This window comes from Alcanivorax sp. (genome assembly GCF_040118815.1).
Taxonomy (GTDB): Bacteria; Pseudomonadota; Gammaproteobacteria; order Pseudomonadales; family Alcanivoracaceae; genus Alcanivorax.
Map to the genome: position 1 here is coordinate 288,358 of NZ_JBEDTC010000015.1, position 220,152 is coordinate 508,509.

Here is a 220,152-nt window from a genome sequence, read left to right on the forward strand (position 1 = left end):
GTGGTGTCGCCGGCTTGGGGGGGCTGCTGTCTCTTTTGGCTGACATAAATGTTGATTTGAGCATAACCCCATCGCCTGGTTTCTTTATTGCTGCCGCCAGAACTGATGCTCAAGGGAATTGGCCTGGGGCAACCAGTTCAGCCATTACTGCTGATGTTTCTCTGAAGACCTTGGGCCTAATAGATGTCGCGCTGAGTTTAAAAACCGCTAAAGCAACTGTCGAACTTAGGGCGGCGGATTGCGTTTCCGGCAACAATAATATGATCTCGAATATTAATATTTATGGGCGTGCTGATTTGATTGAGCTTTCCGCTAACATTGAGGTTGTTGGCGGTCTATTGACTGTTGATTTGGATACGCAGCAAAGGTCGGCAGGTGGTATTGACGCCAATTTTAGCAATATTGATATGGGGAATTATAATGATGTGGACCCTAGACTGTTCCGACAATTCGATGGATCAGATAATACATTGAGTACAGTGCTCGGTGGCTTGTTAGAGAGTGTGGATGTGTGTGCTCTTAATCTTAATATCTGTGTCCTTGGTCTGTTAGAGCTGCTTTTGGGGGATATTGTTCGCGACCTTCTGATTGAAGTGACGAGTATTCTGAGTGAATTGGTGGACTCCCTGCTTGCTCCCTTGCTACAGGCCCTTGGCATTTCCCTGGCCCCTTCTGAGCTAACGCTTGAGTCAGTCGGACAAAGTTATACTCTGATTGAAAGTGGGATTTAGGTTCGTTTATTGAGTGCCCGCAGGTTATGTTTTTATGATGGGTATGAATGTAAAGTGCAATACCTTGGCGTCATTCCAGAGCTCATAACAAGCTAGCATGACAGATAAAAAAACGGCCGCGTTAGCGGCCGTTTTTGTTTCAGGCAGTAGCGTGCCGGTAATGAGGCAGCCGATCGGCGAATTCCTGTAGCGCATGGATGCCGGATTCGCGTGCGTCGTGGCACCACTTCTCCAGGGCTTCCACCATTTCCGTTGAGCTGCGGCTGGTCTGTGTCCAGATGTCCTGCAGGCGCAAGCGGAACTGGTAAATGGCTTCCAGGGTTTCGTTGTTCTCGGTCAGGCTTTTCAGGCGCAGTTCCTGATTGGGTTTGATCAGGGTGAGATCGCGGTGCAGCAACGCCTTGGCGCGGCCGTACAGGTCGCGGGTGGCGTCACAGGCGCGGGCCTGTTCCTGTTTGAATACCGGTGTAATCACGGTTTTGCGGTAATGGCGCATTACCTGGAAACGGTGTTGCATGACACCGCGCAGCGCGTCCAGATCGATCCCGCGGGCGCTTTTTTCCAGTGCCGGTTTCGGTGCCACTTTCTTCACTTTTGCCAGCCCGAGCACCTCAAACAAACGAATCCAGGCCCAGCCGGCATCGAATTCGAAACGGCGCACGGACAGCTTGGCGGAGTTCGGGTAGGTGTGGTGATTGTTGTGCAGCTCTTCGCCGCCGATCAGGATGCCCCAGGGGGAAATATTGCGCGACGCATCGGCGCACTCGAAGTTCCGGTAGCCCCAGTGATGGCCCAGGCCGTTAATGATGCCGGCGGCGAACAGCGGAATCCAGATCATCTGCACGGCCCACACAGTAATACCAGCGGCGCCGAATAGTAGCAGGTCGATGGCGCCCATCAGGGCAACGCCGCCCATGGGGAAGCGGCTGTACACGTTGCGTTCTACCCAGTCATCCGGGCAGCCGCCACCGTACTTCTTCAGGGTTTCTGCGTTTTCCGCTTCTTCGCGGTACAGCTCCGCCCCTTCGCGCAGTACTTTGCCGATGCCTTTGACGACCGGGCTGTGCGGGTCCTCTTCGGTCTCGCACTTGGCGTGGTGTTTGCGGTGGATGGCGGTCCACTCCTTGGTGTTCTGGCCGGAGGTGAGCCATAGCCAGAAACGGAAGAAATGCTTGAGCACCGGGTGCATGTCCAGCGCCCGGTGCGCGGAATAGCGATGCAGGTAGACGGTGACGCTGACGATGGTCACGTGGGTCATGGCCAGGGTGATCAGCACCAGGGCACCGAGACTTGGAGCCAGTAGGCCCTCACTCAGATAATTCAGCATAGATGTCGCACAGTAAAAAGACGGAGCCGCTATTGTGCACTACCCGGGATGACGGAGATAAGGCACTAGACGGGTCAAATTCGGACTTTACGGCCAATCAGGGTCCCAAAGGTGCCTGTTGGCTGACGGATGGAGGGTGCGCTATGGGGTCCGCTGCAACAAAAGGTGCCCTTGGGGATCTATGGCGGCATGCCAGTTTGGAGCCAGCCAGGTGGTGCCCACGGCTTCGTAAACCAGTGCCGGGCCGGTGATCCGCTGGCCAGCCCCCAGTGACTCACGGTGATACACGGCTACCGGGGTGTCGATGCCAGGCAGGGTGATGTGGCGTTCTGCTGGCGCTGCCTGGGTATGGCGGTCCGGTTGGCGAGGTGGGCTGCTGTGGGTCTGGCTCTGCACGCGCAGGTTGACCTGTTCGGCGGCCAGCCCCAGCTGGTGGCCAAAGCGTTGCTGGTGGGCTGTGTGAAAGCGGTTTTCCCGGTCGGCCAGCGTGGGGGCCCAGTCAATTTGCAGGACGGACGATTGTCCCCGGTAGCACATGTCCACAAACACCCGGTGGCGAATCCGCTCTGCGCTGACGCCTTCCGCAATGAGTTCCGCCTGGCCTTGTTGTTGCAGTTGCGCAATGCGCTCGTGCAGCTGGGCTTCGTCCGTCTGCGCCGGTAGAGCTTGCAGCATTTCCCGTTTGCGGGGTGCGTAGACCAGCCCTTCAGCAGACAGGACGCCCGCCCGCTGCGGGACAATGGCCCGTGTCATGCCCAAGTTGTCGGCCAGTGCGCAGACGTGCAGACCACCGGCGCCGCCGAAGCTCATGAGTGCGAAGTCCGCGGGGTCTAACCCTTTCTGGATGGAGATCACCCGCAGGGCCTGGGTCATGTGTGCGTTGGCCAGCGCCAGCACGCCTTCGGCGGCTTGCTGGCGCGTCAGGCCCAGCGCCTGGGCGAGCTGGTCCATGGCCTGCTCGGCGGCAAGCACATCCAGTGCCAGTGAGCCGCCAAGGGCAAAGTCTGGCTGCAAGCGGCCCAGCACCACGTTGGCATCGGTCACCGTGACCTGCTGCCCGCCTTTGCCGTAGCAGGCGGGGCCCGGGTCGGCGCCAGCAGATTGCGGCCCTACGTGCAGCAGTCCTGCGTCATCCACATAGGCCAGCGATCCGCCGCCGGCGCCGATGGTGTGCATGTCCACCATCGGCACGGCCACCGGGTAGGGGCCAATGTGGCCCTGCTGGGTAAGGCGGATATCACCGTCGAGCAGGGCTACATCAGTGGAGGTGCCGCCCATGTCGAAGGTCATCAGGTGCGGCTGTTGCAGTTGCTCGCCGAGCCGCTGAGCGGCCGCCAGGCCGCCGGCAGGGCCAGACAACAGTAAATTCACCGCCAGGTCAGCCGCCTGCTGTGAGGCGATGGTGCCCCCGTGGGATTGCATGATGGCCAGTGGCGCAGGTGCTGTGGCCTGTTGCAGGCGCTGCAGGTAATCGGCCACGCGGGGCGCCAGCCAGGCGTTCAGCCAGGTGGCCATGCCGCGTTCGTATTCGCCTCGTGTGGGCAGTATTTGGTGCGAGGGGCTGACCGTAAAGCCGGCCTTGCGCAAGGCGTCGCTGAGCCGTTGCTCGTGTTCCGGGTTCAGGTAGCTGAACAACAGGCACAGGGCGATAGACTCCGGGGCCAGCTTGCGGGCAGCGTCGAGTAGGGTAGCAATGTGGTCGTCGGTGAGCGGTGTTACGGGGTGGCCGGTGGCATCCAGCCGTGCCGGGCAGCCCAGGGCGGGTAGCTGGCTGACTGCAGAGGCGTTGCTGGCCGGGGTCAGGTTGTAGAGCTCCGGACGATTCTGGCGGCCAATGCGGAGGATATCCTCCAGCCCTTCATTGGTAATCAGCAAGGTACGAGCACCCTTGCCTTCCAGGGCGGCGTTGGTGGCCACGGTGGTGCCGTGTACGATGGCCAGTTCCCCGTTGCTCATGGCATCACGCAGGCCCAGTTCTTTGATGCCTTGCATGATCGCACGCTCAGGGGCGGCGGGAGTGGACAGGACTTTATGGATGCGAGGTTCGCCGTCGCCGAGCAGAACAAAGTCCGTAAAGGTGCCGCCGGTGTCGACGCCGAGCCAGTATTTCATCGCCTGTGTCTTCTCTTTCACGATTCCCGGATGCCTTTCCCGGTTACAATGGGGGCAACCCTATCACATCCTGTTGTTGCACTATGATTGAGTTGTTGCATGCCTGAATTGCCTGAAGTGGAAACCACCTTGCGCGGCATTCGTCCGCATGTGCAGGGGCGTATTTTGACGTCGGCCACGGTACGTGAGCCGCGCCTGCGCTGGCCGGTGAGTGAGGCCATTTATGCGTTGCGTGATTGCCCGGTTGTGGCCCTGCGCCGGCGCGCTAAATATCTGTTAATCGAGCTGGAGCACGGCCAGGTGCTGATTCACCTGGGCATGTCGGGCACTTTGCGGGTGGTGGATGCCAGCTTGCCGTTGCGAAAGCACGATCATGTGGATTTGCTGCTCGATAGCGGTAAGGCTCTGCGTTTCAACGACCCACGTCGCTTCGGCACGGTGCTGTTTCAGGGCGGTGAAGAACCGCACAGCCTGCTGCAGTCGCTGGGGCCGGAACCGCTCAGTGATGATTTTCATGGCGAGGGGCTGTTTGCTCGTTCCCGGGGACGCAAGGTTGCGGTAAAGAGTTTCATTATGGATAACGCCACGGTGGTGGGAGTGGGCAATATTTACGCTCAGGAAAGCCTGTTTATGGCGGGCATCCATCCCTCCCGAGCCGCCGGGCGCATTTCTCTGGCGCGTTATCAGGCGTTGGCGGAGGCGATCAAGGTGGTGCTGGCCCGGGCGATTGAAGCGGGTGGGACCACCCTGAAGGATTTCACTCGTGCGGATGGTCAGCCCGGATATTTTGCCCAGTCGCTGAATGTGTATGGGCGTGCGGGTCAGCCTTGTCTGCAATGCGCGGCCATATTGAAGGCGGATCGCCATGGCCAGCGCAGTACGGCCTATTGCCCGCAATGTCAGCGGTAACGGGGCGAGATCAGGAGTGGTGGCCTGGCGTCGCCGCTGATCAATCGTTGATCGTCTGGACTATTGCTGGCCTAAGAACAAAGGTGTAGATTGTGATGCAATTGTCGGAATATTAACGACTTAGCTGAAACAATGTCAGCGATACTTTAACTATAAAAATACAAGAGGGACTCACCATGAAGCGAGCAAAGCGCCCGGTAGTGGCATCCGTACTCGCCTCCACCATGCTGTTTGCTGCCATGGCGCCCGTCACGGCACAGGCGGCTGAATCGAAGCTGGATCGACCGGGGGAAATGGCGATGATCGGCGACGCGGTTTTTGCGCGCCCATTGCTGCTGGTTTCCACAGTGGTGGGGGCTGGCCTATATGTGGTTACGCTGCCGTTTAGCCTGCTGGGGGGGAATCCGGGAGAAGCCGGTGAAGTGTTGGTCATGAACCCGGGCAAAAGTACTTTCGTTCGTTGCCTGGGTTGTACGCCGGCTCAGCACGAGAGCCTGAAGGCGGAAAAAGAGCTGCGTAACAACGAAAAGCGTGAACAGGAAGCGGTGGCCAGCGCGGAATAAATTGCGACCTGCCGTCACCCACAAAAAAGCCCCGCCATGGCGGGGCTTTTTTGTGGGTGATCAGCAGATGAACTGAGGAGGGGGTTCAGGCGCCACCCAGTGTCAGGGTGCTGCCTTTTTCCTTACACAGATCGGCGAATAAATAGTCGCAGAGGCGGGTCACTTTGTTGCTAAGTGCGGCGTCATCAAAGGGGCTGTCGTGAACGGGGTGCCACTGCATGGCGTTAAGCTGTAACTGTACGTTGCGCAACAGCAGCCGGTGAGGGTCTTTTAGGTCATACATGTCCAGGATGCCGTCGGCATGGATCAATGTATGCATTCCCATGCACATGGACCATTGGGCGATGCTGAAGGTTAGCGGGTCCTGACCATGGTCTTCCAGTTCGTTGCTGGCAATGGCATCGCGAACCACCTGCTCCACCATTCTGCCTATGGGTTGGGTGGCGGCCAGAAACTGTTCCCGGCGGCTGGGGGATGATGCCAGCCAGACCACTTCAGTCATGATGTACTGTTCGAGCCGAAAATGTTCAGGGTAGTGCTGGGCAAACAGTGAGTAGGCCAGGGCAAATCCGAGCATCTTGTCGCGGTTGGGGAGGTCGGAATGGGCGACTTTCTCGAAGTATTCCCGCCGTGTGGCGGTCAGCTCGGTACAGACCGCGATGAGCAGGTCTTCCTTGGAGGCGAAGTGGTGATAGAGCGTGCCGGTGGCAAAATTGCAGCTGCGGGCAATGGCCGCCATCTGTACCCCCAGCAAGCCTTCATTGCACAGTTGCTGCCGGGTTGCCTCAATAAAGAGTAGTTCTCTTTCTGCCAGCGCCTGTTCGCGCCCGCTACGTGTTTTTGTCATAGTCATAATCTTTTGTGATCCCGCCATTCAGTGTGAATAGCCTTGCTATAGGGTTCAAGCGCTTTTCTCTGCGTGTAGACAGACGTGCTGTTTACAAAAGCGCGGTCGCCAGCTTTTCCAGCAATCCGTTCAGGTGGCGCAAACCATTATCGGTACAGGCCAGTCGTTGGTCTGTGAGGGAGAGCAACCTCTGCTGTTCGAACGGAGTCAATGCGTTTCGCCACTGTGCAGTCGGTTCGCCGGTGGCCTCCTCCAGCGTCTGCCAGCGGACACCATCGACTAAGCGTAAACCATTGAGCAGAGCCTCGAACAGGCGATCTTCGCGGGCAATGGGCTGGTGCTGGCGACGAGCGTGGGCGGCGTCGGCCAGGTAGTCTTCCGGCTTTCGGGTTTTCTGGTAACGATGAACGTTACCTTGCGCGGCGGTAGTGATCTTGCCGTGGGCGCCGGCGCCGATACCGAGATAGTCGCCGAACTGCCAGTAATTGAGATTATGTCGGCAGCCACGCCCAGATTGCGCGAAAGCGGAAATTTCGTAGCGCTGATAACCGTGCTGCGCGAGCAAGGCGAAGCCGGCCTGCTCGGTGTCGGCCATGGCATCACTGTCGGGCTGGACGGGAGGGGAGCGGTAGAAGACGGTATTGGGTTCGATGGTCAGTTCGTACCAGCTCAGGTGCGTGGGCTGCAGGGCGATGGCCTGTTGCAGGTCGTCCAGGGCCTGGGCGTGGGTCTGCCCGGGCAGGGCATGCATGATATCCAGATTGAAATTGTCGAAGCCAGCGGCTCGGGCCTGGTGGGCGGCGTCGATGGCCGCGCTGGCATCGTGGATGCGTCCCAGTGCTTGCAGATGGTGATTGTTGAAGCTCTGTGCACCAATGGACAGGCGGTTGATGCCCGCCGCGCGAAAGCCCTCGAACCGCCCGTTTTCCAGGGTGCCTGGATTCGCCTCCAGGGTAATTTCGGCGTCTGCTTGCAAGGTCAGCCGTTGGCGAATGCCCTGAAAAAGCTGCTGGTAAAAGTTGGCGGACATCAGGCTGGGCGTGCCGCCGCCAATGAAGACGGTTTCCACCGGGCGGTCGCCGATCAGTGGCAGGTCCTGTTCCAGGTCGGTGAGCAGGGCCTGCAAATAAGCCGCCTCCGGAATTTCGCTTCGCTCGTGGGAATTGAAGTCGCAATAGGGGCATTTGCGTACACACCAGGGGGTGTGGATGTAGAGCGAGAGTGGCGGGTTGGCCAGTGGGGTGTGGTTCAGTGACATGACGCCTCCAGTGGCCGCGAAGTATGGCGCTTTGCGGCGGTCAGGTCTAACCTTGCCGGCTGACAGAAGGAGCGAAGCCATGGCGCAGATATGGGTGGATGCGGATGCCTGTCCGCGTCCGGTAAAAGAGGTGTTGTTTCGGGCTGCCCAGCGGATGCAGGTTGCCTGCACGCTGGTGGCCAATCAGCATATTGCGGTGCCCCGTAGCCCGTTGATCCGTTCCATTCAGGTGGGGCAAGGGTTCGATGTGGCGGATAACGAAATCGTGCAGCGTTGTGAAGCCGGGGACCTGGTGGTAACTCAGGATATTCCGCTGGCGGCGGAGGTGGTCGAAAAGGGCGCCGAAGCGGTGACGCCCCGTGGCCACTGGCTGGACAAGGATACCGTGCGAGAGCGTCTGAACATGCGTGATTTCATGGAAGAAATGCGCTCGGCGGGGATGCAGACCGGTGGGCCGGCCAGTTTTTCCAGCCAGGACAAGGGGCGGTTTGCCAATGCCCTGGATCGCTGGTTGGCCCGGACTCAGAAGTAACCCATTACGCCTACCTGGCCCCAACTAAGATCGCCGCCGCCATCACGGCGCACATCTTCCCCGGCCCAGCTGTGCTGCCAGCCCGCCCACAGGTTGACCGCCCGGTGGCAGTGCCAGGTCAGCATCACACCCACTTCGCGGTAATTGGGGCCATCGTACTGCTCGCTGGCGTAGCCCTGATCATAGGCTTGTGTCAGCCGCAGCTGTGCGATGACGGACTCGTGAAGGAGGTGCTCTACCACCAGAGACAAGGCGTAGAAGGCGCCACTGGCCTGTTTGCTCCAGGTGCCATCCGCGCGCAGCGCCAGCCAGGGTTGTAGATGCGTGGCAATGCCGAACCCGGTTTCCACGTCGTCAGGGGCGTCCAGTGCCGGGTCGTCCGCGTGGAACTGCAGGTAGGTCACGTTCAGGTACGGTTCCCAGCGGCCGATGCCCGGCGCGTACTCTGCAAACAGGTTGTTTTCCCGGTAGTTGCTGCTGCCTGCGCCCCACGCTTGCCAGACACCCAGGGCTGCGTGGTCTTTTGCCAGATCGCCACCCAGGCTGTACAGGCTGTGGCCGTCGAGGTTGTCGCGGCCTTCGCTTACATAGCGGCTGTGCCATTGCGTCTGCAGGCTGCCTTGCAGTGGCGCGGCTTCGCTCAAGGTGGCGGGCAGCAGCAGGGCAAGGCTGAGCCAATGTTGCGGGCGGGAATGGTCTGAGATTGGCACCTAGCCTGCTCCTTGCTGGCGGGGAAACCTTGAGGTTATCAGAATGGGGCGAAGGCGCAGTGAAGGCGCTCTGGCAGCAAGTTAGCCTTGCAGCGCCCCGATCAATGCGGCCATGGCCTTGCCTCGGTGGCTGATGGCATTTTTCTCTGTGGCGGGGAGTTGTGCCGCGGTGCAGCCCTTTTCTTCCACGAAGAAGTGCGGATCGTAGCCAAAGCCTTGTCCGCCTTGCGGCTCAAGCACAATACGGCCGTCCCAGCTCCCCTGGCAGATTAACGGGGTGGCGTCGTCTTCGTGGGTCATTAATACAATGAGTGCGACGTAACGAGCCTGGCGAGCGTCTTCGGCAATCTCGGAGAGCATTTCCACCAGTAGCGCATTGTTTTTGGCATCGGTGGCGCCGACGCCGGAAAAGCGGGCAGAGAAAATGCCGGGGCTGCCGTTCAGCGCGGCGACCTCGAGACCGGAATCGTCGGCGATGGCGGGCAGGCCGGTGTGCTTGCAGGCATTGCGGGCCTTGATGATGGCGTTTTCCACAAAGGTGCTGCCGGTTTCTTCGGCTTCCGGCACATCGAATTCACTCTGGGCGACCACTTCAATGTTGAGCGGCGCCAGCAGGTGCTGCATTTCAGCCAGTTTTTTTGCGTTGCCGGAGGCGAGAACGATTTTTTCCATGGGGAACTCCTGACGTTGTTAGCTGCTAGCGTCTAGTGGCGAGCCACGAGGCAAAATAAAAAATCGGGAACTCGCATTGCGAATTTTTTCACTACCCAACCTCGTAGCTCGTAGCTGCTTAGCCTTTTATCCGATAAATCGCGATTTCGCCGAACAGGTTCGGCCACCATTTGCTCAGCACGCTGGTGCGGTGATTGCGGTTGATCACCTGGCGCTCGAGGATACGAATGCCGTGCTTTCGGCAGTGGGTTTCAAAGTCCTGCACGGTGCACAGGTGGATGTTTGGGGTGTTGTACCACTCGTAGGGCAGTGCGGACGAGACCGGCATACGCCCCTTTAGGCCCAGGTAGGCACGGACTTTCCAGTGGCCGAAATTGGGAAAGGTAATAATCGCTTCGCGGCCCACGCGGACCATTTCGTTGAGGATCTGGTCCGGGCGTAGCACGGCTTGCAGGGCCTGGGTCATCACCACGTAATCGAAGCGGTGGTCCTGAAAATTGCCCAGGCCGCCATCCAGATCCTGCTCCAGTACGTTAACGCCCTTTTCAAAGCAGGCTGCCAGATTGTCCTGACTGATCTCCAGACCATAGCCGGCGGTTTGTTTATGGGTTTTCAGGTGGGCGAGCAGGGTGCCGTCGCCGCAACCCAGATCAAGCAGGGTGGCATTGTGGGGAATCCAGTCGCTGATTAACTGCAGGTCATCACGCATGGTTACCGGCCTCCCCGTTTTCCGTTTCGTTGGCGCTGTTTTCCACCTCGTTGGCGACCCTGTGCATGTAGGCACCGAACAGCTTGGTGTACTCGGGAATATCCAGCAGGAAGGCGTCGTGGCCCTTGGGTGTATCGATTTCCGCGTAACTCACGTTGCGGCCGGCGTGCACCAGGCCGTTGACGATTTCCCGGCTGCGTTCCGGGGCGAAGCGCCAATCGGAGGTGAACGACATGACCAGGAAGTTGCAGCTGGGTTTGGCTAATGCTTGTTCCAGGGAGTGATCGAATTCCCGGGCCGGGTCGAAGTAGTCCAGTGCCTTGGTCATCAGCAGATAGGTGTTGGCGTCGAAGTTGCGCGAGAACACCTCGCCCTGATGGCGCAGGTAGGATTCCACCTGAAACTCCACATCGAAACCGAAATGGAAACGTCCGGCACGCAGGTCGCGGCCGAACTTCATGCGCATGGCATCGTCGCTCAGGTAGGTGATATGGCCGACCATGCGCGCCAGAATCAACCCTTGGCGTGGGTAGGTGTCGTGGAGGTAATAACGCCCGCCGTGAAAATTCGGGTCAGTGAGGATGGACTGGCGCGCCACTTCATTGAAGGCGATGTTCTGTGCCGACAGCTTCGGTGCGGCGGCGATGACCACTGCATGGCTGAGGCGTTCCGGATAATCGATGGACCACTGCAGGGCCTGCATGCCGCCCATGCTGCCGCCGATGACTGCCGCCCAGCGTGGAATGCCGAGCACATCGGCCAACCGTGCCTGGCTGTTCACCCAGTCCTTCACTGTCATCATGGGGAAGTCCGGCCCCCAGGGCTGGCCGGTCTCCGGGTTGATGGACGCCGGGCCGGTGGAGCCGTGGCAGCCGCCCAGGTTGTTCAGACTCACTACGAAGAAACGGTTGGTGTCGATAACCTTGCCAGGGCCAATGCAGGTGTCCCACCAGCCCGGACGCTTGTCATCGGCACGGTGGTAGCCCGCCGCATGGTGGTGGCCGGACAGGGCATGGCAAATCAGCACCGCGTTGGATGCGTCGCGGTTCAGGGTGCCGTAGGTTTCATAAACCAGATCATAGGTCGGCAGGGTGCGGCCACATTCCAGCTCCAATGGGGCGTCGAAGTGGTGAACCTGTGGCTCGATCAGCCCTACGGAGCCGGCGGCGGCATGGGGCAAGGCGTCTGAATTCTGTGGCGACATGATGACTCGCTAGCAAGAGATGTCGCAAAGTCTAAAGCCCGCCCGGTGGGGGCGCAATCAAAGCCCGGTGGTTGGCATGGTATCCTGCTGAACCGGCACGGTATTTTGACGGTTCGGCGCATCCAGCATGCCGGACGCCTGATGCTTTCCCACAAACCCTACGCGCAGCAAAGCGGGGAAAGCGTGACGCAATAGCGGCAGCCTTTCAGGCCGCGTTTTTTTGTCAGGCATCCGGCATTCAGCGTCTAGCGATTATCAGGGAGCGTATGAAGAAAGAGTCAGTAGTGGATGCGTTGTATGAAAAAGTGGCCAACGATGAAGACGCGCGCACCTGTACGGAGATCAGTGAGGACGCCTGCCGCGAGGTCCCGGGTAATTTCTTTCGTATTATCGCCGCCAATACCCTGACCAAGGTCGGCGACTTGCTGATCAACCCGAAAACCGTATTGGCCTGGTTGATCAGTGCGGTGGGTGCGCCGGGCTCTCTGGCTGCCCTGCTGGTGCCGATTCGCGAGTCCGGCTCGCTGATTCCCCAATTGATGATCGGCGCACTGGTGCGCCGCTACCCGGTGCGTAAGGGCTTCTGGGTGCTGGGTGCGGCGCTGCAGGGGCTGTCCGTGCTGGGTATGGCGCTGGTGGTCTGGTTGCTGGACGGCCTGGCTGCGGGGCTGGGTATTGTTGGCTTACTGATGCTCTTTAGCGTCAGTCGGGGATTTTGCTCTGTCTCCATGAAGGATGTGCAGGGCAAGTGCATTCCCAAATCTCGCCGTGGGCGGCTCACCGGGTTGTCGGCAACCCTGTCCGGGGCGTTGACCTTCGGGCTGACGCTGCTGATTTTTCGTGGTGATAGCGACCCGTCCGTGCTGTTCTACAGCGCGCTGCTGGCAGGCGCCGGCACAGCCTGGTTGGTGGCCGCGCTGGTGTTCCTGTCCGTGGATGAATATCCCGGCGCCAATGAAGGCGGAAACAATGCCCTGCGTGAGGCCTGGAACAGTTTGTCCTTGTTGACACACGATGCGCCCTTTCGGCGTTTCGTTATCACCCGCGCCTTGCTGATGGCATCGTCATTGGCGTCGCCTTTTCTGGTCTTGCTGGCGAAAGAGCAGTCCAGTCTGGCGCTCTTGCTGGGGAGTTTCGTGCTGGCGTCGAGCCTGGCCAGTGCGGTGAGTGCCACGGTATGGGGCTATATGGCAGACAGCTCCAGCCGCACGGTCATGGTTCGCGGTGGCGCTCTGGCGGCGCTGGTGTGTGTGATGGCGGGGGGCGTGTCAGTGTCCGGCGTGCAGGCTGAGGGCATGCATTGGTTGTACCCCGTGGCCTTTTTCATCCTGGCCATTGGCCACGCAGGCGTACGTATTGGCCGCAAGACCTACATGGTGGACATGGCGGGTGGCACCAAACGCACCGACTACACGGCAGTGAGCAATACGGTAATTGGGGTTTTGCTGCTGGCGGTTGGCGGTATCAGTGCGGCGGTGGCCATGCTGGGCAATGACTGGGCGTTGCTGGTGCTGGGCACCATGGGCGCCATGGGGGTTGTGAGTGCCAGGTTGCTCAGCGAGGTGTGAGCGGGAATCTCAAGTGCCGCTTTTCGGTAACGCGTGTAAGCCTTTTCTTAAAGTTACGGTGGCGCCTTTACATTTCTGTATTCAACTTTATGCTCTTCCTTTTTTACATGTTGGGGGAAGAAAACGATGAAAAAAATACTAACGGCAATGGCGCTTCTGGCCGCTGCGACCGGCGTTCACGCGGAAAAAACGTCAGGTTTTACGGTGGGCGGTGCCCTTTCACTGGATGCCAGTGACTATATCGAAAAGCTTGATGATGATTTTGGTGGTCTGGATCAGGATGCCCCTTTCGGGGTGGGCGCTGATGTCTATGCGGGCTTTATGTTCGCCCGCGCCTCCACGGTGCGGGTGGGTTATCGCGCCTTCGGTCAGCAGGAAGCCCAATTTGATTATTATTCCGGTGATTTAGAGGTTGATGCCGATGGCATGTACGCGGCACTGGATCTGATGATGCCCCTGGGTGACGTGTTCGCACTGGGTGGCACCTTGGGTATTCAAGAGTGGGATGCCGAAGTGGATTTCGATGGATTCAAGGTTGACGATGATGGCCGCGATTTCTTCTATGGGCTGCGAGCCAAGTGGAAGGTGGCTGAAGCCGGAGCAGTGACAGCGTCGATTAACCGCTACAAGTTTGATAGTGGGGATGAACTACTTCGCGATATTGAGTACACCGCATTTGCGGGTGGTTTCGAGTTCTTTTTCTAACGGTTGATCCTGGTCTTGGAAACAAAAAGCCCCGGTGTTTTGCGTCGGGGCTTTTTTGTGGGTGGCGATTTCAGACGCAGTTAGGTTTTCTCGAATAACAGGTCCCAGACCCCGTGACCCAGCCGCTCACCCCGACGTTCGAATTTGGTTTCCGGGCGCCAGCTCGGGCGCGGTGAGAATTCTCCAGGCCCCGCCACATTGTTGAAGCCCTCAGCCACGTTCATCACTTCCATCATGTGTTCGGAATAATTTTCCCAGTCCGTGGCCATATGCAGGATGCCGCCGGGCTGCAGCTTGCGTTGCACCAGCGCCACCCAGGCGGGCTGGACGATGCGGCGCTTGTGATGCTTCTTCTTGTGCCAGGGGTCGGGGAAATACAGCTGTACCCGGGCCAGGCTGTTGTCGGGAATGCACAGCTCCAGAATCTCTACCGCATCGTCGCAGTAACTGCGCAAGTTGTTCAGGCCTTGCTGCTCGATTTCCATGAGCAAGGCGCCCACGCCGGGGCGGTGCACTTCGATACCAATAAAGTCCTTGTCCGGGTCGGCGGCGGCCATTTGTGCCAGCGACTGACCCATGCCGTAACCAATTTCCAGCACGCGCGGGGCGTCGCGGCCGAAAACGGCTTCGGGCTTGAGCTGGCCCTGATCCCGTTCCAGGCCAAAGCGGGGCCACAGGGTATCCAGGGCGTTGCGTTGCCCGGCGGTCAGGCGGCCCTCGCGCAGGACAAAGCTGCGCACCTTGCGCATGACTTTGCCGGTTTCCGGGTCTTTATCGTGGTTGATGAAATCGAGCATGGGGCCGGACTACCGTAGTAAAAGAGGACGGATGAAAGGGAGACGCTGCAATGATGGATTATAGCAAAAAGCACCGGGTGACGGTGAATGCACCCTCTTCACGCCGCGTTGATCCGTGATGCGTAAAGTGGACGCAGACATTCAATACAACTCTGCCCTGAAGTGCACGAGCATCAACAGTTCAACACTTCCCCTTGGCGCCAACTCCCCCCAGAGTGGCGCCGTTTTTTTGCCTGTTGAGCCGCCTCGCTGTTTGCTAGCGGCTCAGGCCATCCAGCGGTGACGATGCGGAAGCGTAGGCCTTGCGCGGCATGCGCCCGGCGAGAAAGGCTTCGCGGCCGGCTTCGATGGCTTTCTTCATGGCGGAGGCCATCAATATAGGCTTTTGGGCATGGGCCACCGCCGAGTTCAGCAGGACACCCTCGCAGCCCATTTCCATAGCCAGTGCCGCATCGGAAGCGGTGCCTACGCCCGCATCGACAATGATTGGCACCTTGGCGTCTTCCATGATCAGCTTGATGTTGTGCGGGTTGAGAATGCCCAGCCCGGAGCCGATCAGCGAGCCCAGTGGCATCACCGCTACACAGCCCATATCTTCCAGTTCTTTCGCCACGATGGGGTCGTCGTTGGTGTAGACCATTACCTTGAAGCCGTCGTCGATCAGTTCGCGGGCGGCGTGCAGGGTGTGGGTAATGTTCGGGTACAGGGTTTTCTGGTCGCCGAGCACTTCCAGTTTCACCAGGTCGTGGCCATCTAGCAGTTCCCGCGCCAGCTTGCAGCAGCGCACCGCATCTTCGGCGGTAAAGCAGCCGGCGGTGTTGGGCAGGATGGTGTACTTATCCGGGCTGACGAAGTCCAGCAGATTGGGCTCGTCGGCGTTCTGGCCAATGTTGGTCCGGCGAATGGCCACGGTGACGATTTCCGCGCCACTGGTTTCGATGGCGTCGCGGGTTTCGTCAAAATCCTTGTACTTGCCGGTGCCGATCAGCAGGCGGGAGGAGTAGGTTTTTCCGGCAATGGTAAGCAGATCGGACATGGGGGCCTCAAAGAGTCGGTCAGCAAAAGGGTTCGGTATGACGGTTCGCGATACGTGCCTGGCGAATTAGCCGCCACCGATGGCATGGACGATTTCCAGCACGTCACCGTCGTTTAGGGTGAAGTCGGGATGCTGGCTTTTCGGGACAATTTCCCGGTTCACTTCCACGGCCAGCCGGCGGCCAGTCAGTTCCAGCTGGGTCACCAGATCGGCAATGGTGTTGCCATCCAGAGAGAGGGTATCGCCGTTAACAATAAGCTTCATGATCTTTATCAAGCGTGTTTGAAAAGGGACCAGGCCAGCATCAGCCAGCCGATGATCAGAGCAGTGCCGCCTAGCGGGGTGATGGCGCCAAGCCATTTTTGCCCGCTCAACACCAGCACGTACAGGCTACCACTGAATACCAGCATACCGGCAAATAGCACCCAGCCGGCGGTCACCATGCTGGAAGCGCCGAAGGTTTTCGCCAGCACGCCCACCAGTAGCAGCGCCAGGGCATGCAAGAAGTGGTATTCACTGGCGGTGGCCCAGGTGGCGAGCAGGGATTCGTCCACGCGGGCTTTCAGACCATGGGCGCCAAAGGCGCCGAGAGTGACGGCCAGCGCGGCATTGATGGCGCCAAGAACAAGCAGGACTTTCATTCGGAACTCCGCAGTGGCGGTCAAAACGGGTGCCGCCTCGGGCTGCACAGTGTACCGGAAATCGTTGTGCGGTGGGGCAGATTCAGTGCAGCTGGATGGGGACGCAGTTGCAAGTTCAAAGTTTAAAGTTAAAACGTGGTGCCAGGGGCTGGGCGCCACTTTGGGTGTTGGGCTCCGCACTGTGATGCCGAGGTATCGCTCGGGCAGGAGCCTCTCAGTTAAAGGCTGCTGTGGGAGCTTGCCTGCAAGCGATCTGCCCTCGATAGATGACTTATCGCTTGCAGGCAAGCTCCCACAGCGGTTCCATCATTGGCTTCAGGCTTCAGGCTTCAGGCTTCAGGCTTCAGGCTTCAGGCTTCAGGCTTCAGGCTTCAGGCTTCAGGCGTTAGCAGGGCGGCTAACAAAAAGCCCCTCGAAAGGGGCTTTTAGCGTGTTGCTTGTTGCGTGAAGCCTGCAGCGTCTCGGTTACGCTGCGATGGCGTTGCGGAGCTTCTTGATGGCGTTGTTTTCCAGTTGGCGAATCCGCTCGGCGGAGACGCCGTACTCGTCGGCCAGCTCTTGCAGGGTGGATTTCTGGTCGGCCAGCCAGCGGCGTTCCAGAATGTCGCGGCTGCGCTCGTCCAGTGCCATTAGTGCAGAACTCAATTGGCGGCTCTCGCGCTGCTGTTTGTCCTGTTCGGCGAGCAGGTCGGCCGGGTCGCTGTTGTCGCTGTGTAGATAGGCGGCCGGCGATACCACGGTGCTGTCGTCGTCATCGTTGGTGGGGCCGTCGAAGCTGGCGTCGTAGGCGCCCAAGCGGCCTTCCATTTCCTTGACCTGTGCAGCGGTAACGCCCAGATCGTCGGCGACCCGCTGGGCTTCTTCCATGGTCAGGCGTCCCAGACGCTTCTTCTGGCCACGCAGGTTAAAGAACAGTTTGCGCTGGGCCTTGGTGGTGGCCACTTTCACGATGCGCCAGTTCTTGATCACGTATTCGTGGATTTCCGCTTTGATCCAGTGCACCGCAAAGCTCACCAGGCGGACACCCTTGGTGGGGTCAAAACGTTTTACGGCCTTCATCAGGCCCACGTTGCCTTCCTGTACCAGATCGCCCAGCGGCAGGCCGTAGCCGGTGTAGCTGCGGGCGATGTGGGCGACAAAGCGTAAGTGAGACAGCACCAAGCCGCGGGCGGCGTCCAGGTCCTGATCGTAATACAGGCGTTCGCCCAGGCGTTGTTCTTCGTCTGCGCTGAGAATCGGCACGGCGTTAACGGCTCGCATGTAGGCGTCCAGGTCATTACCTGGTACGGCCAATGTGAGCGCCTGTGCGCGATCTAAAGAATGTGTCATGCGCGTGTTCTCCTCGTTGGCGTCGCTCGTGAACGAGCATCCCAATCCGTTTGAGTCCTGATATTAGCACTCGCTTTAATAGAGTGCTAATAGCGGGAATGGTTCCCTTTGATCGACTCAGTTGATCGGTGCTTAATAGCCTGACGGGCCAGTGTTAAGCACGGATGAACACAGGGTTAGAGGGCGTTGGAGGGGGAGGGTTCCCGGAGTGGGGGGAAGTTTAACGTTCAACGTTGAAAAGCGCGGGATGGGCTGTGTCGTTGGATTAGTGGCTGTGACGAGAAGAAAGGCTTTGAAAACAAAGGGCTAGGCGCCATCGTTGCTGTTGTTCTGTGGTGTTAAGGGTGCTTGTCGGATTACGCCCTTCGGGCTCTCTGTGCCCTTGGGTAAATTCGACCTACGCGGCTGCCAGAGTGGTGGGTGCGCGGGCGCGGCCTTATGCCCGCATCAACCTCGCCCGCGCCTAGAGGCTCGTAGCTTGCAGCTTAGAAGTTGGGCTCGATGTCGCCCAGGTGGCGGCCGACGGCGAGCCAGGCGCCGAGCAAGCCCAGTGCGCCGCTGAACAGGGGTAGAATGATTAGGCTGGATGCGGCCATGGAGGTTAGTGATTGCTCGCTGCTATACAGGTTGAGCAGTTCATTAATGGGGCCGCCCAGCCACCACAGGGCAATTTGCACCAGAATCACGGCCGTGAGACCGCCGGCGAAACCGAAGCAAAAGCCGGTATAGAGGAAGGGGCGGCGGACGAAGCCGTCGGTGCCGCCGACGATCTTCACCACCACGATTTCTTCCCGCCGGCTTTCGATGGCCAGACGGATGGTATTCACCATGACCAGCACCACCGCCGCTGCTAGCGCCAGGGTGAGGGCGGAAATCAGGCGTTCGCCCAGCTCGATCAGTGCGTGCAGGCGGCGTACCCATTCCACATCCAGCTGTACCAAGTCCACGTCGTCAGCGTCGCCCAAGCGGTTCTCCAGGGCGCGCAGGGTCACCGGATCCGTGCTGTCCGGAAAAACCACAATCAGTGGGGGTAGCGGGTTGTCCGGCAGGGCTTCGAGAACATCGCCGAAGCCGGATAAGGCCTTGAATTCCGCCAGCGCCTGGGTGCGGGTGATCACCTCAGTGCGGGTAATGTGCCCGGTGCCTTGCCATTCGTTGGCGAGCTCTCGCTGGCGGGCTTCGCTGGTTTCCATGTCCAAAAACACGGATAAATGGGCGTTGCCGTCCCAGCCGCGGGTAATGGCGCGGGCATTGTCCAGTAGTACCGCTAGCCCGGCGGGTAGGGCCAGGGCGATGGCGATCACCAGGATGGTCATGGCGCTGCTGGCGCGGGTGGCATTGATCCGTTGCAGGGAGTCGCGCAGGGAATCGCCGTGGTGCTGGCGCCAGCTGATGAAACGGTCTCTCAGGGAGGTCTGGGCACTGTGGGCGCCGGCGACACGGCGCGGGCGTTCTGCCTTGCTGCGGCGAGGCTTGATCGGGGTGGCGTTGCGTGCCCCCTTGTTTCCTCTGCCTTTGTTCGTGTTGTTAGGCGCCATGGGCATCTCCCGATTCATCGCCGTCGTGGATCAGGCGGCCTTCGCGCAGGGTCAGCAGGCGGTGGTTGTAGCGGGCGATCAGGCTCAGGTCGTGGGTGGCGATCAAAACGGCCACGCCGACCCGGGCAAAATCCTTGAACAGGTCCATGATTTCTTCAGACAGGGCCGGATCCAGGTTGCCGGTAGGCTCATCCGCCAGCAGCAGCGGCGGCTTGTTGACCACCGCCCGGGCGATGCCCACACGTTGCTGTTCGCCGCCGGAGAGCATGATCGGGTTGAGTTTTTCCTTGTCCAGCAGGCCGACTTTATCGAGGGCTGCGCGCACCCGTTTGCCGATGTCGGCGCGGGCATAGCCGGCGATGATCAGCGGCAGGGCCACGTTATCGAAGACACTGCGATCGAACAGCAGTTGATGGTTCTGGTGCACCATGCCGATCTTGCGGCGTAGCAGGGGAATATGGCGATTGCCGAAGCCGTTCAGATTTTGGTTATCAATCAGCACCTGCCCTTGGGTAGGGCGCTCGATCATCATGATCAGTTTCAACAGGGTGGATTTGCCCGCCCCGGAGTGGCCGGTGAGAAACGTCAATTGCCCAGCGGGGAGCGTAAAATCCACCTTGCTGAGCGCGTCTTTCCCGTTCGGGTAGCGTTTGCTGACCCGGTCAAACTGAATCATTGTGTCTCGCCTAGGCCCGACCGCTTACACGCTTCACACAACAGGCTTGCACGCGGCGTGGTGCGTGAAGCGTGCGGCGTTAACCGGTCACATCTTCAAATAGCGCCTGCACGAACTCTTCCGCGTGGAAAGGGCGCAGGTCTTCCAGTCGTTCCCCGACGCCGATAAAACGAATCGGCAGGCCAGTGCGTTTGGCCAAGGCAAACAGGATACCGCCTTTGGCGGTGCCGTCGAGCTTGGTGAGTGCCAACCCGGTCACGCCGGCGGCATCGCGAAATTGTTCTGCCTGGTTGATGGCATTCTGGCCGGTGCCCGCATCCAGTACCAGCAATACCTCGTGGGGCGCATCGGGGATCAGTTTCTTCATGACCCGGGTGACCTTGGTGAGCTCGTCCATCAGGTTGCCACGGGTATGCAGGCGCCCGGCGGTGTCAGCTATCAGGATGTCGGCACCGCGAGACTGGGCCGCCTGCACGGCGTCATACACCACGGAGGCGGAATCGGCGCCGGTATGTTGGGCTACCACGGGAATCTCGTTACGCTCGCCCCATACCTGCAGCTGCTCCACGGCGGCGGCACGGAAGGTGTCACCGGCGGCTAGCATCACGCTCTTGCCTTCGGCCTTGAAGCGGCAGGCGAGCTTGCCGATGGTGGTGGTTTTGCCGACCCCGTTCACTCCCACCATCAGGATCACGTAGGGCTTTTTGCTGCCATCGATCTGCATGGGCTGGTCCACAGGCACCAGCAATTTGCGCAGTTCGTTCTGCAGGGATTCGTACAGGGCGTCGGCGTCCACCAGCTCTTCGCGGGTTACTTGATCGGTGAGAGCCTGAACGATCACATCGGTAGCTTCCACGCCCACATCGGCGACCAGCAGTTGGGTTTCGATTTCCTCGAAGATCTCGTCGTCGATCTCCTTGGCGCCCACCAGCAGGTCGGCCAGGCCTTTGCCCAGACCCTTGCGGGTCTTGCTCATGCCCTGTTTCATGCGGGTCCAGAAGCCGCCGTCCTCGTCGCCTTGAGGGGCGGTGGCGTCAGGTTCTGTCTGAGCAGAGGGCGCCGCCGGAGTGGGCTCCGGCGCGGCAGCAGGTGGCTGCATGGCAGTTTCAGCCGGTTCCGGGGCTCTCTCGGCGCTGGGCTCGGGCGGGGTGCTGCTAGCCTCGTCGGCTTCTACGCCGGTAAACATGCGCTTCCAGAAACCGGTTTTCTTCTCTTCCGGTTTTCCGTCCGACTTGGGGCGGTTGTTGTCGTCGTGGGAAACTTCGTCGCTCATGATCAGTCGTATCCAATCAAGAAGGGTGACCCTTCTTTTGCAATGAGGCTGCAAGAGCAGGGCGATAACCCGGTATGCTATGCCGGAGAAAAAAAGGACCTGCTTGCAGAGTTGCCGTTCGCGGGGGCGAACGCGCCGCTATCCTACCATTATGGGGAGAGGGGAGCAGCTTCGGGTTTGTGGTTCTCAAAACATGCGTGTCCCCCAATAGAGGTATTCCATGAAAAGACTGATAACGGCGCTGGCGTTGGGCCTGTGGTCATTGACCACCCATGCGGCGCTGCCGACCCATGCCTTTACGCTGGATAACGGCCTGAAAGTACTGGTCCGTGAAGATCACCGAGCGCCGGTGGTTACGGTGATGACGTGGTTCAAGGCGGGCAGCATTGATGAAGCCCCTTTTGAGACCGGGCTGGCCCACGTGCTTGAGCACATGATGTTCAAGGGTACCGAGAGATTGGGTCCCGGCGATTTTTCCAAACTGGTCTCCCGTTATGGGGGCAGCGATAACGCCTTTACCAGTTACGATTACACCGCCTATTTTCAGCAGTACGAAGTGTCGCGCCTGCCGTTGGCGTTGGAGCTGGAAGCGGAGCGTCTGGGTCATCTGAAAATCGATGACGAGGAATTTGCCCGCGAGCTGAAGGTGGTGATGGAAGAGCGCCGCATGCGCACCGACGATAACCCCAATGCGCTGGCCTGGGAAAAATTCCAGGCCGTGGCCCGTCCGGGTACCGGTTACGCCCATCCGATTATTGGCTGGCGCTCCCTGCTGTCCCAGTTGCAGCCGGAACAGGCGCGCAGTTGGTACCAGCGGTTCTATGTGCCGGGCAACGCCACCCTGGTGATCGCCGGGGATGTGACCCGCGAGCAGGTGCAGCCGCTAGTGGAAAAATTCTTTGCGGACCTGCCGTCCGGGCAGACGCCCCCGCGCCCTAAACAAACTGTGAATCCGCCGGCCGGTGAGCGCCGCCTGGCGCTGAATTTGCCGGTAAAAGTGCCTTCCCTGTACATGATGTACAACGTGCCTTCGCTGGTAACCCTGGAAGACAAAACCGATTTCTACGCCCTGACCATGCTGGCGGGGGTGTTAGATGGCGGAATGAGTGCTCGAATCGAAACGGATCTGGTGCGCGGTGAACGGCTGGTGGCCGGTGCCGGTGCCAGTTACAGCGGCATCCAGCGGGGCGATGGCACCTTTACGCTGACCGCCGCCCCCAGCCCGGATGTGACCCTGGAGCAGGTGGAGGATGCACTACTGGTGCAGATCGAGCGATTGCAGACCACTCTGCCCACCGACGCGGAAATGGCGCGGGTGCGGGCCGGGGTGCTGGCGGGCCAGGTGTACGAGAAAGATTCGGTGATGGGGCAAGCGATGGAGCTGGGTATGTTGAGTACGCTTGGGCTGGATATTGATTTGTCTGCTCGTTTCGCTGAAAACCTGGAAGCGGTCACCGCCGAGGATGTGCAGCGGGTGGCCAAGCAATGGCTGGTGCCGGAGCGATTGGCGGTAGCCCATGTGGCGCCTGAGCAGGAGGAAGAAGAATGAAGGATCAGCGACAAGCGATAAGCCACAAGCTGCAAGGCGCGGGGAAAGGGTGTTCCGGGCGTCGTGGTGCAGTGTTTCGCGCTGCAAGTGTTGCGGCTGCGGCATTGCTGTTGAGTGCTTGTGCCGGCTTTCCCACCACGGAAAAGCAGGTTGCGGCCACTGATCCGCAGGCGCCGGCACTGGATATTCAGTCCTGGCAAACCGAACAAGGCGCGAAGGTGCTGTTCGTGGCCAGCGACGCTCTGCCTATGCTGGATATTCGGTTGGTCAGTGATGCCGGCTCCGCCCGTGATGGTGGGCATCCCGGCTTGGCGTCGCTGACCAGCGCCTTGCTGGGCGAAGGCGCTGATGACATGAGTGTGGATGACATTGCTCGCGGCTTTGAAGATCAGGGCGCCAGCTTTTCCGCGTCCAGCTACCGGGACATGGGCGTGATCAGCCTGCGCACCCTGTCCGATGCGCAATATCGCGAACCGGTGCTGACGTTATTTAAGCAGGTGATCGCCAGCCCGACGTTTGAGCAGGACACCCTGGTGCGCATTCGTACCCAGATGATGCAGGGGCTGCGCATGGAAACCCAGGTGCCCGGCCCGCAGGTGAGCAAGGCGTTTCAGTCCACCGTGTTTGCCGGTCACCCCTATGGTCAGCCCAGTGATGGCACGCTGGACAGCTTGCCTGCCATCGCCCGCGATCAGCTGCAGGATTTCTACCGCACCTATTACGCGGCGGGTAACACCGTGATCGCCATGGTGGGGGATCTGGATCGCGCAGAGGCGGAGCAGATTGCTGAGGGCATCAGTGCCGCATTGCCGCAAGGCTCGGCAGCACCGCAACTGGAGCGAGCCACGCCATTGGCAGAGCGGCAACGCCAGCATATTAATTTCCCGTCCGCCCAGACCCATATCCTGCTGGGTAATCAGGCCACCTGGCGGGGTAACCCGGATCATGTGGCTTTGTATGTGGGTAACCAGGTGCTCGGCGGTGGCGGCTTTGCCTCCATTCTTACCGACGAGGTGCGGCAAAAACGCGGTTACGTTTATGGTATCAGCAGCCACTTCGGCCCCATGGCTGCCGGTGGCCCGTTTCAGGTGAGTTTGCAGACGGGCAATGACAATGTCGATGACGCGTTGACCCTGACCCTGGATCTGATCGATCAGTTTGTGCAGGACGGCCCCACGGCGGCGCAGCTGGAAGAAGCCCGCACCAGTATTCTGGGCAGCTTTGCCCTGGGCACGGCGGATAATAGCGACATCATCGGCCAGCTTGGCGCGATGGGCTTCTACGATCTGCCGCTGGATTACCTGCAGTGGTTCAATCAGCAGGTGCGCACGGTAACGGCGGAGGATATCCAGACCGCATTTCAGCGCAATCTGAACCCGGACAATTTGGCCATCGTCAGCATTGGCCCCCGTGAGCCGCAGATTCGCCCGGAGGGCGCAAATACGAAGCAGGCAGATAGCGATGCCGGTGAGCAGCCCGCGTCTTCTTCACCTTCTACGCCATCGACACTAGCCGAGCCCACCGATGCCCCGTAAGCGTTCCGGCAAACGCCCCGGCGCCAGCGCTGGGGCGGCGCAGAAAGGCCAGGTGCGGATTATCGGGGGTGAACGGCGTGGTCACCGGCTGCACTTTGTAGACCATGGGGGTGATCTGCGCCCGTCTTCGGATCGCATGCGAGAGACCCTGTTTAACTGGCTGCAATTCGAGTTGCCGGGTCTGCGTGTGCTGGATTTGTTTGCCGGTTCCGGCGCGCTGGGTGCAGAAGCCCTGAGCCGGGGGGCGCGTGAGGCGGTGCTGGTGGAAAAGCAGCGCGACCGCAGTGCCGATCTGAGTCGCCAGCTAGAGCCATTGTTTGCCGGCCGTATTACGGTGCAGTGTGCCGATGCATTGAATTGGTTGGCTGGCCAGCACGATCCGTTTGATCTGGTTTTTATCGATCCGCCCTATGACTTGGGCCTGGTGACGCCAGCCTGTGAGGCGCTGGAAGCCCACGGACTGCTGGCGGACGGAGCGATTGTTTATGTGGAAAGTCGCCGCCAGGGTGAGGTGCCTGCGGTGCCGGCACACTGGGTGTTGTCGAAGGAAAAAAGCGGCGGCGATATTCATGCGCGGCTGTATCGGCGGGAAACCAACCAGGGCTGACCCGGGCACCGCTGGGATCTGATCGTGCCGATGTGCGCCAAGAAAATGGCACAACCTGCACTAGTGTGCCAGTTGTGACTGACAAATACTGTGTCCAGAAGCTATAGAGCTATGAGGACACCGCCATGAATGCCAATGCAGCCACTGTTGCAGCCACAGAGCGCGACCAGACAGCCACGCGTCAGCCGCAGAAAAAAATCAATAAAAGCGACATTCAACCTCGCAAGATGGATTTTGAATTTGATCCATCCATGCCTCGCTACTGGTTCGACAATGACCAGTTCAAGACGATGTTGTTAACCGCCTTGTCCTGCACCTTTCCGGAGGGTGAGCGCTTCTTCGTTCGTTCCGTGCGCCATTTCCAGAAAAATCTCACCGATCCCTTGCTGCGTGAGCAGGTGAAAGGGTTTATCGGGCAGGAGGCGCACCACGGCAACGAGCACGATGCCTTCAATGCGTTCATGGAATCCAAGGGCGTGCCCACTGGCAAAGTGGATGCCTATGTGAAAGATGGCCTGAAATTCATGGCCAAGTGGTTGTCGCCGGAGCGGCAGCTGGCCAAGACCTGTGCCCTGGAACATTTCACCGCCATGCTGGCGGAAATGATTCTGGAAGATCCGGAATTTATTGAAGGCATGGATGAGCGCATGGTGCCGCTGTGGTTGTGGCATGCGGTGGAAGAAAGCGAGCACAAATCCGTGGCGTTTGATGTGTACCGCGACCGGGTGGACAGCTACTGGGTGCGGACGTCGGAGATGGCTTTCACCACCGTGGAATTTATCGGTTTTACTATCTTGCATTACAACCAGTTGCGCGCCGAGATGGATGATCCCACCGACTGGAAATCCGTGCGTCAGGGGCTTAACTGGCTGGTGGGTAAACCCGGTTGGCTGCGCAAGCTGGGTAAATCTTACCTGGCGTATTACAAGCGCGACTTCCATCCTTCCAAGCGTGATAGCCAGCACCTGCGCCAGCAGGGGCTGGAAAAACTGTCACGGTTGATGAAACGCCCGGAGCTACTTTCCTGATTGCTGCCTGACGGGCCGGGGGGGTACCCCGGTTCGTTGCCGACTCTGTTCTTTCCCTCATTGCGTGTTGCCGGGTTTTCTCTTGCCCCGGACCTTTCCCCTTTACAGACCCATTATTCGATGCTGTTGGTTTGCCTGTTGCGAGAATATTCACAAGACGGGTGTTACGGTGGAGCAGAACCTGTGGAGGTATTTATGCGCTGGTTATCTGCATTGAAAGAAAAACTGTTTCCCGCTCGGCAACCGCAGCATGAGGAGGTCTCCGCCCATGAACCGCGTGAGTATCATCCCGCCCATGAGGGGGAAACCCCGGAGGACTTACATCGCGGCAGACATCGGTTGAAAGAAACCTATACCAGCCACTGGGATCTGGATTATATGCCCCGGGATGAGCTGGAAGAGGTGTTGTCTGATGAGTCCGACAAGCCTGACGGTGACGATAAAAAGAAACCGCCGGAGTAACTGGCGTGATTGTTATGCAGGCCGGGCCACCTGCATTTCCGCAAAGCGTTTTGATACTCGCACGACGATGTCGCTCTGGAACGCTTTCTCATAATGTACATCCAGTACATAGGCCTTGGCGCGCAGGCGAATGGCGAGCCGATAGCCCACCTCGATTTCTTCAATGGCAAAGGTGACGGGTTTTTTCAGGTAGGCGTACCGGCTGGTGACGATGATTTCTTCCACGATGGCCTGGGCCTGTTCGATGTTGGCGTCCAGGGCCACGTGGAAATCGGTGACAACCATCATGTCCAGTTCGCCGGCGTTGCCGGAGGCCACCACGTCGGTAATAAAGCGCGAATTGGGGATGGTGACCAGGTTGTCATCCAGGGTTTGCAGGCGCACGGTGCGCAAGCCGATGGAGACGATTTCCCCGTACACGTTATCAAAGCTGACCCGGTCGCCCACCCGGAACGGGCGGTCGAATAACAGGAGCAGCCCGGCCACCAGCGAGGCGGCAATGTCTTTCAGGGCAAAGCCCAGCGCCACCGCCATGGAGCCACCGGCGGCGAGCATGAATTCCTTGGGCGGCTGCAGCACCCCGATCACCAGTGCAATGGCGCCCACGGTGTAGAGGACAAACCCGATCAGAGTGGTGACCTGGAGGATCAGAAAGCGCCGGGTGGGCATTTTCTCGGTGATTTTCTGGCTTGCCTTGCTGATGCCCCAATTCAACGCCCATAGCACCAGCCCGCCGATAAACAGCAGCATCAATGCGTAGACGTTGAACAGTTCTACGACGACGGTCAGGTCGTTGACGATATTTCCATCATTCATTGAGCAGATTCTTCCGTGTCAGGTAGCTGATCACCTGCTGGTACCACAGGGGCACCAGGCGGTAGCGGCTGTCTTCATCCTTGTGCAGAAAGCCGGCATCAAATCCGCCTTTCAACGCGTAGCGCACGATGTTCTCCGGCAAATGGGTGACCGCAGTGATTTCGTGGCTGGTCAGATTTTCGTGGGTGGCAATGGCTGCGTACACAAACAGAGAGTTGTCGCCCATGCCGTCGAGCAGGCTGGCGGAGGGCGGGTTCGGCAGGCCAACGGTGACTTGCCGGCCCTTCACTTTGACCGAGGTGAGGAACAACCGTAATGCCACCATGGGGTTGCCGCGGCTGGCATCCCACAGCAGGCTGAAATAACGTTGCTCCGCATTACGCAGATTACCGGCTTCCGGCCCGCGCGAGGATAACAGCACTTCGTCGTAGCGTAGTTTAAAGCGACTCAGGTGGTGGCGGCTAAGGATCAGTGAGCGAATATCGGTTTGCCCCCAGCGTTTTACCCGGATCACATTGCGGAACTGGTATTCGCGGCCAAAGACGTTGCACAGGTAGGCCCAGCTCTGGTTGTTAATCAGCAGTACCCAGAACACATTGTCCAGCCGCGCATTGACCAGGTTCAGCACGGTGCGCCAGCCTTCCAGGCCGCCCAGCTGGGCCAGGAAAAAGTTTTGTGCTTCGTCCAATACCACCAGCGTGGGTTTACGGTGTTCATCTTCCTTGACCAGGGCGGCAGGGCCGTCGTTGACCAGGTCCGAGCCAAGCGCTTCGCCAATCAACTGGTGAATGGCTTCCGGTGTGCAGGTTTTCGGAGGTACTTTCAGGCGCAGGGTCTGCAGGGATTCACAGCTTTTTTCCAGCACCGTGTTGAGTTTGCCTAGCGAGACACTCTTGCCGCTGCCTTTTTCACCGGCCACCACCAGCGCGTTTTCATCGGTTTTGTCTTCGTGCCAGCGCTGAATACTTTTTTCCATGGCCGCCACCAGCCCGGTATCGATAAACGGGGTTTTGCTGGCATCGTCCGGGAGGGCCGAGGCAAACCAGCGCTCATAGGACTGTGCCACTGGTTGTTCAGTGTCATCGGTCTCGTCTTCGTCGGTGGCCACCGTGGCGCGGAAGCGGAACCAGCGGGCCTTGAGGCGCATGTACCAGTCGAAATCAGCCAGTACCCGGTCCACAAAGCCCACCAGAAAGCTGATCAGGGCGATGGGCAGCATCATCGGTGCAAACAGCCAGAACAGGCTGGGGTGCAGCAGGCGGGTGATCACCGGGTCCAGCCGTGAGGGCATCAGGGTTTGCAGGCACGCCTGGTAGTCCTGATGGCGCAGTGTCAGTAATCGGCCCAGGCCCCAGTAAATGGCGACCAGCAGTACACCGAAGAACAGGTAGTACATCAGCGATGGCCCCAGGCTTTCCCAGACAACGATGACGGGGACCCAAGGAACGATCATCCAGCGTGCCAAGGCGCGCGCGTGGCGTGTCACCTTCTCGGTCTGTTTGCTGCCCAGGTAAGCATTGGCGCTTTGCGCAACGCGCATCACCAGCCATTCACCGATCAGGCAGAGCAGGCCGTAGATCACATACAGCTGCGCCAGGGGCAGCAACCACAGCAGGATCTTGCTGGATGGAGTGTCCAGTAGCGGGTCCAGGCGCCCCAGTACCAGCCAGATCAAAATCCACGGCAGAATCGGCGCCAGTCCGCTGATCAGGCGGCTGGCATTGAGTAACCAGCGGCGTTCGCCACTGAGTTGTACCACGCGGTCATGCAATGACAGTGCCCAGCGGCGGGTGCGCTGCGCAAGATGAATCAGTAGCCAGAAGCCCACCACCCCGAGAATCAGCGCCAGGATATTTTGCACCACTGGCATGAAGCCGCCGTTGCGGATAGGGCCATTCAGGTCGTAACGCATCAATGAAACGATATCGAGCACGCGCAAGCCGATGCGTTGGCTTTCGTGCTGTAACAGCCGTGGGGCCTGGCCAAGGCCGCCCAGGTTGTTGATCTGGTCTAGCAAGGGGCGGTTTTGCCACAGTTCGGCCCGCAGCGTGCGTACATCGTGCTGAATGTCCAGGCGTGTCTTGAGCAGGCCGCGCCAGGCCGCGGAACTGGCACCATTGGGAGGGCGCAAGGTGGGTAGCTGCAGCCACAGCTGATCCAGTGTTTGCTGCGCGCCTTCAGGGTTGCTCTGTAGTTGCCCCAGCACTGACCACACCTGCTGGATGTGCTGTTGCAGCGTTTGGCTGCCCTGGCGAATTGATGGGTCTGTCTCCGAGCTATCGGAGAGGGCCTGCAGCTGTGCATGGTGCGTTGCCAGGTTCAGAAAAGCCTGGCGCTGGGGGAAATTGAGCCCGAAAAACCCTCGTCGCAAGGTGTCGAGTGATTGTTCCAGAGCGTTGACCTGTTGGGTCAAGGTGTCGATATCGTTCTGCAGGGCGGGACATTTGCTGTCGACGACAGAAAGCGGTTGTGGATCGATCAGGGGCAGGAGCGGCCTCTGGTTTAGCGGGCGCCCCAGCAGCGTGTTGAGCTGGTGCGGGGCGGGGGTGTCGCCATCGAAAATGGATTGCAGGGTGTGGCGGTCCGTACGCAGTTGCTGACGCTGCTGTTTCAGCTGAGCCAGTGTCAGCTCTGCCGCATCGCAGGCTGCATTTTCTGCCGCTTGCAGCGGGGAGATAACCAACAGGGCCAATAGCCCGAAAGCCAGCCAGACGCGGGGCGATACCATTCGCTGTTCCTCTGCTCCATGTAGGCCTGCGGTCAGGCTTTCTGTTGTCTTGTGTTCGAGCCATTCATTTGAGCCATTGTAGGAAGGCGATGCCTGCGTTGTATAGCAATTGGCGGAATTGATCGGTGGCATGGGGAATAACCACGGGTAGCCTGCTAAGGGAGTGCTATAGTCAAAAGCATGAATCTGGACCGTTCCGGCATGGACCGGGCCGGCAGAAGGAGAGCGACATGCAAGAGATGACGGTACGTGCCTTGATGGCAAAGCACCCTATGGCAATCAAGATCGGCACCGAGCTGACCGAGGTGGTGGACGCGCTGTTACAGCACAAATTCAGCGGGTTGCCGGTGGTGGACAGCCAGAACAAGGTGGTGGGGTTTGTGTCCGAGCAGGATTGTCTGCGCAAGTTGCTGATATCCAGTTATCACTGTGAAGGGGCGCTGGTGGTGGAAGACTTCATGCACGATCAGCCGCTGACGGTGAAAGAAGACGATTCGGCGGTGAACGTGGCGGAGCTGATGGTCACGGAAAAACCCAAGATCTACCCGGTGGTGGATGCCCAGGGCATCCTGACCGGGTTGCTGACCCGCGAACAGGTACTGCGAGCCTTGAAAGACAGCCGGCGCGGCTGCGACTGACGGCCTTTCTTGCCCGCCGCACCATGACCCTTACGTACAATTTCCCGGTGTGGGCTGCCGCTAAGCTTGGTGTAGCTCAAAACAACAACTCGGGAGAGCTGTCCATGCGTAATCTCAACACCTTTCTGGCGGACTATGGCGTTAGCCACCGCAATCCGGTCAATCAATGGGTACATATCCTCTGTGTGCCGGCCATTTTTGTGTCCACCCTCGGGCTGTTCTGGCTGATTCCGCTGGGGCACTGGCTGGGGCTGGACGGCAGCCTGGCGTACTGGGTCAACGGTGGCACCTTGCTGGCCGCGATCTGCATGCCGTTCTATCTGCGTATGTCCGTGGGTATGACGGCGTTGATGGGGGTGTGGCTGGCCCTGTCCCTTGCCGCCGTGGTGGCGGTGGATCGCAGCGCCCTGTCGTTGGGCTGGAGTGCGGCGGCCTTGTGGTTGCTGGCCTGGGCCGTACAAGTGTGGGGCCACAAGGTAGAGGGCAAAAAGCCGTCGTTTGTGGATGATCTGGTGTTTCTGCTGGTCGGTCCCATGTTCGTCAGCATCGAGCTGGCCCACAAGCTGGGGCTGCGCCGCTCCGGTGTGGTGAATTGATCAGGCGCTGATGAACGTTGCCTGCCCGGCCCCGGGCGGGCACTATTTCCGGCATGTCCCAATCGTCGCCGGCTTCCGATCCTCGTCTGCTGACCCCGCTGTTTCTCTGGCGGGGCGGTTGGCTGATGGCGCTTTCCTCGCTGCACAACCAGCCCCACCAGCATGTGGCGGCGTCGTTACTGGTCGGGCTGGAAAAGGATATTCGGGTCACCCGTGACGGCCGGGTTCTTTGTGCCCGGGCCGTTCTGGTGCCCCCGGAGTGCCAGCAAAGTCTGCACAGCGATGGCCCGGTGGCTATTCTGCATCTCGACCCGGACGAGCCGGCCTGGCGATCCCTGGCCCTGCAGCAGCCGTTGTCGGCGGCGCACCAGCAGTGGCTCAGCGATACCTTGCGCGATTTATCGCGGGCGGCTCAGCCCGAGACCGGGGTGGTGACGTTTGTGCAGCAACTGCGGCAGCTGGCCTCTCCGCCGTCGCTGGATGCGCGCATTGCCGCCAGCTGTGCCTGGCTGCGTGATGCGCCGGAGCCGGCGCCCACCATGACCCATCTGGCGCAGCAGGCCGGGCTGTCCGAATCCCGCTTTCGCCACCTTTTCCGGGAGCAGATGGGGGTGACGTTGAAGCGTTACCAGCTGCATCTCAAGTGCCAACGTGCCCTGTCGCTCTGGCAGAGCGGGATGAATTTTACCGAGCTGGCGGTGCTCGCCGGCTTTTACGATCAGCCTCATCTCAACCGGACACTTCGGGCCATGTTCGATGCCCTGCCGTCGGGGTATGCTCGGGGTCAAACGGTGCAGGTAGTGTCGCTGTCGATACCTGCGAAAAACCGCACAACCCCTGTGGAGTGACCATGGATTATCAGGACATCAAGACCGATCTGGCCGAGCAGATTCTGACCATTACCCTGAATCGCCCCGATCGCCTCAATGCCTTTACCCTGAAGATGAAAGACGAGCTGGTGCATGCGCTGGCTGAAGCTGACAGCAACGATGACATTCGTGCTGTGATTGTCACCGGTGCGGGCAAGGTGTTTTGTGCCGGTATGGAAATGGAGCCGGAAGGCGGTGGCCACCTGTTCGGTTATGACGATGCGCAGGGGATGGATCCGCCGCTGGAAACCATTCGCGATTCCGGTGGTGAATTGTCGTTGGCAATCTACAATTGCCGCAAGCCGGTGATTGCCGCCATCAATGGCGCGGCGGTGGGCGTGGGGATCACCATGACCCTGCCCATGGATATTCGGTTAGTGGCGGCCAACAGCAAGATTGGTTTTGTCTTTACCCAGCGGGGCATTACCCCGGAAGCCTGTTCTTCCTGGTTTCTGCCCCGGGTGGTTGGCGTCCAGAAGGCCCTGGAGTGGGTGATCAGTGGCGATATTTTCATGGCTGAGGAAGGAGAGAAGGCAGGCCTGTTCCACAGTGTGCATGACAAGGGCGAAGTGCTGGATGTGGCCCGCTGCCTCGCTCGCAAACTGATTGCCAAAAGCTCTCCTGTGGCGGTGGCACTGGCCAAGCAGATGTTGTGGCGCAACCCCAATTTTTCCCACCCGGCCCAAGCCCATGTGGTGGAGTCGAAAATGATTTACTGGTCCAATGAATTCTGGGATGGCAAGGATGGTTTTACCGCTTTCCTGGAAAAACGCGAGCCGCGTTTTGAGACCTCGCTGGCGGATGTGCCCAAACAATTTGATTTCTGGGGTGAGCCGTCGATTAAATAGAGCGAACGATTTTTTCAGGCCGCCGTTTGGCGGCCTTTTTGCGTATGTGTCGCCAGGCGACAATGTGATATGAGGCAGGGAATGATGAAAAGAGAAACCATAGCGATTCATGGTGGTTTTGCTGGTGATCCGCAGACCCATGCGGTGGCTGTGCCGATGTACCAGACCACCAGCTACTATTTTGACGATACCCAGCATGGGGCTGATCTGTTTGATCTGAAAGTGCCGGGGAATATTTACAGTCGCATCATGAACCCGACCAATGGGGTGCTTGAAGAGCGCGTTGCGCAACTGGAGGGTGGCATTGGTGCGCTGGCCATGGCGTCGGGTATGGCGGCGATTACCGCGACAATCCAGACGCTGGCCAAGGCCGGGGATAATATCGTTTCCACCAGCCAGCTTTATGGGGGCACTTACAATCTTTTTGCCCATACGTTGCCGAATCAGGGCATCGAGGTGCGCATGGCTGATGGCCGCAATCCTCAGGCGATTGCGGATGCCATCGATGAAAAAACAAAAATGGTGTTCTGTGAATCCATCGGTAACCCGGCAGGCAACGTGGTGGACATGGCCGCGCTGGCCAAGGTCGCCCATGACGCGGGTGTGCCGCTGGTGGTGGATAACACAGTAGCGACACCGGCATTGTGCCGACCCTTTGAACACGGCGCCGATATTGTGGTGCACTCGCTGACCAAATATATGGGCGGGCATGGCACTACCATCGCCGGTGCGATCGTGGATTCCGGAAAATTCCCCTGGAAAGACAATCCCCGCTTTCCGCAATTCAATGAACCTGACCCCAGCTATCACGGTGTGGTGTATGTGGAAGCCATGGGTGAGGCAGCGTTTATCGGTCGTGCCCGGGTGGTGCCCCTGCGTAACATGGGGGCGGCATTGTCACCCATGAATGCGTTCCTGATTATGCAGGGCATTGAAACCTTGAGCCTGCGCATGGAGCGCCACTGTGAGAATGCCATGAAAGTGGCCGCGTACCTGCGCGATCATGCCAAGGTGAGTTGGGTCAACTTTGCCGGGCTGGAAACCGACAAGGATTATGCGTTGGCGCAGCAATACATGGATGGCGGCGTGCCTTCGTCTATTCTTAGCTTTGGCGTAGAAGGTGGCCGTGACGCGGGTGCACGCTTTATTGATGCGCTGCAGTTGATCAAGCGGTTGGTGAATATCGGGGATGCCAAGTCCCTGGCGTGCCATCCGGCGACCACCACGCACCGGCAGTTGAATGATGAAGAGCTGAAAACAGCGGGTGTCAGCGCAGATCTGGTGCGCCTGTCCATTGGTATCGAACATGTTGACGATATCATGGCGGATATCGAGCAGGCGTTGTTGGCCGTTTAACCCTTAGCCTTGCGTACGAAACTGGGCCGGTGTCATGCCGGTCCAGCGTTTGAAGGCTTTGGCAAACGCGCTTTCATCGGAAAACCCCAGTTTGTCGGCAATTTCGAAGAGTTTTAACCCCTCCTTTAAGGCCTGTTCCGCCATGCCCTGCAACAGTGAATCGCGCAGCAGCTTGAAGCTGGTGCCTTCATCGCTGAGTTTGCGGATCAGGTGGCGGCCGCTCATGGCCAGTTGTTCGGCCACTTTTTCCTTTCCCCAGCGTGGGTGTTGGCGAAGCAGATCACGCACGCTGACGCTTAGCGATTGGCTGCCCAGCTGTTCCAGCAGCTGGTCGGCCAGGGTGCGTAAGTGCTGGCACAGGGCCGGGTTGGCATAAATCAGCGGCAGCGTTAGCGCAGAGGCGGGAATGCGTAAGGCATTATGGGGGGTGGAAAACGCCACGGGGACGCCCAGTAGCGCCTGATAGCGGGCGGGGGCATCCAGTGCAGGGTGAGCAAAGGTAATGCTGTCGGCGTGTACTTGCTCCCCGGTGGACCAGCGAGTGAGTTGAAGCAGGGAGGCCAACGCAGCTTCCACCCGTTCGGGCTGGCGAGTGGTGTATTGCGGTTGGTAACGGATTTCGCACACATCATCAGCCACCGCATACTCGAATACGCCGCCCTCACCCACAATGGGGTAATAATCCATCAGCGAGTCCAGCGCTTCGGCCACGGTGTCGCAGCTCATCAGTACCATGCCGACGGTGTCCAAGTGGCCTACCTGTATGGCTTGCCCGAACTGGATGCCAATCAGCGGATCATCCGCCTGCTGGCAAAAGGTTTCCCAGATCTCTCCCTGTAACTCCAGACTTACCCGCTCCTGCTCGGCAAAGGCGTTTTTCAGGGGCGCAGGCAGGGAGAACCCCAGCTGTTCTGCGGCCTGACTGATTGCCTGGGTAAAACGTACCGTGACGGTAGGGGTATGCGACATGGGTGTGAGTGAGGTCCCGAATTAACCGTGACAAAGTCCTGAAATAGCCGTGTATCTATTGCTGGCCGACTCTAGAGTGACAAGCATACCAAACTCTGTGCTCCGCTTCGCTTGTGGGGCACCGGTGACCGAATAAAAAAGACACCATAAAACGGGACAGCTATGTACGCAGTGATAGGGGCCGGCCCCATGGGGCTGGCAACGGCCAGAAACCTGAAGAAATACGGTATTCCCTTTGTCGGTTTCGACCTGAATACTGATGTGGGTGGCCTGTGGGATATCGATAACCCGCACAGCACCATGTATGAGTCGGCCCACCTGATTTCCTCCAAGGGGATGACCGAATTCAAAGAGTTTCCCATGGCGGATGACGTCGCTACTTACCCCCATCACCGTGAAATGAAGCGTTATTTTCAGCAGTATGCGGCTCATTTCGAACTCTACGAGCATTATGAATTTTCCACCCGGGTGGTACAGGTGGCGCGCGATGGCGATGAGTGGCTGGTGACCACCGAGGCGAACGGGGAAGAGCAATGCCGTCGTTTTGCCGGTGTATTGATTGCCAACGGCACCCTGCATAAGCCCAATCTGCTCGACCTGCCGGGCCGCTTTGATGGCGAATTGATGCATTCCTGTGAATATCGTCATCCGTCCCACTTCGATGGCAAGCGGGTGCTGGTGGTGGGCTGTGGTAATTCTGCCTGCGATATTGCCGTGGATGCGGTGCACCGGGCGGCTAGCGTGGATATGTCTGTGCGACGGGGCTATTACTTTCTGCCCAAGTTTATCGGCGGCAAGGCCATCGACTCCATTGGTGGCAAAATCAAGTTGCCCCGTGCGCTCAAGCAAAAGGTGGATGACCGCCTGATTCGCATGATCATCGGTAAGCCCAGTGACTACGGTCTACCGGACCCGGATTACAAACTGTATGAGTCCCACCCGGTGATCAACTCGCTGGTGTTGCACCATATTGGTCACGGTGACATAGCTCCGCGCGGCGACATTTCTGCCGTTTCAGGTAACACCGTGACCTTTGCCGATGGGCAGTCGCGGGAGTATGACCTGATTCTTATGGGGACCGGCTACAAGCTGGATTACCCCTTCATCGATCCTGCCGATCTCAACTGGGGGAACAGCGATGCGCCGCAACTGTATTTGAATGTGTTCAGCCCGGCACACCAAAACCTGTTCATGATGGGCATGGTGGAAGCCGCTGGCCTGGGCTGGGAAGGGCGTAATGAGCAGGCTGAAATGGTGGCGCTGTATATTCGAGCCAGCCAGCAGGGCGATTCTGCTGCGAAAGAGCTGGAAGAAACAGTGCGCCAGGAGGCGGAAAAAAACCTAGATGGTGGCTATGCCTATCTGAAGTTGGCGCGCATGGCGTATTACGTCAACAAGGACTGCTATCGCAAGGCGGTTAACTCTCACATTGCTGCATTGAAAAAGGGGCTGTGAGATGGAAGTGCATTTCGGAAGTGAAAACCTGTTAATCCTGAATGTCATCCTTGCGTTCATGATGTTCGGTGTTTCCCTGTCGCTCACCGGCGATGATTTTCGGCGCGTGCTCAAACGCCCGGATGCCCCCATTGTCGGGTTGCTCGCCCAGTTCGTATTGTTGCCAGCGGCAACTTGTCTGATCACCTGGTATTTCGATGTGGATCCGGAGCTGGCGTTGGGCATGATCCTGGTGTCGTCATGCCCCGGGGGCTCGTTTTCCAACATCATGACTTGGTTGGGCCGGGCCAATGTGGCGGTGTCAGTCAGCATGACGGCGGTGTCCAGCCTGGCTGCGATGATCATGACGCCGTTCAACTTTTCGCTGTATGGCTGGTTGAACCCGAATACGCGCGCCATTCTCACCGATATTCAGCTCGACAGCATGAACATTCTTATCCTGGTGGCATTGGTGCTGGGGCTGCCACTGGTGGTGGGAATGCTGGTGGGTAAAACATTCCCGGCCTTCGCAGAAAAAGCCCAGAAGCCCATGCGCTATATCACCTTGATGGTGTTGTTGCTGTTCGTGGGGGTGGCGTTCGGCAATAACATGGATGTGTTCCTCGCCACAGCGAATCGCATTGTCGGATTGGTGGTCATGCAAAACCTTCTGGCTTTGGGGCTGGGAGCCATGGCAGCGGGTATTACCGGGCTGCCCCGAGGAGATCGGCGCGCCATCACCATGGAGGTGGGGATTCAAAACTCCGGCCTTGCATTGGCGATCCTGTTTACCTTTTTCCCTGATGCCAGCGAAATGATTTTGATCGCTGCCTTCTGGGGCGTCTGGCACTTGATTAGTGGATTGCTTCTGGCCTGGTGGTGGTCGCGCAGTCCGGCTCAGGAGGACACATGTCGCGACGCATATTGATCACCGGTGCCGCCGGTTATATCGGTAGCCAGCTGGCCCGCCAACTGCAACAGCACCATTACGTTGTTGGTGTGGATATCCGTAAAGATGAAAGTGCGAATTTTCCGTTCTTTCAAATGGACATTCGTGACCCGAAGATTGGTCAGATGATAAAAGAGCACGGTATTGAGCAGGTGGTGCATTTGGCTGCTGTGCTGGAAGATTCCGGCGACCGTGAGCGTGATTTCGATATTGATGTAAACGGCACACGCAACGTGCTGGATGCTTGTGTGGCCAGTGGTGTCGAGCAAGTAGTGGTCACCAGTTCTGGAGCAGCGTATGGCTATTACGCGGATAATCCGGAATGGCTGGATGAGCAGGATCCGTTGCGGGGGAATCCGGAATTTCCCTATTCGGATCACAAGCGTCAAGTGGAAGAGCTGTTGGCAGATTACAGGGAAAAATATCCTGCACTCAAACAGCTGGTGCTGCGTCCCGGGACAGTTTTGGGTGCGGGGACTCGCAACCTGATTACTCGCTTGTTTGAAGGTGATCGCCTGTTGGCGGTGGCCGGTTCGCCATCTCCCTTTGTCTTTATTTGGGACCAGGATGTGGTCGGTATTATTGAACAAGGGGTGAACCAGGATCGTGCCGGCTGTTTCAATTTGGCCGGAGACGGAGCTCTGTCCATTGATGCACTGGGTGACTTGCTGGGCAAGCCGGTTATCCATGTGCCGGCTTGGTTGATCCGTAGTGGGTTATGGGTTGGCAATCGATTGAGGCTGACCCAATACGTACCGGCGCAGGTGAACTTTTTGCGCTACCGCCCGGTACTCAGCAACCGCCGGCTGAAAGACGAGTTTGGTTATATTCCCCGTAAAAGCTCCGAGCAGGTGTTTCGCTTTTTCATGGCCGCCGCCCGGCAGCGGGGGCAGCTATGAAAACCGTATTGATTACCGGTGCAGCTTCAGGGCTGGGATGGGCGTTGTCCCGGCAGGCGTTTGCGTTGGGTCACCGGGTGATTCTGGTAGACATGAATGCTGCGTTGCTGGCATCGCGCGCCGATACGTTAGCCGGCGAAGACCCTGCCCGCGTCACGTTTCGGGATCTGGATGTAACGGACAGCGACGCCGTGCAGGCGTTAGTGAATTGGGTGCAGGACAACGAGCCTTCGCTGGATGTGCTGGTCAATAACGCGGGCATTACTCACCGCTCGCTGGCGGAACAAACGCGCATGGCGGTGTTTCGTAAAGTCATGGCCGTGGATTGGCAGGCGCCGGTGGAGTTGGCGATTGGTTTTTTGCCTCTCCTGAAGAAAAGTCGTGGCGGCATTATCAATATTGGCTCCATGGCGGGCTGGATGCCGGTGCTCGGCCGTGCGGGTTACTGCAGCGCGAAAAGTGCCTTGAGCCAGTTCTTTGAAGTGTTGCGGGGCGAAGTGGCCCGTGATGGCGTCCATATTCTGATGGCGTACCCCAGTTTTTTGGATACCCCGATCGAAACCAACGCACTGGGGCATGATGGCCGCCCGGCACGCCATAAACGTTCCATGGTCGGCGATATGCGCAGCCCGGAGTGGATGGCGGGGTTGGTGTTCGAGGCTTACAGCAAGAAAAAGAAACGTTTGTTCCCGGACCGCTTCACCTGGTTTGCCAGCCTGTTATGGCGGCTGTTGCCGGATCTGTATCAACGCATGATGCAGCGTAAATTTGCCAGTGAACTGAACCAGTAGGAGCGCTCGTGGCTGACCTGATGACCTTGCCCTGGCTACTGCTGGGGTTGTTTATTTTCTTTGCCTTTACCACCGAAGCCATGACCGGTTTCGGCAGTATCGTAATCGCCCTTTCTTTGGGGGCATTGTTGTTGCCGATTCCGGAAATTTTGCCGGTACTGGTGCCCCTGAATATTGTCATGAGTGCCACCTTGAGCTGGCGTCACCGTCAGCATATTCATTGGCCAACGCTATGGCGGTTGATCCTGCCACTGATGGTGTTGGGTACGCTGAGTGGCTATGGATTGCGCCCCTGGATGGGCGATCAATTGTTGAAGAGCGGCTTCGGGCTGTTAGTGCTGTGGTTCAGCAGCCGTGAGTTGTGGCGCATGTGGAAGGGCATCAAGGTGGCGCCCCACAGTACCTGGTGGTCGCGCTGCTGGATGTTTCTGGCAGGGATCACCCATGGCTTGTTTGCCTCTGGCGGGCCGCTGCTGGTGTATGCCCTGAGTGGCCTGTCACTGGAAAAGAAAGCCTTCCGCGCCACATTGATTCTGGTCTGGTTGTCACTGAACAGCTTGCTGACGGTGGTGTTCCTGCTGGACGGCACCTTGCTGCCGGCCGCGCCGCGCATTGGCTTGCTGGTACCCGTCGTCATCGCAGCGATGCTGCTGGGTGAATGGTTGCATCACCGGGTCAATGAAGAGCGCTTCCGCCAGGCAGTGTTTGTGGTGCTCTGGTGTACCGGGCTGATTCTGGCCTGGCCGGGCTGAGATTTAGCTGCGAGCTTGGAAGCTAGAGGCTCGTCGCTGTCTCTTGGACGTGGTATTCATGTGATTCCTTGTTCGCAGGTATTCAGGAGTCGCCATGTCCGCTGTGGAAATTCGCCCGGTTACCGGTATTGCTGTCGAGCCTTGGCTGGATGCACTGGCGCAATTGCGTATTGCGGTGTTTCGAGATTATCCCTACCTCTACGACGGGGATCTGAGCTACGAACGCCGTTATCTGGATCGCTATGCCCAGTCTGATCGTAGCGTGTTTGTGTTGGCGCTGGAGTACAACCGGCTGGTGGGGGCGGCTACGGCTTTGCCATTACGTGAAGCGGACGATGAGTTTCAGGCGCCTTTCCGGCAGCTGGGGGCGGAGCTGGATTCGGTGTTCTATTTCGGTGAGTCGGTGTTGCTCAAACCCTATCGCGGTGAGGGCGTCGGCCACCGCTTCTTTGACCTGCGTGAGCAATACGCGGCGGATTTCGGATTTCGCCATACCGCCTTCTGTGCGGTGGCGCGTCCGGCCGGGCACCCTGCGTGCCCGGCGGATTACCAGCCCCTGGATGCGTTTTGGCGTTCCCGGGATTACTTCCCACAGAACCAGCTAGTGGCCCATTTCGACTGGACTGATGTGGGAGACAGTGCCCCCAGTCGCAAGGCAATGCAGTTCTGGCTGCACTCGTTGTAGGTGGCGTTAGTTTGTTGTTGCATATACCCCATTTGGGCGATTTGATGTTGTTTTGACATCCCTATACTTCCTGTTTATTTGGGGAAACAGGGGAAATCATATGCACCGTTACTATCGTTGGGCACTTTGGCGTGAGCGCGCTATCCGCAATGGCATCATTATCCTTCCACTGGCGCTGTTTGCATTGGCTGTCGCCGTGCTGGTCGCCGGCTGACCGCGGGACTCGCTGAGGCAGTGGCGCAGCAAAAATAAAAACCGACTCACGCTGCTTTTTCAGATCGAGCCTTCAATCAGTGACTTGAGCCGTTGGTTGCGTTGTGGCGGGAATCGATTCGTCCAGCCAGCGCTGTACCCGAGCGTAAGTGCGGCTTTCCTCGATCATGGTCATGTGGCCCATCTGGAAAAACAGTTCTCGGGTCAGATGGTCCGCTTGCGGGTAGAGATGCTCCGCCAGTGCGCTGTCCGTGGTCACCAGCCAGTCGCCCCGGGGTTGGGCATGGTCGGGTTCACTGACGCTGCCGGCGATAAATAACTGCTGTACCTGCGGATCCAGAGGCACCTTGCTGGTGGGGCGCGGGTCGTCCAGCGGGCGGTCCCGCCACTGGTCTTCTAGTACGTAGCCAAAGCGCAGGTCACGGATGCCGTCTGAGCGCAGGTTGGCCAGGCGCATCAAGGGGCGGGAGTAGGGGGTGCGGCCGAGCAAGCGGTTGGCTTCGTTGCCAAACCGTTCCAGCAGGGCGCCTTGATGGGGTGAGCCGAGACAGGCCAGATGGCTAACCCGGTTGACCCAGCTGTCGCCTCGCTGGCGCCCCTGATGCAAGGCGCTGCGTGCGACCAGCCCGCCCATGGAATGGCCGATCAGGATAACGCGCTCGGGCAGGGCGGTATGGGCCAGCAGCCCGGCCAGTTTGCGGCCATTATCGGAAATGTGCAGGCCGGTGTTGTAACGCAGGTAGCGAATATCCGCGTTGTGATTCTGGCGTGCCCATTGGTTGAAGGCGTCAGCAGCGGGGCTATTCCAGCAGGCTTCATTCATGCACAGCCCGTGCAGGTAGATCACTAGCGTGTCGGCATTCGGCGCCGACGGCTCTTTGGGTAGCAGCGTCATGGGCAGGGCATAACGGTTGCTCTGTTCGACCAGCAGCTGCCCGAAAATGCCATTGATGATGCTTTGCAGATCCAGGCTGTCGCGCAACTCCCGCTGTGGGTCGGCGAGCAGGTCGGCCATGCCGGCCAGGTTGCCGGCCTGGCGAAAGCCGTAGCGGACCAGGTTATAGACCATGGGAGCAGGGGTGTAATCGTGTCCGCGCAGGTTGAAGGGATTGGCCACGGCGCCGTGGATGTCCTGCACGACTTGGGTGATTTCATTGCCAAAACGGGTCACCAGCTGTGCCAGGCCGCCCACATTTCTTCCTACGTTTCGCCCTGCATTGCGCCCGGTTTTTTTCATGCTTTCTCCTTGTTATCGGGGCTATCTTACCCGGCTGAGGGCGCTGGGAAAGGGAAAAGGACTATGCCAATTAGCGCGGGCCCGTCTGTAACTCTTCGTAAAATGGCACGAAAATGTGCAAATCCCCTTGGCCAAGCGTCGTGAACATGCTTAGAGTGCTCACTGTCCGAATCAGTTAATTCAAGGAGTGATTCTATGCGTACTTTCGGTAAAGCGGCATTGGCCGCCATTTTCGCCTCTTCTGCCCTGCTGGCAGCCTGTGATGCCAACGACGGTCCGGTTGAGGACGCTGGCGAGAAGGTAGATAAGGCGGTAGAAAACATCACGCCGGATCAAGGGCCGATGGAAGAAATGGGCGAAGATATGGATAACGCCTATGACAGCGCCGAAGAGTCTGCTGAAGACATGAAAGACGCTGCCCAGCAGTAAGCCTGTCATGCAGTGAGCGCACCGTCTTTGGGCGGTAGCGGCGATAATCAGAACCCCGGCCTTTGGTCGGGGTTTTGTCGTTTAAGAGGCACGTGATTTTTTTCGGGAGGCTGAGCGGCGGGCAAATACCTGCTTACAGGGATGGGCGCGCTTGGGAATAGTCGCCATACTTCACGATGACTTAATTCCTCATGAGCCAAGCATGGATACGTCCGCCCGCATTTCGACTGAATCAACGCTGCCCGCGCCGGTGTTGATTGTGGAGGATGATCCTCTGATCCAGAACCGTCTGGAGCGCGTTCTTGTGCAATTGGGCTATCACAGCGAGATGCTGTGTTGTGCCGCTTCGCTGGCCCAGGCCCGGCAATGGCTGGAGGGGCAGCCGGTGGCGTTGGCTCTGGTGGATCTGGGGTTGCCTGACGGGAATGGGACGGCGTTGATTGCTGAGTTACGTGCCGCCGACCCGGCCATGGGTATCCTGGTAATTTCTGCTTGGAGCACCGAGGACGCCATCATGGCGGCCCTGCGCGCCGGCGCTACGGGGTACGTGCTCAAGGAGCGCGATGACTTGGAGGTCTCGCTGTCGATACGCAGTGTGCTACGCGGCGGAGCGCCTATTGATCCGTTCATTGCCCGCCGAGTGATTGGCGAGTTGTACCAGGCGCCTTCGGCGTCGGGTGAGCCGCCATTGAGTGCTCGCGAAAGCGAAGTGCTGACGCTGGTGGCCGAGGGGCTGTCCAATCGGGAAATTGCCGAACGGCTGTTCATTTCCCGGTATACGGTGGAATCCCACGTTAAACATATCTATCGCAAACTGGCGGTGTCGTCGCGTATTCGTGCGATCAGCGAAGCCCGTTCCCGGGGGCTGCTCGACGGATGAAATCTTTCCTGTCGATATGGTTGATGCTCTGGCTGTGTGCGGCTTCGGCGGGAGGTCATGCGCAACTGCCACATGATGTGCCGGATTGTGAGCCTCAAATTGTGTCGGTGATGGCGGCAAAAAGTGAGGGCGCCACACGCCCGGTGGCGGGCTGGCAAGCGGTTATCCTGCCGGATAACTGGAGCCAACGCTGGCCTGATTACGATGGCACTGTCTGGTACCGGATTGATTGGCAGCCTGGCTGTGTTGATACGGACAACGGGGATTCACCGGTGGGGTTGGTGATTGAATCGATCATTATGGCGGGTGCGGTCTATAGCGAAGACACATTGCTCTGGCGTGATCGTCATCTGCAGGAGCCGTTATCACGCTCCTGGAATTCGCCTCGCTATTGGCTGCTGCCGGCATCGCATTTGCGCGAAGGGCGCGTGCTGTGGGTGCGTGTGGCTGGCGTTGCTGCACAAACGCCGGGGTTGGGACGGGTCCGGCTGGGTTCGCCAGAAGCGATGTTGACGGTGATGGAGCAGGGGCACTGGCGCACACGGACTCTGCCTTTCATCAATCTGGTTGTGTCTGCGGTTTTGGGGTTCCTGGCGCTGTTTATCTGGTTGGCGTTTCGCTCACAGCAGGTGTTTGGCTGGTATGCGGTGACGGCGTTTTGCTGGGTGTTGTTCGGTGTGAATACCCTGGCCACACAAGCCTGGCCTTTTTCGGATACCCGGATGGTGGCGCAGGCCAATACTCTGGCGTACATCTTCTTTATTGCCAGTTTCTGTGTGTTCAGTTGGCGGTTGCTTGAGCTTCGTTGCGCAGTATGGCGAGAGTTCCCTTTATTGGCGCTGGTCGCGGGCCTTGCTGGCGTAATCGTGTTGTCGCCGGGTTGGGAGGGGCTGCAATGGGCGGGGCATATCAGTTCACTGGTTTTCTTGCTGAATGGACTTTGCATCACTGGCTGGGCGTTACGCCGGAGGGAAGCTGGGCCGTTAATGGTGGCCGGTTTCTATCTTTTGTTGATTGCTATTGGGGTGCGCGATGTCCTGATATTGATCGGATTGCTCTCAAGCGATTTTTATCTTTCCCAATACAGCTGCCTGTTGTTCATGTTGATGGCCGCCGTGTTTCTGGGGTTGCGCGTTGCGGGAGATGCCCGTCGCATTGAGCGTTTTAATCAGGAACTCAGTGTGGCTATCGAGAAGGCCTGTGACGACCTTAGTGCCACAATGAGTAAAGAGCACCGTTTGGCGTTGGATAACACCCGCCTGCAGGAACGTTTGCAGCTTGCCCATGACTTGCATGATGGCTTGGGCGGGCAGCTGGTGCGCTCTATCATGATGGTTGAGCAGAGTGACGATGGCTTGGACAAGAGTCGTTACCTGTCCATGCTCAAGCTGCTGCGCGATGATCTGCGTCAACTGGTCGACAGTGGCGCCAGTGCCAGTGCGGCGCCCCCGCAGACGCCGGTTGAATGGCTGGCGCCGTTACGGTACCGGTTTGCCAACCTGTTTGATGCGCTGGAGATGTTGCTGGTCTGGAATGTGCCGGATGCCTGGCGCACGCAACCGACAGCGGTTCAGTGCCTGCTGTTGGCCAGGCTGGTTGAAGAGGCGCTCACCAATATCGTCAAGCACAGCCAGGCCCGGTGTGCCCGGGTGACGTTGCAATTGCCGGATGACGCTCTGCTTTTGTTGCGTGTGGAAGATGATGGCGTGGGCTTCGATGTGGCTGCCGTGCAAGGCGGCGGCCTGGGTATCGGGCTGGAAAGTATGCGCGCCCGAACAGAGCGACATGGAGGTGCGCTGACGCTGAGCTCCCAGCCTGGAGCCACTGTCCTCGAGGTGCGGCTTCCGCTGGGCCGGTCATAACAGGTCAATAGCGTGCCATTGAGGGCATAATCAGGAAAAATCCCCAAGTTCAGTGATGTTCATCACAGAACAGACCCCGTTCAATTCAGTCCTTGTGACGTATTTATTCCTTCAGGCTGTAACGGGGTACATCAATGAAAACACAAAATCGAATGGCACGGGGTTGGCGAGTGGCCGGGCTGATGGGGGCAGCGGTGACGTTGTTGCTGACTGGCTGTGGTGGCGGGGGTGGCGGTGAATCGGAGGCTGATGTGGCGGCGCCCCCTTCCAGTTATACCGTGGCCGGTACGCTGACCGGCCTGATGCCGGGTACGGAACTGGTTGCCAGAGATGTCACGCCGGGCAGCAGTTTACCGTCACTCACACTGACCGAAAATGGCAGTTTCCAGTTTGATGGCTTGCTTTACCCCAATGAGTCTTACGACATTGAGTTGCTGGCCAGCAACCCTGCTGTAAGCGATGGCGAAAACCGGGGTCAAAGTCCGGTTATGCAGCGCTGCGTGCTGCAAGGTATGAGTGCGGAAGGTGTTGCCAAGGGAGACGCTGACGCCCTCGGGGATTTGCAGATTCACTGTTCCGCCCTGTTCTTTTTGTTCGATAACCAGGGCCTCCCTGTCGTGAGTGACGGCACCCCGGAGGGAACTCGTTCGCTGAATGTGAAAGAAGAGTTTTTTTCCGGATTTTTTCTGAGTGAGGGCGGCGTATTGTTCGTGACGACGGGGAGTAATGAGAGACATCTCTGGTTCAGTGACGGCACCCCGTTTGGCACTCAGAGAGTAGCAGGCAAGAATGGGGAACTTCTGGATCAGCTGGGCTGGTCCTGGCAGACGGTTGGCAATCGCTTTTACTTTACCAATAACGGCCTGTTGTGGGTGGCGCAAGGTGGGAGCGCAATGAAAGTGGAAGGGCCAGAACCGGGAGGGGTTGTCACCTCGGGGTTTGATGGTATGGCCTCCGCGGGTGATTGGTTGTATGTGACCTCAGAAAACCAGGTGCTGGCTATTGGTGAGGGCGGGCAGCCTCTCGTTTTGATGGGCCCAGATGAGCAGCCGTTCAATGCTTCATCTTGTGGTATGAAGAGTACGGGCGATCAACTTTATTTAACGTGTTCCCAGGGGAGCGCGGCAGGTAGCTGGCGGGTGGATGCGGGGGAATCGACAGCTCGGAAGATCTCCTCGAACTACTCATTTAATAACTTCCGCTCTGTGGGCGCGCTGACGTTTTTTAGTGGTTATTTGCCTGCCTCTGGGAGGAATCTTTGGGTAACTGATGGCACTGAATCCGGGACGCATTTATTTTCTACCCCGAATCCGGACTCTGCGGGCAGTAACCCAACTGATTTCCGGGTAAAGAGCAATGCGCTCTTCTTACTGGCAACGGATGGTGTTGCGAATAAAATCTGGAAATTCTCAGTGGTGGGGAAGACGGTTTTTTTATCCGGTCCCGTTGGCAGTGGGGTGGAATCGCTGGCTCTTCATGGTGACAGCGTGTTTTTTACCGCAGAGGAGAGCCCGGGCAAACCACAGGTGTGGGTCAGTGATGGTACGCCCGGTGGCACCTACGTAGTGAAGACGATTAACCCGAATGGAGCCGCCCGGCCGTATGCGCTGGAGTCTGTGGGGGATTGGCTCTTTTTCTCGGCAGAACAGGATGACAATGGCTATGCAGCCTGGCGTACCGATGGCACCGAGGCGGGCACTGTAATGCTGTCTCCCGAGCAGTGTGAATATGGGGCTGAGGTGTGGGCCAAAGTCGGCGACGCTGTGTATTACGTCATGTTTAATGATGAGGGACACAGCCTCTGGAAAACCGATGGTACTGCGCAGAACACCACCAAGATCGCTGAGTGGTGAGGGGCTGCTCATGAAGGTGCTCAAGGAGAGATACAGTGTTGGCTATATCGACTGGCCGATGGTAGGCCGGCGGATGTTGCTGGTAACGATGTTGAGTGGCATGGCGTGCTTGCTGGCGGTATTGGTTGCCGGCTAGCGCAGCAAGGAACGGCTCTTGGTAAGTGACAATCAAAACCCCGGCCTTGTGGTCGGGGTTTTGTCGTTTTGGGGTCAGGGATGTGCGGCCAGCGGGCAATGGCTTAACAGCTGTTTCAGGGCGTCGGCTTCCTGGAGTGTGACCATCAATTGGTAGCGTTGCTTGATTCGTTCCCAGTGCTGGCCGTATTCGCACCAGTAGCGGCGGTTATCGGGAAGCCACTGGTCCGGGCTGCGGGCGCCTTTGCTGCGGTTGGCGCTGGCGGATACCGGGATCAGGTTGTCCGGGTCGTTGGCAAATTGTCGGCGCAACCGTTGGTCCCACTGGTCCCCGCCGTGGCCGTGTGCATGGCGCAGGGGAACAAAGTGATCCATATCCAGATCGCCGGCCCGGCTGAAGGTCTGGTTGGTGTAGGGGTCGTACCAGCGGCCGCTGGCCACGGTGCAGCGGTCCGGGCCGGTGAAGGTCACCGCAATTTCACTGGTGGCGATCAAGACTTCTGCCCGGGTGTCCTGACAATCCTGGTCCGCATCAACCCAGTGGGGCCAATGGTCCCGGTCATAGAGGGTGCTGAACGAGCGTTGTGCGTCGGCGGCGTCCTGCTCGGCCTGTTGCTGTTGGCGGTGCAGGGTGAAGCAGGGTTCGCGGTGGCAATGGTAGTCGCCGGTGCGTCGGTCGGTGTGCCCGCCTTGTTGATCGAGGCCGCCGGGGTGGGCCTGAAGGGGCGCTGCGGGGGCAAGCAGGGCGAAGCAAATCCAGAGCGTGAAAGGGCGTAGGTGCAAAGGGGGGTATCCTGTCTGTGGTGGCGCAGGAGAATAAGATATTCATGCATTTTGGTGTAGGTGAAATGATGCAAATACTGAAAGTGTGAACTGGTTCCAGAGGCTGTATCAGGAAGATACAAAACGGCTACGTGGCTACACGGAAATCGGACGGTTTTGTTCTGGGGTGGGCAGGGTTGCATCGTTAGAGTTAGCGGTGCCGGGCTGAATCTGTTTCACAGCGGCATCGGCGTTCACTTTTTATGCATTGTCTTTGAGTAGTGGCTATGCAGGAGTTGCAGTTTATGGGGACACAGCAGGGCGCGGAAAAATGGCGTCAGCAGGAGTTGGGGCTGGAGGCTGTGGAGACACGGCTGCAGGCCCTGCAGGAGTACCTGGCCGTTTACCGGGCCAGCTGTGCCTCGTCGGGCAGTGCGGATAGCCACGCCCGGGTGCGGGTGCTGCGCCGGGATGTGTCTCGTCTGCGGGCCTGGGGCTGGTACCTGATGGCGTGCCGCGATGGGGCCCGCTGGTTGCCTGTTGTGCAGTGGTTGGCGCGGGTCTTTTCTGTGCTGGTGGTGCCGCAAAGGCATCGTTCTCGGCGCCAGCAGCGCACGCGCACCATGCGGCATTTGTCCAGTTACAGCCTGGTCGAGCGCGCCTATGCGGCACAGGAAGATGATATTCAGGGGCGTTTGCTGACCTTGCGCCTGGCGCAACGCCAGACCCCCAATGACCTGCGGGCCCGGCAAATCAAGGGGCTTGAGCGTCAGGTCGATGATGTGGTGCTGATGCGCTTGGCCGGCTTGCCAGAAGCCCGGCAGCTCACGGTGATTTGCCATCTGCTGACGTGGACCATGGCCCTGCGTTACTGCCTGGGCCTGCGGTTGCCGTTGGCTGATGTGGCGGACCGTTAATGCAGGCAATGACGATGTTGTCTCCAGCACTGGATAGTTTGCCGCGGGTTTTTACCCTCTCGGATCTGAAACAGCTGCAACCGGAGGAATCTGGCGGCGCGCTGGATACCGTGCTGCGCTGGCTGGAAGCCGGAGTGGTCAAGCAGGTGGCGCCGCCGCGCCCGGTCTTCTACAAGGTGGTACTGGGCGAGCCGCTCACCGATGAAGACCGGTGTCGGGCATTGCTGCGGGCCTTTCCGTCGCTGGTCATGGTGGCCGGGTCGGCACTGTGGCGGCAGGGGTTGAGTCGTCAGCAGGACAGCGTGCTGGAATGCTGTGTGGCGGAAACCGAGCTAAGCTGCCATCTGCCCGATGTGCGCCTGCACTGGCGGCCGCCGGCCTGGTGGTCGGTGATTCGCCGGGCCGGGGGAATGGCCGGCGATTACCACGGTGTGCCCATGCTCAATGCGGAGCTGGTGCTGGCGGATGCGTCCACGTTTTCCGGTGTATGGATGCCGGATCGTGAATCAGTGGATTGGGACCGCCTGTCCACGGCGCGTCTTAGCGAGGCCAGTGATTATTTGCGCGAGCTGCGCCCCCGCTGAGCCGGTGGGCGGGCTGGGAATCTTGACGAAAACGTCCTGCTGCTATTAAATGAGAACCATTATCATAATTAATGGTTCTCTCCCTATGCTGGTTGCCGTTCTGGCCACACTTGCCAGTGTGTTGCTGTTTTATCTCTCGGATCGCCAGCAGCGCTGGTTAGATCAGCCCCTTCCCGCCTTTACCCGTTTTATTGCCTTGGCCCTGCTGGCCGGTGGATTGTGGCTGTTGTCGCTACAGCTGGGCGCCAGTGTGGGTCTGTTTGTGGGGTTGTGGGTGTTCACGTTGCCGGCCCTGCTGGTGCCATTACTGGTTAGCCATTATCGCGATAGCTATCAGCGCCGGAGGGGCAATCGATGAGAGCGTTTCTGGCGTTTCTGCTGAGCCTGCCCTTGGCGGGGATGCTGATGGGGCTGTTGGCGGCGTCGCTCCCGGTGCCCTGGCAGTCCTGGCTGGTGTTGCAGCTGCTGGGGGTGACCCTGTTGTGGATGTTGTTGGTGACCCTGGTGGCGTTGCCTGAGCGCACCTGGCCGCCGCTGGTGGCCTTGCTGGTAATGAATGGGGTGGCCTGGATGGCGCTGCAAACCACGGCTTTGTATGGGAGTGGTGCATGAAGGCGGACCGTTTGCGACGCTTTATTGACCTGCATGCCTGGCTGGGCATGGCCAGTGGTTTGGCTCTGTTTGTGGCGTTTTTTGCCGGTGCCCTCAACGTGTTCCATCACGAAATGCACCACTGGCAGACGCCACAGGCCACAACGCAGGTGTCGCAAGACGCCATCGATGGGCAGGCGCTTCTGAACCGTGTTACCGCCCAATATCCGGATGCGCGTAAACGCCTTTTTTTCCTGCCTGAGGAAGACCCGGCGGTAATGTGGTTTCAGTCTAGTGATTCTGGTGCGGGGGAGTGGCTCACGGCCCATGCCACGGATTTCGACGAGGCGGGAAAGTATGTTGAAAAGCCCCGTTCGGCGCTGGCGGATTTCATCAATCAGCTGCATTACCAGTTAGCGATCCCCAGTGGCGGCCTGCCCATCAACCTCGGCATGACCTTCATGGGGCTGATCTCGATATTGTATGGCGCGGCCCTGTTCACGGGGTTGGTGATTCATTGGCCGAAACTGCGCAAGGAATTTTTTGCCCTCAAGCATGAGGGCAACATGCGCCGTTACTGGAAGAACATGCATAACCTGATCGGTGTGGTCAGCTTGCCGTTCCACCTGATCATGTCGGTCACCGGGGCGGCCATGGGCGCCTTTACGCTGGTGGCCGTGGTGCTGGGCACCCTGGTGTTTGGTCCCCAGTTGCGCGGGGTCATCGAAGAGGAAACGGCGGTCTGGCCGCCAGTGCAAAGCCAGGGCGAAACCGCTGCCATGGTGCCGATGGCGGATTACCTGTCTGCCGCGGGCGATGCGTTGCCTGAGATGAGCGTGGATTGGGTGGAAATCCGCGGTTACGGCGATGCCGCCGGCTGGGTGGATGTGGCGGGGTCCGTGCCCGGTTACGTGGGGCATCACGCGCATGTGGTGCTAGATCCCGCGATGGGCATCTTGAACGTGATCGCACCGGGGCAGCGCAGCCTGAACTTTGATTCCTTCTCGCCGGTGTACTCCCTGCATTTTGGCGATTACGGCGGGATGCTGGTGAAATGGCTGTACTTCGCCATGGGCTTGCTGGGGGCGTTGTTGTTTGTGTCCGGTAATGTGCTGTGGTGCGAGCGTCGCAGTGATCGTCAGGGGCCAAGTCGTGGATCGGCGTTCCTGTTGCGTCTGACCCTTGGGCTTTGTTTCGGCGTTGTGATCGGCGTGGCGTGCAGTTTCCTGGTCAGCAAGGGGCTGCCTTATACGCCCTGGGCGGCCTGGGTCGCCACTGCGGAGCGAGCGGTTTGCGGTGTGGTGGTGTTGCTGTTAGTGCTGTGGAGTTTGCGAGCCTCGCCGCTGCGGTTCAGTGGCTTGATGCTTATGGTGGCGCCGTTGTGTTATTTGGCGGTGCCGCTGTTGCAGGTGACGCTGGAGAGTGCCCACGCTCTTGAGGCAGATAACCTGTTGATCAACAGCCTGTTGCTGCTGGTGGCGTTATCCTTGTGGGTGGTGCGCCGCCAGTTTCGCAAGCGCGTGCGCCTGGCTGAGCCTCATCCGCTCTGGGTAGGCAAGGTGACGGAGGGGCATCCCAAACACCTCACCGAAACGGAACGGGAAACGGTGAGCTGATTCGGTTGGTGTTGCATGGTGCGTGAACCGTGTAGCGGCCGCAGTGCGGCATAAAAAAACGGCGCCTTGGGGCGCCGTTTTTATGTGACATTAGCGCATCTGAAATCAGAAGCGGTACGTCGCCTGCAGGGCCAGGCCGTGAGCGCTGTTTTCGAAATCGGCGCTGTAGGTATCCTGCGACACGCGGCCTTTTTCTTCATTGATGTAGGCGTAGGCGGCATCAAAGGTCAGGTCAGCGGTGGGGCTCCAGCCGGCGCCCAGAGTGTAGATATCACGATCGCTCACCGGGATGCGCACGGTACGATCCGCATCGCTGGTGGGGGACTTGTCGGTGGCATAGCCGGCACGAACCACCCATTTCGGGTTCAGTTGATAGGCGCCACCAACGGCGAAGGACCAAGTGTCTTCCCAGTTCAGCTCTTCGGTGATGGTGCCAAACTGGGCCTGAAGGAGCGGGTTCACGCCGCTGTTTTCCACTTCAATACCTTCCAGTCGGCTCCAGCGGGTCCAGGTGGCCCCCATATACAGATCAAGGTCGTCCGTAGCCTGGAAGCTGATGGAGGTATCAACGGATTCCGGCATGGTGATATCCAGCTCGGCGTCGTATTCACCATCGAGGACGGTGCCCAAGGGAGAGCCGCTCACAGTGGTGTCGCCTTCTAGGGTGAACTCGGTTTTGGAGTGGTAAGTCAGGCCCCAGTCGAGGCGATCGTTAACGGCAATAAGGGTGCCCAAGTTGAAGCCATAAGCAATATCGTCCCCTTCAATTTCTACATCGCTATCCGCGGCGCCAATGAAAGCAGGATCAATGCCAGCGAAGGTTGCGCCAGGAACCTTGCTGGTTAGCTCGCCGGAGATGTGGTTGATGGTAGGGCCGAAACCTACAGAAATGCGATCGTTGAACGCGTAGCTGATGGTGGGCTGGATGGTGACAACCTGCACCATGCTGGTAACGCCTTGGTAGCGGCCCTGGAAGCTATCCTCGTAGTCACTTTCTACGCCGAAGGGGGCGTACACGCCAATGCCGGCATGCAGCTTGTCGCTGATCGGGCTCACGTAGTAACCGAAAGGAATGGTGGAGAAGGGCACCATGTCGCCATCGTTCGTGCCGGACACTGGCAGACCTAATGGTGCGGGCAGTTGCCCCTGAGTATCGCTAATGTCAGTGCTGGCATCGATAAAGGCCAGGCCGCCGCTGACTTCGGCGCGGTCCAGGCGGCTCATGCCGGCGGGGTTGCCATACAGGGTGCTGGCGTTGATAGCGGTAGAGGCGCGGCCTGCGTAGGCAGAACCGGCGCTGCTGGCGCTCTGTTCGTTCAGGGCCAGGCCATTGGCCATGGCTTGGGTCGATGCAGCAGCAATCGCCGCTGCCAGCACGGCTTTGTTCGAATACTTCATGATAACTTTCCCGAGTTATGATTTTGCCGGCGCAAGTTACCATTTGGTCACAAAATATCACAGGTTGTTTATCGTCATAATCGGCCGTAAATCGCACAAAAAACGACTATTTGCGGTAAATAGGTTGTTTATTGCTGTGAAGAAGGTTCAGTGATGAGTGGTATGTTTACCTTGGTGAGGGTGTCTGTTTTTGCGGTTCAGACTGCTGACTGCCTAGCAGGCTATTTGAGGTCATTATGCGATGCCCTTTTCAGGGGGCTTCCTAGGCTTGGCTCAATAGATGGCGGCGATAGGCCCGTGGCGTTGTGCCGAGCCACTGTCGGCAGGCACGGTTGAAGGCGGATTGTTCGGAGTAGCCCAGCAGCCCGGCGACCTGGCTGAGTTTCAGATTGGGTTCCATCAGATAGTCACGCAATAGTTTCAAGCGCACCTCTTCCAGTAATTGTTCATAGCTGACCCCTTCATTGGCCAAGCGGCGCTGCAGGGTGCGTTTGTGCATGGACAGGTGTGAGGCAATGGCGGCGCTGGTGCATTGAGCGGTGGGTAACAGGGTAGTGATCAGGCGGGCGACATCTTCGCTGAGAGTGATGGCGTTGGGGGCTTGCTGGGAAGCCAGATAACGCTCCGCCAGCTCCCAGGTATGGTGGTCGGCGCTGGATAGCGGCATGCCAAAGGCTGCCACAGGCCAATAAAGGCCGCACCAGTCCTGCTCGAAATAGGCGTCGCAGCGAAACACGTCGTGATACGCACCAATCTCAGCCTGGCGTGAGTGCATGAAGTGCACACTGTAGGGACGGAAAGTGTCTCCGCAGAGCAGCTTCATCACCTGCATAGAGTTCGACAGGCTCAGCTCGTAGGCCTGTGGGCGATATCCCCCCGAGCTGTCTTCATCAATGGTGAATTGAAAACGAATGCAGGTTTGACCCTGGTGTTCGCACACGGTGTTGCTGATGCCCAGGGCAGGGCTGTGCAGATGTAGATAGCGGGCAATGCTGCTAATGGCATCGCCCACCGTGGCCGCACTGCGCGCGATCACACTGATCGGGCCAAGGATATCCATACCCTGATACTCCGCCAGCTTCAGGCCTAGCTGCGGATAATGAAGGGCTTGGACGGTGTCTTCGAACAGTGCGGCAAGGTTGCGATACAGCAGGAAAGAGCTGTCATCACGCCGTTCCTCCGGCGGAATATGGTAGCGCTCCAGCAGGGGCAGGGGGTCGCCACCCAGTTGGCGCACCAATTCGTCGAACCCCCACAGGTTGGTGGCGCGGATCAGGTCACTCATGGTGCTTTTGGCGAGGTCGTTCGTTGCATATTGCGGACTCAAGAACGGGCGCTTTTGTCGCGTTATGTCAAAAATATGTCCACATGCGTCAATATTGTCAAGGGTGGCTTCTGAAATAGTGACAGGTAGCAATATCCAATACGCAGAACAAGGAGGTCGCCATGAGCGCCCAGCACTACGACATCGTGATCATTGGTGCCGGACTGTCCGGTATCGGAACCGCCTGCCACATCGCCCGCCAGTTTCCCAATAAGAGCATGGCGATTATCGAGCGCCGGGAAAAAGTGGGCGGCACTTGGGATCTGTTCCGTTATCCCGGTATCCGCTCGGACTCCGACATGGCCAGCTTCGGTTTTGAGTTCAAGCCCTGGTACTCCGAGAAGATATTGGCCAAGGGCGGGGATATCCGTGAGTACGTGGCGGAAACGGCCCGTGAGTTCGGCCTTTACGACAAAGTGCAGTACGGCTTGAAACTGGATAACGCAGACTGGTCCAGCAACGAGCAGCAATGGACGCTCTATACCCAGAATGAAGCCAGTGGCGAAAGCCGTGAATTCACCTGCGGGTTCATGGTGAATTGCGCGGGGTATTACAACTATGATCATGGTTTCCGGCCGCACTTCGACGGAGAAGAGCACTTCAAGGGGCAGATTATTCACCCGCAGCATTGGCCGGAAGAGCTGGATTATAGCGGTAAGAAAGTGGTGGTGATCGGTAGTGGCGCCACGGCAATTACCGTGGTGCCAGCAATGGCAGAAAAAGCGGCGAAGGTGACTATGCTGCAGCGTTCTCCCAGCTACATCATGGCCATGCCGGACACTGACAAAATCACCATGGTGCTTAATAAAGTATTGCCGAAAAAATGGGTTTTCAAGATGACCCGTGGGCGAAATATCCTGATTCAGCGCGGCCTGTATCTGGCCTGCCAGCGCTGGCCGGAACGTGCCCGAAAACTGCTGATATCACACATGCACAAGCGGGCCCCAAACCTCGATGTGCGTCACTTTAGCCCAAGTTATATGCCATGGGATCAGCGCCTTTGTGCCGCGCCGGATGGGGATTTCTTTACCAGCCTGCGTTCAGGCAAGGCGGATATCGCCACCGATCATATCGAGCGTTTTGATGAAACCGGAATCGTACTCAAATCCGGACAGCACCTTGATGCGGACATTGTCGTTGCCGCCACCGGCCTGGATGTGCAGTTAATGGGTGGGCTGGAGTTGAAGCTGGACGGTGAGCCGGTAGCGCTGCCCAGAAAGATGACCTACAAGGGCATCTTGATTCAGGATATTCCCAACTATGGCTGGATCTTTGGTTATACCAATGCGCCATGGACTCTCAAGAGTGATATTGGTGGTCAATATCTGTGTCGCCTGTTTACCCACATGGAAGAACAGGGTTTCAGCACGGCCACGCCTGTAGATCATGGCGACAACGTCACCGATAGCGGCATGTTGGATGGTTTTGCTCCGGGTTATATCGATCGTGCGAAAGATCGTATGCCTCGCCAGGGCAAAGAGGCGCCTTGGGCGGTGACCATGCACTATGGCAAGGACAAGGACACGCTGGTTAACCAGGCTGTGGATGACGGCATTTTGACCTTCTCTTCTCCCGCCGCGGCACACCGTGACAATGTTCAGCCGATCAAGGCAACGGCCTGAGCAAGGTCGGTAAAAGGAGATCATCATGAAGAACAGTGATAATAACAAGGCGCCGGTGCTGCTGGTCCATGGCATGTGGAGTGATGCGAATACCTTGCAGGAAGTTCGTGATGCTTTTGACGATGCAGGCTACAGCGTGGAGTCGCTGACTCTGCCTCATCATCGCAGTAAGCAAGAGCACAGTTCCTCCAGTCTGGCGGCGTTGGCCAGTGCTCGGTTGGAAGACTATGTGGATGCCATTGTTGAAGCGATACAGCGCCAGCCGCGGCCGCCGGTTTTGGTGGGTCATTCCATGGGCGCCTTGCTGGCACAGTTGGCTGCAGCGAAGGTGCCTTGCGAGCGATTGATCCTGTTGTCGTCAGCGGCGCCGGCAGGCATTAATGGTTTGGGGGTGTCGGTGATTCGGACTCTGGGCCGCAATATGCTGCGTTTTCCATTATGGAAGACATTCACCGAGGTGCGGTTGGCCAATGTGCAGTACGGCGTGGCGAATAGTCAGACGTCGGAAGTGCAGCAGGACATTACCGACAGTTGTACCTACGAATCGGGAATGGCGACCTTCCAGATCAGTGTGGCGTCATTGTTGGGTCGCCGTTCCGCTGCCCATGTGGAGGTGAGCCGGATCCATTGTCCAGTGTTGATTATCGGTGGCACGGAAGACCGTATCACCCCGCTGCGGGTGCAACGAAAAATCGCTCGACGGTTTGGTGATCAGGCCAGGCTGGTGGAGATTCAGGGTTGTTGTCATTGGAGCGTCGGTGGCCGCTATTTTCCGCAAATTCGGGCAACGATGCTGGATTGGGTGAAAGCGGGTGAGGAGCTCGCCGGAAGAGGCCGCGCTGCTGCAGCGTAAGTGGAACGCCGCCCCCTTATTGAAAAAATAGAAGGGGCGGCGTTCTTGTCAGTCAGATTTTTCCGTTAGCGGCTTGCGGGAAAATATGCCGACAATCGGTGTGCCTTGAGCCTGCAGGATCGGTTCAATGTCCCGGTGCAGCGCGTGGTACTTATAGAAAGGCACGCGGGGGAATAGGTGGTGAATGGAGTGCAGGTTTTGCCCCAGCCAGAACCATTCCAGTGGTTTCATCCAGCGTGGCATGATCAGGCTGTTGGTGTTTTGATACCGCTTTGTATTGTCATAAGGGTGATGTGGGCGGTAAGCAAACCAGTAGGCCGTGAATAACCCGCCGGTAAAATAGCCTGCGAGAATGACGGGAAGGGTGCCGGGTTGGGCCACTGTTGCCAAAAAGGCTGCCCGCCAGCCAATGGAAACGGTTAACTCCAGGCAAAAAATCAGGCGTTCCTTCAGGGACGCATTGCCCCAGTTATGCTTGATGAAAAACGTGTTTTGAACCCACAAAAATTGAAAGCCAACCTTGAGCACTGCCAGGGGGCTTTTCTGCATTCCGCTGACAATAAAGTCCGGATCTTTGCCGGGTTGGTTGGTATAACGGTGGTGAGTAAAATGCTCAATGCGATGTGAGGCATACGGAATCGCAATGATCGGCGCCACCAGATAGCCGCACAGATCATTGATCCACTTTCGGCGATCATTCTGCCCGTGAATGTTGCCGTGGGCTGCTTCGTGTAGCGGGGTGTATGACATATAAGTCAGTGCCGCTACCAGGAAGTAAGTGAGCCATGGGCCAAGCGTGCCATTGGCAAACAGGGTTAGCGTGGCGATGAAGGCAGCTACTACAGCCACCGTCAGTAAAACTGTCGGCCACGCGGTTTTCCCCATATAGTGCTTGGCAGAGGCAATGGCTTGTTTGTTTAATGCTGCCGCGTCCATAGTATAGTCTCTTGTTGAACTCATCAGAGTAAACACTACGTTGACAGCGTGAAAACCAGAATAGCCACCGTGGCCAATCACCCTGCAGAAGTGGCCAGGGGGTGACAGGGCGGAACCAGCGGAACGGGCAATGCAGCACTCAGATGACAAATTGCACCCGGTGGCCATCAGTCAGGTCATGCTTAACTTTGCCCTGCGCAACGGCATCGACCAGCAGACCTGCCTGCTCGGCACAGGCATCTCGGAAACCGAATTGTCCAGTGGTGAGGGGTTGGTGACGCGGACCCAGGAAATGCGCCTGATCGAAAACCTGATGCTGGCTCTGCCGGAAGAGGGAGTGGGCGGCTTTGAACTGGGCCTGCAATACAACCTGGCCACCTTCGGTGTGTGGGGTTTTGCCCTGCGTACCTGCAAGACCCTGCGCGATGCTGTCGCCCTGGGGCTGCGTTACCTGCCGCTAAGCACCGCCTACTGCCGCATTACTGTTTGCGAGGACGGTGACACGTTCGGTGTGATCTTCGACCCGGACCCGATCCCCCCACACCTGCGCCAGTTTCTACTTGAGCGCGACATGGCGACGGCCGTTAACCTGGTACGGGAAATCACCTTTCAGGGCGTGGAATTCAGGGGCGTCGAATTCACCGGTGAGCCGGATGTTGCCGCCTCGGCCATTGAGACCCTGTGCGGCATGGCTCCCGCCATTCATGCCAACGCCAATCGTATTCTGGTCAATCGGGCGGGTGCCAGTCAGCCATTCCCCGGCTACGACCCGGTGCTCACCCGCATGCTCGAACAGCAATGCCAGCAGCGCATGGACACCGTGGAAAACAGCGGCCTTGCCGGTAAGGTACGCCAGAAACTGCTGGGGGAGCTGGGCCTTGGGGCCAGCCTTAATGACATGGCCAGTGAGTTGGCCCTTTCAACCCGAAGCCTGCGCCGCAAGCTGGAGCAGGAGGGCACTAGCTACCGGGATCTGGTCGAAGAAGAGCGTCGCCAGCTGGCCCTGCAACTCCTTGACAGCACCACCATGAAAATAGAGGAGCTGGCGGCCCATTTGGGGTATACCGATGCGGGCGGTTTCGTGCGTGCCTTTCGACGCTGGGAAGGGTGCTCGCCCAGTGCCTATCGTGAGAAGGAATAAAACGGCGCGGGTTTGTCTCGCCGTCTCGCCGTCTGGCGGCACAAAAAAAGGGCCTCCCAGATGGGAGGCCCTTTTTTAAATGGTACGCCCGAGAGGATTCGAACCTCTGACCTTTGCCTCCGGAGGGCAACGCTCTATCCAGCTGAGCTACGGGCGCAAAATCTGAAGAACTTGGGGTTCAACGGGCGCGAATGATAGCGGGTTGTGGCGTTGTCGTCCATGGATGGGATGCATCCTGTGGCGTAGTGACTATAATCGGCGCGCCGGGAGCTCCCTCTCGGTATCTGAATATGGGCAGGCTGTCTCTTTGCGGGTTTCCGGCAGCACTGTTTTCCTGACGAGCCCGTGCCTGCTTCTGGTGATATGTCCTGGCGGGCCTGTGTGTTGGAGAAAGCAGAGTGAACCTGTATTGGGTAGTGTTGCTGCTGGCCGTGATTGTGGAAATCGCCTGGGCCATGAGCCTCAAGTGGATCCAAATTAACCCCGGGGTGTTGTCTATTGGCAGTTCACTGGTGCTTACCGGTTTGAACATGCTGATGCTGTCTTATGCCATGCGCGGCATCCCTGTGGGGACTGCGTATGCGATCTGGACCGGGCTTGGAGCGGTGGGGATTACGCTGCTCGGCATCGTTTTCTTCAAGGACCCGGCCAATGCCTCGCGGCTGGCGTTCATGGCGCTGATCGTGGTGGGTGTCATCGGCCTGAAGCTGACCAGTGGGCCGGCCTGAAAGGGGCGGACGAGGGGCAGAAAACCGGTAAAGGTTGGACGTGGCCACGGTTTTGGTGTCGAATCGACCGCCTGGGCATTTTACAATCTTTTCCCGCTAACCCGTTGATAGATCGGTACCCTTTGCGGGCAGATGTCGGCCTGCAACAGATGGAGTTTAACCGTGCGCATTGCTTATCTCGAAGATGACATGGCTCAAGCAGAGCTAGTCACTCACTGGCTCAAAGAGGCCGGCCATAACTGTATTCACATGGCCAGCGGCCGTGAATTCATGTCCCTGTTACGTCGCGACACCTTCGACATTCTGGTGCTCGATTGGGAAGTGCCGGACATGAATGGCTACGCCGTGCTGGAAGAAGTACGTGCCAGTGGCAACCGGACCCCGGTGCTGTTTGCGACGCAGCGTGATGATGAATCATCCATTGTCGGCGCACTGTCCCAGGGGGCGGATGACTACATGGTGAAACCGACCAAGCAAGCGGAATTGCTGGCCCGTATTAGCGCTCTCGGGCGCCGGGCAGGGGTATCGGAAATGGATGAAGAAACAGCCCTGAGTGTGGGCCCCTGGACCGTGGATAGGTCCCGACGTCAGATCCTGCTGGATGAAGACGCGATCAAATTGACCGACAAGGATTACGAGCTGGCCTGCTACCTGTTCCAGAATGTGGGCAAGCTGATGAGCCGGGCGCACCTGTTGGAGAAGGTTTGGGGTATCATGACCCCGATCGAATCACGCACTGTAGACGTGCATATCAGCAGAATTCGACGTAGCCTTCATATTCGGCCTGAACGCGGCTACCGAATCAAAACGGTGTACCAGCACGGTTATCGCTTGGAGCCGATTGAAGAATAAAATCATAAACAGGTTCTGAGGACACATCTATGAGGGTCTGGTTGAGCACAGCCATGCTGCTGTGCCTGCTATCAACGGCCTGGGCCGGGGATGACTGGCATTACACCTTGCGCCCTGGCGATTCTCTCTGGAAAGTCTGTCAACAGTTCGCCCAGTCTCCGCAAACCTGCTGGGGCGAACTGGCCCGCTATAACGGGCTCGACAACCCCCACTCCTTGAGCCCCGGCAATACCCTGCGGGTACCAATCAGCTGGTTGAAGGAAAAACCCATTCCCGCCACCGTGGATGCGATTACCGGTGAGGTGATGCTATATCCGGCCAGAGGCGGGGAGCCCCGCCAGCTGAGAAACGGTGATGCGGTAGCATTCGGTGACGCCCTGGAGACAGCCGCGAAAAGTAGCGCCCGGTTGCGCTTTGCTGATCAGTCGGAAGTCTATATCAAGCCTGTCAGCCTGCTGGTGGTGACCCGTTATCGTCGCTTCCTGGATCAGCAGAGTGAACGCACCGAGCTGCGTTTGCAGCGCGGCAATATCCGTAACAGCGTCAGCCCCCGGCAAAGCGACGAGGCGTCCTTCGAGGTTTATACGCCTGGCGCGGTGGCGGCGGTTCGGGGCACGGAGTATTACCTGGGGGTGGATGGCGCCGAGACCACGCGCAACGAAGTGATCGAAGGCCGAGTGGATGTGGGCGCGCGCGGCACCGATCGCCAGATCGAAGGCGGTTACGCTACCCTGGCCCGTTTGGATGAGCCCCCCATCGAACCTGTGGAACTGTTGCCGGCGCCATCCATGGACGTAAGGACTTCGCATACCGGCGTGGTGGCGGTATGGCCGACCCAGGCCAAGGCCCAATCCTACTTGCTGGAACTCTATAACCAGCCAGCTGGCCGGCTGCTGACCCAAACGCCTTTGTCTACCGGCCACTGGCAAAAAGATTTGCCCACCGGGGATTACCGGTTGCTGGTGCGGGCGGTGGACGAGAACGGCCTGCGAGGCCAGGAAAGCTGGCAAGCATTCAGTGTGACCCCCGCACCGCGGCCTGAGCCTGCGCCGCCACCCTCGCCGGAAAAAGAATCGCACTGGGACTTGTGGGCCTTCGTGGGTGCGGCTGCCTTGCTGCTGGCGCTGTAAATCATGCGCAATCGTTTGAGCCCGGATCAGCGTCGTTATCTGGCAGAGCATGTATCGGTGTTGTGCCTGGTGGTGGGGCTGTGTGCGCTGCTGACGATCAGCGGTGCGCTGTCCTTTGTGGATCGTTATATCTACGACAGTCTGCTGCAAACACTGCCGGATGAGCCGTCCCAGGACGTGGTTATCGTTGGGATCGACGAGTACAGCCTGCGCGAAATTGGTCGCTGGCCATGGGACCGCAAAGTCCATGCCCAATTGATTGACCGGCTCACCGACATGGGCGCAAGGGCGGTGCTCATGGACCTGATTCTGTCCGAGCCGGACCGCAACAACCCGGATTCTGACTTGGCCCTGGTGCAGTCCATGGCCGCTAATGGCCATGTGTACCTGCCTGTGCATGTGGAGCAGTTGCGCGCCGGCGGGCAGCTGATTGAAGTGTTGCCCTACTCGCCGTTTGCCCGCGCCGCCGCCGGGCTGGGCCATGTGGACCTGGATCTGGATGCCGACGGTGTGGCTCGCTCGGTGTATATGCGCTCGGGAATCGGTCAGGCCTGGTGGCCTCACATCACCCAGACGCTGCTGGTGCAGGAAGGCATTTTGTCTGAGCAGGTCTTCCCGGCGGACAAGGGCGAAGAGTTTTCCGGGCTGGCCAATGTGCGGCGTTATCATCGCTATATTCCCTTTGTCAGCGGCCCGAACAGTTACCCTCAGGTCTCTGCCGTCGAGCTGCTGGAAAACCTGATTCCCGAACAACTGATTCGCGACAAGATCGTATTGATCGGTGCCACCGCCGCCGGGCTCGGCGATATGTTGCCCACCCCCATGGCCAGCAAGGGCGAGTTAATGGCCGGGGTGGAAATCAATGCCAATCTGCTGGATGCCCTGCGTGCGGACCGGCTGGTGCGTGACCTGTCCATGCCCAGCTCGCTGGTGCTGGGTGTCATGCTGGCGTTGCTGGCGCCCTTGCTGCTGCCCTATGTGCTGCCACGCTGGAGTATGCCGCTGGTGTTTGCCGTGCTGCTGCTGTGCATGCTGGTGAGCATGGCCACGCTGATCTCCCTGCGGCTGTGGTTCCCGCCGTCAGCGGCCATGGCGGCGGCGATTATGGCTTACCCGCTGTGGACATGGCGGCGACTGGAATACTCCCTGTCCTATATGCGGAACGCTATGGAGCGGTTGTCGGAATACAGCGACCTGAACCAGCGTCTGACCCAGCCATCTTCGCTGGCGCAAATGGGGCGCATGCTGGAACAGGTATTGCCGGTACGTTCCTGGCGTCTACTGGGCGGTGAGAAGCCCTTGCGGGGCGGCGACAGCCTGCCGGCGGCCACCTGGAAGGGCGCGCTGGCGCGCCAGTACCGGTTCCGCCACGAAGGCCGTCGCTATGAGCTGGATCTGGTCTGGGATCAAGCACTGCACGCGGATACTTACGATTACTGGGTGCGTGCCATGCTGGTCCGTATTCGTACCCGGGCGCCGAATGTGGGGCCGCGTTACGAGGTGCTGGAAAAACACATCGAACGGCTGCGCCGGGAAGAGGAGCGTCAGGAAGCACTGACCCGTTTTTTCCAGGTGACGCTGGCGCAGATTCGCGAAGGGGTAGTAATTGCAGATGCCTGTGGGGTCATTGTTTATGCGAACCCCCAGGCTGCCTTCCTGTTGGGCCTGGAAATAGGGGCTCTGGACGCCGGGCAGCCGATGGTGACGGAGCTGGATCGGGAGCTGGAGCTGCGCGAGCACAACTGGGATGACTTGCTCTGCCGGACCCTCGGCGAGGGACGCACCCAAGTGGAGTGCCGTAACCGCCAGGGCACCGACCTGTATCTGGACATGCTGCTGGTGCATGCCGGTGATAATCCCGGTCGCATGATGATCATTTCCTTCAAGGACATCAGCGACGTGAAGCAGGCCATGCGGGCCCGTTCCGAAATGCTGGATTTCCTTTCCCATGACCTGCGTTCGCCGATGGTATCGGTGCTGGCGCTCACGGAAAAAATGCGCCAGAGCGGCGACCACGATGGCTTGCCGGCCTTTCTCGATAATGTGCAGCACTATGCCCAGCGCAACTTGAACATCGCCGAGCAATTCCTGCAGCTGGCCCGAGTAGAAGCGGTGGAATCCGTGGAAATGAACGAGCAGGACATGCTCGACGTGGTAGAAAGTGCCATCGATCAGGTGCACATTCAGGCCCAGCAACGGGATATCACCTTGCGGTTTGAGTACGACCCGGAGCAGGAAGTCTGGGTGCTGGGCAATAATGAGCTGCTGGAGCGCCTGGTGGTGAACCTGCTCACCAATGCCGTGAAATACAGCCACGAAGGCAGTTCTGTGGATGTGAAGCTATATGCTCAGGACAACCACGTGGGCTGTGAGGTGCGTGATCGCGGGGTCGGTATCCCGCCGGCATTCCAGGAGCGGTTGTTCGATCGTTTCAGCCGGGCTAACACCAGCGGTGGCGCTCGCACCCGTGGAGCCGGCATGGGCCTGCGTTTCGTCAAGGTCGTTACCGAGCGTCATGGCGGGGAGGTGCGGGTCCACAGTGTGGAGAGAGAAGGCAGCCGATTTACCTTGTTGCTGCCGCGGATTGAGCTCGCCTGACGGGGGCTGCCCAGCGGGCTATCATTCGGTCTGCGGGCCGAATTTTCGATTTGGCATCCGGTGTTAGGTCTCTGGCGTAACATCAAGCGTTTTGTCCCTACGGCTGGAGCGGGTATAATCGCCAGCCGCAGCGCCCACAAGAGGCCGTTAAGGGCTTCCGCGGCGAACCACAGAGAATTAGAGGTGTAATTGTGAAAAAGATGCTGACTGCCAGCCTGGTCCTGGTCGCTACCCTGTTTGCCGCCGGTAGCGTGGCTGCCAAGAGCACCAAGGAAATCTCCCCTTACCCGTTGGGCGAGCGCTCTGTATTCAGTGATCGCGCCATCGAAGAGCGTATCAAGCCGGTGGGATCTGTGTGTGTGGAAGGCGACGAATGTGGCAGCGCTGCCGCCCCGGCCGAAGAAGTGGCCAGCGGCCCCCGTTCCGGTGAGCAAGTGTATAACGCTTCTTGTGCCGCCTGTCATGGCACTGGCGCTGCCGGCGCCCCGAAAGTGGGTGATGCTGCCTCCTGGGCACCGCATGTCGCCAAAGGCGAAGCTACCATGCTGAAGAACGCCATCAATGGCATCAATGCCATGCCCCCGAAAGGCATGTGCATGGATTGCTCTGACGACGAAATCAAAGACGCTATCGAATACATGGTCAGCAAGAGTAAATAACCTTGCTGAGACCTCGTTGGTCCTTACCCGGAATCGTGCTGTCAGCGCTTGTGCTGACAGCCTGCTCCGACGACAGCGCCCCGAACACGAATGCCGCCACTGAAGCGGTTTCTCGTGACGGGGCGCAGTTGTATGAACAGTACTGTGTGACCTGTCACGGCTCCGGTGCGCTGGGCGCTCCCGGTGTCGGCAAGGAGCATCGTCTTTACTGGTCACACGAGGTGGAAGAAGAAGGTTTCGATACCCTGGTCCAGGAAGCGATTAATGGCATCAACTCCATGCCGCCACGCGGTGGTTGCTTCGATTGTAGCGACGAAGAAATCCGCAGCACTGTGATCTACATGCTGCAGAAAAGTGGGGCGAAGTAAGAAGAAGAGAAGCAGCATGCGACACGCTTCACGCAACAACGCGGGAGCGTTTTGTCCGTTCCCAATACAGAGAGGCCGCGCTCAAGGTTTGGGCGCGGCCTCTCTGCGTTCTAAAGCTGAAACTGGATTCGCGTTGCTGCGTGTGGCGTGAAGCATGCTGCGTGACCTAATCCAGTAACGCTCTGAGGTTGGCAATGCTGGCCTCAGCCACTTCCGCTTCTTTTGCTTCATCCTTTTGAATGCCGATACCCAAAAAATCGATGTCGTCCTGGGGCATTTCGTCCACGAAGCGGCTGGCGGTGGTGTCGTTTCTTTCGCCGTACTGTTTGCGCGTTAACGCTTGTGTCATGGCCAGGGTTTCCCGGGCGCGAGTAATGCCCACGTACATGAGGCGGCGTTCTTCGACGATGTTGTCTTCTTCGATGCTGGTGCGGTGGGGCAGGAATTCTTCTTCCACGCCCATCATGTAGACGTGGGGAAATTCCAGGCCTTTGGAGGCGTGCAGCGTCATTAACTGCACCCGGTCGGAATCATCTTCTTCCTGCTGTTGTTCGAGCATGTCCAGCAGCACCAGTTTCTTGATCACCGATTCCAGATCGCTGGCGCCTTCTTCTTCGTCTTCCTGTTTGTCCAGCATGCGCTCAATGCTGCGCACCAATTGCCAAATGTTCTCGATGTTTTTTTCACCGATGCGCGGGCTGGAGGCGTTCTGCATCAGCCAGCCTTCGTAGTCCATGTCGGTGATGAGTTCCTGCACCGCCTGCAAGCTGTTCTGGCCGAAGCAGAACTGCCGTTTGGTATCCAGCCAGGCTTTAAATTTTTGCAGCTTCTCGGCGGCTTTGGGGTTCATCACTTCACTAAGCGCCAAGTCATCACACACGTGATACAGGCCTTGTTCACGCTTGAGCGCCCAGGTGGCCAGTTTTTCCAGGGTGGCGGGGCCGATCTCCCGGCGGGGGGTGTTGATGATGCGCAGGAAAGCGTTGTCGTCGTCCGGGTTCACTAACAAGCGCAGGTAACACATCAGATCCTTGATCTCGCTGCGCGAGAAGAAACTTTTGCCACCGGAGACCTTGTAGGGAATCGACAGGCTTTGCAGTTTCATTTCCAGAATGCGTGACTGGAAATTACCGCGGTACAACACGGCGAAATCTTTCCACTGCAATCCTTTTTGCAGGCGGCGATGGAAGATATCGCTGGCGATCCATTCGGTTTCGGCTTCTTCATCGCGCAGCGCGGAGAAACGAATCGGTTCGCCGTAACCGTAATCGGACCACAGGCTCTTTTCGAACTCGTGGGGGTTGTTGGCGATGACGGTGTTGGCGGCTTTGAGAATGCGGCCGGTGGAGCGATAGTTTTGCTCCAGTTTGACCACCTTGAGAGTGGGCCAATCTTCCTGCAGCTGCGCCAGGTTTTCCGGGCGGGCGCCTCGCCAGGCATAGATGGACTGGTCGTCATCGCCTACCACGGTGAATTTGCCCTCGGGCAGGGTGAGCATTTTCACCATTTCGTACTGGGCGCCGTTGGTATCCTGGTATTCATCCACCAGCAGGTACTGAATGCGGTTGCGCCATTTTTCCAGAATACGCGGCTGTTCGCGGAACATGCGCGCGGGCATCAGGATCAGGTCGTCGAAGTCCACCGCATTACACACTCGCAGCATGCGATCGTAGCCGCCGTAGGCCATGGCCGCGCGCAGGTCGTCGTCGGTTTCGGCGGTGCTTACCGCTTCCTCGGGCAGCACCAGCGCGTTCTTCCAGTCGGAGATCCGTTTGTGGATGACATCCACCGCGTCCAGATCCCGTTCCGATTCACCCTGGCGCAGGATCTCCTTGAGGATTTCCTTGCTGTCGGCGCCATCTAAAATCGAGAAGCCGTTGCGCAGGCCGCACGCTTTTAACTCTGACTTGAGGATGCGCAGGCCCAGGTTGTGGAAGGTGGAGACAATCAGTCCCCGGGTCAGGTCGCGGCTGACCAGCTGCTGCACCCGTTCCTTCATTTCCCGTGAGGCCTTGTTGGTAAAGGTTACCGCCGCGATATGGCGCGCCGGAATCCCCCGCTCCTGGATCAGCCAGGCGATCTTGCGGGTGATCACGCTGGTTTTGCCGGAGCCCGCACCGGCCAGTACCAACAGAGGGCCGTCGGCGTAGTTCACGGCTTCCTGCTGGCGGGGGTTAAGCTTACTCATAGGGCTCCGGCACATCTGGGGAAAATCGGGTCGCCATGATACCAGCGATCCCCCTGCACTCCAGACACCTTATGTCGGTTATCATGGTGGTTTTCCTGGTAACGGTTTTGCCCATGCGTCTGGACTATTTTCTTGCCCACAGTGCCGGCCTCACCCGCAAGGAGGCCAAGCGCCTGATTAGCGGTGGTGCGGTGACGGTGGAGGGAGAGGCAAAGCCCAAAGCCAATTTGCAGTTGCGCCCGGACCAGGCGGTGGCCCTGCATGGGGAGCCGGTGCAGCGTCCGCGACAGCGCTACCTGATGCTGCACAAACCGGCCGGGGTGGTCTGTTCCACGGACGACCCGGAGCATCGCACGGTGCTGGACTTGCTGCCGGCTGAGCTCCGCCCGGATTTGCATCCGGCGGGCCGCCTAGACCGGGATACCACAGGGTTGGTGCTGCTGACCTCTGATGGGCAGTGGTCGCATCGACTTACCTCGCCGAACCATCAGTGCGGCAAACGCTACCGGGTGACCTGCACGGATCCGGTCAGTGACGAGGATTTGCAGGCCTTGGCGGATGGCATCCTGCTGCGCGGCGAGGACAGCCCGACCTTGCCGGCCCAGGTGGAGTGGGTGAATGCACACACCTTGAGGCTGACCATCACCGAGGGGCGCTACCATCAGGTTAAACGCATGCTGGCCGCCTGCGGTAACAAGGTGGTGGGACTGCACCGGGAGCAGATCGGCGACATCGTACTGGATGCCGATCTGGCGCCTGGAGAATATCGGGTACTGACAGAGGACGAAATCGCGGGTATCTGATCGTTTGCCCTGCGACCTTCGGCGGGGGGGGCGAGGACAGCGTAGCTGTCGGATTACGGCCTTCGGCCTAATGCGACCTACAGAACGGTTACGCGGAGAAGAGACTCCCACCTTGCCAGCGCATGCTGGCGGCATGGGGCAACAAGGTCGAGGCCCTGCGGCGGCGGTGCCAAGGCGATAGCATCGCGCCGACAGAGAGGCCTCTACAAAAAATAAAAGGCGGAGATACCTTGCTGGCATCTCCGCCCTTCGGTTTTATCATTGGTGTCATGTGTCATGTGTCATGTGTCATGTGTCATGTGTCATGCGTCATGCGTTCAGTTCAACTGCCCCTGCAGTTCCATTACATCCACGGTTCGCTCCGGGTTCAACGGATCGATCAGCGTCTTCGCGTCCTTGTACACCCGGGGTGTCTGGTAAAGCATCGCCACCGCTTTTACATGGCTGGGCGCCACGTATCGCTCCGGCATCTCCTGTTCCAGCCAGGCGCGCACTTTCGGGGATTGATCCGACCCCATTTTCGGGAACAGGTGATGCTCCACGTGGTGGCTGAAGTGGAAGTGCAGTGGATCGATCCAGCGCCAGGCGCGCACGCTCATGGAGTTGTCCACCGGATGGTTGTTGTCCATCTGCGGGCGCAGCATATGGTTGGTCAGGATGTAGCTCTGGCCGATGAAGTTAATGCTCATCATCGGAATCAGCACGGTGAAGATCGCCAGCGGGCCGGACACGATGGCCAGGGTGATCCAGGCGGCCATGCACAGATAGGACTGGCGGATGGCTTTTTTACGGTCGAAACCGTTGAACTCTTCGCGCTTGCGAGTCTGCAGGCGCAGCACTAGTTGGGCGTGGAACATGAAGGAATACAGCAAAAAGAAGTAGCTGTACCAGGTGCGCCCGCCAGGGGCCAGCTTGGTGAAGTTGGCGGTCTCCGGGTGCTTTTCATAGCGGTGCATGGTGCCAAACGAATCCGGATCTTTGTCGCCCAGGTTGGTATGGGCGTGGTGGGCCACATTGTGCCAACGACGCCAAAATTCCGGTGGCACCAGCGCCGGGCCGAAACCGATCCAGCCCAGCGCATTCTGCATGCGCTTGCTCATGCCCAGCGCGCCGTGGAGTACTTCGTGGGCAAGCAGCGCCTGGCAGGCCAGGGTGTGGCCAGCCAACAGAGATAGCAGCAGGTTGCCCCACCAGGGCAGGTTCAGCACCAGGATGGCGGCGATGCTGCCGATGATGATGATATTTAGGGGGATGAACCACAGGGCGCGCAATGGACGAGCCTTAAAAGCTGTGGGGCCCAGGTCTTTCTTTACGGCATCGCGGATAGCGCGGGCATCATCGGCGCCGAACTGGCGGCTGTAAGTGGGAGAATCCGTCGTCATGGGGCTGTCCTTGGGTTGTGCTGGCTGAGTGCGGCCGGGAAATTCTGAGGCAGGCATTGTCAGAGAGTGGGGGCCATTGGCGAAGTGCAGGGCTGGACACTTTTCGGTCATTTCCGGACAGGGCAAGAAGTAGCGTATGATGGGCTCATGAACCGTGACCGCTTTATCCAGCTTGACCCAGGCACTGGCCGTTCGCCGGTGCCGGTGAACTACGTCCGCAATCTGGTCGAACTGATCAGTGAGGTGGGTGTGGATACCCGGCGCCTGTTGCGCCAGGTGGAACTGACGGAAGACGAAGTCTATAACCCGGAGCCCGCGCTGCGCTTTGAGCAGTTCCGCCGGGTGATGGTGGGTGCCCGGGAAATGACCGGGAACCCCGCGCTGGGCTTGGCGCTGGGTCAACAATTGACACTGACCGCCCACGGCCTGCTGGGCTATGCGGCCATCAGCAGTGCGGATCTGGGCGATGCCCTGCGCCTGCTGGAGCGTTATTTCCGCACCCGTACTCGGCTGTGCGTACCGCGTATTGAGCCGTCTACGGAAGGGGTGCGTTTTTGCCTGCTGGAAAGTGTGCCGCTGGGCGATATTCGCGAAACTTACCTGGAAGTGGTGGTAGCCGCAGTCGTGGGTGGCATTCGTTACCTGCTGGGCGAGCGTTTTCGTGGCGCCGTACTGGAGCTGCCTTATGCGCCGCCAGCACACGCGGAGCGCTACCGCGAGCTGCTGCAAATGCCGGTGGAGTTTGGTGCGCAGGTGGCCGCTTTGCGGTTGCCGCATTCCTTGCTCAACGAACGCTTCACCTTGTCCGACCCGGCATCCCGGCACATGGCCGCGCAGAAATGTGAAGAAGAGCTGCAGCGTCTGGAAGCCGATCAGGACTGGGCTAGCCGGGTGCGTGCGCGCCTGATGCAGGCGGAAGGCATGCTGCCCAGCCTAGAGCAACTGGCGGGCAACTTTCATGTGACCTCGCGGACGCTGCGTCGTTATCTCAATGCACTGGGTGTCAGTTATCGCTCCCTGCTGGAAGAGGTGCGCATGACCAAGGCCATGGCTTATCTGCAGGCCAATATCACCGTGCAACAGGTGGCGATCAAGCTCGGCTACGCGGATCCCAGCAATTTCGCCCGCGCCTTCCGCAAATGGACCGGCCACCCGCCCAGCCATTTCCAGCCTTAATCCCAACCTGTTTTCCTACAGTCGGGGACTGGCTGCGCCCTTCATCCGAAGCTTCAGCCCCTTATTGGCGCGCCTCTCAAAGATTAAAATCTTCCTGCCTGACAGGTTTCCGTTTTTTGTCTTTCTCCACTCGCTCCTCGCCACTCGCTTCATCTGGCAATCCCCTCCCCATAACGCTAGTGTTCCCCGTCTGTTTCAGAAAAAAACACCTCTATGAGTAACCACGAACCGGTTCTGCTGGTCTCCCGGCATAATCACCCTCGCGGCAGTTGTCAGCGTGGGCGTATGCAGCGTCAGCGGTTGATTCACCGTGCTTCCTATGTGGTGGTGCAGGATCTGGCCGGACGCGTCTGTGCGCAAAAACGGGCAGAGGACAAGCATTTCTACCCTGGCGGCTGGGATCTGGCGGCGGGGGGAGTCATGCGCCCGGATGAAACCGTGGCGCAGGGATTGTCGCGGGAGCTGCATGAAGAATTGGGTCTGCAACGGCCGTTCACCCGCTGGCAGTGGTTCTGGTTTGCTAATCCTCACCATCGGGTCTGGGGGGCGCTGTCCTCCACCGTAGCCTGTCCGGATTCCGTTTCCCTTAGTGATGAGGTGGTAGCCGTACAATGGTTATCCGTTCGGCAGGCATTATCTCTGCCCGGCGCCACCCCGGACACGCGTTACGCCCTGTCCTTGCTGTTGTCATCGTCGTTCTGAGCGTTTTCGTCCTTGTGGCCAGCGGGCCGGCTGGGTAGCTTCTCTCTCTCAAGACAGAAAACGTTGAGAGAGTTATGACACAGCGATTCAGTGTGGCCGGAAAACGCATCCTGATTACCGGTGCCTCCAGTGGCTTCGGTGCCCATTTTGCCAAAGCGCTTGCGCAAGAAGGTGCCGATCTGGTGCTGGCGGCCCGGCGTGTAGAAAAGCTGGAAGATGCCGCCAACGCGGTGCGCGCCTTGGGCCGCGATGCCGTTGTTGTGCCCATGGATGTGAGCGATCACACCAGCGTGGAAGCCGCGTTTGCGGACATGCCGCCCCTGGATGTGGTGGTAAACAATGCCGGCGTATCCCATGAGGGGCCTACCGAAAATATTACCGATGAAGAATGGGATCGGGTCGTTGATACCAACCTGAAAGGCGTGTGGGCGGTTTCCAAGTTTGCGATCCAGCAATGGAAGCGCGATGAGCGTCCGGGCAGTCTGGTGAATATCGCTTCTATTCTTGGCCTGCGGGTGGGCGGGCGTGTGGCCGCCTACACCGCTTCCAAGGCGGCTGTGGTTCAGCTCACCAAATCCCTGGCGCTGGATTGTGCCCGTTACAATATTCGCTGTAACGCTATCTGCCCGGGGTATGTGGAAACCGATATTAACCGCGATTTTTTCAACAGCCCGCTGGCCGAAAAAATGCTCAAGCGCATTCCTTATCGCCGGCTGGGTAATATCGATGAGCTGGTTGGCCCGCTGTTGTTGTTGGCCTCGGACGCCTCTTCCTACATGAGCGGTGCCATCATCGCTGTGGACGGCGGTCACCTCTGCAATACCCTCTAACTGAATTCACCGAGGATAGATCATGGATTTTTCCCTGAGCCCGGAAATTGAAAGTTTACGGCAGAAAGTCGCCGCTTTCGTTGAAGCGGAAATCATGCCGCTGGAAAATGACAAAGCCAATTACGATGCCCATGAAAATTTTAAAGAAAGCGTGGTCGATGCGCTGAGAGAAAAAGCCAAAGCCGCAGGGCTTTGGGGGTTTCAGTTACCGAAAGAACGTGGTGGGCTGGACGTAGGCGTAGCTGGCATGGCGGTGTTATATGAAGAGGCCGCTCGTAGCCCGTTCGGGCCGGTGGTATTCAACTGTGCGCCGCCGGATGACGGCACCATGATCTTGCTCAACAAAATCCTCAACGACGATCAAAAAGCACGTTGGCTGCAACCCATGATCGACGGCAAAGTACGGTCCGCTTTTGCCATGACGGAGCCCGATGGCGGTTGCGGGTCCGACCCCTCCCTGACCTACACCTCGGCTACCCGTGAAGGGGACAACTGGATCATCAAGGGACGAAAGTGGTTTATTACCGGTGCCGAAGGGGCGCAGACGTTTATTCTGATTGCCAAGACCAGCGATGATCCGCGCAAAGGGCTTACCGCGTTTTTGTTTGATGCCGACCAGCCCGGCTGGGAAGTGGTGCGCCGCATTCCGATCATGGGGCCGGAAGAGCACGGTGGTCACTGTGAGCTCAAGTTCGATGGTCTGGTGATTCCTGACGAGAATCGCCTGTTGGAAGTGGGTGACGGCCTCAAGGTGACGCAGATCCGTCTCGGCACCGCGCGCCTGACGCACTGCATGCGTTGGCTGGGGCTGGCCAAGCGTTGCATGGAAGAAGCCGCGGGTTATGTGGAAAACCGTATGAGTTTTGGTACCACGCTGGCCGAGCACGAAGGCGTGCAGTGGATGCTGGGCGATGTGGCCAAGGACATCGAAGTGGGCCGGCTGCTGACCATGCAGGCCGCCTGGATGCTGGATCAGGGAGACTTTGCCAAGAAAGAAATTTCCATGGCGAAAATTCATGTGGCAGATACCTTGCACAAGGCGGCCGATACCGCGATTCAGCTGTGCGGCGCCCGCGGTTATTCCAAGGACACTCTGCTGGAATGGATTTACCGTTACGCCCGCCAGGCCCGCCTGGTAGATGGCGCCAGTGAAGTCCACAAGATGGTGCTGTCTCGTTTCTACCTGAAAGAGAAGCGCGGTTTCTTCAAGTGGGGAGTGTAAGCCGCTCCGCGGCCGCAACACGTAGGACGCAACACGCTTCATGCAGCATGCAATAACTCAAAAAGCCCCGCATTTGCGGGGCTTTTTTGTGCCAGAACGGTGGGTGCAGCTCAAACGATTTTTGTAGGAGTTCCGCTTGAGGGAGGAGCCGTGCGAAGCACGGAATCGGCGAAGGGCGATCAGAGGCATCCGGGTTCGTTAGGTATGTACCGAAAACACCCTTCGCTCGTCTCGCTGTACCCGGTTCGCGTCTCAAGCGCCGCTCCTGCAGAGGGGTAGATTTTTTCAGGGTGGGGTTACCCGTTGGTCGCCCGGCGCAATGTCCTCGCCGGGGTTTCGCCGAATCGGGACCGGTAAGCACGAGAAAAATTACTCACGTGAGCATAACCTGTTTTGTCCGCTACGACCTTCACCGGGTGCTCGCCGGTTTCCAGCAGTTGTTGTGCCAGCGTCATACGTTCATTGCGAATGAACTCCGCTAAAGTCTGATCGTTTTTCAGTTTGAAAAGCTGATCCACCCGGCTTTCTGTCAAACCAACATGGTCGGCCAGGGTGGGGATGGACAACGGTGAATCCAGGCTGCGGCTCACTTGATCGAGCAGCTCCTGGTAGGCCTGCTCTTCCCACATGGGCAAGGCATCATCGGTGAATGATGCATCTTCCAGTCCTTCGATTAGTTCAGACAAAAACAAGTTGGCGATAGCTTCTAACTTTAGCTCACGGCAGGCGCCGTTGGCGTGCTGGGAAAACAGGCCGGACGCCAATTGTCGCAAGCGAGCGCTGGGTGTCAGGGTGCGGATGTGGCAGCTGTTACCAAAGGGGGTATCAAATTCCTGTAGCGCGCCAGGCAGGCTGTTGCCAAAGCGTTCTCGCAAAATGCGTAACGTGGATGAGGCGCCAACATGACGAACCAGCTGGCCCTTATATAGCTGGAAGCGTGAGCCCTGTTGGTCAATCCGCATCAGCATGGCGGCGTCAGGATTGAGGGTGTGGTGCTCGCCATTGGGGCAAAGCAACTCGGACTGCCCTTGTATGTGCAGGGCGCTGCCAACCCAGGGCTCGTCAAAGCCCCCTTGCATGTCCAGACAACAGTCTTCCAACGCTTCGTATTCCAGCCGGTAGAGCACGATGCCACTGGGAAATTGTAGCCGCTCCATGCGGCCGCGAACGCCGGGAATATCGAATGTTTGTCCGCCGGACATATCCAGCGTATGTACGCTCGCGGGTGATAGTGTGCCGTCCGTTTTCCCCATTATTGCGAGTCGCTTTAGTCTGTTTTGTGGTTGGGGATGCGTTATCAAAACTGAATCTAATTCAGAAAGAAAAATGATAAAACGCCGGAAAGTGATAAAAGGGAGGCGTGGTTCTCGGCCTGCCCTGCTCCTACCCTACAGGGCTCATAGTGGAAAATCATGCCGGGGGCGTCATGTCACAGTTTGCTCAGCGCCATATTGGGGGGCGTTGTCTTGTCCGTGTTGGATTCTATCCTGTTTCCAGCGCGGTTTTTTCTTTCCTGTTGTTGCTCTCGGTGCCGGCCTGGTCTGCGCCGGATGGCGCAGATGGTACCGGCCATGATGGGACGACCGGCGGGCAGGGTGAGAATGGCAGTAATGGCAGCCTGTTCAGTAATGGCGGGCATGGCGGCGACGGCATGAGTCTGCTGTTTACCGGGGCGGCCCCATCTTTGTCTAGTGAATTCCTTCCCGGCGTAGATTGGACAACGGACCTGACAACGCTGCCCGGCGTCAGTAATGGTGACCAGTTCAGTGTGACTGTCGACGGTGTTACATCGATTATTACCATTAATACCGGTCTCCAACTTGGCGCACTGGGAGCGGCGATTGATGCGGTGCTGCTGCCCTATGGAATGAGAAGTTACGGTTACAATCGCGGATCGGGTCGCTTTACGCTGGATCTGCAGGGCAGCAGGAACTTTCTGTCTATGGAGCTGGCGAATGTAACCGGAACGCCGCTTTCCTCCACAGGGTTCGACTTTGGTGCCGTGCCGGTGGTTGTGGGCAGCAGCCCGCCGCCTTTTGAGCACGGCGGCGATGGCGGTAACGGTGGGGTTGGATTGTTACCAGACCCCGGCGATTATTACTTCACGTTTGCAAGCCTGGGCGGAGATGGCGGGGCCGGCGGGAAGTCTGACTATTATTATGGTGACGGCGGCAACGGTGGCGATGGCGGTGCAGGGCTGCATATTACCTCCCCTGATGACAGATTTACCCTGTTTTCCGGCGCGGAATTTCATGGCGGCAATGGTGGCAACGGCGGTGTAGGTGGCGCAGGGGGCATTGGTGGCGATGGTGGTGACGGCGCTGCGGGAATTCAGGCGGACGCCAGCGCCGACATCCATATTAACGCCGGTGCCTTGGTGCAGGGCGGTGACGCTGGCACGGGGGGCGGCGGCGGCACGGCCGGTGCCGATGGCATCGGTGGTTTTGGCATCACCGGTTCCGACCTGGCAGTGACCCTGGCCGGTACGGTCAATGCGGGTGCCAACCAAGCAACGGCGATTCACTTTGCCGGTGGCAGCAATCGCCTGACCCTGGAAAACGGTTACAGCCTGGGCGGCAATGTGCAGTCCAATGGCAGCACTGATGCGTTGGTGCTGGGAGGCGCCGCCGATGGTACCTTCAATACCAACACCGTTGGCACGGCCAGCACCGATATCTTTCGTGGCTTCGAGTCTTTTGAGAAAACCGGCGCCGGAACCTGGACGTTGGACGGAACAGCGGGCCTGGATTGGTGGGTGCGGGAGGGTACCCTGGTTGGTGCTAACGACAGTCTGTCAGGAAACATTCGCAACGATGCCTCCGTGAAACTGATTGCGGATTCCCTCGATTATTTCGGCGTCATTAGTGGCAGCGGAGATGTGTTGTGGGATGTATCAAGCGAGACTCTGATCGTTCGTAACCAGCAGCACTACACGGGCCTGACGCATATTGTCGGGGGGGTGCTGGACTTGGACTCCATGGATACCTTTGCCGGTGATATCTTGCTCGATAGTGGGGCGCAACTTGTCGGCAGCGGATTAAGCACTTCGACGCCCTATGCCAATACGATTTCCGGGGCCGGGGGGGTTCACCTTTCAGGGTCGGATGTGACCTGGACGGCGGACCATGCGTTCACCGGCGGCATGATCTTTAGTAATGGCACAAGCCTTACGCTGGGTACTGGTGGCAACAGCGGCTCCATTGTCGGGGATCTGCGGTTTCGCATCACACCTGGCACCTTGATTATCAACCGCGGCAACGATTACCGCTACGCAGGCGTTCTCTCCGGGCCGGGCAACCTGATCAAAAATGGCACGGGAAACTATTTCCTGTCGGCAGATCACACCATGACCGGTGCCGCCACGGTTAACGGCGGCGGCCTGTTCGTCAATGGCGCCATGGATGGTGTCACCGCCACGGTGAACAACGGTGGTCTGCTCGGTGGCAGTGGTTCGCTGGGCAATACCACGGTGCAATCCGGCGGCACGCTAGCGCCGGGCGATGGCTTGGGCACGCTCTCCATCAACGGCAACCTGACCCTGGCTCAGGGCAGTCTGCTGGATTTTGATTTCGGCGCCCCGGGGAGCGATTTCTCCACGCTGGGGCAAAGCGATAGCGTCACCGTCAATGGCGACCTGGCGATCAACGGTGCCTCCCTGAACGTGAACGACGCCGGCGGTTTCGGCCCGGGCCTGTACCGTTTGTTTGATTACACCGGCACCCTGACGGAAAGTAACGGCGGCTTGCAGCTGGCCGCGACGGACCCGTCGCTGGGCCTGCAATACCTGGCGGCCAATGGCCAGATCAACCTGATTAATGCCACCGGCACCGCCGTGAATTTCTGGAATGGCAATGGCCTGGCCAGTGGCAGCACCCAGGGCGGTGGCGATGGTACCTGGACCGCTACCAATTCGGTCTGGAGTGATGCGGCTGGCTCAATCACCGCCCCCATGATTCCCAAGCCGGGCTTTGCCGTTTTCGCCGGCGATGCGGGCACTGTCACTGTATCATCGGCGGATGGCGCGGTGGCCGTAGAAGGCATGCAGTTCGCCAGCGATGGCTACCGCGTAGCGGGTGACGGCCTCACCCTCACCGGCGCCGATGGCGAAATACGCGTCGGCGATGGCAGTGCCGCCAGCAGTGGCTATCAGGCCACCATCGACAGTGTGATCAGTGGCAACAACGGGTTGATGAAAACCGGAGAAGGCACACTGGTAATAGAGAGCAGGAACGACTACGTCGGTGACACCGTGATTGCTGCGGGCACGCTGCGTGCCTTGAAGAGTGAATCGCTGGGGGATGCCAGTAACCGCCTTGTTCTGGATGGCGGTACGTTCCATGTAGAAGGGGCGGCAATTCCAGACCTCTTTAATCGTCATCAACTGGCGTTGGGCAGTCATGGCGGCACCCTCTGGATGGCGCAAGACGCGACAGTACGCAGCGACCTGACCGGTAGCGGGGCGCTTACGGTGGCGGGCAGCAGGACTCTGAACCTGGAAGGCAACAATGATTTTTCCGGTGGCCTGATTATCGACGGTAGCGGTGTGCAGGCCGAGGTCGGCGGACTGGGCACCGGCTCCATCGAAAACAACGGTGAGCTTGGTCTGCAAGACGCCGGGCAAGCCGAGCTGGGCAATGACCTGTCCGGCTCCGGTTCGATCAGTATGAGCGGCGGGGGCGAGGTTCGCCTGACCGGCAACAATACCTCGTTTAGCGGCCAATTCCGTTTGTTTAACGGCGCCTTGATCGGTGACGCGGAGGCCTTTGGCAGCGCAGCCATCGAGAACCGAACCCGCCTGGTGCTGGATCAAGCCGCAGATGGGGTATTCGACAACGCGTTAACAGGCAGCGGTGATCTGGAAAAAACAGGCAGTGGTGCGGTTTCTCTGGCCCAGGATGCCACCGCCTTCACTGGTAGCACGGTGATTCAGCAGGGGCGCCTCAATGCCAACAGCAACTGGAGCAACAGTGCCTTCACTGTAGAGAACAGCGGCGTGCTCGGCGGCACCGGCCAGGTGGGGGATACCACCATTGAATCTGGCGGTACGCTGGCCGTGGGCAATTCCATTGGTACCTTGAATATCAATGGCGACCTGACCTTTAACAGCGGCAGCCAGCTGGCACTGGAAGTGGATCCGGCCAGCACCAGCAGCGACCGGATCGAGGTGAGCGGCCAGGCCAATCTGGCAGGGTCTGTGTTGCATGTGGGCAACGATGGCACCTACTTGCCTTTCAGTACCTATACCTTTCTCAACGCGGCCGGTGGCATTAACGGCCAGTTCGATGATGTAAGTTCCAATTATGCCTTCCTAAACCCGGTGTTGAGCTATGGCAGCAATACCGCATCGCTGGAATTGCTGCGCAATGACCTGTCGTTTGCCAGTGCAGCCTTCACAGACAACCAGCGGGCGGTGGCCAACAACGTGGATGGCATGACCATCAATGATTCCCTGTATCGCCAGGTGCTGCAAATGAGCAAGCCCCAGGCCGCACAGGCATTTACTGCGTTTAGCGGTGACAGCCTGTTGGCGAGCCTGAGTGTCGGGCGCCAATTGCAGCAGGCGTTTGCCAACGGCATGCGCCAACGGGGCCGCAATGTGGGCGGACATTCCGATGGCGGTATGGATGCGAGGCTATCCCGCGAATTGCAGGCGCTGGCGGCGCCGTCGGACCCTTATGCGCAAGCGGCTCAGGCTGCCCAGAAGAGCCAGGTGCCACTGGCGGCATCGGCGGCGGACGGTGAGTCGGTGAAGGGTGGCGACACCCGCCGTAATGGCGTCTGGGTGCTGGCCCAGTCCTCCCGTTTTGAGGAGCAAAGCCAGAGTGGTGTGGGTAATGCGGCTTATACCTTCCGGGGGGATCAACTGGCGCTGGGGCTGGACCATCAATGGGATCGCTGGATGCTGGGGGTGGCCGCCGGTAGCGCTGACGGCGCGCTGGACTACGACAACCGCCAGGCGGATGGCGATGTGTCGTCCTGGTTCGCGGGGGTGTATGGCCGCTGGAGCAGCCGGGGCGCCTGGTATATGCGTGGTGACCTGAGCTACGGCAATAGCGATGTGTCCCAACAACGGATTGTTAGTGGCACCCCGGCCGAGTCCGACAGCAGCGTGGATGCGCTGCGACTGGCACTGGAATCCGGTTGGGATCTGGCCTGGGGCGAAACCGGTTTGCATCCCTATGCGATGGTTTCCATGACCCGTATTGAACGAAACGGTTTTAGCGAAACTGGTGGCGGCATCGCCGGGCTGGCCGTGGACGACAGCGAGCTGAACAGTGGCGAAGCCTGGCTGGGCGCAGACCTGTCCCGTGCGTTTGTTCTGGGCGGCGACTGGTTTGTGGCGGAAGGGGGGCTGGCGGTGGTGCAACCGTTCGGCGACACCCAGCCGGAACAGAGTGCCCGGTTTGCCGGAACGCAACAGGGGTTCACCGTGTATGGCGCCGATCAGAATGATGCCCAGTTAGCGGCCAATGCCGGTGCCGAGTGGCTGGTGACGCCCGACTTCTCCTTATGGCTTGGCTATCGTGGGCGCTTTGGTGGGGATACCGAAAGCCATGGTGGGCTGCTCAGCGCCAACCTGACCTGGTAAGGATTCAACGATGAAAAAAATCAACATGCTGATCGTGGTTGCCATGGGGCTTTCTCTGGTTCTGTCAGGTTGTGCTACGCAAAACGACGACAACCCATGGGCGGGTTATCGCACTGACGGTGATGGCAATCTTTTGAAAACATCAGAGGGCCGTTGCTGGCGAACCGCGCAGTGGACTGCGGAGATGGCGGTGCCTGAGTGTGATGTGGCGATCACAGGAGAGCCTGATGTGCCGGTACCTGTAGAGCTGCCCGGGGCTGATATGGAAGAGCCGGTTGCCGTACCGGCACCGATGACTGTGGTCTTTACTTTTGACTCGGCGTCTCTCAGCGACGCCAGCCGGATTGCACTGAAAGCCTGGTATCAGTCTGTTGCGGCGCTCAAATCTCCAAGCGTGGAAATGCATGGTTATAGCGACCCGCTGGGTGGTGATGTTTATAACCGGGACCTGGCAGAGCGCAGGGCGCAGGCTGTTGCCCAATGGTGGCAGCAGCAAGGCGATAGCATTGCCGAAGTCACGGTGATTGGTCATGGGGAGGACCACTCGGTGACAGGAGCGCGTTGTGAGTCTTTGCGCGGTGATGCTCTGAAGCAGTGTCACCAGCAGGATCGCAGGGTGCAGCTTGTGGCCAGATCGGCGGCGGAATAAGCCGTTAAAAACCCGTAAAGAAAGGCAAGGTGTACCTGTGCCAGTTGTGGGGCGCAGGTTGTTAGCACGTTTTGGTTGTGGATGACGCAGGTCAGGATGAATCCTGCAGTTCGGACGGTTGAATCGCCGTCTGCCAGAAAAATCAATAAATAATAAATGCATGGAGAAGAACGAATATGGATTATTCACCAGAGCACTGGATGTCTGATATTTATGAGAGCATCAAGAATAAGCCGATTAATGGAATATGTTGGCCTGCGTCACATGATTCAGGGATGAGTGCAGTTAATAAGAGTTTACATTCTTTGGTAGCTAATGAATGTAATACAAAAACGCAAAGTAAAACGATAGGTGAGCAGCTTGGGTCAGGTGTAAGGGTTTTTGATCTTCGTCCCTTTATGTGGCTAAGCAGGGAAGGGAAGAGTAAGTACCTTGCGCACTTTAACTATGACCCAGCGCTAGGTGCGTGCGGGGAGTCGCTGTCGTCAGCGCTGAGTTCGGTTCTTGAATTTATAAACCGGAAAGGAAATGAAAAAGAAGTGGTTTTTCTTCAATTTTCCCACTGCTATAAATTGGGATATACAGAAATGCCGGTAACTAATATAAAGTTCGACAATACTGTTCTGTCGCCGTTTTCTGTTAATGATATCGAAGATTTGAAAATCGATATCAGCAGCGTTTTGGGTGGGGATGTTTATGTTTCGGATAATTCTGATGTAAATGTAGGGACTTTAAAGTTAGATGATGTTGTAAATTCAGGGCGAAGAGTTTTTGTTACTATTCAGGATGAAAGCTTTAGGCCAGACGTGGCATCAGGTTTTCTCTCCATTCAGACGCCAAAATATCATTATATAAGAAAAATGAATTCATGTGTGTCTTATTCGGATTCGATAAACGTGAAGTCATTTTATCAGTACGCCGATACAAGTAGTCTGGAGGTTATGGAAGAGGCTGAACGTAAGATGTTGGAGAAGTATCCTACCTGTTATGAAGCGGGGGACGGGGTCTTCTCTGGCTTATCTTGGACGCTGACAAGAACTGACTGGGCTTTCGGTGAGTGCATACATGTTTTGGCAGAAAAAGCCAACAATGCTTTTCCGGGAAAGATTAATGATTATTTAAAAGATGGCGTAATAACAAAAAAAACCAAGCCTTCTGTTGTATGGTTTGACTATTACTCCGAGGCTTGTCTCGAGCCACTGATCATGTTGAATAGATTGTAGGCTGATGGTGAAGTCGGTCTATTCGTTCATCGTCTGGCGGTAGCTCAAGGCTTCGCGAAGGTGGTCGCGCTCCACCTCTTCGCTGCCATGCAAATCGGCGATGGTGCGGGCCACCCGGGTGCTGCGGTGCAGGGCCCGGGCAGATAGCCCCAGCCGGTTCATGACGCTGGCGAGCCAGTCCCGGTGGGGGCGCAGCAAGGGCTCTAGTTGATCGGTGCTCAGTTCCCTGTTCAGTTGTTTTTGCCGTAGCCATTGCCGGCGCCAGGCGTCTTTTACCCGTTGGCGTACTGTGTGGCTGGTTTCTCCCTGTTTGTCTCCGAGTAGTTCATTGGCGTCCACCGCCGGTACGTCCATATGCAGATCAATACGATCCAGTAATGGGCCGGAGAGCTTGCTCTGATAGCGTTTGGCTTTTTCGCAGCGATATCCGCAGCTTTTCTCCGGGTCACCTAAATAGCCGCAGGGGCAGGGGTTCATGGCCGCGATTAGTTGAAAGCGTGCCGGAAAGGTCAGCTGCTGCGCAGCGCGGGCGATGCTCACCTCGCCGGTTTCCAGTGGTTCACGCAATACCTCCAGCACGCGCCGGTCGAATTCCGGTAATTCATCCAGAAACAGAATGCCGTGGTGGGCCAGGGAAATTTCCCCAGGCCGGGGGTAGCTGCCGCCACCCACTAGGGCCGTGGCTGAGGCGGTGTGGTGTGGCGCCCGGTAGGGGCGTTGATGAAACAGGGTGTGATCGCGCGCTTGGCGTAGGGAGTAAATCGCCGCGACTTCCAAGGCCTGGGTCGGATGCAGTGGTGGTACTAATCCGGGCAAGCGGGAGGCCAGCATGCTCTTGCCGGCGCCAGGCGGCCCGGAAAGAAGCAGAGAGTGCCCCCCGGCGGCGGCGATTTCCAATACCCGTTTGGCATGGGCCTGACCGCGGATTTCTGACAGGCAACCGCCTTGATACTGACCGGCTTGTGGGGCGTTGCATTCGTGTAGTGGCAGCGGCGTTTGCCCGGCCAAGTGTGCGGCCACTTGAGCCAGTTGGTCGGCGGCAATGGTGCCGGCCCCAGCGAGGGCGGCTTCGTCGGCGTTGTCGCGGGGCACAATCAACGTGCGGCCAGTGGGCTGGCAGGCCAATGCGCAGGGTAGCATGGCGGGGACCGGGCTTAACGTACCGTTTAATGCCAGCTCGCCGATGAATTCGTATTGCTCGGTGTCGATGCGTCCCAACTGGCCGCTAGCCAATAAAATCCCCAGCGCGATGGGTAGATCGAAACGGCCACCGTCCTTGGGCAGGTCTGCAGGTGCCAGGCTCACGGTGATGCGTCGTTGGGGAAAATCGAAGCCACTGTTCACCAGCGCCGAGCGGACCCGGTCGCGGCTCTCGCGCACGGCGGTATCGCCTAATCCGACGATAGTGAATGCAGGTAAGCCTGGTGCCAGGTGGGTTTCCACCCGCACGGTGCGGGCTTCAATCCCTATCGGGGCTCGGCTGTACAGCAGCGCATGCGTCACGATTCCTCACAGATTCAATGGCTTGTGAGGCAGTGTACGAGCTGGGGGTGTGAGTGCCTGTAGGTCGGGGCGGATAGTGGACGTAGGAAAAGGGCGTGGGCGAGCGGTGAGGGGGCTGTGGGAGCTTGCCTGCAAGCGATTCTCCGGGCGTAACCATCGCTTGCAGGCAGGCCCCCACAGTGGCGGTGAGCGGCGTAAAAGGGGTCAAGCGTCCGGCGTCTTCTCCAGCTCGGCCACCTGTTTCTCCAGCGCTTCCAGTTTTTCCCGGGTGCGCATCAGTACTTGTTGCTGGATATCGAATTCTTCCCGGGTAATCAGATCCAGACGGCTGACGGTTTCGGCCAGCACGCTGCGCACGTTGCGTTCCACTTCGCTGCGCAGGCCGCCTAGGTCAGTGGGCAGGCGGCGGCTGATGTCGGCCATGAGGCGGTCGATAAAGGGCTGATCGGGCATGACAACGGCGTCCTTGTAATGATGCGCGGATGGTAGCACGGTGTGCGGGGGCGAGGCACCGGGTGGTGCTGGGCAGCGATCTTGCACCAACTTGGATCCCGCCCCATTGTGGTGCGCTATAATGGCGCGCTCGGTCTGGATGTTGAGTCCAGGCGATGATGTAAGCCCCTGAAAAAGCATGATTTTTTAAAACTGGCATGGGTCGTGCACTATTTGGGTCAGAGCGTTCGCGCAAGCTGTGGATCGGGAACCATAACGGGGCTCGAAGAGAAACGGACGTCACCGGACGCGGTGAAAGCTGAGGAGAAAGAAATGAAATTGGTTACTGCCGTAATTAAGCCGTTCAAACTGGATGACGTGCGTGAAGCACTCTCCGAGATTGGCGTGCAGGGCATCACTGTTACCGAAGTGAAAGGCTTTGGACGTCAGAAAGGTCACACCGAGCTGTACCGGGGTGCCGAGTACGTGGTGGATTTCCTGCCCAAGGTAAAAATCGAAGTGGCCATCGCCGAGTCCACCCTGGACCAAGTGATTGAAGCCATCGCGAAAGCCGCTAATACCGGCAAAATTGGTGACGGCAAAATCTTCGTTACCTCCCTTGAGCAAGCGATTCGTATCCGTACCGGTGAAACCGGCGAAGACGCGATTTAGTTTTACCGTGTTTTGAATTGACCCATGCCAGGGCTTTAAAAGAACACGCTTCCATTTCCGGAGGGTTGCATTGTGGAAAACCAAATTTTTGAATTGAAATACGCGCTTGATACGTTTTATTTCCTGATCTGTGGTGCGTTGGTGATGTGGATGGCAGCAGGTTTTGCCATGCTCGAAGCCGGCTTGGTACGCGCCAAGAACACCACGGAAATTCTCACCAAAAACGTGGCTTTGTTCGCCATCGCCAGCATCATGTACATGGTTTGCGGTTACGCGATCATGTATGACGGCGCCATCTTCCTGTCCGGGATTGTGGGCGACGGGGTTGCCGGTGCAGAAGAAGCGGCCACCTACGCGCCGTCTGCGGACTTCTTCTTCCAGGTTGTGTTTGTTGCAACCGCCATGTCCATCGTATCCGGTGCCGTGGCAGAACGGATGAAGTTGTGGGCATTCCTGGCTTTTGCCGTCGTGATGACAGGCATTATCTATCCGCTTGAAGGGTCCTGGACCTGGGGCGGTGCTGATGTGTTTGGCCTGTATAACCTGGGCGATCTGGGTTTCTCTGACTTCGCGGGTTCCGGCATCGTTCACATGGCGGGTGCAGCTGCTGCCCTGGCCGGTGTACTGCTGCTGGGCGCACGTAAAGGGAAATACGGCCCGAATGGTGAAGTACACGCCATCCCGGGTTCTAACCTGCCGCTGGCGGCACTGGGTACCTTTATCCTGTGGTTGGGCTGGTTCGGCTTTAACGGTGGCTCTGTGCTGGCAACGTCCAGTGTCGGTGACTCCAACGCGGTTGCGGTTGTGTTCATGAACACTAACGCTGCTGCTGCCGGTGGTGCCATTGCTGCCCTGATCGTTGGTCGCATCCTGTTCGGCAAAGCCGACCTGACCATGCTGCTTAACGGCGCGCTGGCTGGCCTGGTGGCGATCACTGCTGAGCCCTCTACCCCGACTGCCCTGCAGGCAAGCCTGTTTGGCGCCCTGGGTGGTGTACTGGTGGTATTCAGCATCCTGACTCTGGACAAGCTGAAGATCGATGATCCGGTGGGTGCGATCTCCGTACACGGTGTTGTTGGTTTCCTTGGCCTGATGCTGGTGCCGATCACCAACCCGCTGACCGATGACGGTGGTGCAAGCTTCTCTGGCCAGCTGATCGGCGCACTGACTATCTTCACTTGGGTGTTCGTCGCAAGCCTGGTGGTGTGGGGTATCCTGAAAGTGGTCATGGGTATCCGCGTCAGCGAAGAAGAAGAGTACGAAGGCATGGATATCGCAGACTGCGGTATGGAAGCCTACCCTGAGTTTGTGAAGGGTTAATAAGAGGCGCAACAAGCAATACGCGTCACGTAACATGAAAAGCCCCGGCCAGTTGGTCGGGGCTTTTTTGTTGTGCGGAAAAACCGGCTTGCCCTGTTCTGTGGGAGAGGTGGTTTGCTATGCCCGATGGGTGCTGCCGCGATGGACTTACCCGTGTTGCGCGCAGCGTCTTGGGCTTGCGTGTTGCGCCCTGTGTTATCATGCGCCCTTTCCCGCCAGCTGATGTATGCACCATGACCGAACCGACCGTTATTCGCCTGCGCAAAAATGAAGAACGCCGCCTCAAGGCGGGCCATCTGTGGGTTTACGCCAACGAAATTGATACCCGCCATACCCCACTCAAGGACTTGTCTGCCGGTACCTGTGTAGTGGAAGACAGCCGCGGCAAACCGCTGGGGCGTGCTCTGCTCAGCCCCCATTCGCTGATTGCCGCCCGCCTGTACAGTCGTGATGTGAAACAAGCGCTGTCACGCAGCTTCTTCAAGAAACGTATCGAGCAGGCGCTGACACTGCGTGAGCAGTTGTTCGATGATGCCTGCTATCGCCTGATCTACGGCGAAGCCGACGGCCTGCCCGGCCTGGTAGTGGATCGCTTCCACGATGTGCTGGTGGTGCAGACCGGGTCCGGTGCCATGGAGGCCCACCTGGATGTGATTGTCAGCGCCCTGGACGCGGTGCTGGAACCCACCCACATTATTGCCAAGAACGAAGCGGCCGCCCGTGAAATTGAAGGCCTGGAGCGTTATACCAAGGCGCTGAAAGGCGAGCTGTTGGGCGAAGTCAGCCTCACCGAAAACGGGGCGAAATTTGTGGCGCCGTTGGCCGAAGGGCAAAAGACCGGGTGGTTCTACGATCACCGTGCCGCCCGCCAGAAAATGCAGGCGTTGGCCAAAGGGGCGCGAGTACTGGATGTGTTCAGTTATTGCGGTGGCTGGGGTGTGCAGGCGGCGCTGGCCGGGGCGGAATCGGTCACTTGCGTGGACGGTTCAGAAATCGCCACGGACTATGTGCATCGCAATGCGGAGCTGAATGGCGTTGCCGACAAGGTAGGCAGCATTCAGGGCGATGCGTTTGCGGCCATGAAGCAATTGATTGCCGACGGTGAAAAGTACGACTTGGTGGTGCTGGATCCGCCTGCATTCATCAAGCGCAAGAAAGATTTCAAGAACGGCCTGGCCGGTTACCACGCCATCAACGAGCTGGCCATGCGGCTGGTAAAGCCTGGGGGCTATCTGGTATCGGCATCCTGCTCCATGCACATGCCCGCAGACCGTTTGCTGGACGTGGTGCATAGCAGCGCCCGGCATATCGATCGCAGCATTCAGGTGGTGGGTTACGAAGGGCAGGGCCCGGACCATCCTGTGCATCCGGCGATTCCTGAAACTGCGTACCTGAAAACCTGGTTCTGCCGGGTGTTGTTTAGCCTGTAGGCATGGTGGCCATGGAGTTTGCCTTCGCATTTCTGGGCCTGTTCATAAAGGCGATGGTACTGGTGGCGCCTTTCTTGGCCGGGTTTCTGCTTGTGATTGTCGGGATGGGGCAGTGGGTGGGGCGCCGTGAAGGCTGGAGCCGGTTTGATGCCTTTTACTGGTCCATGATTACGGCGTTGACGGTGGGCTACGGCGACCTGCGCCCGTCTCGCAAAAGCACCAAGTTTGTGGCAATTCTGGTGGCCATCGTCGGCATCATGTTCAGCGGAGTGTTTGTGGCAGTGACGGTGGCTGCCGCCACCGAAGCTTTCCGGCCCTATATGGTTGGCGCCTGAACGCGGGTGTGCAGCCGTGAGGGTTTTGCAGAGAAAATGTCGCGGCGCCGGCGCCGCGACATGTGTCTTCTTACTTCAGCTTTTCCAGCATGGCCGCCATATTGGTGCGTACCACTTCAATGGCTTTGTAGGGCCGAATCATTACTTTGAAGTCGACGATTTTTCCGTCCGCATCCCATTCGATCATGTCCACGCCATTGACAGCGATGCCGTCCAACTCCAGGGAAAATTCGAGCACTGAATGCGGTCCTTCGTTGATTTCCCGCACGTAACGAAAGCTGTCGTTAGCCAACACCTGCATGGCGGCGGTCAGGTAAGCGGTGGTGATCGGCTTGCCAACCTGTGGTGTGTGCACAAGGGGTGAATGGAATACCGCCTGGTCCGCAATAAGGTCGCTGAGCGCCTGACGGTCCTGACTTTTGACAACAGCATGCCAGCCATCAATATTCGCCATAGTGACTCTCCTTTCTCTGTGATGTTGGTTCAGGCTGCATTCAATGCGCGTCGGGCCTGCTGGTATTCTTCGCTGAGCTTGGCAATGGCATCGCCTGCGCTCTGCACCGCTTCCACCGCGCCGATACCCTGGCCGCAACCCCAGATATCTTTCCAGGCTTTCTTGTCGCTGCCGCCGCCGGAACCGAAGTTCATTTTTGACGGGTCACTTTCCGGCAGGTTAGCCGGATCCATGCCAGCATTAATGATGGATGGCGCCAGGTAGTTGCCGTGCACCCCGGTGAACAGGTTGCTGTAGACGATATCGGAGGCGTTGCTGTCCACGATCATCTGTTTGTAGGCCTCGTCGGCATTGGCTTCCTGGGTGGCAATGAACAGGGAGCCGATGTAGGCCAGATCCGCGCCCATGGCTTCAGCGGCCAATACAGAGGGGCCGCTGGCAATAGAACCGGACAGGGCCAGCGGGCCGTCGAACCAGCTGCGGATTTCCTGCATCAGGGCGAACGGGGAAAGCTGCCCGGCATGCCCGCCGGCCCCGGCGGCTACGGCGATGAGACCATCGGCGCCTTTCTCGATGGCTTTATGGGCAAAGCGGTTATTAATTACGTCATGCATCACCATGCCGCCCCAGCCGTGAACCGCCTGGTTCAAATCTTCGCGGGCGCCCAGGGAGGTAATCACCATGGGGACCTTGTACTTCTCACACAGCTCCAGGTCTTTTTCCAAACGGTCGTTGGAGCGATGCACGATCTGATTGACTGCGAACGGGGCGGCAGGTTGGTCCGGGTGATCCCGGTCCCAGGCGGCCAGCTCTTCGGTAATGCGGTGTAGCCATTCATCCAGCTGGGAGAGCGGGCGGGCATTCAACGACGGGAAAGAGCCGATGGCGCCAGCCTTGCATTGGGCGATTACCAGATCGGGATTGGAAATAATAAACAACGGTGAGCACATCACCGGCAGGCGCAGCCGGGAGCGAATTTCAATGGGCAGAGACATGTCAGCATCCTTATACGGGGCCCCGGGCTATAGAGGGGCGTGGGCCGGGATGTCGGGCGGGGCTCGGCATCCATAAATATACGAAGTAAAATTTACACTGTATATTTATGGAGTCAAGCCTACCGGTGTCGAGAGTGAGCGAAACGGTCAGGAATCCAGTGTGGGGGGGGTTACCTGCATGCCGGCATAGAGGGTGCGCATGATCTTCTCGCGCAGAGTATCGCCGTTCATGCCACGCAGGCCGCTGGCCAATTCCAGCACCACAATGCCGTGCAGGGTGGCCCAGAACATATAGCCGATCAGTTGGGCATCGCCCTTGAGCAGGCCTGCCTCAATCATGTCGCGGACATAGCCCACCATGGTTTCCTGGGCACGGCCGTTGGCAGCCTGCAGCTCCGGATAGCGGTCTTCGTCAGGCTGGGAAAAGGAGAAAATCAGTTGGTAGGCAGCGGGGTGGGTCTTGGCAAACCCCACGTAGGCATCGCCTACGGCGCGGCCTTTACTGCGGGCGTCGGGGGCATTGGTGACGGCGGTTTCCAGCGCGGTGGCAAAGCGGTTGAAGGCGGCGGCGCGCACCGTGGCCAAGATGTCATCCTTGTCGCTGAAATAGCGGTATGGGGTCATGGGGCTGACCCCCACTTCACTGGCGATCTGCCGCATGGTTACGTTCTGGGGCCCGCGTTCAATGAACAAGCGCGTGGCTGCCTCGCACACGGATTCACGAAAAAGCGCGATCTCGGCCTCGGTTTTTGCTTTTTTGGCCAACGCAGGGCTCCACGACAGGGGTAACGCGTACAGTGTAAAGCATGTGCCCAGTGTCTGTCTGAGCGCATTAGGGGGAAACAGGCACGGATATTGAAAGATAGATTGATAGACATTAACGAGCCGGTTTCAAGGTCGGTGAACAGATAGGTAATCGCATGCCCTTACCCCCGGATTTCATGCATGCCCGCGTGGATGCAGTCAGGAACAAGCTTAACGTGCAGGTCTGCAGCCTGTATCAGGCTGATGGGCAGCGGCAGACGCTGGAAATTGTGGCCACTAGTGGCCTGAACCAGCGTGTCCTGGGGGCGACCCTGGCTTACAGCCAAGGGTTAACCGGCAAGGTGGCGCGTACTCGCAGTGCCGTGGCGGCTCGGGATATTCAGGCGCATATGGATTACTTCTATGTGCCCGGCTCCGATGAAGAGCATTTTCGCAGTTATCTGGGGATTCCGCTGGAGTTCGACAGCGTGCTCTATGGCGTGTTGGTCGTGCAGACGCGAGTAAAGAAAACCTTCTTTCTGAAGGACATTAGGGAGCTGCACAGCGGCGGACGGGATCTTCTGGATGCCCTGAAACTGAGCCTCCGGCAGGCCGGGTGAGATCAGATGACAGTGTAAAGTTGAAAGTTAAAACGCGGGCATCGCTGAAGGCATCTGGACAGCCTGTACTGGCGCGCTCATGATCTGAGCGCGAGCTCAGTTTGAAAGCAAGCAGAGCGTTTGTCGCGCTTCACACTTTCAACTTTCCAGCCAGCTTAGCGCATCTTTCTGCTCTGCCCACTCGAAGACCTTTACCTCACCGGGAATCAGCGCACTGGCCTGTTGGATGGTATTGCTGATCCAGTCATGGCTGGTAACGATAGCGATGCGGTGCCAGCTGAGCGGGTGGCGCAGGCCGACCAGTGCATCCTGTAGCATGGCCCCGGCGGAGAAATTCTCAAAAGTGGGGCCGATTTCGTAGAGCACATTGATCTTGTCGTGCTGGCTCAAAGCGCCTTCGATGGCGGGAGCCAGTACCTTGCGGTAGTCCTCGGCGGTCAGCTCACCGTGGGCGCTGACGCCAACGGTATCACCGGGCAGATTGTCGATCAGTTCTAACATAAACGCCTCCTTGGCATGGGAACGCCTTCGTGGTCTGGTTATCATGCCATGGTTACTGGACAGGAATATTTCAAGTGCCCGCTGTACTGATCGTAGAAGATGAACCGCGTATTGCCGAACCACTGATGTTCGCGTTGGAGCGTGAACACTTTGCCGTGACCCACGTGACGTTGGGTCAGCAGGCGCTGGATGCAGTCGCCGGGGGCGCTGTGGATCTGGTGGTGCTGGATGTGGGCCTGCCGGACATGAATGGCTTTGATGTGCTCAAGCAGTTACGCCAGCGCAGTGAGCTGCCGGTGTTATTTCTCACCGCCAGGCAGGATGAAGTGGACCGCATTCTGGGTCTGGAACTGGGTGGCGATGATTACGTCACCAAACCGTTTAGCCCCCGTGAAGTGGTGGCGCGCATTCGTGCCATTCTTAAACGTCTGGCGCCGAAACCTGATGTAGACACCGATAAAGCAACGCCGTGGCAGGTGGATGACAGTGGCTTTCGGCTCTTCTTTCGGCACACCGAATTATCTCTGACGCGCTCGGAATACCGAATTCTGGCCACCATGGTGCAGCGTCCCGGGCAGGTATTCAGCCGCGCCCAACTGCTGGATATCTGCGCCAGTGATGAAGACAGTTTTGAGCGCAGCGTGGATACCCACATCAAGACCTTGCGCGCCAAACTGCGTCCGCTGAACGGCGACCACCTTATCGTTACCCGGCGCGGTATCGGTTACCTGCTGGACACCCCATGAAACTCGGTCAGCGTTTACTGGTCTTTTATTTTTTGATCCTGGGCCTGGTGGGCTGGTTCGTGCTCGACTTGGTGTTTGGCCAGGCTAAACCGTTAGTGCGCCAGTCAGCGGAAGAAACCCTGGTGGATGCGGCCAATCTGTTAGCCGAAATTGTTGCCAGTGATGCGCATAACGGACAGATCGTGATTACTCCGGCCCTGCGCGATGCGCTTAATCGTTACGCAGGGCGCACCCCGGATGCGGATATCTGGGGGTTAAAGAAAACGCGCATCCACACCCATGTGTATATCACCGGCCCCACCGGCACTGTGCTATTCGATTCCCGTGGCCGGGATGAAGGAAAAGATTTTTCTCGCTGGAACGATGTGCACCTGACACTGCAGGGGCGCTATGGCGCACGCACCACCCGCACCGACCCGCAGGACCCGGCCACTTCGGTTATGTACGTGGCCGCGCCGATTCGCGATAACGGCAGCTTGATCGGTGTCATCAGCCTGGGCAAACCCGGCCGCGCCATTGCGCCGTTTGTGGAGCGGGCGGAGCGCTACCTGATGGTCTATGGCGGGTTAGCGTTAATGATTTGCCTGTTGCTGGGCGGGCTGTTGGCCTGGTGGCTCAGCCGGCGGGTCAATCGGCTGCGGCGTTATGCGGAGGCCGTGGCTAATGATGAACGTCCGGCACCCCCGCGTTTTCGTGGCCACGATGAAATTAAAGATCTGGCGGAGGCTGTCACGGCCATGCGTCGGCGGTTGGAATCGCGGGCGCAGCTGGAAGATAACGTAACCCTGCTGACCCACGAAATGAAAAGTCCGTTGGCGGCGATTCGTGGTGCCGGTGAAATTCTGGCGGACGAAGTGCAAGAGCCGGCGCTACACCGGTTTACCGACAATGTGATTCATGAAAGTCAGCGGCTCAGTGACCTGTTAGATCGGCTGCTGGCCATGGCGCGGCTGGAAAAACTGGAAAGCCTGCCGGCTCGCAAGAGTGCCGTGTCGATTGCTGTGCTCGTCCAGGAGTGGCAGCGCAGCCGCTATTCGCTGTTGGCAGAAAAAAACCTTGAGGTCAGCGTCAATGACGGCACGCTGCAGGCGGAAGCGGAAACACTCAAGCTGGCCCTGTTCAATTTGCTGGATAACGCCCTGCGTTTTGCGCAACCGGGTACCGTCATTACCGTTAACGCTGAAGGCGCCACCCTGACCGTGGACAATACCGGCCCGGTAATTCCCGATTACGCCTTGGAGCGGGTTACCGAGCGTTTCTATTCCCTGCCCGCACCGGGCCAGGAAAAAAGCTCCGGCCTGGGCCTGGCAATGGTTAACGAAATCGCCAGCCTGCACGGTGGCACACTGACGCTGGACAACACCGGCAACGGTGTCCGCGCCACCCTAGTTCTCCCCGAGTAACCCCTGTTCCGTAGGCGACGTTGCGGACGGCGCGATAGAGCGAGAAGCGAGAAGCGAGAAGGAAAAACTGGCCTGGGGTTTCGAAACTCGTTTCTCGCCACTCGTCACTGCTTTCCCCCACACAATCCCCACAAAACCCTCAAACCGGTTTCTCACACTGGCCTTTCTATATGAGGGTGTCATTTGTGGGAGAGAAACCATGCGACCCAACTTGCTATTGAAAATGTTCACCATTGCCGGGCTGATGCTGGTGTTGGTGGTGCCGCTGTTAATGATTCAGGGAAAAATTGCCGACCGCAGCAATGAAGCGTTGCGCGTTAAGCACCAGATCACCCGTCAGGTGAGCGGGGAGCAACAGATCAGTGGGCCGTTGATCGTGGTCCCCCGAACCCGTAAACAATTGGTAGAAAAACGCGACTGCCGCAGTGGCGAAACCTGTACCGCCATTGAGCGCCGGCAGGTGCTGGATAGCCAGATCCCGGACATACTGAGCATTGATGGCGAGCTACAAAGCGAAATGCGCTATCGCGGTATTTATGGCGTTCCGGTGTACCGAAGCCTATTGCACATCGAAGCGGTCTTTCCGGCTAACTGGCAGCAAGTGAGTCAGCCAGAGCAGGTGGTGTCGTCACAGGCGCCACTGCTGCTATTGCAGATTCAGGATCTGCGCGGGCTGGTGGAGCGCCCGCAAATTCTGATTAACGATGTGCCGTTGCCGTTGGTGGAAACCGAGCAGCTGCCCGACGGTGTGGGTGGCAATGTGGTGGCTGTCGCATTACCGGCGGATTTGGCGGGGGCCTTTACCGTCAGGGTGCGCCTGAATTTGAACGGCACCGAATCGCTGGGTGCCTTACCGCTGGCCAAGGAAACCCGCATGGCGTTACGGGCGGACTGGCCGCACCCCAGCTTCGAAGGGTTGGTGTTGCCGGTGGAACGGGAGATTACCCAGGAAGGCTTCACCAGCCAGTGGCGCACCAACAGCCTGGCGGCGGCCAGTGTGATTCATTGCGCCCGCGGCGATGCCGCATGCGGTGATAGCGGTCAGGCATTGCGGGTGCGTTTGGTGCAGCCGGTCACGGGGTTGCTCTCCAGTGAGCGGGCGCTGAAATACAGTTACCTGATTGTGGGCCTGGCTTTCGCAGCGTTTTTTCTTTTTGAAGTGCTGCGTCGGTACCCGTTACATGCCATGCAATACCTGTTGGTGGGCTTGGCGCTGGCCGTGTTCTACCTGCTGCTGGTGGCACTCAGTGAGCATGTCGACTTTGTGCTGGCCTATCTGGTGGCCGCGTTATCGTGCTGTGCCTTGATCGGCGTCTACCTGATGGCTGCCATGCGTTCCTTCAAGGCCGGCTGGACTTTTGCCTTGAGTCTGCTGCTGGTGCAAGGGTTGATCTACGGGATTCTCATGGCTGAAGACTATGCCCTGTTGTTGGGCGCTTTGCTGCTGTTCGCTGCCTTGGCTGCGGTGATGGTGGTGACCCGGAAACTGGACTGGTATGACTTTGCTGTGCCTGGCAAGACCACCGCCAAAGTGCAGGCAAATGCGGGGAGTGCTCAGGAAGGTGATTCACCGTGAGTGCCGATGACCTGAGGCATATTGCGACCCTGGTACGAGCTGCCAAGCGGTTCCCGAGTCGTCGTCAGTGCTTGCTTGGGCGAGCTTTACGCATCGCCCAGCAAGCCCTGTCCTGCAATGCGGAGAATCGCCATGCGATTCGGTGGCTTGGGGTGATCTGGTGGCAACTGGGTGAGCGGCGTCGGGGCAGGGCATTGCTTTGTGCGGCAGAGGTGAAACCGTTGCGTGGCGTGTATTGAATTAGCGTTGGAGGGGGAAAGGCCATTGTGCCTATTAGTGCGGTAAATATATTGTATATTGCGGTTTTTTTACAATTGGGCTATCAATGGTTTGGAGGCAGGGATGCCAGTGGTCGGGCTTGAGGCATCGTTGGCTCGTCTTGATATAACAGGTGGAGAAAGTTATGAACAAGAAAATTGCTACGCTTGCGTTTGCCGCCCTCATAGGGGCAACGGGTCAGCATGCCTTTGCGGATGCGCCTTCTTTTAACTATGTGCAGTTTGATTATGTCGTGTCTGGTGATTCGGAAATCAGCGGCACTGGTGCTCCGTCAGAATCTTTTGATCTTCAGCAGGGTTTTGGGCTGCAGGGTGGTTTCGAAATCGGCGATTACGTCATGGTGATGGGACGGCATATATCGCTGAACTATGAAGATGATGTCGGTTTCGGTGTGGCTGAAAATGCGACATTAAATGACCTCACCTTTATCGGTGTGGGCGCTCATTTTCCGGTAGCAGAGATGTTGGATCTATATGGTGCGGTAGGGTTTAGTCGACCGACGTTGCTCAATGCGGCAGGGGAAGGGTATGGGCTGGAAGTTGGTGCTCGAGCGAATTTCGAAATGGTGACTGCATCGCTGTGGTACAACATGGGTGATACGGATGCTAAAGAATCGTTTGGCTCCGAAACCCTGGACATCGACCCGGAATTATTGGGCCTGGATGTGGCGATCTCCTTTGCTCCGGATGCCCCGGAGTTGGTGCTGGGCTATGTGGATGCAACCCATGAAGCCAAGGTCGGAAGTGACAACATTGATGTGGATTACGACCACTTCTCCATCGGCGTCAGAAAATCCTTCTGATCGTTTCAGGGCGGGGCCACAGGCCCCGCTGCCTTCAATGCATTAGCATGCCGCTAAAACCGTTTATTCCCCTTCCTTCCCGTAAGCCCGCAGGAACATATCCACCACTTGTGCGGCATGGGGCTGCGCTTCATCGGCTGTCATCGGCTGGTTACAGCCAATAATCACACGCATATGCTCACAACCTTGCAGCAGGCTGAAGAAATTCTCCGCCGCCTGTTTGGGGTTGTCCGCCTGCAATCGGCCTGTGTTGTTGCCGTTACGCACCAGGTTTTCCATGGCGGTAATGGTGCGTTGTGGGCCGGCTTCGAAAAAAAGCTGTGACATGGCCGGATCCTGTGTCGCCAGGCTGCTCATCAGCCGCTGTAACTCAATCACTTCCGGCGTATGGATCAGTTCCAGAAAGGCCAGACCAATCTTGGTCAGGGTGGTGCGAATCGGCAGATCCGGTTCCAGTTCGAAGATCGGCATGGGGAGCAGGTTGTGACATTTCGCCTCAATGGCTGACGAAAATAACGTTTCCTTGTCACTGAAATGGCTATACACCGTGAGTTTGGAGACGCCAGCCTGTTTCGCCACGGCATCCATGCTGGTGCCGGCAAACCCCTGGCCGAGAAACAGCGTTTTGGCTGCCTCAAGAATGGCACTGCGTTTCGCCGGGTCTTTGGGGCGTCCGCGTGGATTGGGCTGATCTGGGGAAGCAGAGTCGGTCATATTTCAATACTGGACGGTTTAGTTTAATAAAATTACTATACTGGCCAGTATAGCATGCCGGCAAGCCAAGACCGGCACAATCCGCACAGGCGGTGTCCAGGTTAATGAGGTGGGATCAATGAGGGAGCTGGTCATGTTTCGTTCTGTCGTGCTGTCGGGGCTGATTGCCACGGGAATGGCGGTGGCAGTGTTGGCACTGCAGGGGTGCTCTGACGCAACGTCGGAGAACAAGGCGCCGGCGCGCCCAGCGCTGGTGGCCCAGCCTCTCTCGGCGGATGCCAGCCAGGATGTGTTTCCTGGGGAAGTCCGTGCCCGCTATGAGCCTGAGCTGGGATTTCGCATTGGCGGCAAGATTAGCCAGCGGTTGGTCGATGTGGGGGACCGGGTCAGTGAAGGCACGGTACTGGCTAAGTTGGACACCGACGATGTGAGCCTGCAGCTGGATTCGGCCCGAGCCCAGATGGCATCCGCCCAGGCCGACCACAAGCTGGCCAGCAGCGAGCTGGAACGTTACCGCGAGCTGATGGAGCGCAATGTTATCAGCCGTTCCCAGTTCGATTCTTTTGAAAGCCGTTCCGATGCCAGTGTGGCGCAGTTGCGCCAGGCCCGTGCCAACCTGAACGTGGCCCGCAATCAGGCGAATTATGCGTCCTTAAAGGCGCCCCGTGATGGGGTCATTGCCCAGCGCAGGGCGGAGGCCGGGCAGGTAGTGTCCCCCGGTCAGGCCGTATTTGTGCTGGCGGTGGATGGTGATCGTGAAGTGCGCATCGACCTGCCAGAACAGGACGTGAGCAGCTTCAAAATTGGCATGCCCGTGGCGATTGAGCTGTGGTCCCGTCCGGGTCAGGTTTTCGAAGGCAAGATTCGCGAATTGTCCCCTGCTGCTGATCCGCTCTCTCGCACCTTTGAAGCCCGTGTGGCATTTGAGAATTCCAGCGTAGGCGCGGATCTTGGACAGTCAGCCCGGGTCTTTGTCAGCGGCGCTGACAATGACGGGGTGCTTAGCATTCCGTTATCTGCACTCACCGCCGAAGAAGGGGCTACCTATGTGTGGGTGGTCAATCCGGACACGCTGACATTGCAGAAAACTCCGGTGGAAGTAGGGCCGTATCAGGAACAGGTGGTGCCGGTGATGCGCGGTCTCAAACCGCAGGACTGGATTGTCACCGCTGGTACTCAATTGTTGCGAGAAGGCCAGGCGGTGATTCCGCTGGATCGCCAGAACCGTCAGTTGGATCTGAGCGAGGAGTCGCCTACCGCTCAGGCCGCACCGGCCGATGACAACGCGTCAGATGCGCAGCCGGATGGCAGCGCAGAAACGGCGACCACTCCGGATGCGGACGAATAAGGGGAGTATGACCATGTCGTTTAACCTCTCCGAATGGGCTCTGAGGAACCGGACTTTGGTGCTTTATGCCATGATCCTCCTCGGCGCCATGGGGGCGATCTCTTATGCCAACCTGGGACAGAGTGAGGATCCACCGTTTACCTTCAAGCTGATGACCATCAACACCCTGTGGCCCGGTGCCAGTGCCGAAGAAGTGTCCCGGCAAATCACCGACCGGGTGGAAAAGAAATTGATGGAGACCGGCGACTTTGAGCGCATTACCTCCTACTCCCGGCCAGGCCAGTCGCTGGTCATGTTCATGGCTCGCGATGAAATGCGCTCCAAAGAGATCAAGGATCTCTGGTATCAGGTGCGCAAGAAGGTAGGGGATATTCGTCATGCCTTGCCTCAGGACGTACAAGGTCCGTTCTTCAATGACGAATTCGGCACCACTTTCGGCAACATTTATGCGCTGACCGGGGAGGGGTTTGATTACGCCATCATGAAGGACTACGCCGACCGTTTGCAGCTGGCGCTGCAGCGCGTGGACGACGTGGGCAAAGTGGAGCTGGTCGGCCTGCAGGACGAAAAAATCTGGGTGGAAATTGCCAACACCAAGCTGGCGTCTCTAGGCATTCCGCTGGTTTCTGTGCAGCAAGCGTTGCAGTCACAGAACGCGGTGGCCGATGCCGGTTTCTTCGAAACGCCGAGCAGTCGCGTGCGTCTGCGGGTATCGGGTGAATTCACCAGCGTAGAGGATATTCGTAACTTCCCGCTTCAGGTGGAAAATCGCACTTTGCGCCTGGGCGACATCGCCAACGTCTATCGGGGTTTTAGCGATCCACCGCAGCCGCGCATGCGTTTCATGGGCGAAAATGCCATCGGCATTGCAGTTTCCATGAAGGACGGTGGTGACATTCTCAAGTTGGGTGAAAACCTGGACAAAACATTCGCCAGATTGCAGGAAAGCCTGCCCATCGGCATGGAGTTGCGCAAAGTGTCCGATCAGCCGGCCGCAGTAGAAGCCGGTGTGGGTGAATTTGTTCAGGTGTTGATGGAAGCACTGGCCATTGTGTTGTTGGTGAGTTTCTTTTCGCTGGGCTGGCGCACCGGGCTGGTGGTGGCGTTTTCCATTCCGTTGGTGTTGGCGATGACGTTTGCATCGATGAAGTATTTCGACATCGGCCTGCACAAGATTTCTCTGGGGGCACTGGTTCTGGCTCTGGGCTTGATGGTGGACGATGCCATTATCGCTGTGGAAATGATGGCGATTAAAATGGAGCAGGGCTTCAGCCGTATCAAGGCAGCTGGCTTTGCCTGGACCAGTACGGCCTTCCCCATGCTCACCGGCACCTTGATTACCGCTGCAGGTTTTCTTCCCATCGCTACGGCGGAATCGAGCACCGGGGAATATACTCGCTCGATCTTTCAGGTGGTCACTATCGCTCTGCTCGCCTCTTGGGTGACAGCGGTGGTTTTTGTGCCTTACCTGGGGGAGAAACTGCTTCCCAGCCTGGCCCGCCGGGATGCCAGTGGCGAGGTGCATGACCCTTATAAGAAACCGTTCTACCGTCGTTTCCGGCGCTGGGTAGAGTGGTGCGTGCGATATCGGAAAACAGTCATCGGACTGACTGTGGGCATCTTTGTTTTTTCTCTTATTTTGTTCAGTTTCGTGCCCCAGCAATTCTTTCCGGCGTCCGGTCGGCTTGAGTTAATGGTGGACATGAAGCTGGAAGAAGGCGCTTCGCTGAAGGCGACCCAGGAGAAAGCCCTGCGCTTGGAAGCCATGCTGGGCGAAAACGACATGATCGAAAATTACGTGGGGTATATGGGTAGCGGTTCCCCGCGTTTTTACCTGTCACTGGATCAGAAATTGCCGGCGGCCAGTGTGGCTCAGTTTGTGGTACTTACCCGGAACGTGGACGAACGTGAGGAAGTCCGTAGCTGGTTGATGGACACGCTGGAGCGGGAATTCCCCGCGGTGCGAACTCGCGTCTCACGGCTGGAAAATGGCCCGCCTGTGGGTTACCCGATCCAATTGCGCATTTCCGGGGAGCACATTCCCCAGGTGCGTGAGCTGGCCCGTAGGGTAGCGGAAAAAGTGCGCGACAACGGGCACACCGCCAACGTGCACTTGGATTGGGAAGAACCCAGCAAGGTAGTGCGTCTGATTGTGGATCAAGATCGCGCACGGACGCTGGGTATCACCACGTCGGATCTGTCCACTGCGTTGCAGGGGTCGCTGTCCGGTGTGGCGGTGAGCCAGTACCGGGAAGACAACGAACTGATCAACGTGGAAGTGCGCGGCGACAACCATGAGCGTCATGCACTGGGGTTGCTGGGCAACCTTGCGGTGCAGACGGACAATGGCCGCAGCGTGCCATTGAATCAGGTGGCGACACTGGAATCCGGCTTTGAGGAAGGCATCATCTGGCATCGCGATCGGTTGCCCACGGTGACGGTGCTGGCGGATGTGAAAGACGGTGCCTTGCCGGCCACGCTGATGCAGCAAATTATGCCGACACTCTCCCAAGTGCAGGCGGATCTGCCACCGGGATATTTGCTACAAGTGGGTGGCACGGTGGAGGAATCGGCGCGCGGGCAAACATCGGTTAACGCAGGTATGCCGCTGTTTATTTTGGTCGTGATTACCTTGCTGATGTTGCAGCTGCGCAGTTTCCCGTTGTCGGTGATGGTCTTTATCACCGCACCGTTGGGGCTTATCGGGGTGACCTTCTTCCTGCTGTTGTTCCAGAAGCCATTCGGTTTCGTGGCCATGCTGGGCACCATTGCCCTCGCCGGCATGATCATGCGTAACGCGGTGATTCTGGTGGACCAGATTGGTCAGGATATAGAGCAGGGTCTTACCGCCTGGGATGCGATTATTGAATCCACGGTGCGGCGCTTCCGCCCCATCGCTCTGACGGCACTAACGGCTGTGCTGGCCATGATTCCGCTGTCTCGCAGTGTATTCTTCGGTCCCATGGCGGTGGCAATTATGGGTGGGCTGATTGTGGCGACGGCGTTGACGTTGTTGTTCCTGCCAGCGCTCTATGCCGCCTGGTTCAGAGTGAAGGAAGAGCATGCCGAACCGAATTAAAGGACGCTGAGTCTGTACCGGAACCCTTTCCGGTTTTTCCCTTGCCCCGGCTTTGCCGGGGCTTTTTTTTGTTCTTCGCGGCTGCAGCACGCTTCAGGCCTCGCGCGGCACACAGGTGCACGCACTGCCTGTCACGTTTTGCTGGGGAGTAACCAAATATTCAGGGGGCCGCAGTGACGGTGATCGTCAGGGTGGGGTTGTGTTGTAAACGCTATGCTTCGTGTAGGTAGGGTTAGCCGCGTAGCGGCGTAATCCGACATTCCGAGATGTTTATCAACTGTCGCTCCCGGCAAACAGAGCGGTCAGGCTTTCTAGTTCCTCTTCCAGATTCCAGTGCATTTCCCGTGCGGTGACATGCAGCAATACCAGTGCATTCACTGGCGCGTCTGACTCCCCATGCTGACGTAACCGTCCGGTGAAGCAGCGGTTCAATTCATTGAGTGCATCGTAGCGGGCGTTTAACCCTTCCAGTGAGACAGTGGCATCCGGTTGCTTGAGGTTAAGCAGATAACGTTGCAGCAGGTACAGGCTGGCGGTGCGTACCAGGGTTTCTGTGTCGCTGCTTAAGGGCAGGTGAAAGCTGGCCATGGGGCGCAGAAAACGGGTGTGCGGGCAGTCGCTTAATGCGCATATCAGCCCGAACAGGGAGCTGAGTGCCCGCTGTAATGTGGTCTCTTGATGGTAGCCCCGTTGTGGCGTTTTCACGTCCAGCGTTACCGGTTGAAACGAATCCCCTGACGCTGAATCCGGCAACAGGTAGGCCAGGTTGCGGGCGATGGGACAGTAGGCGTGTTCGCTAGGGTCCAGAGGGCAGTGGCTGCATTGATGGTAGCTCAGGGCGGCCCAGTCCGGCGGGGTGAAGCTGTCGGGGATGGCGATGGCGCCGTGTTCCTCAACCAGGGCAATCGGGATGCGTTGCTGCTCCCCGGCTGGCGTGGTGAGGGTGTAGACGAAATCAGGCTGCATCGACCCGGTCGGTCTGCTTCAGTGGCAGCCGGATGGTAAAGGTGGTGCCGGTGCCAAGCTGGCTTTCCACGGTCATGGTGCCACCGTGGTGCTGAATGATGTCGTGAGAAATGGACAGCCCAAGTCCGGTCCCCTGACCGATGGGTTTGGTGGTGTAGAAGGGTTCGAAAATTTGTTGCAGGGATTCATCCGCAATGCCCGGTCCGTCGTCGGCGATGGTCAAGGTGCACCATTGCTCATCGGACTGGGCGGCAATGGTGATGTTGCCTTTCTCTTCGATGGCCTGAGCCGCGTTAACGAATAGATTCATGAACACTTGCGACAGCTGGCTTGCCGATCCGCTAATCGGAGGCAGGGAATCTGGCAGGCTGTGAGTAACCGTAATCCGGTTTTTCAGTTCATGTTTGGCAAGGTTGAGTGAAATGGCCAAGCAGGATGCAATGTCGGTGGGGGAAAACGCTTCGGGTTGGTTATGAGAGAAGTGTTTCAAGTCGCGAATGATTTTCTTTATCCGCTCAATTCCCTCATCGGTTTCATCCAGAAGGGCGGGGTAATCCTCCATCATGAAGGCAAGTTTTCTTGTGTCGACATTTAAATTTTCTTCAGTGTTCAAGAATTTCTGGAACTTATCCTCGCTGATACGTTTTTTAAGCCCCTGAATAATACCCGCCATGGCGTCGAGGTAATCCCGGCTGCGATTCAGGTTGGAAGAAATATAGGCAATCGGGTTGTTGATCTCGTGGGCGATGCCCGCAGAGATGGTGCCCAGGGACGCCATTTTTTCCGAGTGCAGCAGCAGGGATTCCACCTGGTTGAGTTTCTGGTCCTTGTCTTTCACCGCTTGTATCAGCTGATTGTTTTCGGTCTTAATGTTGGTGATGTCGGTGCCGAAATAAATATAGCCGTCGTCTTCATCGGAAATATACGAAAGCGGGAAAAGGAACATGTTCATCCAGTAGCGGCTGTCATCTGCATGGCGGTTGCAGACTTCCCCGTTCCATACTCCGGACAGCGCCTGGTTGCACTGCATGACCGGTAGCCCACCGTCGTCGCCGGGGTGGTTGAAACTCTCGTGTTGGCCGATCAAATGTGAAAAAGAATGACCACTCAGGGCGAGAAATTTGCCGTTCGCAAAGGTGATGGTGCCGTGGCGATCGGTGGTCAGTACGCAGTATTCATCGATGATCCGCGCGAGTGGGCCGAGCAGGGCCTTGTTGAGTTTGTACTCGTCTGCGTTGACCTCGATCAGGTGCATCTTGCGGCCAAAGCGGTTGTCCGTCAGCGACGAAAACTCGGCCAGTTTGGCTTCCACGTTGATGGAGGTGCGGTAGGTTTTGTACAGAAAGAAAATGATGATCAGCAGGATCACCGTGGAAGATACCAGGAACAGCCCCTGGGCTTCCATGCCAAAGCCGATGTCCGTTTTGTCGAGCAAGCTATTCATGCGCCGCGCCGTGAGTTGTTGTTTGTCGGGCTGAAAGGGCTAGCCTTCGTAGCCCATGCTGCGCAGGGTCTCGCGTTGTTCCCGCACGGTTTCCGCCAGAATACGGTTTTCCAGCAAAATATCGCGGAACTTCAGGCCTTCGCGGATATTGTCGAGTAACTGGTCGTCGTCCCAGGGTTTGGGGATAAAGCGGAATGCGCCGGCTTTGTTGATCGCGGACATGACCGTCTCGATGTCGATCACCCCGGTCAGCACAATACGAATGGTGTCGGGTTGTAGGTCGCGCAGTTCCTGTAGCAGTTCCAGGCCATTCATCTCCGGCATCATATAGTCGGTGATCACCGCATCGAATACGGTAGTGCGCGCCCGGCGCAGGGCTTCGTGGGGGTCCTGGTAGGTTTCCACTTCCCAGTCGGTGTAGGTATTGATAGTGCGCTTCAAGGCTTTGAGGATGTATTCCTCATCGTCCACGACCATGACCTGATACATGGTGAGTCCCTCATTCACGGCGTGCTACTACGCTGGCGTCCTGCCGGCGACTGCATGCGTTCAACAACATTGTGCCCACCCTTTTCCGCTAAGGGTTGGCACACGGGTATCAGGTTTTACGATACGCCCCGCTATAGGGGCTGACAATTGGTTCGGGTAACCGCAAGGAGCCGGTCATGCCGTCCGGATAGCCGTTTATCCGGCAGGGACGAAAACCGCACAATGGTGGGGAAAAACGCGCAAAAAAACGGCTACGTGATCTGCACGATGGCTTTGGTCACCGATCCGGTGGCGATCAGGCGTTCCTGCTGCTGCGCGTTTATGGCATAGGCTTCAGCCCGCATGGCAGCAAGGGTTCGGCCCAGGCGATCCACATGGGCGCGGATCACGACCTGCTCACCCCGGCTGGCGGCACGCAGCACGCTGCTATGGGTTTCGATGGTTACCGCGTGCTGCTCGGGGGGCAGTCTGGAGGCCGCCGCAAAAAAGCAGGCCACATCCATCAAGGCATAAACGATGCCGCCATGCAGGGCACCCTGGGGGTTGGTGGTGAAATCATTCACCGGGAAACGCACTTCACTGCGGCCATCCACCGCGCTTACCAGTTCCAGTTCGCAGGCCCGGTGCAGTGGGTGGGCGAGAATGTCGTCTTTGATCTGGTCAATGTGGCTCATGGTTTTCCTTTTTCATTCCGGCGAAACGGAGCCGACACTATACGATGCCGATTCGGAAAACGGGATGACCGGATCGTACCCACAGGTGACGGGGAACCGATTGTCTTGACGGCGGTCTATGGGTATCGCAAGATTGCGACTCTTCCCTCGTTAGCGGGCATCCCATGAAAGCACTGGTCTACACATTGCTGCTTATCATCAGTACTCATGTACTGGTGCTGGATGCCATGCATCACGAGCACGATGGTGGCGCAGCTGCCTCGCTGGAACAGGTCCAGCAGGATCTGGTCAGTGCGGATGTGCTGGACAAAGGCGGCGACCATTGCTGTCAATGCCATGGTTTCATGGCCTCCACCGATTGTGAGCCGCTGCGCCTGGCCCCGCCCTCTGCAGGTCAAATGGCGTTGCGCCCCTTCCTGCCGGATGCCCCGGCCGATAACCCTTTTCGCCCTCCTATAGCCTGATCGTTTCTTCGTTTCCCCCGACTTTGTTGCCTTGTCCATCGGTGAATGTGCGCCGTGGCGAGCGTCGGCATTGTTCTTGACGTAACGCTTTGAGACATCAGGAGTTTCCCCATGGGAATCCAGACCCCAGTGCGCATAGCCGCACTGTTACTGGCCGTGTGCGCGTATGCCAGCGCGTCGGCTGATTCTTCTTCCTCTCCCGCGCAGTGGGCGCAATGGGTGCAGCGCCAGGTCAGCCAGCTACCGGCCAGCCGCGCCATCCAGGCGGAGCAGGAACGCATGCTGGCGCAAAGCCGGGCTTTATCGCAGCCGCTTTATAACCCCTCATTGAATATCGACTACGAAGACAGCTTGGATATCACCCAGACCGTGGGCCTCAGCCAGACACTGGACTGGTCCGGCAAGGCCCGCGCCAGCCGTGATGCCGTGGCGGTACGGGATCAGCTGGCGCAGCTGCGTGGCGACAAGGCCCGCGCCCGCCTGCTGGCGGACAGCCTCAATGCGCTGGTGGCCCATGCCGCCGCCCGCGAGCAATTGGCGGCCGCCCGTGAGCAGGAACAGCAGCTGCGCGATCTCACCGACCTGATTCGCCGCCGCGAACAGGCGGGGGATGTGGGGCAGGTGGATGCGCAATTGGCCTACCTGTCACTGGGGCAGGCCCAGCAGGCCCTGGCGGATGCGGAAAGTGCCGCCACCCGTGCTGCCACCACATTGCGCCAGCAACTGGCCAGCCAACAACCCGCGGTGGCCTTGCCGGCGGCGGACCGTTGGCAGGCCCCGTCACTCACCCATGGTGTCGTGCAACGGCTCCCCACCAGCTTCGATTTGCAGTTGGCCGAGCAGCAACTGGCGCTGGCTGAGCGAGGGGTATCGGTGGCAGACAAACAACGCAACACCGACCCGACCCTGGGCCTGCGCGTGGGCCAGGAAGATGGCGAAAATTTGTGGGGCGTGGATTTCAGCCTGCCATTGAAGTTCTTCAATACCGGCAAGCCAGGCTATGAAGCTGCCCTGGCGGACAGTGAAGAGCGGCGTGCACTGCTGGAGAAAACCCGCAACGACATTCAGGCCCGGCTGGACGGAGCGTTGAGCGATTACCAGCAGCGGCGCGAGCGCTGGGAAACCTGGCAACAACTCACCGGCGATAGCCTGGCGCGCAGCGACACCTTGCTCAAGCGCGTCTGGCAGCAGGGCGAACTCACCACCCAGAACTATCTGCAGGCCTTGAATCAGCGGCTCGATACCCGGCTGGCTGGCATCGCCCTGCGCGATGCCATGCAGCAGGCCTGGGTGCAGTGGCTCTATGAAAGCGCCCAGCTCAACGACTGGCTGAACCAGCTGGCTGACTAATGACGAATCTGTAGGAACCGAGCCTAGCGAGGTAACAGCCGCAGGCTGGCCCGAAGGGTGAGCGAAGCGAATAACACCGCTTGAAACGAGAAATTAAGCGAAAAATTACTGTAGGAGTGCCACTTGAGGCGCGAATGGTTTCTGCGACACGCGGTGCCAACTTCTTCGCGCCCTGAACGGCGCTCCTACAAAAAATGGAAAATTTTTATGAAAACGAAAATGACATTTCAAAAAACGCCGCTAGCCATTGCACTGCTGGCCAGCCTGTCTTTTCCCGTCTGGGCAGAAGGCGAACACGGCCATGATCATGAGGATGTGCCTGCGAAGAGTGAATCCCATGCGGACGAATCCCATGATGATCATGACGACCACGATGCCCATGAAGAGGAAGAAGAAACCGCGCACAATCATGAAACCGAACACGGCGAACACGACGATGAAGAAACCACACTGGAGCTGACGGGTGAGCAGCAAAAGATGCTCGACCTGCAAGTTATTACCCTGCAGCCCGACGCCAACGCCAGCCTGACTCTTACCGTGCCTGCGGAGATCATCAGTAACCAGTACCGCACCTGGGTAGTGCCGGTGCGTATCGATTCCCAGGTGCAATCACGCAGTGCCACGCTGGGTCAGCACATGGAAAAAGGGGATGCCATTGCCACCCTGTTCAGCCCGGCCATGGCGCAACTGCAAAGCGAGCTGCAAGTGGCGGCGGATGGCTGGCGGCGGGTCCGGAATCTGGGCCGCCGGGCGGTGGGCAACCAGCGCTACCTGGACGCACAAAGTCAGTATCAGTCACTGCGTGCCCGCGCCAGGGGCTACGGTCTGAGTGACGACGCCATAACTGACATCGAAGCAGGCAAAAGCGAGAAAGGCATTTACACCCTCACCGCGCCCGACGAAGGCCTGGTGCTGGAAGATGCTTTCCAGCAGGGGCAGTGGTTAACGGCGGGCAGTGCCCTGGTAACGCTGGTGGATGAATCCGAATTGTGGGCCGAAGCAGCGTTGCCGCCGAGCCCCGGTTTGCAAATTGCCACCGGCACCCCGGCGCGGGTGATTGTGGGTGATACCTCAGTGGAGGGTCAGGTAATTCAATCCGGCCATCGCCTCAATCCTGTCACTCGAACATTGTCTGTGCGAGTCGCCGTTCCCAATGCCGGGCATCTGTTGCATCCGGGCATGTTCGCCGATGTGGCGTTGTCGCTGTCCGCCCCGGAAAACGCACTCACTGTGCCGGAAGAGGCGCTCACCCGTAGCGCCGATGGCGATTGGCAACTGTTCGTGGAAGAAGAGCCTGGCCACTACAAACCCGTGGAAATCCAACTCAATGGCCAGCTGGAAAACCGCCGCATCGTTACGGGTCTTGAACCGGGTACGCGCGTGGTCACTCGCGGGGCGTTTTTTCTGGCCAGTGAAATGGCTAAGTCCGGTTTCGATATTCACAATCACTGAGGATCACCGTCATGTTTAATCGACTTGTCGATTGGGCGGTGAACAACCGCCTCATTGTGTTGCTGTTACTGGTCATCACCATTGGCGTGATCGGCTGGCAATTGCCCAACCTGAAACTGGATGCCTTCCCGGACGTGACCAACGTCCAGGTACAGGTGAACACCGAAGCCGAAGGCCTGGCCGCAGAAGAAGTGGAGCAGCTGATCACCTATCCCATCGAGGCAGTGATGTATGCATTGCCGCAGGTGGCCGAGGTGCGTTCCATCTCCAAGACCGGCCTGTCCATCGTCACCGTGGTGTTCGAGGAAGGCACCGATATCTATTTCGCCCGCCAGCTGGTGTTCGAGCGATTGCAGGCCGCACGGGAAGATATTCCCGACGGCGTCGGCACCCCGGAAATGGGCCCCAACACCTCCGGCCTGGGTCAGGTGTATCAATACCTGCTCACCGCCGAGCCGGGCTCCAATGTGGATGCCATGCAACTGCGCAGCCTCAACGACTGGGTGGTGAAACTGCTACTCATGCCCGTGGGCGGCGTCACCGATGTGCTCAGCTATGGCGGTGAAGTGCGCCAGTATCAGGTCAACGTGAACCCTACCCGTTTGCTGGCCTACGACCTGAGCCTGCAACAGGTCATGGATGCCATCGCCGCCAATAACCGCAACGCCGGCGGCTGGTATCTGGATCGCGGTGCCGAGCAATTGGTCATCCGCGGCATGGGCTGGGTCGGCAGCGGCGAGCAAGGGCTCGGTGACATTGCCGCCATTCCCCTCAAGGAAGTGGATGGCACCCAGGTGCGCGTCAGTGATGTGGCGAAGGTGGAGTTCGGCGGCGAAATTCGTCAGGGCGCCCTCACCATGACCCGCCGCGATGCTAACGGCGAACCGGAAGCCTTGGGCGAAGTGGTAGCCGGCATCGTGCTCAAACGCATGGGCGCCAATACAAAGGCCACCATCGATGGCATCAAGGAACGCGAAGCGCGCATCCAGCAGGCCCTGCCGGACGGTGTGCAGTTTGAGGTGTTCTACGACCAGGCAGATCTGGTGGAAAAAGCCGTCAGCACAGTGGTCACCGCCTTGCTGCTGGCCTTCGTCTTTATCGTCATCGTGCTGGCCCTGTTCCTGATGAACCTGCGTGCCACGGCCTTGGTTTTGCTGTCCATTCCGCTTTCCATTGGCCTGGCCTTGTTGGCGATGGCCAGCCTGGGCATGTCCGCCAACCTGATGTCGCTGGGTGGCCTGGCCGTGGCCATCGGCATGCTGGTGGACGGCTCCGTGGTGATGGTAGAAAACATCTTCAAACACCTGAGCCGCCAAGAAGGCAGCCACGATCAACAAGGCGGCATCGCTCTGAGAGTAAAAGACGCCGCCCAGGAAGTGGCGAGGCCGGTGTTCTTTGCCGCCAGTATTATTCTGGTGGTGTTCCTGCCCCTGTTCGCCTTCGAAGGGGTGGAAGCCAAGATGTTCGTGCCCATGGCCATCAGCATCATGCTCGCCATGACCGCCGCCGTACTGGTGGCGCTGATCGTGGTGCCGGCGCTGGCCGGTTTTCTGTTTCGCAATGGCGTGGAAGAAAAGCCCAACAAGCTGATGCAGTGGCTGGAAGCCCGCTATCGCACCCTGCTGGGCAAAGCCATGCAGGCCCGTAAAGTGGTGGTCGGTGGCGCGGTGGGTTTGTTTGCCCTGGCACTGGCCACCACGCCGTTTATTGGCACTGAATTTGTGCCGGTGCTGGAAGAGGGGACGTTGGCGTTACGCGTAACGCTGGCCCCATCCTCCAGCCTCGATACTGCGTTGGACGTGGGGCAAAAACTGGAGAAGGAAATCATGACCTTCCCGGAAGTCACCTACGCGCTTAGCCGGGTAGGGCGTGCCGAAATCGGTGGCGACCCGGAACCGGTGAGCAACGTGGAAATCTATATCGGTCTCAAGCCTGTAGATGAATGGGAGAGCGCCAGCAATCGCCTGGAGCTACAGGAAAAAATTCAGCAGAAACTGGAAAAACATCCCGGCCTGCTACTCAACTTTTCCCAACCCATCGCCATGCGCGTGGACGAACTGCTCTCCGGGGTAAAAGCCCAGCTCGCCATCAAACTGTTCGGCCCGGATCTCAACGTGCTGCAGGAAAAAGGCGAAGCCATCACCCAGGCCGTCAAAGAAGTTGAAGGCGCCACCGATGTGCAACTGGAACAGATCGCCGGTGAAGCCCAACTGGTAGTCACTCCGGACCGCAACGCCCTCAGCCGCTATGGATTGAGCGTGGATCAGGTCATGGGTCTGGTCAGCAATGGCCTGGGCGGCGGCAGCGCCGGGCAGGTGATCAATGGCAACGAGCGCTACGACATCTACGTGCGCCTGGAGCAAAATGCCCGCAAGGACGCAGAAGCCATCCGCAACCTGCGCCTCAAAGCGGCAGACGGTGCCTGGGTGCGGCTTATGGATGTGGCGGACGTGTCTCTGGTCTCCGGCCCGCCCCAGATCAGCCGCGACGACGTGCAACGCCGGGTGGTCATCCAGGCCAACGTGGCCGGCCGCGACATGGGCTCCGTAGTCGCCGACATCCAGCAAGCCATCGATAGCGAAGTCGACCTGCCCGCCGGATACAGCGTGGACATCGGCGGCCAATACGAAAACCAGCAGCGCGCCCAGCAACGCCTGGCCATGGTAGTGCCGGTGGCCGTGGGGCTGATCGCCCTGCTGCTCTACTTCGCCTTCGGTTCCGTCGCCCAGGCCGCCCTGATCCTGGTCAACGTTCCCCTGGCGCTCATCGGCGGCATCCTCGCATTAGCCCTCAGCGGCCAGTACCTGTCCGTGCCCAGCTCCGTGGGCTTTATCACCCTGTTCGGTGTGGCGGTGCTCAATGGGGTGGTGATGGTGGAAGCCATCAATCATCGGCTGCGTGATGGGGAGGCGCTGGAGACGGCGATCTTCGAAGGGGCGGTGTCTCGCCTGCGCCCGGTGCTGATGACTGCGCTCACTTCCATGCTGGGTCTGATTCCCATGTTACTGGCCACGGGGGTGGGCAGTGAGGTGCAAAGGCCGCTGGCAGTGGTAATTGTCGGGGGGCTAGTGTCGGCGACGGGGTTAACGTTGCTGGTACTGCCAAGTCTTTATGCGTTTTTCTCGAGCAAAAAAGCTGTCGAGTTACAACGATAATTTAATCTTCCCCCGGCGGTTATCAGCCGGGGGGTTTAGGAGGAAAAAATGCTTTACTCTACATTGTGCAATCAAGGTGACTGGGCTTTTCGATGGCGTAGTATCGCTCCGGCGGTGCTTATGATTCCCGCGGTAATAGTTGCCTTAATAGATGTGCAATATTTTTTGGATAGTCACACCTATGATCAGTGGTGGGACTTGTTCGCGATATCGTTTGTGGTGGCGGGCCTTGGGATTCGTGTCTGGACTACTGGACATACCCCGCGAAGAACCTCTGGTCGTAATACCAAAAGTCAGGTGGCGGATTCACTAAACACTCGCGGTATTTATTCTATTGTTCGTAATCCTCTCTACCTGGGGAATTTTGTCGGAGGCTTGGGGGTGATTCTATTGCTCCACTCCTTATGGTTAACCCTTTACTATGTGCTGGCGTTCGCGCTTTACTTCGAACGTGTAATTCTTGCTGAGGAGAGATTTCTGTTGAGAAAATTTGGTGATTCATATCGCCAATGAGCAGAAAAAACGCCGGCTTTCTTCCCTTTAATATTACGAAAGTACCAGCCTGATGAATTGCCTTTTTGTTGGAGAACGGTGTTACGTCGTGAATATATAACTGTCGCCATGACAGTGTTGCTGCTGTTTGTTATGGAGGTCGGCGAAGATACAATGATCCAGGGGGAAATTATTCTGGATAGTCGCTGGCTAATAATTGCGGCAATCAATGGAGGGATGTTCTTGTTCTTCCGGGTGGTTAGCAAGCGAACACGTTGGCTTTCCAAGGTTGGCAGGTAATATACCGAAAGGAAAAATCGTTAGGGAAGGAGAAGATAATCGTGGACACCCATAAATTGAAAGATCTCCTACTCTGAAAATGCGCGATGTCTGATACTTGTCTGTCTTTACGGCCAGTACATTGATGTCATGGATAAGCAAGGAGGCGTTCCATGACTCGTGCTCGCTATACCCAGGTTTCTCTTGATTCCACTCCCTACTATCACTGCATCTGTCGCTGTGTGCGGCGAGCCTTTCTGTGTGGCAAGGACCACTATTCCGGCCAGGATTACGAACATCGCCGGCAATGGGTAGTGGATCGCCTTGCGGTGCTGGGTGAGGTGTTTGCCATTGATCTCTGTGCCTATGCGGTAATGTCCAATCACTATCACGTTGTTGTTCGGCTCAATCAGAAAAAGGCGAAGGCCTGGTCAGATACTGAAGTCGCTGATCGGTGGATGCAGTTATTCAGTGGCCCACTGATTGTCAAGCGCTGGCTGAGCGGGCAGTCAGAGGATGGCGAGGCATTGAAGGCACTTGAGATCGTCGGCCAATGGCGGGAGCGGCTTTATGATCTTGGCTGGTTCATGAAATGCCTGAATGAATACCTCGCCCGGCGGGCGAGCAAAAATAAGGGACACGCATGAATTAGAGTATTTCTTACGTGTTCCTCGTGTGATCGCTGATAGTTAGTCCCTACTCTCGTCGCTAGGCTTGGAGTCATGGAAAGCAAGGAGGCGCTCCATGACTCGTGCTCGTTATACCCAGGTTTCTCTGGACTCCACTCCCTACTATCACTGCATCTGCCGCTGTGTGCGGCGAGCCTTTCTGTGTGGTCAGGACCACTATTCCGGTCAGGATTACGAACATCGCCGCCAATGGGTGGTGGATCGCCTTGCTGTGCTGGGTGAGGTGTTTGCCATTGATCTCTGTGCCTATGCGGTAATGTCCAATCACTATCACGTTGTCGTTCGACTCAATCAGAAGCAGGCGGAGGCTTGGTCAGATACTGAAGTTGCTGAGCGATGGATACGGTTATTCAGTGGGCCGTTGATAGTGAAGCGCTGGTTGAGCGGGCAGACAAAGGGTGGTGAGGCATTGAAGGCGCTTGAGATCGTCGGCCAATGGCGGGAGCGGCTTTATGATCTTGGCTGGTTCATGAAATGCCTGAATGAATACCTCGCCCGGCGGGCGAATGAAGAGGATTGCTGTAAGGGGCGCTTCTGGGAAGGCCGTTACAAGTGCCAGGCGCTACTGGATGAAAAGGCCGTATTGCAGTGTATGGCCTATGTGGATCTCAATCCTGTTCGGGCGGATATGGCCGGTACTCCTGAAACTTCGGATTATACCTCGGTGAAACAACGAGCTAGCGAGGTCAAGGATCGCCAGGCAACGAAGAAAATGCCTCGCCTGCTACCGATGGTGGATAGTGAGACAGTAGAATTTGAGCACGATAATACGGTTTGCCGTTTTCGGCTGATGGACTATCTGGAGCTCGTGGACAGTACGGGAAGGGCGATGCGTGCAGACAAGCGTGGCGCAATCTCGGAGCGAGCCGCAGGGATTCTGGATCGCCTTGGTATTGATGAAAGGGCCTGGCTGCGGCATATGCAGCCGCGCAAGCAGAGACTGCCTGTCGCGGTCGGCAGCCTGGAAAGATTGAAAGCCTATGCCGCCTCGACAGGCCGTAAATGGGTGTCGGGACAAAACCTAATCGCATACTGATTGATGAGGATTTCTTTTGATTAAATTTATGTGTGTTCCGGATTAGAATGGGCGAGCCCCCAATCGTGGAGTCCCGCAGCATGTATGTCCCGAGCCACTTCAAGGAAGACGACATCGACAAGCTTCAGCAATATATTCGTGATTACGGATTGGGTTTGCTGATAGTTGCTGATGATGCTGGAATTGAAGCGAACCATGTTCCTTTTTATTTGAGTCCTGAAGAGAGCGGTTCTCTTGGGTTTTTGCAGTGCCATCTGGCTAGAAGCAACCCGGCTTGGCAGCGCCTGCAGGATGGGGCTCGGGTTCTTGTCGTTTTTCAGGGGCCAGATGCTTACATTTCACCCTCGTGGTACGAAACCAAGTCTGAAACAGGCCGGGTCGTTCCAACATGGAACTACCTGGCTGTCCATGCAGAAGGGCACGCTCGGACTATCGAGGATGCAAGCTGGCTGAAGCATCATCTTCATCGGCTCACAGAGCAGAATGAGTCTGGCATGAGTGATCCTTGGTCCGTAGATGATGCGCCAGCTGACTTCACCGAACGTCTGGTGCAGGCTATTGTGGGTGTAGAGATAAAAATAGATTCTCTGACAGGCAAGCTGAAAGCTAGTCAGAATCAGCCGGAGCGTAACAGGGCGGGCGTCAAAGTTGGCCTTGAGGCTGGAGAGAGAACGCATAATCGGGACATGTCCAAATTCATCCGCTAACCGAGAGCTGACTCAATATTCAAATAACGGCCTTTCCTTCCACTATTTCTCAGCGTCCCCACAGCGCTTTCAGGCGTCGCACCCCTGCCCGAAGCCGCTCCTGAGATATTAGGGCCAGGTCTTGCCGCGTGCGTTTGAGCTGGGCTCAACCAGTCCTATTCATTCGCCCAACTTATGGCACCTTTCCGAAATCGCTCTCTAATAAGAGCAATCCCCGCTTGCTACTGTGAATCCCATCGCTATAAATCTATGCGTGTCCCGGACCTCGATCCGGACTTTGCTTCCCAGACTTCTCTCTGCTTGCTGGGAATGAACCATTTGGCTCCATGCGACCTGTTTAGCCATGTTTTTGCGCGACACTATAACTGGGTCAATGAAGCCCGCTTTGCGAGAGAAAATAACCATGAAAGCTGTTGTTTGCCACCACGGTGAATTTGAGGTTCAGGACGTTGCTGAGCCGGAGCCCGGCAAGGGCCAGATCCTGCTGAATGTGTTGCGCTGCGGTATCTGTGGGTCGGACCTGCATGCTCGCCATCACGCGGATGAGCTGGCAGAGGCCACCGAGCGTGTTGGTTATCCGCATATCATGCGCAGCCATGAGCATGTGGTGCTGGGGCATGAGTTTGTGGGGGAGATTGCGGACTACGGGCCCAAGACCCATCGCCGCTGGAAAGGCGGGCGGCGCATTGTGGCCATGCCGATGAGGCGGGGCAATGGCGTTGCTCACCTGACCGGGCTGTCTACGGCGGCGCCGGGCGCATATGCAGAGCAAGTGGTGGTAGAGGAATCGCTGGCGTTCCCGGTCACCAACGGCATTTCTGACGATCATGCGGCGCTGACCGAACCCATGGCGGTGTCCTTGCATGCGGTGAATCGCTCCGGGATCGGTCGCCGGGATACGGCGATAGTGATTGGCTGCGGCCCCATTGGATTGGGGGTGATTGCCATGCTGAAAGCCAAGGGCGTGCGGCATATCGTGGCCAGCGATTATTCCCCCACACGGCGTAAACTGGCCCAGGCCATGGGGGCGCATGTGGTGGTAGATCCGTCCCAGGGTAGTCCCTATGAGGGCCTGGCCAAGCGGGGCTTTGTGGTCAATGCGCCGCAGCTGTTCGACATGGCCCTGGATGGCATGGCCATGCTGCGCATGACGCCGTTGCCCTGGGAGCCCCTGTGGCGAGCGGCGGAAGTGGCCGGGGTGACCGAGCCCAAACGCCCGGTGATTTTTGAATGTGTGGGCGTGCCAGGTGTTATTAACAGCATCATCGCCGAGGCGCCGCTGCGTTCGTGTGTGGTGGTGGTGGGGGTGTGCATGAAGACCGACAACTTTGTGCCGGTGAATGCCATCAACAAGGAAATTGATCTGCGTTTCGTGCTGGGTTACATGCCTATTGAATTCCGTGATGCCCTGCATATGATCGCCGAGGGTAAGGTCAATGTGGACCCGTTGATTACGGGAACTGTCGGCTTGGCCGGTGTGGATGAGGCCTTCACGGCATTAGGTAATCCGGAGCAGCACGCCAAGATATTGATCGACCCTCGAAAGACTTAGCCGGCGTTACTGAATGCTCTCTGCCTACAGAGCGTTATGTGGCAGTGAGCACTGTTTTTGTCAGCCCAGGACAGGTAAGTTGAGCCGCCTGAACGGGGTTTGTTGATGGTGGTGGAGTCATAATGATTAATACCAAGATGCACAAGGCGGTTTACGGTCTGGCTGAGCAGCTGATGGAGGCTGACAGAAAAGGGCGTAAAGACAATTTTGAGTCGTTGTATGCCCAGCTGAAGGCGGTGTGTGTCGACAACGAAAAAACCGATAAAGATCACCCTGAGCAATGGGAAACCCTGGCTGACTTCACTGAAGAGCTGGACGTGGCGTTGAGCCTGTACGAAAAGGCGCTGGGCAAAGCCCGTGATATGAACGCGAAGGACTATCTTTCATCAATCGCGTTTTCCATGGCGACGTTGCAGGTTGAATTGGGGAAAACCGATGCGGCGATTCAGAGCCTGACGGATGCCAAAGTCAGCGCCAACAAGATTGAAGATAAAGAACTCAAAGCCGACATTGATGAATTGCTGGAGCGTTTGCAGGAGGGGTAGCAGCGGAGAATGGCTGTTCGTCCCGGTGAAGTGTCTGCTGGGGGTAGAAAAACGCCGCGCTTATGCGCGGCGTTTTTTTGTGCTGTCGGCGGTGGCGGTATTGGCCACAGTCCCTGCCCGCACTTTGCTGGAAACGTAATTGGCGGGCGGCTCTTCATAGAGGCTCTGGTAGCTGAAATTGACGATGGACTCCGATGTTTTTGGCAGCAGGTAGTACATGGCCAATGCGCCTTTGCCAAACACGCCCAGCTTGCGTTTATCCTGGGTGATGATCATGTCCAGCATCCAGTTTACGGCGGTTTCCGGCGACATGACCGGCATGTATTTGTAGATTTTGGTCGGTGCGATCATAGGGGTGCGCACCAGCGGATAATTCAGTGAGGAAAAGCGTACCTTGGTGTGGGCGTATTCATTGGCAGCTACCCAGGTCCAGCCTTCCAATGCCCACTTGGAGGCCAGATAGGCGGAAAATCGTGCGGGGTTGGCCTGCACGCCCACGGTGGAAACATTGATGATGTGCCCTTCGTTGCGCGCTTCCATGCCGGGTAACAGATTCATGGCCAGCCGGATGGAGGCCAGATAGTTGAGCTGCATGGTACGTTCATAATCGTGGAAGCGGCCCACGGTGAACTTGATGGAACGGCGAATGGAACGCCCGGCATTGTTAATCAAAACGTCTAACCGGCCATAGTCCTGCAACGCTTGCTCACAGATACGGTCGCATTCTTCCAGGTTGGACAGGTCGCCGGGATAAACGCACGCCTTACCGCCGCGCCGATGAATGCTGCCAGCGATGGCTTCCAGTTTCTCTCTGTTGCGGGCCACCAGCAGCACCGTGGCGCCGGCATCGGCCAGCTTGTCTGCCACCAGGGCGCCAATGCCGGAGCTGGCGCCGGTGAGCAGAATGACCTTGCCGTTGACCCGTTGTTGCAACGCCTTGTTGGGCGCCACCACACGCTTTAAATGCCAGGCCCAGTGGTCCCGGAGTCGGTTTACATAAGGCAGGACTTTGGGGGTTCTGAATTTCACGGCATTAGACATGGTGAGCTCTCGGCTTGATTCAATGGGGTGGTTAATGCATCCAGTGTAACCTGAGCATATACTCGGAAATACTCGGGTTTAGCCGTTCGTCACATGGGGCGCTGTATGGGGCAGGTTCGCTGGAAAGTGTCTGATTTTGCAGTCAAAAAAGAGCCGAAGCAGGCCCGCTCAAGGGCTTCTGTCGATGCTATGGTTCAGGCATGTGCTCGGGTTTTGGAGAGCCGGGGTTACGCCGGGTTGAGTACCAATGCCATTGCCGAGGTAGCAGGGGTTAGCATCGGTTCGGTGTATGAGTATTTTCCCGGCAAGGATGCCATTGTGGCGCGCCTGGCGGAGGGAATGCTGCGGGATGTGACCACCCTGTTGCAGGGGCGGTTGGCGCTGACAGACAGCCGTAACGATTTGAACAGTGCCATGCGGTATTTACTGGGCGCGGTTTACGCGTTGATGTGCAAAAACCGGACGTTGCTGCGGGTGCTGGTTTTTCAGGTACCGTACCTGCACCAGTTGCCGGCCACCAAGCAGTTGGAAATCGAGTTGCAGCAAGTGCTGATGACCGGCCTGCAACATACACGGCAGCAGTACTCGCTGAGTGCCCGGCAGCACACCCTGTACCTGATGACCACCTCAGTGGCGGGTACGCTGATGCACCTGGTGTTGGTGGCGCCGCCGGCCATGGACCCCGACGGGATACTGGATGCGCTGGCGGACAAAATGGCCGCCTGGCTGGTTGAGGGCTGATGCATAGCAATGTGGGTAACAGGCTGCAAAGAGGCGTGGATATTAATCGCTGGGAATGGCTGCGTGCCCCGAGTGTTGCGCCTGCTTTTATTTCGTGAAATGGACGTTATTTTTTCTCCCATAGGAGTGGCAATGAGTGAGGAGTGCGAGGATGGGAATCTGGAAATCTGTACCGTTGATGTTGGTGGCCACGCTGATCACTGGCACCGCTTGCGCTGAGATGGACTTCCCGGCCTGGACACAAAGTGATTGGCGCGTGGAGGATGATCGCGCCTCGTTAAACGCGATGACTCCAGCGAGCATGCGGACGCCGGTATTGATTCTCGGGGAGGGCCGCCGCATTGCCTCAGAATCTGTGGTGATTTTGATTGATGCACTCTTTGAGTCGGTGCGTCCGGTGGTGGAACAAACTTGGGCAAAGCGAGGGTATGCGGTAGAAAAGGCACCGCTGCCGTTGGCCAATTTAGGACCGGAATGGCAGCAGATAATGCTGGCGGCTCAGCCCGATTTACGTTCCGCTCTGGTGGATGGAGCGTATGCCCCGGTTTTGGCGCAGGCGGTGAAAGACGGTGCGTTGACTGAAATCGAACGGCGTCATCGTTTGCAGCGCCTCGCTGTCCGTACACAGGCCAGCGAAGACGCGTTGCGCCAGGTGCCGGCTTTTCGCAAGGCAGTGCAGCGTACGCGCTATTATCGCGAACAGCGTGTTGGTAACGATGCCCGCTGGGTCGATGATTACAGCATTCTGGATTTGCGTTTGATCATGGGTTTGCCGGTCACTGCTGTGACGGTCAAGCGTGAACATATACTTCGTCGGCCACAGCGCATCCTCAGTGGGCTGGCGGACACGCCGCAATTTTTAAAGCAAGGTCTGGTGCCCGGTGGTGACTTTCAGGCTACCTTGGCGGCACTCAAACAAGCTCTGCCTGATGCCGCGCTGCGTTTGGTTGAGTCGCCGGCGGCTTGGACGCCAACGGTGCCTCTGCCGCCTAAACTGCCTGCACCGGATTGGCGCCACCCGACGGAAAGCGCAACGATAAAGCCTGCCGTTCGTTCGCTGCGGACTACGGATGTGCTGTCCTTGCGTGCGGTGCACTCGCTGCCTGATGGGGTATTGATTGTGGGTGTGCAACGAGAGGCCCGATTAAATAATGAGGCTGTACTGATTGCCCAGCTTTGGCGGCTGGTGCCCGAGGTGGCGACACCGGAGGTGCTTTGGCAGGGCCTGAGCGGCGCCGAAGACCTGCACGCAAACCCGAAAGGGTCTCGGTTTTGGTTTACTGGCCAACCGTTAAACGGGGCGCCGACAGCGCTGTTTCAGTATCGGCAAGGAGAGGGCGTCAACGCGGTGGACTTGCCGGCGGAGGATCGCCAGCGACTGGCGTTTGCGCAGTGGTGGGTGGATGAGGACGGACCGGTAATCGCTGCGCATTCAGTGGCCAACCTGCGCCGGTTAGAGGGTGCCACGTTATCATCATCACAGCCGGTGCCGCGCAAAAAATGGTTTCCCAATGGCTTGCGGCTGCTCGCCGGTGGTGCAGCACCTTGGGTGGAAGATGGTCAGGGCGTGGCGGAATTGGATCCGGACAATGGGCGGGTCACGCGTTCGTTACAGGTGCCCGCGCGACACAATGGTCTACCGGGTGCGTCACCATGGCCGGGTCTGGATTCCCGTGCGATGAGTGTTGATTTGCCGGGCATCGTGTCCGCCAAGGGTCAATGGCTGGCGACTGCTTTCAATCTTGAAGAGAAAGACGGTGATCCTTTAGTTGGAGTGCATCTGTTCGACACGGATAAGGGCGATATGTTGTATTCAGCGGTTCTGCCTGACGCTGGATCCGTTCGGCTCACTGCTGCCTCAAGTGACGGCCGTTGGCTTGCCCTTTACGGTGGCACTGGCACCGTCTTCCTCTGGGATGTACGGGGCGATTCCCCGCCGCTGCGTCTCGCCTCGCCCGGTGTGACTTTGGCAGACTTAACGTTTTCCGATGACGGGCGTTACCTCTATGGTGTGGGTAACGAACATATCCTCACTTGGCAATGGCGCCATGAATAGGAGAGCTCCTTTTCAGGCTAGTGCTTCTTGGGCCCGATCGTTTAGGTGCTGTGGTGTAGAATTAAGGCATCTTTCTCTGTACCAGCCTCTATGTCTGAAGGTGTATGGGTAGGGGCAGTCCGTCGTTTTCCGTCTGTTATTGCTATAAGTAAAACCGGGAGCCTGATGAAGAACGTTTTGATCCTCGTGGATGTACAGAATGTTTACTACACAACGCGGCAGGCTTTTAGTCGCCGATTCGATTACAACCAATTCTGGTCGGCAGTAACGTCAGAAGGGCAGGTAGTAAAAGCGATCGCGTATGCCATCGATCGGGGCGATAAAAAGCAGCGAGAATTCCAGAACATTCTTCGTGCTATTGGTTTTGAGGTGAAGCTGAAACCGTTTATACAGCGCTCTGATGGCTCCGCCAAAGGCGACTGGGATGTGGGTATCGCGATTGATGCGCTGGAATATGCTGCGGATGTGGATACCGTTGTGCTGGTGTCCGGTGATGGGGATTTTGACCTGCTAGTGGATAAATTGCGTGTGGGTAAAGGCAAGCATGTGGACGTTTATGGCGTTGCGTCCTTGACGGCGGATTCATTGGCCCAGGCAGCGAGCCGGTTTGTTCCCATCGAGGGCGATTTACTACTGTAAGGGTTTCGTTTCGCCGTCTTGGTACAACCAAGAAAAGATTCAGGCACTGTGGTTTTTTGTAGGAAGCAATGCTCGCATTACGAAGGTGCGGCGGCAATTTTTTCACAGACGCCTTGGTTATCTGCGAAAGCAATTTGCTACCCTGTGCCGTCAACATGCCAGGAGCCACCAATGTCAGACGCACCGCTTGAAGCCTTATCCGACATGATCACCGAGGCGCATACGCGCATTCAGCAAACTTACGAGCATATGAATCCGGTGGTGGGTGTGCGCCGTGGCATGCGCGATGTGGGCATCCCCGCTGATGCCATGACCATTGACTGCTTGCAGACACGGAATCGCATTGTGCTGATCTTGCATGATGAGCAGCCCGGTGTATTGCTGTATCAATTCGGCACTATCGATGTGGACGCAGAGGACGACTTTAAGCGCATGGGCCTGGCCGAGTTGAGCGCGGAGACGTTGTTTACCTGGATGAAGGATTACTTTTCTGCCTGAGTCAGCAGCCCAATCCAGGGGGTTACTCCCCCAGCGTTAGAAACGGCGCCAACGTCACCAGTAGCAATACCGTCACCGCGATCAACACACCCAGTGCCCGCCCGGGCTGATCGCGCAGGCGGCTCCCCAGCGTCGGCGCGGTGCCATCGCGTTGGGCTTCCTCAAAGCGCTCCTTTTCCCGCCGGGTGCGCTGCGCTTGATAGTCTTCCATCAACGCTTTGGCGCGCTCCCGATCGTCAGGGTTAGTAAGCCAGATGCCCCCGGACGAAATGCCCCACAGGCTGGGCGTGGTTTCGTAGAACAGTATCTGCTGCTCGTTCAACAGAGTGCGCACTTCCTCGGCTTCGTCGTCCGGTACCTGGCGCAAATTCAGCAGTAGTGTGGTCATGTCGTGTCACCGGTTGGTCGGGCGGGGTGGCCCCCTGTTTGTGTCGGAGGCCATTATCGCACTTTCTGCCCACTTTTTTGTGGGCGCGTTGTGGGCCGGGTGCTAATGGATCAGGAAATGGGTCAGCCAGCCACCGAGATACAGACCGATGCCGAACACACCATGATTCAGCAGGCTTTGTCGTCGGGCCTGGTTCGGCGCCGGGGTGCGTGATGCGGCAATGCCGGCGCCCATGCCTGGCTGCATTAGCAGAAAGGGCGCGGCGACGGTGGCAATGCCGACGAGTAGCGCGGGCCCGAGCGTAGACTCTCTGATCCAGGCGGCGCCCTGCCAGGCCAGCAACAGACCTGCGTACGCGATGCCAGTTAGATAATGCGCCAGCCAGCCGATACTTGCCTCCGCCGGTTTTGCCGGTGCTGCCCCGATGGCGTTGTGACGAAACTGGCCTTGCGGCATATAGGCCAACCAGCGCCCGACCATTGCATAGTTGGGAGGAGCAATGCCGAGCAGCGACTTGCGTATTGCGCTCCAACTATCCATCACGGCAGTGGCGCAGATGCCGGTAATCACTGTGCTGATAAGAACGTACTGAAGGGTTTCCATAATGGTGGCTCTTGCGTGTGCGAGGGTGTAGCGTAAGACTTCAAGTTGACTTGAGGTCAAGGGGTAATGGATATTTCCGAAGTGGTCAGTCGGTCCGGGTTTCCGGCCTCCACCTTGCGCTATTACGAAGAGAAGGGATTAATTGCTTCCACCGGTCGCAGTGGGTTGAAACGGCTATTTGCGCCATCAGTATTGGACCAGCTGGCGTTGATCGCCTTGGGCCGCGCGGCGGGTTTTTCTCTCGACGATATGGGCGCCATGTTTGACGAACGAGGTGAGCCGAATATTGATCGGCAGGACCTGCTTAACCGTGCAGATACGCTGGATGACACCATTCGTAAGCTGTCGGCCATGCGTGACGGTTTGCGTCACGCAGCAAAATGCCAGGCGCCCAGCCATCTGGAATGTCCGCAGTTCCGCCGGCTGATGGCTGTGGCATCGGCGCGGGTGAAAGGCGAAAAATCCCGTGGTGCTGGGCGTCAACGCGTGTCGTCGTCATGAAATGATGGCAAGGGTTGGGCAGTGTTGAGTGCTGATTGTGATGTTATTCCTGTCAGGGGAAAACCGCGGAGAGGGACATGGATAGAGGCAAACACACAGATCGCAGGATGCAGTATTCCAGCAACCGTGGAGGCGCCCGCCATACAGTGCGTTATGTGGAGAGCTCCGCCCCGCCGGATGGGGAGTGCCAGCTTTGTGTCGGTTCATTGGCGGACAAGGTAGCAGTCAAATTCAAGGGGCCGCTGAGCGATAGCCGGCCCCTGCCCATGCAAGTGCCGTGTTCGTCACCGGTGGTGGCAGGGTAGAATGAGAGGCATGCGTTGGCTGGCTGCCCCGATACATTCGTGGCAAGGCTGGCAGTATTTACGATGAGCGAGAATCAGTATGAATGAAATGGAACAGGCTGAAGACGAATTTGCCCAGAAGGCATTGGTAGAAGCCGTTGAAAACCAGATTGCTGATGGGCACCCCCGTGAGGCGGGTATGGTCATGATGGCATTGACAAAGAATGGCCTTGACCACGATGAGGCGCTGGAAAAAATGGCGGATGTATTGGCCAGCCATGTGGCGATGACCATGAAAAACGAGACCCCCTTTGATATCAATACCTATGCTCGGGATCTTCTGCAGTTAGCCAAGGACTGATGCTGGGGCGCTTCGTTTTGCGTTCTGGTTGGTGAAAAGGCGATGCCCTTGTGCTTTAGGGGCGCCGCCTTTTCTGCTTTCTAGCTGTACGCCCCAGCCGAGTACGTCAGCTCATAGCTGTGGCTGTAGATTTCCAGAATGTTGCCGAACGGGTCTTCCATGTAGACCATGCGATAGGGTTTTTCGCCCGGGAAATATTCCCGCACGGGCATGCGCTGTTTACCGCCGGCGGCAACAATTTTTTCTGCCAGGCCTTCCACGTCCGGGTCCTGTACGCAGAAGTGGAACACGCCGGTTTTCCAGTATTCGAAATTATTTTCCGGCTTTTCCGCGTTGTTAAACTGAAAAATTTCTACGCCGATACGGTCGCCGGTGGACAGGTGTGCGATGCGTAAAGATGACCAGCCTGCACCAAATACGTCGGTACACATTACGCCGACGGCGCTGTCGTCTTCACTGATGGTGGTAGGGGGCATGATCAGATACCAACCAAGCACCTCTGTGTAGAATTTTACGGCAGCGTCCAGGTCAGTGACAGACAGGCCGATGTGGGAGAAATTGCGTGGGTAAGTCTGGCTCATGGTGGCTCCTCATGGTTGGCCGGTGGTTGCCGGCAGTGGGCATGGGAGAAAGCGTAAGCGGCCTGTGATATAAGTTAAACAGGTCTTCGCTTATTCGATTGATAAGATATATTTATGATAAATCCGCAATGGTTACGTTCATTCGTGGTGCTGGCAGAGCGGGGCAGCTTCACCCGCACGGCGGACCAACTGGGGCTGACCCAGGCGGCGGTTAGCCAGCATATTTGCCACCTTGAGGCGCAGCTGGGGCCGTTGTTGATTCGCCGTCCCCGTCGGGTCGAGCTGACGCCGGCGGGGCAGGCGCTGCTGGGGTATTGCGATGACATGGAGCAGGCGGAAAAGCGTCTGAATTTGCGGTTGTCCGGGGCGGATGATCGGCAGGGTGAAATCAGCCTGATTACGCCGGGCAGCATTGGGTTGTCGCTGTATCCGTTGCTGCTGGATTTGCAGGCATCGCATCCGGGCTTGTCGGTGCGCCATCGCTTTGCGCCGGATGAGGATGTGCTGGAGGCCGTGCGTAACAACCACTTTGAGTTAGGGCTGGTGACTCTCAAGCCGGATGATCCGAGTCTGGTGGCGTGCCACTTTGCGGATGAGCCCTTGGACCTGGTGGTGCCCGCCACAGCCACAGTTAGCCACTGGGACGACCTTGAAAGCCTGGGCTTCATTGATCACCCGGATGGGCATGCGATGGCATCGCGCCTTTTGAGTCGGGTGTTTCCCGGTAATCGTGGTATTCGCAGCATTCCCTGCAAGGGGTTTGTTAATCAGGTCGGCTTGATTCTGGAACCCGTGGCGCGTGGCTTCGGCTTTACTGTGATTCCCCGTTATGCCCGGGAAGCGTATTTACACCAGGAGGCGGTTCGGGTGGTGGCCCTGGAGCCCCGCGTGGTGGACTCACTGTGGCTGATTTACCGGGCGGAATGGGCGCTGTCTGCCCGTGCCCGATTTGTGGCAACGCAGTTAAAAAATCAGCTGACGGGGGAGGCGCTGGTGCTGGTATAGGGAGGCGGGCAAGGTGGTGCTGCGAATGCATCCACCGTCGCTCTATGTGTCATGCGTCATCCATTGTGCGTCTTGCGTCAACGTCGACTTGTGTCGAGTGCCCCTTGGCAGCTAATTCCACTATAGTCAGTGGCTGTTCTTTATTCGCCAGGAGTCGCGTCATGTCATCCCAGCTATACGCCGATATCGGCCACAACATTACCCGAATCGACACCGCCATGATGCGTGAAGGGCTAGCGGCCTGTTATTTGCTCCAGGCAGGTAATGAGTGCGCGATCATCGAGACCGGCACTCACAATACCGTGCCGATTATTCTTGATTTGCTGGCGCAGCGGGGTGTTGGCCGTGAGCAGGTAAAGTTCGTCATCCCCACCCATGTGCATCTTGACCATGCCGGCGGGGTGGGTGGTTTGATGCAGGCGCTGCCGGCGGCAACATTGCTGGTTCACCCCCGTGGTGCCAGACACATGATTGATCCCTCAAAGCTCAAGGCTGGCGCCACTGCTGTGTATGGAGAAGCAGCATTCGCAAAAGTCTATGGGGATGTGATTCCTGTGAACGCGCAGCGCGTGCGAGAAATGCATGACGCAGACCATGTGATGGTCGGCGATCGGCGTCTGGATTTTTACGATACGCCGGGTCATGCCCGTCACCATTTCTGTGTTTACGACCCGCACTCTGCCGGCATCTTTACCGGGGATACCTTTGGGCTGTCTTACCCGCCCCTGACAACCGAAAACGGCCCCTTCATTTTACCCACCACCACGCCGGTGCAGTTCGATCCCGAGGCGCTGAAAGCGTCGATTCGCAAGTTATTGGCGCTGAATCCCGAGCGTATGTTCCTGACTCACTATGGGGCCATTGACGCGCCCCGGGAGCCTGGCGAGCGCCTGCTGACCATGGTGGATGATTACGTGGCACTGGCAGAAAAAGCCGCTCCCGGCGATGAGGGCACGTTGCTGCAGCGGCTGGAATCTGCCATGCAGACCTACCTGTTTGCCAAGGCTCGCGACCATGGCATTTCGCTATCGGATGACGCTTTGCAGGATGCGCTCGGGTTTGATATCAACTTGAACAGCCAGGGATTGATGGTGTGGCTGCAGCAGCAAAAAGGGTAAGCCCCGGCGAACCAAACCGGGCAAGGTGCGTCCAACGTTTTTTCCAGGGAGAACAACGATGGCAGTCATTCGATGCAGCGTGCTAGGCGTAGTATTGCTGTGCAGCGCGGCCTTGGCCGATCCGCCGACCCCGTTTCCCCAGCAGGAAGCCTATACGGTGCCGCAGGCCTGGCTGCAGCCCATGGCGCCACTGCAGATTGCCGATAATGTGTGGCAGATCGGTACCGATGAACTTACCTCGCTGCTGCTGAAAACCCGCGAGGGCGCCATCCTCATCGATGGGGGAATGCCCCAGAGCGCCGAGCATCTGCTGGCCAACATGAAAGCAGTGGGTGTGGCGCCCCAGACGCTGAAGTGGATTCTCGTCAGCCATGGCCATGGTGACCATGCCGGTTCGCTGGCGGCGATCAAGCAGGCTACCGGCGCCCGGCTGGTGGCCAACGCAGAAACAGCCATGCTGATGGTGGACGGTGGCGCCCACGACATTCATTTTGGTGACGATATTCTTTATCCACCCGTGCGGGTGGATCGGCAGATCCAGGACGGCGAGCAGGTCTCTCTGGGCAATGTCACACTCACCGCCCATTTCATCCCGGGCCATACTCCCGGCAGCATGGCCTGGACCTGGCAAGGCATGCGAGACGCAGAAAAGCTGGATATTGCCTACGTGGACAGCCTGACAGCACCGGGTTATCAGTTGGTGGATAATCCGCGTTATCCCCATATCGTTGCAGACTTTACCGCTACCTTTAAAACGGTGAAGGCCCTGCCTTGCGACCTATTGTTGACGCCGCACCCCGGTGCCAGTGGTTGGGATTATACCGATGCCACCCAGTCGGCCCGGGTCGGTTGTGCGGACTATGCACAAAAAGCGGAGACAACGCTGCGGGCACAACTCAAAGCCCAGCAAGCCGATTGATTCACTCAGCTGAAGGAATTCATCGGTTGATTGCCCTTGTTCACATCGGGGCGGCTGGCCATAGTGTCTGCAATAGTCACGGAACGCATTCTGTTTGGAGCCAACATGTCTGACGATACTTACACGCCACCCCGGGTCTGGAAATGGGACAAGGAAAGCGGTGGCAAGTTTGCCAATATTAATCGCCCCATTGCTGGCCCCACCCATGACAAGGCTTTGTCGGTGGGAGAGCACCCCTTGCAGGTGTATTCCCTGGCCACGCCTAACGGTGTGAAGGTCACGGTGATGTTGGAGGAGCTGCTTGAAAAAGGGCATAAAGGGGCTGAGTACGACGCCTGGTTAATCAATATCCAGAATGGCGACCAGTTTGGCAGCGGTTTTGTGGACGTGAACCCCAACTCCAAGATTCCGGCCTTGATGGACCACAGCGTGACCCCGCCCCAGCGGGTGTTCGAATCCGGCAGCATTTTGCTTTATCTGGCGGAAAAATTTGATGCGTTTTTGCCCAAGGACCCGGCGGCCCGTACTGAAACCCTGAGCTGGCTTTTCTGGCAGATGGGCAGTGCGCCAATGCTGGGCGGTGGTTTCGGCCATTTCTACGCCTATGCGCCGGAGAAGTACCAATACCCCATCGACCGCTACACCATGGAAATCAAGCGCCAGCTGGACGTGCTGGATCGTCATCTGGCAGAGAACACGTACTTGGCGGGTGAGGAATACACCATTGCGGACATGGCGGTGTGGCCTTGGTATGGCGCTCTGGTGACCAACAAGGTGTACGACGCGGCGGAATTTATCGAGGCCCACACCTACACCAATGTGCTGCGCTGGACCCACCAGATTGCCGAGCGCCCGGCAGTGAAACGTGGCCGCATGGTGAACCGAGCCTGGGGTGAGCCGTCCAGCCAGTTGCTGGAGCGCCACGACGCCAGTGACTTTGAGTTGAAGACCATGGATAAGCTGCAGGGCTGAGAGCGTTCATATTCGCTGAATGTCGGATTACGCCGCTACGCGGCTAATCCGACCTACGGAGCCAGTGGTGATTTGTAGGTCGTGTTAGCCGCGTAGCGGCGTAACCCGACATTGCGCTTCCGGTAGGTCGAATTAGGCGCAGCCGTAATCCGACAAAATGCTAAGACACTGTCTCTTTCAGGTCCCGCAAAATGTCTGATAGACCCGTTCGCCAGGTGCCGCGGGCTGACGGTACGGGTCATCAATGTCGCGGTCCGCATACGGGTCAGCGAGCGCCGCTAACAGGGCTCGGGTCGGCGCCAGATCGTTATTGTCACTGGCGGCCTCCAGAGCCTGTTCAACCAGATGATTACGGGGTATCACCGCGGGGTTGTGGTTGCGCATCAGGCACAATGACGAGGCCAGCGGTTTGCGGTTGCGGCCAAGCCGCGCCTGCCACCGCTGGTGCCAGTGTTGGAACGCATCACTCTGATACTGCTCCCTGTCTGGCAGGCTCTCGTTGATCAAATCACGGAAGGTGTTGGTGTAATCCGCGTTTTGCTCATGCATCCAGGTCAGCAAGTCTGCAATCAGTGCGTCGTCCTCTGCTTCGCTGCCGAATAATCCCAGTTTTTTCCCCATCATCGCGTGCCACTTTTCTTCGTAGCGTTGGCTAAACGATTTGAGCGAATGGGTAGCTTTTTCGATGGCAGCGTCCGTGTTTTCGTCCATCAAACCAAGTAGGGTCTCCGCAAAGCGCCCCAGGTTCCACTGGGTAATCGACGGTTGATTACCGTAGGCGTAACGGCCTTGTCGATCGATAGAGCTGAATACGGTGTTTGGATCGAAAGAGTCCATGAACGCACAGGGGCCGAAATCAATACTCTCGCCGGACAGGGTCACGTTATCGGTGTTGAGGACGCCATGAATAAAGCCCACGCGCATCCAGCCAACCACCAGATCAATTTGCTGATCCATAACTGCTTCGAACAGGGCCAGTGCTTTGTTCTCTGCGCCTTTCAATGCCGGGTAGTGGCGCGCAATCGTGTAATCCACCAGTTGTTCCAGCAGCGCCGGGTCCTGTTGCCCGGCGGCATATTGAAAGGTGCCCACACGGATATGCGAGGCGGCGACGCGAGTCAGAATGGCGCCAGGAAGAGGAGACTCCCGGAGTACGGAGTCACCGGTTGCGGTGACGGCCAGGCTGCGGGTGGTGGGAATATTCAGGACGTGGAGCGCTTCACTGATGAGGTATTCACGCAGCATGGGGCCCAGTGCGGCGCGCCCGTCGCCGCCCCGTGAAAAGGGCGTACGGCCGGCGCCTTTGAGCTGGATGTCACGGCGTTGCCCGTCGTCGCCAAGATGTTCACCCAGCAGGATGGCTCGGCCGTCCCCGAGCATGGTCAGGTTGCCGAACTGGTGCCCGGCATAGGCCTGGGCAATGGGCTCGCTACCTTCCAGTGGCGCGTTGCCAGTGAACATCTCGGGGTGTGCCGACAGGGCCTTGCTGTCCAGCCCCATCTCCTGAGCCAGGCGATCGTTGAACAACACGAACTGCGGTGTGCTGACCGATTGAGGTGAGCAATCCGAAAACAGGGGGGCGGGTAATCGACGGTAGGTGTTGTCGAAACGGAATCCAAACGCGCTTGGCATGCAATATCCCGGATGGTTGGCAATGAATGTGACAGCCAACAGGGTATCAGAGTCTGTGGGGAGGGCGACCTTGACGCCAGGATTTTCAGAACTTAGGGGGGCAACGTTAAAAAGAAAACGCCGCCAGCTGGGCTGGCGGCGGTGTTGCGATTTATCGATTTACTGCGACGGCGTTACTCTTGCGGGTTAACGCACTCTGCGCGGGAGGGCTCCTGCTTACAGCGTACCTTGAGCAACAGAGACATCATGTCTTTGCTGTAGACGCCGCTCTTGGTTAGTTCGATGCGTGCATCGCGCATCATCTCGTCGTAGCGCAGCTTGTCTTTTTCAGGAATGCGGATCCACCATTTGTCAGCAATTTCACTGCTGGCGTTATCAATGAGCTTCATGGCGCGGTCAAACTGGCTGTACATAAAGGCGCGGGACTTCTCGCCGAAACCTTCCGGAAATTTGTCCTTCTTGAAAATGACCTGAGCGCTCAGCTGGCCGAGCACGTAATCGAGAATGCCGCCGTCCGGAGCCATGCCCTTGTAGAGCTCCAGTGCGGAATAGCCCATAACCGGTGCGAAGCAGATATCCACGGAGCCGTTGTTGAACCGGGTGGAGAAGTTGGTGATATCGGACATCACTGGAGACATGCCTACCCGCGAAGCCATGGTGGCCTGGGCGCTGTCATATTCCAGTACGGCGATGGACTTGCCGGCCAGCTCTTCGACGGTGTCGATTTCCTTGTTCTTGAGGAACAGGTAGGCGGCACCGAGAGGTGCAACACCGCCAACTTCGTACGGGCCGGAAACCAGGTGCTTGTTCACGCTGGGGCTATTGCTGGCGATGACCGCGATCACCGTTCTCATGGCTTCGTAGCTGGGAATGGCACCGATGGAGTCCATGCTGCCGGTGTAGCTGTTGAACTGGCGACCACGAATACCGGTGAGAACCGCTGCGTCACATTGGCCAGCTTTCAGATCTTCTGAGGCGATTTTTTCGTCGGTGTAGGGCTTCAGTTTGACGTCAACGCCCCACGCCGTGGCGGCCGTTTTGTAATCGCGCATGATGTTATAGGTGTCGCCATTGGCGCCAATGATATCGAAGACGCAAAAGGTGCGTTCGGTCAGCGCCATGGCGTTCCCGCTTAGGGTCAACATGGCTGCGGTTGCCAGGGCTACCAGCCCCATTTTTGTTTTCATGGTGTGCTCTCCACAAAGTGAAATTATTGGCATTGAAGGAAGGGTTGCCGGTTTCGTGAAGTGCATTTTGTTGGTTATTGGAGCCAAGTGCTGTGCGAAACATGTAGTGGGAGCGCGGGGAAATGTTTCTGCCGTATACAAAGTGTTAACGCCTGTGGGTTGTTGTCGTGTTCTTCACGTTTGCTTAGTGCTAGACATGGACCTTTTGTCTCATTTATTCCAAAAGCGCTGAGGGGTATCGTGGAATGGAATAAAGAGCCATGACTGGCGAAAGAAGGAAGGAGGCGCATAGTGGAATTTGATCCGTTCTTGCTGGCCCGGCTGCAGTTCGCCGCCAATATCAGTTTTCATATCCTGTTCCCCACCATCACCATCGGGTTGTGTTGGGTGCTGTTCTACTTTCGCCTGCGCTACACCTTTTCCGGCGACAAGGCCTGGGAATACGCGTACTTCTTCTGGGTGAAAATCTTTGCCCTCAGCTTTGCGCTTGGGGTGGTGTCGGGCATCACCATGAGTTTCCAGTTTGGCACCAACTGGCCGGGGTTCATGGAAAAGGCCGGTAATATCGCCGGCCCTTTGCTGGGCTATGAGGTGCTTACCGCCTTTTTCCTGGAAGCCTCGTTTCTGGGCATCATGCTGTTCGGCAAAGACCGCGTCTCCAACCGCACCCACCTGATAGCCACGGCGCTGGTGGCGGTGGGCACCTCTTTCTCCGCCTTCTGGATCCTGAGTCTCAATTCCTGGATGCAGACGCCCACCGGATTCCGCCTGGAAGACGGGGTCTTTTATGTGGATAGCTGGTGGGAGGTGATTTTCAATCCCTCGTTCCCCTATCGTCTGGCTCATATGTTCAACGCGTCGTTGTTGACGGCGGCGTTCCTGATTATGGGTATTAGTGCCTGGCGGGCCATGCGCGGCGTGGACGGCCCAGCCACCTGGAAAGTGATGCGCACCGGTGCGTTGATGGCCGCAGTGCTGGCGCCCCTGCAAGTCTGGATCGGTGACCTTCATGGTCTGAACACCCTGGAGCACCAGCCCGCCAAAATTGCCGCCATGGAAGGGGTATGGGAGACCGAGCGCAATGCCCCGCTGACCCTGTTTGGTTTTCCCGATGAGGAGCAACGCACTACCCATATGGCCATTAAGGTGCCTGGGCTTGCCAGTCTGATCCTCACCCATGAATGGGATGGTGAGCTGAAAGGGTTGAATGAGTTTGACGGCGATCACCCGCCGGTGGCGCCAGTGTTCTGGGCCTTCCGGGTTATGGTGGGCATCGGTGTGCTGATGGTGCTGGTGGGCTGGTGGTCTGTCTGGCAGCTGTTTCGTGGGCCCCGTGAAAGTCGGGACGGTAACGTGTGGCTATTGCGGGCTCTGTCGGTGATGACCTTCTCTGGCTGGGTCGCCGTTCTGGCCGGGTGGTATGTGACGGAAATTGGCCGTCAGCCTTGGGTGGTCAGCGGCCTACTGCGCACCGCCGACGTGGTAGCCGACCACAGTAGCGCGACCGTGGCAGGCACCTTGTTCGGTTATGTGCTGCTGTACCTGTTTCTCTTGGTGTCCTATATCGCGACGCTGCGTTACATGGCGACCAAGCCGGCTCGCTCCCTGTCACTGAGCCCACAGCAACGGGCCATGAAGGCTGAGCTGCCCGACGATGAGCAAGCAGAAGGAGAGAGATGATGGATCTTGGATACTGGCTTCCGTTGTTTTTTGCCGGCGCCATGGGGCTGGCACTGCTGATTTATGTGGTTCTGGATGGCTATGACCTGGGTATCGGTTTGTTGTTGCCGTTCGCCAACGAGGAAGAAAAGGACGTGATGGTGGCCTCGATCGGGCCGTTCTGGGATGCCAACGAAACCTGGATTGTACTGGGCGTGGGCATTTTGCTGATCGCGTTCCCGCAGGCTCATGGGCTGGTGCTCACCGCATTGTACTTGCCGGTGACGTTGATGCTGATGGGGCTGATTCTTCGTGGCGTGTCGTTCGATTTTCGCGTTAAGGCAGGCGATAAGCACAAGGCAAAATGGAACACGCTATTTGCGTTGGGCTCCTTGGTGGCGTCAGTGTCCCAGGGCTGGATGTTGGGCGCTTTCGTTACCGGCCTTACCGGGGATGCCACCAACACCTTGTTCGCGGCCCTGATTGCGTTGGCCCTGCCTGCGCTTTATATCATGTTGGGGGCCTCCTGGTTGCTGATCAAAACCGAAGGCGCCTTGTTTGATAAGGCGGTGCACTGGGGGCGGATGGCGGTGTTGCCGATGGGCGCATTCCTGTTGCTGATTTCTATTGCTACACCGCTGGTCAGTGCCACCATTGCAGCGAAATGGTTCACCTTGCCCAATGCTATCGGGTTGATGCCTATTCCGATTGCCACCGCGTTGGCCTATGCCGGCCTGATCTGGGTTTTCAACAGCCGGCAGATTCTGGATAACGGCTATGGCTGGCTGGCGTTTATGTCCCTGATCATCATGTGCGTGCTGGCCAGTATCGGGCTGGCGTACAGTTTGTTTCCGGATATCGTGCTGGGACGTTTGTCGATCTGGGAGTCTGCATCGGCAACGGAATCACTGTTGTTCACGTTTTGGGGAACGGTGATTACCCTGCCTATGATTCTTTGCTATACCTTCTTTGTTTATCGGGTATTTCGCGGCAAGGCGACCAGCCTTAGCTACGAGTAATGACGGCCGAAAGAACGTTAACGTTTCAAAAAAAGGGGCGCCGAATGGCGCCCCTTTTTTGGCTGTTGTTACGACAACAGACTCAGGAGTGCTTTGGCTCCGGCTTCCGATGAGGCCGGGTTTTGTCCGGTCACCAGATTGCCGTCGGTCACCACATGACTGGCCCAGTCGTCGCCTTTTTCATAGACACCGCCGTTGGCCTTGAGCATGTCTTCCACCAGGAAGGGAACGATATCGGTGAGCTGCACGCCCTCTTCTTCACCATTGGTGAACCCGGTGACGTTGCGGCCTTTGACCAGCGGTTCGCCGTTGTAGAGGCTGTGACGAAAGATCCCCGGCGCATGGCAAACGGCACCGATCGGTTTGCCGCTATTGTTGAAGGTTTCAATCAGGGCAATAGAGGTGGGATCTTCTGCCAGATCCCAGAGTGGGCCGTGTCCGCCGGGATAAAAAATCGCATCGAAGGGTTGGCCATCCACATCTGCGAGCGGGTGGGTATTGGCCAGAGCGGATTTGGCCTCGTCATCCTGAGCAAAACGATCGGTGGCAGCGGTTTGCGCATCGGGAGCGTCACTTTTGGGATCCAGTGGCGGTTGGCCTCCTTTTGGCGATGCCAGTGTGATGGTGGCGCCGGCATCTTTGAAAACGTAGTAGGGCGCGGCAAACTCTTCCAGCCAGAAGCCGGTTTTCTCGCCAGTGTCGCCGAGTTGGTCGTGTGAGGTGAGAATCATCAGAATGTTCATGGGAGCTCTCCTTCGGTCATTGTTGCGTCACCCTTGAAAGCAGGGTGACGCTGTACGAAAAGGGTTCGTTGGCCATTCGTTACAGGCTGGCCTGTAGCACTTGGCGGCATACGGCAGGGGTCACGTCGTTGTGTTCACCCAGGGCGGTCATGCCATGTTGTTCCAGGCTGCTAATAAGCGGATCGATATGCTCTGCCGCTAATTGGTAATCCCTCAGCCGGGTTTTTACTCCCAGGCTTTCGAAAAAATCACGGGTTTTTTCAATCGCCGCATCCGCCTTCTCGTCATCACTGCCGTGTTGGATCGCCCACACCCGTTGCGCGTACTGCACCAGTTTGCCGCGCTTGGCGTCTTTGCGTTCGGCCAGCATGGACGGCAGGACGATGGCCAAGGTTTGTGCATGGTCCAGGCCGTGTAGGGCGGTGAGTTCATGGCCCAGCATATGGGTGGCCCAGTCCTGGGGTACGCCGGAACCGATCAGGCCATTGAGGGCCAGGGTGGCGACCCACATCAGGTTGGCGCGCACCTCATAATTTTCCGGCTCCGCCAACGCCTGTGGGCCAATTTCAATCAGTGTTTGCAGCAGGCCTTCGGCGAACCGATCCTGCACTGGCGCATTGGCCGGGTAGGTCAGGTATTGCTCAACAATATGAACAAAGGCATCGACCACGCCGTTGGCGACTTGCCGGGGCGGCAGGGTGAAGCTTTTGGTGGGGTCGAGTACCGAGAATTGCGGAAACACATGCTCGCTGTGGAAGGGCAGTTTGGCCTGCAGGGATTTGCGGGTCACCACGGCGCCTTTATTCATTTCTGAGCCGGTGGCCGGCAAGGTCAGCACCGAGCCGAAGGGCAGAGCGCGCCGAATGTTTGTGCCGCCCTTGAGCAGAATGTCCCAGGCATCGCCTTCAAACAGGGAGGCGGCAGCAATGAATTTGGTGCCGTCGATCACGGAGCCACCGCCGACCGCTAGCAGGTAATCAATGTTGTCATTCTGCACCACGGTTACCGCTTTCATTAGCGTTTCAAAGCTGGGGTTAGGTTCAATGCCGCCAAACAGCTGAACGCTGCGGTCGCCCAGCGCGGCTTCCACTTCATCCAGGGTGCCGGTGCGGCGGGCGCTTTCGCCACCAAACAGAATCAGCACCTTGGCGTCGGCGGGGACCAGGCTATCGAGAGCGGCAATTTTCCCTTCGCCGAAGGCGATGCGGGTGGGGTTGTAGAAATCAAAGTTGTTCATGGTGCGCTATCCTTGATTAGTGGCATTTAAATAGACCGGTCGTCTATATTTGATGGGTAAAAAAGCCCGCTCAATAGCGGGCATCGTTGTTTTCAGTGTTGGTGGGTCAGCGTGACAGCATGCTCTGGGTCAGAGTCATTGCCTGATCCATGGGCTGCGCATTGCGGTGCAGCTTGGTTAGCAGGCTGGCGCCCAACCACAGCTGATACAGGTTAGCGGCGGTCTGTTGGGCTGGCTGAGGGGGCAGAGAGCCATCGGCAATGGCGGCGTCGATGCAGTCGGCAATGTGTGCCATCACATGCTCAGTGCCGTCCCTAAGGGTGATGCGCATGGCTTCGGACAGGTCTGCGACTTCGGCGCTTAGCTTTACCACCAGGCAATCGCGCAGGCCGGCGGGGCCACAGTAGTTTTCCTGCCAGCCCTGCCAATAGCCCATCAGCCGGCTAATGGCGGGAGTGCCGTCATCGCTGAAGCGGGCCTCCAGATCTTGCACGTAGGTGGCAAAATAATCTTCCAGTAAGGCTTGGCCGAATTGCTCTTTGGACTGGAAGTAATGATAGAACGAGCCTTTCGGTACGCTGGCGGCTTGCAGGATGGCGCTCAAACCGACGGAGCTGAAGCCGCGTGCAGCCAGAATATCGCGGCCCGTATCCAGCAGGTGCTGGCGGGTGTCGCGGTGTTTGTCGGGCTGACGTGTGGCGGTTTGTGCATTCATGGGCGGCACTCTAACACTTAATTAGACCGGTCGTCTAGTTCTGCGGCAGCACCGCGGGTTTGTCCATAAACAGGGCGGTGCGGATCAGGTCCACATAGATCTGCTCCTTGCCGCCATGGCTGAGCAATGAAAGGACCTCGCCGTTGTTCAGGTTCAACTGAATCTGGCTATTCAGGAAGCTGCGCTCGCCGGTGGTCAGTATCTGGTTGAGCTGAATAGACTCCACCTCCCTGAACGCAATAGTGCGCGGCCCATCGGGCAGTGTGATGCGCTGTTCGCGACGATCGATTCTGGCCTGGCTGGTGCTGGAGGCCAGTAGGTACAGGCCGACCAGAGTGAACGGGATCGACAGCATCAGGCTTTGTGTCATGCCGCCCCATTCCAGTTGCTGAAACGGCGTATGGGCAGCCATCAGTGCGTCGTAGAGGAAATACAGCTCGACGATAAGCCCGCCTTGCGGCGCAATAAGAAAGCTCAGGCCCATGGCGCTGAGTATGCCGCTGCGCTTTACCTGTAGCCGGTCGGTCTTCACGGCCCGGATGCGTCCGGTCACAAAGTTGCTGGCATTACGGGTCGGGGCCGTTGTGTTGCGGTGGGCGCCGGGATCGAGCCTGAGCGAGGGAATGTCCTCGGGGCGGCTGGCGAGCCAGTGTTGCTCTTCCTTGTTCAGCGCATTACCGGAGCGCGTCACTATGCCGAGCCCCAGCCCGGCAAGGGCAATGAGCAGCACCAGGTTGCCCACCCAGGTACGCAGAAAGCTGCGTTGCAGCCGGGAGACGCCGGAATGCTGCGTAGCCAGTATCTTGTCCAGCCCGTCGAGGGTTTTCTCCAGGTGGGCAATCAACCAGCGGTCATGGTCGCTGAGCGTGGGTTTGGCTCGGGTTTGCGCAATGCGATCACTGATTTCTTGCTGCTTTTGTTGTTGCTTGAGCAAATTTTCCTGCATGCGGATTACGGCTTCTTGATGCATGCGCCAGTGGTCCTGGGCGGTGGAGATGGCGCCACCCATAACAAGGGCGATAAAGAGGGCAATCAGTAAACCGTAAATCCATTTCATTATCGGCAGGTCCGTCGGCAACGAAGCATCAAAGAGCAAAGAGTTGCGTATATTACAGGGTTGCCAACGCAAGGGTAGCGCAATGGATGCTTGACCTTGACGCGCCGGGACATGAGGCTTGCCGCCATACGGATTATTTAATTCAGGATGCTTCAATGTCAGAACTGATTCTGCACCACTACACGCTATCACCGTTTTCCGAGAAGGCCCGCGCCATGCTGGGTTATGCCGGATTGCAATGGCAGTCGGTCACTGTGGCAGAAATGCCGCCACGCCCGCAGCTTGCTCCTCTGGCCAGTGGCTACCGGAAAATTCCGGTAGCGCAGATTGGTGCCGATGTCTTTTGTGATACCCGCACCCTCAGCCGCGAAATCGCCCGGCTGGGCAACAAGCCCGAGCTGGTGCTGGAGAACTGCAGCGACGAGGTCCAGGCCTTTGTCAGCGAAGTAGATCTGCAGATTTTTCTCGCCTCCATTGTGACTGCGGGGAATTTCACCTTGCTGCGCCGCGTGCTGAAAGAATCGTCGTTGATGGATCTGGGGCGCCTGCTGCTCGATCGGATCAAGATGGGCAGCAAATCCAAGGTCAAAGCCGATAGTCCCCGTGAAATGCGCCGTAAGGTCGCCGCGCACCTGGACCGCATGGAAGCTATGCTGGAACAGGATTTTCTGTTTGGCAGCACACCTAATGCGGGGGACTTCTCGGCATACCACAGCCTCTGGTTTCGTCGCGATCTGGCCGGGCGCAGCATTGCCGCCAGCCATCCGAAGCTTGAAGCGTGGATGAACCGGATGCAGGCGTTTGGTCAGGGAACACGCAACGATATCAGTGCTGACGATGCGCTGGAGATTGCCCGCCAGGCTGCCCCTCGCGATTTGCCGGAACAGGTGGAAAAGGCGCCCTTGCTTGGCCAAATGGTGCGTGTCGCCCCGTCGGATTATGGCCGTGACCCGGTGCTGGGCGAGCTGTGCTATTGCGATGCCGGTACGCTGGTGGTGCGCAGGGACGACCCGGTGGTGGGCCAGATTCAGGTGCACTTCCCCCGCGACGGCTTTGCCCTGTCGAAAGCGGACTGACGGAGACGCCAATGAGCCAAGTAAATAATCCGTTGCATGGCGTCACCCTGGAAACTGTGGTGACGCGTCTGGCTGACCATTATGGCTGGGAAGCGTTGGGCGATCGCATTCGTATCAATTGCTTCATCAGCGATCCGTCGGTGAAGTCCAGCCTCAAGTTCTTACGCAAAACGCCGTGGGCCAGAGAGAAGGTGGAAGCGTTATTCGTGGACACTTTTTCCCAATAATTCGTCTCAATCTAGCGGATAAGGTAGGTCGAATTAGCCTAATAGCGTAATCCGACATGAGGCGATGCATCGAGTGGCGCGGGAAAATTTCGGGCCACGCCTAACTGGTCCGGTAATGCTTTGCTTGTCCCTGATTAACCAATTCCTGTCGCGTAATGGCCGGGTGCTGTTCCCGCGCCCGCTCTATGGTTGTTAAAGGCTGGCGCCCGTGTGCGCCATTTTCCGTGCCATTCAATAACAACACCGCGGCGGAGCATCATGCAGCAATACGTTTACGACATCGTGATCAATCATGGACAGTTTTTTGATGGCAGCTGCCGTGACGGCAGCATCCGCCACCTGGGTATTCGTGATGGGCGTGTTGTCACCATCAGTGACGTGCCGTTGCCGGACCGTGCCGCGCCCAGGGTGTATGACGCCACTGGGCAATGGGTGACCCCCGGGTTTCTGGAAACGCACAGCCACTATGATGCAGAGGTGATTGCGGCGCCGGCGCTCAAAGAGTCCGTGCGTCATGGGGTGACCTCGGTGCTGATCGGTTCCTGTTCCATCAGCATGATCAATGCCCAGCCGGAAGATTGCTCAGACCTGTTTACCCGGGTGGAAGCCGTGCCCCGTGAAGCGGTGTTGCCGATTCTCGAAGAAAAGAAAACCTGGCGGGATGCTAGCGGCTATCGTGCCTTTTATGACGCCCTGCCACTGGGGCCCAATGTGGGGTCTTTTGTGGGCCATTCCGATATCCGCGTGGCGGTGATGGGCCTGGAGCGGGCTACCTCGCCGGAAAAACCCAGCGAGCAGGAGCTGCAGCAGATGGAGTCCTTGCTGGAAGATGCGCTGGATGCGGGCTGTGTCGGCCTGTCTCTGATGACCACCCGGCTGGACAAGGTGGATGGCGATCGGGCCTGGTCACGTCCCTTGCCGTCTACGTATGCACGGTGGAGTGAATTTAAACGACTATTCAAGATTCTGCGTCGCCGTAATGCGGTCATGCAGGGCGCGCCGGATGCGGTAAAAAAAGTCAACGTGGTGCGTTTTTTGTGGCAGGCCCACGGCCTTTTTCGTCGGCCCATGAAGTGCTCGATGCTGACGGCCCTGGACCTGAAGTCCAACCCGTGGCTTAACGTGGTCACACGTTTGAGTGGCTTTGTGGCTAACCGGTTCTTGCGTGGCGATTTCCGTTGGCAGACCCTGCCCGCGCCGTTCACCCTGCATCTCAGCGGGTTGAATGTGAACGCCTTTGAAGAGTTCTCTTCTGGTGAATTGCTGCGCGACTACAAGGATGAAGATGCCATGTACGCGAAGGTGGATGACCCGGACTTTCGCAAGCTGTTCAAAAAGCACGTCAATGCCCTGTTCACCAAGGGGCTGTGGCATCGTGACTTCAGTGATTGCTGGGTGGTGGATTGCCCGGATGCGTCCCTGATTGGGAAAAACTTTGAAGAAATCGGGGCGGTTGAAGGCAAGGATGCGGTGGATGCCTATTTCGATCTGGCGGTGCAGTACCGTAATGAGCTGCGCTGGAAAACCAATTACGGCAATCACCGACCGGAAATCATGCACAAGTTGCTGGCGAGCCCGTATACCCATGTGGGCTTTGCCGATTCCGGCGCACACCTGGAATCTATTGCTCAGTACAATTTCCCGTTGCGCTTATTGAAGTATGTGCGCGATGCGGAGGAAGCCGGTTTGCCCTTTATGAGTGTGGCAGAAGGGGTGAATGCGGTAACCGCCGACCTCGCGGACTGGTTTGGTTTGCAGGCGGGTAGCTTGCGTCAGGGCAGTCGGGCAGATGTGGTCATCGTGAATCCGGAAGGGCTCACCGACGAATTGGACGAGGTGAGCTGGGCGCCGCTGGAAGGCACTTCGCTGAATCGTTTGGTGAAGCGTAATGATGATGCCGTGACCGCGACGATTATTAATGGTCGGGTGGCCTATGATCGTGTTCAGGGGTTTGACGAGAGCCTGGGGCGAGATCGGGATTTTGGTCAGTTCCTGCCAGGGATGGACGTACAAACCCGGGCGCGCAGCGCCGAGCCCGGCCTGCAAACCGCCTGATCGCCGCCCATTGTGGGAGCCAGCAGGCTGGCTCCCACGCAAAGGGTTTAGTCGATCCCTTTCAGCAAGTCATTCACTGCCTGGGCAAACTGCACTGGGGAGTCTTCCTGCAAGAAATGCCCGCCCACCAATGTCTGGTGCGGCTGCCCCTTGGCGCCGGGAACGCGCTCTTGCATGTATTTGTCACCACCGCGGGTAATCGGGTCGCCGTTGCTAAAGGTGGTCAGGAATGGTTTCTTCCATTGCTCCAGCGCCTTCCAGGCGGCACGGTTGGCTCCCGTGGCCGGGTCGTTCGGCGTTACCGGTACCAGCTTGGGGAAAGCCCGAGCGCCGGCCTTGTATTTGCTGCTGGGGAACGGCGCCTCGTAGGCGCGGATTTCATCCGGGCCGAGCTTACGGAAAGTGGCGGTGTTAACGATTCGGGAGATCGGCAAGACTGGGCTGTGAATGGCGAAGGCTTTCCAAATATGGAAGGCCTTGGGGGCCTGTTGGTCCCCGGTAGGCAACATACCGTTGCCCACCGCAATGGCGCGGAAACGGGATTCATTCTCTGCGGCCATGCGCAACCCAATCAGTGAGCCCCAGTCCTGACACACCAGGGTGATGTCGGTGAGTTCCAGTTGGTCGAGCAGGGACTTCACCCAGTCCATGTGGCTTTGGTAGCTGTAGGCGTTAATGTCCGTGGGTTTGTCGGATTTGCCGAAACCGATCAGGTCCGGGGCAATCACCCGGTGGCCCGCCGCAGCGCAGATCGGAATCATGTGCCGATACAGATACGACCAAGTTGGCTCCCCGTGCAGCATTAGAATGGGCTTGCCATCAGCTGGCCCCTCATCCACGTAATGCATGCGTAATCCGCCCACGTCCAGGTAGTTGGGTTCGAAGGGGTAGTCGAGCAACCGCTCGAAGCGGGAATCCGGGGTGCGCAGGTAATCCATGGCCGATCCTTTTCAGTACTGATAACGGAGTGTCCGTTAGGAATACCAGTAGATGCCGGGTTCGGCCATGTCGTTACAGGACAGTCTGTCTTTTCTTTAGGGTACGCGCTTATTCATCCCATAGATTGGCAATGGTGTAATCACTGCCGGGCTGTGCCCAGAAGCCGCCGTCCACGTAGCGGCGGTGCTTATCCAGGGTGCGGATGGCATCCATGTCCGCGTCACTGAGTGACAGTTCGGCGGCGGCCAGATTCTGCTTCAGGCGCTCCGGATTCACGGACTTGGGGATCACCACGGTGTCGCGGTGCAGTGCCCAGCTGATTAGCACCTGTGCCGGGCTGGCGCCATGGCGGTCAGCGATTTCCTGAATGATGGGGTCTTCCAGCAATACCGGCTCATCCTCGGCTTTCATGCCGGCGGGGCGATCGAATGATCCCAGCGGAGAATAGCCGGTGAGCGCGATCCCTTGCTCCTGGCAGAAGGCCAGCATGTGGTTCTGTTGTAGATAGGGGTGCAGTTCAATCTGGTTCATGGCGGGCTTGTAGCGTGCCTTGCCAATCAAATCCTTCAGCTTTTTTACACTGAAATTCGACACGCCGATCTGCCGCGTCTGGTTGTTGTCCACCAGTGCTTCCATGGCCGCCCAGGTGGTTTCCACCGGCAGGTCGTTCAGTGACACCATATCGTCGGCGGACCGGGGGAACGGCACGCCAGGCTTCAGGGCCACCGGCCAGTGCATCAGGTAAAGGTCCAGATAATCCAGCTGCAAGTTGCGCAGGGTGGTTTCCAGTGCAGGCTGAACATCGTCCGGGGCATGGTCGCTGTTCCACAGCTTCGAGGTGATCCACAACTCTTCGCGCGTTACCGTCCCGGCGGCAAACACGTCACTCAGGGCCTGGCCGATTTCCTCTTCGTTGCCGTAAATATGGGCGCAGTCGATGTGACGGAAGCCCGTTTCAATGGCGCTCTTCACGGCCTTGTACACCTGGCCGGGTTCCGATTTCCAGGTGCCCAGGCCGAGCATGGGCAGGGTGTCGCCATTATCGAAGGTCAGCGTTTTCATGGTTTGCTCCTGTAAAGCGTACGACCCCCGGCTAGCTTGTGGCCGCCGGGACGGGAAACAATCTGCAACCCTACTACAGGGACTTTGCACCCCCCTGTTGGGTTCCCGTTGAATCCTTGCTCGATTCTCCGCAGGGTTCTCTTTCCTGATTCTTGGCCCCAGTGGTTTCCCTGCTTGAGCCGCCCCCGGCATTTCGCTACTGTGGCCGACCGGCGTTGGCCACCCTCATTATCGGCAGTGCCTTTTCTCACTGCCCCTGCTTTTGGAAAACTCTATGTGGATCAAGAACCTGACTGTCTTTGTGGGCGAAGAAGCCTTCCCCTGCTCCGTGGCCGAACTGGATGAGATTCTGGATCAGAACCGCTGCCAGCCGTGCGGTTCACAGACCGAACGCACGGAAGGCTTTGTGCCGCCTCTCAAGGGGCAGGATCCCATGGCCTACGCGGTGGACGGGTTCATTTTCTGCACCTACCAGGAAACGGCCCGTCTGCTGCCTGGGCCGGTGATCAAGGAGCTGCTGGATGAAAAAGTGGAGCACATCCAGCAGGAAGAGGGTCGCAAGGTGGGACGTAAGGAAAAGGCGGACCTGAAAGAGCAGATTACCTTTGAACTGATGCCGCGGGCGTTCACCCGCTCACGGCGCACTTCGCTGCTGATCGATACCGAGCGCAAGCGGGTGATGGTGGATTCTTCCTCCGCCAGTCGCGGCGAAGAAGTGATCGCCTGCCTGCGTAAAGCCATCGGCTCCCTGCCTGTGGCGTACCCGGCGCCGAATTCTGCCCCCTACACCAGTTTCAGTAACTGGCTGCGCGATACCAAGCTGTTGCCGGAAGGTTTCACACTGGGTGATCGCTGTGAACTGAAGGGCGTCAAGGACGAAGGTGCTGCGGTGAAGTTCACCGCCGTGGATCTGGGGCAGGAAGAAATCCTCGCGCACCTGGAAACCGGCATGGTCGCCACCCGTATCAATCTGGCGTGGCAGGATTCGTTGGAATTGGATATCAACGAAAAGCTGGAGATCAAGCGCATCAAGCCGCTGGATCTGCTGCAGGAAAATATCGATGCGCTGGATGCGGAAGACGCGGTAGCAGAACTGCAGGCGCGCATCAGCTTGCAGGGCAAGGTACTGCGCGAAGCGCTGGACAGCCTGTACGGCTATTTTGAGGTTTAAAAGAGACGCTTCACGCTGCATGCATCAGGCAACACTCATTACGCAACAACGCGAAGAGTGTGATCTTGTTCAGCAACGCCGTGCCCGCGCTAAAGGTTTTTGCGCGGGCACGGTCTTGCAAGCCCCAAGAGGGTTAACCCGCGTTGTTGCGTGGTGCGTCAGGCGTGAGGCATCTTGCGTTAGTCATTAATATCCTCATCGTCCTGTTGATCCTTATCCAGCTTCACCGGTGAATTCTCATCACACTGTGGTGATTGCTGAAAGGTCTGTGTCACGTCCAAATAGCCCAGGTGGGAAATGGTGCGACGACCCAGCAATACCGGGTAATTCATGTCGGAGCGGTCGTTCAGGGTGAACTGTTCTTCGTACACGGTATTACCCATGCACACCTTCATCAGCACAACCGCCCGGCGCTCTGTGCCGCCGGCACCACGAATGGTGACCTTGCGGTAGCGAGGCTTCTCGAAGGTTTTTTCCACTTTTTTGCCGGTGTGCTGGTCTTCGACGTTCACGGTAAAGCGTACCCAGTCGTCACCGTCTTTTTCAAAACTTTCTACATCTGTGGCATGCAGGGAAGAGGTGAGCGCGCCACTATCCAACTTGGTTTTTAATTCCACGCCCCAAGGCACCAAGGTGGATTTTTCCACCCAGCCGAATACTTTTGGACTGTCCGGTGATTTGGCCACGGCCAAGCCTGTGCTGCTTAGCAGTGAGGCGGTAATGAAAGCGATGAGTCCTTTTTTCATGGGCGCTCCTTGTGCGTGAAAGCCTTGTGCGGAAAACGGAGGATGCCATTTCGCATCCTGTTGGCAGGGTATGACTGTGTTCGCCGCCGACTGTTCCCCGGCAAATCATTGACTCTCTGGCTGTAGACTGCCGCCAGTCAGCCATCCCCGACCCTTATGGACAGGTTACCATTGTTGCAAATGCGCCGTTGCCGGCAGGGTGTTGATCCTCCTTGCCCAAGGCGCCGGGAAAAGGCCGGAGGGCCAGAAATGACAATAACGATTGCACCACCATCTATCAGGCTGTTGCTCGGCGAAAGCCGCGCCGCGTGGGCCTATGGGCGCTATTTGCTGCGCGGGCTCGGCCATCGTGAGCTGCCACGGGGCAAGGGCCAGCCCGTGTTGATTTTGCCGGGTTTTGGCGCCAGCGATGTCAGTACGCGGCCATTAAGAAAGGCGCTGAGCAGCCTGGGCTATAACGTCTACGGTTGGGCTCAGGGCACCAATCTGGGCATGAACAGCAAACGTAAAAAGCTGTTAGTTACGCAGTTGCAGGCGATCAATACCCGCCATGGGCAGCCGGTGGCGCTGATCGGCTGGAGTCTGGGCGGCGTGTTTGCCCGGGAGCTGGCGCGGGCCTTCCCGGATCAGGTGAGTCAGGTATTTACCCTGGGCAGCCCCATCAATGGCGACCCGGAGGCCAACAACGTCTCCACGCTCTTCAATCTGTTTAACCCGAACCGCCCGCCGGCGGACCGGGATGCGTTCAATCAACGCATAGCGGCGCCGCCGGTGCCGTGCACGGCCATCTTTACCCGTGAAGACGGCATCGTGGCCTGGCAGTGCAGCCAGGAAGAGGAGGGCCCCATGACAGAAAACGTGGAAGTGCAGGGGACCCATGTGGGGCTACCCTGGAACCCGCTGGTGCTGGCGGCCATCGCCGAGCGGCTGCCCCGCACCCCGTTACCCGGAGAATTGCCATGAGTGACCTGAAGCCCGGCCGCTACCGGCATTTCAAAGGTAATGAGTACCAGGTGATCGGTGTGGCGACCCATTCCGAAAGCGGTGAAACCGTGGTGGTCTACCACCCGCTCTACGGCGATCAGGCCCTGTGGGTGCGCCCGTTGGCCATGTTCACCGAAACCGTGGACCGCGACGGCAAGGTGCAGCCCCGTTTTGCCCGGGTGGGAGACTGAGTTGAAAGTGGAAAGTTAAAAGTTGAAAGGTGCGGGCAGGGCACTTGGTGGGCTGGTTGGCGGAGCCCCGGTTCAAGCTATGTGGCCAGCGCGAAGCAATAACCTCTCCGGCTGAGAGGTGCGGATCACCGCGTTTCAACTTTTAACTTTGAACTTTAAACTCCCTCGGATGCTACAATGGCCGCCTTATTCATGGAGTTAGCCTGTTATGTCTTCGTTTGCCGACCTGAACCTGCACGAGCGCCTGGTCAAGGCGCTTGGCGAGCTGGAAATTACCACCCCGACCCCGGTCCAGACGGCAGCGATTCCGGCGGCGCTTGAAGGCCGTGATTTACGCGTAGTGGCCCGCACCGGCAGCGGTAAAACCGCAGCCTTCCTGCTGCCCATGTTGCATCAGCTGCTCCAGTATTCCCGCCCGCGTACCGATACCCGCGCCCTGATCCTGCTGCCGACTCGTGAGTTGGCCCAGCAGACCCTCAAGCAGGTCGAGGCGTTGGGCCGTTACACCTTCATCAAGGCGGAACTGCTGACCGGCGGCGAAGATTTCAAAGTGCAGGCCGCCAAGATGCGCAAGAACCCGGAAATTCTGATTGGCACTCCGGGCCGCCTTATCGAGCATCTGGATGCCGGTAACCTGCTTCTGCAGGACCTGGAAATGCTGGTGCTGGATGAATCCGACCGCATGCTCGACATGGGCTTCAACGACGACGTGCTGCGTCTGGCCGCAGAATGCCGGCCCGAGCGGCAGACCCTGCTGTTCTCCGCCACCAGCGGCGGTAACGCCATGGAGAATATGATCAGCAGCGTACTCCGTGATCCCAAATCGCTGGTGCTCGATTCCGTGCGCGACCTGAATGAATCCGTTAGCCAGCAAGTCATCACCGCCGACGACGTGAAGCACAAGGAACGGCTGGTGCAATGGTTGCTGGCCAACGAAAGCTACGAAAAAGCGGTGGTGTTCACCAACACCCGCGAACAAGCCGACCGGCTTGGCGGGGTGCTGGTGGCCTCCAACCTGAAAGTGTTCGTATTGCACGGTGAGAAAGACCAGAAAGACCGCAAGCTGGCCATGGATCGCCTCAAAGCCGGCGCCGTGAAGGTGCTGGTCGCTACCGACGTGGCCGCCCGGGGGATCCACGTGGATAACCTGGATCTGGTGATCAACTTTGATATGCCCCGCAGTGGTGATGAATACGTACACCGCATTGGCCGTACCGGCCGGGTAGGCGGTGAAGGCACCGCGATTTCCCTGATCGCCGCCCATGAATGGAACCTGATGGCGAGCATTCAGCGTTACCTGCGCCAGAATTTTGAATACCGTTTGGTAGAAGCCCTGCGTGGTAACTTCCTGGGGCCGAAAAACCTGAAGTCCAACGGCAAGGCCGCCGGTAACAAAAAGAAAAAAATGAAGAAGAAAGAAGATGCCAAGAAAGGCATCAAGAAATCCGGCGCCAAGAAAAAAGCGGCTAAGCCCAAACGCAATGCCAAACCGCCCACCCAGGATACCAAAGGCGGTTTCGCCACGGTGAAACGCAAGAAGACCCCGGGGCCACTGGATTGAGACGCTGCACGCGCCACGCTTCACGCAACAGCGCGAAGCGGAGCCGTACAGGTTTCGATAGGTGAGAGGCCGCGCCCTTATTCCGGGCGCGGCCTCTCACGTTTATAAAACGGCAAGCCTTGATCGCGTTGTTGCCTGCAGCGTGTCGCGTGATGCATCTCTTTAAAACTCCGTAAAATTCCAGCGCCCTTCACGTTCTTTCGGCGCTTTTGTCGTCATTCTGGTACGGTTATTCCAAGGAGGTGGCTGTGCCGGAACACAGGGAAGGGAAGTCCATGTCTGCTGACGCACTGCAGTGCCCGGATTGCGGCACTTCGCTTGCTGTGCCTTCCCGCCGTGCCCGTGGTGCCTGGCGCTGTCCCCGTTGTGATTCCCAGCTCAGTGGCGCTTGGGCGTTGCGCCCCGACTCCCTGCTTGCTCTCACCGTCGCCACCGCCGTGTTGTGGTTACCCGCACTCATCCTGCCGCTGATGCGTCTGGAGAATCTCGGCCTGGACCGTCAGGCCAGCCTTCTCGATTGTGTATTGCGGCTCATGGAAGGCGTTTATTTCCCTGTCGGTATCCTGCTGTTGTTTACCTTGGTGGTGATGCCGTTACTGAATTTGTTATCGGCAGGGCGATTGTTGTGGGCGGCCCGTGCGGGCAGTCAGTCGGCGGTGTTGCCGGACCCCTTCTGGATGAAGATTTACCGGCAAAGCCGGGAATGGGCGATGACCGATATTTTTCTGCTCGGCATCCTGATTGCCATGACCAAGCTGGGCGATATGGCCACGGTGACCGCGGGGCCGGGCCTGTTTTGTTTGGTGGTGGCCGTGTTGTTGCGCCTGATCGTTGAAACCCTTGCACAGCCGGATCAATTGCAGCGATTGCTGGAGGCGCGCCATGGACACTAAGGCGCTGCCCGGGCAGCAACAGGCCCTGGCGTGGTCGTTATTGATCGCCGCCATGGTCTGGCTGGTGCCGGCCAATGTGCTGCCGATCATGGCCGTCACTGACGCCGGGAGTGGTAAGGCCAGCACCATTGCCGATGGCATCTGGCAACTGTTCGAAGCCGGCATGCCGGGTATCGCCATTATCGTTTTTGTGGCCAGCCTGCTAGTGCCGTTTTTCAAGGTGTTGGTGCTGGCGGTCATCTACTGGCGTGTTCCCCACGAAACTAATCCGTTGATCAGCACCCGCGCTTATCGGTTGGTGTACTGGATTGGCCGTTGGTCCATGCTGGATGTTTTCGTGGTGGCGTTGCTGGCGGCGGTGGTGGAATTTGGCAACTTGGCAACGGTGAAGCCAGAGCCGGGTATTTTGGCTTTTGCCCTGGCGGTGGTGCTGACTATGTTGTCCGCACACGCTTTTTCTCCCCAACAATTATGGATTAAAAAAACGGACGGAGCGGATCATGGAGACGCCTGAAGTGAAACATTCCCGCTGGCCATCGCCAATTTGGCTGGTGCCACTGATCAGCCTGCTGGTGGCTGGCTGGTTGCTGTACGACCAACTGTTGCAGCGGGATGTGCAGATCGAAATTACCTTTGAAAACGGCTCCGGTATCAAGCCGGGGGTAGACCTGCGTTACCGGGGTGTGCCGGTGGGGAGTGTGGATGAAATAGTGCTTAGCGATGACCTGAAGCACGTTACCGTCCACGCCAGCCTGAATCGAGACGCAGAAAAACTCGCCCAGGAAAAAAGCCGCTTCTGGATTGTGGAGCCGGAACTGGGCATCGCCGGAGCGCGAAATCTGGATACGCTTGTCTCAGGGAAATACATTGCTGTGGAGCCCGGGGAAGGGGAGCCCAAAAAAGAATTCGAAGGGTTGGAAACACCACCGGAACAACAGCCCAATTTGGGCTTGAAGGTGACCTTGGTGGCTAATGAGTTGGGCTCCCTAAAGAAAGGCCGGAAAATTTATTACCGTGATCTTCAGGTCGGAACTATCGGCGAAAGCGAGCTTAGTCAGGATGGCCGTTTCGTTGAAATTCAGGCGATCGTCGAGCCGAAGTACGCAAGGCTCGTACGCAGCAATACCCGCTTCTGGAATAGCTCCGGCCTCACTGTTGATGTTGGGCTATTTAAAGGCGCGGAAGTGCAGGCCAGTTCCCTGGAAAATTTACTGCGCGGCGGTATCAGCTTCGCCACCCCGCCAGAAGCGGGTCCCCTGGCCAAGGCTGGAGAGCGGTTCGATCTTTACCGGCAGGCGGAAGATGATTGGCGCGAATGGGCGCCAATAATGAAGTGGAAATAGCTGCAGCACGTAACACGCTTCACGGGAGAACACGGAACAGAGTTTTAAGCGTTTGAAACGCAAGAGGCCGCGCCCAGAAATGGGGCGCGGCCTCTTGTCTTTATAAAAACATCAAATCATCATCGCGTTGTTGCGTGAAGCGTGTCGCGTGCAGCATCTCTTCTTACATGATTTTTCCGACCATCCCCAGCGGCAGGTTGCGCATAGCGAAACCGATTGGCCCCCAGGGCCAGCCGGGAACGGACGCGTTTTTGCTTTCTTTCTCGATGGCTTTCACCAGTGCCTTGCAGCCGGTTTCGGTGTCCACCAGGAACGGGGTATTTTTCACTTTTTCGTTGATCTCGGAACGAATAAAGCCCGGGAAAATAGTGGAAATCTTGATGGGGGAGTCTTTCAGCTCCATTTGCAGGCCTTCCGCCAGCATGGCTACGCCGGCCTTGGTGGCGGCATAGGTGGTCAGGTTTTTCTTCATGCCGCGCATGGCGCTCATGGAGGAAATCATCACGAGGTGGCCACTGTTCTGGGCGCGGAAGATTTCCATGGCCGCTTCCGTCTGTGCCAGGGCGGCAACGAAGTTGGTTTCAGCGGTTGCCCGGTTGGCATAGAAGTAACCGGTGCCTAGCGGTTGGCCTTTGCCCATGCCGGCATTAATGATCACGCGGTCGATGCCCGCCATTTCCGTGCGGAAGGCATCGAACACCGCAAACACCTGGTCGTAGTCGTTCACGTCCAGCGGCTTGATTAACACCTTGATGCCGGGGTGTTTCTCTTCCAGCTCGGCCTTCAATGTTTCCAGCCGATCCATGCGCCGGGCACACAGCGCCAAGTTGCGGCCCATGGCGGCAAACAAACGGGCCATGCCTTCGCCAAGACCGGAGCTGGCACCGGTGATTAGAATGTTATTGCGTGTCGGCATTATTGTCTCCGCTGAAGGTTGTGTTGTTCGCATGGGGGTGAGTTCAAAGTTGAAACGCGGCTCCCTCGCGTAGCCAGCTATAAGCCCTGTCGCCGCGACTCGAGGATCAGAATCGCGGGTTGGGTCGTTCCGTTTTGCAGGACCCGTCCCGCGCTTTTCAACTTTGAACTTTCAACTTGCAACTCATCGATACGTCACCTGCTCGCTGGGCAAGTGCAGGTGTTCATTTACTGACACTAGCCGCAACTTGCCGGCATTCACAAGCACGCGGGTCACACTGGTGTTGATCAGGTTCCGGTTATAGGTGATCAGCGCTTCCGCATCCAGGGCCATCAATTGCTGGATGATGACACTGATGGCGCCGCCGGAGGTAAACACCAGGGCGCTGTCGCCGCTGCTCAGGCTGTTGCCCAGGCTGTAGGTGCTGGCCAATACCCGCTCACGAAACGCGGGCCAGGTTTCACTGTAGTTCCCTTCGCCGCGCTGCCAGCGACGCAGAGCCTGTTCAAAGCGAGCCTGAAACACCTTGCGAGGTTGTTCCTGCTCCGCCAACCAGGCGGTGAGCGCAGGGCGGTCGGTGGCCAGGGGCCAGTCAACGGCCAGCAGCTCTTCATGGTTGTATTCATTAAAGCCGGTGTCGGTATGCCACTCTTTCGGCAGGCCCAGCTCACCCAGGGTGGCCTCCGCGGTTTCCCGGTGGCGGCGCATGGTGCCGCAGATCGAGCGGGGAAAGCCTAAGGACTGGTTCTGCAGCGCGCGGCCCAGAATACGGCTTTGCTCCCAGCCCGGCTCGGAAAGCTGATCGTAATCATCCTTGCCGAAACTGGCCTGGCCGTGACGAATAAGATAAATCACCGGCATAAATTAGTGCTCTTTTTTCTGTTCGCTTTTTTCCAGTTTGCGCTGCAGGCGTACTGCGCCCTTCAACATGATGCGGTTGAACACGAACGGCATAAACCGTTTCATCCAGTAGGCCCGGCGACCGCTCTTGTGAGGCAACAAAAAGAATTGCTGTTTGGTCACCGCCTGCTTGATCATTTCAGCGATCTGGTCGGCATTGAGCTCGTCACTGGAAAGCAGCTTGTCCACGGTTTCGATCATGCCGGGTTCCGGGGTGCGCATGGACTCGTGCAGGTTGGTACGGAAAAAGCCGGGGCATACCACGGTGGTATGAATGCCGTAGGGGGCTAGCTCGAACCGCAGGGTTTCCGACAGGGAAATCACACCTGCCTTGGTGACGTTATAGCTACCCATCACCGGCGCGTGCAGCAGCCCGGCCAGGGAGGCAATGTTGACGATGTGACCGTTGCCCTGGCGCTTCATCATCGGCACGAACACCTTGCAGCCGCGCACCACGCCTTTCACATTGATATCGAAAATCCAGTCCCAGTCGGCCATGTCGCCACGGTCGATGCGGGCGGCGCCGGCCACCCCGGCATTGTTTACCAGCACATCCAGGCCGCCCCAATTCTGCTCCAGCCACTCGCGAGAGTTATTGAAGCTGGCCGCGTCGCGCACATCCAGATACTGGAATTGCAGCTCGCCGGGCAGGTCTTTCAGCGCGGCCAGGGTCTCTGCGGCGCGTTCCTGGTTCACGTCGCCGATCAGGACGCGTGCGCCATCGCGCAGCCAGGCTTCGGCCATGGCGCGGCCCAGCCCGGAGGCGCCGCCAGTGATGAGGACGCGCAGCGGTGAGGTCGTAGAGGGTGTGCTCATAGTCTGTCTGTATTAAAAAAATGAATGATAGATGCCCATTGACCGATGCTAGAGACCGGGTTTCAATAAATCCAATGAATCATTGAAATAATTCTGGATAAGTTTCATGCATGTTTCGCGGTTTGATCTCAACCTCTTCGTGGTCTTCGATGCCATCTATACCGAAGGCTCGCTGACCCGCGCCGCCAAGGTGCTCAACCTGACCCAGCCGGCGGTGAGTCACGCGCTGGGGCGCCTGCGTGATCGCCTGGGCGACCCATTGTTTGTCCGCCAGGGCAGCCGCATGGTGCCCACCGCCAGGGCCCGCGCCATGGTCAGCCCGGTGCGCCATGCGCTGGGCGGGTTTCAGCGCTGCCTGAGTGAAGAGGGCGGTTTTGATGCCAGCGAGGCCGAACGCACCTTTGTGCTGGGCCTGCGCGATGGGCTGGAAGGGCGACTACTACCGGCGCTGATGAACCAGTTTATGGATGAGGCGCCCGGCGTGAAGTTGCAATCACTCACGGTGAGCCGCCGGCAAATGGCCACCGAGCTGGCCAGCGGCCGGCTGGACTTGGCCTGCGACGTGATGCTGGCGCTGCCGGAAGCCATCGAGCATCAGGCGGTGCTGCAGGGGCCGTTGGTGGTGATGATGCGCGAATCGCATCCATTGGCCCAAGGCATGGACCTGCCGGATTATCTGGCCGCTCAGCATGTGCTGGTGTCGTCCCGCCGCGAAGGGCCGGGGCTGGAAGATTTCGGTCTCGCACGGCAGGGTTACCGCCGGCATATTCGCTTGCGCTGCCAGCACTATCAGGCGGCGCTGAGCACCGTGCAGCAAACCGACCTGCTACTCACCATGCCCGCTAGCCTGGCCGGACAGTTGAGCCGCCAAGGGCTGGTGCTGAAACCCTTCCCTGGTGAGCTGCCCGGTCTGGAAATGCACCTCTACTGGCACCGTGACCAGAGCGCCGATCCGGCGCATAGCTGGCTGCGCCAGCGGGTGCTGGCCCTTCTGCAAACCATGCAAAACGACATCGAATTAAGCTCGCCTTCTGCATAGGCTCCATGTCGGGTTACGGCTACGCCTCTCTGTGCCCTTGGGTAAACTCGACCTACCTGAAGCGTGGTCGAGTAGGTCGAATTAGCCTAAAGGCGTAATCCGACAAACCCTCTTAACCCGCCTTGGTCGGCAACAATGCCCCGGCCCAGTGCGGGTTCTCTTCCAGACGAATGTCTTGGGGCTCCACGCTGTCGCCGCAATGGCTGCATTGCAGTTTGGCCACCAGCGGTTCGCCGCATTGGCGGTGCACGCGCACCAGCGGTGGGCCGGCTTCGTCGGCCAGGTATTTGTCGCCCCATTGGGCGAGGTGAGCAATCACCGGGTACAGGTCGCGGCCCATGGCGGTGAGCCGGTATTCGTGGCGGAGGGGGCGTTCCTGGTAGGCAACTTTCTCCAGCACGCCGCCGTCGGCGAGTTTACGCAGCCGATCGCTGAGTACATGGCGGGTCACGCCTAGCCGTTGCTGGAAATCATCAAAACGGCGCACCCCAAGAAAGCAGTCGCGCAGCACCAGCAGCGTCCAGTTATCGCCAATAATGGCCAGCGAACGGGCCAGTGAGCAGGGCTGTTGGTCGATGTCTTGCCAGCGCATAGTAAACCTCCGGGAACATTTTCTGATCATACCCGCTTGACGAGTTCCTAAAAAGAACCGACTATCAGTTCCTAATTGGAACTTACTTGTTGCCTTGATAAAGAACAGGAGGCCCCATGCCTGAATCCGCCGTAGTCGTGATCGGTGCCGGTGATGCCACCGGCGGCGCCATCGCCAAACGCTTTGCCCGCGAAGGCTACACCGTCTGCGTCACGCGCCGCAGCATCGATGCTTTGGCGCCGTTGGTGCAGGAAATCGAAGCCGCCGGTGGCAAAGCCCGCCCGTTTGGCTGCGATGCCCGTGATGAAGAGCAAATGGTGGCGCTGTTCGACACCATCGAAAAAGAGGTAGGCCCGGTGGAAGTGGTGGTGTTCAACATTGGCGCCAACGTGTTCTTCTCCATTCGCGAGACCACCGCCCGGGTGTATCGCAAGGTTTGGGAAATGGCCGCCTTTGCAGGCTTCCTCGCCGGCCGGGAAGCCGCCCGCGTCATGGCGCCGCGTAACAAGGGCACCATTATCTTCACCGGCGCCACCGCCTCCCTGCGTGGCGGCAAGGGCTTCTCCGCGTTTTCCGGCGCCAAGTTTGCTCTACGTGCTTTGGCGCAAAGTATGGCCCGGGAGCTGGGGCCGGAAGGGATCCACGTGGTGCACCCAATCATCGATGGTGCCATCGACACCGCCTTTATCCGCGATAACTTTCCGGCCAAGTATGCCCAGAAAGAACAGGACGGCATTCTTAACCCGGAACACATCGCCGATGCTTACTGGATGCTCCACCAACAACCCCGCGACGCCTGGACCCACGAAATCGACCTGCGCCCGTGGATGGAGGCCTTCTAAATAACCGACAACGCTTCACCGTAAGAGCGTGGCGCAGCGAATAACGTTGCTCGGGGTGCGTGGGTTGAGTTGAAAGTTCAAAGTTGAAAGTTGAAAAGCGCGGGATGGATCATGATGTTCTTTTATGCCGTGCCCGCGATTCAAACGGTTTGAGCGCGAAACCAAGACCTTTGAGTGATATAGGGCGGATTTCGCGTTTCAACTTTGAACTTTCAACTTGTAACTGCTTTTAATCGCGCCGCCTACCCGCAGGGCACAGAGAGCGACGCCAACAATAATCTTTGAAAGGAAAAACCAATGAGCAAAAAAATTGAATTTCTCTTCGACGTGGGCAGCCCCACTGCCTACCTGGCGTGGAGCCAGCTGCCTGCCCTTTGTGAGCGCACCGGTGCCGAGCTGGTTTATACCCCGGTGTTGTTGGGAGGTATCTTCAAGGCCATTGGCAATAAAGCCCCCGGCACCATTCCCGCCAAAGGCATGTACATGATGCGCGACCTGGCTCGCTACTCCGCGCGCTACCAGGTGCCGCTCACCATGAACCCACACTTCCCGGTGAACACCATCACCCCCATGCGTATCCTCACCGCTGCCACCGGCACCCCGGAGCAGGGCACTATTGTGACGGCCTTCTATAACGCCATGTGGCGCGAGCCGTGCAACCTGTCGGACGTGAACGAAATCACCCGCGTGCTCAACGAGGCGGGCCTGGATGCGCAAGCCTGGCTGGACAAAGCCGCCAGCGACGAAGTGAAAGAACAGCTCAAAACCAACACTGAGGCCGCCATCAAACGCGGCGTGTTCGGCGCGCCGACGATGTTTGTGGGCAATGAAATGTTCTTCGGGCAGGACCGGCTGGATTTTGTCGAGGAAGAGGTGAAAAAATAGCTGCAAGCTGCAAGCTGCAAGCTGCAAGGAAAAGAAAAGCCCGGGGCGCGTGTGACGTGTTCCGGGCTTTTGTCTTTTCGTGATGGGCTGGCGTGTTTGTCATGTGTTTTGCGCTGCGATCTTGTGTAGATTCAGGGTCTTGAAAAGAGACTAACGTGAGGGAGCGCGCTATGGCGGATCTTGTCCTTACCACCTATGACTGGGTGCCCGACATGCCACGGGGTTACGTGCGTGACCTGCGCGTGCGCTGGGCGCTGGAAGAGGCCGGGTTGCCGTATCGGGTGCAGAGTATTCCGTTTCACGAACGGGGAGCCGAGCATTTTGCGCACCAGCCCTTCGGGCAAGTGCCCTGGCTCACCGATGGCGATCTCTCGCTGTTCGAAAGCGGTGCCATCCTTCTGCATTTGGCAGAACGCAGTGAATCGCTGATGCCAACAGAACCGAACGCCCGCAGCGCGGTGATCAGCTGGCTGTTTGCCGCCCTCAACTCCGTGGAAGCCGCCAGCCTGCCCTGGTCCCTCTACCAGTTTGCCGGCGATAACCAGCCAACCCCGGGCCGACAACACCTGGACGCCTTCCTCGCCGCCCGTCTCCAGCAGATGGAAACCACACTCACCGGTCGCGAATGGCTCACCGATACCTTTACCGTCGCCGACATTCTCATGGCCGACGTACTTCGCATGGTAGACCGCTTCGAGGGCCTGGCAGATCACCCGGCCTGCCGGGCCTACATCACCCGCGCCACCGCCCGCCCGGCCTTTATCAAGGCCCACGCCGACCAAATGGCCCACTTCGCCGCCGCTGACAAGGCCGAGGGCCAGCCGTAAACAGACTTTTCCTCATGTGCATTTATTTGTGCGGGTGGATTGTGTAGATTCGGAACTGGATCACAAATAACAATCGGCCAGCCAGGGTGGCATGGCCTGCGAGAGCGAATCGGGGGAAGGGATGCCTGTCTGGTTATCTTTTTGCTGGCCTATGGCTGGTTCCTGCAATTACTTATCTTCTCTGGCTCGGCGCACGGGGCAAGACCTGACTCTAATTCCCGCGGGGCGTTAACGTTTACAAAATAAAAATAGGAGGTGTAATGATAGTAGGAAGTGAAGAGCTATATGGTGAGACTAAGGATTCTCTGAGCAGAATTCAGAAATTTGATGCTGCCCTTTTGCCAAGAGAATTAGAGTTGGGAAGTCGGCTTAACTTCAATGATGCTGTTGAACCAGCTCAACAGTTAATTGATCTATATAACAGATTGTCCGTTACGGCACTTCAAGACTTTCCGGATAATATCCTGACTCCAGTTAGAGATAATGCAAATAACCTTTTTAAGCTGTTTTCTCAGATATTGGATTTTGATCCGGGTCAACAAGATCCAAACGGTATTCGTAACAAGTTTATAAAGCAGGTTGAGGGTGCATATCAGCCGTCATTTCAGGCATTGCACCCATACATTTCCTATTCATTACATAGGTCTGCTGATTTTCAACGGCTTGACTCAGAGGCAAGATCTACTCTGCAGTCAATTGAAGATAAAGCAAATAATATTTCTGAGAATCTTTCTAAGCATGAAGAAAATGCTAAAGCCGCACTTGATGAAATTAGGCGTGTAGCAGCAGAGGAAGGTGTTACGAAGCAAGCGGCGCATTTCAATGCGGAGTACGAGCACCACAAGGCAGAAGCGGACAGATGGCAGGGTTACGCTGTAAAACTTGCAATTGGGCTCGGCGTTTTTGCGGTTGTCAGCCTATTTATACATAAGATCCCGTTTTTCAATCCTGAAAACACGTACGATGCTATTCAGCTTTCAATAAGCAAGGTCCTAATATTCTCAGTAATTGCATATATGCTTTTTTTGTCTTCGAAGAACTTCCTGAATCATAAGCACAATGCCATTGTAAACAAGCATAGGCAGAACGCTTTAATGACCCACACTGCACTGGTAGAAGCATCTGGTGACGAGGGTGTTAGAGATGCTGTCCTTTTGCAGGCTGCAAATTGTATATTCTCACCGCAGGCAACGGGTTATACGCAGGCAGGAGAGAGTGAAGCCTCTAATCAGAAGTCCATGATCGAAATATTATCAAGGCCGATAGCTCAGGGTGTAAGAGACGTCAACAAGTAAATGATAAGGAAATCAGCAGGTGAGTTTGAGGGCCAGGTTTCCTGTTTTTGACAAGTCGATATGGGTTTTAGATGCATTGGTGCGATATATCGGATTCGCCTGAAGTAAAGTAATAAAGCCAAGCTGAATTTTGCTGTCAGCTACTATCTATAAATTCAGAAGGATAAGACAAGCATGAAAAAGGTTCTCTTTTTATCGATAGTTTTGGGGCTGACTGCTTGCGCGGCAAAGCGTCTCAATCCAGGGGCAGAGCGCGTCATGCTCAGCAACTCGCAGCCTTCTGATAATTGTGACTTTTTAGGCGAGGTTATCGGTGGGCAAGGGAATTGGTGGACTGATGACATTACGTCGACGAAGGCTTTAGTGGAAGGCTCTAGAAATGATATGAAAAATCAAGCCCACGCAATGGGCGCGAACTTTGTGCACATTCAACAGGCAGAGCAAGACACCTCCTACTTGGGCGGTGGAAAAATAGGCATGGCGGGTAATGCTTTTGCTTGCTCCAATGGGCGTTAGCTCGCGAGCTTTCAGAGGAGCTCAAAGATAGACTAGGTTGCTGTCATTGATAGGTGGGTGTATGAAAAGCGGGATATTTTTGTTGCCATTAGTGTTGCTTTTTAGCACAAATAGTCATGCTATAAGTCTTGATGGATATGATGGGCTGCCAGAAGAGTATAAGCATGTTTACGTCAGGGCTCTCATCGATTCCCGTTTGGCTATGCCTTTATATGGTAAAGATTTCAGTCGTTGCCTTATGGATATGGCGGTTGAAGGACTCCAGCACGAGTATAAAAAGTTTATGTATCAACAGCGTCCGGGAAAAGATTTTAAGGCGGTTATGGATTTTCCAAGCTTGTTCAATGCACTTTCTCTTGATTACTGCGGTGAATTTGCCGACCAAGAAGAGCGGGGACGGGTTGTTGATATGCTGGATGTGCCGGTGAGCCAATTACCATAAATCACGAAAAATAATTTTTCTTCGTGCACTTCTGGTTTCTAGTGGTGGATGTATCTAAACGAAAATGCCCCTGCTTACAAAGAAGACAAGCGATCGGGATTCGGGGTCAGGTCTCCCATTTTTCATCGCGTGCGATAGAGTTATGAGAATTGGAATACCTGATCTGGCAGGCCTATTTGAAATGAATAAAAGTTCATTCTTTGTTTATAAGGTTTCATTATTGGTATCCGCTTTGTTGTCGGTTATTTGGGTTGAAAAAGATAACCTTATGATTTTCTTTGTTGTTATTTTTGGTTTGTTTGTTGCAGTGAATGAAGTCTTATCTTTTTTAACGGATAGGCCCATGTATTTAATGACATCGCAGATCCCAGGGGAAGATAAGCTCAGTCTAGAGAGGGTTGTTTCTTTTATTCTTCATCTTGCTGTGATTGTTATCGCTATTATTGTTTATTGAAGAAATAGGTTCAGGCGTTGCTTTGTGCGTTTCTATTTCTTGGTGGTCGGTATGTCTAAATAAAAATGCCCTTGCTTCCAACGAAGACAAGGGCATTCTTTTTTCAACTTTCAACTTTCAACTTTCAACTTTCAACTCAGCTCTTAATCGCCGTCGCCATAAACGGCGACATCACCAGCGCCCCTTTATGAATCGCCGCTGAAAAATGCTGCATATCAAACCCTTCCCCTGTGCTATCCGTTTCCTCCGAATTCGCTCACATCTGTGTTCCAGCCTGCCAGGGTGCAGTTCCACCAGCCGCGACGTTGTGGTGCCGACGTCAGAATCAACATTGAACTGTGAGCGGACTACGTAGACTAACCGGGCAAGAAGGCGCGAATACCTGCTACGCAAATACCTGCTAGAGGAAACAGGGGCTGCGCCTGACGCCCGTTCCTGACGGGACCTGCGAATTAATGCAAAAGGCTAAATGACATGGCGAATACACATCAGACCATCAATCCGGCCACCGGCGAAACCATCGCCACCTATGAAACGCTCAGCGACGATCAGGCGCTACAAGTGCTTAAAGAGTCCCATCACGCTTTTCTTGAATGGCGCAAAACCAGCTTAGAAGAGCGCGGCGACATCCTGCGTGAAATTGCCAAGCGCCTGCGGGCCAACAAGGATGAGTACGCCGCGTTGATGACCCGGGAAATGGGCAAGCCGATTTCCCAGGGCGGCGATGAGATTGAGCTGTGCGCCGCCATCTGCGAATACAGCGCTGATACCGCGCCCAAAGAGCTGGCCGACGAGGAACGTGACCTTGAAGGGGGTCGCGCGTTGGTCACCTATCAACCTAACGGTGTGATTCTGGGTATCCAGCCCTGGAACTTCCCGTTCTATCAGGTCATCCGTTACAGCATTGCCAATATCATGGCGGGCAACACCGTGTTGCTCAAGCACGCCAAGAATGTCTGGGGATCCGCGGTGGAGATCGAGAAGGTCTTCCGAGAAGCCGGTCTACCGGAGAATGTGTTTCGTAATCTCCTCATCGAATCAGACCAGGTTGGGCAGCTCATCGAGCACGAATATGTGCGCGGTGTCACCCTCACCGGGAGCCCGGCAGCGGGCGGTGCCGTGGCAGCTAAAGCCGGCGAGTGCCTGAAGAAGACCGTGCTGGAGCTGGGCAGCAACGATGGCTACATGGTGCTGGACGATGCGGACATCGATCTCGCGGTGGAGACTTGCGTCCAAGCCCGTCTCTACAATAACGGCGAAACCTGTGTGGCGGCTAAGCGCTTCATCGTGGTGGATGCGGTCTATCAGGAATTCCGCGACAAGTTCGTCGAGAAGATGAGCCAGATCGAATACGGCGACCCCACCGATGAGAACACCTCTCTCGGCCCGATCGCCCGTGAGGATTTGCGCGAAACCCTGCACGATCTGGTTAAGCGCTCCATCGACGCCGGGGCAACGTGCACCTTTGGCGGTGAAATCCCCGACGGCCCAGGTTACTTCTACCCTTGCACTGTGCTGGAAGACTTGAAACCGGGAATGCCCGCCTATGACGAAGAGCTGTTCGGCCCGGTGGCGTCTTTGATTCGCGTGAAGGACGAGGACGAAGCCATTCGTGTCGCCAACGATTCCCGCTACGGCCTGGGTGGCGGCATCTTCTCCAAGGACGAAAAGCGTGCCATCGAAATCGCCCGCAACCTGTTCGATACAGGCATGGTGAATATTAACGGCTATAACCTCGCCCAACCGCAGCTGCCGTTCGGCGGCGTCAAGGACAGCGGCTATGGCCGTGAGCATGGCGGTTTCGGTATGAAGGAGTTCGTTAACGTAAAATCGGTGATGATTACCGAGTGATGCAGATAACCCTTGTGCCTGAATGGTAGTGCTCTGAGAGTTAGGGTTCACATTTTCCACAAGCGTGCTGCATAAAAAATGCCCTTGCTTCCAACGAAGACAAGGGCATTTTTTTCAACTTTCAACTCAGCTCTTAATCGCTGCTTCCATAAACGGCGGCATCACCAACGCCCCCTTATGAATCGCCGCTGAATAATAGCGGGTATCAAACCCTTTGCCGGTGGCGTCCGTTTCCCGGAATTCGCTCACGTCGGTGTTCTTGCCCGCCAGGGTGCAGCTCCACCAGCCGCTGGGGTACACCGGCTGCGGGAAAGGCAGGGTCTGAGTGCTGGTGAAGCCCGCTTCGCGCATGTTGGCGTGCAGGTCTTTGATGATGGTATCGCTGTGCAGCAGCGGGGATTCGGATTGCTGCACGATGATGCCGCCCTCGGCCAGTACGCGGTGACAATCGCGGAAGAAGTCCGCCTTGAACAGACCTTCTGCCGGGCCCACCGGGTCGGTGGAATCCACGATGATCACGTCCACGCTGCCGTCTTCACAATCGCGCATGTATTGCACGCCGTCTTCGAACAGCAGCTCGGCGCGGCTGTCGCCGTTGGACTCACACAGTTCCGGGAAATATTTTTCGGAATAGCGGGTGACCATTTCATCGATGTCGATCTGGGTGGCTTTTTCCACCTTCGGGTGCCGCAGCACTTCACGCAGGGTGCCGCAGTCGCCGCCACCAATAATGATGACGCGCTTGGGGTTGGCGTGGCTGAACAGCACCGGGTGCGACATCATCTCGTGGTAGAGGAAGTTGTCGCGGGTGGAGAGCATGGTGGCGCCATCGATGGTCATCAGGTAGCCGAAGGTGTCGGTTTCCCACATCTCGATGTGCTGATACTCGGTCTGCACTTCTTCCAGCTTCTGTTTCAGGCGTAGGCCGAAGGCGGTGCCGGCGGTGTCGAAGTGCTCGTAAAACCAGTTGTTTTTGGTGCTGCTCATGGGCGGTTCCGGTGGAGGCAAATGGGGGTGTTCGACGGGTGAACGATAGTCGCGATTGTAAGTCCTATCGTGCGCCTGTCAAAGCAGGAAAAAGGGGGTGCGAGTGCTGCGCCCCGGCAGGCATAATGCCCACAGACACCACCCTTATTCAGGACCCGTAATGACCGACAACTCTCCCGTACCCGCCAGCGACATCTATAACGTGGACCGCTGGGGCGACAGTTACTTCCGTATCGACGACCAGGGCGAGCTGTGTGTGCGGCCCAATGGCGAGCAGGGCGGCCAGGCCACGCTGGAAGCGGTGCTGGAACATTGCCGGGCGGCGGGACTACGGGCGCCGGTGCTGGCGCGCTTTTCCGGGATTCTACGTCAGCGGGTGAAGCTGCTGGCCGGGGCGTTCCGTGAGGCCATCGAGGGCCATCAGTATCAGGGCGACTACACGCCGGTGTACCCGATCAAGGTGAACCAGCAGCGCCGGGTGGTGCATGAGATTCTGCGCGCCCGCGATGAGGGCGAACGGGTGGGCCTGGAAGCGGGCTCCAAGCCAGAGCTGCTGGCCGTGCTGGCGTTGTCCAACCCGGGCGACACCATTGTCTGCAATGGCTACAAGGATGCGGAATACCTGCGCTTGGCGCTGATGGGCGAGAAGCTGGGCTTCCACGTGCAAATTGTGGTGGAGAAGATGTCTGAGTTGCCGGCGTTGCTTGCGCTGGCGGATGAGCTGGGCGTGTCGCCGCGCATTGGTTTGCGGGTGCGCTTGATGAGCATCAGCAAGGGCAACTGGCAGAACACCGGTGGCGAGAAATCCAAGTTCGGCCTGAGCGCACCGCAGCTGATGGCGGCCATCGAGCATTGCCGCGCCGCCGGGCGGCTGGACTGCGTGAAGCTGCTGCATTTTCATCTGGGCTCCCAGGTGGCCAATATTCAGGATATTAAAGCTGGCATGCGCGAAGCGGCCCGTTACTACACCGAAATGCGCGCCTTGGGTGCGGCGGTGGAAACCGTGGATGTGGGCGGCGGCCTGGGGGTGGACTATGAAGGTACCCATTCGCGGTCCTATTGCTCCATGAACTATGGCGTGGCTGATTATGCCCGCCATATCGTGCAGACCCTGCAGCAGCAGTGCGCGGAACACGGCGCGCCAGAGCCCAATATTATTTCCGAATCCGGCCGCGCGCTGACCGCGCACCACGCGGTGTTGCTGGTGAATATTACCGACCAGGAGCAGATGGCGCCGGTGGCAGTGGATGCGCCCACTGCGGATGACGTGGCGGAGCTGCAGCAACTGTGGGAGCTACAGCAGGCGCTGGCCGGTGAGCCGGGCAATCTGCTGGAGCGGTTCTCGGAAGTGACCGGCGCCTGGCAGGACATTCACCAGCGCTATATCGCCGGCGATCTGGGCCTGGCGGCGCGGGCGCGGGGCGAGCAGCTGTATATCAATTGCCTGCTGGCGCTGCGCGGGCGCCTGAACCCGCTGCGTAAACAGCAGCGCGAACTGCTCGACAGCTTGAATGAAACCCTGGCGGACAAGTTGTTCGTGAACTTCTCCGTGTTCCAGTCGGTGCCGGATGTGTGGGGCATTAATCAGGTGTTCCCGGTGTTGCCGCTATCCGGGCTGGACAAGCCCGCCACCCGCCGGGCGGTGATTCAGGACATCACCTGCGATTCCGATGGGCGCATCGACCAGTTTGTGGATGGCGAAGGCGTGGAAGCGACCTTGCCGCTGCCGGAACAGCTCAACGGCCACCTGGGTATTTTCATGGTGGGCGCCTACCAGGAAATCCTCGGGGACATGCACAATCTGTTCGGCGACACGGATTCGGTGGACGTGGACGTGGACGACAACGGCAACATCGTTCTCGATCATGCGATTCACGGCGATACAGTGAGTTCAGTGCTACGCTACGTGAACTACGATACCGACAAGCTGTTGGCGTCCCTGGAGCAGCATTGCCGCCAGGCGCACCTGAGCGTTGCCGAGCAAGATGGCTTCATTGAACTGGTACGCGACGGGTTGGCAGGGTATACGTATTTAGAATGATTGAGTTGAAAGTTCAAAGTTAAAAGTTCAAGCGCGGGCACGGCATGTGAGATTGGAAAAGGCCGCGTCCGCGCTTTTCAACTTTAAACTTTTGACTCGTAACTGATTTTCAGCCAGCCAGGAGAACACTATGCGTCACCAGCTCTGCGCCAGCCAGGATTTACCCGAAGGACAAAGCCTTGCCATGAAGGCAGGGGACACCAAGTTAGTGGTTTACCACCTGAGTGATGGTTTCTATGCCACTCAGGCTCGTTGCTCCCATATGTTTGTGTCGCTGGGCAAGGGCAAGATTCTGAAAGACCAGTGCGTGCAGTGTCCGTTACACCGGGCGAAGTTTGATATCCGTACGGGTGAAGTCACCGAGTGGGCGAATTTCCCGCCCGGTGTGCAGTTGTTGAATGTGGTGCGGGCAGAAAAAGCCCTAGAAACCTGGCCCGTGACGGAAGAAGACGGCCAGCTTTACGTGGAGATCTAATGGCAAAGCCTACCAAGGCGCAGCAGGAAGCGGCGCTGGCTCGACTGGAAAAATTCAGTCACTTTACCGACAGCAGTATTGGTATCCCGTTTACCAAGTTCCAGATTGGCGCCGAAGCCATCATCGGCCTGGTGCCGGTGGTGGGGGATGCGGCCGGGCTGGTGCTGGGCAGCTATGTGCTGGTAGAAGCCCAGCGAGCTGGGGCCAGCAAGGGCGTGAAGTTACGCATGCTGCGAAACATGGGGATCGACTTCCTCGGTGGCTTGCTGCCGGTGGTGGGCGATGCCTTTGATGCCATCTTTAAAGCCAACACCCGCAATACCAAGTTGCTGAAGAACTATCTGGAGAAGCAGCTGGAAGTGGAGCCACCGCCGCCGCCATTCCCCTGGTGGACGCTGATCTGGCTGACGGTGCTGTTTGCCGTTGTCACCGGCGGATTGACGCTGATTCTGTAGTCGGCAACCGGCGCGTCCGCGCCGGGAATCCCGCTTTTTGGGTTGCCTTTAGCGCTGCTGGCGGACAGGCTGTCCGACAATAAATGGCCCGAATAGACCCTGTTTGTTTGCGCTTACTTACTCTGCGTGTCAGCAATTTAAGCCTTTCCCTTTCTACGACCTTCCTATTGCCGATTCCGGCTTGCTGAACCCATCAATCCGAATTGAATCCGAACAAGCATTCGATTTATTGTGCCATTCATTAATGTAACGGTGGTCAGGGTTAGCCAATGTGCGTTTCTTCCTGCCCACTTGTTTCGGCTTTCAGGCCAGCTTGGCTTTAGTGGATAGGTGACCTTCAATGAGTACTGCAACCATTCATCAATACGCGCCGAAAACCGCCGGGGAAAAACCGGAGGTGCCTATTCGGCATATGGATTTCAAATTTGATGCCAAGGATCTCGACACCACCTTCTTTAAAGATGCGGAGTTCGCGACCGCCTACTTCCAGGCGCTGTCTATTTTCCTGACCTTTGGCGAAGAGCTGGTCATCGATACCGCCCGTTACCACCGACAGTTCCTCAAGGATCCGGTACTCAAGCAGCGGGTAACGGCGTTGATTGGCCAGGAAGCCATTCACTCCAAAATGCACGACGAGTTTAACGACACCCTTACCGAGCACCGTTATCCGGTGGCGTTGTTCCGCTTCCTGGCGGACAACGTGTTCGAGTATGGCTTTAAGCGATTGCCCAATCGCATGCAGCTGTCGTTGATGGCGGGTATTGAGCATTTCACCGCCGTGCTGGCGGAATACATGATGAAGAATGAGGGCGTCTTCTACGAAACCGGGGATGAAAAGCAGCGTGCGCTGTGGATGTGGCACATGCTGGAAGAGTCCGAGCACAAGGACATTGCCTATGATGTCTACGAGACCTTGTCCGGCAACTACCCGCTGCGCGTGAGTGGGTTTGCGCTGGCGGCGTTCACCATCATGTTTCTGGTGCCGATTGGCGGCGCAGTTATCCCTGTCTACCGCAAGCCGACCAAGTTGCTGAGCCTGCGCTACTGGAAAGATGTGAAAACCAGCCTGGCGTTTTTGGCTGGCCCGAAAGAGGGTGTTTACGGTAGCACCGTCAAGCACATTCTGGATTACCTGCGTCGGGATTTTCACCCCAACGACCACGACACTTCGGCCTACCTTGAGTACTACAAGGAGAAGCTGCTGAACCCGAAGACGGGTTTGTTGGCGCCGTATTTTGTCAAAGAATTCGTGCCGAAGGTGCGGGCGTAATTGTTGTGACACGCGCGGTTGATCGCGCGGGCCATCGATAACCTGTTGAGACAATTGTGATGATGACTTTCTTGAAGCAGCGTTTTGCCAAACCCAGCAAAAACGCCTACGCAGTAGTGACCGGTGCCGGCAGTGGCATTGGCCGAAGCTTTGCACTGGAATTGGCCAAGCGCGGCGGTGCGGTGGTGTGTGCCGATGTGAACCTGGACGCAGCAAAGGAAACCGTCGCGTTACTGGAAGCCCAGGGCGCCAAAGGCTTTGCCATCCATTGTGATGTGGGTGAGGAAGAGCAGGTCAAGAAGCTGGCAGAAGAATCCGAAGCGCTGCTGGGGCACCCGGTCACCATGGTGATCAATAACGCCGGCGTGGGGCTGGGCGGCAAGTTCGACGAGCTAAGCCTGGACGACTGGAAGTGGTGCATGCACGTGAATCTGTGGGGCGTGATTCATGGCTGCCACTATTTCGTACCCGGTTTTAAGAAGCAGGGTCGCGGCGCGATTATCAACGTGGCATCCGCCGCTTCCTACACAGCGGCACCGGAGATGAGCGCCTATAACGTGAGCAAGGCGGGTGTGCGTGCCCTGTCCGAAACCCTGTTCGCAGAATTGGGCAAGGACAATATCCGGGTGAACGTGCTGTGCCCGACCCTGGTGCCTACCAACATTATCAAGAACGGCCGCATTCCCGGTCGTTACTCCAAGCTGGCGGATCACGCGTTGATGAACTATGCCATGACCACCAGTGACGATGTGGCCAAGCTGACCCTGAACCGGCTGGACAAGGGTGAGCTGTACACCACGCCCCAGGTCGACGCCAAACTGTTTTGGATGATGAAGCGGGCATCGCCCAACCTTTACGCCAAGTTCCTGGGCTTCTCTTACCGCTTTGTCCGTACCAAGGAGGCATAACATGGCCGCTGCAAAAAAGACCAAGGTCTCACCTGCTAAGAAATCGACGGCGAAGAAGCCGGCCACGAAAATTTACGACTCTTTTATCGTCGGTGCCGGTATTTCCGGTATTGCGGCTGCGATCAAGTTAAAGAAAGAAGGCTATAACGATTTCAAAATTATCGAAAAAGCCGATCGAGTGGGCGGCACCTGGCGGGAAAATACTTACCCCGGCTGCGGCTGTGATGTGCCTTCCTCGCTGTACTCCTACTCGTTCGCGCTGAGCAGCAAGTGGAGCCACCTGTTTGCCAAGCAGCCGGAAATTCTCAGTTATCTGGAAGACGTGAGTGCCAAGTTTGGTATCACTCGGCTGATTGATTTTAATACTGTTTTGGAAAGCGCGACCTGGGATGAGAATCGCCACCTATGGGTGATGGAAACGTCCAACGGCCAGTGTCTGGCCCGGACGGTGATTTTTGCCACCGGCCCGATTACGGAATCCAAGATCCCTGCGCTTCCCGGGTTGGAAAGTTTCACCGGCGAGATGTTCCATTCCGCCAAGTGGAACCACGATTACGACCTGACCGGAAAGCGGGTGGCGGTGATTGGCACTGGTGCCTCGGCGATTCAGTTTGTGCCGCAAATTCAGCCCAAGGCAAAGGAGCTGTTTGTGTTTCAGCGCACCGCGCCCTGGGTGTTGCCCAAGCCGGACCTGCCGCTGGGTGACAGAAGCAAACGCACCATCGAGGCGTTGCCGGTGATCCAGCGGGGCTGGCGCAAAGCGGTAGCCACCTCATTGAATGTCATCAACTTTGGCCTGCGCAATCCCAATGTGTTGAAGCCCATCAGTACTGGGATGAAGCAGTTGTTGCGGGTGCAGATTCGCGACAAGGCGCTGCGTAAGGCGGTGACCCCGGACTTCACCCTGGGCTGCAAGCGTATTCTGTTTGCCAATGATTACTACCCGGCCCTGCAGGCAGACAATACCAGCCTGATTCCCCATGGTCTGGTGGAAGTGGATGGCAATACCGTGGTGGCCGCCAATGGTGAACGCCATGAAGTGGACGTGATTATCTGGGGCACCGGTTTTGAAGTGTCGCACCCACCAATTGGCAGCAAGGTGGTGAATGCCAACGGCGATCGACTGTCTGACCTGTGGAAAGATACCTCACCGGAAGCCTATCTGGGCGCCACGCTGGAAAATACCCCCAATGCGTTTCTGGTATTGGGCCCCAACGTGCTGGTGTATGACTCCTTTATCGGCTTGGCAGAAGCGCAGCTGGATTACATTATCGATGGCCTGAAGAAAGTGAAGGACAACGATATCGGCAAGATCACCATTCGCCCGGATGTGCTCAAGGCGCATAACGATAAAGTGCAGAGGCACTTGAAAGGGACGGTGTTTAACAGCGGTGGCTGCAAGAGCTACTACCTGGATCAGAACGGCCGCAACTTCGCCGCCTGGCCCTGGTCGCTGGCGGAGCTGAAGAAAAAGCTTAGTGCCTTCGAGTTGGGTGATTATGAGGTGGTGTACCGTAACGAAGAGGTGCTGCGCAAGGCATCCTGACAGCACGGTACAGATAAAAAGAAAACGCACGGTCTTCGGGCCGTGCGTTTTTTTGTGTCTGGAGAAAATTTCTGGAGCGGTGTCGGATTACGCCTTTCAGGCTAATTCGACCTACAAAATCGCACTGCTAATTCGTAGGTCGAATTAGGCCGAAGGCCGTAATCCGACATCTTGATGTTAATGCATCGCCTGCCCGAGCTTTTCCAGATACTGACGCATGCCGCTGAGCAGCGGTTCATTGAGTTGCTCGGTTTGTTGCTGCATGCGATTGAGCCACTGTCCCTGTTGCTCGTTGTGGTGCCATTGGTGGTAGCAATACACATGCAACAAAAACGCCTGCAGGAAGGCGGGCTTTTCCAGGTCTTCTTCGTTGGCCAGGGGAATGCGCGGGAACAGTTCGTGGAGCTTGCGGGCGAAGGCGCCGGAGGCCATGCCTATTTGTTGCCCTTGGGGGTTATGCACCGGGGTGCTCAGGTAGCCGCAGCTCGGTGAGCGGGCTTTCAGAACAAAGCCACTCAACGGTTGTTGCAGGGTGGCAGCCACGTTTTCCAAGGCCTCAGTCACATCCTGCTGTGGCTGGTCCACGCCCCGTACCCGCAAGCGGTCGTCTATTTGTATTACCTGAATGGGCGGGCGGGGTACCGGCAAGCCGATGGCCACCTCCGGGCAGGTTTCCCGAAAGCGCAGCAGCGGCCCCAGCTGATGAACCAGAATGGCGTTGTGTTTGTGGTCGCCGTCGTAACGTACCTTCTGCCCGGCCAGGCAGGCACTGACGCCAACGATGGGTTTTTCCCAGTCCTGCTGTGGCAGGTCAAAGCCCATTTTTTCCAGTAAATCCGTTAGCATGGCAGGTCTCCCTTCTTCCCCAAAGGTGACAGGTTATGCAAGGCGTTTTTCTGGATACCGATACTCTGGTTCCCGACGAGCTGGATTTCACCGCCTTCGACAATTTGTTGTCGTGGACGCTCTACCCGCAAACCCACCCGGACCAGCGTGCGGCACGGCTGGCGCAGGCGCAGGTGGTGGTGACCAACAAGGTGGTGCTTGATGCCGCCACGTTGCAGGCTTGCCCGTCCCTCAAGCTTATCTGCATTTGTGCCACCGGTACCAATAATGTGGATTTGCAGGCCGCCGCGGCGCAGGGCATCACGGTGTGCAATGTGAGTGGCTATGCCCGTGCGTCTGTGGCACAGCATACGATGGCGCTGCTGTTGTCGCTGGCGGCCCGGCTGATTCCCTACCATGAGGATGTGCGCTCGGGAGGCTGGAGTGAGGCGCCCCAGTTCTGTCTGCTCGGCCATCCAATGATGGAGTTGGCGGGGAAAACGTTTGGGGTGATCGGTTACGGGGATCTGGGGCGCGAAGCCGCCCGCCTGGCTGAGGCCTTCGGCATGAAGGTGCAGATTGCCGAATCGTTTCAGGCTCAGGGCAACCAGTCCGGGCGGGTGCCGATGGTGGAACTTTTGCCAGCAGCGGATGTGATCAGCCTGCATTGCCCGTTAACGCCGCAGACTGACAAGCTGGTGGATGCGGCGTTTCTGTCACAGATGAAACCCGGTGCTCTGCTGTTGAATACTGCCCGCGGTGGTCTGATTGATGAACCGGCGCTGGCGGAAGCGCTACGCAGTGGCCAGCTCGGTGGGGCGGGCCTGGATGTGCTCAGCAGCGAGCCGCCCCCGGCGAACCATCCGCTGTTGGCTGATGGTATCCCCAACCTGCTGATTACCCCGCACAACGCCTGGGGCACCCGCGAATCCCGGCAACGGGTGCTGGATGGTGTGGTAGGAAATATTCGTCAATGGCAGGCGGGCTCGGCGGTCAACGTGGTGAGTTAGAAAGACAGTGACGAGTGACGAGTTTCGAGAAGCGAGAAGCGAGAAGAACCCCAAAGGAAACGCTTGGCGATTTTGACCTTCGAAACTCGTCACTCGCGCCTGTCTTTAACGCTTTTTCTTTAACCGATTGGCGAGCATTTTATCCATGCCGCGGAACAGGGGTTGGGGCAGGCGTGTGACTGGCCCCGGGGCGGCGGCGAGCAGTACGCTGCCGAGCTTGCCCATGGGGCGGGCAGTTCTCGCCGGGCGCTTTTCACAGGCTTCCACAATCCAGCCGGCGGCTTTCTTTACGTCCATCATGGGCATGTATTTATAGATGGCCGTTTGCGATGACATGGGTGTGCGCACCATGGGGAAGTAGACCACGGTGGTGCTGACGCCTTGATAGCCCATTTCCGCTTCCAGTGATCGGGTGAAGGATTCCAGTGCGCTCTTGCTGGCCAGATAGGCGGAGAACAGGGGAATGGGGATCTGTGTGGAGAGGCTGGAAATATTCACCACATGGCCGTGGCCCTGTTCCAGAAAACGCGGCAGCAGTTGCAGTGTCATGGCCACAGCGCCGATGTAGTTCAGCTGCACGGTGCGTTGATAGTCGTGCAGCCGGCCCAATGCCTGCTCAATAGGGCGGCGAATGGAGTGGGCGGCGTTGTTCACCAGTGCATCGATGCGGGTATGTTCCCCCAGAATGCGCGCGGCGCAGGCCTCGATGGCGACGTTGTCGCTGAGGTCGCAGGGATAAATAAAGGCGGTGCCGCCTTGTTCCTGAATCGCCTGCTGGACCTCTTTGAGTTGTTCCTCACGGCGGGCCACCAGGCACAGGGTGGCGCCTTTTTTCGCCATGATCTTGGCCGCTTCAGCGCCGATGCCGCTAGAGGCGCCGGTGAGGATAATGGTCTGATTGTGTAGCTTCATCATTCACCTTTCTTGTGTTTATGCTGATTGAGCCGGTGTTTTTGGCCTGCTTATCCCGTATCCGCTGCGCGAAGGAATGTCTACTCTGGGCAGTTAATGCCAAATGGCGTATCGCTGTATAGAGATTGACAATGAATATCCTGATTGTGGGCGCTGGAGCTGTCGGTCTGGTGTATGGACAGTATTTATCCATGGCCGGACATCGTGTGACTTTTTTCGTTAAGGAGCAACACCGAGATGGCCTGAAGTCCGGCGTATCGATGATAAAAAAACGCCGCTTGCTAAAAGATGAGGTTCGTCACTTTTCAGCATTTTCGCTGTTGTCACAATGGGATCATGCGGCTGAACAGGAGTGGGATTTTGTGTTTTTGGCGATTTCCTCTGATGCGCTGCGGGCGCTGCCGTTTGCAACGGTTCACACCGCAATAGCCGACGCCACCTTGCTGATGCTGCAACCCAGCGAAACGGATTATGAGGTGCTTCGTGAGTATTGGCGCGAAGAGGCCATAGTGAAGGGGATGATCAATATGGTCAGTTATTATCATCCGCTCCCCGGTGAGGCGCCTTTGGAGAACGGGGAGGCGATACGTGTGGCCTATTATCTCCCCCCTACGGCAATGCCCCTGTCTGGCACGCGAGCACAGGTGTTAGAGCTTGAGGCGTTGCTGCGTGACAGTGGTGTCGCATGCAAGAGGGTCGACGATGCGGTATCCGCATCACTGTTACCGAATGCTATTTTGATGACGTTCTTGTGTGCGCTGGAAGACAGTGACTGGGACTTTGCGACCCTGCGACGGGACCGGCAACTGCTGGCCCAATTGGTGGCGGCACAGAAGGCGCTGCTGACGTGTCTGGCTCAACAGGAAGCACCGCCTCAGCAACGGGCCATGCACTGGACGGCGAAGGGCCTGTCGCGTTGGTTGTATCAAACCGGGTTGTGGGTCGCGCCGCTGGCCATGCCGTTTTCCTTGCAGGCCTATCTGCAGGCGCATTTCATGAAGGTTCGCACCCAGACACAGCTGTACATGGACGATTATTGTCGCCAGTGTGACGATGCAGCATTGGCGGGTTTGTATGGCAGAGTCTTTGCTGCGCCATCGTAAGCAACGGGCAGACAGTCTATGTGGTTACAACGGAATCTAACGTTACCGGCGATGCCCCGGGGCTGCCACCTTATGACCAATGAGGTGCTGAGCGGTCTCCCGGAGTTGGCGGATTTGCAGGTCGGTTTGCTGCATCTGTTTATTCAGCATACCTCGGCATCGCTGACGATTAATGAAAATGCGGACCCGGATGTGCGTGGGGATCTGGAGCGACACCTGAATGTAATGGTGCCGGAGAATGCCCCGTACTATGAACATACCCTGGAAGGACCGGACGATATGCCCGCGCATATCAAGAGCGTGTTGATCGGACCGTCGTTGACGATTCCGATCCGGGCCGGGCGGTTGGCGCTGGGGACCTGGCAGGGTATTTATTTGTGCGAGCACCGGGATCACGGTGGTACAAGGCGGGTCGTGGCGACACTGAATTATGACTAATGATTTCTAGGTGGTTTTTTGTCGCTTGCTCTGGGCTTGGTTTGGGAGGCATCGTACCAGGATGCAACTCTTAGTAATGCAAAGGTTGCAGCTAAAGCTGTGAGGAGGGCGTAAATAAAAATAAAATATGCCATGAAATAACCCGCAATAGAAAAGTAGATTATCCAGCTGGATATGTATGGATGCAAAAAGTTGCTTTCAGGAATGCTAAAAAAATAAGCTTTCGCCACAATGGAAGTTATTATTGATAGAATTTGAAGAATAATGAAATGAACGAAGGCGGCATTTATTTCCATGAATGGAGATGGGGTGCCGTCCTCATCCGCGCCACTAATTAATTTCCTGAAGTTGTCGTCGCCAATGGCTATCCACATGGCATAACCGCCGAGAGAAAATCCTAAAAGGTTTGGCATTATTGATAAGCTGTCTTCCCACCAGCCAGGCGATGACCAGTGAGGGTAAAGAAATATTGTTATAATTATTGATGCGATAAAGTAAGGGCTTTTCACTAATGCCCCAATGCCTCCGTAGGCTTCCCAGTACCGAAAAAATATATCTTTCATTTGTTAAACCATTTTGAAATGGAGTTTTTAAGTATTTTAGAAATATTGGAGAAAGTGTTGAATGCAGTTTCTACGTCTGGGTCGTAGTATTCTTTTTCTATCAAAGGGTGTTTGGCTGTCGAATACTCTTCGGGTCTGTCATTTATGCCTTTTCCTTTTATTGAGAAATGTCCATTTTTAGCTGAAATATACGACATGGTCTTTAGGTCATTATCCATGTCAATGGATTGCCCTTTTTCTGCTTTATATGTTTGCTCGTAAGTGCTTACATTTATGGCCTTCATTCTTTCCATGACCCTTTGTTCTGTCTTTGCATGATCATCAGGGTTGGGTCTTTTGATGACCATCTCAATTTTTTCTTTTCTGGGCATGCTGAAAGCTTTGTCAAGTTCGTCAATGGCGGGAATATGGGTTACGTCGACGCGGCCAAACTTCTCTCTCACACTATCTTGGTTGAACAGGTTGCTAAAAAACTTTACTGCATTGTTTGGGCCAAGGCTGTTTCCATCATAGTAGCCTTCGTAAATTAACAAGTGTTTGTCAGGGAAAAAAATATAGGAAAATCTGGCAGAGTTCGGTTTTAAATGATCAGGAACCGCCACTTCTGCAACCTCTTCATCTGTAGCAAAATCGTTGGTTTCGAAGTTAAACCACATTGAGTTTTTGTTTATGTTGGTAAATTTGAATATGTCACCAGTAATTGGGCCGGGTTCCCTTTGATCTCTTTCGAGCCGGCGCTGGGTGGCTAGCAGGCCATGTTGATCACCAAAAATGTGAGCAGAGCTTTTTAGTTTGTAAGCGTGTCTAAATAGATCTAGGTATTTCTGTGGAGTGTGGGGGTGTATGGTTATATTTATCGCCCCTGCAATTACCTTCTTTTCTCGCGCCATTTTCCCTTCCCTGATATTGCTGCAATAAAAAGACCAGCTTTGTCGCTGGCCTGATAAAGGTATTATATTTTTTTCATACTGGCTACTGCGCAATCCACTGCAGAAACTCGCGGCGCTCTTCTGCGGTGGCTTGTTTCCACTGGGCTTTCAGGGTGTCCAGGTAACCGGCTTCCGGGGCGACAGTGGTGCCCTTTTGTGCGTTGGCAGCCTTGGTGCCGGCGGCGGCTCCAGCTGCTGCCTGGGGCGTTACGCTGTTGCTGGGGGCGGTGGCAACTTCTTCGCCGGTGATCGGCGCCAGGAAGCCGCGGTTGAGGATCAGGCCGGATTCCTCGGCGTCTACCCGGTCGCCGGTTTTGATGTTTTCTACCCAGCCGTAAAAACTGTCTTCCAGGGCGCGGGCCTCGTCCACGTCTTGTGGTTTGTTGAAGCCCAGCAGCCATTGGCCGCCGGCCTTGCCATCGATGATGAAGTTGGCCGGATTGGTTTTCACGATTTCATGGTTGTCCGCATCCAGCTGCCACAACTCCTTGTAGTAGGCGAGGATCTCGTAGCGGCCAGGGGCCAGTTTCAGTTCCTTGAAGTCGCTGGCGAAAAAGGTGTTCACCCCTTCCACTTCCTTGCCGTTGATGGTGAACACTTCAATTTCGCTGGGCACCTTCACGGTGAGCACCTGGCTGTCGGCTTTGGCCGGGCCGTCGTATAGCTGCACTACCGGGCTGCGGGCGCAGGCGGTCAGGAACAGAGCGCAAAGGGTGAGGGTAAGCAGACGCAGGGACAACATGGTTTCTCCTTGGAACGCGTGTTGGGGAAGGATGCGGGGCCGGCCAGTCTGGCTGGCCCCTGTGTCAGTTATGTGACAATTCGATCGGGAGAGGATATCAGAACCCCCAGGTATCGACTTTGCTCGGCGGCTGGTTGCGGTTCAGGGCGGTCATGCCCCGAGCGCAGCGCACGACCCACCAGACAAAGATCAGCACCATCAACAGCCAGCCGATTAGCGCCAGGGTGGTGATGCCGGCGATGAACCAGTACAGCAGGCCGATCCAGAAGGTGCGGTACTGAAAACGGAAGTGTTCGCGTAGCGGCGGCGGGGCGTCACTGGCATTGATGTGGGCAATGACGACGCCGACCAGGGCGGTGATTCCGCCGGTGATCAGGCCGACCAGATGCAGGACATAGACCGCCCGGACCAGGCTGGCGGTGCTGGTATTGCTCATTGACGGCTCTCCTTAACGGGGCGGTTCTTGGCTGGCGCGGGGCTGCCGCTGGCGTTACAGGCCAGGGTGCAGGCGTCCAGGGTTTCAAACGGCACGCTGCCCTTGCAGCCGCCCCAGATGAAGGCCTGGCAGCTGCCAGTGTCGGCATCGTAGTAATAGCGCTGGAAGGCGGCCTTGCACATGCCGGACTCTGGTGGCTGCTGGCAGGCATCCGGCAGGCTGCCGGTGGTGCCGGGTTCCTGATTGTTCTGGCAACCCACGAGCAGGGCGGCGGTGACAATGAGGGAAAGAAACAGGGTACGCATAGCAATTCCTTTTTAGTTTCCGGCGCGGTGTGTTGGGCCGGTATATTCCCCATTAGTGCTACTTTACCGGACTCTGAATGCGGCGGTAACCGGTTCATGTTTTTGCCGATAAATCTGCACTATGCTGGCAATCAAGACTTGGCAGAGGGAAGAGGGGAGTGCAGATGAAACAAGGGTTGCAGATCGTTAGCCTGGCGGCAGCGCTGTTGGCAGCACCGGCTTGGGCCCAGAACGGGCAATACATGTTTCTACAGGCAGGCACGTTGCAGCTGGATGATGAAGACACGACCGTGACCGCCAATGGCGCCACGCTTGATGGTGACTACGACGATTTGCCGTTCTTCACCGGTGGAGTGCAGCAAATTCTGGGTGGCGGTGACCGCTTCCGCTACGGTTATGAAGGCGGTGCGGTGGTCAGCTGGCAGAACGATTCGGTGAATTATTCCGGGGTGGTGGACGGTGGCGCCACCGTGAATATTAAGGTGGAGAACGAGATGTTCTTGTTTGGCACCATGCTGGGTGGCTACGGGGATATCAATTTCAGTGACCGTGCCCGGCTGTTTCTGTCCGGTGGTCCCATGCTGTTGATGGGGTCACTTAAACAGGAGCAGGACAGACCCTACCCCCAGCCGTTGAGTTCGACAGTGGTGGTGAACGGGGATGACCGGGATTTCAGTTTTGGCTATGGCGCCTATGCCTCTCTCGGGCTGATTTTTTCGGTGGGTAGCAAATCCGAGTTCGGTGTGGTGGTGCGCGAGCAGGCCGTGGAGATGGATTTCAACGATGCCATCGCGGATTTCCCTTATGACGGCACCCAGTACATGTTGAGTTTCGGCTACACGATGTAGCGACGAACTACGCTCGGTTCGTCCCCTGGAAGGGAACTCCTACAGGGGTGCGAACCCGGACGTAGCGAGAGTGTTTTCTGAGGGTGGACGCTTGCAGCGTTAATCCGCGCGCATGTGTTTTTGATCCCGGGGCAGGGTGTCGCCGCGCAGGCGGATCACGGCTTTTTGCAGCAACAGATTGTTGGGCAAGGTGTAGCGGTGGCCCAGCTCATCCTGAATGGTGATGAAAATCAGCCCCATGTGGCGGATCTGCCCGGTCACGGTGTTGTCGCCATCCAGCAGGCGAATGCGGTCGCCCACTCTATAGGGGGCACTGAAAAAAAGAATGATGGCGGCGGTGGCGTTGCTGAGCATGGACCAGCTGGCAAACAACGCCACGCCGAGTAACGCCATCAGCGAGGTGGCAAACACCATCAGGCCGTCGCCTTTCAATCCCCACAACACGCCAATGGCGATCAGGCTGATGATCAGGCAGGCGCTGTTGATGACCACGGCTGTTTGGAAGATACGGGCGCGGGAGTAATTGCGGCGCCGGCCCAGCCGCTTGGTGATGCCGCGCAGCAGGATGGACAGGGCCCAACCCAGAATAGCGATGACGACGGTGAGTCCCCATTTCATTACTACTGAATCCATGTTCTATCCGTGCTTGCCTGAAACAAAGGGGTTGTGGGTACGCTCGTGGCCGATGGTGGACATGGGGCCGTGGCCTGGAATAAAGGATACGTCGTCATCCAGGGTCAGCAGCTGGTCCTGGATGGCTTGAATCAGGGTGTCGTGATCCCCCTTGGGGAAATCGGTGCGGCCGATGGAGCCGTTGAACAATACATCGCCCACGACCACCAGCTTGGCTTCCGGTTGATAGAACACCACATGGCCGGGGGTGTGTCCCGGGCAGTGGCGTACTTCGAGGCGGGTTTCCCCCACGGTGACGCTGTCACCTTGTTCCAGCCAGCGGTTGGGGGTGAACGGGCGTGATGGCGCAAAGCCCATCATCTGCGCCTGTTGGGGCAACATGTCGATCCAGAACTGGTCGTCTCGGTGCGGCCCTTCGATGGGCAGGGACAGCCGGTCGGCCAGGTCTGCCACGGCGCCAATGTGGTCCAGGTGCGCGTGGGTGACGAGAATCTTTTCCGGGGTGCCGCCCACCTGTTCAAGCGCGGTGAGGATGTTCTCCAGGTCACCACCGGGGTCCACGATGGCAAGCTTGTCCGTGATTTCGCACTTCAGAAAGGAGCAATTCTGCTGAAACGGGGTGACCGGCAGGATGGCGTACTTCATGGCTGTCTGTTCGGTGGAAAATGTGCCACGCAGTATAGCGTTAATCCGGGCGGGTGTTCATTCCCTCAGGGGGCTTCGGGCAGGGGAAAATAGGGTCAGATTCAGACGCAGGAGGGGTCTGAACCTGGCCGATTGGTGGTATTTTAAGGATCTATATCAATGACCAAAGGAAGGGAATCATGGATAGGGAGACAATCCAGCCGTATCTGGATAAGGCGATTGAGCTGAGCATGGCGTATTTGCCCAAGGTGGTGCTGGCGGTGCTGACGCTGATCATCGGGTTCTGGGTTATTAAGCGGGTGATCAAGGGCCTGAACCGGGTGCTGGGGCACAAGGCCGTGGATGACACCCTGCAGAAATTCATGACCAGCTTTGTGGATGTGCTGCTCAAAATTCTGTTGCTGGTGGCCGTGGCGGGCATGGTGGGTGTGGAGACCACCTCGTTCATTGCCATGCTCGGTGCCATTGGTCTGGCGGTGGGGTTGGCCTTGCAGGGCAGCCTGGGCAACTTTGCCGGCGGTGTGCTGATTCTGTTCTTCAAGCCATACCGGGCGAGTCTGGGATATCCAGATCTTCAATACCATCCTGATTACCTACGACAACCAGCGCATCGTGATTCCCAACGGGCTCATGTCCAACGGCTGCATCAAGAACATTTTCGTGGAACCCCAGCGGCGCGTGGATATCGAGTTTGGTATCAGCTATGGCGATAGCATTGAAGCGGCGCGGGCGGCGATACAGACAGTGATCGATAGCGATGATCGCATTCTTGATGGCGGGGAGTTTAATCCGAATATTTTTGTGTCTGCCCATGCCGACAGCAGCATCAATATGCTGACGCGGGTGTGGGTGAATTCGGAGGATTACTGGCCGGTGTACTTTGGTTTGTTCGAGCAGGTGAAATACGCCTTCGACAAGGCCGGCATCACCATTCCTTTCCCGCAGCGGGATGTGCATTTGTTTCAGCAGAGCTAAAAAGCTTCGAGCTACTAGCGGCTAGCTTGGAGAGAAAACCAAAAGCTAGTCGCTAGTAGCTGGAGACGAAGCCGTGCTGATTTATCGTTTCTCCAATACCACCGGCAGCCCATCCTTTGGCATGATCAGCGGTACCTGTTGGGTGGGCAGGTCATAGCCGGGTTGGACGCTGACGCGATAACGCTGCAGGAACTGGAACAGGAAGGTTTTGGTTTGCAGTTCGGCGAAGTTCAGGCCCAGACACTTGTGGTGGCCGCCACCGAAAGGAACCCACTGGTAAAAGTGTTTCTTGTGCTCGGCGCGTTCGTCACTGAAACGTTCCGGGTCGAAGGTGGTCGGGTTGCTCCAGTACTCTTCCATGTAGTGAGTGTAGAGCGTGGACACGTTGACCAAGGTATTCTTGGGCAAGGTGTAACCCTGATACTCCACGTCTTTGACGGTGCGGCGGGGGAAGGTGGTCAGCGCTGGGCGCATGCGCAGGGTTTCGCGAAATACCCATCCGGTTTTTTCCATTTTTCCCAGGTCGTCGTAGTCCAGTGTGTCCTTGCACAGGCTTTTCATTTCTTCTACCAATACATCCTGCCAGTGAGGGTGTTTGGCCAGCATGTAAATGATAGAACACAGGGTGCTGGTGGTGGTGTCGTGGGCCGCGAACAGCAGGAAGATCATGTGGTTCATCACGTCCTGATCCGACAGGCCGCCTTCTTCGTCTGCGGCCTTGCACAGTTCGCTGAAGAAATCTGGGGTACTGCTGGCCCGCTTTTGCGGAATCAAGCCGGTAACGAAGTTTTCCAGGTAGCGGCGACCCTTCATTCCTCGATGCCACAGAAGACCAGGAATTTGAAGGCGAACCACTGCCAGCGAGGCATCGGTAGCGTCGATAAAAGACTGGTTTACCTTGTCGGACTCTGGCCCCATCTCCAGTCCGAAAAAGATTTGCGCGCCCACATCCAGCAGCAGGGATTTAATGTGGTCCAGAAACTTGAGGTTTTCTCCGGTGGGCCAATTTTCCAGTTCACTGCCGATGTGGCTGTTCATGCGATCCAGATAACTGGCCAGAGCGGGTTTCTTGAACGCTTGCTGCATGATGCGGCGGTGGAACTTGTGGTCGGCAAAGTCACGCAGCATCAGGCCGTCGGTGAACAGCTTTTCCAGAATCGGGTTCCAGGCCGCACGGCTGGAGAACGCATGCTCCGGGTCCTTGAGAACAAATTCGTTGGCGTCCGGGCCGAGGAGGGTGACGCCGCGTTGAAATAGCACAGAGCCTTTGAAGGTGAGGCCGTGTTTGGCTGCCTGCTCAGTGACCAGTTTGTGGTAGTCCTTGAGGAACGGCACGGTGTGCCCAAGCAGGGGCCAGCCATAGTCACCGGGAATGTCCTCCAGTTTGCGCTGGGGCATTCGGGGTAATTGCGCGGCCTCTTGTTGTGCAGCTTCCATACGGTTCATGACGGCTCTCCGATAAACATCTTGTATAGGTCGAATCTACCCCCGGTATGCCGGGGAGAACAGGGGCTGTCGGCAACGGTCAATCGGTGCTGTCCTGTCCAGCCCCGGGGCGCGGGGCGTGGTACTATCGGGCCATCTGCAAGGAGAGAGTCTATGTCCAAGCCTGCGGCGCAATTCGAGCCTCTGGCCGTGGCGGTGTTGACCGTCAGCGATACCCGAACCCAGCAAACTGATACCTCTGGCGACCTGCTAGTGCAGCGCCTGGAAGGCGAGGGGCATACGTTGGCCGCCCGCCAGATCGTCAAGGACGATGTGTACCAGCTGCGCAAGGTGGTATCGGACTGGATCGCCGACGAGAGTATCCAGATTATCCTTACCACCGGCGGTACTGGATTCTCCGGGCGAGACTCTACGCCGGAGGCATTGTCGGTCCTGTTCGATAAGACTATCGAAGGGTTTGGTGAGCTGTTTCGTCAGGTGAGTGTGGAGGACATCGGCTCCTCTACTATCCAGTCTCGCTGCCTGGCCGGGCTGGCCAATCGCACGGTGATCTTCTGCCTGCCCGGGTCCAACAATGCCTGTGCCACAGGCTGGGACCGCATTATTCAGGAACAGCTGGATGCCAGGCATCGCCCCTGTAATTTCGTGGCCCAAGTACGCCGATAGCGGTGGACGTTGCCCATCTGGCATGGAGGAATAATGCACGGAGCCAAACAATCATTGATGCCGGTGGCCGAGGCGTTGGAGCACCTGCTGGATTCGGCGCGCCCCTTTCGCGCCGTTCGGGACATCCCGTTGTGCGATTGTCAGGGCCAGTATCTGGCTGAGCCTGTGACCTCCCGGGTGGATGTGCCTGCGTTTGATAACGCTGCGGTGGATGGCGTGGCGCTGCGCTATGCGGATCTGGACGAGCCAGGGCTGACACGGCCCATGCCGCTGCGAGTCGCGGCGGGTGATGCGCCGGCGACCCTGGCACCGGGTCAGGTGGCGCGTATTTTCACCGGTGCCCCGGTGCCAGCGGGTGCCGATACCGTGCTAATGCAGGAAGATTGTGAAATTGGGCAAACCCGAGTGCGGTTGCCGGGTAAGGCCAGCGTTACGGCCGGGCAGAATATTCGCCCGGCGGGCCAGGATGCCCAATGCGATGCAGTAGTGATGCAGCGCGGCGAGCGACTCACGCCCCAGGCGGTGGGTCTGATTGCGTCGGTGGGCATCGCTTCGGTGAAAGTGAATGCGCCACAAGTGCTAATTCTTACCAGTGGTGATGAAATCCAGGCGCCGGAAGAGATACCGTTGCCGGGCAAAATTTTCGACAGTAATGGCCCGCAGCTGACGCAGTTGTTACAGCAAAGTGGGTTCGTGAATATACAGCGCGAACACCTGCCCGATGATCCGGCCATTATTCGCAATACCCTGATACGGGTGCTCACCGATTCCGCGCAGCGACCGGATGTGATTATTTCCACCGGCGGTGTGTCAGTGGGTGAAGAAGATCATTTGCGTGCGGTGCTGGCGGATCATGGCGAACTGGATTTCTGGCGGTTGGCGATCAAGCCGGGCAAACCGTTTACCTACGGTCGTATTGATGACATCCCGTTTTTCGGTTTGCCAGGCAACCCGTCAGCTGTGTTGGTGTGTTACCTGATGCTGGTGCTGCCGGCCCTGCGCCGTTGTTGTGGCGCTGATGTTGTGTTGCCTGAGCCAATGACTCTGCCAGTGGATTTTTCCATCAATAAACCGGCCAAGCGGCAAGAATATTTGCGCGTGCGTTGTGTGACCGAATCCGGCCATCTGACTTTGCAAAAGCATCCCAACCAAAGCTCCGGTATGTTGAGTTCGGCGGTGTGGGCCGACGGACTGGCTGTAGTGCCGGTGGGCAGCACGGTATCTCCGGGCGATACGCTATCATTCTTTTCGTTTTCAGGATTGCTGGCGGGCTAGCGGCAGCAATCCTGAGAAACGCGCAATAATTCTGTTTATGTGGGACGCGATGCAAGCATCGTTCCCCTCCATTGTTCATAGGCCTCTGGCAAGGTAAGTGCGGGTATTGTCGGCGCGAAATAACCGCGCCCCGCTCGGCGGCGATCAAATTCGCTATACTGCGCGCCCAACAAAGGAGCGTTTACATGACCCTGGTATCCACCCTGCTGGCGCGCGCCGATTCGAAATGTGAACTGTGTGGCGCCGATGAGGCTCTGACGGTGTATGCGGTGCCGCCAGCGTCTGATGGCACTGCGGAACAGAGTGTGCTGCTGTGTGAAACCTGCCAGACCCAACTGGACAATCCCGGCAATGAAGATGTTAACCACTGGCGTTGCCTTAACGACAGCATGTGGAGCGAGGAGCCTGCTGTACAGGTGCTGGCGTGGCGCATGCTGACGCGCTTGCAGGCAGAAGGTTGGCCGCAGGACTTGTTGGATATGTTGTATCTGGATGATGAAACCCTGGCCTGGGCCCAGGCCACCGGCGAAGGGCTGGGTGGGGATGACGGTGAAGAAGCCCAAGAGCTGCATCGTGATAGTAATGGTGTGGTGCTGGAAGCTGGTGATTCGGTCACGCTGATTAAGGACCTGAATGTGAAAGGCGCCAACTTCACCGCCAAGCGTGGCACCGCGGTGCGCAATATTTCTTTGGTGCAGGATAATCCTGAGCACATTGAAGGCCGGGTAGAAGGCCAGCGCATTGTCATCCTGACGCAATTTGTGAAGAAAAACTGATGCCGCACAGTCTGATTCTCGGCGGCATTCGTTCCGGTAAAAGTTCACTGGCAGAACAGCAGGTCACTGAGCAAAACGATCCGGTGGTGTATGTGGCCACGGCTACAGCGGGCGATGGTGAAATGAGCGACCGTATTCGCCGCCATCGCATGCGACGCCCGGCGAGTTGGGGGTTAGTGGAAGAGCCGCTACATTTGGGCGCCTTGCTTAACCGCCAGGCTACGTTGTCACCGCCCCCCTGCGTCTTGATCGATTGCATGAGCCTGTGGGTGAGTAACTTGCTGCATGCAGGGGACGCGGCGTTTGTCCGGGAGCGGGATAGTTTTCTTGGGGCGCTGGGGCAATACCCCGGCAATGTGGTTATCGTCAGCAATGAAGTGGGGCTGGGGACAATTGGCATGGACCCGTTAACTCGTCGTTTTGCCGATGAGCTGGGCTGGCTGAATCAGTCACTGGCAAAAAAATGCGATACGGTGTTGCTGTCGGTGGCGGGGCTGACGCAGACGTTGAAAGGCTAGACTTCCTTCCCGCAGGAGCGTCGCTGGGTTGGGTAATCGCGCCGCCAGCGACGTTATTTGCTTCGCTTACCCTTCGGGCCGATCTACGGTCGTTACTCCGCTACGTTCCTGCAGCGGTTTCGGTTCGTTAGCCTCCGTGCCGTACCAGGCAGCTCAATGTTCCGAAGTCAGTGTCATCCAGGCGCACCTGCGAGCGGCAGGCGTAAGGCACTTGAAACCCCGCCATGGCTTTGCTGGGTGCCATGCTTAGCACGTGGGCCAGCACCATGCGAATGACGCCACCGTGGCACACCAGCAGCACGCGCTGGCCTTTCAGTGTTTCTTGCCACAGGGCCCAAGCGTCGCCAATACGGCGGTGAAAATCCTGAATGGTTTCTGCGTTGATGGGGGGGTGGCTCTCTGCGTCACACCAAAAATTGGCCTGGTGATCGCCGTACTCCTGCGCCACTTGTTCGCGGGTTTTCCCTTCCCAGTCGCCGAAGCTGATTTCCTTGAAGTCATGGGCCACGGTGAAAGCCAGGTTTTTTTCGCGGGCCAGTTCGGCGGCAAATTCCCGGCAACGCAATAAGGGCGAGGTGAGGATGTGATCCCATTGATCGTCGGCGCTGATGGCGTCACGCATTTGTTGCCAGCCTTGCTGGCTTAGCGGGTCATCCTTGTGGCCGCGGTACATCTGCCCGCCAGCGGGTTCGCCGTGGCGAATCAGATCAAAGACCGTTGTTCTCATCGGTATCCATTTCCGTTCTGGTAGCTCACGTAGGTCGTATTAGGCGTAGCCGTAATCCGACAATTCATTCGTTTTGATTACTCACATTGGCGTCCGCAAAGGTGGCCATCTGGTTATGCAGCGCGCAGGCGCTACGCAGTAACGGTACTGCTACGGCAGCGCCACTGCCCTCGCCCAATCGTAAGGACAGACCCAGCAAAGGATCGGCGTTCAGGGCTTGCAGAAGACGTTGGTGGCCAGGCTCTTGGGACTGGTGGGCGAACAGTAACCAGTCCCGCAATTCCGGCCGTAACTGGCTGGCGGCAAGCGCAGCGGCGGTGACAATAAAGCCGTCCACCAACACGGGAATGCCGCGTACGGCACAGCCGATAAAGGCGCCGGCCAGAGCAGCGATTTCAAAGCCACCGAGCGAGCCTAAAACGGCCAGCGGCTCGTGACTTTTTTCTGCAAATGCCTGCCTGTGGCGGGTTAGCGCCTGTTCGATGATGCTCACCTTGTGGGCCACGCCGGACGGATCCAACCCGGTGCCTGGGCCGGTGAGTATGGTTGGTGTTTCGTCCAGTAATGCGCAGGCCAGGGCGCTGGCGCTGGTGGTGTTGCCGATACCCATGTCACCGCCGATAAACAGGTCGGCCTGGCGATCTGCGGCCCGTTGAGCGGCACGATCACCCGCGGTCAGAGCAGCGTGCAACTGCACGTCCGTCATAGCCGGTTGGCGTGCCAGGTTGGCGGTGCCCGCCGCAACCTGTTCGTCAATCACGCCGTCTTGAAGTGGCGGGGGGATGGCGGTGCCCAAGTTGATGATTTCAAGGTCGGCATTGAGTTGCCGGGCCATGACACTGATGGCCGCGCCACCGGTGACAAAGTTGGCAATCATTTGTCCGGTAACGGCCTGGGGAAAGGCGGAAATACCTTCTTCGCACACACCATGGTCGGCGGCAAAGACCGCCATGCTGATGCGCTCGGCGCGGGGCTGGTCGGTAGCCTGTAGGCTGGCCAAGGTCACAGCGAGAGCTTCCAGCTGGCCCAGTGAACCGGCGGGTTTAGTGAGTTGCGTCTGGCGTTGCAGGGCGGCTTGCCGGTGGCTATCGCTGGGTGCGGTAATCGGCTGGTGCCAGGGGAGGGGCGTGCTCACGGGCGTCTCCGGTTCGGGGCGGCACAGGGCCGGAAAGCGGCAAATCCTCTGCCCTGCACCCGTGCCTGTCAAGTACACTGCCCGGCACCGAGGCCGGACAATAACGTTGCAATGATGTTCTCTGTTTCCCTGATAAGTGCTGCTGTGGCGGCGATAGTGCTGGATGCACTGCTGGGCGAGCCGCGCCGCTGGCATCCGCTGGTGGGCTTTGGCCGGCTGGCGTCGTGGCTGGAGCAGTGCTGGAACAGTGGCGTGTCGAGCAGCGTGATGAGCGGCGCCTTGGCGCTGCTGTTTCTGGTGCTGCCAGTGGTGATTCTTGTCGCTATGGCGTTGCTGTTATTGCCAAGCTGGGCCAGTTGGCTGTTGAACGTGGTGGGCCTGTGGCTGGTGATCGGTGCGCGCAGTCTGGCGGATCATGGCCGTGCGGTGTCGGCAGCGCTACGGGAGCAGAACTTGCCGGTGGCCAGGGAGCAAGTGGCGCGTATTGTCAGCCGTGACACTGAGTCACTGGACGCTCCCGGTGTCGCCCGGGCCGCGACGGAATCCATGTTGGAAAATGGCGCTGACGCGATATTCGCTAGCGTGTTCTGGTTTGTGCTGGCGGGCCTGCCCGGCGCGGTGCTGCATCGGCTGGTGAATACCCTGGATGCCATGTGGGGCTACCGCACGGAGCGGTTCGAGCGGTTTGGGAAATTCGCGGCGCGGTTGGATGACCTGCTCGCGTGGCTGCCATCACGGCTGACGGCATTCAGCTATGCGTTAGTGGGGGGATTGCATGGCCGCTGCCGGTTGGCGTTGCGTTGCTGGCGAAAGCAAGCGGGTGCCTGCGATAGCCCGAATGCGGGGCCAGTAATGGCCGCCGGTGCCGGCGCTCTGGGTGTGCAATTAGGCGGCGGTGCGCCATACCACGGAGGCTGGAAAGAGAAACCGTTGTTGGGCGAAGGCAGGACAGCGGATGCAGACAGTGTTGATGCGGCCATTGTGCTGGTACGCCGCAGTTTGATTTTGTGGCTGTTGCTGCTAATCGCAGGGGCGTTGCTGTGAGCAGGTTATCGCAAGGGCTGACGCACGGTGGCCGTTTGAATCAGGCGGCTCGGCAATGGGGGATTCCGCGCCGCGATTGGCTGGATCTGTCCACCGGCATTAGTCCGTATGGCTATCCGGTTCCGACCATTCCTGGAGCCGTTTGGCAGCGGCTTCCGGAAGACGATGACGGCTTGGACGCGGTGGCCAGAGAATGGCTCCGTCTGCCCGCCGGTGCCGGTTGTCTGCCAGTGGCGGGCAGCCAGCCGGCGTTGCAAACCTTACCGGCCTTGCGGCCACGCTGTCGGGTGGGTGTGGTGTCGCCGGCCTATGCCGAACACGCCCGTGCCTGGCAGCAGGCGGGGCATGATGTGATGGTGTTGGCGGCGGATGCGGTGGAGGCCGCGTTGCCGCGGCTGGATGTGCTGGTGTGCGTGAATCCCAATAACCCTACCGGCGCGTTGTTACCCGCTGAGACCCTGCGGCGCTGGCACCAGCGGTTAACGAAGCAAGGCGGTTGGCTGGTGGTGGATGAAGCGTTTCTGGATGCCAGTAACGGTGTGTCGCTGGCGGCGGAAGCGCATCAGTCCGGGCTGATTGTGTTGCGTTCACTGGGTAAGTTTTTCGGCTTGGCGGGATTGCGTGCCGGGCTGATGGTGGCCGAGCCGATGTTGTGTTTGGCCATGCAGACTGCGCTGGGCCCCTGGGCCATGAGCCACCCGGCGCGGTATGTGATGACGCAGGCGCTTCAGGATCAGGCCTGGCAGCAGCAACAGCGTGAGCAGCTGCGCCGGGATCGCCAGCGTCTGGATAACTTGCTGGTCGCTGCGTCGCTGACACCGAAGGGGGCGAGCGATCTTTTCGCCTGGTGCCCGGATGGGCAGGCGCCGCAGCGCTTTGAGGCACTGGCGCGACAGGGCATTCTGGTGCGTTATTTCACTGAGCCGGCGGCCTTGCGGTTTGGCTTGCCCGGTTCAGAATCCCAGTGGGATCGTTTGCAAAGTGCCATATCCGCGTTGGTTTGAGGAAACCCTCAAGCCAACGTGAGCGATGCTCATAAAGTGGTTTTGTGTTTGCTTGTTTCCCCCGCCATTGGTATTTTCGCGCCACCTTTCGGTGCCTGCTCGTGCGCTAGCGCGCAGGTTAAACGGGAAGTCGGTGGTTCTCTGCCTGCCATTTTTCAAACGGCGATATTGAGAGACAGTCCGACGCTGCCCCCGCAACGGTGATTGAGTGAACAACGGTTCGTAGTGCCACTGTGCGTGGTGCCTGTGATCAGGCACGCCATGGGAAGGCGATCGTTGAGAAGTGTGTGGATGTTTTCATGCTTTGCTCATCAGCCCGGAGACCGGCCAGAAGGTAAGGAAGTCCTCTGCGACTTCCAACCAGGCGTTGCGGTGGGCGATGGCGGGGTGTGTCGGTGCGTCTGCGCCTGTCTCCCTGTGCTTGTTCCGCTGCGGCTAAATCCAGGCCGTGCGGGTGGGCACGGTAGAGGGGGATCTTCCGATGATGTTTCGTTTCGTTGCGGTAACTGCCGTGATGTCTTCATGTGCGTGGCCGCTATTTGCATACGCAGAGCAGGCACCTGCCAAGGGCGCCCAAAACCAGCAAATTTCCATGCTTGATCCGGTGGTCGTTACGCCGACGCTGACTAGCCGTACCACAGAGGCGTCACTGTCCTCGGTGACGGTGATTGATGAGAAGCAATTGCGTGAGCGCCAGCCGCAGGATATTACCGAGATGCTGCGCGGGCAGCCCGGCGTGGATATCACGGGCAATGGCGCCTTTGGGAAATCCACCAGCGTGTACCTCCGAGGAACCGGTAGCAGCTCCACATTGCTGATGGTCGACGGGGTGCGGTTGCGTTCCGCCACCGCCGGTAGCCCCTCCTGGCAGTTTTTGCCCACCACTCTGATTGACCGTATCGAAATCGTGCGCGGCCCCCGTGGCAGCTTGTATGGCGCTGATGCGGTGGGTGGTGTGGTGCAGGTCTTTACCCCGGGAGCCCGCAATCTGAACAATGAGCAAAGCGGCTGGATGGAATTGGGCGCTGGTTCATTCAACAGCCGCCGGGTCGCCGCCGGCGCTCAGGGCGAGCAGGACGGAACTCGCTATAGCGTGGCAGTGGATCGTTTCGATACTGACGGTACGGAAATCCGTGAAGGCAGCGAAGATCGCGGTTATGACAATACGTCCGCTGTGGCGCGCCTGACCCACCGTTTTGATAACGATGCGGAAATTGGTGTGTTTGGTTTTCGGGCGGCGGGTAGGACTGAATTTGAAGGCAGTGCTCCCGAGCAGGAAAAGATCACCGACTACGCGATGCAGATCGCTGGCGTAAAAGGGCAGTTGTGGCTCACGGAAAACTGGCTGAGTAAGCTTATTCTGAGTGATGCCCGTGACGACAATGAAAACTTCACTGATGGCAATCGTGACAGCATCTTCAATACCCGCAGTCGGGCGGCCAACTGGCAGAACGTTTTTGCCCTGGGGAATCACCAACTCGTGGTGGGTGCCGATTACTTGCAGGACTTGGTAGACAGCACCACGTTGTACTTGGAAGACGAGCGTGAAAATACGGCAGGGTTTGCACAGTTGTTGCTGAATTTTGGTGCCTTCGATGTGCAGGCCAGTGGCCGCTACGATGACAACGAAGCTTACGGAAGTGAAACCACTGGTGGCTTGGCGCTGGGCTACAAGCTGGATGCAAACCATCGGGTACGCGCCAGTTATGGCACTGCTTTCCGTGCTCCCACCTTTAATGATTTGTACTTTCCAGGTTTCGGCAATGATGAATTGGATCCGGAAAGTTCGACCAGTACAGAAGTGGGTGTGCGAGGCCAGTATCAGCATTGGTACTGGGACATCGCGGCTTACCAGACTGATGTGGATGACCTGATCGCCTACGCCTTGCAAGGAGGCCGTTTTGCGCCGTTCAATGTCAACCGGGCGCGGATCCGTGGCGCCGAACTGGCCGTGGGTGTGGATATCAACCAGTGGCGTGCCGGTGCAGCCTTTACCGCCCAGGACCCTGAAGACCGCGATACTGGCCTGGTGTTGCAGCGTCAGTCCCAGCGTAGCTTCCGTTTTGATCTGGACCGGGCGCTGGGTGAGTTTTCACTGGGTGGTAGCGTGGTGTTGCAGGGGCATCGGTATAACGATGCGGATAATGATGTGCGCCTGTCCGGGTTTGGCTTGTTGGACCTGCGTGCGGGCTGGACGTTCGCGCCCAATTGGTCCACTCGCCTGGCGGTGAAAAACGTGCTCGATAAGGAGTACACCACGGCACAGAACTTCGGCGGTTGGAACTATATGAACGCTGGGCGTTCGGTATTGTTGAGCCTGCGCTACGATAGGTAAGACGGAACGCGCGCTGCGCAATGATATGGGAGTGGACGGATGAGAGTTTTACACTGGCTGTTGTTACTGCCTTTTCTGGCCATGTTCCAGGTGGCTGTGGCGAGCGTCTGCGTCACCGATGATGCCCAGCGTGAGCTCTGCCTGGATAAGCCGGCCAGCCGTATTATTGCCCTGTCGCCTGGCGCCACTGAGCTGCTGTTCGCGGCAGGCGCCGGCGAGCAGATGGTTGGCGCGGTCAGTTTTAGTGACCACCCCCCGGCGGCGGAAAAATTGCCGCGGGTGGGCAGTTACAAACGCCTGGATCTGGAAGCTGTGTTGGCGCTGGACCCGGACCTGATTGTGGCTTGGCAGAGTGGTAACCCGCTGCCTCAGGTGGAGCGTCTGAACGCGCTGGGGCTACCGGTGTATTACAGCGAGCCGCGCCGGTTTGAGGATGTGAGTACCACGCTGGAACGGTTTGCCCGGTTGGCGGGGACTGAGCAGGTTGGCAAGGGCGCGGCGGATGCTTTTCGCGCGGGTATTGATGCCCTGCGGGAGCGTTATGCCGATGAGTCTAAGGTCACCGTGTTTTATCAAGTGTGGGAAGAACCCTTGATGACGGTGAATCATGAACATTTAATCAGTGAAGCCATCGATGTCTGTGGTGGGGTCAATGTGTTCGGGGATCTTCCCACACTGACGCCACGGATCAGTCGGGAGTCAGTGTTGGAAAAAAATCCCCAGGCGATTATTGCCGGAGGCATGGGCGAAGACGACCCGGGCTGGCTCGACCCCTGGCGGAAATTTTCCACCATGCAGGCAGTGAAAAATGAAAACCTGTTCTTTGTCGCTCCCTCTACCTTGCAGAGGCCTACCCCGCAAATGCTGACGGGAACCCGTGCTCTGTGTCGTCATCTGGATACCGCCCGTGCCCGCCAGTAAACAGCGTGCGGTTCCGGCCCTGTTGCTGCTGGCGGCCCTTGGGCTGTTGGCGTTGCTGTTGTCGGTGGCGGTGGGCAGTGTGGCGATCTCGCTGCAGGATTTATGGGCGGTGGCGACTGGTGGGGGGAGCGAGCTGTATCGCGAGCTGATTGTGTCGTTGCGAGCGCCCCGTGCCTTGGCGGCGTTTTCCACGGGGGGGCTATTGGCATTGGCGGGGGCGCTCATGCAGGTGTTGCTACGAAACCCGCTGGCTGACCCGTATGTGCTGGGTATTTCTGGTGGTGCCGCTGTAGGGGCGTTGGGCGCAATGCTGATCGGGGGTGGTTTGGCACTGGTGTCGGGGTCGGCCTTTGCCGGAGCATTGTTGTCCACTGTACTGGTGTTTGGGTTGGCCCAGGGCGGCGGCGGGTGGACCCCCACCCGGTTGTTGTTGACCGGTGTGGTGGTGGCTGCTGGTTGGGGCGCGGTAATTACTTTCATGCTGACCATGAGTCCGGCCGACCGGCTGCCCGGCATGCTCTACTGGCTGATGGGGGATCTGAGTTATGCCCGTGCACCCTATGGCGCCTGGCTGGTATTGATTCCGGCGGTTCTTATCACCTTGCCGTTGGGACGCAGTCTTAACGTGTTGGCGCGGGGCCCGTTACAGGCGGCGGCGTTGGGCGTGGCAGTGAAGCCCTTGGAGTGGTTGGTGTATATCCTCGCCAGCCTGTTAACGGCGGTGGCGGTGACCACGGCCGGTAGCGTGGGCTTTGTCGGGTTGATTGTGCCGCACATGCTGCGACTGTTACTGGGCAATGATCAGCGCATCATCCTGCCGGCCAGTGTGCTGGCCGGCGGCACCTTGCTGACCGTGGCCGATACGCTGGCGCGCACGGTAATGGCGCCGGAGCAGTTGCCGGTAGGGGTCATTACTGCCTTGTTGGGCGTGCCCACCTTCCTGTTCCTATTGCACCGCAGTCGCTGATCCGTGATGACGCAATGGCCTGCCAAAAACATGCTTGAATCGAACGGAGAGCCCCATGGCGACGCTGGAAATTGAAGACTTGGTTGTTGATATTCCCGGCCGCTCGGATGGCGGAGCACTCAATCTTCGAGTGCAGTCAGGGCAACGTTGGGGGGTGTTGGGGCCGAATGGCGCAGGTAAAACGTCGTTGCTGCATACCCTGGCTGGCCTGCGCGCTCCCCGGCGTGGTCAGGTGATTCTCAATGGTGAGCCGTTGGTCCGCCTGTCACGACGGGATATCGCCCGTCAGGTAGCGGTGGTGTTCCAGGAACGCCAGGACAGTTTTCCCGCGACGGTGATGGAAACGGTGCTGATTGGCCGTCATCCTTTTTTGTCTCCCTGGCAGCGTGAAAGCGCAGATGATATTCGTCTGGCCAATGACGCGCTGTCGACGGTGTCATTGCATCTGTTCAAAGATCGTCTAATGAATACCTTGTCTGGTGGTGAGCGCCAGCGGGTGTCTATCGCTACGGCACTTACTCAGCAACCCGCGATCTGGTTGGCAGATGAGCCGACCAATCATTTGGATCTGCATCATCAGGTGGCGGTGATGGAATTGTTGAATCAGCAGGCGAAGGATGGCGCCGCCGTTTTTATGTGCCTGCATGACTTGAATCTGGCGGCCCGCTGGTGTGATCACTTGCTGTTGTTATATCCAGATGGAGAGCTATGTTTCGGACCGGCCGAAACCATGTTGGTGCCGGAGGCGCTGGAGCGCCTTTACGACCAAAAACTGGTGGTGGGGCAAGTAAACGGTACGCCGGTTTTTGTGCCGGGATAAGAGCTGGATATAGCAAAAGAGATGAGTCATACGATGCCAAAATCCTTTAATGCAACTGTGCCGGCGGCGTTGATTAGTGCGCCCGGTTCCGGCCAGGGGAAATCCCTGGTTACGGCAGCACTGGCACGGTTACACCGCAATGCCGGACGCCGAGTTCGGGTATTTAAATTTGGCCCGGACTATCTGGATCCGATGATTCTGGAGCGGGCCAGTGGTGCTCCGGTGTATCAGTTGCAGCCATGGATGACAGGCGAGGCAGAGTGCCGTTGGCGCCTGGCTCAGGCCGCTGAAAAAGCGGATCTTATTCTGGTGGAAGGAGCCATGGGGCTATTTGACGGCACGCCATCCAGTGCGGATCTGGCGGTGTTGGCAGGCATCCCCGCCTTGCCGGTGATCGACGCCTGGGGTATGGCGCAAACGTTTGGTGCCGTCGCGTTGGGGCTGGCTAGTTATCGCGATGACCTGATGGTGAATGAAGTAATTGCCAATCGGGTGGCCAGCCAGCGCCATGGTGACCTGGTACGTGAAGGGATGCCGGAGGGGGTGGCCTTGCTGGGCTCGGTGCCACGGCACGCGGCCATGACATTGCCTGAACGGCACCTTGGGCTGGTGCAGGCGAATGAGTTGGCCGACCTGGATGCACTGTTGGATGAGGCGGCGGCAGTGTTGCAAGACGCCGGCCTGGATCGCTTGCCACAGGCGGTAAGTTTTTCTGCGCCCGCTCCTGAGCCGTTGCCGCCCTTGCTGGAAGGTTGCCATATCGGTGTTGCCCGTGATGCCGCGTTTGCGTTTATTTATCCCGCCAATTTGGATGTGCTTCGTCAGATGGGGGCAACCCTGACGTTCTTTTCCCCCTTGCAGGATGCCGCGTTGCCCCAGGTGGATGCGCTATGGCTGCCGGGCGGTTACCCGGAACTGCACGGGGAAACCTTGGCCATGAATACCGCTATGGGGAACGCCATTCGCGACCATCATGCTGCCGGCAAACCGATTCTGGCGGAATGCGGTGGATTGATGAGTTGTATGACTACCCTGGTAGACGGTGAGGAAAGGCGCCATTCCGGTTTCGGGCTATTGCCGGGTGAAGCGTTTCTGACAAAGAAGCTGCACGGGTTGGGAATGCAGGCGCTGGCAACTCCCCGCGGAGAATTGCGCGGGCATACTTTTCACCACGGGAGTTTGTCCTCGTCACTGGCGCCTGTCATTTTCAGCCAAAAACAAACCGGTACGGAAGGCGAGCCGGTCTATCAGGACCAAGGGCTGGTGGCGAGTTTCTTCCACGGCTATTTTCCGTCGGCCCCGCAGGTGGTGGCGGATATCTTCAGTGGCCACTTTCGTGCTGAAGCGATTTTTTCAGATCAGGATTCCCTTTCCCGCACAGGAGACGACCATGCGTGACGATGCGAAAACCCCCGAGCGCCATGCCTGGCGCATGGCAAAAAAACAGGAAGTCATGCGCGACCGTATTGCCAATGCGGACAAGGACCAAGGCATCCTTCTGGTACTTACCGGGCCGGGCAAAGGCAAAAGTAGCTCCGGGTTTGGCATGCTGGCGCGTGCGCTGGGCCATGGCATGAAAGTGGGCGTGGTGCAGTTTATTAAAGGGGCGTTCAGTACCGGCGAAGAAGCTTTTTTCCGTGATCAGCCGAATGTGGATTATCACGTGATGGGCGAAGGCTATACCTGGGATACCCAGGACCGGGATCGCGACGTGGCGGCAGCCAGTGCGGCGTGGGATATCGCCAGTGCCATGCTGCGGGATGATAGCTACCACATGGTGTTGCTGGATGAGCTCAATATCGCACTGCGCTACGAGTACCTCGATCTGGATCAGGTGCTGGACGACCTGCAAAACCGCCCGGCCATGCAGCACGCCGTGGTCACCGGCCGTTATGCGCCAAAGGAACTGATTGAGCTGGCGGATACCGTCACAGAAATGAAAGTGGTGAAGCATGCGTTTAAGGATCTGGGGGTGAAAGCGCAGAAGGGCGTGGAGCTTTGAAAACCCGTTTAAAGTTAAAAGTTAAAAGTTTAAAAGCGCGGGAGCGTTTGCCTGTTTCTCGTGGCTGTGCCCGCGTCGGGACTATTAATGGTATGTCTGGCTCTGGATTGCGTTTCAACTTTGAACTTTTAACTTTCAACTCAGGGTTTTTCTTATGATGACCCTGATGGTGCAAGGCTGCACCTCCGATGCGGGAAAGAGCACGGTTGTTGCGGCGCTGTGTCGATGGTTTGCGCAGCGCGGTTATTCTGTGGCGCCGTTCAAGCCGCAGAATATGGCCTTGAATAGTGCGGTGACCGTGGACAGTGGCGAAATTGGGCGTTCTACCGCATTGCAGGCATTGGCGTGTGGGGTGGAACCACACAGTGATATGAACCCGGTGTTACTCAAGCCGCAGACCGACATGGGCGCCCAAGTGATTATTCGCGGTCAGGTGCTGGGCAATATGCAGGCGCTAGATTATCACGCCTACAAGGAAACCGCCCAGCAGGCGGTGCTGGCGGCCTGGCAGGATTTGTCTTCCCGGTTTGAGGTGATCATCGCCGAAGGCGCGGGCAGCCCGGCGGAAATCAATCTTCGCGATAACGATATTGCCAATATGGGCTTTGCGGAAATGGTGGATTGCCCGGTGATCCTGGTGGCGGACATTGATCGCGGCGGTGTCTTTGCCCACCTCACCGGTACGCTGGATCTTTTGTCGAAAAGCGAACAGCAGCGCACCCTGGGATGTGTGATCAACCGTTTTCGTGGCGACCTTTCCTTGCTGCAGGGTGGCCTGGACTGGCTGGAAGCGCGCACTGGCAAACCGGTGTTCGGGGTGCTGCCCTATCTCCATGGCCTGACCCTGGATGCAGAAGATGCGGTGGATGAGCAGGGCGAACACGAAAATGATGCGCTCAATGTGGTTGTCCCGCTATTGCCGCGCATGAGCAACCACAATGATTTTGATCCCTTGCGTCTCCATCCGCAGGTCAACCTGCGTTTTGTGAAAATGGGCGAGACCTGGCCGGCGGCGGATCTGGTGATCCTTCCTGGCAGCAAGGCCACCCGTGCGGACCTGGCTTTCCTGCGTGAACAGGGGTGGGACAAACAGATCGAAAAGCATCTGCGTTACGGTGGCAAGGTGCTGGGTATTTGCGGTGGCTTTCAGATGCTCGGCGAACGGATTGATGACCCTCAAGGCCTGGAGAGTGATCCCGGTAGCAGCCAGGGGCTGGGCTGGCTGGCCATGAGTACCGAGTTGATAGCGGGCAAGCAGCTTGCCAACACAACGGGAAAGCTACTGGCCTCAGATTCGCCTGTTCAAGGTTACGAGATTCATAACGGCATTACCCGGGGAGAGGCGCTGAGCCGCCCCATGCTGATGCTGGGTGGTCGATACGATGGGGCCATGAGTGAGGATGGCCAGGTGATGGGCTGTTACCTGCACGGTCTGTTTGATGTGGCAGACAGTGGCAATGCCATCCTTGCCTGGGCCGGTCTGCACGATGATCGTAGCGTAGATTATGCCGCTCACCGCGAGCAGCAACTGGACCGGCTTGCCGATATGGTGGAGCGTCATATGGACATGACGGTATTGCAGGAAGCCATTTCAAGGGCTGGCTAAGCGGTCCGTGGCGTAATTTCTACCTGAGCGGCGCTCAGGAACTGCGTAATGGTGTGGCGCAATTGCCGACGCCTAATACTGCCAGCCCGGATACCGTTCGTGCCATGGACCTGGGCCTGTTCTTCGATTTCCTGGCCGTGCGCTTGAATAGCGACAAGGCCGAAGGCAAGCATATCAAACTCAACTTCGACTTTACCGACATCGAGCAACAGTATGCGGTGGAAATGGTGCATGGGGTTTTGAATCACACCGAAGGTCGCCAGTTTGATGAGGCGGATGCCACCGTTTCATTGAGCCGTGAGACGCTGGATGCATTCATGCTTCAGCAGATCACCCTGGAGGAAGCCATGGAGAACGGCGATGTGAAGATCTCCGGGGAGCAGGGTGCTCTGAGTGAGATGATGTCCTGCCTGGATGACTTCGAGTTCTGGTTCAACATCGTAACGCCTTAGCGGTGATTGAGCGTGCAAGGGACATGCGCGTGAAGTAACAGAGACGCCCGATCCGTGTTACCGGAGTCGGGCGTTTTTATTTGTAGCGAAAACTGAAACGCCCTGTTCCGTTGCTACCTTCTGGTATCCGTGGAGGAAATGGTGGAATACCGGAAGCATTTCACTAGCCAGAACAAGGTGCTTGCCGTCGATTCCTGACGTTGCGAGAGCGTTCCTAGCGCATGGGGTGGACGATGAGTCCTTCGCCCCAGAGTTCAGAGAGCTGCCGGTGAGCCAGGGACGGCTCGGCGCTGCTCCAGAATGTGGTGGCGCCTGCTTGCGGACTGTTTGATAGCAGATTGTGTATCTGCAGTCGGCGCAGGGTTTCGCGGGCAACAGCCATATCGGTATTAATCACTTCCACATGAGCGCCGGCGGCCCGACGAATCGCCGGTGCCAGAAACGCATAGTGGGTGCAGCCTAGGACGATATGGTCGGCGCCTTTTTCTATCAGTGGCGCCACGTAGCGGGCCACCAGTGTTTCGGTCTGTGCGCCTTCCAGGTCCAGCGCTTCAATCTGTTCAACCAGCCCCGGACAGGGTTGAATTTCCACGCGCACACTTTCCGAAAACAGCCGGCTCAGATTATTGAAGGATTCGCTTTTCAGGGTCTGGCTGGTGGCGAGCACCCCGATCACTCCACTCTTGCTTTGCCGAGCCGCCGGTTTGATGCCGGGTTCGACGCCGATGATCGGTAGATCATAATCAGCACGCAGGTTTTTGATTGCCGATACGGTGGCGGTATTGCAGGCCACCACGATGGCCTTTGCGTTTTGCTCTATGAGAAAGCGGGTGATGGTGTCCGACCGCTGCTGAATATAACGCTCGGATTTTTCCCCGTAGGGCGCGTGGATCGAGTCCGCCACATACAGCAGGTTTTCGTTGGGCATCAGTTCTCGAATGCGGCGGGCGATGGACAAGCCGCCGATGCCGGAGTCGAAAATGCCAATGGGATTGGGGTTGGTCATACAGTGAATCGGGTCGAAGCGAATGGGTAAGCATATACCATGCTGGATAGGGATAGGAGAGGGCGAGAGTGGGTGAGAAAGAGGGAGAGAGGATTTATGCGGGACAGAAACGACAAAGGCTCCCAATGGGAGCCTTTGTCGGGTCAGGTGCAGCGATCAGTACTTAGTGATCGTGACCTTCCGGACCATGTACATGGCCGTGCTCTTTCTCTTCGTCAGACGCTTCACGAACTTCGGTCACTTCTACCGCGAAGTTCAGCGTCTCACCCGCCAGCGGATGGTTGCCGTCGACGGTCACTTCTTCGCCTTCAACGGCGGTGATGGTGAAGACGCGCTGGCCGGCTTCGGTCTGCGCCTGGAACTGCATGCCTGGCTGCAGGTTGTCTTCGTTGCCTTCAAAGGCGGTCTTCGGCACTTGCTGAATCAGCTGCTCGTGACGCTCGCCGTAGCCTTCTTCCGGGGTAACGGTGACATCCAGCTTTTCGCCAGCGGTTTTGCCTACCAGGGCGTTTTCCAGGCCTGGAATGATGTTGCCGGCGCCGTGCAGGTACGCCAGGGGCTCGCCACGCTCGACGGAAGAATCGATGGTTTCACCGGCGTTGTTGGTCAGGGTGTAGTGGATGGACACTACGGCATTTTCAGAAATTTGCATGGAAACCCTTTAGGGGTAGATGAATTCGGAATAAGAGACGTGGCGGTCATGACGCTTTTCATGGCCTGCCCGCGCCCTGTATTCAGGTCGGCGAACATTCTAACAAGACCGGCAAGGGCCTGACCAACCGGAGCCGGGCTGGGCCGACGGGCGTAAGGGGGCGTGGCTGCCCGGGTTGGCCCCGCATTTGCTACAGTAACGGCATGAAAGCTGATGTTTCGACGCATAATCCGGTACTGCAAGACCGCTTCGGGCGCACCATTGATTACGTGCGTTTGTCGGTGACAGACCGCTGTGATTTCCGCTGTGTGTACTGCATGGCGGAGGATATGACCTTTGTTCCCCGCGCCCAGGTGCTGACCCTGGAAGAGATGGGGCGGCTGGCGCGGGTGCTGGTGCAGCTGGGGGTAAAGCGCATTCGCCTGACCGGTGGCGAACCCCTGGTGCGCCGGGATGTGGCGCGGTTGGTGCACGATATTGGTGCCATTGAGGGCCTGCGTGAACTGAATATGACCACCAATGGCGCTGGCTTACCCCGCCACGCACAGGCTCTGAAGGCGGCGGGGGTGGATCGGCTCAATATCAGCCTGGATTCGCTGGACCCGGCGCGTTTTCGGGCGCTGACCCGAACCGGTGATCTGCAGCAGGTAATTGCTGGCATTGATGCGGCACGGGCCGCCGGCTTTGAGCGGATCAAGCTCAACAGTGTGATCATGCGCGGTCGCAACCACGATGAAGTGCCGGCACTGGTGGATTTCGCCCTGGAGCGGGGGCTGGATATCGCTTTTATTGAGGAAATGCCCCTCGGACAGATCACCGAGCACGACCGGGAATTGGCGTTCGTGTCTTCGGCGGAGCTGCGCGAACAGCTGTCGGCACGGCTGGGGCTGGTGCCGCTGGCAGAAAAAACCGGAGGGCCATCGCGCTATTGGCAGGTGCCGGGCAGTGGCAGCCGCATCGGGTTTATTTCTCCTCACTCACAAAACTTTTGCCATTTGTGTAACCGGGTGAGAATTACCGCCGAAGGCCGTATGCTTCTGTGCCTGGGCCACGAACACAGTGTGGACCTGCGTGCGGTACTGCGGGCGCACCCCACGGAGGATGCCCCCCTGCGTCAGGCAATCATTGATGCCATGGCCATCAAACCGGAGCGGCACGACTTCAATCTGGCACCGGGCGAGCAACTGGTACGGTTCATGAATATGACCGGTGGTTGATACTGCTTTTTGCCCCTCTCCCTCCAGGGAAGAGGGGACGCTCCAGAAAGCCTTTAGTATGTAGCGTGCAAGCATGCTGCGTGTAGCGTGAATGCGTAACCAAGCGAGAGACCATGAAATCCCTACCTGAACTGTTTTCCAACAATGAAAAATGGCGCCACGAAATCGAAGAGCGCCACCCCGGCTTCTTCAAGGCGCTGGGTGAACAGCAGAACCCGGAATATCTGTGGATCGGTTGTGCCGATTCCCGGGTGCCAGCCAACGAAGTGGTAGGCATGATGCCCGGTGAGCTGTTTGTTCATCGCAATGTGGCGAACCTGGTCAACCACACTGACCTGAACCTGCTGTCAGTGCTGCAATTCGCCGTGGATGTCTTGAAGGTGAAACACATCATGGTGGTGGGTCATTACGGTTGTGGTGGTATCAAGGCGGCCATGGAAGATGTGCCCCATGGCCTGATCGACAACTGGCTGCGGCAGGTGCGCGAATTGTACCTGCGTAATCGCAAGAACCTGGCCGAGCTGCCGGATGACCAGGCGCGGGTGGACAAGATGTGTGAGTTGAACGTGGCTCGCCAGGTCATCAATGTGTCCAACACCACCGTGGTTCAGGAAGCCTGGCGTCGCGATCAGCCGTTGACCATTCACGGCTGGATTTACGGTATCGGTGATGGTCACCTGCGGGACCTGGATATCCAGATTCAGAATAATGGCGAGCTGCGCAGCCTGGAAACGGACGAATACGACAACTGCTCCGGTTAGGTGAGTGCCCTTGGTCGCTGTAATGAAATGATCAAGGGCACGGTACCGTTGACGATGGTTTTCAGTGATGATGGCCAGCACCGCCGTGCCCCTGGCCGGCGGATGCTGTGCCTGAGTCGTCCAGTAGTGCCTGCCAATCGTTTTCGCTCAGTGAGGGCAGGGCGCTGAGTAACGCCACCATGTCCCACAGGCTTTGCTCGTCGTGGCTTTTTCCCCAAGCGGGCATGCCGCTCATTTTGATGCCGTGCTTGATGACCCAATAGGCGCCTTTCGGATCATGAATCCCGTGTTCCGCCAATGCTGGCGGTTGCGGATACATGCCTTCACGCAGTTCGCTCTCCTCGATTCCCGGCGCCAGGTGGCAGCCCACGCACATGGCCTGGTAGTGCTCTGCGCCCCGACCAATTCGTTGCGGATCATCCAGGTCGTTGGGCACCGGAATATGTTTTGCACGCAGGTCAATGGAGCGGTGGCGAGCGGTACCGATGATTTTCTCGGTCACGCTCCAGTGCGGTTCGTCGGCCGCAAAATTGTAGCTGCCAGTGGCAATGACGATGCCGATGATGGCGGTGGCAAGCAGCGCGATAACGAGCAGAGTGCTAACGGTTTTCATCGTGTTCTCCCTGACAATGAAAGAATTGGTGGATGCGCCGGCCATGGCGGCCGGGCACATCCGTGGCAAGATCAGAACCAGAAACGGATGCCCGCAACAACGGTGCCTTCTTCCGTTTTTCCGCCGGCTGCCCGTGTCATGTCCGCCGTGTCGCCGTACTGTTTTTCCCAGTTGACCCCGATATAGGGCGCAATTTCCCGGCGAATTTCATAGCGCAGGCGCAGGCCGGCTTCCAGGCTGGCAAGCCCGTCGCCGATACCCAGTTCCGGGTCGTCCTTGCCATAGAGGTTGGCTTCGATCTCCGGAACCAGTATCCACTTTTGCGTCAGGAGCAACTCGTATTCGGCTTCCAGGCGCAGGTTGGTCAGGCCCTCTTCGCCGATAAACAGGTTGGCGTCCACTTCGAAGAGGTAGGGCGCGACGCCCTGAACACCGATGCTGGCCCAGTCCCGGTTGGGATCGTCCGGTTGCCAGTCTCGTCGCACGCCCAGCTGCCAGTCCCAGAAGGGAGCAAAGGCCCGGTTCCAGGCAAGGCGGGTTTCTGCTCCCTCGGTACTGGCGTCCTCACCGTCGTGCTCCGGATCCATTAACCGTTCGCCTTCGGTGCTGAAGTACAGCTTGTTCAGGTCGCCGCCATGCCAGCCGCTGGCTTCCCAGGCCATGACGGTGCCTTCATCGCTGTCACGGGCTTCCAGCTGGTCGACGATGACACGGGTAAAACGCGGTTCGTTTTTATTCATGGCCAGGGCTGGCGAGGTGGCCGCCAGTGTGATGCTGCCTGCCAGAAGCGTCATCAATGTTTTCATGAGCGGTGTCCTCCATGATCTTTGCCATGTGTGTCGTGCATGCCCGGTGTCTGTGTATCTGGCATGGAAGGGGTAGTGCTGCCATCAACGACGCGCACTTCCCGGAACATGCCTGCCTCCATGTGATAGAGCAGGTGGCAGTGATAGGCCCAGCGACCGAGGGCATCGGCGCGCACCAGGTAGCTGAGTTTTTCGCCGGGTTTGACGGTGATGGTGTGCTTGCGCAGCAGTTTCCCGTTACCCAGTTCCAGATCACTCCATAGTCCGTGCAAATGAATGGGGTGGGTCATCATGGTGTCGTTCACCAGGGTGATGCGCACCCGCTCGTGGTGGAACAGTTCCAGCGGTACGGAATCGGCAAACTTGATGCCGTTAAAACTCCACATGTACCGGTCCATGTTGCCGGTCAGATGCAGCACGATTTCCCGGTCCGCTTGAAGGCTGTCGATGGGGTTGTCGGGAGTGCTGCCGAGGGTTTCCATGTCAGCATAGGTGAGCACTTTCCAGGGCCGGTCACGCAGGCCAATGCCGGGGTCGGTCAGCATGTCGCCGGGCGCCATGGCGCGCATGTCGACGCCGGGACCAAATTCACTGGCAGGATGTTCGATGGCGCTGTCGCGTGGCGGCAGGTCCGGGTTGTTGCTGTCCACGGCAAAGGGAACCGGGCGGGCAGGGGATGTGCCGTGGTGTTTCATATCCCCCATTTTCATGCCGTCATGGTCCATGTCGCCATGACTCATGGATTGATGCCCCATGGATTGATGACCCGAAGCTTGATGGTCCATGGCGCCCATGCCCATTTCGGTGTGGCCCAGTGGCGGGGGCGCGTCCATGTCAGGCACCGCAGCGGAGCGGGCGGCATCCGGTGTTAGCGTGCCGCGTACGAAGCCGCTGCGGTCGATGCTCTGGGCGAACAGGGTGTAGGCCTGATCGGCTTTCGGGGCCACGATCACATCCAGGGTTTCTGCCACGCCCAGTCGGCATTCATGGAAATCCACCGGGTTTACCGGTTGGCCGTCCATGGCGACCACGGTCATGTCGAGGCCGGGAATGCGAATGTCGAAGAAGGTCATGGCGCTGGCGTTGATGAAGCGCAGTCGGATGCGTTCGCCGGGTTTGAATCGGCAGGTCCAGTTGTTGGCGGGGCTTTGCCCGTTCATCAGGTAGGTATAGGTGTAGCCGGTCACGTCCGCCAGGTCGCTCTGGCTCATGCGCATGCTGTTCCACATTTGCCGGTCCTTGAGCGTTTCGATCACCCCTTTGTTGCGGAAATCACTCAGCGTGTCGAATACGGTGCGCTCATTGAAATTGTAGTAATGGCTGAGTTTTTTCAGTGTGGCGTAAATATGCTGAGGATCTTCATCGCTCCAGTCAGAGAGCAGAATCACTTCGTCACGATCAACCGTGTGCGGATCCGGTTCGCGTGGATCAATAATGATGGAACCATAGATTCCGGTTTGCTCCTGAAAGCCGGAATGACTGTGATACCAGTAGGTGCCACTTTGTTTCACGGTAAAGCGATAGGTAAAGGTTTCGCCGGGGGCGATGCCATCGAAGGACAACCCCGGCACGCCGTCCATCTGGAAGGGCAGCAGAATGCCGTGCCAGTGTATGGAGCTGGTTTCAGGCAACAGGTTGGTCACCTTGAGGGTGATGGTGTCACCTTCTTTCCAGCGCAGGGTCGGGCCGGGAATACCGCCATTAATGGTGGTGGCCGGGCGGGTCTTACCGGTGATATTGACGTCGGTTCCGCCCAGCGTCAGGTGAAAAGTATCACCGGTGAGGGTCGGGGCGCCGGTATGGCCCTGGCTGGCCAGTAGTTGACGGGCGTTGAGGCCAAGCCCCAGCCCGGCGGCACCCAGTGCCAGGCCCTGCACGAAACGACGTCGTGGCAGGGAAATCTGCGATTGCGTTTTCATTGGAATACTCCTGTTTGTTTGAGAAAAAAATCAGCTCAAACAGACAGGGACGGTGGGCGTAACGGCAGGCGGTGGATACCGGCGTGAACCGTTGTAATGAGGGAGTCTGTGCCGGGGGGCGAGGGGATAAAGGCATTTGCCACGAAGGCCGCGTCACTGGCAGCGGTGATCTGGCACAGGGTGATGCATTGGCAGCTGTCGCTGCCTTCGCAGGCCTGCATCTGCGCCATGTCGTGGCCGGCGGTCATGTCACCGTTGGGCCTGTCGGCAGAGTGGTGACAGTGTGTCATGGAGGAGGGCGTCATGGGGCTGTCGGTAGCCGTGGACATGGCCATGGTGAGTGTATTGGCAGACAGCAAGCTGCTCACCACCATCAGGGTGGTGGCGAGCAAGGTGGCGATCATCGCCCGGCATTGTCTTCTCGATACACGTGACATACTTGCATTATTGACCTTGGGGTAACCCCAAGGTCAAGCGGTTCGGATCAGTGAATTGATGACCACACTGGCGGCGATGATCACCAGTAGCACGGCGGTGGCTCGCTCCACCCAGTGGTGGTGGTCGCGTAACCAGGGCAGAAAGCGGCTGCGTCCCAGCAGGATGGCCACCAGCACATACCAGCCGCCATCGATAAACATGGCGGTGAGTACGATCTGGGCCCGGGCGAGGTGGGTCATGTCCGCTTCAAGAAACTGGCTGAACACGGCGAGGAAAAACAGGGCCACCTTGGGGTTGAGGAAAGCCACCATGAATCCGTCCCAGGCGGCGCCGTGAAGCACGCTGCTGCGCTCGCCTGAATCGGCGGGGGGCAGCGGCGCCCGGCCCGCCTGCCAGCTTTTCCAGGCCATCCACAACAGGAACAGGGCCCCGGCCATGGAAAAAAGCTGCTCCAGTACCGGGTAGCGGTGGAACAGGATGGCCATACCGGTGACGGTGGCCGCCGCCCAGATGCCGATGCCAAGGGCGTGGGTCACGCCTGCGATCGCGCCGGCCCGGTGGCCTCCGTGTAGGGTGTGGCGGGTCACCACCGCCAGGCTAATGCCAGGGGTCATGGCCCCCAGGGCACAGATGCTGGCCAGCAACAGCCAGTCGTGGAAGGGAAGCATTCAGGGTCTCGTTACGCGCAAAGCCGACACTTTAGCGGGTTGCCATGACAGGTTGAAGAGAGGAGCCGCTTCGAGCTGCCAGCGTTGAGCTACGAGTGAAAACAGCAAGATCTTAGAAACTTCTGGGTCGCGGGCAGGGCCCTGGCTTTATATGGAGCCCTTTCCGCGACTCGAAGCTGGTAGCTCGCAGCTAGAAGCTGATTAATTCCCCGGATGGTGGCTGAACACCTCGGTGCCTTCGTCATCGAACAACAGCACATCGTAGGCGTCTTTGCGGTCGCCCATTTCCATGCCGGGGGAGCCTGCGGGCATGCCGGGGACGGTGAGGCCTTTGCCTTCGGGGCGTTCTTCCAGCAGGCGGTCCACGTCGCTGGCGGGGACATGGCCTTCAATGGCGTAGCCGTCGATAAAGGCCGTATGGCAGGACCCGGTGCCGGGCAGGATGCCGGCTTTTTCCTTGATGGATTGCAGGTTCTGCTGCTCGTGGACATTAGCGGTGTAACCGTTAGCTTCCATGTGCTCAACCCAGGCGCCGCAGCAGCCGCAGGTGGGGGATTTATACACTTCCAGTACCTTGTCGGTGGTGGCTGCCACCTTGGCGGGCGGTTGGTTGGCAGAGGGGGTTTCTGCCGGCGTCGTTACTTCTTCGCCACAGGCAGTCATCAATAGGGTAGTTAAAACAACCAGTATTTTTTTCACAGCAAGTCCTCATCATTGTTTGCGTGTTGCGTGTTGCGTGTTGCGTGTTGCGTGTTGCGTGTTGCGGTCAGTCTACAATCAGTGTGCCCTGATACATCTGCATTTGGCAGGTGAAGCGGTGCTTCCCGGCGGGCAGGTTATCCAGTGTCAGGGTGGTGGTTTTTCCGGTTTCCAGAAATGCACTGGTATCCAGTCCCTGAAAGATTACCTGTTCGGCGCAGGGGGATGGATCGCGACGATCGAAATGCAGTGTCAGGGACTGCCCGGTGTTGGCGCGAATGGATGCCGGAGAGTAGACCCCGTCTTCGACAATGATGGTGGCTTCCTGAGTGGCGGCCTGTGCGGTGCTTTTGCGGTGCGATAGCCAGAACCACCAGACCACCAGTGCCATCAAAACAAGACCGACAAGATTGACGAAAAGGCTCATGGTGTCGCCTCCCGGGGTTTACGAACGGTGAGTATCAGCGATTGTTTGTGCATGGTATCGCCGAGCACATTGACGCTGTCTTCGGCGAAGGTGCTCAGCGTGGCATCAGTAAAGCCGGCCTGTTCGAGGGCCTGTTGTAACTCGGGGCCGTGATAGGTGGAAAAACCGTGCTGGAACACTGGCAGGCTGGCCATGCTGTTGTGATCACGCAAACCCAGCACCAGGGTGCCGCCGGGGCGCAGCAATAGAAACAGGGCCTGCAGGGCCGGCGCCAGCGGTTGCCAGAAGTAAACCACGTTTACGGCGACAATGCGGTCCATGCTGGTGGGGGCGAGCGGTGCTTGCGTCAGTTCGCCGTGGATAAAGGCGGCGCGCGTTTCGCCCAGGTAGCGTTCCCGGGCGAGCAGCACCATGTCGCGGGACGCATCCAGTCCGGTGTAGTGCAGGTTGTCTGCCCGGCCCAACAGGTTGGGCAGGTGGCCGGCGGCGCCGGGGCCGATTTCCAGAATGCGATCTCCGTCCCCGGGGGCTAGCGCGTCATAGGCGGCAAGAATCACCGGGCTGTTACGGTCATCCATGTTGCCTGCCACCTTGTTGCCATCCTCGCCCTGGGGGTGGCGCAGTTGTGCGGCCAGTTGTTCTGGGGTCATGCGTTGCTCTCTTTGTCTGGTTTTGCGTTGCGACGTCCGGGTTTGAAAAACCGCAACCGGTTGGCGTTGGTAACTACGGTAACCGAGCTAAGCGACATGGCGGCGCCGGCGATCACCGGGCTGAGCAAGTTGCCGGTGAGCGGATAGAGGATGCCAGCGGCCACCGGCACGCCCAGGCTGTTATAGACAAAGGCGCCAAACAGGTTCTGTTTGATGTTACGCACCGTGGCTGAGGAAATGGCCATGGCATCGGCCACGCCGTGCAATGAGCCCCCCATCAAGGTGATGGCAGCGGATTCGATGGCCACGTCGGTGCCGGTGCCAATGGCAAAGCCCACATCGGCCTGGGCCAGGGCCGGGGCATCGTTGATGCCATCGCCGACCATGGCCACGGTGCGGCCTTCACGCTGCAGGGCCTGCACTTTTTGGGCCTTGTCTTCCGGCAGCACTTCCGCCATCACCTCATCCACGCCGGCCTGCTCGGCAATGGCGTTGGCACTGGCGGCAATGTCGCCGGTGATCATGATCACTTTCAGACCTTGCGCCTTGAGGCGGGCGATGGCCGCTTTGGAATCTTCCTTGATCCGGTCCGCCACGCCAATGATGCCCAGCAGCGCATGGTCGCGGGCGAGAAACAGTGGCGTGGCGCCTTGTGCGGTGAGGCTGTCGCTGTTCAGGTGGATTTCGACCCCTTCGCTTTCCAGCCAGCGGCGGTTACCCAGGCGCAGGGTCTGGCCATGGTGTTGCGCGCGGACCCCCTTGCCGTTATAGGCATTAAAGCCGGTGACGTCGGCAAGGGTGAGCTGGCGTTCCTGCGCGGCCTGCACAATGGCATGGGCAAGGGGGTGTTCGGAGCCTGTCTCCAGGCTGGCGGCCAGTGCCAGTATGGTGTTCTCCTGCTCACCGTCGGCACAGAGCATCGCGGTCACGGCCGGTTTGCCTTCGGTGATGGTGCCGGTCTTGTCGAGAACGATGGTGTCCAGCTGGCTGCTGGTTTGCAGGGCTTCCCCCTGACGAATCAGGATGCCGTATTCTGCCGCCTTGCCCACGCCGACCATCACGGACATGGGCGTGGCCAGGCCCAGCGCACAGGGGCAGGCGATGATCAGCACGGTGGTGGCGCTGATCAGCATGTGTGTCAGGCGCGGTTCCGGGCCCAGATTGAACCACACCAGTGCGGCGGCGATGGCGATGAGCATGATGGTGGGCACAAAAATGGCTGACACCTGATCGGCGAGGCGGCCGATCGGGGGCTTGCTGCCCTGGGCTTTTTTCACCAGTGCGACGATGTGTGAAAGGGCGGTGTCCTTGCCGACGGCGGTGGCGGTGTAAAGCAAGGAGCCACCTTCATTGAGTGTGCCGGCGCTGACTTTGTCGCCAGCGCTTTTGCTGACGGGCATGGGTTCGCCGGTGAGCATGGATTCATCAATGCGGCTTTCGCCTTCTTTTACCGTGCCGTCCACGGCGATTTTTTCGCCGGGCCGAACGCGCAGAATGTCGCCGGTCCGCACTTGCTCTACGGGGATGTCCTGTTCCTGTTTTTCCTGATTCGGGCCATCACGGATCACGCGGGCGGTTTTGGCGCCCAGATCCAGCAGCCGTTTCACTGCGGCGCTGGTTTTGCCGCGGGCGCGCACTTCCAGCGCCTGGCCGAGATTGATCAGGCCGATGATCATGGCGCTGGCTTCGAAATAGACATGCCGGGCGGCTTCCGGCAGTGCGGCGGGCACCAGTACCACAACCATGGAATACAGCCAGGCCGCACCGGTACCCAGCGCGATCAGGGTGTCCATGTTGGCGTTGTGGTTGCGGAATGCTTTCCAGGCGCTGACAAAAAAGTGGCGCCCGGCGGTGGCCAGCACCGCCAGGGTGAGCAGGCCGATACCCAGCCAGATCCACTGACTGGTTTGCCCGGCGCGGACCATCATGTCGCCGCCCAGCAGGCCCCAAGCCATCAACGGGCCACCCAGGCCGAGCCCCAGCGCCATGTGGCGAAGAAGGGTGTGGTAGTGGGCCTGCTCGCGGGCCTCCTGCTGTTCCTGTTGGTCTGCGCTGTTATCTACAAGCTCGGCGCCATAACCGGCATCGCTTACCGCGCTGATCAGCGTCTCGGTGCTGGCGGTGCCGCTGACCTGCACGGTGCGGTCGGCGAAATTCATGTCGGCCTTGTCTACACCGGGCGTGTTGCGCAGGGCATTTTCAATGGTGCGCACACAGGATGCGCAGGTGGCGCCGCTGATGCTGAGTTGCACCGATTGCGCGGGGGTAACAGCGGCAGCTTCCGGTTTATCCGGATGATCATGCTGGTGGTCGTCGGCGCTGTAACCCGCCTGCACCAGCGCGTCCTGAAGGACGTTTCTGGAGGCGCTTCCTGTCACGGTAACCTGCTGGGCATCCAGGTCCACAGTCACGCTTTCTACACCCGTAATCTGCTCCAGTGCCGCGCTGATGGTGCGGCTGCATCCCTTGCAGGTGGCGCCACTGACCGGCAGGGTCTGTGTCCGTGTTGGCATTGGCATGGTGGCTCCTGTGAAGCGATGTGATGCCAGAAGGTGATGTCAGTCTGTATTGTGAAACCTGTGGGTAACCCCAAGGTCAATCACGTGCTATAAATTGCTGGTTACATTGAAAATTTTTATAAAAACGTCATAAAGACGGAACCATAACAACGCAAACCGCTCAATAAGACTACATAGTGTGGCCATCTTGGATGCCGAATTTTTCGATATCAGTGAGGACGATTTATGTTTAAGAAAACATTGCTTGTGTCAGGTATTGCTCTGGCCGTTTCTGCTCCGGCCATGGCAGCACAACAAACCACCGCCGTGCGCGATAACGGTTTTTCTTACAGCTACGGTCAGCTGGCCTATGATCGCTGGGACCTGGATGACGATGTGGATGTCGATTCGCTGAGCGCAGAAGGGTCATTTGCTTTGGATGAGCACCTGTTCTTGCGTGGTAGCCTGGGTTTCTACGATGGCGACTATGGCCGCAATGGTGATCTCGACGGTAGCCAAATTTCTGGTGGTATCGGTTTCCACACCCCGCTGCAGCGCGGTCTGGATTTCGTCACCAGCGCCGACATTATTTACGATGATCGTGATTATGATCCGGGCAATGACGACGATGAGATCGGCTTCGAGGTGCGTGGTGGTGTGCGTCATGCCACGACCGAAAAGCTGGAACTGTCCGGTGGCCTGGCCTACCAGGATCTCTACGATGATGATCTGGGCGTTTACGGCCAGGGCCTGTTCAAGGTGAGCCAGGCCGTTGATCTGGGTGCCCGTGTCATCGTGGGTGGTGACCGTGACACCTACGGCGTCTTCGGTCGCTACAACTTCTAAGGCGTTTGTCTGGAAGTAAAAAGCCCCGCCGGGTGAGAACCCAGCGGGGCTTTTTTGTGTTTGGTGTATGGCCCTGCTTGTTCGCCTTCTTGGGTCGACGTTACCCAAGGGCGCAAGATCTTAAGCCGAATAATGTCGGATTACGCCTTTCAGGCTAATTCGACCTACTCTTGCCGGCGTCGGGCATCTGGCGGGTGATGCTGACGGTGGTGAGCCAGGCTTTGATCGGGGCCCAGCCTTTCTCTTCGCTTTGCTTGATTGAGCCGGCGATGCCCGGGTTGATCTGGTCCCAGCGGGCTATCACAGCGGGGTCCATGGCCTGCACAGCATCGAGCAACGCGGTTTCATTAACGGCGAGGCTGAGGGCGGGGATCAGCAGCCCTTCTTCCTGTTCGCTGGTCAGGTCGTGCAGTTGCTGCCAGTGCGCCAGGGTCTCCATCAGGCCGCATTGCAGTGCCAGCCCGTTCAGGGAGCGATCCAGCAGCAGCTGCTGATGGTCGGCCAGCAGTTGTTCGCCGGCCAGTTTCAGGTACTGGCGCCGCCGGGCGGGAATGCCTTCTTCACCGGTGAACGCTGCCAGCGCTTTGGGGCTTTCGGTGGTGCCGTTGAGTACCACGCTCAGGGCGGCAAAACCGAGGCTGGCTTCCGCCGGGTCGGTGGCGCCGTGTTGGCGGCGCAGGTTCTGGCGGGTCAGCTCCAGATAGGGATCACTGATCAGCCCGGATTCCGGCCACTCGGGCAGGGCATCCAGATAGCCGGGGTATAGCGGCCAGCTGTCCAGCCGGGCCAGGGTCGCCTGTCGGTTGGCGCTCCCGTCCTGCTGGCAGGCACGGCTGGCCAGCAGCAGGTACTGGCTGGCAAAGCCCTGGTACCACTGCGCCAGGGCATCGCGCAGTGCGGTCAGGTTTTCCTCGTTCGGGCTTTGCTCGAACCGGGTTAGTGCCTGTTGCCATGCCGATGCGGTGGTAGTGAAACGCGCGTCTGCCTGTTGTTGCCACGCTGCAGCGGGAATCTCTGTCAGGGTGCCGTCACTGACTGGTCGGGGTGCCGACCCGGCGTCGTCACTGGTGTTGTTGTCGCAGGCCAGCAACAGGCTGGCCAGCAATGCCATAAAGAGAAAACGCATAAACAATTCCGGTTAGCGCAGGCTGATCACGGGCCAGCCCTGTTCCCGGGCTTCGCGCTCAAGGGCGCTGTCCGGGTCCACGGCCACCGGGTTGTCGACCTTGCGCAGCAGTGGCAGGTCGTTATGGGAGTCGCTGTAGAACCAGCTGTTCTCCAGGGTTTCATCGTTGGCGTTCAGCCATTCCGCCAGCCGCTCCACCTTGCCTTCGCGGTAGCTGGGGGTGCCGGCCACGTTGCCGGTATAGCGCTCGCGGCGGCACTCTGCGACGGTGGCAATCAGGTGGTCCACACCCAGCCGGTCCGCCAGTGGGGCGGTCACGAAGTCGTTGGTGGCGGTGATGATCATCAGGGTGTGGCCCTGGTCGCGGTGCTTTTGCAGCAAGGCTTCGGCTTTGGGCAACCACATGCTGTCCAGTTTTTCTGCCAGGAACTGTTCACGCCAGAAATGCAGCTGGGCCATGTCGTTATCGGCCAGCACTTTCAGGGAAAAACGCAGGTACGCCATGATGTCGAGGCGACCATTCTGGTAATCCACGTAAAACTGGTCGTTGGTTTCCTTGTAGAGCTGCTGGTCAACAATGCCTTTCTCTACTAGCCAGTCTCCCCACAGGTGGTCGGAATCGCAGCCGATCAGGGTGTTGTCCAGGTCGAAAATCGCGAGCGTCATGGCCCCTCCTTACATGAAGGGGCCATTTTATGCGAAGCCGATGACAAGTCATACCGACGGATTCATCGGTTTGATGTTTGTTTTGGTGCGTTTGTTGCACGGTTGTGCATTGATCGCAGGTTGCCCGGCAAGGTTTAATGGGCTGACAAGGAGCTAGAGTCCACGATTGCGCGTGGTCTCGAAGAGACAACATGACAGGCATTATTGATGACAAAGGATTTCGGCTGAATGTCGGGATCATTATTGCCGGCCAGGATGGCCGGGTATTTTGGGGTCGCCGGGTAGGCAACCGTGATGCCTGGCAATTTCCTCAGGGTGGCATGATGCCCGGGGAAACCCCGGAAGAGACGCTGTTTCGCGAGCTGGAAGAAGAAGTGGGCCTGTTGCCGGAGCATGTGGACATTATCGCCAGTACGGAAGGCTGGTTGACCTATCGTCTGCCGCGCCGCTTTTTGCGCCGGCCCCGTAATCGGCCGCACTGCATTGGCCAGCGCCAGAAGTGGTTTTTGCTGCAACTGACGGCGGAGGAACAGTCCATCGACCTGTTTGCCAGCGATAGCCCGGAGTTCAAGGACTGGCGCTGGGTTAATTACTGGTACCCGATTCGCAAGGTGGTGCACTTCAAGCGCGGAGTGTATGCCCGCGCCTTGCGTGAATTGGCCCCGGCCTTGAAGAAAGAAAACGCGGCCGTGAGTTCCCCGACCCCGTCTACCTCAGGAGACCCGTCCGATGCTTGATACCCTGCGGCGTATTGTTCAGGAAGTGAACAACGCGGCGGATATTCCCAGCGCGCTGGATCTGATGGCAAAGCGGGTGCGCGATGCCATGGGGACCGAGGTGTGTTCCATCTACCTGCGCGACGAGGAAGAACAGCGCTATATGCTGATGGCCTCGGAAGGGTTGAAGCAGGAAGCCGTCGGGAAGGTGAGTCTGGGCTTGTCGGAGGGGCTGGTGGGGCAGGTGGGTCTGCGCGAAGAGCCCATCAACATGGAAGACGCCTTTATCCATCCCAAATTCCATTATCTGGCAGAAACCGGGGAAGATGCCTTTCATGCCTTCCTGGGTGTGCCGGTGATGCACCACGGAAAGGTGCTGGGTGTCATGGTGGTCCAGCAGCGCGATGTACGCCGTTTCGACCAGAGCGAAGAAGCCTTTCTGGTGACGATCTCCGCTCAGCTGTCGGCGGTGATTGCTCATGCTCATGCCTCGGGTGTGCTGTTCGACCAGTTGGGTGGCAGCGGTGATCTGCCCAGTTTTTATGACGGCCTGCCCGGCTGCCCTGGCGCGGCTATTGGCCATGGTGTGTTGCTGTTCCCAGAGGCAGATTTGGCGTCGGTACCGGACCGTGCGGTGGACGATGTCAGCGAAGAGATTTCCCGGCTGGATGATGCGCTGGTGCGGGTGCGTCAGGAAGTGCGCGATTTGGCTGAGCGCGCGTCCAAATCCCTGGGGCCTGAAGAGCAGGCCCTGTTTGATGTGTATCTGCGCATGCTGGATCGCCATGCGTTGCCGGCAGAGGTGATTGCCCAAATTCGTGAGGGGCAGCAGTGGGCCCAGGGTGCCTTGCGTACGGTGGTCGATGCCCATGTGCGCAATTTCGAAATGATGGATGATCCGTACCTGCGTGAGCGGGCGGCGGATGTGCGCGATTTGGGGCGTCGGGTGCTGGCCCAACTGCAAAGCCAGACCCGTCGCCATGTGATCTTCCCCGACGAATGCATTCTGCTAGGCGAAGATATTTCGGCGCCCATGCTGATGGAAGTGCCCCGCGAGCGGGTGCGCGGCATTGTTACCACGCGTGGGTCGCGTAACTCGCATATGGCTATCGTGGCGCGTGCCATGGGTATTCCCACGGTGGTGGGCGCCCAAAACTTGCCGCTCAAGCAAATGGACGACAAGGAAATCATTGTCGATGGTTTCCGTGGCCGGGTGGTGGCCAACGCCTCCCCAGAGCTCAAACAGCAGTTTCAGGTCATCATCGCCGAAGAGGCTAACCTGCAGGCCGGGCTGGAAAAGCTGCGTGATGAGCCGGCGGAAACCCTGGACGGCGCGCGGATTAAATTGCAGGTGAATACGGGCCTGATGACTGACATCAATCGCTCGCTGGAGCGGGGCGCCGAAGGGGTGGGCCTGTACCGAACCGAGATACCGTTTATGGTGCGGGACCGTTTCCCTTCCGAGGAAGAGCAGCGGGTGATTTACCGCGAGCAGCTGGCGGCGTTTGCACCTCACAACGTCACCATGCGCACCCTGGATATTGGCGGCGATAAATCGCTAAGCTACTTTCCCATCGAAGATGAAAACCCGTTTCTGGGCTGGCGTGGCATTCGGGTGACGCTGGATCACCCGGAAATTTTTATGGTGCAGGTGCGCGCCATGATCAAGGCGAGCGAAGGCCTGAACAATCTGCGCATCATGCTGCCCATGATCACCAGCGTGATCGAAGCGGAGGAAGCCCAGCATTTGATTCACCGCGCCTGGTTGGAAGTGCGTGACGAGGGCCTGGACGTGCCCATGCCGCCGGTGGGGGTGATGATTGAGGTGCCGGCGTCGGTCTATCAGGCTCGGGCACTGGCCCAGCGGGTGGATTTTCTGTCCGTGGGCACCAATGATTTGACCCAATATCTGCTGGCAGTGGATCGCAACAACCGGCAGGTGGCGTCGCTCTACAATTCCTATCACCCGGCCGTGCTGCATGCGCTGCTGCATGTGGTGGAGCAGGCTCGCGAAGAAAATACGCCGGTATCGGTTTGCGGCGAAATGGCCGGGGAGCCCAGCGCAGCCCTGCTGCTGATGGCCATGGGGGTGGACGTGTTGTCCATGAATGCCTCCAACTTGCTGAAGGTGAAAGCGGCCATTCGGCAGGTGAATATCAGTTTTATACGTCGTCTTCTCAATGAAGTGCTGGCCATGGATAACGGTGAAGTGATCGCGTCCTATGTGGATCTTCAGCTGGGTAAGGCCGGCTTGAGTGACCTGTTGCGTAATCGCAAAGTGCTGTCCTGAGCGAGCCCGGCCTGAATTAATACAGACCGTGTCGACGGTGTAGAAAAAATAAAAATATTCGGGAGAGAAGTATGAAGCGCGCGTTCCTTTTGATTGTGGTGGCGCTGTTTGTCTTGCTGGCAGTGCTGTTGTTCAACACGTTCAACGTGAGCGCCCCAGATGACACGGCCACGCCCTTGCCAGTGTTCGAGTCAGGGTTAAACGAAGCGGACATGAGCGCCCGCCTGTCACAGGCGCTGCAATTCCCCACGCTGCCTCACCAGCCGCAATCGTTTGCGGCGTTCCATGACTTTCTCCGTGACGCTTTTCCGCTTACCGATCAAAACCTGGCCCTGAAAAAATTCGGTAATAGTCTGCTCTACCACTGGGACTCCGGGAACGATTGCGCGCCGACCTTGTTGTTGGCTCATCAGGACGTGGTGCCGGTGTCGTCACCGGATCAATGGCAGCACCCACCCTTTGCCGGGGTGGTGGATGAGCACTTCGTCTGGGGCCGCGGCGCCATGGATGACAAAGGCAGCCTGATGGCCATCCTGGAGGCCACGGAAGCCTTGTTGGCGGAAGGTCGGGCGCCAACTTGTGATGTATGGCTGGCGTTTGGCCACGATGAAGAAATCGGTGGCAATGAAGGTGCCAACCGTATGGCCGCGTGGATGGCAGAGCAGGGCCTGCGATTTGCGCTGGTACTCGATGAAGGTGGCATGATGCTACCGGGCGATACCCTTGGGATTGAGCAGCCTGTGGCGTTGATCGGCATCGCTGAGAAAGGCTACATGACGGTGACGTTGCAAGCCCACGCGGAACCGGGTCATTCTTCCCGTCCGCCGTCGAAAACCGCGGTGGGTGACTTGGCCAAAGCCATTACTGCCTTGCAGAACAGTCCCCGCCCTGCCGGGTTGAGTGAGCCAACTCGAAAAATGCTGAAGCAAGTGGCGCCGTATCAGCCGTTTGCCAAGCGAATTGTGTTCGCCAATTTGTGGCTGTTTGAGCCGCTCATCGTTAAACAGTTATCCGGCAAACCGGAAACCAACGCGCTGGTTCGCACCACCATGTCGCCGACTCTGTTGCGTGCTGGCGTCAAAGATAATGTGTTACCTGCCACCGCCGAGGCCACTATCAATTTTCGCCTGGCACCCGGCGAAACCCGCGATACCGTGTTGGCCTATCTGGAGGAGCAACTTCCGGATTCCATCACCGTCACCCCACAGGACACTTTCCTGTCTGATCCGTCCCTCACCAGCAATATTCCTTCCCCGGCTTTTAATCGTTTGGCGGGCCTTGCCCGGTCGCTACCGGAAAAGCCGGTGGTGGCACCATTCCTGCTGATTGCTGGCACCGATGCACGTCACTACCAGGTTGTTTCTGATCAAATATTCCGCTTTATGCCGGTTGCTTTGAATCAGGATGATCTGTCGCGTTTTCATGGTCACAACGAACGGTTGTCTAGAGAGCAGTATCCGCAGATGGTGCGCTTTTATGCCGGAGTGATGTTGGCAGCGGAGTAAAGGTGTGTTTACTGCCCGGTTTTCTGCATTGCAAAGAACCGGGTGAAGGCTCCATCAGGTAACAGTAAAACTCTGGTTCGGGCTGCCGGCCGCGTTGCCGTCCGGTTGCCATACCTGTTCCTGCATTTGCGGCCCCTGCTCGCGGTCCATAATGACCGCGCTGCTGGCGCGGGTGCCGTAGGTCTCGGACTGAATAAACACCGGGGCCACCAGCCTTTCCAGATCCATGCCCACGCCGGTATCGGGCAATTCACTGTCGGCGGGTTGATGGTGATCGTTGACCACTTGCAGTAATTGGTCCAGATCGCCGCCGGCGGTAATGGCGGTGGCCAGATTTTGTTTGGCCCGTTGTACCTTGGGCCAGGGCTCATCCAGCAGTCCGTTGCATAGGCCATGAATGCCTGGAGTCACTGCCTGGGGCGGTGCGTCTCGATTGCCCAGGTACCAGAGACTGTCAGCGGCACTGTCTGAGGTCACCGTGCCTACCAGCACGTTGAAGGCACCGTAGTGATGTTGTTCTGCCGCCAGGGTGTGGCTGAACTGTTCTGGGGTTTGTTCCCCTTCCAGAAAGGCAAATGGCAGCAGGCCCCGGGATCGCTCACCGGGCTGGCGGCCGGTGATGGGTTCGCGGTAGTTGGTGACTACGGCAAAGCGACCGTTACGGTGGATACCTAACCAGGTGCCGCCGGCGGTGAGATCCAGCCCGCAGAAAATATCGCCGCGCCAGCGGGCCGACTCGGCCGGGCGTGCGTGGAACTCATCCCGGTTTGCAGCCACCCGCAACGGGGTGGGGGAAGCAGGCTGCCAATCCAGCAATACAATGCACATCGATGGGTCCTTTCTTTCTCTTGCTCACCTACGGTCATCTACGCGACTGGAGTGCCGCTCGAATAATGAAGTCCGGGGTCTTTCCAGCGTCAGGTATCGGGTCTCCGGCGCCTGGCGTTTCCCGTGCTAGCATACCTGCCTTGTCACGAGTTGTGTTGGAGAGGATGTGCTGGAACTGTTTCTGATCTGTCTGGGCGTTGGTGTGGGCGCCGGCTTACTGGCAGGCGCGCTCGGATTGGGCGGGGGCGTGGTTATCGTTCCGGCCCTGATTTTCCTGTTTCACGGCTTGGGCTTTCCCGATGAACTGGTCGCCAAGATGGCGGTAGCCACCTCCTTGAGCACCATTATCGTGACCTCTATCAGCGCGGTACGCACCCACCACAAAGCAGGTTTTGTGCGCTGGCCGGTGGCGCTGCGTCTGGGCGTGGGCATTGTGCTGGGCGCCTTTGCGGGGGCTTTCATCGCCGATGCGATGAAAGGGGAACTGTTGACCCGTCTTTTCGGTCTGTTTGCCATGCTGATCGCCCTGCAGATGTTGTTGGTGGGCCGCAAGGCGGTGGATGACAGCTTGCCGGAACGTGTGCCCGGTGCGACGGGGCTGGGCTTGGCCGGGTTGCTGATCGGTACCGGGTCCGCCATTTTCGGTATCGGCGGTGGCTCGTTGACGGTGCCGTTTTTGAGTTGGTGCCGGTTGAAAATGCAGGAAGCGGTGGCCATTTCCTCCGCCTGTGGGCTGCCCATTGCCATTGCCGGCACGCTGGGATTTGCGGTGGCGGGTTGGAATGAGCAGCACTTGCCTGATGGGGCGCTGGGCTATGTGTTTTTGCCTGCCACAGCCGGTATAGTGCTCACCAGCTTCCCGTTTGCGCGCCTGAGCGCGCGGCTCAGCCACCGGCTGCCGTCCGCCACCTTGAAAAAGGTCTTCGCTCTGGTGCTTTTTGTGCTTGGCCTCAAACTGGCTTTTGGATAACAACCTATGGAATTCCCGCAGATCGACCCGGTGGCGTTCGCCCTCGGCCCCCTGAAAGTGCACTGGTATGGCCTGATGTACATGTTTGGCTTTGCTGCCGCCTGGTTGCTGGGTGTGTACCGGGCCAAGCAGCCCCATTCCGGCTGGACTAAAGATCAGGTGGGCGATCTGGTGTTTTACGGCGCCATGGGCGTGATTGTCGGTGGCCGCTTGGGTTATGTGTTTTTCTATAATTTCGATAAATTTCTCGATGATCCGCTCTGGTTGTTTGCGGTGTGGACCGGGGGCATGAGCTTCCACGGTGGCGCCATCGGGGTGCTGACCGCCTTCTGGTTGTTCGCTCGGAAAACCGGCAAACGGTATTTCCAGGTGGCGGATTTCATGGTGCCCATGGTGCCTATCGGCCTGGCCACTGGCCGCTTCGGTAATTTTATGAATGCGGAGTTGTGGGGCCGCGCCAGTGATGCGCCTTGGGCCATGGTGTTCCCCACCGACCCACTGCAAATTGCACGGCACCCCTCCCAGCTTTATGAGATGGTGCTAGAGGGCGTGGTGCTGTTTCTGGTGCTGTGGGTGTATTCGGCGAAACCGCGCCCGGCGGGGGCGGTAACGGCCCTGTTCGGGATCGGTTATGGCTGCGCGCGCACCTTTGTGGAATTCTTCCGCGAGCCAGATGCTCATATTGGTTATCTGGCGGGTGGCTGGTTGACCATGGGGATGCTGCTGAGTATTCCCATGATTGTGTTGGGCATCGCCATGTTGGTATGGGCTTACCGGAACGATGATCGAGGAGTGACGACAGCATGAAGCAATACCTGGATCTGCTGCGCCATGTGCGTGAGCACGGCACCTACAAGGAAGATCGCACCGGTACCGGCACCTATGCCGTGTTTGGTTACCAGATGCGCTACGACCTGAGCCAGGGCTTTCCCATGCTCACGACCAAGAAGCTGCATTTGCGCTCGATCCTGCACGAACTGCTGTGGTTCCTGTCTGGGGAAACCAATATCCGTTATCTGAAAGAAAACGGCGTCTCCATCTGGGATGAGTGGGCCACGCCAGACGGCGAACTCGGGCCGGTTTACGGCGAACAATGGCGCAGTTGGAAAACGCCGGATGGCCAGGTGATCGATCAGATCGCCGAGGTGCTGGCGGAGATCAAGCGTAACCCGGATTCACGTCGTTTGGTGGTCAGCGCCTGGAACCCGGGTGTACTGCCGGACCCGTCTATTTCGCCGGAAGCCAATGCGGCGGCGGGTAAGCAGGCGTTGCCACCGTGCCACTGCCTGTTCCAGTTCTACGTGGCCGACGGCAAGCTCAGCTGCCAGTTGTACCAGCGCAGCGGCGACATCTTCCTGGGGGTACCGTTCAATATTGCCTCCTATGCATTGCTGACGCTGATGATGGCTCAGGTCTGTGACCTGGAGCCGGGCGACTTTGTGCATACCCTGGGGGATGCGCACCTGTACTCCAATCACCTGGAGCAGGCCGACACCCAATTGTCCCGCACCCCTGGCCCGCTGCCCACGATAACGCTGAATCCGGCGGTGAAGGACCTGTTCGCGTTCACCTTTGACGATTTCACCGTCAGCAATTACGACCCCGCCGCGCACATCAAGGCGCCGGTGGCGATTTAAGAGACGCCTCACGTTTCACGCAACACGCCAGCACGCGTGATGCATGAAGCGTGTTGCCTGCTGCGAGGTTTAAATGTCCATTCGACTTTCCATGATGGTCGCCAAGGCCAGCAACAATGTGATCGGCCGGGATAACAAGCTGCCCTGGTATCTGCCCAATGATTTGAAGTACTTCAAGCAGGTGACGTTCGGCAAGCCGGTGATCATGGGCCGCAATACCTGGGAGTCCCTGAAGGGGCCGCTGCCCGGGCGGACCAATATCGTTATTACCCGTCAGCAGCAGTACTTGGCCGAGGGTGCCAAAGTGGTGGCCACCGTGGATGAGGCTATCACCATGGCGGAGAACGTGGCGTTTATTGAAGGTCAGGAAGAAGCCGTGATCATGGGCGGGGCCGAAATTTACGCGCTGGCGCTGCCGCAGACCCAGCGGCTCTACCTTACCGAAGTCCACGCAGAGGTCGACGGGGATACCTTCTTCCCGGAATACGACACGTCCGAGTGGAAAGAAATCGGACGCGAAGATTTTCCGGCGGAAGGACCCAATCCCT

Annotated in this window: 221 protein-coding genes, 1 tRNA gene, 1 pseudogene and 1 riboswitch (2 of these 224 cut by a window edge); of the genes and pseudogenes, 139 read left to right on the forward strand and 84 right to left on the reverse strand. The window is 58.0% G+C overall.

Annotated features, from left to right (window positions below; translation table 11 throughout):
* Positions 1–731, forward strand: the 3' portion of a protein-coding gene (locus ABNH18_RS10565; protein WP_349382773.1) for a pilus assembly protein TadG-related protein. 922 nt of this gene lie to the left of the window's left edge; 731 of the gene's 1,653 nt are visible here — the last part of the coding sequence; its start codon lies off the left edge, out of view; the stop codon is at positions 729–731.
* Positions 732–870: 139 nt separating this feature from the next.
* Here the strand turns inward: ABNH18_RS10565 and ABNH18_RS10570 are convergent, their stop codons facing one another.
* Positions 871–2,058 carry a DesA family fatty acid desaturase gene (locus ABNH18_RS10570; RefSeq protein WP_349382774.1) on the reverse strand — a complete coding sequence of 396 codons (1,188 nt, stop codon included), beginning with the start codon at positions 2,056–2,058 and terminating at the stop codon, positions 871–873.
* A gap of 141 nt (positions 2,059–2,199) precedes the next feature.
* Positions 2,200–4,170: a hydantoinase/oxoprolinase family protein gene (locus ABNH18_RS10575; protein ID WP_349382775.1), complete on the reverse strand. Its 1,971-nt coding sequence runs from the start codon at positions 4,168–4,170 to the stop codon at positions 2,200–2,202.
* A 99-nt stretch (positions 4,171–4,269) separates the two neighbouring features.
* On the opposite strand from ABNH18_RS10575, the gene mutM reads away from it, so the two are divergent.
* Together mutM and ABNH18_RS10585 are read left to right on the forward strand one after the other, a co-directional pair.
* Positions 4,270–5,079, forward strand: a complete 810-nt coding sequence (gene mutM, locus ABNH18_RS10580; protein WP_349382776.1) for a bifunctional DNA-formamidopyrimidine glycosylase/DNA-(apurinic or apyrimidinic site) lyase — start codon at positions 4,270–4,272, stop codon at positions 5,077–5,079.
* A 176-nt stretch (positions 5,080–5,255) separates the two neighbouring features.
* Complete coding sequence (locus tag ABNH18_RS10585; protein WP_349382777.1) at positions 5,256–5,642, forward strand: hypothetical protein; 387 nt, start codon at positions 5,256–5,258, stop codon at positions 5,640–5,642.
* A gap of 85 nt (positions 5,643–5,727) precedes the next feature.
* Here the strand turns inward: ABNH18_RS10585 and ABNH18_RS10590 are convergent, their stop codons facing one another.
* Positions 5,728–6,489 (reverse strand): TetR/AcrR family transcriptional regulator, encoded by a 762-nt coding sequence (locus ABNH18_RS10590; protein WP_349382778.1) that lies wholly within the window; start codon positions 6,487–6,489, stop codon positions 5,728–5,730.
* Positions 6,490–6,580: 91 nt separating this feature from the next.
* Positions 6,581–7,747: a radical SAM family heme chaperone HemW gene (hemW, locus tag ABNH18_RS10595; protein ID WP_349382779.1), complete on the reverse strand. Its 1,167-nt coding sequence runs from the start codon at positions 7,745–7,747 to the stop codon at positions 6,581–6,583.
* 79 nt (positions 7,748–7,826) lie between these two features.
* Between hemW and ABNH18_RS10600 the strand changes: the two genes are divergently transcribed.
* On the forward strand, positions 7,827–8,279 hold the full coding sequence (locus tag ABNH18_RS10600) for a YaiI/YqxD family protein (protein ID WP_349382780.1): 453 nt from the start codon (positions 7,827–7,829) through the stop codon (positions 8,277–8,279).
* On the opposite strand, the gene ABNH18_RS10605 is transcribed toward ABNH18_RS10600, so the two are convergent.
* From ABNH18_RS10605 to ABNH18_RS10625, 5 genes are all read right to left on the reverse strand, one after another.
* Entirely contained in the window at positions 8,270–8,989 is a 720-nt protein-coding gene (locus tag ABNH18_RS10605; RefSeq protein ID WP_349382781.1) for a hypothetical protein, read from the reverse strand. The two genes, ABNH18_RS10600 and ABNH18_RS10605, sit on opposite strands and share 10 nt — an antisense overlap.
* A gap of 81 nt (positions 8,990–9,070) precedes the next feature.
* Positions 9,071–9,661: an RdgB/HAM1 family non-canonical purine NTP pyrophosphatase gene (rdgB, locus tag ABNH18_RS10610; RefSeq protein ID WP_349382782.1), complete on the reverse strand. Its 591-nt coding sequence runs from the start codon at positions 9,659–9,661 to the stop codon at positions 9,071–9,073.
* Between the two features lie 118 nt (positions 9,662–9,779).
* Positions 9,780–10,370, reverse strand: a complete 591-nt coding sequence (gene metW / locus ABNH18_RS10615) for a methionine biosynthesis protein MetW (RefSeq protein ID WP_349382783.1) — start codon at positions 10,368–10,370, stop codon at positions 9,780–9,782.
* Positions 10,363–11,574: a homoserine O-succinyltransferase MetX gene (gene metX / locus ABNH18_RS10620; protein WP_349382784.1), complete on the reverse strand. Its 1,212-nt coding sequence runs from the start codon at positions 11,572–11,574 to the stop codon at positions 10,363–10,365. The genes metW and metX overlap by 8 nt, the downstream gene beginning before the upstream one ends.
* Before the next feature lie 57 nt (positions 11,575–11,631).
* Positions 11,632–11,805, reverse strand: coding sequence for a hypothetical protein (locus tag ABNH18_RS10625; protein WP_349382785.1), 174 nt, complete (start codon positions 11,803–11,805; stop codon positions 11,632–11,634).
* A 35-nt stretch (positions 11,806–11,840) separates the two neighbouring features.
* On the opposite strand from ABNH18_RS10625, the gene ABNH18_RS10630 reads away from it, so the two are divergent.
* Both ABNH18_RS10630 and ABNH18_RS10635 read left to right on the forward strand, forming a co-directional pair.
* Entirely contained in the window at positions 11,841–13,142 is a 1,302-nt protein-coding gene (locus tag ABNH18_RS10630; protein ID WP_349382786.1) for an MFS transporter, read from the forward strand.
* A 126-nt stretch (positions 13,143–13,268) separates the two neighbouring features.
* Positions 13,269–13,847, forward strand: coding sequence for an outer membrane beta-barrel protein (locus tag ABNH18_RS10635; protein WP_349382787.1), 579 nt, complete (start codon positions 13,269–13,271; stop codon positions 13,845–13,847).
* Between the two features lie 80 nt (positions 13,848–13,927).
* On the opposite strand, the gene trmB is transcribed toward ABNH18_RS10635, so the two are convergent.
* From trmB to ftsY, 8 genes are all read right to left on the reverse strand, one after another.
* Positions 13,928–14,644, reverse strand: a complete 717-nt coding sequence (trmB, locus tag ABNH18_RS10640) for a tRNA (guanosine(46)-N7)-methyltransferase TrmB (protein WP_349382788.1) — start codon at positions 14,642–14,644, stop codon at positions 13,928–13,930.
* A gap of 256 nt (positions 14,645–14,900) precedes the next feature.
* Positions 14,901–15,680 carry a thiazole synthase gene (locus ABNH18_RS10645; RefSeq protein WP_349382789.1) on the reverse strand — a complete coding sequence of 260 codons (780 nt, stop codon included), beginning with the start codon at positions 15,678–15,680 and terminating at the stop codon, positions 14,901–14,903.
* A gap of 66 nt (positions 15,681–15,746) precedes the next feature.
* Positions 15,747–15,944: a sulfur carrier protein ThiS gene (thiS, locus tag ABNH18_RS10650; RefSeq protein WP_349382790.1), complete on the reverse strand. Its 198-nt coding sequence runs from the start codon at positions 15,942–15,944 to the stop codon at positions 15,747–15,749.
* A gap of 8 nt (positions 15,945–15,952) precedes the next feature.
* The gene (locus ABNH18_RS10655) at positions 15,953–16,321 is read right to left on the reverse strand and encodes a DUF423 domain-containing protein (protein ID WP_349382791.1); all 369 of its coding nucleotides are present in this window, start codon (positions 16,319–16,321) and stop codon (positions 15,953–15,955) included.
* Positions 16,322–16,786: 465 nt separating this feature from the next.
* On the reverse strand, positions 16,787–17,650 hold the full coding sequence (gene rpoH, locus ABNH18_RS10660; protein ID WP_349382792.1) for an RNA polymerase sigma factor RpoH: 864 nt from the start codon (positions 17,648–17,650) through the stop codon (positions 16,787–16,789).
* Between the two features lie 485 nt (positions 17,651–18,135).
* The gene (gene ftsX / locus ABNH18_RS10665) at positions 18,136–19,188 is read right to left on the reverse strand and encodes a permease-like cell division protein FtsX (RefSeq protein WP_349382793.1); all 1,053 of its coding nucleotides are present in this window, start codon (positions 19,186–19,188) and stop codon (positions 18,136–18,138) included.
* Positions 19,178–19,864 carry a cell division ATP-binding protein FtsE gene (ftsE, locus tag ABNH18_RS10670; protein ID WP_349382794.1) on the reverse strand — a complete coding sequence of 229 codons (687 nt, stop codon included), beginning with the start codon at positions 19,862–19,864 and terminating at the stop codon, positions 19,178–19,180. The genes ftsX and ftsE overlap by 11 nt, the downstream gene beginning before the upstream one ends.
* Before the next feature lie 79 nt (positions 19,865–19,943).
* Positions 19,944–21,137 carry a signal recognition particle-docking protein FtsY gene (ftsY, locus tag ABNH18_RS10675; RefSeq protein ID WP_349382795.1) on the reverse strand — a complete coding sequence of 398 codons (1,194 nt, stop codon included), beginning with the start codon at positions 21,135–21,137 and terminating at the stop codon, positions 19,944–19,946.
* Between the two features lie 220 nt (positions 21,138–21,357).
* Here ftsY and ABNH18_RS10680 point away from each other — a divergent pair, with 220 nt between their 5' ends.
* From ABNH18_RS10680 to ABNH18_RS10700, 5 genes are all read left to right on the forward strand, one after another.
* Positions 21,358–22,686 carry a M16 family metallopeptidase gene (locus ABNH18_RS10680; RefSeq protein WP_349382796.1) on the forward strand — a complete coding sequence of 443 codons (1,329 nt, stop codon included), beginning with the start codon at positions 21,358–21,360 and terminating at the stop codon, positions 22,684–22,686.
* Positions 22,683–24,221 carry a M16 family metallopeptidase gene (locus ABNH18_RS10685; RefSeq protein WP_349382797.1) on the forward strand — a complete coding sequence of 513 codons (1,539 nt, stop codon included), beginning with the start codon at positions 22,683–22,685 and terminating at the stop codon, positions 24,219–24,221. Before ABNH18_RS10680 ends, ABNH18_RS10685 begins: the two co-directional genes overlap by 4 nt.
* The gene (gene rsmD / locus ABNH18_RS10690) at positions 24,211–24,828 is read left to right on the forward strand and encodes a 16S rRNA (guanine(966)-N(2))-methyltransferase RsmD (RefSeq protein ID WP_349382798.1); all 618 of its coding nucleotides are present in this window, start codon (positions 24,211–24,213) and stop codon (positions 24,826–24,828) included. The genes ABNH18_RS10685 and rsmD overlap by 11 nt, the downstream gene beginning before the upstream one ends.
* A 125-nt stretch (positions 24,829–24,953) precedes the next feature.
* A complete protein-coding gene (locus tag ABNH18_RS10695; RefSeq protein ID WP_349382799.1) occupies positions 24,954–25,856 on the forward strand; it encodes a metal-dependent hydrolase in 903 nt (300 codons plus the stop codon).
* Between the two features lie 195 nt (positions 25,857–26,051).
* The gene (locus ABNH18_RS10700) at positions 26,052–26,318 is read left to right on the forward strand and encodes a hypothetical protein (protein ID WP_349382800.1); all 267 of its coding nucleotides are present in this window, start codon (positions 26,052–26,054) and stop codon (positions 26,316–26,318) included.
* Between the two features lie 12 nt (positions 26,319–26,330).
* Here the strand turns inward: ABNH18_RS10700 and ABNH18_RS10705 are convergent, their stop codons facing one another.
* Together ABNH18_RS10705 and ABNH18_RS10710 are read right to left on the reverse strand one after the other, a co-directional pair.
* A complete protein-coding gene (locus ABNH18_RS10705; protein WP_349382801.1) occupies positions 26,331–27,134 on the reverse strand; it encodes a mechanosensitive ion channel family protein in 804 nt (267 codons plus the stop codon).
* Entirely contained in the window at positions 27,127–29,862 is a 2,736-nt protein-coding gene (locus ABNH18_RS10710) for an AAA family ATPase (RefSeq protein WP_349382802.1), read from the reverse strand. The genes ABNH18_RS10705 and ABNH18_RS10710 overlap by 8 nt, the downstream gene beginning before the upstream one ends.
* A 230-nt stretch (positions 29,863–30,092) precedes the next feature.
* Between ABNH18_RS10710 and ABNH18_RS10715 the strand changes: the two genes are divergently transcribed.
* From ABNH18_RS10715 to ABNH18_RS10735, 5 genes are all read left to right on the forward strand, one after another.
* A complete protein-coding gene (locus ABNH18_RS10715) occupies positions 30,093–30,500 on the forward strand; it encodes a CBS domain-containing protein (RefSeq protein WP_349382803.1) in 408 nt (135 codons plus the stop codon).
* Positions 30,501–30,604: 104 nt separating this feature from the next.
* Positions 30,605–31,096, forward strand: coding sequence for an Mpo1 family 2-hydroxy fatty acid dioxygenase (locus ABNH18_RS10720; RefSeq protein WP_349382804.1), 492 nt, complete (start codon positions 30,605–30,607; stop codon positions 31,094–31,096).
* A gap of 53 nt (positions 31,097–31,149) precedes the next feature.
* Positions 31,150–31,944 (forward strand): helix-turn-helix domain-containing protein, encoded by a 795-nt coding sequence (locus tag ABNH18_RS10725; RefSeq protein WP_349382805.1) that lies wholly within the window; start codon positions 31,150–31,152, stop codon positions 31,942–31,944.
* Between the two features lie 2 nt (positions 31,945–31,946).
* Complete coding sequence (locus ABNH18_RS10730; protein ID WP_349382806.1) at positions 31,947–32,813, forward strand: enoyl-CoA hydratase-related protein; 867 nt, start codon at positions 31,947–31,949, stop codon at positions 32,811–32,813.
* A gap of 84 nt (positions 32,814–32,897) precedes the next feature.
* Entirely contained in the window at positions 32,898–34,169 is a 1,272-nt protein-coding gene (locus ABNH18_RS10735) for an O-acetylhomoserine aminocarboxypropyltransferase/cysteine synthase family protein (RefSeq protein ID WP_349383258.1), read from the forward strand.
* A 3-nt stretch (positions 34,170–34,172) separates the two neighbouring features.
* On the opposite strand, the gene ABNH18_RS10740 is transcribed toward ABNH18_RS10735, so the two are convergent.
* A complete protein-coding gene (locus tag ABNH18_RS10740; protein ID WP_349382807.1) occupies positions 34,173–35,138 on the reverse strand; it encodes an AraC family transcriptional regulator in 966 nt (321 codons plus the stop codon).
* Between the two features lie 162 nt (positions 35,139–35,300).
* Between ABNH18_RS10740 and ABNH18_RS10745 the strand changes: the two genes are divergently transcribed.
* The 6 genes from ABNH18_RS10745 to ABNH18_RS10770 all read left to right on the forward strand — a co-directional run bounded on the left by ABNH18_RS10745 (position 35,301) and on the right by ABNH18_RS10770 (position 40,648).
* Positions 35,301–36,593 carry a flavin-containing monooxygenase gene (locus ABNH18_RS10745; protein ID WP_349382808.1) on the forward strand — a complete coding sequence of 431 codons (1,293 nt, stop codon included), beginning with the start codon at positions 35,301–35,303 and terminating at the stop codon, positions 36,591–36,593.
* A gap of 1 nt (position 36,594) precedes the next feature.
* A complete protein-coding gene (locus tag ABNH18_RS10750) occupies positions 36,595–37,500 on the forward strand; it encodes a bile acid:sodium symporter family protein (RefSeq protein ID WP_349382809.1) in 906 nt (301 codons plus the stop codon).
* Positions 37,482–38,420 (forward strand): SDR family oxidoreductase, encoded by a 939-nt coding sequence (locus ABNH18_RS10755; protein WP_349382810.1) that lies wholly within the window; start codon positions 37,482–37,484, stop codon positions 38,418–38,420. Before ABNH18_RS10750 ends, ABNH18_RS10755 begins: the two co-directional genes overlap by 19 nt.
* Positions 38,417–39,211, forward strand: coding sequence for an SDR family NAD(P)-dependent oxidoreductase (locus tag ABNH18_RS10760; protein ID WP_349382811.1), 795 nt, complete (start codon positions 38,417–38,419; stop codon positions 39,209–39,211). Before ABNH18_RS10755 ends, ABNH18_RS10760 begins: the two co-directional genes overlap by 4 nt.
* A gap of 8 nt (positions 39,212–39,219) precedes the next feature.
* Positions 39,220–39,963: a sulfite exporter TauE/SafE family protein gene (locus tag ABNH18_RS10765; RefSeq protein WP_349382812.1), complete on the forward strand. Its 744-nt coding sequence runs from the start codon at positions 39,220–39,222 to the stop codon at positions 39,961–39,963.
* A 94-nt stretch (positions 39,964–40,057) separates the two neighbouring features.
* Positions 40,058–40,648: a GNAT family N-acetyltransferase gene (locus tag ABNH18_RS10770; RefSeq protein WP_349382813.1), complete on the forward strand. Its 591-nt coding sequence runs from the start codon at positions 40,058–40,060 to the stop codon at positions 40,646–40,648.
* 286 nt (positions 40,649–40,934) lie between these two features.
* On the opposite strand, the gene ABNH18_RS10775 is transcribed toward ABNH18_RS10770, so the two are convergent.
* Entirely contained in the window at positions 40,935–42,098 is a 1,164-nt protein-coding gene (locus ABNH18_RS10775) for an alpha/beta fold hydrolase (protein WP_349382814.1), read from the reverse strand.
* Positions 42,099–42,293: 195 nt separating this feature from the next.
* Between ABNH18_RS10775 and ABNH18_RS10780 the strand changes: the two genes are divergently transcribed.
* The 5 genes from ABNH18_RS10780 (at position 42,294) to ABNH18_RS10800 (ending at position 47,258) form a co-directional block, all read left to right on the forward strand.
* Positions 42,294–42,527, forward strand: coding sequence for a hypothetical protein (locus ABNH18_RS10780; RefSeq protein WP_349382815.1), 234 nt, complete (start codon positions 42,294–42,296; stop codon positions 42,525–42,527).
* A 202-nt stretch (positions 42,528–42,729) separates the two neighbouring features.
* Positions 42,730–43,407: a LuxR C-terminal-related transcriptional regulator gene (locus ABNH18_RS10785; protein ID WP_290516527.1), complete on the forward strand. Its 678-nt coding sequence runs from the start codon at positions 42,730–42,732 to the stop codon at positions 43,405–43,407.
* Positions 43,404–45,269 (forward strand): sensor histidine kinase, encoded by a 1,866-nt coding sequence (locus ABNH18_RS10790; protein ID WP_349382816.1) that lies wholly within the window; start codon positions 43,404–43,406, stop codon positions 45,267–45,269. Before ABNH18_RS10785 ends, ABNH18_RS10790 begins: the two co-directional genes overlap by 4 nt.
* Before the next feature lie 134 nt (positions 45,270–45,403).
* Positions 45,404–47,122, forward strand: coding sequence for a hypothetical protein (locus ABNH18_RS10795; protein WP_349382817.1), 1,719 nt, complete (start codon positions 45,404–45,406; stop codon positions 47,120–47,122).
* 10 nt (positions 47,123–47,132) lie between these two features.
* Positions 47,133–47,258: a hypothetical protein gene (locus ABNH18_RS10800; protein WP_290516530.1), complete on the forward strand. Its 126-nt coding sequence runs from the start codon at positions 47,133–47,135 to the stop codon at positions 47,256–47,258.
* A gap of 74 nt (positions 47,259–47,332) precedes the next feature.
* Here ABNH18_RS10800 and ABNH18_RS10805 read toward each other — a convergent pair whose 3' ends face one another.
* Positions 47,333–48,040: a YHYH domain-containing protein gene (locus ABNH18_RS10805; RefSeq protein WP_349382818.1), complete on the reverse strand. Its 708-nt coding sequence runs from the start codon at positions 48,038–48,040 to the stop codon at positions 47,333–47,335.
* Positions 48,041–48,324: 284 nt separating this feature from the next.
* Here ABNH18_RS10805 and ABNH18_RS10810 point away from each other — a divergent pair, with 284 nt between their 5' ends.
* The 5 genes from ABNH18_RS10810 (at position 48,325) to ABNH18_RS10830 (ending at position 51,727) form a co-directional block, all read left to right on the forward strand.
* Positions 48,325–48,936, forward strand: coding sequence for a hypothetical protein (locus ABNH18_RS10810; RefSeq protein ID WP_349382819.1), 612 nt, complete (start codon positions 48,325–48,327; stop codon positions 48,934–48,936).
* Positions 48,936–49,520, forward strand: coding sequence for a hypothetical protein (locus ABNH18_RS10815; protein ID WP_323775254.1), 585 nt, complete (start codon positions 48,936–48,938; stop codon positions 49,518–49,520). Before ABNH18_RS10810 ends, ABNH18_RS10815 begins: the two co-directional genes overlap by 1 nt.
* Positions 49,521–49,605: 85 nt before the next feature.
* A complete protein-coding gene (locus ABNH18_RS10820; RefSeq protein ID WP_349382820.1) occupies positions 49,606–49,878 on the forward strand; it encodes a hypothetical protein in 273 nt (90 codons plus the stop codon).
* A complete protein-coding gene (locus ABNH18_RS10825; protein ID WP_349382821.1) occupies positions 49,875–50,132 on the forward strand; it encodes a hypothetical protein in 258 nt (85 codons plus the stop codon). Before ABNH18_RS10820 ends, ABNH18_RS10825 begins: the two co-directional genes overlap by 4 nt.
* On the forward strand, positions 50,129–51,727 hold the full coding sequence (locus ABNH18_RS10830) for a PepSY-associated TM helix domain-containing protein (RefSeq protein ID WP_349382822.1): 1,599 nt from the start codon (positions 50,129–50,131) through the stop codon (positions 51,725–51,727). Before ABNH18_RS10825 ends, ABNH18_RS10830 begins: the two co-directional genes overlap by 4 nt.
* A 105-nt stretch (positions 51,728–51,832) precedes the next feature.
* On the opposite strand, the gene ABNH18_RS10835 is transcribed toward ABNH18_RS10830, so the two are convergent.
* Positions 51,833–53,125 carry an OmpP1/FadL family transporter gene (locus ABNH18_RS10835; protein ID WP_349382823.1) on the reverse strand — a complete coding sequence of 431 codons (1,293 nt, stop codon included), beginning with the start codon at positions 53,123–53,125 and terminating at the stop codon, positions 51,833–51,835.
* Between the two features lie 262 nt (positions 53,126–53,387).
* Positions 53,388–54,410: an AraC family transcriptional regulator gene (locus ABNH18_RS10840; RefSeq protein WP_349382824.1), complete on the reverse strand. Its 1,023-nt coding sequence runs from the start codon at positions 54,408–54,410 to the stop codon at positions 53,388–53,390.
* Positions 54,411–54,571: 161 nt separating this feature from the next.
* Between ABNH18_RS10840 and ABNH18_RS10845 the strand changes: the two genes are divergently transcribed.
* Together ABNH18_RS10845 and ABNH18_RS10850 are read left to right on the forward strand one after the other, a co-directional pair.
* Entirely contained in the window at positions 54,572–56,071 is a 1,500-nt protein-coding gene (locus ABNH18_RS10845) for a flavin-containing monooxygenase (protein WP_349382825.1), read from the forward strand.
* 25 nt (positions 56,072–56,096) lie between these two features.
* Positions 56,097–56,924: an alpha/beta hydrolase gene (locus tag ABNH18_RS10850; RefSeq protein WP_349382826.1), complete on the forward strand. Its 828-nt coding sequence runs from the start codon at positions 56,097–56,099 to the stop codon at positions 56,922–56,924.
* 48 nt (positions 56,925–56,972) lie between these two features.
* On the opposite strand, the gene ABNH18_RS10855 is transcribed toward ABNH18_RS10850, so the two are convergent.
* Positions 56,973–57,860, reverse strand: a complete 888-nt coding sequence (locus ABNH18_RS10855; protein ID WP_349382827.1) for a fatty acid desaturase family protein — start codon at positions 57,858–57,860, stop codon at positions 56,973–56,975.
* 130 nt (positions 57,861–57,990) lie between these two features.
* On the opposite strand from ABNH18_RS10855, the gene ABNH18_RS10860 reads away from it, so the two are divergent.
* Positions 57,991–59,001, forward strand: coding sequence for an AraC family transcriptional regulator (locus tag ABNH18_RS10860; protein WP_349382828.1), 1,011 nt, complete (start codon positions 57,991–57,993; stop codon positions 58,999–59,001).
* A gap of 80 nt (positions 59,002–59,081) precedes the next feature.
* Here the strand turns inward: ABNH18_RS10860 and ABNH18_RS10865 are convergent.
* A tRNA-Arg gene (locus ABNH18_RS10865) sits at positions 59,082–59,158 on the reverse strand.
* Positions 59,159–59,399: 241 nt separating this feature from the next.
* On the opposite strand from ABNH18_RS10865, the gene ABNH18_RS10870 reads away from it, so the two are divergent.
* From ABNH18_RS10870 to ABNH18_RS10895, 6 genes are all read left to right on the forward strand, one after another.
* The gene (locus ABNH18_RS10870; RefSeq protein ID WP_007150444.1) at positions 59,400–59,729 is read left to right on the forward strand and encodes a DMT family transporter; all 330 of its coding nucleotides are present in this window, start codon (positions 59,400–59,402) and stop codon (positions 59,727–59,729) included.
* Between the two features lie 162 nt (positions 59,730–59,891).
* Positions 59,892–60,581 (forward strand): response regulator transcription factor, encoded by a 690-nt coding sequence (locus ABNH18_RS10875; protein WP_007148755.1) that lies wholly within the window; start codon positions 59,892–59,894, stop codon positions 60,579–60,581.
* A 29-nt stretch (positions 60,582–60,610) separates the two neighbouring features.
* Positions 60,611–61,711, forward strand: a complete 1,101-nt coding sequence (locus tag ABNH18_RS10880; RefSeq protein WP_349382829.1) for a FecR family protein — start codon at positions 60,611–60,613, stop codon at positions 61,709–61,711.
* 3 nt (positions 61,712–61,714) lie between these two features.
* Complete coding sequence (locus tag ABNH18_RS10885; RefSeq protein WP_349382830.1) at positions 61,715–64,309, forward strand: CHASE2 domain-containing protein; 2,595 nt, start codon at positions 61,715–61,717, stop codon at positions 64,307–64,309.
* A gap of 200 nt (positions 64,310–64,509) precedes the next feature.
* Positions 64,510–64,968: a c-type cytochrome gene (locus ABNH18_RS10890; RefSeq protein ID WP_349383259.1), complete on the forward strand. Its 459-nt coding sequence runs from the start codon at positions 64,510–64,512 to the stop codon at positions 64,966–64,968.
* 2 nt (positions 64,969–64,970) lie between these two features.
* Positions 64,971–65,336, forward strand: coding sequence for a c-type cytochrome (locus tag ABNH18_RS10895; protein ID WP_349382831.1), 366 nt, complete (start codon positions 64,971–64,973; stop codon positions 65,334–65,336).
* A gap of 166 nt (positions 65,337–65,502) precedes the next feature.
* On the opposite strand, the gene rep is transcribed toward ABNH18_RS10895, so the two are convergent.
* Positions 65,503–67,524 carry a DNA helicase Rep gene (gene rep / locus ABNH18_RS10900; protein WP_349382832.1) on the reverse strand — a complete coding sequence of 674 codons (2,022 nt, stop codon included), beginning with the start codon at positions 67,522–67,524 and terminating at the stop codon, positions 65,503–65,505.
* 71 nt (positions 67,525–67,595) lie between these two features.
* Here rep and rsuA point away from each other — a divergent pair, with 71 nt between their 5' ends.
* Entirely contained in the window at positions 67,596–68,327 is a 732-nt protein-coding gene (rsuA, locus tag ABNH18_RS10905) for a 16S rRNA pseudouridine(516) synthase RsuA (RefSeq protein ID WP_349382833.1), read from the forward strand.
* Positions 68,328–68,644: 317 nt separating this feature from the next.
* On the opposite strand, the gene ABNH18_RS10910 is transcribed toward rsuA, so the two are convergent.
* Positions 68,645–69,709, reverse strand: coding sequence for a fatty acid desaturase family protein (locus ABNH18_RS10910; RefSeq protein WP_349382834.1), 1,065 nt, complete (start codon positions 69,707–69,709; stop codon positions 68,645–68,647).
* Between the two features lie 147 nt (positions 69,710–69,856).
* On the opposite strand from ABNH18_RS10910, the gene ABNH18_RS10915 reads away from it, so the two are divergent.
* From ABNH18_RS10915 to ABNH18_RS10930, 4 genes are all read left to right on the forward strand, one after another.
* Positions 69,857–70,885 carry an AraC family transcriptional regulator gene (locus ABNH18_RS10915; protein ID WP_349382835.1) on the forward strand — a complete coding sequence of 343 codons (1,029 nt, stop codon included), beginning with the start codon at positions 69,857–69,859 and terminating at the stop codon, positions 70,883–70,885.
* Positions 70,886–71,098: 213 nt separating this feature from the next.
* A complete protein-coding gene (locus ABNH18_RS10920) occupies positions 71,099–71,587 on the forward strand; it encodes an NUDIX hydrolase (RefSeq protein ID WP_349382836.1) in 489 nt (162 codons plus the stop codon).
* Between the two features lie 74 nt (positions 71,588–71,661).
* Positions 71,662–72,417, forward strand: a complete 756-nt coding sequence (locus ABNH18_RS10925; protein ID WP_349382837.1) for an SDR family NAD(P)-dependent oxidoreductase — start codon at positions 71,662–71,664, stop codon at positions 72,415–72,417.
* A gap of 22 nt (positions 72,418–72,439) precedes the next feature.
* Positions 72,440–73,639 (forward strand): acyl-CoA dehydrogenase family protein, encoded by a 1,200-nt coding sequence (locus tag ABNH18_RS10930; RefSeq protein ID WP_349382838.1) that lies wholly within the window; start codon positions 72,440–72,442, stop codon positions 73,637–73,639.
* 296 nt (positions 73,640–73,935) lie between these two features.
* Here the strand turns inward: ABNH18_RS10930 and ABNH18_RS10935 are convergent, their stop codons facing one another.
* Positions 73,936–74,892 carry a helix-turn-helix transcriptional regulator gene (locus ABNH18_RS10935; RefSeq protein ID WP_349382839.1) on the reverse strand — a complete coding sequence of 319 codons (957 nt, stop codon included), beginning with the start codon at positions 74,890–74,892 and terminating at the stop codon, positions 73,936–73,938.
* Between the two features lie 173 nt (positions 74,893–75,065).
* Here ABNH18_RS10935 and ABNH18_RS10940 point away from each other — a divergent pair, with 173 nt between their 5' ends.
* From ABNH18_RS10940 to ABNH18_RS10950, 3 genes are all read left to right on the forward strand, one after another.
* Entirely contained in the window at positions 75,066–80,228 is a 5,163-nt protein-coding gene (locus tag ABNH18_RS10940; RefSeq protein ID WP_349382840.1) for an autotransporter domain-containing protein, read from the forward strand.
* 10 nt (positions 80,229–80,238) lie between these two features.
* A complete protein-coding gene (locus tag ABNH18_RS10945; RefSeq protein WP_349382841.1) occupies positions 80,239–80,877 on the forward strand; it encodes an OmpA family protein in 639 nt (212 codons plus the stop codon).
* Positions 80,878–81,053: 176 nt separating this feature from the next.
* Positions 81,054–82,100, forward strand: a complete 1,047-nt coding sequence (locus ABNH18_RS10950) for a PI-PLC domain-containing protein (RefSeq protein WP_349382842.1) — start codon at positions 81,054–81,056, stop codon at positions 82,098–82,100.
* A gap of 18 nt (positions 82,101–82,118) precedes the next feature.
* On the opposite strand, the gene ABNH18_RS10955 is transcribed toward ABNH18_RS10950, so the two are convergent.
* The gene (locus ABNH18_RS10955; RefSeq protein WP_349382843.1) at positions 82,119–83,603 is read right to left on the reverse strand and encodes a YifB family Mg chelatase-like AAA ATPase; all 1,485 of its coding nucleotides are present in this window, start codon (positions 83,601–83,603) and stop codon (positions 82,119–82,121) included.
* Between the two features lie 204 nt (positions 83,604–83,807).
* Positions 83,808–84,056 carry an accessory factor UbiK family protein gene (locus ABNH18_RS10960; protein ID WP_349382844.1) on the reverse strand — a complete coding sequence of 83 codons (249 nt, stop codon included), beginning with the start codon at positions 84,054–84,056 and terminating at the stop codon, positions 83,808–83,810.
* A 312-nt stretch (positions 84,057–84,368) separates the two neighbouring features.
* Between ABNH18_RS10960 and glnK the strand changes: the two genes are divergently transcribed.
* The 4 genes from glnK (at position 84,369) to ABNH18_RS10980 (ending at position 87,792) form a co-directional block, all read left to right on the forward strand.
* Positions 84,369–84,707 (forward strand): P-II family nitrogen regulator, encoded by a 339-nt coding sequence (glnK, locus tag ABNH18_RS10965; RefSeq protein ID WP_349382845.1) that lies wholly within the window; start codon positions 84,369–84,371, stop codon positions 84,705–84,707.
* A 72-nt stretch (positions 84,708–84,779) separates the two neighbouring features.
* The gene (locus ABNH18_RS10970; RefSeq protein WP_349382846.1) at positions 84,780–86,027 is read left to right on the forward strand and encodes an ammonium transporter AmtB; all 1,248 of its coding nucleotides are present in this window, start codon (positions 84,780–84,782) and stop codon (positions 86,025–86,027) included.
* 233 nt (positions 86,028–86,260) lie between these two features.
* Positions 86,261–87,457 carry a class I SAM-dependent rRNA methyltransferase gene (locus ABNH18_RS10975; protein WP_349382847.1) on the forward strand — a complete coding sequence of 399 codons (1,197 nt, stop codon included), beginning with the start codon at positions 86,261–86,263 and terminating at the stop codon, positions 87,455–87,457.
* A gap of 11 nt (positions 87,458–87,468) precedes the next feature.
* Positions 87,469–87,792 carry a potassium channel family protein gene (locus tag ABNH18_RS10980; RefSeq protein WP_349382848.1) on the forward strand — a complete coding sequence of 108 codons (324 nt, stop codon included), beginning with the start codon at positions 87,469–87,471 and terminating at the stop codon, positions 87,790–87,792.
* Positions 87,793–87,862: 70 nt separating this feature from the next.
* Here the strand turns inward: ABNH18_RS10980 and ABNH18_RS10985 are convergent, their stop codons facing one another.
* From ABNH18_RS10985 to ABNH18_RS10995, 3 genes are all read right to left on the reverse strand, one after another.
* Positions 87,863–88,246 carry a nuclear transport factor 2 family protein gene (locus ABNH18_RS10985; RefSeq protein ID WP_349382849.1) on the reverse strand — a complete coding sequence of 128 codons (384 nt, stop codon included), beginning with the start codon at positions 88,244–88,246 and terminating at the stop codon, positions 87,863–87,865.
* Between the two features lie 29 nt (positions 88,247–88,275).
* Positions 88,276–89,241: an NAD(P)H-dependent flavin oxidoreductase gene (locus ABNH18_RS10990; protein ID WP_349382850.1), complete on the reverse strand. Its 966-nt coding sequence runs from the start codon at positions 89,239–89,241 to the stop codon at positions 88,276–88,278.
* Positions 89,242–89,388: 147 nt separating this feature from the next.
* Positions 89,389–90,006: a TetR/AcrR family transcriptional regulator gene (locus ABNH18_RS10995; RefSeq protein ID WP_349382851.1), complete on the reverse strand. Its 618-nt coding sequence runs from the start codon at positions 90,004–90,006 to the stop codon at positions 89,389–89,391.
* A gap of 155 nt (positions 90,007–90,161) precedes the next feature.
* On the opposite strand from ABNH18_RS10995, the gene ABNH18_RS11000 reads away from it, so the two are divergent.
* Positions 90,162–90,605, forward strand: a complete 444-nt coding sequence (locus tag ABNH18_RS11000) for a GAF domain-containing protein (protein WP_349382852.1) — start codon at positions 90,162–90,164, stop codon at positions 90,603–90,605.
* A 138-nt stretch (positions 90,606–90,743) separates the two neighbouring features.
* Here ABNH18_RS11000 and ABNH18_RS11005 read toward each other — a convergent pair whose 3' ends face one another.
* Positions 90,744–91,106 (reverse strand): SpoIIAA family protein, encoded by a 363-nt coding sequence (locus tag ABNH18_RS11005; RefSeq protein ID WP_349382853.1) that lies wholly within the window; start codon positions 91,104–91,106, stop codon positions 90,744–90,746.
* A 74-nt stretch (positions 91,107–91,180) separates the two neighbouring features.
* Here ABNH18_RS11005 and creB point away from each other — a divergent pair, with 74 nt between their 5' ends.
* The 5 genes from creB (at position 91,181) to ABNH18_RS11030 (ending at position 95,912) form a co-directional block, all read left to right on the forward strand.
* Positions 91,181–91,852 (forward strand): two-component system response regulator CreB, encoded by a 672-nt coding sequence (creB, locus tag ABNH18_RS11010; protein WP_349382854.1) that lies wholly within the window; start codon positions 91,181–91,183, stop codon positions 91,850–91,852.
* Complete coding sequence (gene creC, locus ABNH18_RS11015; RefSeq protein WP_349382855.1) at positions 91,849–93,255, forward strand: two-component system sensor histidine kinase CreC; 1,407 nt, start codon at positions 91,849–91,851, stop codon at positions 93,253–93,255. Before creB ends, creC begins: the two co-directional genes overlap by 4 nt.
* A gap of 199 nt (positions 93,256–93,454) precedes the next feature.
* Positions 93,455–94,831 (forward strand): cell envelope integrity protein CreD, encoded by a 1,377-nt coding sequence (creD, locus tag ABNH18_RS11020; protein WP_349382856.1) that lies wholly within the window; start codon positions 93,455–93,457, stop codon positions 94,829–94,831.
* Positions 94,828–95,070 (forward strand): hypothetical protein, encoded by a 243-nt coding sequence (locus ABNH18_RS11025; RefSeq protein ID WP_349382857.1) that lies wholly within the window; start codon positions 94,828–94,830, stop codon positions 95,068–95,070. The genes creD and ABNH18_RS11025 overlap by 4 nt, the downstream gene beginning before the upstream one ends.
* A gap of 164 nt (positions 95,071–95,234) precedes the next feature.
* Positions 95,235–95,912 (forward strand): putative outer membrane beta-barrel protein, encoded by a 678-nt coding sequence (locus tag ABNH18_RS11030; RefSeq protein ID WP_349382858.1) that lies wholly within the window; start codon positions 95,235–95,237, stop codon positions 95,910–95,912.
* Between the two features lie 63 nt (positions 95,913–95,975).
* Here ABNH18_RS11030 and ABNH18_RS11035 read toward each other — a convergent pair whose 3' ends face one another.
* Complete coding sequence (locus tag ABNH18_RS11035) at positions 95,976–96,626, reverse strand: TetR/AcrR family transcriptional regulator (RefSeq protein ID WP_349382859.1); 651 nt, start codon at positions 96,624–96,626, stop codon at positions 95,976–95,978.
* Between the two features lie 133 nt (positions 96,627–96,759).
* On the opposite strand from ABNH18_RS11035, the gene ABNH18_RS11040 reads away from it, so the two are divergent.
* The gene (locus ABNH18_RS11040; RefSeq protein WP_349382860.1) at positions 96,760–97,974 is read left to right on the forward strand and encodes an efflux RND transporter periplasmic adaptor subunit; all 1,215 of its coding nucleotides are present in this window, start codon (positions 96,760–96,762) and stop codon (positions 97,972–97,974) included.
* Between the two features lie 13 nt (positions 97,975–97,987).
* A complete protein-coding gene (locus ABNH18_RS11045) occupies positions 97,988–101,053 on the forward strand; it encodes an efflux RND transporter permease subunit (RefSeq protein ID WP_349382861.1) in 3,066 nt (1,021 codons plus the stop codon).
* A 273-nt stretch (positions 101,054–101,326) separates the two neighbouring features.
* Here the strand turns inward: ABNH18_RS11045 and ABNH18_RS11050 are convergent, their stop codons facing one another.
* From ABNH18_RS11050 to ABNH18_RS11065, 4 genes are all read right to left on the reverse strand, one after another.
* Complete coding sequence (locus tag ABNH18_RS11050) at positions 101,327–102,019, reverse strand: DUF6901 family protein (protein ID WP_349382862.1); 693 nt, start codon at positions 102,017–102,019, stop codon at positions 101,327–101,329.
* Positions 102,009–103,463 carry a PAS domain-containing sensor histidine kinase gene (locus tag ABNH18_RS11055; protein ID WP_349382863.1) on the reverse strand — a complete coding sequence of 485 codons (1,455 nt, stop codon included), beginning with the start codon at positions 103,461–103,463 and terminating at the stop codon, positions 102,009–102,011. Before ABNH18_RS11055 ends, ABNH18_RS11050 begins: the two co-directional genes overlap by 11 nt.
* A gap of 39 nt (positions 103,464–103,502) precedes the next feature.
* Positions 103,503–103,970: a response regulator gene (locus ABNH18_RS11060; protein WP_156496819.1), complete on the reverse strand. Its 468-nt coding sequence runs from the start codon at positions 103,968–103,970 to the stop codon at positions 103,503–103,505.
* Between the two features lie 233 nt (positions 103,971–104,203).
* The gene (locus ABNH18_RS11065; protein ID WP_349382864.1) at positions 104,204–104,626 is read right to left on the reverse strand and encodes a PaaI family thioesterase; all 423 of its coding nucleotides are present in this window, start codon (positions 104,624–104,626) and stop codon (positions 104,204–104,206) included.
* A 164-nt stretch (positions 104,627–104,790) separates the two neighbouring features.
* Here ABNH18_RS11065 and ABNH18_RS11070 point away from each other — a divergent pair, with 164 nt between their 5' ends.
* From ABNH18_RS11070 to ABNH18_RS11115, 10 genes are all read left to right on the forward strand, one after another.
* Positions 104,791–105,090 (forward strand): hypothetical protein, encoded by a 300-nt coding sequence (locus ABNH18_RS11070; RefSeq protein ID WP_290519326.1) that lies wholly within the window; start codon positions 104,791–104,793, stop codon positions 105,088–105,090.
* Positions 105,091–105,201: 111 nt separating this feature from the next.
* Positions 105,202–106,440: a TolC family protein gene (locus ABNH18_RS11075; RefSeq protein ID WP_349382865.1), complete on the forward strand. Its 1,239-nt coding sequence runs from the start codon at positions 105,202–105,204 to the stop codon at positions 106,438–106,440.
* 219 nt (positions 106,441–106,659) lie between these two features.
* Positions 106,660–107,892 carry an efflux RND transporter periplasmic adaptor subunit gene (locus ABNH18_RS11080; protein ID WP_349382866.1) on the forward strand — a complete coding sequence of 411 codons (1,233 nt, stop codon included), beginning with the start codon at positions 106,660–106,662 and terminating at the stop codon, positions 107,890–107,892.
* An 11-nt stretch (positions 107,893–107,903) separates the two neighbouring features.
* On the forward strand, positions 107,904–111,047 hold the full coding sequence (locus tag ABNH18_RS11085) for an efflux RND transporter permease subunit (protein WP_349382867.1): 3,144 nt from the start codon (positions 107,904–107,906) through the stop codon (positions 111,045–111,047).
* A 48-nt stretch (positions 111,048–111,095) separates the two neighbouring features.
* Entirely contained in the window at positions 111,096–111,560 is a 465-nt protein-coding gene (locus tag ABNH18_RS11090; RefSeq protein ID WP_349382868.1) for a methyltransferase family protein, read from the forward strand.
* 431 nt (positions 111,561–111,991) lie between these two features.
* On the forward strand, positions 111,992–112,465 hold the full coding sequence (locus ABNH18_RS11095) for a transposase (protein ID WP_349382869.1): 474 nt from the start codon (positions 111,992–111,994) through the stop codon (positions 112,463–112,465).
* Positions 112,466–112,562: 97 nt separating this feature from the next.
* Entirely contained in the window at positions 112,563–113,543 is a 981-nt protein-coding gene (locus ABNH18_RS11100) for a transposase (protein WP_349382870.1), read from the forward strand.
* An 80-nt stretch (positions 113,544–113,623) separates the two neighbouring features.
* Entirely contained in the window at positions 113,624–114,250 is a 627-nt protein-coding gene (locus ABNH18_RS11105) for an FMN-binding negative transcriptional regulator (protein WP_349382871.1), read from the forward strand.
* Between the two features lie 403 nt (positions 114,251–114,653).
* Entirely contained in the window at positions 114,654–115,802 is a 1,149-nt protein-coding gene (locus ABNH18_RS11110; RefSeq protein ID WP_349382872.1) for a zinc-binding dehydrogenase, read from the forward strand.
* A 122-nt stretch (positions 115,803–115,924) separates the two neighbouring features.
* Positions 115,925–116,347 (forward strand): tetratricopeptide repeat protein, encoded by a 423-nt coding sequence (locus tag ABNH18_RS11115; RefSeq protein WP_155136440.1) that lies wholly within the window; start codon positions 115,925–115,927, stop codon positions 116,345–116,347.
* A 60-nt stretch (positions 116,348–116,407) separates the two neighbouring features.
* On the opposite strand, the gene ABNH18_RS11120 is transcribed toward ABNH18_RS11115, so the two are convergent.
* Positions 116,408–117,388, reverse strand: coding sequence for an SDR family NAD(P)-dependent oxidoreductase (locus ABNH18_RS11120; protein WP_349382873.1), 981 nt, complete (start codon positions 117,386–117,388; stop codon positions 116,408–116,410).
* A gap of 189 nt (positions 117,389–117,577) precedes the next feature.
* Here ABNH18_RS11120 and ABNH18_RS11125 point away from each other — a divergent pair, with 189 nt between their 5' ends.
* From ABNH18_RS11125 to ABNH18_RS11140, 4 genes are all read left to right on the forward strand, one after another.
* Positions 117,578–118,129 (forward strand): TetR/AcrR family transcriptional regulator, encoded by a 552-nt coding sequence (locus tag ABNH18_RS11125; RefSeq protein ID WP_349383260.1) that lies wholly within the window; start codon positions 117,578–117,580, stop codon positions 118,127–118,129.
* Positions 118,130–118,280: 151 nt separating this feature from the next.
* Entirely contained in the window at positions 118,281–120,185 is a 1,905-nt protein-coding gene (locus ABNH18_RS11130) for a WD40 repeat domain-containing protein (RefSeq protein ID WP_349382874.1), read from the forward strand.
* Positions 120,186–120,350: 165 nt separating this feature from the next.
* A complete protein-coding gene (locus ABNH18_RS11135) occupies positions 120,351–120,824 on the forward strand; it encodes a LabA-like NYN domain-containing protein (protein ID WP_349382875.1) in 474 nt (157 codons plus the stop codon).
* Between the two features lie 171 nt (positions 120,825–120,995).
* Positions 120,996–121,322 carry a hypothetical protein gene (locus tag ABNH18_RS11140; protein ID WP_349382876.1) on the forward strand — a complete coding sequence of 109 codons (327 nt, stop codon included), beginning with the start codon at positions 120,996–120,998 and terminating at the stop codon, positions 121,320–121,322.
* Between the two features lie 22 nt (positions 121,323–121,344).
* On the opposite strand, the gene ABNH18_RS11145 is transcribed toward ABNH18_RS11140, so the two are convergent.
* Positions 121,345–121,710, reverse strand: a complete 366-nt coding sequence (locus tag ABNH18_RS11145) for a DUF6164 family protein (RefSeq protein WP_349382877.1) — start codon at positions 121,708–121,710, stop codon at positions 121,345–121,347.
* A 102-nt stretch (positions 121,711–121,812) separates the two neighbouring features.
* On the reverse strand, positions 121,813–122,313 hold the full coding sequence (locus ABNH18_RS11150; protein ID WP_349382878.1) for a DUF2938 domain-containing protein: 501 nt from the start codon (positions 122,311–122,313) through the stop codon (positions 121,813–121,815).
* Positions 122,314–122,379: 66 nt separating this feature from the next.
* Here ABNH18_RS11150 and ABNH18_RS11155 point away from each other — a divergent pair, with 66 nt between their 5' ends.
* The 3 genes from ABNH18_RS11155 to ABNH18_RS11165 all read left to right on the forward strand — a co-directional run bounded on the left by ABNH18_RS11155 (position 122,380) and on the right by ABNH18_RS11165 (position 123,459).
* A complete protein-coding gene (locus tag ABNH18_RS11155) occupies positions 122,380–122,814 on the forward strand; it encodes a helix-turn-helix domain-containing protein (RefSeq protein ID WP_349382879.1) in 435 nt (144 codons plus the stop codon).
* A 77-nt stretch (positions 122,815–122,891) separates the two neighbouring features.
* Entirely contained in the window at positions 122,892–123,119 is a 228-nt protein-coding gene (locus ABNH18_RS11160) for a hypothetical protein (protein WP_349382880.1), read from the forward strand.
* Between the two features lie 79 nt (positions 123,120–123,198).
* Positions 123,199–123,459, forward strand: coding sequence for a hypothetical protein (locus ABNH18_RS11165; protein ID WP_349382881.1), 261 nt, complete (start codon positions 123,199–123,201; stop codon positions 123,457–123,459).
* An 80-nt stretch (positions 123,460–123,539) separates the two neighbouring features.
* On the opposite strand, the gene ABNH18_RS11170 is transcribed toward ABNH18_RS11165, so the two are convergent.
* The gene (locus ABNH18_RS11170) at positions 123,540–124,040 is read right to left on the reverse strand and encodes a lactoylglutathione lyase family protein (protein WP_349382882.1); all 501 of its coding nucleotides are present in this window, start codon (positions 124,038–124,040) and stop codon (positions 123,540–123,542) included.
* Between the two features lie 114 nt (positions 124,041–124,154).
* Here ABNH18_RS11170 and ABNH18_RS11175 point away from each other — a divergent pair, with 114 nt between their 5' ends.
* The 4 genes from ABNH18_RS11175 to yghU all read left to right on the forward strand — a co-directional run bounded on the left by ABNH18_RS11175 (position 124,155) and on the right by yghU (position 128,054).
* The gene (locus ABNH18_RS11175) at positions 124,155–125,045 is read left to right on the forward strand and encodes a LysR family transcriptional regulator (protein ID WP_349382883.1); all 891 of its coding nucleotides are present in this window, start codon (positions 124,155–124,157) and stop codon (positions 125,043–125,045) included.
* A gap of 161 nt (positions 125,046–125,206) precedes the next feature.
* A complete protein-coding gene (locus tag ABNH18_RS11180; protein ID WP_349382884.1) occupies positions 125,207–126,163 on the forward strand; it encodes an MBL fold metallo-hydrolase in 957 nt (318 codons plus the stop codon).
* Positions 126,164–126,221: 58 nt separating this feature from the next.
* Entirely contained in the window at positions 126,222–127,082 is an 861-nt protein-coding gene (bla, locus tag ABNH18_RS11185; protein ID WP_349382885.1) for a subclass B3 metallo-beta-lactamase, read from the forward strand.
* Positions 127,083–127,187: 105 nt separating this feature from the next.
* On the forward strand, positions 127,188–128,054 hold the full coding sequence (yghU, locus tag ABNH18_RS11190; protein ID WP_349382886.1) for a glutathione-dependent disulfide-bond oxidoreductase: 867 nt from the start codon (positions 127,188–127,190) through the stop codon (positions 128,052–128,054).
* 177 nt (positions 128,055–128,231) lie between these two features.
* On the opposite strand, the gene ABNH18_RS11195 is transcribed toward yghU, so the two are convergent.
* On the reverse strand, positions 128,232–129,686 hold the full coding sequence (locus tag ABNH18_RS11195) for a protein adenylyltransferase SelO (RefSeq protein ID WP_349382887.1): 1,455 nt from the start codon (positions 129,684–129,686) through the stop codon (positions 128,232–128,234).
* 173 nt (positions 129,687–129,859) lie between these two features.
* Complete coding sequence (locus ABNH18_RS11200; protein ID WP_502876782.1) at positions 129,860–130,873, reverse strand: putative solute-binding protein; 1,014 nt, start codon at positions 130,871–130,873, stop codon at positions 129,860–129,862.
* Positions 130,874–131,164: 291 nt separating this feature from the next.
* Here ABNH18_RS11200 and ABNH18_RS11205 point away from each other — a divergent pair, with 291 nt between their 5' ends.
* Both ABNH18_RS11205 and ABNH18_RS11210 read left to right on the forward strand, forming a co-directional pair.
* On the forward strand, positions 131,165–132,553 hold the full coding sequence (locus ABNH18_RS11205) for a cytochrome ubiquinol oxidase subunit I (RefSeq protein ID WP_349382888.1): 1,389 nt from the start codon (positions 131,165–131,167) through the stop codon (positions 132,551–132,553).
* Positions 132,550–133,551 (forward strand): cytochrome d ubiquinol oxidase subunit II, encoded by a 1,002-nt coding sequence (locus ABNH18_RS11210; RefSeq protein ID WP_349382889.1) that lies wholly within the window; start codon positions 132,550–132,552, stop codon positions 133,549–133,551. Before ABNH18_RS11205 ends, ABNH18_RS11210 begins: the two co-directional genes overlap by 4 nt.
* Before the next feature lie 68 nt (positions 133,552–133,619).
* On the opposite strand, the gene ABNH18_RS11215 is transcribed toward ABNH18_RS11210, so the two are convergent.
* The 4 genes from ABNH18_RS11215 to ABNH18_RS11230 form a co-directional block, all read right to left on the reverse strand.
* A complete protein-coding gene (locus ABNH18_RS11215; protein ID WP_349382890.1) occupies positions 133,620–134,294 on the reverse strand; it encodes a type 1 glutamine amidotransferase domain-containing protein in 675 nt (224 codons plus the stop codon).
* Between the two features lie 79 nt (positions 134,295–134,373).
* Positions 134,374–135,531 (reverse strand): iron-containing alcohol dehydrogenase, encoded by a 1,158-nt coding sequence (locus tag ABNH18_RS11220; protein WP_349382891.1) that lies wholly within the window; start codon positions 135,529–135,531, stop codon positions 134,374–134,376.
* Positions 135,532–135,637: 106 nt separating this feature from the next.
* Positions 135,638–136,246 carry a TetR family transcriptional repressor CurR gene (gene curR / locus ABNH18_RS11225; RefSeq protein ID WP_349382892.1) on the reverse strand — a complete coding sequence of 203 codons (609 nt, stop codon included), beginning with the start codon at positions 136,244–136,246 and terminating at the stop codon, positions 135,638–135,640.
* Between the two features lie 34 nt (positions 136,247–136,280).
* Positions 136,281–137,303: a hypothetical protein gene (locus tag ABNH18_RS11230; protein ID WP_349382893.1), complete on the reverse strand. Its 1,023-nt coding sequence runs from the start codon at positions 137,301–137,303 to the stop codon at positions 136,281–136,283.
* A gap of 155 nt (positions 137,304–137,458) precedes the next feature.
* Between ABNH18_RS11230 and ABNH18_RS11235 the strand changes: the two genes are divergently transcribed.
* The 3 genes from ABNH18_RS11235 (at position 137,459) to ABNH18_RS11245 (ending at position 140,661) form a co-directional block, all read left to right on the forward strand.
* Positions 137,459–138,379, forward strand: a complete 921-nt coding sequence (locus ABNH18_RS11235) for a glutathione S-transferase family protein (protein WP_349382894.1) — start codon at positions 137,459–137,461, stop codon at positions 138,377–138,379.
* 11 nt (positions 138,380–138,390) lie between these two features.
* Positions 138,391–138,606, forward strand: coding sequence for a VF530 family protein (locus ABNH18_RS11240; RefSeq protein ID WP_349382895.1), 216 nt, complete (start codon positions 138,391–138,393; stop codon positions 138,604–138,606).
* A 258-nt stretch (positions 138,607–138,864) separates the two neighbouring features.
* A complete protein-coding gene (locus ABNH18_RS11245) occupies positions 138,865–140,661 on the forward strand; it encodes an N-acyl-D-amino-acid deacylase family protein (protein ID WP_349382896.1) in 1,797 nt (598 codons plus the stop codon).
* A gap of 47 nt (positions 140,662–140,708) precedes the next feature.
* Here ABNH18_RS11245 and ABNH18_RS11250 read toward each other — a convergent pair whose 3' ends face one another.
* Both ABNH18_RS11250 and ABNH18_RS11255 read right to left on the reverse strand, forming a co-directional pair.
* Positions 140,709–141,599 (reverse strand): haloalkane dehalogenase, encoded by an 891-nt coding sequence (locus ABNH18_RS11250; RefSeq protein WP_349382897.1) that lies wholly within the window; start codon positions 141,597–141,599, stop codon positions 140,709–140,711.
* A gap of 109 nt (positions 141,600–141,708) precedes the next feature.
* Positions 141,709–142,662: an aldo/keto reductase gene (locus tag ABNH18_RS11255; protein WP_349382898.1), complete on the reverse strand. Its 954-nt coding sequence runs from the start codon at positions 142,660–142,662 to the stop codon at positions 141,709–141,711.
* Positions 142,663–142,936: 274 nt separating this feature from the next.
* On the opposite strand from ABNH18_RS11255, the gene ABNH18_RS11260 reads away from it, so the two are divergent.
* Complete coding sequence (locus ABNH18_RS11260) at positions 142,937–143,833, forward strand: recombination-associated protein RdgC (protein WP_349382899.1); 897 nt, start codon at positions 142,937–142,939, stop codon at positions 143,831–143,833.
* Positions 143,834–144,012: 179 nt separating this feature from the next.
* On the opposite strand, the gene rloA3 is transcribed toward ABNH18_RS11260, so the two are convergent.
* Positions 144,013–144,579 (reverse strand): retropepsin-like aspartic peptidase RloA3, encoded by a 567-nt coding sequence (gene rloA3 / locus ABNH18_RS11265; RefSeq protein WP_349382900.1) that lies wholly within the window; start codon positions 144,577–144,579, stop codon positions 144,013–144,015.
* A gap of 249 nt (positions 144,580–144,828) precedes the next feature.
* Between rloA3 and ABNH18_RS11270 the strand changes: the two genes are divergently transcribed.
* From ABNH18_RS11270 to ABNH18_RS11295, 6 genes are all read left to right on the forward strand, one after another.
* Positions 144,829–145,542: an alpha/beta hydrolase gene (locus ABNH18_RS11270; protein ID WP_349382901.1), complete on the forward strand. Its 714-nt coding sequence runs from the start codon at positions 144,829–144,831 to the stop codon at positions 145,540–145,542.
* Positions 145,539–145,754 carry a DUF1653 domain-containing protein gene (locus tag ABNH18_RS11275; RefSeq protein ID WP_349382902.1) on the forward strand — a complete coding sequence of 72 codons (216 nt, stop codon included), beginning with the start codon at positions 145,539–145,541 and terminating at the stop codon, positions 145,752–145,754. Before ABNH18_RS11270 ends, ABNH18_RS11275 begins: the two co-directional genes overlap by 4 nt.
* Positions 145,755–145,962: 208 nt before the next feature.
* Positions 145,963–147,315: a DEAD/DEAH box helicase gene (locus ABNH18_RS11280; RefSeq protein WP_349382903.1), complete on the forward strand. Its 1,353-nt coding sequence runs from the start codon at positions 145,963–145,965 to the stop codon at positions 147,313–147,315.
* 275 nt (positions 147,316–147,590) lie between these two features.
* Positions 147,591–148,208, forward strand: a complete 618-nt coding sequence (locus ABNH18_RS11285) for a paraquat-inducible protein A (RefSeq protein ID WP_349382904.1) — start codon at positions 147,591–147,593, stop codon at positions 148,206–148,208.
* On the forward strand, positions 148,198–148,722 hold the full coding sequence (locus ABNH18_RS11290) for a paraquat-inducible protein A (RefSeq protein WP_349382905.1): 525 nt from the start codon (positions 148,198–148,200) through the stop codon (positions 148,720–148,722). Before ABNH18_RS11285 ends, ABNH18_RS11290 begins: the two co-directional genes overlap by 11 nt.
* A complete protein-coding gene (locus ABNH18_RS11295; protein WP_349382906.1) occupies positions 148,709–149,551 on the forward strand; it encodes a PqiB family protein in 843 nt (280 codons plus the stop codon). Before ABNH18_RS11290 ends, ABNH18_RS11295 begins: the two co-directional genes overlap by 14 nt.
* 163 nt (positions 149,552–149,714) lie before the next feature.
* Here ABNH18_RS11295 and ABNH18_RS11300 read toward each other — a convergent pair whose 3' ends face one another.
* The 3 genes from ABNH18_RS11300 to ABNH18_RS11310 all read right to left on the reverse strand — a co-directional run bounded on the left by ABNH18_RS11300 (position 149,715) and on the right by ABNH18_RS11310 (position 152,183).
* Positions 149,715–150,467 carry an SDR family oxidoreductase gene (locus ABNH18_RS11300; RefSeq protein ID WP_349382907.1) on the reverse strand — a complete coding sequence of 251 codons (753 nt, stop codon included), beginning with the start codon at positions 150,465–150,467 and terminating at the stop codon, positions 149,715–149,717.
* 183 nt (positions 150,468–150,650) lie between these two features.
* Entirely contained in the window at positions 150,651–151,328 is a 678-nt protein-coding gene (locus tag ABNH18_RS11305) for a histidine phosphatase family protein (protein WP_349382908.1), read from the reverse strand.
* Between the two features lie 3 nt (positions 151,329–151,331).
* Entirely contained in the window at positions 151,332–152,183 is an 852-nt protein-coding gene (locus tag ABNH18_RS11310) for an SDR family oxidoreductase (RefSeq protein ID WP_349382909.1), read from the reverse strand.
* Between the two features lie 106 nt (positions 152,184–152,289).
* On the opposite strand from ABNH18_RS11310, the gene ABNH18_RS11315 reads away from it, so the two are divergent.
* The gene (locus ABNH18_RS11315) at positions 152,290–153,222 is read left to right on the forward strand and encodes a LysR family transcriptional regulator (RefSeq protein ID WP_349382910.1); all 933 of its coding nucleotides are present in this window, start codon (positions 152,290–152,292) and stop codon (positions 153,220–153,222) included.
* 112 nt (positions 153,223–153,334) lie between these two features.
* Here ABNH18_RS11315 and ABNH18_RS11320 read toward each other — a convergent pair whose 3' ends face one another.
* Positions 153,335–153,814, reverse strand: a complete 480-nt coding sequence (locus ABNH18_RS11320; RefSeq protein WP_349382911.1) for a winged helix-turn-helix transcriptional regulator — start codon at positions 153,812–153,814, stop codon at positions 153,335–153,337.
* 116 nt (positions 153,815–153,930) lie between these two features.
* Between ABNH18_RS11320 and ABNH18_RS11325 the strand changes: the two genes are divergently transcribed.
* The 8 genes from ABNH18_RS11325 to ABNH18_RS11360 all read left to right on the forward strand — a co-directional run bounded on the left by ABNH18_RS11325 (position 153,931) and on the right by ABNH18_RS11360 (position 160,926).
* Complete coding sequence (locus ABNH18_RS11325; protein WP_349382912.1) at positions 153,931–154,656, forward strand: SDR family oxidoreductase; 726 nt, start codon at positions 153,931–153,933, stop codon at positions 154,654–154,656.
* A 297-nt stretch (positions 154,657–154,953) separates the two neighbouring features.
* Positions 154,954–155,541, forward strand: a complete 588-nt coding sequence (locus tag ABNH18_RS11330) for a 2-hydroxychromene-2-carboxylate isomerase (protein WP_349382913.1) — start codon at positions 154,954–154,956, stop codon at positions 155,539–155,541.
* A 170-nt stretch (positions 155,542–155,711) separates the two neighbouring features.
* On the forward strand, positions 155,712–156,368 hold the full coding sequence (locus ABNH18_RS11335) for a glutathione S-transferase family protein (RefSeq protein ID WP_349382914.1): 657 nt from the start codon (positions 155,712–155,714) through the stop codon (positions 156,366–156,368).
* Positions 156,369–156,628: 260 nt separating this feature from the next.
* Entirely contained in the window at positions 156,629–157,663 is a 1,035-nt protein-coding gene (locus ABNH18_RS11340; protein ID WP_349382915.1) for a DUF6161 domain-containing protein, read from the forward strand.
* A gap of 174 nt (positions 157,664–157,837) precedes the next feature.
* On the forward strand, positions 157,838–158,179 hold the full coding sequence (locus ABNH18_RS11345; protein ID WP_349382916.1) for a DUF4156 domain-containing protein: 342 nt from the start codon (positions 157,838–157,840) through the stop codon (positions 158,177–158,179).
* A 61-nt stretch (positions 158,180–158,240) separates the two neighbouring features.
* Entirely contained in the window at positions 158,241–158,621 is a 381-nt protein-coding gene (locus ABNH18_RS11350) for a hypothetical protein (protein ID WP_349382917.1), read from the forward strand.
* A gap of 142 nt (positions 158,622–158,763) precedes the next feature.
* Complete coding sequence (locus tag ABNH18_RS11355; RefSeq protein WP_349382918.1) at positions 158,764–159,075, forward strand: hypothetical protein; 312 nt, start codon at positions 158,764–158,766, stop codon at positions 159,073–159,075.
* Between the two features lie 474 nt (positions 159,076–159,549).
* Positions 159,550–160,926: an NAD-dependent succinate-semialdehyde dehydrogenase gene (locus ABNH18_RS11360; RefSeq protein ID WP_349382919.1), complete on the forward strand. Its 1,377-nt coding sequence runs from the start codon at positions 159,550–159,552 to the stop codon at positions 160,924–160,926.
* 126 nt (positions 160,927–161,052) lie between these two features.
* Here ABNH18_RS11360 and speE read toward each other — a convergent pair whose 3' ends face one another.
* Positions 161,053–161,913, reverse strand: a complete 861-nt coding sequence (speE, locus tag ABNH18_RS11365) for a polyamine aminopropyltransferase (protein ID WP_349382920.1) — start codon at positions 161,911–161,913, stop codon at positions 161,053–161,055.
* A gap of 160 nt (positions 161,914–162,073) precedes the next feature.
* Here speE and speA point away from each other — a divergent pair, with 160 nt between their 5' ends.
* From speA to ABNH18_RS11395, 6 genes are all read left to right on the forward strand, one after another.
* Positions 162,074–163,954 (forward strand): biosynthetic arginine decarboxylase, encoded by a 1,881-nt coding sequence (gene speA / locus ABNH18_RS11370; protein ID WP_349382921.1) that lies wholly within the window; start codon positions 162,074–162,076, stop codon positions 163,952–163,954.
* A 130-nt stretch (positions 163,955–164,084) separates the two neighbouring features.
* The gene (locus tag ABNH18_RS11375; RefSeq protein ID WP_349382922.1) at positions 164,085–164,429 is read left to right on the forward strand and encodes a Rieske (2Fe-2S) protein; all 345 of its coding nucleotides are present in this window, start codon (positions 164,085–164,087) and stop codon (positions 164,427–164,429) included.
* Positions 164,429–164,884 (forward strand): DUF4112 domain-containing protein, encoded by a 456-nt coding sequence (locus ABNH18_RS11380; protein ID WP_349382923.1) that lies wholly within the window; start codon positions 164,429–164,431, stop codon positions 164,882–164,884. Before ABNH18_RS11375 ends, ABNH18_RS11380 begins: the two co-directional genes overlap by 1 nt.
* A gap of 340 nt (positions 164,885–165,224) precedes the next feature.
* Positions 165,225–166,154: a metal-dependent hydrolase gene (locus tag ABNH18_RS11385; protein ID WP_349382924.1), complete on the forward strand. Its 930-nt coding sequence runs from the start codon at positions 165,225–165,227 to the stop codon at positions 166,152–166,154.
* Between the two features lie 59 nt (positions 166,155–166,213).
* Complete coding sequence (locus tag ABNH18_RS11390) at positions 166,214–167,062, forward strand: SDR family NAD(P)-dependent oxidoreductase (protein WP_349382925.1); 849 nt, start codon at positions 166,214–166,216, stop codon at positions 167,060–167,062.
* 1 nt (position 167,063) lies between these two features.
* Positions 167,064–168,608, forward strand: coding sequence for a flavin-containing monooxygenase (locus ABNH18_RS11395; protein WP_349382926.1), 1,545 nt, complete (start codon positions 167,064–167,066; stop codon positions 168,606–168,608).
* Between the two features lie 177 nt (positions 168,609–168,785).
* Here the strand turns inward: ABNH18_RS11395 and ABNH18_RS11400 are convergent, their stop codons facing one another.
* Positions 168,786–169,454, reverse strand: a complete 669-nt coding sequence (locus tag ABNH18_RS11400) for a 2-thiouracil desulfurase family protein (RefSeq protein ID WP_349382927.1) — start codon at positions 169,452–169,454, stop codon at positions 168,786–168,788.
* Positions 169,455–169,489: 35 nt separating this feature from the next.
* Between ABNH18_RS11400 and ABNH18_RS11405 the strand changes: the two genes are divergently transcribed.
* Positions 169,490–170,443: a D-2-hydroxyacid dehydrogenase gene (locus tag ABNH18_RS11405; RefSeq protein WP_349382928.1), complete on the forward strand. Its 954-nt coding sequence runs from the start codon at positions 169,490–169,492 to the stop codon at positions 170,441–170,443.
* A 105-nt stretch (positions 170,444–170,548) separates the two neighbouring features.
* On the opposite strand, the gene ABNH18_RS11410 is transcribed toward ABNH18_RS11405, so the two are convergent.
* Entirely contained in the window at positions 170,549–171,358 is an 810-nt protein-coding gene (locus ABNH18_RS11410) for an SDR family NAD(P)-dependent oxidoreductase (protein WP_349382929.1), read from the reverse strand.
* Between the two features lie 128 nt (positions 171,359–171,486).
* Here ABNH18_RS11410 and ABNH18_RS11415 point away from each other — a divergent pair, with 128 nt between their 5' ends.
* Both ABNH18_RS11415 and ABNH18_RS11420 read left to right on the forward strand, forming a co-directional pair.
* The gene (locus tag ABNH18_RS11415; RefSeq protein WP_349382930.1) at positions 171,487–172,458 is read left to right on the forward strand and encodes a ketopantoate reductase family protein; all 972 of its coding nucleotides are present in this window, start codon (positions 171,487–171,489) and stop codon (positions 172,456–172,458) included.
* An 18-nt stretch (positions 172,459–172,476) separates the two neighbouring features.
* Positions 172,477–172,896, forward strand: coding sequence for a secondary thiamine-phosphate synthase enzyme YjbQ (locus ABNH18_RS11420; protein WP_349382931.1), 420 nt, complete (start codon positions 172,477–172,479; stop codon positions 172,894–172,896).
* Here the strand turns inward: ABNH18_RS11420 and ABNH18_RS11425 are convergent.
* From ABNH18_RS11425 to ABNH18_RS11445, 5 genes are all read right to left on the reverse strand, one after another.
* Entirely contained in the window at positions 172,893–173,459 is a 567-nt protein-coding gene (locus ABNH18_RS11425; RefSeq protein ID WP_349382932.1) for a hypothetical protein, read from the reverse strand. The genes ABNH18_RS11420 and ABNH18_RS11425 overlap by 4 nt on opposite strands.
* Positions 173,456–174,349, reverse strand: a complete 894-nt coding sequence (locus ABNH18_RS11430; RefSeq protein ID WP_349382933.1) for a DUF4747 family protein — start codon at positions 174,347–174,349, stop codon at positions 173,456–173,458. The genes ABNH18_RS11425 and ABNH18_RS11430 overlap by 4 nt, the downstream gene beginning before the upstream one ends.
* A gap of 82 nt (positions 174,350–174,431) precedes the next feature.
* Complete coding sequence (locus ABNH18_RS11435) at positions 174,432–175,130, reverse strand: DUF2057 domain-containing protein (RefSeq protein ID WP_349382934.1); 699 nt, start codon at positions 175,128–175,130, stop codon at positions 174,432–174,434.
* A gap of 97 nt (positions 175,131–175,227) precedes the next feature.
* Positions 175,228–175,566: a DUF4870 family protein gene (locus ABNH18_RS11440; RefSeq protein ID WP_349382935.1), complete on the reverse strand. Its 339-nt coding sequence runs from the start codon at positions 175,564–175,566 to the stop codon at positions 175,228–175,230.
* Positions 175,563–175,871, reverse strand: coding sequence for a BPTI/Kunitz domain-containing protein (locus ABNH18_RS11445; protein WP_349382936.1), 309 nt, complete (start codon positions 175,869–175,871; stop codon positions 175,563–175,565). The genes ABNH18_RS11440 and ABNH18_RS11445 overlap by 4 nt, the downstream gene beginning before the upstream one ends.
* Before the next feature lie 164 nt (positions 175,872–176,035).
* On the opposite strand from ABNH18_RS11445, the gene ABNH18_RS11450 reads away from it, so the two are divergent.
* Positions 176,036–176,719, forward strand: a complete 684-nt coding sequence (locus ABNH18_RS11450) for a hypothetical protein (RefSeq protein ID WP_349382937.1) — start codon at positions 176,036–176,038, stop codon at positions 176,717–176,719.
* A 99-nt stretch (positions 176,720–176,818) separates the two neighbouring features.
* Here the strand turns inward: ABNH18_RS11450 and ABNH18_RS11455 are convergent, their stop codons facing one another.
* Both ABNH18_RS11455 and ABNH18_RS11460 read right to left on the reverse strand, forming a co-directional pair.
* Positions 176,819–177,352, reverse strand: a complete 534-nt coding sequence (locus ABNH18_RS11455) for a mechanosensitive ion channel domain-containing protein (RefSeq protein WP_007148918.1) — start codon at positions 177,350–177,352, stop codon at positions 176,819–176,821.
* A gap of 3 nt (positions 177,353–177,355) precedes the next feature.
* Positions 177,356–177,997: an MBL fold metallo-hydrolase gene (locus tag ABNH18_RS11460; RefSeq protein WP_349382938.1), complete on the reverse strand. Its 642-nt coding sequence runs from the start codon at positions 177,995–177,997 to the stop codon at positions 177,356–177,358.
* Between the two features lie 230 nt (positions 177,998–178,227).
* Between ABNH18_RS11460 and ABNH18_RS11465 the strand changes: the two are divergent.
* Both ABNH18_RS11465 and ABNH18_RS11470 read left to right on the forward strand, forming a co-directional pair.
* Positions 178,228–178,443, forward strand: a pseudogene (locus ABNH18_RS11465) (mechanosensitive ion channel family protein); the annotation flags it as partial.
* Positions 178,444–178,657: 214 nt separating this feature from the next.
* Positions 178,658–178,972 carry a mechanosensitive ion channel family protein gene (locus ABNH18_RS11470; protein ID WP_349382939.1) on the forward strand — a complete coding sequence of 105 codons (315 nt, stop codon included), beginning with the start codon at positions 178,658–178,660 and terminating at the stop codon, positions 178,970–178,972.
* 81 nt (positions 178,973–179,053) lie between these two features.
* Here the strand turns inward: ABNH18_RS11470 and ABNH18_RS11475 are convergent, their stop codons facing one another.
* Complete coding sequence (locus tag ABNH18_RS11475; protein ID WP_349382940.1) at positions 179,054–180,418, reverse strand: cytochrome P450; 1,365 nt, start codon at positions 180,416–180,418, stop codon at positions 179,054–179,056.
* Positions 180,419–180,571: 153 nt separating this feature from the next.
* Here ABNH18_RS11475 and moaB point away from each other — a divergent pair, with 153 nt between their 5' ends.
* From moaB to cobU, 4 genes are all read left to right on the forward strand, one after another.
* Positions 180,572–181,084 carry a molybdenum cofactor biosynthesis protein B gene (gene moaB, locus ABNH18_RS11480; RefSeq protein WP_349382941.1) on the forward strand — a complete coding sequence of 171 codons (513 nt, stop codon included), beginning with the start codon at positions 180,572–180,574 and terminating at the stop codon, positions 181,082–181,084.
* A 33-nt stretch (positions 181,085–181,117) separates the two neighbouring features.
* Complete coding sequence (locus tag ABNH18_RS11485) at positions 181,118–182,359, forward strand: molybdopterin molybdotransferase MoeA (protein ID WP_349382942.1); 1,242 nt, start codon at positions 181,118–181,120, stop codon at positions 182,357–182,359.
* Between the two features lie 185 nt (positions 182,360–182,544).
* Positions 182,545–183,135, forward strand: coding sequence for a PhnA domain-containing protein (locus tag ABNH18_RS11490; protein ID WP_349382943.1), 591 nt, complete (start codon positions 182,545–182,547; stop codon positions 183,133–183,135).
* Entirely contained in the window at positions 183,135–183,653 is a 519-nt protein-coding gene (gene cobU / locus ABNH18_RS11495) for a bifunctional adenosylcobinamide kinase/adenosylcobinamide-phosphate guanylyltransferase (protein ID WP_349382944.1), read from the forward strand. The genes ABNH18_RS11490 and cobU overlap by 1 nt, the downstream gene beginning before the upstream one ends.
* A gap of 127 nt (positions 183,654–183,780) precedes the next feature.
* Here the strand turns inward: cobU and ABNH18_RS11500 are convergent, their stop codons facing one another.
* Both ABNH18_RS11500 and cobT read right to left on the reverse strand, forming a co-directional pair.
* Positions 183,781–184,380 (reverse strand): histidine phosphatase family protein, encoded by a 600-nt coding sequence (locus ABNH18_RS11500; RefSeq protein ID WP_349382945.1) that lies wholly within the window; start codon positions 184,378–184,380, stop codon positions 183,781–183,783.
* 64 nt (positions 184,381–184,444) lie between these two features.
* Positions 184,445–185,515, reverse strand: a complete 1,071-nt coding sequence (gene cobT, locus ABNH18_RS11505) for a nicotinate-nucleotide--dimethylbenzimidazole phosphoribosyltransferase (protein ID WP_349382946.1) — start codon at positions 185,513–185,515, stop codon at positions 184,445–184,447.
* A 111-nt stretch (positions 185,516–185,626) separates the two neighbouring features.
* On the opposite strand from cobT, the gene cbiB reads away from it, so the two are divergent.
* The 10 genes from cbiB to ABNH18_RS11555 all read left to right on the forward strand — a co-directional run bounded on the left by cbiB (position 185,627) and on the right by ABNH18_RS11555 (position 196,666).
* Complete coding sequence (gene cbiB / locus ABNH18_RS11510; protein ID WP_502876783.1) at positions 185,627–186,559, forward strand: adenosylcobinamide-phosphate synthase CbiB; 933 nt, start codon at positions 185,627–185,629, stop codon at positions 186,557–186,559.
* Positions 186,556–187,563: a threonine-phosphate decarboxylase CobD gene (cobD, locus tag ABNH18_RS11515; protein ID WP_349382947.1), complete on the forward strand. Its 1,008-nt coding sequence runs from the start codon at positions 186,556–186,558 to the stop codon at positions 187,561–187,563. Before cbiB ends, cobD begins: the two co-directional genes overlap by 4 nt.
* Positions 187,564–187,635: 72 nt before the next feature.
* A riboswitch (cobalamin riboswitch) is annotated at positions 187,636–187,909 on the forward strand.
* Positions 187,910–188,044: 135 nt separating this feature from the next.
* Positions 188,045–189,898 (forward strand): TonB-dependent receptor domain-containing protein, encoded by a 1,854-nt coding sequence (locus tag ABNH18_RS11520; RefSeq protein WP_502876784.1) that lies wholly within the window; start codon positions 188,045–188,047, stop codon positions 189,896–189,898.
* 39 nt (positions 189,899–189,937) lie between these two features.
* Positions 189,938–190,819, forward strand: a complete 882-nt coding sequence (locus tag ABNH18_RS11525; protein ID WP_349382949.1) for a cobalamin-binding protein — start codon at positions 189,938–189,940, stop codon at positions 190,817–190,819.
* The gene (locus ABNH18_RS11530) at positions 190,806–191,786 is read left to right on the forward strand and encodes a FecCD family ABC transporter permease (protein WP_349382950.1); all 981 of its coding nucleotides are present in this window, start codon (positions 190,806–190,808) and stop codon (positions 191,784–191,786) included. Before ABNH18_RS11525 ends, ABNH18_RS11530 begins: the two co-directional genes overlap by 14 nt.
* A 55-nt stretch (positions 191,787–191,841) precedes the next feature.
* Positions 191,842–192,606: an ABC transporter ATP-binding protein gene (locus tag ABNH18_RS11535; RefSeq protein ID WP_349382951.1), complete on the forward strand. Its 765-nt coding sequence runs from the start codon at positions 191,842–191,844 to the stop codon at positions 192,604–192,606.
* A gap of 33 nt (positions 192,607–192,639) precedes the next feature.
* On the forward strand, positions 192,640–194,004 hold the full coding sequence (locus tag ABNH18_RS11540; RefSeq protein WP_349382952.1) for a cobyrinic acid a,c-diamide synthase CobB: 1,365 nt from the start codon (positions 192,640–192,642) through the stop codon (positions 194,002–194,004).
* Positions 193,997–194,608, forward strand: a complete 612-nt coding sequence (cobO, locus tag ABNH18_RS11545; protein ID WP_349382953.1) for a cob(I)yrinic acid a,c-diamide adenosyltransferase — start codon at positions 193,997–193,999, stop codon at positions 194,606–194,608. The genes ABNH18_RS11540 and cobO overlap by 8 nt, the downstream gene beginning before the upstream one ends.
* Positions 194,609–194,762: 154 nt before the next feature.
* On the forward strand, positions 194,763–196,214 hold the full coding sequence (locus ABNH18_RS11550; RefSeq protein WP_349382954.1) for a cobyric acid synthase: 1,452 nt from the start codon (positions 194,763–194,765) through the stop codon (positions 196,212–196,214).
* A 62-nt stretch (positions 196,215–196,276) separates the two neighbouring features.
* The gene (locus ABNH18_RS11555) at positions 196,277–196,666 is read left to right on the forward strand and encodes an alkyl sulfatase C-terminal domain-containing protein (protein ID WP_349382955.1); all 390 of its coding nucleotides are present in this window, start codon (positions 196,277–196,279) and stop codon (positions 196,664–196,666) included.
* Between the two features lie 214 nt (positions 196,667–196,880).
* Here the strand turns inward: ABNH18_RS11555 and murI are convergent, their stop codons facing one another.
* Both murI and ABNH18_RS11565 read right to left on the reverse strand, forming a co-directional pair.
* On the reverse strand, positions 196,881–197,672 hold the full coding sequence (gene murI, locus ABNH18_RS11560) for a glutamate racemase (RefSeq protein WP_349382956.1): 792 nt from the start codon (positions 197,670–197,672) through the stop codon (positions 196,881–196,883).
* 163 nt (positions 197,673–197,835) lie between these two features.
* Complete coding sequence (locus ABNH18_RS11565) at positions 197,836–198,324, reverse strand: FKBP-type peptidyl-prolyl cis-trans isomerase (protein WP_349382957.1); 489 nt, start codon at positions 198,322–198,324, stop codon at positions 197,836–197,838.
* 203 nt (positions 198,325–198,527) lie between these two features.
* Here ABNH18_RS11565 and moaA point away from each other — a divergent pair, with 203 nt between their 5' ends.
* Both moaA and can read left to right on the forward strand, forming a co-directional pair.
* A complete protein-coding gene (gene moaA, locus ABNH18_RS11570) occupies positions 198,528–199,541 on the forward strand; it encodes a GTP 3',8-cyclase MoaA (protein ID WP_349382958.1) in 1,014 nt (337 codons plus the stop codon).
* A gap of 113 nt (positions 199,542–199,654) precedes the next feature.
* Positions 199,655–200,302 carry a carbonate dehydratase gene (gene can / locus ABNH18_RS11575; protein ID WP_007149238.1) on the forward strand — a complete coding sequence of 216 codons (648 nt, stop codon included), beginning with the start codon at positions 199,655–199,657 and terminating at the stop codon, positions 200,300–200,302.
* A gap of 61 nt (positions 200,303–200,363) precedes the next feature.
* On the opposite strand, the gene ABNH18_RS11580 is transcribed toward can, so the two are convergent.
* From ABNH18_RS11580 to ABNH18_RS11620, 9 genes are all read right to left on the reverse strand, one after another.
* Positions 200,364–200,915 carry a c-type cytochrome gene (locus ABNH18_RS11580; RefSeq protein WP_349382959.1) on the reverse strand — a complete coding sequence of 184 codons (552 nt, stop codon included), beginning with the start codon at positions 200,913–200,915 and terminating at the stop codon, positions 200,364–200,366.
* 71 nt (positions 200,916–200,986) lie between these two features.
* The gene (locus tag ABNH18_RS11585) at positions 200,987–201,721 is read right to left on the reverse strand and encodes a copper resistance protein B (protein ID WP_349382960.1); all 735 of its coding nucleotides are present in this window, start codon (positions 201,719–201,721) and stop codon (positions 200,987–200,989) included.
* Positions 201,718–203,640: a copper resistance system multicopper oxidase gene (locus tag ABNH18_RS11590; RefSeq protein WP_349382961.1), complete on the reverse strand. Its 1,923-nt coding sequence runs from the start codon at positions 203,638–203,640 to the stop codon at positions 201,718–201,720. The genes ABNH18_RS11585 and ABNH18_RS11590 overlap by 4 nt, the downstream gene beginning before the upstream one ends.
* Before the next feature lie 35 nt (positions 203,641–203,675).
* Positions 203,676–204,044, reverse strand: a complete 369-nt coding sequence (locus tag ABNH18_RS11595; RefSeq protein WP_349382962.1) for a hypothetical protein — start codon at positions 204,042–204,044, stop codon at positions 203,676–203,678.
* A gap of 66 nt (positions 204,045–204,110) precedes the next feature.
* A complete protein-coding gene (locus ABNH18_RS11600; RefSeq protein WP_349382963.1) occupies positions 204,111–204,746 on the reverse strand; it encodes a LysE family translocator in 636 nt (211 codons plus the stop codon).
* Positions 204,747–204,947: 201 nt separating this feature from the next.
* A complete protein-coding gene (locus ABNH18_RS11605; RefSeq protein ID WP_349382964.1) occupies positions 204,948–205,445 on the reverse strand; it encodes a DUF411 domain-containing protein in 498 nt (165 codons plus the stop codon).
* 67 nt (positions 205,446–205,512) lie between these two features.
* Positions 205,513–205,872: a cupredoxin domain-containing protein gene (locus ABNH18_RS11610; RefSeq protein WP_007150319.1), complete on the reverse strand. Its 360-nt coding sequence runs from the start codon at positions 205,870–205,872 to the stop codon at positions 205,513–205,515.
* Positions 205,869–206,522 (reverse strand): class I SAM-dependent methyltransferase, encoded by a 654-nt coding sequence (locus ABNH18_RS11615; protein WP_349382965.1) that lies wholly within the window; start codon positions 206,520–206,522, stop codon positions 205,869–205,871. Before ABNH18_RS11615 ends, ABNH18_RS11610 begins: the two co-directional genes overlap by 4 nt.
* Positions 206,519–209,041: a heavy metal translocating P-type ATPase gene (locus ABNH18_RS11620; RefSeq protein WP_349382966.1), complete on the reverse strand. Its 2,523-nt coding sequence runs from the start codon at positions 209,039–209,041 to the stop codon at positions 206,519–206,521. Before ABNH18_RS11620 ends, ABNH18_RS11615 begins: the two co-directional genes overlap by 4 nt.
* Positions 209,042–209,266: 225 nt before the next feature.
* On the opposite strand from ABNH18_RS11620, the gene ABNH18_RS11625 reads away from it, so the two are divergent.
* Entirely contained in the window at positions 209,267–209,866 is a 600-nt protein-coding gene (locus ABNH18_RS11625; protein WP_349382967.1) for an outer membrane beta-barrel protein, read from the forward strand.
* A gap of 154 nt (positions 209,867–210,020) precedes the next feature.
* On the opposite strand, the gene ABNH18_RS11630 is transcribed toward ABNH18_RS11625, so the two are convergent.
* Complete coding sequence (locus tag ABNH18_RS11630) at positions 210,021–210,992, reverse strand: imelysin family protein (protein WP_349382968.1); 972 nt, start codon at positions 210,990–210,992, stop codon at positions 210,021–210,023.
* A 12-nt stretch (positions 210,993–211,004) separates the two neighbouring features.
* Positions 211,005–211,658 (reverse strand): histidinol-phosphatase, encoded by a 654-nt coding sequence (locus ABNH18_RS11635; protein ID WP_349382969.1) that lies wholly within the window; start codon positions 211,656–211,658, stop codon positions 211,005–211,007.
* Between the two features lie 191 nt (positions 211,659–211,849).
* Here ABNH18_RS11635 and ABNH18_RS11640 point away from each other — a divergent pair, with 191 nt between their 5' ends.
* From ABNH18_RS11640 to ABNH18_RS11650, 3 genes are all read left to right on the forward strand, one after another.
* Entirely contained in the window at positions 211,850–212,395 is a 546-nt protein-coding gene (locus ABNH18_RS11640) for an RNA pyrophosphohydrolase (protein WP_349382970.1), read from the forward strand.
* A complete protein-coding gene (ptsP, locus tag ABNH18_RS11645) occupies positions 212,388–214,664 on the forward strand; it encodes a phosphoenolpyruvate--protein phosphotransferase (protein ID WP_349382971.1) in 2,277 nt (758 codons plus the stop codon). Before ABNH18_RS11640 ends, ptsP begins: the two co-directional genes overlap by 8 nt.
* A 71-nt stretch (positions 214,665–214,735) precedes the next feature.
* Positions 214,736–216,169 (forward strand): M20/M25/M40 family metallo-hydrolase, encoded by a 1,434-nt coding sequence (locus ABNH18_RS11650; protein ID WP_349382972.1) that lies wholly within the window; start codon positions 214,736–214,738, stop codon positions 216,167–216,169.
* A 54-nt stretch (positions 216,170–216,223) separates the two neighbouring features.
* On the opposite strand, the gene ABNH18_RS11655 is transcribed toward ABNH18_RS11650, so the two are convergent.
* Entirely contained in the window at positions 216,224–216,997 is a 774-nt protein-coding gene (locus ABNH18_RS11655) for an NRDE family protein (RefSeq protein WP_349382973.1), read from the reverse strand.
* A 166-nt stretch (positions 216,998–217,163) separates the two neighbouring features.
* Between ABNH18_RS11655 and ABNH18_RS11660 the strand changes: the two genes are divergently transcribed.
* From ABNH18_RS11660 to ABNH18_RS11675, 4 genes are all read left to right on the forward strand, one after another.
* Positions 217,164–217,967 carry a sulfite exporter TauE/SafE family protein gene (locus ABNH18_RS11660; RefSeq protein ID WP_349382974.1) on the forward strand — a complete coding sequence of 268 codons (804 nt, stop codon included), beginning with the start codon at positions 217,164–217,166 and terminating at the stop codon, positions 217,965–217,967.
* A 6-nt stretch (positions 217,968–217,973) separates the two neighbouring features.
* Entirely contained in the window at positions 217,974–218,774 is an 801-nt protein-coding gene (lgt, locus tag ABNH18_RS11665) for a prolipoprotein diacylglyceryl transferase (RefSeq protein WP_349382975.1), read from the forward strand.
* Positions 218,771–219,604 carry a thymidylate synthase gene (locus tag ABNH18_RS11670; protein ID WP_349382976.1) on the forward strand — a complete coding sequence of 278 codons (834 nt, stop codon included), beginning with the start codon at positions 218,771–218,773 and terminating at the stop codon, positions 219,602–219,604. The genes lgt and ABNH18_RS11670 overlap by 4 nt, the downstream gene beginning before the upstream one ends.
* 73 nt (positions 219,605–219,677) lie before the next feature.
* On the forward strand, positions 219,678–220,152 hold the 5' portion of the coding sequence (locus ABNH18_RS11675; protein ID WP_349382977.1) for a dihydrofolate reductase. The gene runs 38 nt beyond the window's last position; the window shows 475 of its 513 coding nt (coding positions 1–475); its start codon is at positions 219,678–219,680; its stop codon lies off the right edge, out of view.

What these genes read in the sequence shown, in the direction of transcription:
- ABNH18_RS10570 (WP_349382774.1), bottom strand. Translation starts at nt 2,058, where the DNA reads ATGCTGAATTATCTGAGTGAGGGCCTACTGGCTCCAAGTCTCGGTGCC.
- ABNH18_RS10575 (WP_349382775.1), bottom strand. Translation starts at nt 4,170, where the DNA reads ATGAAATACTGGCTCGGCGTCGACACCGGCGGCACCTTTACGGACTTT.
- mutM (WP_349382776.1), top strand. Translation starts at nt 4,270, where the DNA reads ATGCCTGAATTGCCTGAAGTGGAAACCACCTTGCGCGGCATTCGTCCG.
- ABNH18_RS10585 (WP_349382777.1), top strand. Translation starts at nt 5,256, where the DNA reads ATGAAGCGAGCAAAGCGCCCGGTAGTGGCATCCGTACTCGCCTCCACC.
- ABNH18_RS10590 (WP_349382778.1), bottom strand. Translation starts at nt 6,489, where the DNA reads ATGACAAAAACACGTAGCGGGCGCGAACAGGCGCTGGCAGAAAGAGAA.
- hemW (WP_349382779.1), bottom strand. Translation starts at nt 7,747, where the DNA reads ATGTCACTGAACCACACCCCACTGGCCAACCCGCCACTCTCGCTCTAC.
- ABNH18_RS10600 (WP_349382780.1), top strand. Translation starts at nt 7,827, where the DNA reads ATGGCGCAGATATGGGTGGATGCGGATGCCTGTCCGCGTCCGGTAAAA.
- rdgB (WP_349382782.1), bottom strand. Translation starts at nt 9,661, where the DNA reads ATGGAAAAAATCGTTCTCGCCTCCGGCAACGCAAAAAAACTGGCTGAA.
- metW (WP_349382783.1), bottom strand. Translation starts at nt 10,370, where the DNA reads ATGCGTGATGACCTGCAGTTAATCAGCGACTGGATTCCCCACAATGCC.
- metX (WP_349382784.1), bottom strand. Translation starts at nt 11,574, where the DNA reads ATGTCGCCACAGAATTCAGACGCCTTGCCCCATGCCGCCGCCGGCTCC.
- ABNH18_RS10625 (WP_349382785.1), bottom strand. Translation starts at nt 11,805, where the DNA reads ATGCCTGACAAAAAAACGCGGCCTGAAAGGCTGCCGCTATTGCGTCAC.
- ABNH18_RS10630 (WP_349382786.1), top strand. Translation starts at nt 11,841, where the DNA reads ATGAAGAAAGAGTCAGTAGTGGATGCGTTGTATGAAAAAGTGGCCAAC.
- ABNH18_RS10635 (WP_349382787.1), top strand. Translation starts at nt 13,269, where the DNA reads ATGAAAAAAATACTAACGGCAATGGCGCTTCTGGCCGCTGCGACCGGC.
- trmB (WP_349382788.1), bottom strand. Translation starts at nt 14,644, where the DNA reads ATGCTCGATTTCATCAACCACGATAAAGACCCGGAAACCGGCAAAGTC.
- ABNH18_RS10645 (WP_349382789.1), bottom strand. Translation starts at nt 15,680, where the DNA reads ATGTCCGATCTGCTTACCATTGCCGGAAAAACCTACTCCTCCCGCCTG.
- thiS (WP_349382790.1), bottom strand. Translation starts at nt 15,944, where the DNA reads ATGAAGCTTATTGTTAACGGCGATACCCTCTCTCTGGATGGCAACACC.
- ABNH18_RS10655 (WP_349382791.1), bottom strand. Translation starts at nt 16,321, where the DNA reads ATGAAAGTCCTGCTTGTTCTTGGCGCCATCAATGCCGCGCTGGCCGTC.
- rpoH (WP_349382792.1), bottom strand. Translation starts at nt 17,650, where the DNA reads ATGACACATTCTTTAGATCGCGCACAGGCGCTCACATTGGCCGTACCA.
- ftsX (WP_349382793.1), bottom strand. Translation starts at nt 19,188, where the DNA reads ATGGCGCCTAACAACACGAACAAAGGCAGAGGAAACAAGGGGGCACGC.
- ftsE (WP_349382794.1), bottom strand. Translation starts at nt 19,864, where the DNA reads ATGATTCAGTTTGACCGGGTCAGCAAACGCTACCCGAACGGGAAAGAC.
- ftsY (WP_349382795.1), bottom strand. Translation starts at nt 21,137, where the DNA reads ATGAGCGACGAAGTTTCCCACGACGACAACAACCGCCCCAAGTCGGAC.
- ABNH18_RS10680 (WP_349382796.1), top strand. Translation starts at nt 21,358, where the DNA reads ATGAAAAGACTGATAACGGCGCTGGCGTTGGGCCTGTGGTCATTGACC.
- ABNH18_RS10685 (WP_349382797.1), top strand. Translation starts at nt 22,683, where the DNA reads ATGAAGGATCAGCGACAAGCGATAAGCCACAAGCTGCAAGGCGCGGGG.
- rsmD (WP_349382798.1), top strand. Translation starts at nt 24,211, where the DNA reads ATGCCCCGTAAGCGTTCCGGCAAACGCCCCGGCGCCAGCGCTGGGGCG.
- ABNH18_RS10695 (WP_349382799.1), top strand. Translation starts at nt 24,954, where the DNA reads ATGAATGCCAATGCAGCCACTGTTGCAGCCACAGAGCGCGACCAGACA.
- ABNH18_RS10700 (WP_349382800.1), top strand. Translation starts at nt 26,052, where the DNA reads ATGCGCTGGTTATCTGCATTGAAAGAAAAACTGTTTCCCGCTCGGCAA.
- ABNH18_RS10705 (WP_349382801.1), bottom strand. Translation starts at nt 27,134, where the DNA reads ATGAATGATGGAAATATCGTCAACGACCTGACCGTCGTCGTAGAACTG.
- ABNH18_RS10710 (WP_349382802.1), bottom strand. Translation starts at nt 29,862, where the DNA reads ATGGTATCGCCCCGCGTCTGGCTGGCTTTCGGGCTATTGGCCCTGTTG.
- ABNH18_RS10715 (WP_349382803.1), top strand. Translation starts at nt 30,093, where the DNA reads ATGCAAGAGATGACGGTACGTGCCTTGATGGCAAAGCACCCTATGGCA.
- ABNH18_RS10720 (WP_349382804.1), top strand. Translation starts at nt 30,605, where the DNA reads ATGCGTAATCTCAACACCTTTCTGGCGGACTATGGCGTTAGCCACCGC.
- ABNH18_RS10725 (WP_349382805.1), top strand. Translation starts at nt 31,150, where the DNA reads ATGTCCCAATCGTCGCCGGCTTCCGATCCTCGTCTGCTGACCCCGCTG.
- ABNH18_RS10730 (WP_349382806.1), top strand. Translation starts at nt 31,947, where the DNA reads ATGGATTATCAGGACATCAAGACCGATCTGGCCGAGCAGATTCTGACC.
- ABNH18_RS10735 (WP_349383258.1), top strand. Translation starts at nt 32,898, where the DNA reads ATGAAAAGAGAAACCATAGCGATTCATGGTGGTTTTGCTGGTGATCCG.
- ABNH18_RS10740 (WP_349382807.1), bottom strand. Translation starts at nt 35,138, where the DNA reads ATGTCGCATACCCCTACCGTCACGGTACGTTTTACCCAGGCAATCAGT.
- ABNH18_RS10745 (WP_349382808.1), top strand. Translation starts at nt 35,301, where the DNA reads ATGTACGCAGTGATAGGGGCCGGCCCCATGGGGCTGGCAACGGCCAGA.
- ABNH18_RS10750 (WP_349382809.1), top strand. Translation starts at nt 36,595, where the DNA reads ATGGAAGTGCATTTCGGAAGTGAAAACCTGTTAATCCTGAATGTCATC.
- ABNH18_RS10755 (WP_349382810.1), top strand. Translation starts at nt 37,482, where the DNA reads ATGTCGCGACGCATATTGATCACCGGTGCCGCCGGTTATATCGGTAGC.
- ABNH18_RS10760 (WP_349382811.1), top strand. Translation starts at nt 38,417, where the DNA reads ATGAAAACCGTATTGATTACCGGTGCAGCTTCAGGGCTGGGATGGGCG.
- ABNH18_RS10770 (WP_349382813.1), top strand. Translation starts at nt 40,058, where the DNA reads ATGTCCGCTGTGGAAATTCGCCCGGTTACCGGTATTGCTGTCGAGCCT.
- ABNH18_RS10775 (WP_349382814.1), bottom strand. Translation starts at nt 42,098, where the DNA reads ATGAAAAAAACCGGGCGCAATGCAGGGCGAAACGTAGGAAGAAATGTG.
- ABNH18_RS10780 (WP_349382815.1), top strand. Translation starts at nt 42,294, where the DNA reads ATGCGTACTTTCGGTAAAGCGGCATTGGCCGCCATTTTCGCCTCTTCT.
- ABNH18_RS10785 (WP_290516527.1), top strand. Translation starts at nt 42,730, where the DNA reads ATGGATACGTCCGCCCGCATTTCGACTGAATCAACGCTGCCCGCGCCG.
- ABNH18_RS10790 (WP_349382816.1), top strand. Translation starts at nt 43,404, where the DNA reads ATGAAATCTTTCCTGTCGATATGGTTGATGCTCTGGCTGTGTGCGGCT.
- ABNH18_RS10795 (WP_349382817.1), top strand. Translation starts at nt 45,404, where the DNA reads ATGAAAACACAAAATCGAATGGCACGGGGTTGGCGAGTGGCCGGGCTG.
- ABNH18_RS10800 (WP_290516530.1), top strand. Translation starts at nt 47,133, where the DNA reads ATGAAGGTGCTCAAGGAGAGATACAGTGTTGGCTATATCGACTGGCCG.
- ABNH18_RS10810 (WP_349382819.1), top strand. Translation starts at nt 48,325, where the DNA reads ATGGGGACACAGCAGGGCGCGGAAAAATGGCGTCAGCAGGAGTTGGGG.
- ABNH18_RS10815 (WP_323775254.1), top strand. Translation starts at nt 48,936, where the DNA reads ATGCAGGCAATGACGATGTTGTCTCCAGCACTGGATAGTTTGCCGCGG.
- ABNH18_RS10820 (WP_349382820.1), top strand. Translation starts at nt 49,606, where the DNA reads ATGCTGGTTGCCGTTCTGGCCACACTTGCCAGTGTGTTGCTGTTTTAT.
- ABNH18_RS10825 (WP_349382821.1), top strand. Translation starts at nt 49,875, where the DNA reads ATGAGAGCGTTTCTGGCGTTTCTGCTGAGCCTGCCCTTGGCGGGGATG.
- ABNH18_RS10830 (WP_349382822.1), top strand. Translation starts at nt 50,129, where the DNA reads ATGAAGGCGGACCGTTTGCGACGCTTTATTGACCTGCATGCCTGGCTG.
- ABNH18_RS10835 (WP_349382823.1), bottom strand. Translation starts at nt 53,125, where the DNA reads ATGAAGTATTCGAACAAAGCCGTGCTGGCAGCGGCGATTGCTGCTGCA.
- ABNH18_RS10840 (WP_349382824.1), bottom strand. Translation starts at nt 54,410, where the DNA reads ATGAGTGACCTGATCCGCGCCACCAACCTGTGGGGGTTCGACGAATTG.
- ABNH18_RS10845 (WP_349382825.1), top strand. Translation starts at nt 54,572, where the DNA reads ATGAGCGCCCAGCACTACGACATCGTGATCATTGGTGCCGGACTGTCC.
- ABNH18_RS10850 (WP_349382826.1), top strand. Translation starts at nt 56,097, where the DNA reads ATGAAGAACAGTGATAATAACAAGGCGCCGGTGCTGCTGGTCCATGGC.
- ABNH18_RS10855 (WP_349382827.1), bottom strand. Translation starts at nt 57,860, where the DNA reads ATGGACGCGGCAGCATTAAACAAACAAGCCATTGCCTCTGCCAAGCAC.
- ABNH18_RS10860 (WP_349382828.1), top strand. Translation starts at nt 57,991, where the DNA reads ATGCAGCACTCAGATGACAAATTGCACCCGGTGGCCATCAGTCAGGTC.
- ABNH18_RS10880 (WP_349382829.1), top strand. Translation starts at nt 60,611, where the DNA reads ATGAGGGTCTGGTTGAGCACAGCCATGCTGCTGTGCCTGCTATCAACG.
- ABNH18_RS10885 (WP_349382830.1), top strand. Translation starts at nt 61,715, where the DNA reads ATGCGCAATCGTTTGAGCCCGGATCAGCGTCGTTATCTGGCAGAGCAT.
- ABNH18_RS10890 (WP_349383259.1), top strand. Translation starts at nt 64,510, where the DNA reads ATGCTGACTGCCAGCCTGGTCCTGGTCGCTACCCTGTTTGCCGCCGGT.
- rep (WP_349382832.1), bottom strand. Translation starts at nt 67,524, where the DNA reads ATGAGTAAGCTTAACCCCCGCCAGCAGGAAGCCGTGAACTACGCCGAC.
- rsuA (WP_349382833.1), top strand. Translation starts at nt 67,596, where the DNA reads ATGTCGGTTATCATGGTGGTTTTCCTGGTAACGGTTTTGCCCATGCGT.
- ABNH18_RS10910 (WP_349382834.1), bottom strand. Translation starts at nt 69,709, where the DNA reads ATGACGACGGATTCTCCCACTTACAGCCGCCAGTTCGGCGCCGATGAT.
- ABNH18_RS10915 (WP_349382835.1), top strand. Translation starts at nt 69,857, where the DNA reads ATGAACCGTGACCGCTTTATCCAGCTTGACCCAGGCACTGGCCGTTCG.
- ABNH18_RS10920 (WP_349382836.1), top strand. Translation starts at nt 71,099, where the DNA reads ATGAGTAACCACGAACCGGTTCTGCTGGTCTCCCGGCATAATCACCCT.
- ABNH18_RS10925 (WP_349382837.1), top strand. Translation starts at nt 71,662, where the DNA reads ATGACACAGCGATTCAGTGTGGCCGGAAAACGCATCCTGATTACCGGT.
- ABNH18_RS10930 (WP_349382838.1), top strand. Translation starts at nt 72,440, where the DNA reads ATGGATTTTTCCCTGAGCCCGGAAATTGAAAGTTTACGGCAGAAAGTC.
- ABNH18_RS10935 (WP_349382839.1), bottom strand. Translation starts at nt 74,892, where the DNA reads ATGGGGAAAACGGACGGCACACTATCACCCGCGAGCGTACATACGCTG.
- ABNH18_RS10940 (WP_349382840.1), top strand. Translation starts at nt 75,066, where the DNA reads ATGTCACAGTTTGCTCAGCGCCATATTGGGGGGCGTTGTCTTGTCCGT.
- ABNH18_RS10945 (WP_349382841.1), top strand. Translation starts at nt 80,239, where the DNA reads ATGAAAAAAATCAACATGCTGATCGTGGTTGCCATGGGGCTTTCTCTG.
- ABNH18_RS10950 (WP_349382842.1), top strand. Translation starts at nt 81,054, where the DNA reads ATGGATTATTCACCAGAGCACTGGATGTCTGATATTTATGAGAGCATC.
- ABNH18_RS10960 (WP_349382844.1), bottom strand. Translation starts at nt 84,056, where the DNA reads ATGCCCGATCAGCCCTTTATCGACCGCCTCATGGCCGACATCAGCCGC.
- glnK (WP_349382845.1), top strand. Translation starts at nt 84,369, where the DNA reads ATGAAATTGGTTACTGCCGTAATTAAGCCGTTCAAACTGGATGACGTG.
- ABNH18_RS10975 (WP_349382847.1), top strand. Translation starts at nt 86,261, where the DNA reads ATGACCGAACCGACCGTTATTCGCCTGCGCAAAAATGAAGAACGCCGC.
- ABNH18_RS10980 (WP_349382848.1), top strand. Translation starts at nt 87,469, where the DNA reads ATGGAGTTTGCCTTCGCATTTCTGGGCCTGTTCATAAAGGCGATGGTA.
- ABNH18_RS10985 (WP_349382849.1), bottom strand. Translation starts at nt 88,246, where the DNA reads ATGGCGAATATTGATGGCTGGCATGCTGTTGTCAAAAGTCAGGACCGT.
- ABNH18_RS10990 (WP_349382850.1), bottom strand. Translation starts at nt 89,241, where the DNA reads ATGTCTCTGCCCATTGAAATTCGCTCCCGGCTGCGCCTGCCGGTGATG.
- ABNH18_RS11000 (WP_349382852.1), top strand. Translation starts at nt 90,162, where the DNA reads ATGCCCTTACCCCCGGATTTCATGCATGCCCGCGTGGATGCAGTCAGG.
- ABNH18_RS11005 (WP_349382853.1), bottom strand. Translation starts at nt 91,106, where the DNA reads ATGTTAGAACTGATCGACAATCTGCCCGGTGATACCGTTGGCGTCAGC.
- creC (WP_349382855.1), top strand. Translation starts at nt 91,849, where the DNA reads ATGAAACTCGGTCAGCGTTTACTGGTCTTTTATTTTTTGATCCTGGGC.
- creD (WP_349382856.1), top strand. Translation starts at nt 93,455, where the DNA reads ATGCGACCCAACTTGCTATTGAAAATGTTCACCATTGCCGGGCTGATG.
- ABNH18_RS11030 (WP_349382858.1), top strand. Translation starts at nt 95,235, where the DNA reads ATGAACAAGAAAATTGCTACGCTTGCGTTTGCCGCCCTCATAGGGGCA.
- ABNH18_RS11035 (WP_349382859.1), bottom strand. Translation starts at nt 96,626, where the DNA reads ATGACCGACTCTGCTTCCCCAGATCAGCCCAATCCACGCGGACGCCCC.
- ABNH18_RS11040 (WP_349382860.1), top strand. Translation starts at nt 96,760, where the DNA reads ATGTTTCGTTCTGTCGTGCTGTCGGGGCTGATTGCCACGGGAATGGCG.
- ABNH18_RS11045 (WP_349382861.1), top strand. Translation starts at nt 97,988, where the DNA reads ATGTCGTTTAACCTCTCCGAATGGGCTCTGAGGAACCGGACTTTGGTG.
- ABNH18_RS11050 (WP_349382862.1), bottom strand. Translation starts at nt 102,019, where the DNA reads ATGCAGCCTGATTTCGTCTACACCCTCACCACGCCAGCCGGGGAGCAG.
- ABNH18_RS11055 (WP_349382863.1), bottom strand. Translation starts at nt 103,463, where the DNA reads ATGAATAGCTTGCTCGACAAAACGGACATCGGCTTTGGCATGGAAGCC.
- ABNH18_RS11065 (WP_349382864.1), bottom strand. Translation starts at nt 104,626, where the DNA reads ATGAGCCACATTGACCAGATCAAAGACGACATTCTCGCCCACCCACTG.
- ABNH18_RS11070 (WP_290519326.1), top strand. Translation starts at nt 104,791, where the DNA reads ATGAAAGCACTGGTCTACACATTGCTGCTTATCATCAGTACTCATGTA.
- ABNH18_RS11075 (WP_349382865.1), top strand. Translation starts at nt 105,202, where the DNA reads ATGGGAATCCAGACCCCAGTGCGCATAGCCGCACTGTTACTGGCCGTG.
- ABNH18_RS11080 (WP_349382866.1), top strand. Translation starts at nt 106,660, where the DNA reads ATGACATTTCAAAAAACGCCGCTAGCCATTGCACTGCTGGCCAGCCTG.
- ABNH18_RS11085 (WP_349382867.1), top strand. Translation starts at nt 107,904, where the DNA reads ATGTTTAATCGACTTGTCGATTGGGCGGTGAACAACCGCCTCATTGTG.
- ABNH18_RS11090 (WP_349382868.1), top strand. Translation starts at nt 111,096, where the DNA reads ATGCTTTACTCTACATTGTGCAATCAAGGTGACTGGGCTTTTCGATGG.
- ABNH18_RS11095 (WP_349382869.1), top strand. Translation starts at nt 111,992, where the DNA reads ATGACTCGTGCTCGCTATACCCAGGTTTCTCTTGATTCCACTCCCTAC.
- ABNH18_RS11100 (WP_349382870.1), top strand. Translation starts at nt 112,563, where the DNA reads ATGACTCGTGCTCGTTATACCCAGGTTTCTCTGGACTCCACTCCCTAC.
- ABNH18_RS11105 (WP_349382871.1), top strand. Translation starts at nt 113,624, where the DNA reads ATGTATGTCCCGAGCCACTTCAAGGAAGACGACATCGACAAGCTTCAG.
- ABNH18_RS11110 (WP_349382872.1), top strand. Translation starts at nt 114,654, where the DNA reads ATGAAAGCTGTTGTTTGCCACCACGGTGAATTTGAGGTTCAGGACGTT.
- ABNH18_RS11115 (WP_155136440.1), top strand. Translation starts at nt 115,925, where the DNA reads ATGATTAATACCAAGATGCACAAGGCGGTTTACGGTCTGGCTGAGCAG.
- ABNH18_RS11120 (WP_349382873.1), bottom strand. Translation starts at nt 117,388, where the DNA reads ATGTCTAATGCCGTGAAATTCAGAACCCCCAAAGTCCTGCCTTATGTA.
- ABNH18_RS11125 (WP_349383260.1), top strand. Translation starts at nt 117,578, where the DNA reads ATGGTTCAGGCATGTGCTCGGGTTTTGGAGAGCCGGGGTTACGCCGGG.
- ABNH18_RS11130 (WP_349382874.1), top strand. Translation starts at nt 118,281, where the DNA reads ATGGGAATCTGGAAATCTGTACCGTTGATGTTGGTGGCCACGCTGATC.
- ABNH18_RS11135 (WP_349382875.1), top strand. Translation starts at nt 120,351, where the DNA reads ATGAAGAACGTTTTGATCCTCGTGGATGTACAGAATGTTTACTACACA.
- ABNH18_RS11140 (WP_349382876.1), top strand. Translation starts at nt 120,996, where the DNA reads ATGTCAGACGCACCGCTTGAAGCCTTATCCGACATGATCACCGAGGCG.
- ABNH18_RS11145 (WP_349382877.1), bottom strand. Translation starts at nt 121,710, where the DNA reads ATGACCACACTACTGCTGAATTTGCGCCAGGTACCGGACGACGAAGCC.
- ABNH18_RS11150 (WP_349382878.1), bottom strand. Translation starts at nt 122,313, where the DNA reads ATGGAAACCCTTCAGTACGTTCTTATCAGCACAGTGATTACCGGCATC.
- ABNH18_RS11155 (WP_349382879.1), top strand. Translation starts at nt 122,380, where the DNA reads ATGGATATTTCCGAAGTGGTCAGTCGGTCCGGGTTTCCGGCCTCCACC.
- ABNH18_RS11160 (WP_349382880.1), top strand. Translation starts at nt 122,892, where the DNA reads ATGGATAGAGGCAAACACACAGATCGCAGGATGCAGTATTCCAGCAAC.
- ABNH18_RS11165 (WP_349382881.1), top strand. Translation starts at nt 123,199, where the DNA reads ATGAATGAAATGGAACAGGCTGAAGACGAATTTGCCCAGAAGGCATTG.
- ABNH18_RS11170 (WP_349382882.1), bottom strand. Translation starts at nt 124,040, where the DNA reads ATGAGCCAGACTTACCCACGCAATTTCTCCCACATCGGCCTGTCTGTC.
- ABNH18_RS11175 (WP_349382883.1), top strand. Translation starts at nt 124,155, where the DNA reads ATGATAAATCCGCAATGGTTACGTTCATTCGTGGTGCTGGCAGAGCGG.
- ABNH18_RS11180 (WP_349382884.1), top strand. Translation starts at nt 125,207, where the DNA reads ATGTCATCCCAGCTATACGCCGATATCGGCCACAACATTACCCGAATC.
- bla (WP_349382885.1), top strand. Translation starts at nt 126,222, where the DNA reads ATGGCAGTCATTCGATGCAGCGTGCTAGGCGTAGTATTGCTGTGCAGC.
- yghU (WP_349382886.1), top strand. Translation starts at nt 127,188, where the DNA reads ATGTCTGACGATACTTACACGCCACCCCGGGTCTGGAAATGGGACAAG.
- ABNH18_RS11195 (WP_349382887.1), bottom strand. Translation starts at nt 129,686, where the DNA reads ATGCCAAGCGCGTTTGGATTCCGTTTCGACAACACCTACCGTCGATTA.
- ABNH18_RS11200 (WP_502876782.1), bottom strand. Translation starts at nt 130,873, where the DNA reads ATGAAAACAAAAATGGGGCTGGTAGCCCTGGCAACCGCAGCCATGTTG.
- ABNH18_RS11210 (WP_349382889.1), top strand. Translation starts at nt 132,550, where the DNA reads ATGATGGATCTTGGATACTGGCTTCCGTTGTTTTTTGCCGGCGCCATG.
- ABNH18_RS11215 (WP_349382890.1), bottom strand. Translation starts at nt 134,294, where the DNA reads ATGAACATTCTGATGATTCTCACCTCACACGACCAACTCGGCGACACT.
- ABNH18_RS11220 (WP_349382891.1), bottom strand. Translation starts at nt 135,531, where the DNA reads ATGAACAACTTTGATTTCTACAACCCCACCCGCATCGCCTTCGGCGAA.
- curR (WP_349382892.1), bottom strand. Translation starts at nt 136,246, where the DNA reads ATGAATGCACAAACCGCCACACGTCAGCCCGACAAACACCGCGACACC.
- ABNH18_RS11230 (WP_349382893.1), bottom strand. Translation starts at nt 137,303, where the DNA reads ATGAAATGGATTTACGGTTTACTGATTGCCCTCTTTATCGCCCTTGTT.
- ABNH18_RS11235 (WP_349382894.1), top strand. Translation starts at nt 137,459, where the DNA reads ATGTCAGAACTGATTCTGCACCACTACACGCTATCACCGTTTTCCGAG.
- ABNH18_RS11240 (WP_349382895.1), top strand. Translation starts at nt 138,391, where the DNA reads ATGAGCCAAGTAAATAATCCGTTGCATGGCGTCACCCTGGAAACTGTG.
- ABNH18_RS11245 (WP_349382896.1), top strand. Translation starts at nt 138,865, where the DNA reads ATGCAGCAATACGTTTACGACATCGTGATCAATCATGGACAGTTTTTT.
- ABNH18_RS11250 (WP_349382897.1), bottom strand. Translation starts at nt 141,599, where the DNA reads ATGGATTACCTGCGCACCCCGGATTCCCGCTTCGAGCGGTTGCTCGAC.
- ABNH18_RS11255 (WP_349382898.1), bottom strand. Translation starts at nt 142,662, where the DNA reads ATGAAAACGCTGACCTTCGATAATGGCGACACCCTGCCCATGCTCGGC.
- ABNH18_RS11260 (WP_349382899.1), top strand. Translation starts at nt 142,937, where the DNA reads ATGTGGATCAAGAACCTGACTGTCTTTGTGGGCGAAGAAGCCTTCCCC.
- rloA3 (WP_349382900.1), bottom strand. Translation starts at nt 144,579, where the DNA reads ATGAAAAAAGGACTCATCGCTTTCATTACCGCCTCACTGCTAAGCAGC.
- ABNH18_RS11270 (WP_349382901.1), top strand. Translation starts at nt 144,829, where the DNA reads ATGACAATAACGATTGCACCACCATCTATCAGGCTGTTGCTCGGCGAA.
- ABNH18_RS11275 (WP_349382902.1), top strand. Translation starts at nt 145,539, where the DNA reads ATGAGTGACCTGAAGCCCGGCCGCTACCGGCATTTCAAAGGTAATGAG.
- ABNH18_RS11280 (WP_349382903.1), top strand. Translation starts at nt 145,963, where the DNA reads ATGTCTTCGTTTGCCGACCTGAACCTGCACGAGCGCCTGGTCAAGGCG.
- ABNH18_RS11285 (WP_349382904.1), top strand. Translation starts at nt 147,591, where the DNA reads ATGTCTGCTGACGCACTGCAGTGCCCGGATTGCGGCACTTCGCTTGCT.
- ABNH18_RS11290 (WP_349382905.1), top strand. Translation starts at nt 148,198, where the DNA reads ATGGACACTAAGGCGCTGCCCGGGCAGCAACAGGCCCTGGCGTGGTCG.
- ABNH18_RS11295 (WP_349382906.1), top strand. Translation starts at nt 148,709, where the DNA reads ATGGAGACGCCTGAAGTGAAACATTCCCGCTGGCCATCGCCAATTTGG.
- ABNH18_RS11300 (WP_349382907.1), bottom strand. Translation starts at nt 150,467, where the DNA reads ATGCCGACACGCAATAACATTCTAATCACCGGTGCCAGCTCCGGTCTT.
- ABNH18_RS11305 (WP_349382908.1), bottom strand. Translation starts at nt 151,328, where the DNA reads ATGCCGGTGATTTATCTTATTCGTCACGGCCAGGCCAGTTTCGGCAAG.
- ABNH18_RS11310 (WP_349382909.1), bottom strand. Translation starts at nt 152,183, where the DNA reads ATGAGCACACCCTCTACGACCTCACCGCTGCGCGTCCTCATCACTGGC.
- ABNH18_RS11315 (WP_349382910.1), top strand. Translation starts at nt 152,290, where the DNA reads ATGCATGTTTCGCGGTTTGATCTCAACCTCTTCGTGGTCTTCGATGCC.
- ABNH18_RS11320 (WP_349382911.1), bottom strand. Translation starts at nt 153,814, where the DNA reads ATGCGCTGGCAAGACATCGACCAACAGCCCTGCTCACTGGCCCGTTCG.
- ABNH18_RS11325 (WP_349382912.1), top strand. Translation starts at nt 153,931, where the DNA reads ATGCCTGAATCCGCCGTAGTCGTGATCGGTGCCGGTGATGCCACCGGC.
- ABNH18_RS11330 (WP_349382913.1), top strand. Translation starts at nt 154,954, where the DNA reads ATGAGCAAAAAAATTGAATTTCTCTTCGACGTGGGCAGCCCCACTGCC.
- ABNH18_RS11335 (WP_349382914.1), top strand. Translation starts at nt 155,712, where the DNA reads ATGGCGGATCTTGTCCTTACCACCTATGACTGGGTGCCCGACATGCCA.
- ABNH18_RS11340 (WP_349382915.1), top strand. Translation starts at nt 156,629, where the DNA reads ATGATAGTAGGAAGTGAAGAGCTATATGGTGAGACTAAGGATTCTCTG.
- ABNH18_RS11345 (WP_349382916.1), top strand. Translation starts at nt 157,838, where the DNA reads ATGAAAAAGGTTCTCTTTTTATCGATAGTTTTGGGGCTGACTGCTTGC.
- ABNH18_RS11350 (WP_349382917.1), top strand. Translation starts at nt 158,241, where the DNA reads ATGAAAAGCGGGATATTTTTGTTGCCATTAGTGTTGCTTTTTAGCACA.
- ABNH18_RS11355 (WP_349382918.1), top strand. Translation starts at nt 158,764, where the DNA reads ATGAGAATTGGAATACCTGATCTGGCAGGCCTATTTGAAATGAATAAA.
- ABNH18_RS11360 (WP_349382919.1), top strand. Translation starts at nt 159,550, where the DNA reads ATGGCGAATACACATCAGACCATCAATCCGGCCACCGGCGAAACCATC.
- speE (WP_349382920.1), bottom strand. Translation starts at nt 161,913, where the DNA reads ATGAGCAGCACCAAAAACAACTGGTTTTACGAGCACTTCGACACCGCC.
- speA (WP_349382921.1), top strand. Translation starts at nt 162,074, where the DNA reads ATGACCGACAACTCTCCCGTACCCGCCAGCGACATCTATAACGTGGAC.
- ABNH18_RS11375 (WP_349382922.1), top strand. Translation starts at nt 164,085, where the DNA reads ATGCGTCACCAGCTCTGCGCCAGCCAGGATTTACCCGAAGGACAAAGC.
- ABNH18_RS11380 (WP_349382923.1), top strand. Translation starts at nt 164,429, where the DNA reads ATGGCAAAGCCTACCAAGGCGCAGCAGGAAGCGGCGCTGGCTCGACTG.
- ABNH18_RS11385 (WP_349382924.1), top strand. Translation starts at nt 165,225, where the DNA reads ATGAGTACTGCAACCATTCATCAATACGCGCCGAAAACCGCCGGGGAA.
- ABNH18_RS11390 (WP_349382925.1), top strand. Translation starts at nt 166,214, where the DNA reads ATGATGACTTTCTTGAAGCAGCGTTTTGCCAAACCCAGCAAAAACGCC.
- ABNH18_RS11395 (WP_349382926.1), top strand. Translation starts at nt 167,064, where the DNA reads ATGGCCGCTGCAAAAAAGACCAAGGTCTCACCTGCTAAGAAATCGACG.
- ABNH18_RS11400 (WP_349382927.1), bottom strand. Translation starts at nt 169,454, where the DNA reads ATGCTAACGGATTTACTGGAAAAAATGGGCTTTGACCTGCCACAGCAG.
- ABNH18_RS11405 (WP_349382928.1), top strand. Translation starts at nt 169,490, where the DNA reads ATGCAAGGCGTTTTTCTGGATACCGATACTCTGGTTCCCGACGAGCTG.
- ABNH18_RS11410 (WP_349382929.1), bottom strand. Translation starts at nt 171,358, where the DNA reads ATGATGAAGCTACACAATCAGACCATTATCCTCACCGGCGCCTCTAGC.
- ABNH18_RS11415 (WP_349382930.1), top strand. Translation starts at nt 171,487, where the DNA reads ATGAATATCCTGATTGTGGGCGCTGGAGCTGTCGGTCTGGTGTATGGA.
- ABNH18_RS11420 (WP_349382931.1), top strand. Translation starts at nt 172,477, where the DNA reads ATGTGGTTACAACGGAATCTAACGTTACCGGCGATGCCCCGGGGCTGC.
- ABNH18_RS11425 (WP_349382932.1), bottom strand. Translation starts at nt 173,459, where the DNA reads ATGAAAGATATATTTTTTCGGTACTGGGAAGCCTACGGAGGCATTGGG.
- ABNH18_RS11430 (WP_349382933.1), bottom strand. Translation starts at nt 174,349, where the DNA reads ATGGCGCGAGAAAAGAAGGTAATTGCAGGGGCGATAAATATAACCATA.
- ABNH18_RS11435 (WP_349382934.1), bottom strand. Translation starts at nt 175,130, where the DNA reads ATGTTGTCCCTGCGTCTGCTTACCCTCACCCTTTGCGCTCTGTTCCTG.
- ABNH18_RS11440 (WP_349382935.1), bottom strand. Translation starts at nt 175,566, where the DNA reads ATGAGCAATACCAGCACCGCCAGCCTGGTCCGGGCGGTCTATGTCCTG.
- ABNH18_RS11445 (WP_349382936.1), bottom strand. Translation starts at nt 175,871, where the DNA reads ATGCGTACCCTGTTTCTTTCCCTCATTGTCACCGCCGCCCTGCTCGTG.
- ABNH18_RS11450 (WP_349382937.1), top strand. Translation starts at nt 176,036, where the DNA reads ATGAAACAAGGGTTGCAGATCGTTAGCCTGGCGGCAGCGCTGTTGGCA.
- ABNH18_RS11455 (WP_007148918.1), bottom strand. Translation starts at nt 177,352, where the DNA reads ATGGATTCAGTAGTAATGAAATGGGGACTCACCGTCGTCATCGCTATT.
- ABNH18_RS11460 (WP_349382938.1), bottom strand. Translation starts at nt 177,997, where the DNA reads ATGAAGTACGCCATCCTGCCGGTCACCCCGTTTCAGCAGAATTGCTCC.
- ABNH18_RS11475 (WP_349382940.1), bottom strand. Translation starts at nt 180,418, where the DNA reads ATGAACCGTATGGAAGCTGCACAACAAGAGGCCGCGCAATTACCCCGA.
- moaB (WP_349382941.1), top strand. Translation starts at nt 180,572, where the DNA reads ATGTCCAAGCCTGCGGCGCAATTCGAGCCTCTGGCCGTGGCGGTGTTG.
- ABNH18_RS11485 (WP_349382942.1), top strand. Translation starts at nt 181,118, where the DNA reads ATGCACGGAGCCAAACAATCATTGATGCCGGTGGCCGAGGCGTTGGAG.
- ABNH18_RS11490 (WP_349382943.1), top strand. Translation starts at nt 182,545, where the DNA reads ATGACCCTGGTATCCACCCTGCTGGCGCGCGCCGATTCGAAATGTGAA.
- cobU (WP_349382944.1), top strand. Translation starts at nt 183,135, where the DNA reads ATGCCGCACAGTCTGATTCTCGGCGGCATTCGTTCCGGTAAAAGTTCA.
- ABNH18_RS11500 (WP_349382945.1), bottom strand. Translation starts at nt 184,380, where the DNA reads ATGAGAACAACGGTCTTTGATCTGATTCGCCACGGCGAACCCGCTGGC.
- cbiB (WP_502876783.1), top strand. Translation starts at nt 185,627, where the DNA reads ATGATGTTCTCTGTTTCCCTGATAAGTGCTGCTGTGGCGGCGATAGTG.
- ABNH18_RS11520 (WP_502876784.1), top strand. Translation starts at nt 188,045, where the DNA reads ATGATGTTTCGTTTCGTTGCGGTAACTGCCGTGATGTCTTCATGTGCG.
- ABNH18_RS11525 (WP_349382949.1), top strand. Translation starts at nt 189,938, where the DNA reads ATGAGAGTTTTACACTGGCTGTTGTTACTGCCTTTTCTGGCCATGTTC.
- ABNH18_RS11535 (WP_349382951.1), top strand. Translation starts at nt 191,842, where the DNA reads ATGGCGACGCTGGAAATTGAAGACTTGGTTGTTGATATTCCCGGCCGC.
- ABNH18_RS11540 (WP_349382952.1), top strand. Translation starts at nt 192,640, where the DNA reads ATGCCAAAATCCTTTAATGCAACTGTGCCGGCGGCGTTGATTAGTGCG.
- cobO (WP_349382953.1), top strand. Translation starts at nt 193,997, where the DNA reads ATGCGTGACGATGCGAAAACCCCCGAGCGCCATGCCTGGCGCATGGCA.
- ABNH18_RS11550 (WP_349382954.1), top strand. Translation starts at nt 194,763, where the DNA reads ATGATGACCCTGATGGTGCAAGGCTGCACCTCCGATGCGGGAAAGAGC.
- murI (WP_349382956.1), bottom strand. Translation starts at nt 197,672, where the DNA reads ATGACCAACCCCAATCCCATTGGCATTTTCGACTCCGGCATCGGCGGC.
- ABNH18_RS11565 (WP_349382957.1), bottom strand. Translation starts at nt 198,324, where the DNA reads ATGCAAATTTCTGAAAATGCCGTAGTGTCCATCCACTACACCCTGACC.
- moaA (WP_349382958.1), top strand. Translation starts at nt 198,528, where the DNA reads ATGAAAGCTGATGTTTCGACGCATAATCCGGTACTGCAAGACCGCTTC.
- can (WP_007149238.1), top strand. Translation starts at nt 199,655, where the DNA reads ATGAAATCCCTACCTGAACTGTTTTCCAACAATGAAAAATGGCGCCAC.
- ABNH18_RS11580 (WP_349382959.1), bottom strand. Translation starts at nt 200,915, where the DNA reads ATGAAAACCGTTAGCACTCTGCTCGTTATCGCGCTGCTTGCCACCGCC.
- ABNH18_RS11585 (WP_349382960.1), bottom strand. Translation starts at nt 201,721, where the DNA reads ATGAAAACATTGATGACGCTTCTGGCAGGCAGCATCACACTGGCGGCC.
- ABNH18_RS11590 (WP_349382961.1), bottom strand. Translation starts at nt 203,640, where the DNA reads ATGAAAACGCAATCGCAGATTTCCCTGCCACGACGTCGTTTCGTGCAG.
- ABNH18_RS11595 (WP_349382962.1), bottom strand. Translation starts at nt 204,044, where the DNA reads ATGATCGCCACCTTGCTCGCCACCACCCTGATGGTGGTGAGCAGCTTG.
- ABNH18_RS11600 (WP_349382963.1), bottom strand. Translation starts at nt 204,746, where the DNA reads ATGCTTCCCTTCCACGACTGGCTGTTGCTGGCCAGCATCTGTGCCCTG.
- ABNH18_RS11610 (WP_007150319.1), bottom strand. Translation starts at nt 205,872, where the DNA reads ATGAGCCTTTTCGTCAATCTTGTCGGTCTTGTTTTGATGGCACTGGTG.
- ABNH18_RS11615 (WP_349382965.1), bottom strand. Translation starts at nt 206,522, where the DNA reads ATGACCCCAGAACAACTGGCCGCACAACTGCGCCACCCCCAGGGCGAG.
- ABNH18_RS11620 (WP_349382966.1), bottom strand. Translation starts at nt 209,041, where the DNA reads ATGCCAATGCCAACACGGACACAGACCCTGCCGGTCAGTGGCGCCACC.
- ABNH18_RS11625 (WP_349382967.1), top strand. Translation starts at nt 209,267, where the DNA reads ATGTTTAAGAAAACATTGCTTGTGTCAGGTATTGCTCTGGCCGTTTCT.
- ABNH18_RS11630 (WP_349382968.1), bottom strand. Translation starts at nt 210,992, where the DNA reads ATGCGTTTTCTCTTTATGGCATTGCTGGCCAGCCTGTTGCTGGCCTGC.
- ABNH18_RS11635 (WP_349382969.1), bottom strand. Translation starts at nt 211,658, where the DNA reads ATGACGCTCGCGATTTTCGACCTGGACAACACCCTGATCGGCTGCGAT.
- ABNH18_RS11640 (WP_349382970.1), top strand. Translation starts at nt 211,850, where the DNA reads ATGACAGGCATTATTGATGACAAAGGATTTCGGCTGAATGTCGGGATC.
- ptsP (WP_349382971.1), top strand. Translation starts at nt 212,388, where the DNA reads ATGCTTGATACCCTGCGGCGTATTGTTCAGGAAGTGAACAACGCGGCG.
- ABNH18_RS11650 (WP_349382972.1), top strand. Translation starts at nt 214,736, where the DNA reads ATGAAGCGCGCGTTCCTTTTGATTGTGGTGGCGCTGTTTGTCTTGCTG.
- ABNH18_RS11655 (WP_349382973.1), bottom strand. Translation starts at nt 216,997, where the DNA reads ATGTGCATTGTATTGCTGGATTGGCAGCCTGCTTCCCCCACCCCGTTG.
- lgt (WP_349382975.1), top strand. Translation starts at nt 217,974, where the DNA reads ATGGAATTCCCGCAGATCGACCCGGTGGCGTTCGCCCTCGGCCCCCTG.
- ABNH18_RS11670 (WP_349382976.1), top strand. Translation starts at nt 218,771, where the DNA reads ATGAAGCAATACCTGGATCTGCTGCGCCATGTGCGTGAGCACGGCACC.